This window comes from Devosia sp. LjRoot16, assembly GCF_964252795.1.
In the GTDB taxonomy this organism is placed as follows: Bacteria; Pseudomonadota; Alphaproteobacteria; order Rhizobiales; family Devosiaceae; genus Devosia_A.
Genome location: NZ_CAXUPH020000005.1, coordinates 397,655 through 572,348, shown reverse-complemented (window position 1 = coordinate 572,348; position 174,694 = coordinate 397,655). Strand labels below are relative to the sequence as shown.

Genomic DNA, 174,694 nt, shown 5'->3' with positions numbered 1-174,694 from the left:
CTTGGGGGGAGGGATCAAGGGTGGGGGTCGGCCACAAACTGGATGCCGGACGAACGGCGTTCTTCCCCACCAATCTTCCCACCCAACGGCGTCATCCCCGCGAACGCGGGGACCCAGTGCGATCTCTCAACGTTCGCTGGTGGTGCAGCATCCCACTAGGTTCCCGCCTTCGCGGGAATGACACCGGAGCGAGTTTGCGGGCTGGAATTACCCCTCACCCCACCACCGCCGCCAGCAAAGCTGCCGTCTCCGCATCCGCCGGCAAGAACGCCTCGATCACCAACTCGCTGAGCGTGATCTCGGTGGGCGTGCCGAACACCGTGGTGGTGGAAATGAAGCTCGCCACGGCGTCGCCGAAGCGCATCTTCATCGGCACGAATACCCCGCCATGCTCGTCGCGCCCTTCATAGCCGGGAGCGATGCCGGAGATGTCGCGCAGCTCTTCCAGCAGCTCGGCGATGGCCGGATCGCCACTCGCTTCGAGCTGCGCCGCCACCCGGCGCAGGATATCGCGGGCCCACTCGTCGTAGTTGACGATCAGCCGGCCCAAGCCATCCTGGCGGAGGCTGAGGCGCAGCACGTTGATCGGCTCCTGCAGCAGCTCTGGATTGGTGACCTGCGACAGGAACGGCGCCGCCGCGGCATTCGCCGAGACCAGGTTCCAGCCGCGATCGACGGCGATGGCCAGGTACGGCTCATAGGCCTTGAGCACCAGATCTACCGCGGCGCGGGCCGGCGCCAGATCCGGGTGGTCGAGCCGCCGCTCGGGATAGACCGGCGCGTACCCCGCCGCGAGCAGCATCAGGTTGCGGATGCGCAACGGCACGCCGAGGCCGGAGGCGATGCGCAGCACCACCTCGCGGCTCGGCACCGAGCGCCCGCTTTCGATGAAGCTCAGGTGCTTCTGGCTGAGCTCGATCTCCAGCGCCAGGGAGAGCTGGCTGAAGCGGCGGTGCTGCCGCCAGTCGCGGATATAGTCGCCGATGGAACGGTCGGAGGCCGTGGCTTGTGCGTGGGTCATGGCGCCGACCCTACCCCGCCGCGGCGTCGGTTCAATTACCTCTGCGTTAGTTGAGACGAGGAAGCGGGAGGTAGAAATGTGTCGCCGTCAACAAACGAACCCCGACGGAGAAACCGAAATGAACCTCATCCGCTTTGCCCTCGTTGCCGATGCCGCCGCGACCGTGGCCACTGGCGCGCTGCTTGCCGTCGGCGGCAGCCTGCTCGCCGACCTCACCGGCCTGCCGGCAACCGCCACCCAGCCGCTCGGCCTGTTCCTCATCGCTTTCGCCGCCTTCGTCGGCTGGGTCGGGATACAGCGTGAGACGCCGCGCGGCGCCGCGACGCTGATCGTCCTTGTCAACGCCGCCTGGGTCGTCGGCAGCCTCATTGTGCTCTTGGCCGGCACCTTCCCGCTGACGCTCCTCGGCGTTGCCTTCGTCATCGCCCAGGCCGTCGCGGTCGCGGCGCTCGCCGCCCTGCAATGGGTCGGCCTCGGCCGGGCTCGCGCCCTCGCCTGACCTCGCACATCACGGCGGACAACCGGTGCTGCTGACAGGCTCTGTCAGCAGCACCGGCGCATGGTTCTGGGGCCGGCAGAGACCGGCGCCGAAGCAGCGAGGATGACCCGGAAATGCCCATGACCCGTCGATCCCTCATCAAGTCCGCCATCGCCGCAGCCCTGGTGCCGGCGTTCACGGCCATCGCCCATTCCGCAGCCCGAGGAGAGACCACCATGACCACCGCCAAGCCCTTCAAGCTCGCCATCGCCGACGCCGATATCGCCGACCTGCAATATCGCCTGCGCAGCGCTCGCTGGCCGGTCGAGGTTGCCCCCGACACCTGGGAGCGCGGCATCCCCGGCGGTTACCTCCGGCAGCTGGCCGAGCGCTGGGCCGCCTTCGACTGGCGCGCCCAGGAGGCTGAACTCAACCGCTACGACCAGGTGATGCTCGAGTTCGAGGGCGAGCATGTGCACGCCTTCCACATCCGTTCCAGACACGCCGACGCCATGCCGCTGGTGCTCTGCCATGGCTGGCCGAGTTCGGGCATCGAATACCTGAAGCTGGTCGAGCCGCTGACCAACCCGGCGGACGGCAAAGACGCCTTCCACCTCATCATCCCGACCGCCCCCGGTTTCGGCCTCTCCCCTGCCCCGCGCCAGCCCGGCTGGACTGCCACGAAGACCGCGGCCGCCATCGCCGAGCTGCTCAACCAGTTCGGCTATGATCGTTTCGCCGTCCACGGCACCGATATGGGCTCCGACGTCGCGGCCCAGCTCGACGTGCTGACCAACGGCCGCGCCATTGGCCTCCATCTCGGCACCGACCTCGACAGCGTCATCGCCGTCGCCTCGTTCATGGGCGGCGACCTCCAGCAGAACCCGGCGCTCACCGCCGAGCAGAAAGAGCGCGCCGGCGCCCTGTTGGCCAAGGTCGCCGATCGCAACGGCTACATCGCCATCCAGTCGACCCGGCCCAAGACGCTCGGCTATGCGCTGAACGACTCGCCGATCGGCCAGCTCGCCTGGATCGCCGAGAAGTTCAAGGCCTGGACCAACCCGAACAAGGCGACGATCGAAGCGGCGGTCGATATCGACCAGTTCCTCACCAATGTGAGCCTCTACTGGTACGGCGGCGGCGGTTCGGCTTCGGCCAATGCGCTGTGGGAAGCCTTCAAGGCCATGGGCTGGGCCCCGCCCAGCGCCACCCCGCGCGGCGTCGCGGTGTTCAACGCCAGCGACCTGGTCCGCCCCCTGTTCGACCCGCAGCAGCAGATCGGCCACTGGAGCGAGTTCACCGAGGGCGGGCACTTCCCGGCGATGGAAGAACCGGCGCTGCTGGCCGGGGATCTCAAGACGTTCTTCCGTCCGCTGCGCGGCTAGGATTATCCCAAACAGCCGGTGGTTGCCGACCCCCACCCTTAATCCCTCCCCGCAAGGGGGAGGGAGACGCAGACTGAAGTGCTGGTGTGAGGGTTTCCCTCCCCCTTGCGGGGAGGGGACAGGGGTGGGGGTCAGCCCGCACCGACTCCTGGGCAAACAAAAAAAGGCCGGGCAATGCCCGGCCTTTCCGTCTAAACCCAACCCTGCGGCTTAGTTGAACGCCACGGCCTTGGCCTGGCGCACGCCGGGGAGCCCGGCAATTTCCTTGAGCTGCTCCGCCGTGACCTCGCCATCGATCGACAACAGCGCAATCGCGTCGCCTCCCACCTCGGCGCGGCCGAGGTTGAAGTTGGCGATGTTGATGCCGAGGTTGCCGAGCAGCGTCCCGAGCCGGCCGATGTGGCCCGGCTTGTCCTCGTTGGTGACGTAGAGCATCGACGGGGTCAGTTCGGCATCCATGTTGATGCCCTTGACCTGGATGATGCGCGACTTGCCGTTGGCAAAGATGGTGCCGGCAATGCCACGTTCCTGCCGCTCGGTGATCACCGTGAGGCGGATATAGCCTTCATACGCCCCCTGCTGGTCGCGGGTGATGATCTCGACATTGATGCCACGATCCTTGGCGATCTGCGGCGCCGAAACCATGTTCACCTCGGCCACCTGCGGCTTCAACACGCCGTTGATCGCCGCGGCGGTCATCGGCTTGGTGTTGAGCGCCGCGACATTGCCCTCGTACTCGAGGCGGATGCCCTTGATCGAGGTCTCGGTCAGCTGGCCGGCGAACGAGCCGAGCGCCTCGGCGAGCTTCACCCACGGGGTCAGCCGCGGCGCTTCCTCGGCGGTGATCGAGGGGAAGTTCAGCGCATTGGTGATCTCGCCGGTGTTGAGATAGGCCGAGATCTGCTCGGCCACCTGCAGCGCGACGTTCTCCTGCGCTTCGGTGGTCGAAGCGCCGAGGTGCGGGGTGGCGATGAAGTTGGCGAGCTCGAACAGCGGGTTGTTCTGCGCCGGCTCCTCGACGAACACGTCGAACGCCGCGCCCGCCACCTTCCCCGATTTCAGCGCCTCATAGAGCGCCGCTTCATCGACGAGGCCGCCACGGGCGCAGTTGATGATGCGCACGCCGTCCTTCATCTTGGCGATGGCCTCGGCATTGATGATGTTGCGGGTCGCATCGATCAACGGCGTGTGCAGCGTGATGAAATCGGCACGCTTCAGCAGCTCGTCGAGCTCGACCTTCTCGACCCCGATGGCCTGCGCGCGCTCGGGCGTCAGGAACGGATCGAACGCCACCACCTTCATCTTGAGGCCCTGCGCCCGGTCGGCGACGATCGAGCCGATATTGCCGGCGCCGATCAGCCCGAGCACCTTGTTGGTGACCTCGACGCCCATGAAGCGGTTCTTTTCCCACTTCGAGGCCTTGGTCGAAGCGTCGGCTTCGGGGATCTGCCGGGCCAGCGACAGCATCAGCGAGATGGCGTGCTCGGCGGTGGTGATCGAGTTGCCGAACGGGGTGTTCATCACGATGATGCCGGCCTTGGTGGCTGCCGGGATATCGACATTGTCGACGCCGATGCCGGCGCGGCCGATCACCTTCAGGTTCTTGGCGGCGCTGAGGATCTTGTCGGTCACCTTGGTCGCCGAGCGGATGGCGAGGCCGTCATACTGGCCGATCACCTCGAACAGCTTGTCCTTGTCCTTGCCGAGATCGGGCAGGTAGTCGACGTCGATATTGTTGTCCTTGAAGATCTGGACCGCGGTCTTCGACAGCTTGTCCGAAACGAGAACCTTGGGCATGTCGCCCTCCATGCTGTTGCGGCTCCGGGCTTGACCTCAGACCGCGTGAAACTTGGGGAAGTGAGCCGCCCCGGTGGGCGGCTGGAAGCAATGGTGCTCAGGCGGCAGCCTGTGCCAGCGCGGCCTTCTCGGCGGCGAAGGCGTAGTCGAGCCACGGGGTCAGCGCCGCAAGGTTCGCGGTCTCGACCGTCGAGCCGGCCCAGATGCGCAGCCCCGTCGGGGCATCGCGGTAGCCGCCGATATCATAGGCGACGCCGGCCTTGTCGAGCCGCGAGACGATCGCCTTGGCAAAGGCCGCCTGCGCGTCGTCGGAAAGCGCGGTGATCGCCGGGTCCTTGATCACGAGGCAGATCGAGGTGTTCGAGCGCTCGGCCTCGTTCTTGGCGAGGAACGCCGCCCAGTCGGACTTGGCCACCCAGTCGGCCAAGACCTTGGCGTTGGCATCGGCGCGCGCCTGCATGCCCTTGAGGCCACCGACGGTCTTGCCCCATTCCATCGCGTCCACCGCGTCTTCGATGCACAGCATCGACACGGTGTTGATGGTGGCGCCCTCGAAGATATCGGCCATGAGCTTGCCGCCCTTGGTCATGCGGAAAATCTTGGGCAACGGCCAGGCCGGCTTGTAGGTCTCGAGCCGCTCGACGGCGCGCGGGCTGAGGATCAGCACGCCATGCGCCGCTTCACCACCCAGCGCCTTCTGCCAGGAGAAGGTGATCACATCGAGCTTCTGGAAATCGAGGTTCTGCGCAAATGCGGCAGAGGTCGCGTCGCAGATCGTCAGGCCTTTGCGATCGGCCGGGATCCAGTCGGCGTTCGGCACCCGGACGCCCGAGGTGGTGCCGTTCCAGGTGAAGACCACGTCATTGTCGAAATTGACGGTCGAGAGGTCCGGCAGCTCGCCATAGGGGGCGGTCAGGGTGCGGACGTTCTGCAGCTTCAGCTGCTTCTGCACGTCGGTGACCCAGCCCTCACCGAACGATTCCCAGGCCAGCATGTCGACGCCGCGGGCGCCGAGCATCGACCACAGCGCCATCTCGACGGCGCCGGTATCGGAAGCGGGGACGATGCCGATCAGGTAGTCGGCCGGGACCTCGAGCAGCTCACGCGTCAGCGCGATGGCCTTCTCGATGCGCTGCTTGGCCGGCTTGGCGCGATGCGAGCGGCCAACCAGCGCGTTGGCGAGCACGTCCACCGTCCAGCCAGGACGTTTGGCACAGGGGCCCGACGAAAAATTGGGGTTAGCCGGTTTCACTGCCGGCGCAGTCAGGGGCAAATCAGCCATGGCGACCCTCCCAGGTCGAAAGCCTTGCGTTAGGGCAAGGTGTCCTGAGACGGGCAGATACTCCTCATGACGTAAGCGCGTCAAGCGTCCAAAAGTCGGAGACGGAGCGAATTCCGCGACGACAATACCTGTGCCGGTCACCTGCCTCGCACAACGCCACGTCGACGTGACTGGGAGCGCCTATCGCACTTCAAACAGGCGCAGAGCGTAGGTCGCCACGGCAACCAGATCCCCGCCTGGAGCGACGTCGACGACGGACCCGCCCTCGGGTGAGGATTTCGTGATCCCCGTGACGATCAATTGACCGCCTTCGATTCCGCCCACCCATAGGACTCCTTCTTCTGTGCTGCTGAAGAACATCGGACCGTCGGCTCCCGCAACCAGATCGGCGTCGAAGTTGAACACCTGGGATCGCGATAGGTCGAGGGCGAGATTCTCCGCGTCGCTAAGGACGGGTGTTCCGGAGGACAGGTCGAACAGCCAGAGGTTCTTGTCGGCGCTGCCCACGGCGCAGTTCACCACCAGAAGCCAGTTGCCCAGAACCGAGATGTTGTTGATCCCGCGCTGCGCCTTCTCGTTATAGCGAACTCGGAACAGCTCGCTGCCATCCCGAACGCTGAGCCCCACCAGATCGCCATCTTCTGACCCGGTGACGACCGTGGTGTCGTTCCAGAGCGCGAGGCCCCTAACATTATGCAGCTGCCACGGATTGGACGGTGCATTGGGCGAGGCGACGTTGATGTGCCTCAGGATCGAGAAACCGCCGTCAGGACCCTGCTGCCAGTAGATGACGGCACCACTTTCATGACCAGTAACCAGCAGCTTGGCGCCGTCGACTTCGGTGATGAGCCCGCTATTGGCGGGTCCGTAAGTCGGATCGTAAGGCAGGTTGGCGACAAGCTCGAAGTCTTGCTCTGCATCGGCTGCCCCGTCTCGGCGCCACACGGCGAGGCTTTCTCGACCATCGGACGATACGATCGTCGAGCCATCAACTGCTGCCACCATTTCGACGCCCTGCCCCGAAGGCAGGGCCATCGCCTGGGTAACCATGGGTCCCCACTCTCCTGTCTTGGGCGTCCGGAATAGCGACAGCGTTCCATCCCACCGTCCGACAACGAAGTGTGTGGGGTCGAACCAGTCCATGGTCTGGGCGAAGAGTACAGTGGTGCCGGCAGGCTTGATTGTCTGCGCGGGAAGGTCGTCAGCCAGGGCCGCATTGGCAGCAGCGATCAGGATTGAGAGAACGCCGACAATTCTCTTGCCGATCTTATTGCCTGACATGATTTCCCTCATCCCCAATTCTGCCGACAATATCTCAGCTCCGATCAGAGTTTGCCACAATTAACTAGAGTCTCCACGCCTTTCGGAAGCGTATCTTGCAGCACATAGATCAGGCGGCACCGCACACTACTTGTCACTGGTCAGAACGACGTGTTGGCCTCGCGATATCCTCGATCTACTGGCTTGGCTGCATCTAGGCGCCACAGCAGGGCCGCTCGTCAGAAGTTTGTTTGAGCGTGCCAGGATGACGGTTAGGCATGTTGCGGCTGGGCGCTTGGTTGACTACGCCGCTCCAGATCAGTTGCCCACCTTGATAGATGCATGCGCATACATATATCTTCGGCAACCGCAGCCTTAGGAGGCATGTCATGCAGTTCGGAATCTTCTCGGTCAGCGACGTCACCCGCAACCCGCTCACCGGCAACACACCCAGCGAGGCGGAGCGGATCGATGCCATCGGCCGTATCGCGCAGCGCGCCGACGAGGTCGGCCTCGACGTATTCGCCATTGGCGAGCATCACAACCCGCCCTTCTTCTCGTCCTCGCCGACGACGCTGCTCGCCCATATCGCGGCGCTGACGCAGCGCATCATCCTGTCGACCTCGGTGACGCTGGTCACCACCAACGACCCGGTGAAGATCGCCGAGGATTACGCCATGCTGCAGCACCTGGCCAAAGGCCGGGTCGACCTGATGCTGGGCCGCGGCAACACCGTGCCGGTCTATCCCTGGTTCGGCCAGGACATCCGCAACGGCGTGGCGCTGGCGCTCGAGAACTACAACCTGCTGCATCGGCTGTGGCGTGAGGATGTGGTCGATTGGCAGGGCAAATCCCGCACGCCGTTACAGGGCTTCACTGCCATTCCCCGGCCGCTCGACGACGTGCCGCCCTTTGTCTGGCACGGCTCGATCCGCACGCCCGAGATCGCCGAGCAGGCGGCCTATTACGGCAATGGCTATTTCGCCAACAATGTCCTCGCGCCCAACTTCCATTTCCTGCCGCTGGTCAACTTCTACCGCGAGCGCTTCGAGCACTATGGCCACGGCAGCAAGGAGCAGGCCATTGTCGGGCTGGGCGGACACGCCTTCATCGCGAAAAACTCGCAGGATGCCCATGAGCGCTTCCGGCCGTTCTTCGAGGGCAACCCGATCTATGGCTCGAGCTACAGCCTCGAGGAATATGCGAAGAACACGCCGCTCAGCGTCGGTAGCCCGCAGGAGATCATCGACAAGACGCTGAGCTTCCGCGAGGCCTTCGGCGATTACCAGCGCCAGCTCTGGGTGGTCGACGCCATGGGCCTGCCGCTCGAGGCGGCGCTGGAGCAGGTCGAGCTGCTGGGCATCGAAGTGGTGCCGGTGCTGCGCAAGGAGATGGCTTCGCGGCGTTCGTCTGGCGCCGCCGAGGCGCCGACGCACGCGAGCCTGGTCGCCGCCAAGTACGGCGACGCCCCGGCGCGACAGCCGACGCCCAACCCCAACCGCGGCGACAATCTGACCGGCGCCCGGCCCTACCAGGACACCGACCCGGCCCTCGCCGCCAAGCTGCCGCTGGTGGGCTGAGCCATGGCCAGCGACACCAGATTGGCGAACGAGGCCTGGGAGGCGCTGTTCCGCGCGCAGATGACCATTGCCGCCGAGCTGCACGCCGGCGACGCCTGGGGCGACCTCGTGCCCACCGATTACGGCGTGCTCTACGCCCTCTCGACGGCAAAGACCGGCCTTAGGATGTCTGAACTCGGCAAGGACATCCTCATCAGCCAGGCGGGGCTCTCGAGGTCGGTGTCGCGGCTCGAAGCCCGCGGCCTGATCGACCGTCAGGCCGACCCTGAGGATGCCCGCGCCAGCATCCTCAGCCTGTCCAAGGCCGGCGCGCACCTGCAGAAGCGCGTCGGCGCCAGGCATGGCCGCCATGTCGCCGAGGCGATGACCTGTCGCCTCAGCGATCAGCAACTCGTCCAATTGCGCGATCTCTGCGAGCATTTGCTCGCGGGGTCGCCGGCAACGCCGGAGGTCTAGATGACCAAGCCGTTCCAGAGTCCCGAGCACCCCGCCCGCCTCGTCGTCATCAATGCCGGGGTCAGCGATCCGTCATCGACCCGCATGCTGGCTGATCGCATCGCGCAGCAGAGCCTCGACCGGCTGGCGGGAGCCGGCCTCGCCACCTCGCTCACCATCATCGACCTCGCGCCGCTGGCGATCGACATCGCCAAGGCCATCGTCGCCGGCTTCCCCGGCGACAAGCTGCAGGCCGCCATCGATAGCCTGGCCGGCGCCGACGCCATCGTCGCCGCCACCCCGGTCTACAAGGCCGGGATGAGCGGGCTGTTCAAATCCTTCATCGACCTCGTCGACAACGACCTGTTGATCGCCAAGCCGGTGATCCTCGCCGCAACGGCCGGCACCGCCCGCCACGCCATGGTCGCCGACGAGCAGATGCGGCCGCTGTTCGCGTTCCTGCGCGCCGTCCCCGTCCCCACCTCGATCTTTGCGGCGCCGGAGGATTGGGGCGCACCCGATCTCGGCAAGCGCATCGATCGCGCCGCCACCGAACTCGCCCAGTTCGTGGCGTCGGGCGTCGGACGCGCCATCGTCAATGCCGCCTGGGATGGCTACCAGCATCAGTTCGCCGGCAACGCCACCGCCGCCGAACAGTCGGCGGCCGACGTGAACTTTGACACCGACCTGATGCGGCTGGCGGCCGGCGGATCGTCGTCCGGCTCCTGAGCCTGCCGATCGTCAGGGCGACGTGCTGCGCCAGCGCTGTACCCAGGCAATGGCGAGCGAACGGGCCTGGTCGATTTCGGCCGGGCTCATTCTCGCGGTCAGGGTATCGAGATCCTTCACCGCGATCGGCAGGCCGTACTGGGCGGCGAGACTGGTCCACATATAGGCCATGACATCGTCCTGGGCGACGCCATAGCCGTTCCGGTACATGGCACCCAGCCCATATTGCCCGTAGACGTCGCCCTGGTTGGCGGCCAGCGAGTACCAGAAGACCGCCTGCTGGTCGTCCTGCGGCACCCCTTGGCCATGGTCGTAGAGCATCGCCAGGTTGGCCTGTGCCGGGGCATGGCCCTGGTCGGCGGCGAGCTTGAACCACCTGGCCGCCTCGACGTCGTCGGGAGCGACGCCGCGTCCGGTGTGGTACGAAATGCCGACATTGAACTGCGCCGGGGCATAGCCCTGCCCGGCCGCCAGCTCGAACAGCCGCACCGCCTCCGCCTCGTCGCGGTCGACCCCGTGCCCCTCGAAATACATGCTGCCCAGGTTGAACTGCGCCGCCGCGTAGCCCTGGTCGGAGGCCTGGCGCACCCAGTTGAGCGCTTCGGCAAAATCCTGCGCGACGCCGCTGCCGCGGAGGTAAAGCAGCCCCAGCGCCAGCTGGGCATAGGCATCGCCCTCAGCGGCGGCAAGGCGGAACCATCTGGCTGCTTCGACAGCGTCCTGCGGCACGCCCTCGCCACCATCCTTGAGGAGCGCACCGAGGTTGTAGCGGGCGTCGGCGCGGCCCTGCTCCGCCGCCAGCCGGTACCACTTGACCGCTTCGGCCGGGTTTCTCGCGATACCGAGGCCGGCGTCGTAGACATAGCCGAGGTTGTACTGCGCTTCGGCATCGCCCTTGGCTGCAGCGAGGCCGAGCCAGCGCATGGCTTCGACCGCATCCTGGGCGACCCCCTTGCCCGTCGCGTACATGAAGCCGACCGTCGTCTGCGCCCGTACACTGCCTGCGGCAGCGGCCGGCTTCAGTTCGCGCATCGCGGCTTCAAACTCGCCCCGCTGATAGGCGAGCATCCCCTCCGCCTCGCCTGCGACTACCCCGCCAGCGAGGAGACCGAGCAGCAGGACCGGCAGCGCGAGACGTCTGGCGAGCGACATCGTCGCCCGGCTCAGTCGTGCGGGCTGAACGGGGCAGCCGGCTTGTCGCGCTCCAGCACGTAGAAGCCGCCGGCCGCGAGGTCGGGCCATTCGCTGCGCGTTCCATCCGGCCAGACCACAGCAACGCTCGATGCGGTCGCGTCGCCGAGGCCAAAATGCACCCAGCCGAGCTGGCCGCCGGCATGGCCGCCACCCACCGTCAGCTCCCGCCGCATCGTCGTGTCGCCGCGCTTCACTTCGATCCAGCTGCCGATCGCATCGACGTTCGGAGCGGGCTGCCGCAGCGCCACCTCGATCCAGTTGCCACCAGCCTCCGCCCCAGTATTGCGCCAGACCTGCGCCCCGGTACGGCGGTTGACCACCACCAGGTCGAGCAGCCCGTCCATATTGAAATCGACGAGGGCCGCGCCGCGGGAATTGCCGTTGTTGGAAATGCCCGCCTGGTCGCCCACCTCGACGAACTTGCCGTCGGCGCCCTGCAGCAGCAGGTTGTCCGGGTCGTGCATGGCGAAGTCCGGCATCTGGTCGACATTGCCCTTGGCGACGAACAGATCGACCAGACCGTCATTGTTGACGTCGTCGAACTGTGCGTGCCAGGCCGTGCTGGGCCTGAGGTCGTCACCGGTATAGGGGCGGTGCGCCGTAACGCCCCTGGCATAGGCGACATCCTTGTAGTCGGGTTTGGGCCCTGGCGCGGTCAGCGTCTGCAGCTTGTTGTCGGCCATGCTGGTGAGGAAATATTCGGGGTAGCCATCGCCGTCGAGATCGTAGCTGGCAATGCCCATGCCCCAGATGCGCAGCACCTTCCAGCCATCGGCGGGGGTCAGGAGCTTGGGCGCCTCACTGGGCAGGATACGCCACATCTGTTCCTGGCCGCCCTCGTAATACTCGCGGTCATTGGAGACGCGCAGGCTCGGCGTCCCGGATTTATCCCAGTCGGTGAACAGCATCGACAGCGCGCAGAAGCTCGGCTTCAGCGGCAATGGCGCGGCGAACTTGCCGGCTTCGCCTGGCCGGTGCAGCCAATTGTCGGTGCACGATCCCCAGGGCGAGAGATCCTCGTTGCGGTCGATGTAATTGCCCACCGCGATGGTCGGCCAGCTCGAGCCGCGCTCGAAGGTCAGCGCCGCCGATGCGGTCCACGCGTCGCCGCCGTCAAAGCCCCACGCCTCGTTGGCCCGCTCGAACCTGCAGGCGCCCAGCCCGCGCATCACCAGGTTCTCGCCCACCCGCAGCACCAGGAGGTCAGTGACCCCGTCGCTGTCGATATCGGCCGGATAGAAGCCGCCGACGCTGTCGAGCTCGAGCCCGCTCTCCTCGGGCGCAAATGTCAGGCGGCCGCCCTGCTTGCTGGTGTTGACGTAGAGCTGGGCCTTCGACGCGCCACCCGGCAACGCGATGTCGGCATAGCTGTCGCCGTTGCAGTCGAAGGCCGCGACCCCGCCGCCGACGATGTAGAACCAGTCGCCGTCATAGCTGGTGGTGATGCCGGAGGCTGCCGTCTCGTCGACAAATTTGGGCACCGCGGGCGTCTGCGCCGCCGCGGGTTGAACAAGGCCGAAGCCGGCAAGCACCAGGGCGGCAGCGAAACTGTGCGGGGTGCGCATGGTGCTACTTCCTCGTCTTGAGCGCGATGGTGTAGGCGGCAATGCAGTGGCCCTGCACCAGCCCATCCTCGATGGCCGAGCGGAAATGGATGCCGCCATAGAGCCGCGAAATGCCGGCCTCCTCGGCCGCCTCATGGAAACTGGCGTATTTGCGCGGGTTCCTGCCGTCCGGCGAGCCGGTTTGATCCTCGAAGGCGTAGTTCTCGCCGAAAAACGCCGTCATCACCGCGTCCATGGCTCCCGACACGGTGCTGTGCCCGCTGGGATACTCGGGAAATGGCGGGGTGTTGAGGATCGGCTCCCATTTGGGATCGAGCACCTTTTTGATGTAGGTGATCGGCCGCACCAGATTGTAGGCATATTTCTGCTGCCAGCAGCCGACAAACGCGTCCGACATGGCGATGCCCATGCGGGCCAACAGGTCGACATTTTCGTCGAGCGGCAGGTCGGCGCGGTCGGCGACCTGCAACGCGATTGAGACCCAATGGCCCGGCGGGGTCATCGACAGCATCGGGTCATCGGACCAGAAACGGGCGATCGCCGCCTGTTCCGGGGTGGCGTTCTTGACCGTCTGGTAGACTTCGTCAGCCTCTTTGTAGAAGTCCGATGCGGGGTCGGCGCTGTAGGCGGGGTTGCCCTCAGTCGGGCAGGCGGCGCCATCGGGCGTGGCAAAGGTCCGGTTATTGCCCCAGTCCGGCAGCAGCGGCAGCTGCTGCTGGCGGATCAGGTTCGTCGGGGCCCACTTGCCGTCGCCCTTGGGCAGCTCATACTCGTAGGGAAAGCCCATATTGAGCACCGTGGCGCCGCCATCGTTCTGGGACCAGGCGAAGATCGCGGCCGCCATGGCCTTGCCGAAGGCTTCGCTGCGCGTCACCACATCCTCGGGCACGCCATCGACAGCCAACGCCCGCCATTTGCTCTGCGCCCGGTTGATCGAGCGCTGGCCGGTGGGCCCGGTATTGCCGAAGTAGAAGACGATGGCGTCCGACATGGCGGCGCTGATCACCACCGTCTCATCGTAAGGGACGCCGGCTTCACGCTGCGGCACCTCATCGAGCCCGTGCAACTGGCCGACCAGCGATACCAGCTTGTCCGAACCGCCCACCGCGGCTTCGAAGGCCGTGATCCCGAGATAGGCGAAAGACCGGCTGGCGACCGGCGGCGAATACGTCGCCGTGTGCCGGACCAGCTCATTCATCAGCGTGTACCAGTCTCTGAGGATGGCGCCCGGCTCGGGTCGCGCATCGGCGAGCGCCCCCAGGCTCGTCGCACACCACAACAGCACTGCCGCGCCAAGGGCGGCAATCCGGCGAGCTCGCATCATTCCCCCCAAAGTTCCACGGCCGGCGTGTTGCTCCGCTGTACCGTCCTCCTGTGGGCTCTATTTCAACTGGCAAGTGCCGCTCGGTCAATGGCTCAGCCAAAAGTCGGGATTGACGGAGATTCGCATAAATATCTGCGACCAACGGGATGAAGATTGACTTGCCGATGGGGCTGATGCAGCGTCGGTGTGCGTACCTCACAGGCAAATCGACACATAAGCTGCGGAACGACGGCGTGGTTTGTCTGGTCAGTGGACGCGCGTGCCAGAGGTTCCGCACGGAGTCTGGGAGGGCTCTGCAATGAAATTCAAGATCCTAACGCTGCTTGCCGGTGCTGTGCTGATCAGCGCCAGTTCGACCGCGGTGATGGCCGCGGGCAAGACGATTGCCGTCTCGTGGAAGACCTTCCAGGAAGAGCGCTGGAAGACTGACGAAGCAGCGATCAAGAAAGTGGTCGAGGCAGCCGGCGACACCTACCTGTCGACCGATGCGCAGGGCTCGGCGCAGAAGCAGGCGGCCGACATCGAGAGCCTGATCTCGCAGAAGCCCGATGTGATCCTCGTGGTCGCCTACGACTCCGACGCGATCCTGCCTTCGATCCAGAAGATCAGCGACGCCGGCATCAAGTCGATCGCTTACGACGTGCAGTTCGAGGATCCGAACGCGCTTTACATCACCTTCGACAATGTTGGCGTCGGCCGCATCATGGCCGAGGAAACGCTGAAGGTGAAACCGGAGGGCCGTTACGCCTTCATCAAGGGCGACAAGGGTGACCCGAACGCCACCTTCCTGTTCCAGGGCATGCAGGAAGTGCTCAAGGATGCCCTGGCCAGCGGCAAGGTGACCAATGTCTGCGAGACCTTCACTGATGGCTGGAAGCCGGACAATGCCCAGAAGAACATGGAGCAGTGCCTGACCTCCACCAATAATGGCGTCGATGCCGTGCTCTCCGAGAACGACGGCATGGCCTCGGGCGTCGTCGCAGCCCTCGATGCGCAGGGCATGGCGGGCTCGGTTCCGGTCACCGGTCAGGACGGCGACCTCGCCGCCATCAACCGCGTGGCGCTCGGCACCCAGCTGGTCTCGATCTGGAAGAACTCGATCGATCTCGGCACCACCGCAGGCAATGCGGCGATCGCACTGGCCGACGGCACAGACCCGACGGCAATTCCTGGCGTCGCCAAGTTCAGCGGCGGCAAGAACGGCGTCGAGATGAATGCCATCCTGCTCGCGCCGACCCCGATCACCAAGGACAACATCCAGGTGGCGATCGACGCCGGCCACATCACCAAGGAACAGGCCTGCGCCGGCGTGACCGCCGGCTCGGTCCCGGCCTGCAACTGATCGGCCGGACCTGATCTGATGTCTACCGGCCGCGTCGCCTGATCGGGTGGCGCGGCCTTCTCGTTCGGCGCCGGGCGAAGGGCGCTCGGCATTGACATGGCGAGGCCCGGCCTCGCTGACGGCGGCCGCAACGATCGGCTGGAGGATGGGGCATGACGGAGCAATCAAACACCAGTGGTCCGGCGGCCAGCAACGAGGGTCTGCTGACGCGGCTGATCCGTGCCGCCGAGATCGATACCCGCATGCTCGGCATGCTCGCCGCCATGCTGGTGATCTGGGTCGGCTTCGACATCATCAGTTCGATCCTGCGCCCCGGTGGCGGCGGCCTGTTCGGCGGTTCCTTCCTCACCTCGCGCAACCTCTGGATCCTCCTGGTGCAGACCTCGGTGATCGCGGTGATGACCACCGGCATGGTGCTGGTCATCGTCTTGCGCCAGATCGACCTGTCGGTCGGCTCGATGCTCAGCATCGTGGCGGTGGCGACCGGTGTGCTGCAGGTGTTCGAACTGGGGCCGACGCTTGGCGTCGGTCACCCCGCGATCTGGATCATCGCGGTGGTGTTCGCCATCGCGCTTGGCGCCGCCATCGGCGCCTTCAACGGCGTCTTGATCGCCTATGGGCAGATCCCGAGCTTCATCGTGACGCTGGGTGGGCTGATCGCCTTCAGCGGCGCCGCCTTCCTCATTGCCAGCGGCGTCACCGTCGCGCCGATGGACAAGACCTTCAAGCTGATCGGCGGCAACGGTCCGGCGGCCTCGATCGGCCCGGTCTGGAGCTGGGCGCTGGCGGCCGTTGCCTGCATCGGCATCGGCCTCGCGGTTGTCGCCGGCCGGCGGCGCCGGCTGACCTTCAACTTCAAGCCCAAGCCGGTCTGGGCCGAGATCCTCAGCGTCGTGGTCGGCTGCGCCGCGGTGCTCGGCACCACCGCCGTGGTCAACTCCTACCTCTACCCACCCCGTGTCGCGGAGCGCTTCGCCCTCGACAACAAGATTCCCATTCCACCGGGCGTCGAGAACAAGGCCGGGCAAGCCATCTGCCAGGCCGCTGACAAGGTCGTCTCCTGCCTTGACGGGCTGACCTTCCAGACCGGCTACCCGATCCCGGTGCTGATCATGCTGGCGGTCGGGCTGGTAATGACCTTCGTCGCCCGCCGCACCCGCTTTGGCCGCTACATCTTCGCCACCGGCGGCAATCCCGAGGCGGCCGAGCTCGCCGGTGTCAACACCAAGCGGCTGACCGTCATGGTGTTCACCCTGATGGGGGCGCTGGTCGGCATCTCGGCGATCATCGCCTCGGCCCGCCTCGACGCCGCAACCACGGCGCTCGGCACCCTCAACGAGCTCTATGTGATCGCCGCAGCGGTGATCGGCGGCACCTCGCTGGCTGGTGGCATCGGCACCATCTTCGGCGCCATCCTCGGCGCCCTGCTGATGCAGTCGCTGCAATCGGGCATGGCGCTGCTTAACGTCGATTCCGCCTATACCAATATCGTGGTCGGGGTTGTGCTGGTGTTCGCCGTATTCGTCGACCAGATCTATCGCCGACGCGTGAAGTGAGGAGGCAAACATGACCACCGAGACCATTGCTGCCGACTCCGCCTCGCAAGCTGCGCCGCTGGTCGAGATGAACGACATCTCGATCGCTTTCGGCGGCATCAGGGCCGTCGACCACGCTTCCATCGATCTCTATCCCGGCGAAGTGGTGGGCCTGCTCGGTCACAACGGCGCCGGCAAGTCGACGCTGATCAAGGTGCTGTCCGGCGCCTACAAACGCGATTCGGGCACCATCCGCATCGACGGCAGGGACGCCGAGATCTCCAATCCGCGCGACGCCAAGGCATTCGGCATCGAGACGATCTACCAGACCCTGGCGCTGGCCGATAACGTCGACGCCGCCGCCAACCTCTATCTGGGGCGCGAGCTGCGCACGCGCTGGGGCACCCTCGACGACATCGCCATGGAGGCCGAGTGCCGCAAGGTGATGGGCCGGCTGAACCCCAACTTTCGCCGTTTCAAGGAGCCGGTGAAGTCGCTGTCCGGCGGCCAGCGGCAGTCGGTCGCCATTGCCCGGGCGATCCACTTCAACGCCCGCATCCTCATCATGGACGAGCCCACCGCGGCGCTTGGACCGCAGGAAACCGCGCAGGTCGGCGAGCTGATCAAGCAGCTCAAGGCCCAGGGCATCGGCATCTTCCTGATCAGCCACGACATCCACGACGTGTTCGACCTCGCCGACCGCGTGACGGTGATGAAGAACGGCCGCGTGGTCGGCACCGCTCGCGTTGGCGACGTGACCAAGGACGAGGTGCTGGGCATGATTATCCTCGGCAAGTGTCCGCCCGGCGCCATCCCCGGACCAGGCGCGATCAAGAGCTGAACCGATGCCGGGGTGAGGCGCTGCGAACCGGCCCCCGTGCGACAGCCGCTTCCCACGGCGTCAATATCGGCCGGTTACGGACCGCCATCCCCTGGCGAAAATTCCGGCTGACCAGCCGGTAGCCATCCCTCGGCCAATCAATTATCTATAAAATCATGACCACAGCCAAAGACGATCCCGTTTCCGTCCGGATCAGCCGCGCGCTGGCCGAGCGGATCATTGCCGGCGACATCCAGCCGGGCGCCCGCCTGCGGCAGGACCACATCGCCGAGGAGTTCGGCGCCAGCCACGTGCCGGTGCGCGAAGCGTTCCGGCTGCTCGAGGCGCAGGGGCTGGTGGTGAGCGAGCCGCGCCGCGGCGTGCGCGTCGCCGGCTTCAGCCTCGACGAAGTCCGCGAGGTCGCCGAGATGCGCGCGGCGCTCGAAGTGCTGGCCTTGCGCCAGGCCGGCCCGCATCTGACCAAGGCGATGCTCGCAGAGGCCGAAGCCATCAGCAAGGCCGGCGACAAGGCCAGCGACGTGCAGGCCTGGGAGGAGGCGAACCGGGCCTTTCACCGCTTGATCATTGCACCGTGCGGCATGCCGCGGCTGCTCAAGACCATCGACGATCTGCACAGCGCCAGCGCCCGCTTCCTGTTCTCGGGCTGGCGGGCCGAATGGGAGGCGCCGACCGACCGCGACCACATGGCGATCCTCGCCGCGCTGCGTGATGGACAGATCGAAACCGCGGCCACGGTGCTGGCGCGCCACATCCGCTCGAGTGGCCAGGAGCCCCGCAAACCAGCGCCACGCAAGGCGGCTGCGTTCGCTCGGAGCTAGAGCGTTTGGACGGTCAGTTCGCGCTATTTCCATCCCCACACTCGGTGTCATCCCAGCGAAAGCTGGGACCCATTTCACAGCCCGTACCTGAGGAGAGTTGGGTCCCAGCTTTCGCTGGGATGACAGCCGGTGGAAGAGGCGAGTTCGTGGGTCATTACGCGCTGCCACTCTCCCAGCCAGTCCATAAAAACGCGCCCCTCTTGCAATTCCCACGCGGCTGTGGACTCCTTTAGCGATAGATAGCGCAGATTATCTATAATTCTTGCAAGGAGCCGTCCCTCGTGTCCGATACCGTATCCCTGACATCAGCTTTCAGCCCGCTCGACCTCGAAAGCCGCCCGCTCGCCTGGCGTATTGGGGCAGTTGTGCTGGGCACGCTGTTCCTGACCCTCTCCTCCTATGTCGAAGTCCCGATGGTGCCGGTGCCGGTGACCATGCAGACTTTCGCCGTGATGCTGGTCGGCGCGCTCTATGGCTGGCGGCTCGGCGCCATCACCATCATCGCCTGGCTCGCCGAGGCGGCCGTCGGCCTGCCGGTCCTGTCGGGCGGCGCCGCCGGAGCGCATCACTTCGTCGGCCCGACTGCCGGCTACCTATTCGCCTTCCCGGTGGCCGGCGCCGTCGTTGGCTGGCTCGCCGAGCGCGGCTGGAACGGCCGCCGTCCGCTGCTGGCCTTCGTCAGCATGTTGCTCGGCAACGCGCTGTGCCTCGCCATCGGTGGCGCCTGGCTTGCCGTGCTGTTCGGCGCTGACGTCGCCTGGACCAGTGGCGTTGCCCCGTTCATCGTCGGCGGCGTGCTGAAATCGGTGCTTGGCGCCGCTCTGCTGGCGCTGCTCGCCCGCGGCAAGACCCGCACCGCCTGATGACCATCCGGTTGCGCCCGCATCACCTGCTCTGCCTGCTGACCTATGTGGGCAAGGGCTACAGCGCGGCGTTCACCGCCAACTACGACGCCATCGCCGCCCGCATCGGCGATGGCGAAGACCTGCTGATCGTCGCGGAGCCGGACGACATCTGCGCCCCGCTGCTTGCTGATGCCGAACCGCATTGCCACCGCGACAGCGTCATCGAGCGCGATCGACTGGCTTTGCGCGATCTCGGTGAGTTGCTGGCGACGCCGCCGCAGCTCGGCGAGGCGGTGGTGCTGGATCCGGTGTTGCTGCGCCAGATGCGCGAAGCCTTTGCCACCGGCCGCACCCGCGCCGCGTGTGTCGGCTGCGAGTGGCATGGGCTGTGCACCGGCATCTCGGCAGGCGGGTTTGCCGGGGTGGTTATTCCTTCCGCTTGACCTAACTAGGCGCCGGTGCGGGCTGACCCCCACCCCTGTCCCCTCCCCCTAAACATGGGGAGGGAGACCAAAACACTGCTATCGAGGCTATCGTCTCCCTCCCCATTCTTAGGGGGAGGGGACAGGGGTGGGGGTCAGCCCGCGCCGGCACGGCAGTTGCCATCCGGACACTGTCTTCGCGGTTGCCGTGGCAGCTCTCACCGCGCCGTCCACCCACCATCGATCGCGATCGTCGTCCCGGTAATCGAGCGCGCCGCCTCGCTGGCGAGATACGACGCCAAACCCGCGATCTCTTCGGCCTCGACGAAGCGCCGCGTCGGTTGCGAGGCCAGCATGATGTCGCGGACCACTGCGTCGCGGCTGAGGCCATGCACCTGCATCTGATCTTCGATCTGCTTTTCGACCAGCGGCGTACGGACATAGCCGGGGCAGATGGCATTGGCGGTGACGCCGGCTTCCGCCACTTCCAGCGCCACGCTCTTGGTGAGGCCGACCAGCCCGTGCTTGGCGGCGACATAGGCCGATTTGAACGGCGAGGCGACCAGCCCATGCGCCGAGGCGATGTTGATGATGCGGCCCCAGCCGCGCGACACCATGCCGGGCACTGCCGCCTTGATGCATTCGAACGAAGCATCGAGGCTGAGGCTGCGCACCAGATCCCAGTCGGCGCGGGCGAACTCGACGACCGGGGCGACCTTCTGCGCACCGGCATTGTTGACCAGCACATCGAGCCGGCCGTAGCGGGCAATGACCTCGGCGACCAGGTGTTCACCCGCCCCCGATTGCGTGAGGTCGGCACGGAAATAGTCGTTGGCGCGGCGCTCGACGATGTCGTGCTCGGCGACGCGGAACCCGTCGGCCGCGAGCCGGGCCGCGATGGCCGAGCCGATGCCTCCCAATGCGCCGGTCACCAGCGCCGTCTTCTGTTCCCCCATCACCCTTCCCTTTCGTTGAACCACGCCATCAGTTCGGCGCCGTTGCGCACTCCGATGGTCTTCATCAGCCGGGCGCGATGCGCCTCGACCGTCCGGCGTGACAGCTTGAGCTCGGCGGCGATCTCGCCGCTGGTGCGGCCCTGCGCCACCAGCATCAGGATCTGGCGCTGCCGACCGGTGAGCACATGCTCGGTCGGCAGGATGCCGCGCTGCATCGGCTCGAAACAGTAGATGGCTTCGGCGAACGGATCGTCCGGGGTGTTGGAGCGGCCATGCACGCGGCACCACAGCGTGCTGCCATCCTTGCGCCGCATCACCCGCTCGTCGAAATAGATGGCGCCTGCGGCGAGATGGCTGCGCCACAACTCCCCCACCCGCACGAAATCGCCGACATCCTGGTAGAGCTGGCGGAAACTGGCGCCGATCATCTCGCCGCGCTCATAGCCGAACAGCGTCGCGAACGGCGCGTTGCAGTCCTTGATGATGCGATGGGCGGCGAACACGATGGGCACCGGAATGTCGGCGAGCGAGTAGCCGAAGCCTGCCGCACCGGGGTCGAGCTTGCCAAGACTGGGAGGGAGGGGATGCATGCAGTAGAAATACGACTCCTTGTCGAGCCAGTACAGGCACTAGCGTCCCTCAAAACGGGAGGCTGAAATTCTCTGGCAGATGGATCCGGCGCGGCGGCGCGCCACCTTGCTGTGGCAGTTCGCCGAGGCGACCCACGCCAGCCATGGCTGTGCGCCCGACGATTACTGGGGGCTGCATCGCTGGTCGATCACCGAGCGCGGCGCCTTCTGGAGCGCCGTCTGGGATTTCTGCGGAGTGATCGGCGACAAGGGCGAGCGGCAGAGCATCGACGCCGAGCTGATGCCCGGCGCCCGCTTCATGCCCGACGCGACGCTCAACTTCGCCGAGAACCTGTTGCGGCTGGACGGGCCAGCCGACGCCATCGTCTTCCGCGACGAAGCGGGCGCACGGCGGCGCTGGAGCTGGGATGAACTGCGCCAGGCGGTGTCGCGCCTGCAGCAGGCCCTGCTCGGGCTCGGCATCGGCCAGGGCGACCGGGTTGCCGGCATGCTGCCCAACCTGCCCGAGACAGTGGCGATGATGCTGGCGACCGCTTCGATCGGCGCGGTGTGGTCGTCATGCTCGCCGGATTTTGGCCCGCGCGGCGTGCTCGACCGCTTCAGCCAGATTGCGCCAAAGCTGTTCGTGACGGTCGATGGCTATCACTACAACGGCAAGCCGATCGATATCGGCCCGACTATTGCCGAAGTGGCCGCAACGCTGGCGCCGGCGCAAACGGTGGTGATCGACCTGCTCGGCCGCGCCACCGACTGCGTCAGGCGCATTGACGGTGCGGTGACGCTGGAAACCTTCCTCGCCCCCTACGCCGCCCGGCCGGTACGCTTCACCCGGCTGCCGTTCAGCCACCCGCTGTTCATCCTGTTCTCGTCCGGCACCACCGGCAAACCCAAATGCATCGTCCACTCCTCGGGCGGCACGCTGCTGCAGCATCTGAAGGAGCACCGGCTGCATTGCGACGTGCACGATGGCGACCGGGTGTTCTACTTCACCACCTGCGGCTGGATGATGTGGAACTGGCTGGCTTCGGCGCTGGGCTGCGGCGCAACGCTCTGCCTCTACGACGGCTCGCCGTTCCATCCCGAGCCGACGCAGCTGTTCGACTATGCCGAGGCCGAGCGCTTCACCCTGTTCGGCACCTCGGCGCGCTACCTCGATTCGGTACGCAAGCTCGCGCTGAAGCCGATCGAGACGCATGACCTTGAATCGGTGCGCGCCATCCTCTCCACCGGTTCGCCGCTGGCAGCGGACTGCTTCGATTATGTCTACGGCAGCGTGAAGCGCGACGTACACCTCGCCTCGATCTCGGGCGGCACCGACATCGTCTCGAGCTTCGTGCTCGGTGTGCCGACGCTGCCGGTGTGGCGCGGCGAGATCCAGGCGCCGGGGCTGGGTCTCGCGGTCGATGTGTTCGACGAGGACGGCCGACCGATGCCTGAGGGCAAAGGGGAGCTGGTGTGCCGCGCGCCGTTTCCGTCGATGCCGCTCGGCTTCTGGAACGATCCCGATGGTTCGCGCTACCGCGCTGCCTATTTCTCGCGTTTCGACGGCGTCTGGGCCCATGGCGACTATGCCGAACGCACCGCGCACCACGGCATCATGATCCATGGCCGCTCGGATGCGACGCTCAACCCGGGCGGCGTGCGTATCGGCACGGCGGAGATCTATGCCGTGGTCGAGGAACTGCCCGAAATCGACAGCGCGCTCTGCATCGGCCAGGAGTGGGAGAACGACACCCGCGTGGTGCTGTTCATCAAGCTGGTGCCCGGCGCAGTGCTGGACGAAGCCCTCCGGCTTAAGGTCCGGACCACTATCCGCAGCGGTGCCAGTCCGCGCCATGTGCCGGCCAAGGTGATCGCGGTGGCGGACCTGCCGCGCACCCGATCGGGTAAGCTGACCGAACTGGCCGTGCGCGACGTGGTCCATGGCCGACCCGTCCGCAATGTCGAGGGGCTCGCCAACCCCGAGGCGCTGAAGCTGTTCGAGAACCTCGCGGAGCTCACCACATGACCAACCCGGTTCACATTGTCGCGGCCCGCCGCACCCCGATCGGCCGCTTCGTCGGCGCTTTCGCCGAGCTGAGCTCCAGCGCGCTCGGCGCCGCCGCCATCCGGCAGGTGCTCGCCGACAGCGGCGTCGACCCGGCCACTGTCGACGAAACGATCATCGGTCAGGTGCTGACGGCAGGCGCCGGCATGAACCCGGCACGCCAGGCGGCGATCGGTGGCGGGTTGCCGATCGGCGTGCCGGCCTTCAGCGTCAACAAGGTCTGCGGCTCAGGGCTGAAGGCAATCCACCTCGGCGCACAGGCGATCGGCGCGGGCGATGCCGAACTGGTCATTGCCGGTGGGCAGGAGAGCATGACGCAGGCGCCGCATCTCGTGGCAGGGCGCCGCGCCACCAAGCTCGGCGACATCGCCGCCACCGACAGCATCATGGTCGACGGGCTGGTCGACGCCTTCAATCACGTCGCCATGGGCGTCACCGCCGAAGGGCTGGCGCAGAAATTCGACATCTCACGCGAGGCGCAGGACAGCTTCGCCCTGGCCTCACACCACAAAGCCGTCGCCGCCGCCGCGGCGGGCCGCTTTGACAGCGAGATCGTGCCGGTGAGTGTCACCGAGCGAGGCGAGACGCGGCTCGTCGCCGCCGACGAACAGCCGCGCGCCGACACGACACTGGCGGCGCTGGCCAGGTTGAAGCCGGCCTTCGACGCCGGAGGCACGGTGACCGCCGGCAATGCCGCCAGCCTCAATGATGGCGCGGCGGCGGTGCTGCTGGCCTCTGAGGCCAAGGCAGCTCAGCTCGGGCTGACTTCGCTTGGCCGGATCGTCGCCTGCGCTTCGGCGGCGCTGGAGCCGATGGAGATGGGATTGGGTGCCGCGACCGCGGCGCAGCGGGCCCTCGATAAGGCCGGCTGGCGGTCGGCCGATCTCGACCTGATCGAGCTCAACGAAGCCTTCGCCGCCCAGACGCTCGCCGTGGTCAAGGCGATGGACTGGGAGCTCGAACAGGTCAACGTCAATGGCGGCGCCGTCGCGCTCGGCCATCCGATCGGCGCTTCAGGCTGCCGGGTGGTGGTGACGCTGCTGCACGAGATGCAGCGGCGCAACGTCCGGCGCGGCCTCGCGACACTGTGCATCGGCGGCGGCCAGGGCGTGGCGATCTGCATCGAACGCTGAGTGCTGCTGGCTGATATTTTGCTGACATTGTGCATAACGCCAACGTCACGAGCGTCGGCCTAGCATGTCAGCTGCATAGGAAATTCGGGTCCTGTGTCCTACTGCTCCCTCCCCCACCAAGCGGAGGGGGCAGTTTTTCGACGCCAGCCCACCCTGCCGATTGCGGCCGGGTTTGCGGCAAGCTGCATCATTAGGACAAAAAACCGGCGCGGTGAGCGCCGGTTTGGTTTAGCTTGTCGCCGGTGATGTCAGGAAACGATCTTGGCCCGCCCGCGGGCGGCCGGCGATTTGGGCTTGCGGCCAAGGCCAATGGTCTTGGCCAGGCGCGAGCGCGCTTCCGAGTAAGTCGGCGCCACCATCGGATAATCCACCGGCAGGCCCCATTTCGCGCGGTATTCTTCCGGCGACATGTCGTATTCGGTCCTGAGATGACGCTTCAGCGACTTGAACTTCTTCCCGTCCTCGAGACAGATCAAGTACTCCGGCGTAATCGATTTCTTCACTGGAACTGCGGGCCTCAGCTCCACGACTGCTTCCGGTTCGGGCGCACCGCCCAGACCACTCAACGTTGCATGCACCGTTGCGATCAACTTGGGAATGTCGCTGGCGCTCAGTGCGTTATGACTCACGTAGGCGCTGACGATGTCGGCGCTCAGTTCGATCAGTTTGGAACCTCTAGCGTCCGCGTTTGCTGCTGCAGCCAAGTTCGATGTTCCTGATTCCATTCGTCCCTCGATATTGTTGCCTAGGTTTCGGGTCCTATATGCGGGACACTGCGGCCCACCCTCCGCGCCTCCTCGCAGTTATTGTGCTAGCGCATCACGCTTGGGTAGCTTACTTCAATGCGTTATCTAGCCGTTACGTGGCTACGCTTTGCCCTTTACTTCGTCAAGTAAACTTCCACCAATTTCGACGGATCAACTGAGCAATGCCGATCACTTCTATGCGTGAAACGGTCACCCTGCAGCTTTTGGGGACCCCGGTCCTCCGCTTGGCGGACGGTTCGGCAGTAAAGCTGCGCCAAAAGGCCTATGCCCTTGCAGCTGTGCTGTATCTGGACTTTTCCAACCGGGCGCGACGGTCGGCTTTGGCGGAACGGACCTGGGAAAGCAGCACTGCAGAACAGGCGATGACCAATCTGCGGCAGACCCTGCTGCATACGCGTGAACTCGAAGGTAGATACGGGTTCGACCTATTCGATGCCGACGCCACGGAAATCGAGCTCAACCGCGACGTGGTGCTCGACCTGCGCGAGATCGGCCGCGTCCGCAGCGCCGAAGATGCGCCTGAGCTCGAGCGGCTGATCGGCCTCTACCGCGGCGAGCTGCTGGCCGGCGTCATTGGCGTCGGCAACGAATTCGACCAGTGGCTGGCGCTCGAACGCACCCGCATCGAGAACCAGTTCTCCACCCAGGCGACCGAAGCGGCGTTGCGAATCGGTGGCCGGGGCGCCCATTCGGCGCTGTTCCGGCTGGCCGAGCGCCTGCCCTATTCCGACGTGGTGTGCCGCGCCACGATCGAACTGTTCCGCTCGGAGAATAACGAGAGCGGCGCGCGCGCCGCCTTCGCTGCGTTCCGCAACCGGCTCCGGCATGGCCTGGGCATGGAACCGGCGGCGGAAACCGCCGAGCTGTTCGGCCACGACGACGAAACGATTCCCGCTCAACCGCGCACCGTCGAGCGACGCCGGCCGCAGGCCGACGAGGACCGGGCGCGGGTGAGCTTTGTGCCCCGGGTGGTGCTGCTGCCGCCGTTGCAGGACTTCAAGCAGGCGAGCGTGCCCAAGCACCTGGCGCCGGCGCTGGTCGAAGATGTGACCATCGGCCTGTCGCGCCTCAAATCGCTGTCGGTGATCGCGCCGCACACCGCCTGGCAGCTCGACCCCTTCACCGCGCTGGACGAGGTACGAGCGCACCAGATTGACTACGCGGTGGAAAGCCGCATCGCCCCGCATTTTGCCGGCGACGGGCTGTCGCTCGCCATCCGCCTGGTGCGCGCCGCCGGCCGCGAGATCGTCTGGGCCGACAAATTCGCCTTCTCGGCGCTGACCGCGCCCGAGCGCTACTGGGACTTTACCAACGGAGTCGCCCGCGCCCTGGCGGAATCGATCGAAACGGCCGAGCTGCAGCGCGAGCGTACGCTGCGCGACGCCAATGCCTACTCGCATTACCTCGCCGGGCGGCAGAACCTCAGGACGTTCGATCTGCCCAAGGTCCGGCGCGGTCGCAAGTCGCTGCGCATTGCCCGCGACATCGAGCCGGAACAGGCGACGATCGAGAGCGCGCTTGCCCGCTCCTATGTGGTGGAATGGGTGCTCAGGTCCGGGTCGGACAAGGCGCTGCTCGACAAGGCCAAGCTGCATGCCGAGCGTGCGGTGTCGATCGACCCCAATGACGGCACGGCATATCGGGAGCTTGGCCGCGTCGCGCTGTTCGATCGCGACCTGGATCAGGCCCTGGTCCACATGTCGACGGCAGCCGAGCTCGCGCCGAACCACGCCGATATTCTCGCCGACTTCGCCGATACCCTGGCGCACAACTCCAACCACCGCGAAGCCCAGGAAAAGATCGAAGCCGCCATGCGGCTCAACCCGATCCCTCCCGATGAGTACCTGTGGACGCTGGGCGGCATCAATTTCTTCCGCGGGCGTTTTGATGAGGCGCTGGCCAACCTGAGCCAGATGCGCAACCCGGAGCCGGCCTATCGCCTGATGGCCGCCGCTGCCGCGATGGCGGGGCAAATGGACCTCGCCCGCCGCTATCGGTTGCAAGCGCTTAGATTGCAACCGGATTTCACAACTGCTCGTTGGCTATCCCGAGTGCCGCAGCGCGATCCCTCTGATGTCGATCTGTATATAGACGCATTGCATAAGGCCGGTTTCAAGTAGGCCGACAAGGAGAAATACCAATGCGTTACGTCATTATTGGACAGAAAGACTCTGAGCAGCTGCTGGTCGTCGATACCCAGCTGATGACTGTGACCCCGGTTGACCAGGACACCGTGGTCCCGGCCAACGTTCGCTCCGCGCTACAGTCGGGCAACACCATTGTCGACGGCATCAACGTCGCCGTGGCCGCCGGCAATCGCGCCGATGGCAGCGGCGCCTGGTTCTACACCTCCAAGTAAGTCTTGCATTTCGGAGCCCAGCTCCGCCCGGCGGCCGATACGGCTCCAGGCGGCACGCGCAATCCCGCAGCCCTGCTGCGGGATTTGTCGTTGCATTTTGCCGCGCTCGGCATCACCCGGCTGGCCCGCCAGACCGGGCTCGATCGCATCGGCATCCCCTGCTACGCCGCCATCCGCCCGCAATCGGCGACGCTTGCCACCCACCAGGGCAAGGGCGTCGACGACATTTCGGCCCAGCTCTCGGCGGTGATGGAGGCGGCCGAGTACGCCATCGCCGAAGCGCCTGAGACGCCGCAGAAGACCCTCAGCATGGCTGAAGCGCGGGCCGGGAGCTTCGAACTGCTCGAGGTAACGCACCTGCTGCCGCGCGGTGCGGCGATCGACGAAACAAAGCCGATTCGCTGGGTCGAGGGGTTTGACCTTGCGACCGGTGCGCCGGTACTGGTGCCCTATGACGCAGTGGTGCTGGGCACGCCGCCCCGCGACCTCGTCGGCTTGTCACAATCGACCAATGGCATTGCTGCCGGGACGCGCCTCTCCGGCGCACTGTTGCATGGCCTCTGCGAAGTGATCGAGCGCGATGCGGTGTGCCTGTGGAGCTATAAGCCCGATGCCGCGGCCGAGGCCACCGCCGTCTCCCCCGCGGCATTCGGCGACCCGGCAGTGGACGCGCTGGCCGACAAGGTCGCCCGCGCCGGCTACCGGCTGCGACTGTTCGACCAGACCAACAATATCGGCGTGCCGGTCATCTATGCGGCGCTGTTTCCTGCCGATGGCGCCGACAAGCACTTCGATGTCGCGACCGGCGCCAGCTGCCACCCCATCGCGGCGGTCGCCGCGCGGCGCGCCATCGTCGAGGCGGCACAGACGCGCATCACCAACATTGCCGGGGCGCGCGATGACATCGTCGAAGGCGAGTACGACGAGCAGCTCGGCCGTTCCATCGCGGTGCTGACCGAAGCAACGCCAGCCACGCGGCCGGCGCCCCCGGGCCTGCCGGCCGACAGCGGCGAGGCCGCGCTGATCGCTGCGCTTCAGGCCGGGCTCGCCAAGGCGGGTCTCAATCGCATCGTCGTCATCCCGCTCGGCGGCGAACAGTTCGGCATCCGGGTGGCCAAGATCTATGTGCCGGGCCTCGAAGACCGCCTGACCAATACCAACTGGCGCCCCGGTTCTCGCGCCACTGCCGCCATGCTGGGGTTCCTGTGAAAGTCCTGTTCGCCGGCCCGTCGCTCTCGGGGCAAGACTATGATCGCAGCGGGCTCGATATCCGCCCGCCGGCGAGGAAGGGCGACCTCTACCGCGCCGTGCACGATGGCGCCGATGCCATCGGGCTCATCGACGGGGTGTTCGGCTTCGTGCCCTCGGTCTGGCACAAGGAAATCCTGTTCGCTCTGCAGCAGGGGATTACCGTGCTCGGCGCCGCCTCGATCGGGGCGCTGCGGGCGGCGGAATGCGCGCCTTATGGCATGGTGCCGGTGGGACCGATCGCCCAGAGCTATGCGAACGGCGCCCGCCGCGAGGACGCCGATGTCTGCCTCGCCCATGCCCCGGCCGAACTCGACTTCCTGCCGCTCAGCGAACCGCTGGTCGACGCCGAAGCGACCATCGCGGCCATGGCCGTGACCCCGGGCGAGGCGCTCGCTCTGCGGTTAGCGGCGAACGCCATCTATTTCGCCGACCGCACCGCCGAAACGATGGTCGCCGAAGCCGGGCTCGACCCGTCGTTTGCCGGCCGGTACCGCGCCGCCCGGGTGCGCGCCAAGACCGCCGATGCACTGCTGCTGGTCGAGCAGCTCAGGGCGCTGCCTTCCGGCCGTGGCCCGATCCCGGACTGGGTGTTCGTGGCGTCCGAGCCCTGGCGCAGCTACCTGGCCGAGTTCGGACAACAGGCAGCCTAGCGCCGCTACCGCACGCGGCGCTATGCTGGCCAAAGACGGAACCGGGAGGGGCTCATGGCCATCCGCCGTGCCGGCTTTGCCTTGCTGCTCACGCTCGGGCTCTGCACCGCTGCTCAGACGAGCGAGCCCACGCTCGGACAGGCGGAACTCGAACGGCGCGCCGAAGCCGCGGCGCGTTACCTGGTGGCGACCGAAACCGCCGAAGGGCGCTTCTTCTACGAATTCGATTTCCTGCGCTCGCACTTCACCCCTGATGACAACATCGTCCGCCAGGCCGGCGCCGGCTTCGTCCTCAACCAGTTCTACTTCCTCTCCGGCAAACCCGGCTTCGCCGAGCCGTCGGCGCGCAGCATCGCCTACTATGAGGCCCAGTCGATCGCTGTCGGCGCTGGCCTGCTGCTATCCGAAGACGAGACGCTGGCCGGTGGGCGGGCCGGGGCCGCCGCGCTTGCCCTGCTGGCCGAGCTGTTCCATAGCCGGGCCATCGGGTCGGACTTTCGCCCCGACTTGCGCCAGGCCTGGTTGCGCGGCTTGGCGGCTCAGCAGTTGCCCGATGGCGGCATCGCACAGGTACCGGGGGAAGCCACCGCCGATTCCTACGCCACTGGCGAAACCTGGCTGGCGCTGGCGCACTACATCGACCTCGCGCCGGACGCGGCGGAGGTGGCAGCGATGCTCGAGCGGCTCGAAGCCGGCGTCATGGCCAAATACCTCGCCGTGCCCGACCGCATGTTCGCCCATTGGGGCATGATGGCCGCGGCGCAACGGCTCGCCACCACCGGCGAGGACCGCTATCGCGACTTCCTCGAGCGGTTCGCCGCCAACTATGTCGAAGCTCTCATGCCCTCTACCGACAGCGGCTCCAACACCTGCGCCGCGCTCGAGGGGGTGATCGCCGCGGCTGCCGCACTCGAGCGGCACGGCGTTCCCGACCTTGCCGCGACGCTGCGAGGCCGCATCGACACGGACCTGCCGCATAACCTCGGCCTGCAACTGACTGGCGACAGCACGCGGCTGGAGTTCGGGCCGGGCCAGTATTACGAGGATCCCAAGCTGAAAACCCTGACCGGTGCGTTTCGGAACGGCGCTTACGTGCTGCGCTCGCGCGTCGATTCGACTCAGCATTGCCTCTCGGCTCTGCTGCTCTACCGACAGTTGATCGAGGGCGCAGCCGGCTGGAAGATGTAAGTGGCATTAGTGTTTTACTGTGTTGCCGCCGCACCGGCAAAGTGATTTACTTTAACTGGGGGGCGTACTCGTACGAAGGAGACTTCGCATGCCTCCAGTCTCGACCAAGCACCACCTCGCCCGCCGTATCCGCCTCGTAACCATCGCGACACTCGCTGCCGGCGGCCTGTTGCTGCTCGCGCCGTCAGTCAGCTCGCAGACGGTGACGCCGCAAAGCGTCGATCCGCTGCAGCATTTCATCGACTGCGCCGGTGTGCTGATCACCGCACCCGACATCCACGCAGCCAACTGCCTGCCCAGCAATGTTGGCCCCGAAACCAGGGCACTCGGCGCAGCCGGCAGCGGCGGCGGCCCCGTAGTCAAAGTCGAATGTGAAGACGATGCCATCCAGATCGACGGCGACAGCGACTGTCGGGGCAACGAACCGGAAGAAGAATTCAACCCCAGCTGATTGAAGCAGCGGTCGCTTTCCCTAATGGAGCCGCGCGCCCTTGAGGGTGCGCAGCTCCACCGGGTAGATCAGCCGGGCATGCGCCACCGTCACCGAGTGCAGCGGCCCCTCGATCTTTTCCTCCCAGAAGGCCAGGAACTTTCTGAGGCTGGGGAACTGCGGGAACACGTCGTATTGCTGCCAGACGAAATCCTGCAGCAGCTCGAGATGATCGGGCACGCGATAGATGATCTGCGCGGTGGTGAGGCCGAAACCTTCCGTATCGGCGTCGAGGCAAGTCAGCGGCGACATCAGGTACCTCCGATGGGCGGGCGACCGGATGAGCATGAGGCGAAATCGCCCGCATGACAACAGCGTTGCACGAATAGTTTAACGATTTCAATATCATAGCAGCAACCACCGGGGAGTGCTGACAGCGCGATGATGGCCGTGCGAGGCTATGGTTCAGGAGGAGCGATCATGACAGCGCCGATGCCCGAAACCACTCGCAGTTTCCTCGCCGCTCTGCCCGCGGCGCAGCGGCAGGCGCTGGAACACCTGCGAGAAGTGGTCATTGCAGCCGCGCCTGGGGCCGAGGAGTATATCGGCTACGGCATTCCGGCCTTTCGGCAGGATGGCGCGCTCGTGTCGTTCGGCGCCGCCAGGTCGCATTGCGCGTTCTATGTACAGAGCCCGGCAGTGATGGAGGCCCATGCGGCCGAGCTGGCCGGTCTCGATACGTCCAAGGGCACGGTGCGGTTCACGCCCGACACGCCGCTGCCGGATGCGCTGGTGGCCCGTCTGGTCAAGGCGCGGCTCGCCGAGAATGCGGCGCGCCAGGCCAGGAAGCGCTAGACTGAACCCCGCGGCGCCTTGAAGGAGGCAGTGATGGCAACACTGGTTCGACTGACCGAGGAACAGATTGAACGCCTGATCGTCGGCATGGAGGAGATGGAGGAGCGCCTCAAGGACATGCACGCAGAGCTGATCGAGATCGGCATCCCCAAGGATACGCTCACTCGCTTCGCCAAACTGCATGATCGCTATACCGAGGGCGTGGCGTTCATCCTCAGGCAGCGCGAGCTCGGCCGCTCCGAGGATCGTTCCGGCTGAACGAGCTTTGCCGCCACGACCAGGGAGGCGTAGGGCGCCGAGGCGCCCTGCGTTCAGAAGCCGAACTTGCCGTTCTGGTTCTTCCACTCGCTCTGCGGCGGGATGGTTTCGAGCGTGTCCCAGTGTTCGGCGATCTTGCCGTTCTCGACCCGGAACAGGTCGTAGAAGGCGGTCGGCTTGCCGCCGAAGCTGCCCTCGCTGACCACGAGCACGAAGTTCCCCTCGCCCAGCACCTTGTGCACGGTGTCATACTTCATGGTGATGCCAGCCTTGGCCATCGCCTCGAGCGCCGCGCCGAGACCGGAGAGGCCATTGGCGATCTGCGGGTTGTGCTGGATGTAGCTGTCGCCGTCGAAGAAACCGGCGAGTTTTTCCAACCGGCCGTTGACGAGGATGTCGTCGACAAACTGCGCCACCAGCGCCTTGTTGGCCTCGGTCTTGTCGATGTCAGTTGCGCTGGTCGCGCCGTCGATCATGGTGTTGCCGCTCGGGTTGGCGGCCGCCGTCTCTTGCAGGTTGTCCCAATGCTCGACGATCTTGCCGTGCTCGAAGCGGAAGATATCGAAGCCGATCCTGGGGCCGAAGAACTCGTACGCGCTGTGGGCGAAGACATAGTCACCATCCTCGAACACCCGCACTGTGTTGACCTTGGCCGAGTTCGGCGGAAGCGCTGCCAGCAGCGCGCCGAAGCCGGCGAGCCCGTCGGCCGCCCCCAGATTGTGCTGCCTGTAGTGTTCGGGATTGATGACGGCGACCGGTTCGCCGGCGCCGGTTTCGATGGCCTTGAGCAAGTCGACGACCTGCTGCTCCTGAGTGCTCATGGCTGGCTCCTGTGCAAATAAGGGTGTGGTCGGCAGCACGGCTGCCGAGGTGATCAACGCCGCCAAAGCGATCGCTGCGACGTCCAGGTTCGTCATTTTCTGTATCCATTTCGGTTACACATAATGGTATCTAATCTGGATACATATGATTGTAAAGAGGCCCGGCCGACGGGCGTGCCTCCGCGTCAGGCGACCTTGTTGCGCTCGGCGATATCGGCGGCGAGGTCGGCGATGCTGGTTTTCGCCAGCTGCGCCTGCAGTGCCCGTTCCGCCTCCAGCATCCGCCCTTTGAGCACCGCATCGATATTGCGGCCAACCGGGCACTGCGGGTTGGGCGCGTCATGCAGGGCAAACACCTGCTGCTCCTCGTCGATCGCCCGGTAGACATCCAGGAGGCTGATCCGGCTCGCCGGATGCGCCAGCAGCGCGCCACCGCCGGCCCCCAATTGCGAGGTGGTGAGCCCCGCCTTCGCCAGTTGCGTCAACAGCCGGCGAATGAAGGTCGGGTTGGTGTTCACGCTTGCGGCAATGAGCTCGGACGTCGCGGGTTGGCCGCCCTGATAGGCGAGGAAAGTCAGGATATGCGTGGCGACGGCGAAGCGCGTGTTCATCGAGAGGATCCCATGTGTACCCAAAATAGGAACACACGGGTCGCCTGGCAACCGGTGGTTGTCACGGCGAACCGGCGAGCCCACCACGCATCGCCTGCGCCGGGGGATAGCCGAACTGGGCCTTGAACGCCCGGCTGAAGGCGGCATCGGAATCATAGCCGACCCGCCGCCCGACCTCACTGACCCGCGTCTCCGGCCCTTTCAGCATTTCGTTGGCGAGCAGCAGCCGCCAGCGCGTCTGGTAGTGCAGCGGCGCCGCGCCGATCAACGTCGCAAAACGTTCGGCAAAGCTCGAGCGCGACATCCCGGCAATAGCGGCAAGCTCGGCCACGGTACGGCGGCGGAACGGTTCGTCGTGGATGGCTTTCAGCGCCCGGCTGATCCGGATATCGGCGAGGGCGCCGAGCCAGCCGCGCTTTTCCGGCGGCGCAGTGCGCACCCAGGTGCGCATCGCGCGGATCACCAGCACGTCGATCAGCCGCGAGATCATCAGCGACGAGCCGGGATGCGGCACCCTTGCCTCGGCAAGCAGGAAATGCGCGATGCCTTCGACCCAGGCCTCTTCCTCGCTGCGCAGCGCCTTCGAGATGTGGATCAGCGAGGGGAGCACAGCGAGCATGGTCGGCATATTGTCGCCCTCGAAGCGAAACGCCCCGGTGATGAGCTGGGTCATGGCCCCATTGCCGCCGAGCCGGATGACGAGTTGCTCCCGCATCTGTGCCTCCAGCACCTCACGGATCGGCACAGGCGTCGCGCCATCGACGCCGATGCTGTGGCCGCTCCCCTGCGGCAGGACGATCAGGTCGCCGGCCTCGGCGGTGACCCGCCTGCCATCGCTGGCCCGCACCTCCATCGTGCCTTCCGACACCACATGGAAATAGGCCGAGCCGGCATCGAACTGCAGGGCCCAGGGCGCCGTGAGCTCGCTTGAGAAGATCAGCTCGCCGCGCAGCCGGATCAGCATCAGCACCTGCGAGAGCAGGTCGACGCGCGACGCCATCATCGGGAAAGCGGCTTCGGATTCCAGAGCATGAACTCCGGAGGCGCGATCATGGTTGTTCACGGCCTTCACCTCTATCTCTACGGCATCGCTTGGCGAGGAAGTTCAACAATCCTCGGCCGAAACGCAAGATCCGGTTTTAACAGCTTGGCGCCAGCCAGCGGCAAATCGACTTTGCCGATCGTCCAACCTCGCCTCAACATATGGAGATGAAAATGAAGTCCATTCTGTCCGCCGTCGTGTTCAGCGCCGCCGCAGTCGGTGCTGGTGGCGCAGCTCTCGCTCAGGAGCCCGCCAGGAATGTCGTCCTCGTCCACGGCGCCTTCGCCGACGCCTCGAGCTGGGACAAGGTCGCCGCGATCCTCTCGGCTAAGGGCTACAAGGTGACCCAGGTCGCCAACCCGCTCACCTCGCTCGCCGACGACGTCGCGGCCACCAAGGCGGCTCTCGATGCCCAGGACGGCCCGACCGTGCTGGTTGGCCATTCCTGGGGCGGCGTAGTGATCGGCGAGGCCGGCGCCGACGCCAAGGTCAAGTCGCTGGTCTACGTCTCGGCCTTCGCGCCGGACAAGGGCGAAACGCTGACCAAGCTGCTGTCGGGTGGCGCGCCGAGCGAAGGCGTCAAGGCGATCCGCCCGAACGCCGAAGGTGGCCTGATCTTCGACCCGGCGCAGTACCCTGCCCTGTTCGCCGGCGACCTGCCGGTGGCGGAAGCCGAGGCCAATGCAGCGACGCAGCTGCCCTCGAACCCGGCCAACTTCGATGCGGTGGCCGAGGTCGCGGCCTGGCACGACAAGCCGAACTTCTACGTCGTGACCGCCGAAGACCTGGTGCTGCCCCCCGATGCACAGCGCTTCTTCGCCGGCCGCATCGGCGCCACGGTCACCGAGATCAAGGCCAGCCACTCCGGCCTCATCTCCAAGGCCGAGGACGTTGCCAAGGTGATCGAAGCTGCAGCGCAGTGACGATTGAAACCAAGGAGGCGCCGGCTCAAACCGCCGGCGCCTCGATCCCGTGAATTGCGAACAAAGCAAGAATGATGCTTCCTGATCCGGACCTCCAGCCGGATCGATTCGCGTGCAGACTGCCTTAGCCCCCCACTATCTCGACAAGCTGAACCCCGAGCAGCGGCAGGCGGCGGAGCATCTGGGCGGGCCGCTGCTGGTGATTGCCGGCGCGGGATCGGGCAAGACCAACACGCTGGCGCACCGGGTGGCGCACCTGATCGTCAACGGCGCCGATCCACGCCGTATCCTGTTGATGACCTTCTCGCGCCGCGCTGCCAGCGAGATGCAGCGCCGGGTCGAACGACTGGTGGCGCAGGTGATGGGCGCCAAATCCGGGGTGATCACCGATGCCCTGAGCTGGGCCGGCACCTTCCACGGCATCGGCGCGCGGCTGTTGCGCGAGCACGCTGAACAGATCGGCCTGACGCCCGGCTTCTCGATCCACGATCGCGAAGACTCCGGCGACCTGATCAACATCATCCGGCACGAGATGGGGTTCTCCGAAGCCAAGAAACGCTTCCCGACCAAGGGCACCTGTCTCGCCATCTACTCGCGCGTGGTCAACGCGCAGGACGACCTCGACGCGGTGCTGAAACAGGCCTTCCCCTGGGTCGCCATGTGGGGGCCACAGCTGCGCGAGCTGTTCGCCGCCTATGTCGAACAAAAGCAGCGCCAGCAGGTGCTCGATTACGACGACCTGCTGCTCTACTGGGCCGCCATGATGCGCGAGCCCACCATTGCCGAGGACCTCGGCGGGCGTTTCGACCATGTGATGGTCGATGAGTACCAGGACACCAACCGGCTGCAGGCCTCGATCCTCTTGGCCCTGAAGCCTGATGGCGATGGGCTGACGGTGGTCGGCGACGACGCGCAGTCGATCTACTCGTTCCGCGCCGCCACGGTGCGCAACATCCTCGATTTCCCCGCCGCCTTTACCCCGCCGGCGCGGATGGTGACGCTCGACCGCAACTATCGCTCCACCCAGCCGATCCTCGAGGCCGCCAATGCCGTGATCTCGGAGAGCAAGGAGCGCTTCACCAAGAACCTCTGGACCGAGCGGCAGGCGACCGAGAAGCCGCGCCTCGTGACGGTAAAGGACGAGCCGAGCCAGGCCCGCTACGTGGTCGAAAGCGTCCTCTCCTGCCGCGAGGGCGGCACGGCGCTGAAGCAGCAGGCGGTACTGTTCCGCACCTCCTCGCACTCGGCCGAGCTCGAGATCGAGCTGACCCGCCGCAACATTCCGTTCGTGAAGTATGGCGGCCTGAAATTCCTCGACAGCGCCCACGTCAAGGACATGCTGGCGCTGCTGCGCTTCGTCGATAACCCGCGCGACCGCGTTGCCGGCTTCCGCGTGCTGCAGCTGCTGCCGGGTATCGGGCCGGGCGCCGCGGGCAAAGTGCTCGACCGTATGGCCGAGAGCCCGGACCCGCTGGTCGAACTGTTGAATACCGCTCCGCCGCCGCGCGGCTCCGAAGCCTGGCCGTCGCTGCTCGAAGTGGTGGAGCACCTCGGCAAGGGCGGTGGCGGCTGGCCGGCCGAACTGCTGCGGGCCCGCATGTGGTACGAGCCGCTGATGGAGGCGGTGTACGAGGATGCCGAGGTCAGGAAGGAAGATCTCTACCAGCTCGAGCAGATCGCCGCCGGCTATCCGAGCCGCGAGCGCTTCATCACCGAGCTGACGCTCGATCCGCCCGATGCCACCTCGGACCAGGCCGGCGTGCCGCTGCTCGACGAGGATTTTCTGATCCTCTCGACCATCCATTCGGCCAAGGGCCAGGAATGGAAGAACGTACATGTGCTGAACGTCGTCGACGGCGCCATCCCGTCAGACCTCGGCACCGGCTCGACCCATGAGCTGGAGGAGGAGCGCCGGCTGCTCTACGTGGCCATGACCCGGGCTCGGGACGAGCTGCACCTGATGGTGCCGCAGCGCTTCTATGTGCACCAGCAGACGCCCTATGGCGACAAGCACGTCTACGCCCAGCGCAGCCGCTTCATCACCAAGGCCATGCTGCCGCTGTTCGACGACATGTTCTGGCCCGCGGTGAAGCCGGCCGCGATCAGCGGCCTTGCCCCAGCGGCGGCGCGCATCGATGTCGGTGCGGGGCTCTTGGCGATGTGGAAGAAATGAAACCCTGACACCCGCTGGCAGGATGATGCGCTAGGCTTGTCAGCATGAAAAAGCTGCTCAACCTCACCCTGCCCCACGCCCGCCGGATCTGGCTGCATGCCCAGCGGCTCGATGAACGCGAACCGTTCGGCGCCGGCCCCGAGGCGACCCGCCAGGCGGTGGAGCAGCTGGGCTATGTGCAGATCGACACCATCAACGTCATCGAGCGCGCCCACCACCACATCCTGTTCACCCGCATCCCGAACTATCGGCGCAGCGACCTGACGCAGGCGCAATCGGTCGACAAGTCGGTGTTCGAGTACTGGACCCATGCCCTGGCCTATGTGCCGGTGCGCGATTTGCCGTTCTACATCGACGAGATGAAGCAGCATCGCAGCGAACCGATGCGCTGGTATGCCGATGCCGACCCCAACGACCTGAAAAAACTGCTGCGCCAGATCAAGAAAGATGGCGCCATCTCGATCCGAGACATCGATACCGACGAGCTGGTGGAAAAGGACCACCCATGGGGCAGCCGCAAGCCATCTAAGCGCGTGCTGCAATACGGCTTCTTTTCGGGCGAACTGACCATTTCCGAACGCATCGGCATGGTGAAGACCTACGAGTTGATATCGCGGCATTTCGGCAAGCTGCCCAAGGCGGCGACATCGAGGCAGATCGATGCCTACCTGCTCGATCGGGCGCTGACATCGCAAGGGCTGATCAGCGGCCCATCGGTGATGCACCCCAAGCTCCGCTTCCCGCCCGAACTGGCCAAGCAGATCGAGACCAGGCGGCGGAAGAAAGCGCTGCTGCCGGTGACCATCGGCGACGATCCGACGTTGCACTATGCAACACCCGAAGCGCTGGAAGCGCCGGAGCCCAAGGGCCCGCCGCTGGTGCACATCCTCTCGCCGTTCGACCCGCTGGCCATCCAGCGCCGCCGCACCAGCCTGTTCTTCGGCTACGACCATGTGTTCGAGGCCTATGTGCCCAAGGCCAAGCGCAAGTTCGGCTACTTCACCCTGCCGGTGCTGGCCGGCGACGAGATCGTCGCGGCGCTGGACCTGAAGACCGACCGGGCAGCCGGCAAGGTGCTGATCCAGGCCTGGCACTGGGTGGGCAAGGGCAATGCCGCCGAGCACAAGGCCATGCTCGAGGACGAGCTGGGACGGTTCGAACGGTTTCAGCTCGGAGAGGAGTTCACACCGGGTTCATAGCGATAGGCGCGCTCCTGCCTGGCGTCGAATGGCTGACGCCAACAGGAGACCAACCATGCCTGCCATGAGATTGCTCGCACTCGTCTTCGTTCTCCCCGCTCTGGTCACGCCAGCCTTCGCAATGACCGGACGACAAGCTGCCGGCGCCTGCATCGACCGCGGCCCCGCCTGCAAATCGATGCAGCACAAGGACGGCGAGTTGGTCTTCGAGGTCAACAATGGTGGCACCGTCACTGTTGTGAGGTGCCCAAGCGCCACAGCCGACTGCCACATTGTGACCCGCGTTGGCGCGAAGCCACCCCTTGGTGGCGTAGAGAAGGTACTGGGCGGCAGCGTCGCACTCAGCCCGCAGTAGCGCGGCACCATACTGGGCCGCTCACCTACCGCGCCCGCACCTTGAGCCCGGTTTGGCTGAGGATCAGTTCCGCCTGCGCCGCCGACACCACTGCGCCCTTGAAGCGGCCGGCCTGCGCCAGGATCGACAAACCGCCCAGGTCGGCGCCGCGCAGGTCGGCATCCTGGAACCGCGCTTCCTCGATATTGGCCTCGCGGATCGAACAGTTCTCGAAGCTGGCCTCACGGAAATCGCATCTGGCGAGGTCGGCGGAGCTGAGGTCGACGCCGACCAGCGTCTCCTTGCGGAAACTGAAGCCGGGGAGCTTGGCCGAGACCAGCAGCGTATTGGTGAACCGAACATCCATCGACCTGGCATCGGCCATGTCGCAGCCGGTGAGCTTGCAATCCTCGAATGATACGGACGACAGCGTCGCCCCGCGAAAGCTCGCATTGTTGAAGTCCGACGCGCGGAACGCCGCATCCTCGAGATTGGCGCCACGGAACAGCGCGAAGGCGCCGCGGCAGTTGAGGAAGCGGGCAAGCTCGAGCTCGGCCTTGCCGAAATCGGTGCGCGCGAAGCTGCAACGCTCGAACACCCAACCGGTGAGATCGAGGTCGGCGAGCTTGGCTTCATCGAGATTGCAGCCGAGGAGGCGGGTGGGATCATCGCCCTGAAGGGCGACGACGTCGGCACGAGCGAGGGTGCGGTCTTCAACGGTGACGGTGGGGGGATTCATGTCACTCGTTATAGCGATTGACACTGAGTCGGGCGACGAACCCTCAGAAAATGCACGCGAAAAGTAACCGCTTGGTTCGTTACTTCGGCTTGTACCTGCCGAGGCCCTGGCGATAATGCCCGTGTTAATTTGGGGCAAATCACTATGCGCATTCTGCTTGCCGTCGCGGCCTCCGCGGCGATCTTCTGTTCTACGCCCACCTACGCTGCCATCGAATATGTTCGGGTTTGCCCCCTGTACGGGGCGGGATGGTTCTACATCCCTGGCACCGAGACCTGCTACAACGCCAACACCGGCGAAACAAAGAAGCAAAGCCCGGATGGCACCATCAACGGCGAGAGCGAGATGCTCGAGCAGGTGCGGGACGCCAATGAAGGCGTGGCACTGAGCCTCGCTTTGCCGACCGCGACGGTCGATACGGGCAAGACCTTCGGCGCCGCCGTCAACTTCGGCACCTTCAATGGAGAAAGCGCCGTTGGGGTCGGTGGCGCCATCGTCGCGACCGACGGCCTGACCATAACCGGCGCGGTCGGTGTCGGGCTCAGTCGTGGGACGACCGGCGGTCGGGCCGGCGTCAATTTCTCCTGGTAAGCCGTCCGGTGCGGGACCTGTGCGCCTGGGGTTCGGCGTTCACACGCTCCAGTCGCGCGGGGCTACACCCAGCGTGACGAAGTCCGCGGTCGAGCCATCAGGCGCTCCAACGATCATGATGGGCACCGGGATCGCCAGGTCACTCAGGAACAATGACGCCTCTGTGGCCCCGTATGCCTCGTGCAGCGCCGGTGTTTCGCAGCGGAGCTCCCCCCGTCCGGCCGGAAAGCCCGGGGTGGTGATGAGAGTAAATTCTACCTCGGCGAGCGTTTCGCCATCCGCGTGGAGTTTGCCGATACCATTGATTTGCATAGCGAAAAGCTATGCTGCCGAACCTGACAGTTCGCTGACAGAAAGCAAGAACGGCGCCCCTTCTGGGCGCCGTTCCAGGTCGGACTGGTGTCGTCCAACGGCTGCTTAGTTGAAGCGGTAGCGGACCGTGCCGCGCAGCTCGTGGATCCAGTTGTTGTCGATCTCGTAGTAGCTGGTGGTCGCTGGATCGGTCGGGGCGTTGTTGATCTGGTTGATGTAGAGGCCGCGATAGCCCACATCCGCCACCCAGTTGCCCATGTCGTAGCCGACGCCGACCATCACTGCCGCCGCCGCGCTCACATTGCCGCCGGTCGGGACTGGCACGTCGGCGTTGATCGGCGAGTTGATCTCGGCATGGTTCCAGGCCACGCCGGCGCCGGCGCCGACATAGCCGAAGGCGCCGCCTGCCCCCGAAGAGTAGCTGAAATCGCCGCCGAGGCCGAAGTCGTAGTAAATGTTGGCGAGCGCAACGGTCGAGCGCAGCATCAGGGTGTAGTCACCCGGATCCGGATCGGGCGCGACTTTGGTGATCTTCAGGCCCTTGGTCTCGACCGAGTCGATCGTGCCATCAAAACGCAGACCCGTACCGGTCTCGTAACCGAAGCCCGCGCCCCAGCTGTAGCCGTAGCCGTACTCGACGATTTCATTGATCTCGGCATTTGCCGGGTGCACCACTTCCGGCGCCCAGTGCCAGTTCAGTGCGGCCGAGCCGCGCAGGTAGAACGAGCCGCCGATGTCGTAATCGACTTCGGGGATCTCGGGATATTCGGGCATATCGGCCGCCATCACGGGGCCGGCGAGCAGCAGGGCGGTTCCTACCGCAGCCGCTGAGGCAAAATATCTACGCATATTGCAGGGTCCTTGTTGCCACGACGACACCAGTCGAGTGACCCCATCTTGCCTGCCTTTTCTTAAAGCCCACTTAACCCTAACGGATAACCCTAATGTCGAGTGAAGGAGATGCGTTAACGAAGTCTTGCTCAGGCAGGCGGTTACTTGAGGCCGGCGCGCCCCTGTCCCCTCCCCCTCAACAGCAGGGCAATCGCATATGGAAGCGCCGGATGAGGGATGCTGCAAAACCCGGCGGCTCCCCGCGACCCCCTCTCTGGCGAAAACTAAGGACTTAGCTGCGCTAAGCCCAAGTTTTCGCTTTCTCCCCCCGCCAAGGGGGAGAGTCCCGACTGATACTCCGATGCATATGGAGGGCACCGATCATCTCCCCCTTGGCGGGGGAGAAAGCAAAATCCTAAGTTTAGCCGTTTGGCTAAGCCTTAGATTTTGCAAGAGAGGGGGTCCTGGAGGGCACGATGGGTCAGCCGCCTCTCTACTGCTAACCCGCCAGAATGGCTGAGCGGTTAGGCGACCTTCTTGATCGTCGCAGCGATCTCGGTGACCACGGCGAGGACCAGGCCTTCGTCGTCGCTCTCGGCCATCACCCGGATCACCGGCTCGGTGCCGGAGGGGCGGATGACCAGCCGCCCGGTGTCACCGAGGCGGGCCTGGCTTTCCTTGATCGCCTGCTGCACCAGCTTGTGCTCAAGGGGCTTGCCCTCCTTGTAGCGCACCGACTGTAAGAGCTGCGGCACCTTGTCGAAGCGCTTGCAGATTTCGGATACCGCGCGTCCCGCCTGCTTGGCCACCGCAAGCAGCTGCAGGCCGGCAATGAGACCATCGCCGGTCGTGGTGAAATCGGAGAGGATGATGTGGCCCGATTGCTCGCCGCCGACATTGAAACCCTTGGCGCGCATCGCTTCGAGCACGTAGCGGTCGCCTACCTGGGTGCGCTCGAGGCTGAGCCCGATGCCGCCCAGATACCGCTCCAGCCCGAGATTGCTCATCACCGTGGCAACCAGCCCGCCGCCCTTGAGCTCGCCGCGGGCGTGCCAGGATTGCGCGATCACCGCCATGAACTGGTCGCCATCGACGATCTCGCCCTTTTCATCGACGATGATCACCCGGTCGGCGTCGCCATCGAGTGCGATGCCGATATCGGCACGCAGCTCCTTCACCTTGGCGATCAGCGCTTCGGGGGCGGTCGAGCCGACCTTGTCGTTGATGTTGAAGCCATCAGGCTCGTTGCCGATGACGAACACTTCGGCGCCCAGTTCCCACAGCGCCGTCGGCGCCACCTTGTAGGCCGCGCCATTGGCGCAATCGAGCACGACGCGCAGGCCGCTCAGGTCGATGCCCTTGGGCATGGTGCGCTTGGCATATTCGATATAGCGGGTCTGGGCCGCTTCGTCGCGATGCGCGCGGCCGATGTCGCGGCCGACGCTCAGCTGGCCCAGCATGTTGGAATCCATCAGCTGCTCGATATCGTCCTCGAGCGCGTCGGAAAGCTTGTAGCCGTCGTGCCGGAACAGTTTGATGCCGTTATCGTCGAACGGGTTGTGCGAGGCCGAGATCATCACCCCGAGGTCAGCGCGCAGCGAACGCGTCAGCATGGCGACGGCCGGCGTCGGCATCGGGCCGAGCAGATAGACGTCCATCCCGACGGCGGTGAAGCCGGCGGTCAGCGCGCTCTCGATCATATAGCCGGAGCGGCGCGTGTCCTTGCCGATGACGACGCGGTTGCGGTGGTCGCCGTTGACGAACTTGAGACCCGCCGCCATGCCGACCTTCATCGCCAGCTCGGGAGTGAGTTTTTCGCCGTTCGCCAGCCCGCGAATGCCGTCCGTGCCGAAATATCTGCGCGCCATGAGAAGCCCTCGATTGGGGGAGCGCCACTCTAGCGCCCAGCCCCCAGCATACGAAATAGATTGGTGCCGTTTCGTTAACCGGCCGATCCCGGCGGATGTAGGGCTGCGCTGCCGATTGCCGGCAGGTGTTGCCACCCCGCCGCAGATTTAGCCAGCGCGGCGCTCCAGCGTCATGAACCGGTAGGTGTTGTTGGCGAGGAACAGCTCCGGTGTGCGGCACTCGGCCCCCAGCCGCTCGCTGATGCGCTGGCGTTCTCTGTGGCTGACCAACAGGCCGTAGGCGTGCCTCGCCAGCCAATGGGTGAGCGGACGCTTGTCCGCGAGCAGGCCGCCAAGCTGCGTCACCATCGGCGACAGCACATCGCGATAGAGCATCCGGTCGATCTCGATCGAAGGCGCGGCAAGCGCTGTCACGTCCTCGTTGCCGGTGATGGCGAAGCCCGAGCCTTCGACCGCTTTCAGGAACGTGCTGTAGCGGTGCCCACCGCCGATTGCCCTGCCCCCTTGATAACCCGCCGAACGGAAGCAGTCGGCGATCACCACCCGGCCGTCCGGCGCCAGCAATTCGCCGAGCCTGGCGAAGGAGGCGTCGAGCGGGATGTACTGGTAGCTCTCGGCGAACAGGCAGACGTCGAAGCGCTCGCCCGGCGCGAAATCCTCGAGCCGCGACAGATGCACCGTCGCAGCGCCGTCGAGCGCTTCGCGTGCGATGCCGACCTGCACCTCGCTGGGCGTCAGCATCTCCACGGTGTAGCCGAGCGAAGCCAGCAGGCCAGCCATGGCGCCGGTGCCGCCGCCGATATCGAGAACGCTCGCCGGCGCTGGCGGCAGCAGCGCCAGGAGTTTGTCGACATAGCGCTCCTGCGCCTGCCGCACCCTGGGAAAGCTCGGTGTCTCGCCCTCCAGCCACAGCCCATAGTGCAGCCACGGCGTATCGGCGAACACCTTCAGCATGTGGGCGAACAGATCGAGGTCGGCGTGCTGGTTCGGCGTTTTCAAGCGGCGTGGCTCCTGGGGCCCATTCAGGAAGTGTGTTGCAGACTCTTTGGTTCGAACGCCTGACCAAATCAAAAGATCTGGGGCGGTTTGGGGCAGCCGGGCGCAAAAACACAGCCGGCAAACGACCATAAAACAAAAGGGCCGCCCCGAAGGGCGGCCCTGCTGTGGATTTTGGGAAGCGTCAGCTGCCCGGCTGCGGCTCGGGCGCGGCGCCCGGCTCAGCGTCCGGGCGCTTCTTGCCCGACTTGCCGGCAGTCGGCACACCGGTCGACTTCACCGGCGGATCAATGTCGGACGGACGGAGCGGCGTCTTGCCCTCCATCAGGCCGCGGATCTCGTCACCGGTGAGCGTCTCGAACTCGAGCAGCGCCTGGGCGATGGTGTGGAGATCGTCGATGTTATCGCGGATCACCTTCTGCGCCGTCTGATAGCCTTCGTCGACGAAGCGCTTCACCTCGGCATCGACCACCTGCTGGGTCTCGTCCGACATGTGCGTGTTGCGCTGCATCATCGAACGGCCGAGGAACACCTCGTCCTGCGCATCGCCATAGAGCAGCGGCCCGAGCTTATCGGACATGCCCCATTCGGTCGCCATGGCACGAGCCAGGCCCGTTGCCATCTTGATATCGGCCGAAGCACCCGAGGTCACCTTCTCGTAGCCGAAGATTTCCTCTTCGGCGACGCGGCCACCCATGGCGACAGCCAGGTCGGCATAGGCCTTGCGGCGGGTCAGCGACACCTGGTCACGCTCCGGCAGGCGCATCACCATGCCCAGCGCACGACCGCGCGGAATGATGGTGGCCTTATGGATCGGATCGGACGCATCCATCTTGATGGCGAGCAGCGCGTGCCCGGCTTCATGATAGGCGGTGAGCTTCTTGTCTTCCTCGGTCAGGCTGAGGGTGCGGCGCTCGGCGCCCATCATCAGCTTGTCCTTGGCATCCTCGAATTCGCTCATCGTGACGAAACGCTTGTTGCGGCGAGCCGCCAACAGGGCACCCTCGTTGACGAGGTTCATCAGGTCGGCGCCGGAGAACCCGGGCGTACCGCGGGCCAGCACCTTGAGATCCACATCGGGAGCCAGCGGCACCTTGCGCACGTGCACCTTGAGGATCTTCTCGCGACCCTGCACATCCGGGTTCGGCACCACGACCTGGCGGTCGAAGCGGCCCGGACGCAGCAGCGCCGGATCCAGCACGTCGGGACGGTTGGTCGCGGCGATGAGGATGATGCCCTCGTTCGCCTCGAAGCCGTCCATCTCGACCAGCAACTGGTTCAGCGTCTGCTCGCGCTCGTCGTTACCACCGCCGAGGCCTGCGCCACGGTGACGGCCGACGGCGTCGATTTCGTCGATGAAGATGATGCACGGGGCGTTCTTCTTGGCCTGCTCGAACATGTCGCGGACACGCGAAGCGCCCACGCCAACGAACATTTCCACGAAATCCGAACCCGAGATGGTGAAGAACGGCACATTGGCCTCGCCGGCGACGGCGCGTGCAATCAGCGTCTTACCGGTACCGGGCGGGCCGACCAGCAGCACGCCGCGTGGGATCTTGCCGCCCAGCCGCTGGAACTTGCCCGGGTCACGCAGGAACTCGACGATTTCTTCGAGGTCCTGCTTGGCCTCGTCGACACCGGCGACATCCTCGAAGGTGATCTTGCCCTGCGTCTCGGTCAACAGCTTGGCGCGGCTCTTGCCGAAGCCCATGGCGCCGCCACGGCCTCCACCCTGCATCTGCCGGATGAAGAAGAACCACACGCCGATAATGACGAGGAACGGCAGCCAGGAGGTCAGCAACATGCCCCAGAACGGGCTCGACTCCGGCTGCTGCGCAGTGATCTGCACGCCGCGCTGTTCGAGCCGCGAGATGATGTCGGAGCCCTGCGGCGGCAACACCGTCTCGAACTTGGTGCCGTTGTTCAGCACGCCCGAAACCACGTCGTTGGTGATGGTCACCGACTGGACGCTGCCTGCATCGACGTCGGAGACGAACTGGCTGTAGCTCTTGTCCGTCGTCGCTATCGAGCGGGTCGACGACTGAAAGACCTGAAACAGGCCCATCAGCATGAACAGAATTACCAGCCAGATGGCGAAATTCCGGAAATTGACGTTCATCAATCCTGTCCTGAAGTCCGGCACGGGAGACGCCGGATAGTTGGGGCGAATGTAGGCCTCGCTCCTGGGCCTTACAAGGTATCGGCGGGCCGAAACTGGTGCGGCGGTTTGGCCGAAAAGTCGAGAGAGCTTGCGCTTTTCCGGTTAATTCCGTGTCACGGAGCTGTCGGACCTCACGCGGGATTGACGCGCCGCCTGCCGGCCAGCCTCCCGCGCGACGGTGATAGTCACGCCGTCGCTGCTGATAAGACAACCATGCAAACTTGTCCGCTTCAGGGCTGGCTCCATCCGCAAGCGATCGGTCAAGGCTTCAACCGGCGCGAGATCATGCGGCTTCTGTCCGCCCCCCACCCGGTCGAGCAGGTTGGCCACCACCCGGATCGCCACGGCGCGCGGCAGCTTGATCAGCATGGCGCGCGCCACACTGCCGGAGCCGGTCACCGGATCGAGGGGTGTCACCACGGCTGCCGCCATCCCGGCAAGCGCCTGGTCCGCATCGCGCATCCGGTCGGCGAAGCGCGACAGCCGGCGCGCGTCGAGCCCCAGCGCCGCCAGTTGCGGCAGCATCTGGCGCCAGCGGACCCGCTCATAGTCGGTATCGAAATTGCCGGGATCCCGCGCCGGCGCCAGGTCGGACGCAGCAACCAGGTTCGCCAGATCCGCCGGATCGACGCCAAGCAGCGGCCGCACCACAATCAGCCCGCCGATCTCGGCGAGATAGTCCATGCCGCGCAGCCCCTCGATGCCGCTGCCATGCGCCAGCCGCATCAGCACCGTCTCCGCCTGATCGGCAAGGTGATGCGCGGTAACGAGAACCTCGGTGCCGTCGGCGGCCATGGCATCGGCAATCAGTCCGTAGCGCGCCGCGCGCGCCGCCTGCTGGATGCCGGTTGCCGGCTTCGGCCCGTCCCAGCGGAGGGCGCGGGCAGTAAGCCCAAGCTTGCCGGCTGCCGCGGTGACATAAGCCACCTCCCCTGCCGCCTCGGGCCGCAGCCCATGATCGACCGAGTAGACGACAAAGCGGTCATGCGCTCCATGCCGGCCGGCGAACTCGGCCGCCAGCAGCAGCAGCGCCAGGCTGTCTGGCCCGCCGGAAACAGCGAGCCCCACCCGCCGGAACTCGGCAAGCGGGGCAAAGATCGCCTCGCTGTCGATCAGCTCACCGGGCATTTCGCCTTCTGCGCTTCCTCATCGAGGCGCTGCGTGAACGCCGGGCTGAGTTGCGGGTAGCGCTGCTTCAGCGTGTAGAAGGTGCGGCACCCCACATCCACCTGGTCGGCGCCGACCAGCGCCACGCCGAGCTTCAGCATCATGTCCGGGGCGCGCTTGCTATCCTTGTGCCTGGTGTAGCCATCGGCCAGCACCTGCGCCGCATCGGTGAACTGCCCCTGCTGAATCAGGGCTTCGCCGAGCCAGTTGATCGCATCGGGCGTCTGCGGATCGTCGGGATAAAGTGCGACGAACTGCTGGAACTGGTCGGAAGCAAAGGCATAGTCTCCGCGGGTCATGGCGTCGTAACCCGCATCGTACTGCGCCTTGGCGTCGCCGCTCGAGATTTCCCCGCCGCCACCCAACGACAGGTCGAGTGGACGCCCACCGAGCGGATCCTCTCCCGTCATGGTGCCGAGCTGGTCGATGCCACCCTTGAGCAGCGGATCGGCGGAGTCGCCGAGGGCGTCCATCGGTTCGCCGTTGAGATCTGCCAGCGGCAGATCGTCCATCGGTGCGGCCGCCGCAGGCGCATCAGGCGTTGCGGCAGTGGCGGGAGCCTCCTGGGCCGGAGGCTGTTGCGCCGGAGTCTGTTGGGCGGAGGTCTGCGGCAGCGTATCGGACGGCGTCACGCCGTCAGTTGGCGCTGCCGCCTGTGGTTTTCCCCCAGCACCGCCTTCCAGTTCCTGGAAGCGGAACTCATTGTCCTCGGCCTGCTTGGCGAGCTGCGTCTGCATCTGCGTGAGCTGGAACTCCAGCCCCTCGACGCGCCCGGTGAGCGTGCGGATCAGGTCCTCGAGCTCCTGGATGCGCACCAGCAACTGGGCGCTCGACTGCTGGTTCTGCGCCACATGGATGCGCGTCTCGGTGATCGCCCTGGGCGGCAGCAGCGCATCGGCCGGCAGCGGGCTGGTCGCGGCGAGCGCCGGCACGGTCAGCACCGAGGCCAGGAGGGAGGCGAGCAGGGCGGCATAGATCGCGGGTCGGGAGGCCGATCCACGAATTGGGGGCAGTTTCACCATCAAAGCTCCGTCGGGTCCGGGAGGGGTCCAGTGGGGATCACGCGGCCATCGACCGCACTACGCCGAATTAGCGCAAGATCTGGGATTAGCGCAGGATTTCGACAAAAAGAAAGCGCCGGGCCCAATTACGCGGCGCCCGGCGCTTATGCCTCCAGTCGATAGAGCTCCGGGGATTACGCGCGAGACATCGCGTGGCCGCGACCTCCGCCCCGAAGCTCGCTCAACGCCTACTGTACCACCGTCACAGCACGGCGGTTTTGTGACCAGCACGAGATATCGTTGCAAATGGCCACAGGACGTTCCTTGCCGAACGACTTGGTGGTGATGCGGCGCTGGTCGACGCCCTTCGACACCAGGTAGTTCACCACGATCGATCCGCGGCGTGCGCCCAGCGCGATATTGTACTCGCGCGTGCCGCGCTCGTCGGCATGGCCTTCGATCAGGATGCGGTAGTTCCTGTACTGGTTGAGCCACGCCGCCTGCTTGTCCAGCGTTGCGATGGCGGTCGGGGTGAGATTCGAGGAGTCGGTCTCGAAGAACACGCGGTCACCGACGCTCACCAGGAATTCCTGCTGGCTGCCGGGGGCGCCGCCGCCGGGCCCGAGATTGCCGACACCGGTACCGCCGGCGCCATTGCGCGAACAGGCTGCCACGGCGACCACGAGAACCACCAGCGCGGCAGCACGCAGCACGGCGAGAAGGGGCGTTACTGAACGCATCCGGGTTGACTCCTAATCGGAAGGATTTGAGACGCCTTTTTTACCGTTGGTAATCTTAAGGCGGGGTTGTCGTGGTTGGTTAATTGTTGGTCATTCTGGCGCCAATGTGGCCGGAATCCGGGCTTTTCCGTGATGTTGCTGTGAAGACACGGAATGGGGAGCGGCTTTCGCCCGATAGACCGGCGCTGGAAGAGTACCCCCACCCTGCCCCCTCCCCCGCAAGGGGGGAGGAGACCAAAACACTGGCGTCGGTGTGAGCGTCTCCCTCCCCCTTGCGGGGAGGGGACAGGGGTGGGGGGCAGCCCGCTCCGGCCTCTCTAATCGAAGCCTCAGCCCCTGAGCGGCGACCATGCCGGATCGGACGCAAAACTCTCGGTCTTGAGGTTGAGCTCGTTCCGGCCCCAGATGTCGATCGAGTGGAGGCTCGGGCCGGCATCGCCACCCGGATCGCGGAAGAAGCCGATGACGCGGCTGTTCGGCGCCCAGGTCGGGCCTTCCTGTACCTGGCCCGACGAGGACAGGATACGCTCGCCCGAACCATCGGGCTTCATGATGCCGATGTGGAACTGCCCGCCCGACTGCCTGGTGTAGGCGATGAGATCACCGGCCGGCGACCAGACCGGGGTGGAATAGCTGCCCTCGCCATAGGAGATGCGCTGCGCCCCGCCGCCACCGGCGCCCATGATGTAGAGCTGCGGGCTGCCGCCGCGATCGCTCTCGAAGGCGATGCGCGAGCCATCCGGGGAATAGCAGGGCGAGGTATCGATTGCTGCGCCGCTGGTCAGCTGCGTCGGGTTGCCGCCGCCGACGCCCGCCGCGTAGATATTGGTGGTACCGCCATTCGACACCGAGAACACCACGGTACCGCCATCGGGCGAGAAGCGCGGCGCGAACGACATCGGTGCGCCCTCGATCAGCTTCTTGGACGCCCCGCCGAGGCCGGCGATGTAAACCTGCGGGTTGCCATCCTCGTACGAGGTGAAGGTCACCGAGGCGCCATCCGGTGACAGCCGCGGCGACAGGGTCAGCGCCTTGCCCGAGCTCAGGTACTGCACGTTGAAGCCATCCTGGTCCATGATGGCGAGGCGCTTCACGCGATTGGCCTTGGGCCCACTCTCGGCGACGTAGAGAATACGGGTGTCGAAATAGCCGGTGCCGCCCGACAGCGAGGCATAGATGGCGTCCGACACGATGTGGGCGATACGGCGATAGTTCTGCGCATCGGTCTTGTACGATTTGCCGACCACCTGGGCGGAAGCCTGCGTATCCCAGACCCGCACCTGCGAAGCGACCTCCGCTCCGCGCTCTACCGAGCCCATCACCAGCGCATCGACGGTGGCGGCGCGCCAGGCGGCAAAATCCGGCTCGTTGGTGACATCGCCGACCCGGACCGGCAGCGAAGCGGGATCGAGCGGCACAAAGAGCCCGGAGCGCTTCAGGTTGTCGCGCACGATCTGCGCGATCTCGGCGCCGAAGGCCGGGTCGGAAGAGGCGAAATCCGGAATGGCGATCGGCAGCGGCGTGAAGTTGCCGCCGGTGACGACGATCTCGACCAGTGCCTGCGACGGGGTGGCGAGCGCCAGGGCGCCGCCCACGAGGCCGAGTTTCAGCGCGTTGCGCCGGGTGATCAGGGTCATCTTACGTCTCCATCTTTCTCGGGCGTCGGGGTCACTCAGAACTCCCGCGCTGCAAACTGGGCTCGTACGTCCTGCCCGGCGGCCACGGTGAACGGGCCGCAACGCTGCAGCGCGCGTGACACCGCTCGGGCATAGGCATCTTCGATCTGGCTGCTCGGCGCGCTGGTCATCTGCGGGCGGCCGCTGACCATGCCGTCGGCACCGATCGAGAAGGTGAACTCAGCCCGCGCATCAGCATCCTCGGCGCCGGCTGGCAGGGTGATGCAGGCGCGGATCTGGGCGACCAGCGCACCGATCTCGGATTGGCTGAGCGTCGCCGAGCGGCCATCCTCACGACCGAGCGTCGGCTCGCCGCCCGCGCCGGTAGTGCCGCCGCGCGATTCCTCGTTGTTGATGAGGTTGGCGACTTCATCGGCGAGCTTGCTGGCCTCGTCGGCCTTGGCCTGCTCGACCCGCTGCTTTTCTTCGGCGGCCTTGCGCTTCTTTTCTTCCTCGGCCTTCTTCTTGTCGGCTTCGGCCTTGGCCTTTTCGTCCGCCTGCTTCTGCTTTTCCGCCTGCTGCTGTTTCTTGAACTCGGCGCGCTTCTGGTCGAGCGAAGCGGTATGCGTCCTCGGCTTGGGGGCGCTCTCAGCCGGATCGGGCACCTCGGGGGTCGCGACCGGCGTTGGTTCTGCAGGGGTCGGCTCTGCGACAGGCTCGGGGACCGGCTCGGGCTGCGGCTCGACCACCGGACGCGGCGCTGGGGTAGGAGCGACTTCCGGCTCGGGTTCGACCACCGGCTCGGCCGCCGCCTCGGGCGCCGGCGCGGTCTGCTCGGTCGGCGCCGGAGTCGGATCCGGATTATCCATCGGGGTCGGCTGGTCTTCTTCGGTGTTGCCGGTCGGCTGCGCCAGCTCGGCCGGCTTTTCTGCCTCGACGATCGACGGCGCCTCGGTCTCGACCACCGTGCTGTCGAGCGTACCCATGCGGATATTGGCGAAATCGGTAACCGAAATCAGGTCGACGGCGATCGACTCCACGGGCTCCGGGTCCATTGGTCGCCCCATGCCGATGCCGACGACCGCGAGAACGATCAGTCCGACATGCCCGATGGTGGAAACCGTGAACCCGGTGCGCATCAGCTCACTGGTCCTGTTGCTGCGCGGCCTGTTCCGTGATGAGCCCGATCTTGGCGTAGCCGGCGCCCGACAACGCGCCCATCACCTGCATCACCGAGCCATAGTTCGCCGCCAGGTCGCCGCGCACATAGATGCGGTCCTCGGTGCCGTTGACGGCCACCGCGGCAACCTGCGCAGTCAGATCCTCGAGCGTCACCGGATTGTCGCCGAGGAAGATCGCGCCTTCGTTGGTGACTGAGACGGTGATCGGCTTCTGCTCGGTGTTGAGTTGCTTGGCCTGGGTCTGCGGCAGCTCGATCGGCACGCCGACCGTCATCAGCGGCGCCGCCACCATGAAGATGATCAACAGCACCAGCATCACGTCGACCATCGGCGTGACGTTGATCTCGCTCATCGGCTTCGAACCGCCGCCGCGCCGGCGGCCACGACGACGGCCGCCGCCTCCGCCGCTCGATACTGCCATTGCCATCAGCGGGCACCCCGCGCTTCGAGCTGTCGGCTGAGGATGGTGGAGAACTCGTCGGCAAAGCCTTCGAGCCGGCCGATCAGCTTGTTGGCGTCACCCGAGAGCTTGTTGTAGGCGATAACCGCCGGGATGGCGGCGAGCAGGCCAAGCGCCGTGGCGAACAGCGCTTCGGCGATCGGCCCGGCGACCACGCTGAGATTGGTGCTCGATGCGGCCGAGATGGCCGTAAATGCGTTCATGATGCCCCATACCGTGCCAAAGAGGCCAATGAAGGGCGAGGCCGAGCCGACGGTGGCGAGGAAACCCAGGCGCTTTTCGAGGGTCTCGCTCTCGCGGCTGATCGCCACGTCCAGCACCTTGTCGAGACGCCCCTGCACGCCGACGAACGACGAGGCGTTCTGCTCATGGCTGCGCTTCCATTCCTTCATCGCGGCAACGAAGACGGCGCCGAGCCCCATGGCAGGCTTCTCGCTCATCTGCTGATAGAGTTCTTCGAGCGACTGGCCCGACCAGAATACTCGCTCGAAGCGGTTCATCTCGGCCTTGGCGCGCGCATACAGCATGGACTTGTCGACGATGATCGCCCAGCACCACACCGAGGCGGCGAGCAGCCCGATCATCACCGTCTTGACGACGAGGTCCGCCTGCCAGAACAGCGCCCAGATTGAGAGGTCGGCATGCGGAGCGACCGTGCCGACTGCATCCATGGCTTCCATGTAAGGGTCCTTCTCAGTCCGGCCCCGACGACCGAAACCTGATCGTCGGGTCGATGCGGTTCAAATTTGTCAAATTTAAGAGAAAAGCCCGGTTTTCCGGACCTTTGGCAGTGCTGCTCGTGCACTGCCTTACTTATGGTCAAGCAAACGTTAACAAAGCGATTCCTCGCGTTTGCGTGATCGCGGCAGATCGGCGCAGCGGGCAACGCCACAGGCGTGCCGTGCAACCCTCTGGGGTGACGCGCGTTGTCGTCTCGACTGCCCGTTCGGGGGTTCGCGGTCGTCCCACGACAATAGCAACAACCAAGGGAGATCCCCATGCATCTCGACCTGACACGCACGCTGCTCGCCGCCACGGCGGTGCTCGCCTTTTCCGCCATGCCGGCTTTCGCCGAGCAGCAGAAGTTCACTGCCGAGCTCACTGCCGCTGCCGAAGTTCCGCCCACGGACTCGACGGCTACCGGCAAGGTGGAAGCCACGTACGACACCGACTCCAAGGTCTTCACCTGGACCGTCACCTACGAGGGCCTCAGCGGCGACGCGACCGGCGCGCACTTCCACGGCCCGGCCGCCGAGGGCGCCAATGCCGATCCGGTTGTGCCTCTGGCCGACCCGCTGGCGAGCCCGATCAACGGCAACGCCACGCTGACCGATGAACAGGCCACCCAGCTGCAGGGCGGCTCCTGGTACTTCAATCTGCACACGGCAAAGTTCCCGGATGGCGAAATCCGCGGACAGGTAAAGCCCGCCGCGATGTAGGACGTCAGTCTGACACGAATCCTTGGGGTCGCCGCTCTGCGGCGGCCCTTTTCTATGCCTTGAGCTGATCCAGCAGTTCGCGCGGCATCCGCGCCACCCCGCCGCTGGTCTTGATCGCCACGACCTGCACCTCGGCCCGCGTGATCTCGATACCATCCAGGCTGATTGACTGCACCAGGTTGAGCCGCGCCGCACTGAGCGAGGCAACTTCGGTGGTCACCTCGAGCAGGTCGTCGATATGCGCTGCCGCCTTGAAGTCGATGCTCATGCTGCGCACGGCAAAGGCGATGCCGTCCTTCACCAGCTCAGAGTGATGCACGCCGCGTTCCCTGAGGAACTCGGTCCGGGCCCGCTCGAAAAAATGCAGATACGCCGCGTGGTAGACATTGCCAGAGAAGTCGGTGTCTTCGTAATAGACGCGGGCGGTGAAATGGCTGCTGGTCATAGCTCGTTCACGACGACATGGATCGGATGCGGTCCCAGCTCTGCCATGCTGCCGCGCAGTTCGGCCGGGAACAACGGCATCGCAGCGAGCGTCTCGGCATCGTTGCGAACCCACCTGAATTCGAGCATTGCGCCACCATCGGCGACGCGGTGACAGACCGCATCGGTCGAAAACGGAAAGCTCGTTGGAATCTCGGCCGGGTAGTAGAAGCCCATCTCATGGATCACCCGGCCGTCATAGCGGAACAGGTCCTCCATCACGATGGCCAGCGGGCCGATTGCCGCCACGACGCCCAACTCCTCCTCGAGCTCGCGCGCCAGTGCCTCGGAACTGATCTCACCCATCTCGACGCGCCCGCCGGGCAGTGCCCAGGACTCCTCGGTGGTCGCACGATGGATCAGCACATGGCCTTCGCGGCGGATGATCGCTGCGGCGCGGAACTGGAACCGGGTCGTTTCGTGATCGAACGATATCATCCGACGGCTAGCAGTCATCTGTCCGATCCGGCGAACTGCAGGCCACGCGCTTTGAGCTCGGTCCTGAGGATGAGGATGGCCTTGGGGCCGACACCGTGCAGCGCCAGCAACTCCCGTTCACTGCGCTCAGCAACCACTTCGAGCGTCGTAATGCCCTGGAGCTCCAGCGCCTGCGTCGCGGGCCGGCCGATGCGGGGCAGCGCCGTCACGGCTCCCTCCTCGACAACAACTCAGACGACAAGATGATGCTCCCGGTCGAACGCCCAGACCTCTTCGTGGTCGATCTCGAACAGATGGCCATCAGGGTCGCGGAAATAGCCGGCAGTGCCCCACTGGGTCTTCGTCGCCGGCTTGACGATCGTGGCGCCCGCCCGCTCCGCCTGTGCCAGCAACCGGGCGACGTCATCGGGATGCTCGGCGCAGTAGATCAGCGCCAGGCCGGATGAAGCACCGGGATCACCCGGCAGGCCCAGAGCATCCTTGGCGAGATCGGCCTTCGCGATCAGCGCCAGCGCCATGCCGCCCAGGTCGAATTTCACGAAACCAGCGTGGCTGGTCGGCGCCCGCTGCCAGCCAAGCGCTTCGTAGAACGCTGCCGACCGAGCGACATTGGCGACGCCGAGCAGGATGATGTGGACGCGGGGCCGAAATGCCGGTTCGCTCACTCCTCGCCAGGCTCCTCGAACAGGCTGCCTTGCATGCCGATAAACCCCTGCGGGACACTGATGCCCATATGCTGGAAGGCCAAAGCCGTCAGCATCCGGCCGCGCGGCGTGCGCTGGATGAACCCCTGCTGGATCAGGTAAGGCTCGACGATCTCTTCGAGCGCATCGCGCGGTTCCGACAGCGCTGCGGCGATGGTTTCGATCCCCACCGGGCCGCCGCCATAGAAATCGGCGATCACCTTGAGGTAGCGCCGGTCGAGCTGGTCGAGCCCGCGCGCATCGACGTCGAGCCGCAGCAGCGCCTTGTCGGCGACCGAGCGGGTGATCTCCTTGGCGCCATCGACCAGCGCGAAATCGGTGACCCGCCGGAGCAGCCGGCCGGCAATGCGCGGCGTGCCACGCGAGCGGCGGGCAACTTCCATCGCCCCGTCGGGCGCCATGCCGATGCCGAGCAGGCGGGCACCGCGCTCGACGATCTTCACCAGTTCTTCGGGGGTGTAGAAATTCAGCCGGATCGGAATGCCGAAGCGGTCGCGCAGCGGCGTGGTCAACAGCCCGGCGCGCGTGGTGGCGCCGACCAGGGTGAACTTGGCGAGGTCGATCCGCACCGAACGCGCCGCGGGCCCTTCGCCGATGATCAGGTCGAGCTGATAGTCCTCCATCGCCGGATAGAGGATTTCCTCGATCGCCGGGTTGAGCCGGTGGATTTCGTCGATGAACAGCACGTCGCGCTCTTCGAGATTGGTGAGCAGCGCCGCGAGATCGCCGGCCTTGGCGATCACCGGACCGGAGGTGGCGCGGAACCCGACGCCCAGTTCGCGGGCCACGATCTGCGCCAGTGTGGTTTTGCCGAGCCCCGGCGGGCCGACGAACAGCACGTGATCGAGCGCGGTGCCGCGTTGCTTGGCGGCCTGGATAAACACCTCGAGATTGGCCCGCGCCTCGGCCTGCCCGATGAACTCGGAAAAGCCGGACGGGCGGAGCGAAACATCGAGCGGGTCGTCGCGACCGGCCTGGGCCGAGGTGAGGTCGGTCAAAGCTTCAACATCCGCGCCGCGATGAGGCCCAGAGCCAGGAGCAGCTTAGCCTCCCGCTCGTGGTCGGTGAAGCCGCCGAAGCCGTCGACGGGGCCGGCAAACAGGTCTTCGTCACCTGCGTCAGGGTAGCTAACGGACATTCCGCCCCACCGCACCCGGATGTAGCCGCATGGCGCAGCACCTCTCGTGATCTCATACTGTTCCGGCGCATCCCTGCAGGTAAGCGTGACGGTTAGCCCTAGTTCGTTTGCGACAAGCATTACCGCGTCGGGGATCACCAGAGGGTCCACCTTCGGGAGTATTAGCTTCTCAAGATTCTCGATGGCAGAAGGCATGTTACTAACCCATAGGCGGGGGTTCAGGCTGGCGTTCATATCCTGTCTCGCGTCCCGACCCGCGAGCCGATGACCATTATCCCTATGTACTGAATGGCCAGCCAGGGAAAGGTGGTTACCAGTTCGAAGAAGCGAAGCCCGTCCCGTTTGAACGAAGGGCCTGATGGCAACCAATCGAACCAGCCCCACGAGACTGAGGCTGTCCCGATCAACACTGCGACGCTCAGCGGCAGCAGGATGAGGTGCTCCCATAGGCCAATCGGTGCCCGAACCGCCGAACGCAGAACAACAGCAAGGCACCAGAACGCGTAAAGCACCGAGCTTGGGAAGAGAAACGACAGCGCCGAAGCCGTCGGACCATGGATCACCAAATCGATGAAGTTCAGAATGGTAGGCCCCGTCGCCAGCAGCATGGCGAACAGGACGAAGATGCCAATCAGGCGGTCCCGCGGTCCTGCGCCGCCAATCACGAACTGAGCTCCCTGAGCCCCAGCCGGATCAGTTTGTCCGTCGGCACGTCGTCGCCTTCGCGGCCAACCACCCGCGCCACCGCAGCCGAGGCCTGGGCGCTCGAATAGCCGAGATTGGTGAGCGCCGAGACCGCGTCGGATACATTGCCGGCGGCGACGCCTTCGCCCAGCGCCGCCTGCAAGCCCAGCACACCGGCGTCGATCGCGCCTGCCGGCGCCTTGCCCTTGAGTTCGGTGACGATGCGGACCGCCAGCTTGGGGCCGACGCCGTTGGCCCGGCCGACCATCGCCTTATCCTGCAGCGCGATGGCGCTGGCGAGTTCCGATGGGGTGAGAACCGAGAGAATGGCGAGCGCCACCCGGCTGCCGACGCCCTGCACCGTCATCAGCGTGGTGAACCAGGCCTTCTCGGCTTCGGTGAAGAAGCCGTAGAGCCGGATCATGTCCTCGCGCACGATCATCTCGGTATGGACCACCGCCGCATGGCCGACCTGCGGCAGCGCCGCCAGCGTCTTGGCCGAGCAGAACACTTCGTAGACCACGCCGTTGACGTCGAGATGCGCGTAGTCGCCGCCGAAGCCGTCGACCATGCCCTTCAGTTTGCCGATCATGCAGGAACACTCAGCTTGCGGATGGCGCGATGATGGGCGTGACAGACCGCGATGGCCAGCGCGTCGGCCGCGTCGGCGCCCTTGAATGTCGCGGTGGGGAGCAGGATCTTGATCATCATCTGGATCTGCGCCTTCTCGGCATGGCCGGTGCCGACCACCGATTTTTTGACCAGGTTGGCGGCATACTCGCCGACCGGCAGCCCGCGCAAAGCCGGCGTCATCAGCACCACGCCGCGCGCCTGGCCCAGTTGCAGCGCCGAGCGCGCCCCGGCGGAAACGAAGGTCTCCTCCACCGCCGCCTCCTCGGGTGCATACTCGTCGAGCACCGCCGCGATGCCGCGATGCAACGCCACCAGCCGGTCGGCCAATATCCCATCCACCGGCGGCGTGATCGTGCCGCAGGCGATAAAGCTCAGCCGGTTGCCGTTGCTCTCGATAATCCCCCAGCCGCAGCGCCGCAGCCCCGGATCGATCCCGATGATTCGCACTGTTTCAGCCATTTCGAAGCTTTAGGTCAGGAGCCGGAGCCTACCAAGGGCTTTGTGAACGAAACAGAAACACTGCACCGATTTAGCTACGATCCGGGTCTGCGAATTCATCGGCGAATTAATCAGCATTCAAGCATTGCTCCCGTAAGCCCAAGGCATTCACTCCGGGGGACGCGGAAATGAACAAGCTTGCACTGCCGGCTTCCGAATGGCGCATCGCCTGGCAGCGCACGGCCCTGATCCTCGCCGCGTCGACGGTCGGGTCCTGGGTGATGTCCAATCTCGTCATGATGTCCCTCAACGAAGGGATGAACACTGTCGGCACCGTACTGGCGCTGGGCATGCCCACCGCGCTTGGCGGCCCGATCCTGCTATTCCTGCAGGTGCGCTCGGCCCAGCTGCGCGATGCCAACCGCAGGCTGGAGAAGCTCGCCTCCACCGACTGGCTGACCGACTGCCTCAACCGTCGCGCCTTCACCTCGCGGGTCAGCTCGAGCCTCGGCCAGACCGACGGCTACGGCACGCTGCTGGTCATCGATGCCGACCACTTCAAGACCGTCAACGACCGCTTCGGTCACGAGCGGGGCGACGAGGTGCTGCAGCTGATCGCCGGCGCCATCCGCGACAGCGTGCGCGACGGCGATCTAGTCGGCCGCATCGGCGGCGAGGAATTCGGCGTGTTCCTGAAGGATGCCGGACACGATATCGCCAACGCTGCCGCCGAGCGCATTCGCGCCGCGGTGAACGCCCTGTTCGTCACTTCGGACGGTATCGCGCAACGGCTGTCGGTCAGCATTGGCGGCGCCGTATGCGCCGGCGACTCCGGCTTTTCGGAGCTGTTCCAGATCGCCGACCGTCGTCTCTATGAGGCCAAGCACGCCGGCCGCAACCGTGTCGAACTCGGCCGGAATGCCGGCGATGCCGACCTTGCGGCAATGAGCGCGGCGATCAGCTGACCGCCACAGGGAACGATGGATAGACGACGATAGATAAAATCCGATCCGGTGGCTTGAGGCGATTTCAACACGCGCCGCCTACCGTTCCGGCCCTCTGCGCAGAAGTGCTGAAGGGACGCGAGCATTGGATTTTTCACCCACCGGATGGGGCCGCGTTTTCCTCTGGACTGCACTTGGGGCGTTCGGCTGCGTCGCTGTCGCGTTGTTCGTGGATTCGTTCAACTTCCATAACCTCGGCCCCGATGACCTCCGCTGGTCGATCACTGTCGATATCCTGGTGCCGCTCGGCCTCGCGGGCCCGATCCTGTTTTTCCTCCTGAGCAAGCTGCGCGAACTCGCCATCGCCCATGAGCTGCTGCGCCGCCACGCCGCCACCGACACCCTGACGGATCTCTTGAACCGCGGCGCCTTCACCCGCGAAGTCGAGGAAGCCCTGGCCGACGCGCGCTTCGCCGAAAACGGCATGCGTGGCACGCTGCTGGTGGTCGATGCCGACAACTTCAAGGCGATCAACGACACCTATGGCCACGAGCAGGGCGACGCCGCATTGCGGCTGATCGCCAGCTCGATCCGCGCCGTGCTGCGCTCCGCCGACCTGGTCGGCCGGATCGGCGGGGAAGAATTCGCGGTGTACCTCCCCGGCACCACCCTGCTGATCGCCGAGGCGGTGGCCGAGCGCCTGCGGCAGGCGGTGTACGCGGCCGCATTCGCGCCCGAAGGCAAACCGCACCAGCTGACGGTGAGCGTCGGCGGCGCCGTGTATGATCGCCATCTGCCCTTCGCCGAACTGTTCCGGCTGGCCGATCAGCAGCTCTATGCGGCCAAGCAGAATGGACGCAACTGCATCGCAGTCACGTCCATCGCGCATTACGAAACGCTGCCGGCCGCCGCTGCCTGATCCGTTGCGGTAGTGGCGACTTCGACGAGGAAGCCGCCGGGCGCCTCGCAGTAGAATGTCGTCGTCCGGCTGCCGCCGCGGCTGAACTGCTGCACCTCACCGGGACCGTAGGCAGCGGCGACGAGTTCGGCGTGCTTCAGCCGGACTTCGGCAACGCTGCCGACGAAGAAGCCGATATGGAAGTTTTTGTGGTAGCTGGCCTCGGCCTTGCCGGTCGCCATGAAGTTGAGGACGAAGCCGCCCTCTCCTGCGAGGACGACGAAATTGTCGTGCGCTTCGCCGACGACGGCGAAATCGAAATGCCGGGTGAAGAACTCGGCAGCCGCGCGCACATCGGCGACGGCGAAGTTGGCGTGATTGAACTGCATGGTGATGTCCTGATGCGGGTGGTGGAACGGTCGGACGACCGGCTCCGTGGCGCACGCGGCATGGGGGCATGTAGCTGGCGGTGATGCATCGACCCATATCCCAACAAGCAGCGGGCGCCCGGGGATCGGACGCTCGTCGGCTTGCCGTGGGTCCTTCGCCTTTTTGGGGCGGGACAATCTCCCTCGCGGGAGGGCCGGACTCACCTTAACCGGCCTGCGTTTTTTCGGCGTAACGAGCCCGAACTAGTGCCTGGGCCCGAATGTGTCAAACCAAGCCGCTCTCAGGCGGCTTCGATCTCCAAGTCAAAGCCGCTCTTAGGCGGCCTCGATCTCCATGTCGAAGCCGCTCTTAGGCGGCTTCGATCTCCAAGTCGAAGCCGCTTAGGCGGCTTCGATCTTGCTCATGTTTTCGTCGGAAATATCGAAGTTGCTGTAGACGTTCTGCACGTCGTCGTCCTCTTCGAGGATGCCGATCAGCTTGAGCAGCGTCGCGCCCTTTTCCGCATCCACCGGCACTTCGTTCTGCGGCTTGAAGATGAACTTGGCCGACTCCGCCTCGCCCAGCACCTTCTCGAGCGCCGCCGCCACTTCGTTCAGCTGTTCGAACGAGGTGTAGATCCAGTGGCCGTCTTCGTCGCTCTCGACATCGTTGGCCCCAGCCTCGATCGCCGCTTCCATCACTTTGTCTTCCGAACCGGCCTTGGCCGGATAGAAGATCTCGCCGACCCGATCGAACATGAAGCCGACCGAGTTGGTTTCACCCAGCGCGCCGCCGTTCTTGGAGAAGGTCGAGCGCACGTTCGAAGCGGTACGATTGCGGTTGTCGGTCAGCGCCTCGACGATGACAGCGACGCCGCCCGGGCCATAGCCCTCGTAGCGGATCTCTTCGTAGTTCTCGGTGTCGGCGCCGCTCGCCTTCTTGATGGCGCGCTCGATATTGTCGCGCGGCATCGACTGGGCCCGGGCGTTGATGACCGCCAGGCGCAGGCGGGAATTGAACGCCGGATCGGGCATGCCGAGCTTGGCGGCGACGGTGATTTCGCGGGCGAGTTTCGAAAACACCTTCGAGCGAGCCGCGTCGGACTTGCCCTTGCGGTGCATGATGTTCTTGGCGTGTGAATGGCCGGCCATGCGGTCACCCCTGTTTTGGCATGTGTGGCAATGGTGGTGGGCGGTTATAGGGGCGGCAGCGCCGAAAATAAAGACCGTGTGGCACTTGGCGAAATGGGTCGGCCGGCCGCGTGCTGGCACATCACCGTTTCCGTCAATTGAGCGGCATTTCTAAAATGAACCCGCGATAAATACGGATATCATGAGGTATTCAGCCCTGAACTGGCAAATCGTGTCCATCGACGCGGCATTGGGACCGCAAGCAGAGAGAAAATTTGAGATGGACGCGTTCAAGAGATTTTCGATCGCCGCATTGGCGACGATACTGGTTGCCGGGGCAGCCCCGGCATTTGCGCAGGACACGCGCGACACCCGGCCTCAGCAGGGCCGGCCGATCATCGAACACGGCGACGAGGGCGGCGGGAGCGTCGAGCCCGGGCAGAAACAGCGCCTGCCCAAGTCCACCGAGGGCGTCAGGTGCCTGGTCAAGGAGGGCCATGGCGGGCCGGAGATCCTTGCCGTCAACGGGACGGGAAAGGTGATTCCAGCCGGTACTGTGGTGACGTTCTACATGCAGCCGGGCAACGTCCAGAAACTGTTCAAGCTCACCGATGATTGGGCGCCCGGCCAGTCGCTTGCTATCCCCGTCAAGCTGGCGGAACTGCCCGACGATGCCGAGTGTTCGCTCAAACTCAAGTCGTCGCCGGAGCCCGAGATGCCGACGGACGATCCCGTTCCCGCCGCGGAGCCGGAGCCGGAGCCGGAGGATCAGCCTGCTGGGCAAGACTGGGTACCCCCCGAAGGTTGGGTGTCCATCCAATCGGACCAGTTCTCGTGCAAGGTCTATGACCACCAGTATGCGTGGGAGCCGACGCCCTCGATCCTCTTCTTTGTCAACACCAGCGGCGGCACACTGCCCGCGGGCACGAAGGTCATCATCACCATGCCAGACGGCAGCATCGAGGAATTCACCCTTGGATCGCCCTATCCCCCGGGTGGCGAATTCACGATCGAACTTCCCGCCGGCAGCCTCGAGAACTACGAGTGCTCGTTTGAGGTGATCCTGCCCTAGGCCGGGAACGCCGGCCCACCTGGGCCAGCGACCCGCCCACCCTGAGGGGTGACTGCTTAGCCACGAGACCGGTCCCTGGATCGGTCTCGATCGCTATTCCACTCAGCGTCGCCGGGTCGTTCGCCGCACATACCGGCATCGGCTATGGTGCACGGCGGCCCCGCCCCTGAGGACACCGTGGTCCGAGGTCGGGATGTAGGCGTAGGAGCCGACGAGACGGTGCCACCCTCCGATCGAGGAATTCTCATGGCGAGTATTTTTCGCCATGTGAACGGATTTGGCAAGATGAACCCGCGATAAATACGGATATCATCGCACATTCAGTCGGAAAACCGTATTCCTGCTCATCAGCGCGGCATTGGGGCCGCCAGCAGGAAGAGCCTGAGATGGACGCATTCAAGAGATTTTCGCTGGCCCTGATGGCCGCGGTGGTGGTGGCCGGCGCGACACCGGCTTTCAGCCAGACACGGGATACCCGACCAACCGAACCGGATCGGCCGACGATCGAACAGGGGGAGAAGGGCGGCAGTGAGGAACGAGCCGACCGCACGCAGCCCGGCCGGTTGCCCAAGGGTACGCCCGGGACGGAGTGCAAACTGGCTTGGGACGGAGACCAGATCAGTGGGGTCCTACTGACCAACGACACCGGCAAGATGATCCCGGTCGGAACTGTGATCACCGTCTATATTCAGCCCGGGAACATCCAGAAGCAGTACAAGGTGACAGCCGATTGGCACCCGGGCACTGTGGTGGACATCGCCATCGACGTTGGGAGCGTGACCTCGATCGCTGCCTGTTCCATGAAGGTGCAGCCCGATCGCAGCGGGCAGTTACCGCAGCCGGAGCCGGAAAAGCCCTGGTACATGCAGGGCGAAGTGTCCTTTTACTGCACGGTGGTCTGGCGGTGGGACCCACCCCCGGGACGACCATTCGTCTCGTTCAAGAACGATGGCGACGTCATGATCCCCGCTGGCACCACGATCACCTACATGTTGCCGCTCGGCGAAGCCGTGTCCTATGTGCTCGAAAAGGATTGGCACCCCGGGCAGTATCTGGAAGTGGCAATGCACTACTCGCTCGAGATGCAGGAGTTCTACATCATCCACGACAAGGAGCATCAGGCGTGCAGCAATGAGACGGTCGTGACCGGCGACTACGGCCCCGCTGTGGAAGAACAGGGCCCGGTGCCCGGTATCGACCCGGCCAAGGTGCCGTAATCGTTCAGAACGCCGGCTCGACTTGAGCCAGCGAACCGCCAACCCTGAGTGGCGACAGCTTCGCAACGAGACCGGTCCTTGGATCGGTCTCGATCGCTATGCCGCTCAGCGTCGCCTCGCCCTCGGCCGGAGTGAACCGGCCGGTGGCGATACCGGTGAGGAAGCGGTTGAGCGGCTCGTCGACCTCAACCCCGATCACCGAGTCGTAATCCCCGCACATGCCGGCATCGGCCATCAGCGCCGTACCGCCTTTGAGGACCCGGTGGTCGGCGGTCGGGATATGGGTGTGGGTGCCGACGACGAGGCTGACTTTGCCGTCGAGAAAATGTCCCATCGCCTGGATTTCGGACGTCGCCTCGGTGTGGAAATCGAGGATGATCGCGTCCGCCTGCTCGCCCAGCGGGCACGCCGCGACGGCGGCTTCCACCGCCCGGAACGGATCATCGACCGGGTCCATGAACACCCGGCCCTGCGCATTGATCACCAGCACGCGGTGCCCGGCGCGGCTCTCGTAAAGGTTGGCGCCCCGCCCCGGCGTGCCCGGCGCCAGGTTGATCGGCCGCAGCAGCGTCGGTTCGCGGGCGATATAGGTGAGCGTGTCGCGCTGGTCGAAGGCGTGGTCGCCCAGCGTCACCACGTCGGCGCCGGCAGCCTTGATCTCGGCGAAGTGCCCTTCGGTGAGGCCGCGCCCGTGGCTGGCGTTCTCGCCGTTGATCACCACGAAATCGAACTTGTGCTTGTCGACCAACCCGGCCAGGCGGTCGGAAACAGCGTCGCGGCCGGCTTTGCCGACCACGTCGCCCAGGAACAATACTCTCACGTGACCGGCGCCTTTTTCTCGAAGTTGCGCACGCCATGTTCGGTGACGATGGCATCGAGCGGCACATCGTGCGCCTCGCGCGGGATCAGGTCCATCTCCTGCAGCGCGAAGGCGAAGCCGATCAGGCGGGGACGTTTATTGAGCGTCGCCAGCGTGCGGTCATAGTAGCCGCCGCCATAGCCGAGCCGGGTGCCATGCTTGTCGAAGCCAAGCAGCGGCATGATGATGACATCGGGTTGAGCGCGCGGCGCCTCCTCAGGCGGCGCCAGTGTGCCGAAGCCCGCTTCGTAAAGTGGCGCGCCATCTTCCCAGATGCGCAACTCGAGCGGTTGCTCGTCGCCCAGCACCACCGGCAGGCAGACCGGCTGGCCGGCATCCATCAGCCGCGCCACCACGGATTTCACATCCATCTCGTCGCGGATCGGCCAATAGCCGGCGACCACTTCGCCCTTGTCGAGCGGCACGCCCTCGAAGAAGTGCGCGGCGGCTGCCTTGGCGGCATCATTGCGCAGCGACGGGTGGAAGGCCGCCCGTTTCTTGTGCGCCGCAGCGCGGAGCGCCGCTTTCGCCTCTTCGATCTTTGCGTCGCTCATCGGGCTTTCTGGCGAGGAATTCAGGTGCCGCCACGGCCGTGGGATACAGATCCTGGGAACCTACTTACGTAGGTGGGCGCCGTGTGTCCGAACCCACGGGTCCGAACGGTGACAGCTCCCTTAAGGATCAGTACGGCCCCAGGGAAATAAGATCCAACACGCACCGGGCAGCGAACTCAATATAGGGTGGCGACATCGTCAGCGCCATGCGCTTCTTTCCTTTTCCCCGCTCCGGCCTATATCAGGCGGACGAGGGCTCGAGGGGCGACGCATGGTTTCACAGATCCTCCTGGTGATGATCGCGGCCATTGCGGTCACCATCTTCGCCGAACGCCGCAACATCCAGGCGCCGCTGCTGCTGGCGCTGGTCGGCCTCGCCGCCTCGTTCATCCCCGGCTTGCCGCGGCTGGAGCTCGAGCCCGAGATCATCCTCACCGTGGTGCTGCCGCCTTTGCTCTATTCAGCGGCGACCGAATTCTCGTTCATCAGCTTCATCCGGCGGCTGCCCTCGATCATCAACCTGGGCGTGATCCTCGTGCTGGTGACCACCTTCGTCGTCGGCGCGGTGTCGGCTTCGATCATTCCTGGCATGACGCTGGCGGTGGCGACGGTGCTTGCTGCCGTCGTCTCGCCGCCGGATGCCGTGACCGCCGTGGCGGTCGGCCGCAAGCTCGGGCTCCCCAGCCGGATGATGACGGTGCTGAAGGGCGAAAGCCTGATCAATGACGCCGCGGCGCTGACCCTCTTCGCCTTCGCCACCGCCACGGTAACCGGCCGGCACCTGTTCATCGACAATGGCTTTCTCTACTTCGTCTATGCCGTGGTCGTCGGCATCGTCATCGGCATGGTGATCGGCGCCATCGTCCACCGCACCCGGCTGCGCATGAGCAACGCTTCGCTGGTCACCGTGCTGTCCGTGCTGGTGCCGTTCGCCGCCTATCTGGTGGCCGAGGAAGTAGGCGCCTCGGGCGTCCTCGCGGTGGTCGCCGCGGGCTTCTCGCTGGGGCACAATTCCACCGAAGCCGGCTATGCTGCCCGCATCCAGGAGCGCCAGTTCTGGCGCACCGCCGATGCGCTGCTCGAGGCCTTCGTCTTCGCCTATATCGGCCTGCAGATGAAGTTCGTCATCGAGGAAGCGACGGCCACCGGCTTCAGCCTGATCGAACTGCTCGGACTGTCACTGATCGTCCTCGTCGCGGTGATCCTCGTCCGTATCGCCTGGGTGTTCGGCACCGGCTTCGTTTCGCGCTGGCAGACCCGCCGGGTGCGCGAGTCCATTGCCCGCATGCAGGCCGGCGAGGAGCCGCCGCGGCGGTTCGGCCGGCGTGACGGGCGCTTCGAGCGCCGCCGGGAAGTGCTGCGGCAGGGCGGCTACGATGTCCCCGAACCGTTCAGCTGGCAGGAAAACCTGGTGATCTCGTGGACCGGCATGCGCGGCGTGGTCACCCTCGCCGCCGCAGCCGGTATTCCGCTGACGACGCTCGCCGGCGACGCTTTCCCCGGCCGCGACGTCATCCAGTTCGTCGCCTTCGCAGTGACGATCGGTACGCTGCTGGTGCAGGGCCTGACCCTGCCCTGGCTGATCAGTGTGCTCGGCATCTCCGACCCGGCCGAAGACAAGTACCGCGCCAGCCAGCACGCCATCGCCCGCGACATCGCCGACGCCGCCGGCCGCGCCGCCATCACCAGCTTCCGTGATGGCCAGACCGACCCCAAGGCCCGCGCCGCAGCGGAGCAGATGCTGCAGCGCGCCAGCGTTGAGGACGCCGCGGAGCGCCAGTCGCATACCGAGCACGATTCCATGGTGCTGGAACTCGGCCGTGCCGTACTGGAAGCCCGCCGCACGGCGCTGGTCGCCGCCCGCGACGAGCGCAAGCTCGACGACGAAGTACTGCGCGAGATCATGGAGGAGATCGACCTGCAACAGGCCGTGCTGGCGAATTGGGAGCCGGGGCGGTTCAGCGGCTAGAACAGCTCGGTCCAGTCGGCCGAATGATGCAGCACACGCTGCACGACGACGGTTCCATCGATCAGATCGTAGAACAGGTGGTGGGCCTCGTGGTGCCACAGCCGGATCGGCGGCCGAACTTCATCGCGCTCTCTTCCCATGAAGGGATGCTCGGCAATGAGAAGTACCGCGCCGCGCAAACTGTTGGTGTAGCTATCCGCCTGCGTGGGGCCGTAGGTCAGGACGCCGTAGAGGTAGATCTCGTCAATGTCCTGTTGCGCTGCAGGAGATATCCTAAGCGGCGGCATCGCGCGCCTTGAGAGCAGCTATCGCCTTCCTCCGGGCCTCAGCAAAAATCTCATCCACTGACTTGTCGCTGATTCCGCTGGCGCGGCCCTTGTCGATCTCGGCCTGCAGCCGCGCAATGGCAGCCGACTTCTCCTGCCGCTCCCGGATGATATCGCGCATCAGATCGCTCGCATTCGCGTACCGCCCGGTCGCAACCTGCTCCTCAACCCATTGCTTCATCTTGTCCGGCAGTGAGATGTTCATCGTGGCCATGGCGAAGCTCCTTTTGACGTCATTCTAGCAAACATTGGCAAACTTTGCCAATTGCCGGCGCTTGCCGGAACCCGCCAGCACGTCCTAGTTTCCCCCGATGCGTGGCAGACATCTGATCAGCCTCGGCCTGGCATTGGCGATCGCGGCCTTGAGCTGCGCCGTCCCAGCTGTCGAAAGCGATAGTGAACCGGCCAAGCCTCGCTCCTGCTATGCCGCCGATCCCGCAGCACCATCCTGGACGGCGGTGTGCATCCGGCAGGAGCAGTTCTTTCGCGATACCTGCGGCGCGATCCAGCTGTTTGCCTGGCGCGAGCGATTGCCGGTCGGGTATTTCGCGCGGCTGATCTGGCAGGAGAGCCGCTTCGACCCGTTTGCGCTGAGCACCGCCGGAGCGCAGGGGATCGCCCAGTTCATCCCCTCGACGGCGCGCCTCCGCGGCTTGCGCAATGCGTTCGATCCGAGCGAGGCGCTGGCGAAATCGGCCGAATACCTGCGCTTTCTCACCGACAAGTTCGGCAACCTCGGGCTGGCGGCGGTCGCCTACAATGGCGGCGAGGGGCGAGCATCGGGTTATGTGAAAGGCGGCAGCTACCTGCCGGCCGAGACTCGCTTCTACGTCGAGATCGTCACCGGCCGCGATCCGGATGCCTGGCTCGCCGAAACCCCGCCTGAAGTCGACTACGCTATCGGCAAGGACGAGCCGTTCATCGATGCCTGCGTGAAAATGGCCGAGGCCGAGCGGGTGCCGAGCCTCGATCGGCAGCCGAGCGAGTGGAAGCCATGGGGCGTCCTGCTGGCGCAGAACTTTTCGCAGGGCGTCGTCATCCGCCGCTTCGAGCGGGTGCAGGCGAACTATCCCAAGGTGCTGGGCAGCGAGAAGCTGATGCTGCTGATGGCCCGCAACCCGAATTTCGGGCCACGGCTCAGGCACTACGCCATGATCGGCCGGGACAACCGTGCCGATGCCGATGCGCTGTGCGCCAAACTGCAGGCGGCCGGCGGCTCCTGCGTCGTGAGAAAAAACTAAGCGCCTGCCGCCGCGCCGGTGTCGTCGATGGCGCTCGAGATCGCCTCGATCTTGCGCGCCGCTTCGTTGAGCCGCTTGGCGAACCGCCGCTCCAGTTCCTCGGCCTCGTGGGTCAGCGCCTCGCCGACCTGGGTGAGGTTGGCGACATCCTGCTTCAGCTCGGTAATGCGGCGCTCCGCCTCGGCCAGCTCGTCGAGCACGGCGATGCCGGCCATCACCGTCAGCCGGTTGTCGCCGATCTCGCCGAACGTCCCCTTGAACTGGTCGATATGCTGATTGAAGCGGTCGGCGAGCCCAAGCAGGTGCTGCTCCTGGCCCTCTTCGCAGGCCATGCGGTACTTGCGGCCGTTGATGTCGACATTGACCTCGGGCATCTCAGCTCTCCCCTACTTCGAGCCGTCCTGGGCCAGCACTTCGCGCACCGACTCCATAGCGACGACGAGCCGCCGCGCCACTTCCGCCGAGCTGTCGTCCAGCCGCTTGGCCTTGGCGCTGACCTTGTCGAGCTCCTGCGCCAGGCGCTGCCGCTCGCCCACCAGTTTCTGCGTATCGGATTCGATCCGGCTATGCGCCCGCACCCGGCCATTAAGGCTGCGCACGCTTGCCTCGAGCCGCGCGAACGCCTTGTCCAGCCGGCTGGCGGCGGCTTCGTATCCATCCTCGGAGTGCTGCTCGGCCATCCCGACCCCCGTCGTGGAAAAAGGGCGATTCCACTTGGCACTATAGCGCAAAGCTAGCGCGGCATGGCAACGCCCCCCTCCGGGAGGCGACATTGACAGGTCAAAGGAACCTGCTAAGCGTCAACCCGCCTCGGCAGGAGGGTTCGAGGCGCCCGGATTTCCGGGCTTCTGTCCCTTAGCCGAGAGCACCCTGATGACCAACTCCGCCCAAGCCAATGAGATGGCCAATGCCATCCGTTCCCTCGCCATGGATGCGGTGGAGAAAGCTAATTCCGGTCACCCCGGCCTGCCGATGGGCGTGGCCGACATCGCCACGGTGCTGTTCACCAAGGTGATGAAGTTCGATCCGAAGAACCCCTGGTGGGCCGATCGCGATCGCTTCATTCTATCGGCCGGCCACGGCTCCATGCTGCTCTACGCCTCGCTGTACCTCCTCGGCTACGAGGACATGACGATCGATCAGCTGAAGCAATTCCGCCAGCTTGGTTCCAAGACCGCCGGCCACCCGGAATACCACTTTGCCCCGGGCATCGAGACCACCACCGGTCCGCTCGGCCAGGGCATTGCCAACTCGGTCGGCTTCGCCGTTGCCGAAGCCAAGCTTGCCGCCGAGTTCGGCTCCGACCTCGTCGATCACTACACCTGGGTGATCGCCGGTGACGGCTGCCTGATGGAAGGCGTCAGCCAGGAAGCGATCTCGCTTGCCGGGCACCTGAAGCTCAACAAGCTCGTGGTGATCTGGGACAACAACAACATCACCATCGACGGCCGCGTTTCCAACGCCGACTCGACCGACCAGATCGCCCGCTTCAAGGCCTGCGGCTGGAACACCATCGAGATCGACGGCCTCGACCAGGCCCAGGTCGAAAAGGCCTTGCTCGACGCCAAGAAGTCGACGGACAAGCCGACCCTGATCGCCGCCAAGACCATTATCGGCTTCGGCGCCCCAACCAAGGCCGACTCGCACGGCGTGCACGGCTCGCCGCTCGGTGCGGCCGAACTCGCCGGCGCCAAGCAGCAGCTCGGCATCGACTACCCGGCGTTCGAAATCCCGAGCCACACGCTCAATGCCTGGCGCGCCGCCGGCACCCGCTCCGAGAACGCCCGCGGCGATTGGGAAGGCCGCCTCGCTGCGGCCAAGCCCGAGTTGCGCGCCGAGTTCGAGCGCCGCATCGCCGGTAAGCTGCCGGCGAACTGGAACGAGACCATCGAGACGTTCAAGGCCAAGCTGGTTGCCGACAAGCCGAAGGTCGCTACCCGCAAGTCGAGCCAGCTGGCGCTCGAGGTGATCAACAAGGTGCTGCCCGAGACCATCGGCGGCTCGGCCGACCTCACCGGCTCGAACCTTACCAACACGCCCGAGACGCTACCCTTCACCGCCACCGACCGCGCCGGCCGCTACATGCGCTACGGCATTCGCGAGCACGAGATGGCGGCGGCGATGAACGGCATCGCGCTGCATAAGGGCCTCATCCCCTATGGCGGCACCTTCCTGGTGTTCACCGACTATGCCCGCCCGGCCATCCGTCTCTCGGCGATCATGAGCCAGAAGGTCATCTACGTGATGACCCATGACTCGATCGGGCTGGGCGAAGACGGCCCGACCCATCAGCCGGTCGAGCATCTCTCGACGCTGCGCGCCATCCCGAACCTGCTGGTCTTCCGCCCCGCCGATGCGGTCGAAACGCTCGAATGCTGGCAGCTCGCCATCGAAGCCGAGCAGCCCTCGATCCTGGCCCTCAGCCGCCAGAACCTGCCGGCGTTGCGCACCGAAACCGTCACCGGCAATCCGTCGGCCAAGGGCGCCTATGTCATTGCCGGCGATCAGAACGCCGACGCAGTGATCTTCGCCACCGGCTCGGAAGTCACCATCGCCGTCCAGAGCCTCGAGCTGCTGAAGGCACAGGGCATTTCGGCCAAGGTCGTCTCGGTCCCCAGCCAGGAGCTGTTCTACGCCCAGTCGCAGGAATACCGCGACAGCGTGATCGGCAAGCCCAAGGCCAAGGTGGCGATCGAAGCCGGCATCGAGATGAGCTGGCTGAAGCTGCTCGGCGACAAGGGCCGGTTCATCGGCATGCACTCGTTCGGCGCCAGCGCCCCGGCCGAAGCGCTGTATGAGCACTTTGGCATTACGTCGAAAGCGATAGTTGAAGCTGTCATGGCGCAGTTGTAAGAACCGCGCTCTTCTTCTCTCCTCCCTAGAAGTCCCTGAAGGAGCCATCATGGCTGTACGCGTCGCAATCAATGGCTTTGGCCGCATCGGTCGCAATATCCTGCGCTCCATCGTCGAAAGCGGTCGCAACGACATCGAGGTCGTCGCCGTCAACGATCTCGGTCCGGTCGAAACCAACGCTCACCTGCTGCGCTATGACAGCGTGCACGGCAAGTTTCCGTATGAAGTGAAGGTCGAAGGCGATGTGATCACCGCCGGCAACCAGAAGTTCAAGGTGACCGCAGTCAAGGATCCGGCGCAGCTGCCGCACAAGGAGCTGGGTGTCGAGATCGTGCTCGAGTGCACCGGCATCTTCACCAGCCGCGACAAGGCCGCCGTACACCTCACCGCCGGCGCCAAGAAGGTGATCGTCTCCGCCCCGGCCGAGAACGCCGACCTGACCGTCGTCTACGGCATCAACCACGCCCTGCTCGGCAAGGAGCACGTGGTGATCTCGAACGGCTCGTGCACCACCAATTGCCTCGCCCCGATGGCCAAGATCATGAATGACCTGGTCGGCATCGAGAAGGGCATGATGACCACGGTGCACAGCTACACCGGCGACCAGCCGACGCTCGACACCATGCACAAGGATCTCTACCGCGGCCGCGCTGCGGCGCTGAGCCAGATCCCGACCTCGACCGGCGCCGCCAAGGCGATCGGCCTGGTGCTGCCCGAGCTGAAGGGCAAGCTGGACGGTATCTCGGTCCGCGTGCCGACCCCGAATGTCTCGCTGGTCGACCTCAAGTTCCTCGCCAAGCGCAACACCACGCCGCAGGAAGTCAACAACGCGCTGATCGCCGCCGCCAACGGCCCGCTCAAGGGCATCATGACCTTCACCACCCATCCGCTGGTGTCGAGCGACCTCAACCACGATCCGCATTCGTGCACGATCCTGCTCGACCAGACCAAGGTGATTGGCGATAACTTCGTCAACATCATGGGTTGGTACGACAACGAGTGGGGCTTCTCGAACCGCATGGCCGACATCACGGCCGTGTTCGCCAAAACCCTCTAAGTGCCTCTCGAGCTCGACCTCCGCTGGCAGCCAGTCGGTGAGGTCGGGCTCGAGCACTGCCGTATCTGGGAAAGCCCCGACGGCGTCAATGTCCGCAGCGTGCTGATCGGCGAGTTCGAAGGCTTCGCCTACGGCGCCCAATACGACATCCAGCTCGCCCTCGACTGGACCTTCCGCTCCCTCACCCTCCGCCTGCAGGATGGCCGCGTGCTGCGGCTCAACTCGAACGGGCTCGGCGACTGGAAGCGTAATGGCCAGCGCGCCCCCGAGCTCGAAGGCTGCGTCGATATCGACATCTCCGGCACGCCCTTCACCAACACCCTGCCGATCCGTCGCGCGAAGTTTGCCGATGGCGTGCCGCAGCATTTCACCATGGCCTGGGTGCCGCTCGACAGCCTGGAACCGTTCCGCGACGGCCAGATCTACACCCGGCTCGATCCCACCCATTACCGCTACCAGGCCGCCGATGGCAGCTTCGAGCAGGTGCTGACGGTGGACGAAGACGGGTTCGTGGTGGACTATCCGACGCTGTTCACGCGTCTGATCCGATAATAACTGCTCAACCAGAACGATTGTAATTTCAACGATTTGTCCACGCTTGTGGCGCCGCTGCACTTGTCGCTGATACGACGCCAACGCATAAGAATGGCACGTCTGATTCATTGCTAAGGCTGATCTTGGGGATCGGCTCGGACGCCAGCCTCGTGCAGCCAGCAGCTGCGACCACGTCGGAGAACGATATGAAGAACCAAGTCATGGCACTTGGCGCCACGCTGTTGCTCGCGGCTCCCTTCGCCACCCCTGCCCTTGCCGATCCCAGCGGGTTCATTTCGATTGGCGTCGGGCCGGCCGGCACGGAGTTCGACACCGGAAGCGACACCTTCAGCCTCGATGGCTATGCCCTTGAAGCGCTGCTCAGTGGCTCGATCATGCTCACCCCGGTGCTCGGCATCCAGGGCGACGTCCAGTTCACCTCGCGCACGCTCGACGACTCGGGCGACGACATCACGACCAACAGCTTTGATGGGGCACTGCACGGCTTTTACCGCGAGGCCGACAAGTTCCTCGTGGGTGGTTTCGTGCAGATCGGCCGCGACGACCTGAGCAACCCGGTGAGCGAAGGCACTATCGACCGCGCCTATGTCGGCGGCGAGGCCCAAGTGTACTTCGACAACCTGACACTGTACGGCCAGGCCGGCATGCAGCAGTTCGACCTCAGCAGCAACAGTCCCACATCGATCGGCCTCAACGGCTGGTTCGCCAACGCCGAGGTGCGCTACTTCCTGACACCCAACCTGCGGATCGAAGCTCGCGCCGGCTTCAACACGCTGGATTTCGAGATCCTGTCGGCGACGTTTGACACCGTGACCATCGGCGCCGGGGTCGAATACAAGCTCGAGTCGCTCCCCATCTCGCTGTTCGCGAAATACGATTATTCGACTACCTCAGCCGAAGCACTGATGAGCGATGACGCCACGGTCGGCAATCACCGCTTCCTGGTGGGCGCTCGTTTCGCACTCGGCGAGGACTCGCTGCTCGATCGCGATCGCAGCGGTGCTTCGCTTCGTCCGGTGCAGGGCGGGAACGGTTTCCTCGAGACATTCGGCGGCTTTTGACCGCAACGCACGTCCGCTGCACCAAGGGCGCCCCACCGGGCGCCCTTTAATTTTTGGGGCCAAGCCAACTGTCATCCGCCGTTAACCTCTTCGTCGCCAAAGCGTTATGTCGGCGCGCTATTATCCAAGGCCAGTTGATCCCTGATCCGGAGATCGGCCGGTGCGTGATATCGAACGGCTTCTCGTTGTCGCCAATGTCGTGGGGAGCCTCGCCCTGGGCGCCCGCCACGATGCAACCTGGTTCCTGATCCCGCTGGCGGCCTTCGGGCTCTATGTGGTGCTGGCCGACCGGGCGCTGCGCCGCCGCATCGGGCCGCGGCACTGGCCCAGCGAGGGCTTCGCCCGCTTCACCTTCAACACCAACCTCTACTTCGCGGTGCGCCATATCGGCATCGGCGCGCTGCTGTTTGCGCTGTCGGGCACCCTCGCGGGTCTCGTCGGCCTCTGACCTCCGCTGTTGCCCTTGCTGCAATCCTTGCTATAGCAGCGGCACCTCTCCCTAGCAGCGGATGCGTCCCATGCCGGCTTTCAAGACCCTCGACGATTTCGACCTTTCGGGTAAGCGCGTGCTGGTGCGTGCCGACCTCAACGTGCCGGTCGCCGACGGCAAGGTGACGGACGCCACCCGCATCGAGCGACTGGTGCCGACCATCCGCGAAATCATCAAGGTCGACGGAAAGGCCATCATCCTCAGCCATTTCGGCCGCCCCAAGGGCAAGGTCGACCCGGAATTCTCGCTCGAGCTGGTGGTGCCCGCCGTCGCCGACGAGACCGGCCACCCGGTGGGCTTCATCGCCACCGACTGGATCGATGTGACCAAGGCCAGGCAGGCGATCGACGAGGCCCCTCCGGGCTCGATCCTCGTGCTCGAGAACACTCGCTTCCATCCGGGCGAGGAGGACAACGATCCGGCGCTGGCCGCCCGCATGGCCGAGCTTGGCGACATCTTCGTCAACGATGCCTTCTCCGCCGCGCACCGCGCCCACGCCTCGACCGAGGCGATCGCTCACCTCTTGCCCTCGGCCGCCGGTCGCGCCATGGAAGCCGAACTGAAGGCGCTTGAGGCCGGCCTCGGGAACCCCGAACGCCCGGTGATCGCCATCGTCGGCGGCGCCAAGGTGTCGACCAAGCTCGACCTGCTCGGCAACCTGATCAAGAAGGTCGACGGGCTGGTGATCGGCGGCGCCATGGCCAACACCTTCCTCCATGCCGGGGGGCTCGGCGTCGGCAAGTCGCTGGCCGAAAAGGACCTGGCGGAAACGGCCAATGATATCCGCGACAAGGCGGAAGCGGCGCACTGCGCCATTATCCTGCCGATCGACGCCACCGTGGCCTGGCATTTCGAGGCCAACGCGCCACACCGCTTCTACGGTGTCGATTCGATGGACCCCGAGGGCATGATCCTCGACGTCGGGCCGGGCTCGATCGAGCGCATCAAAGGCGCCATCGATGAGGCTAAGACCATCGTCTGGAACGGCCCGCTCGGCGCCTTCGAGCTGCAGCCCTTCGACCACGGCACGGTCGAGATCGCGCAATATGTCGCGGCGCGCACCAAGGCGGGCAAGGTGGTCTCGGTGGCGGGCGGCGGCGACACCGTCTCCGCCCTCGCCCATGCCGGGGTGAAGGACCAGTTCACCTATGTCTCCACCGCCGGCGGCGCCTTCCTCGAATGGATGGAAGGCAAGCCCCTGCCCGGCGTCGAGGCGCTGAAGCGCTAGATCTCGGCATAGATCTCGAGGACGTTGCCGTCCGGATCGCGGAAGAACAGCGTCCGGTGGCCCCACGATTGGTCGACCACCGCACTTGCCGCGATGCCCTTGTGCGCCAGCAGCGACGCCGCGATCGCCACTTCGTCCGGCGCCACGCGAAACGCCAGCTGCAGCGACAGCGCCCCATCGGGCGGCGCGATGTCATCGAACATCATCCCGCGTTCGGTGAGCGCCAGCATGGTGCTGCCGACCCGGTACTCGACCCATTGCGGCCCAAGTTCGCGGTGGAGCTCGAACTCCATCACCTCGGAGTAGAACCGGCGCATGGCCTCCATGCTGCGGGCGAAAACGATGGTGTAGTCGAGGCTGCGGATCAGGGAGTTGAGAGATCGCATGATGGGCTCCGTGTTGCGTGAGAGCGCCATTGAGCAGATCAGGTAAGCTGGTACCAGATTGGCGATTATACTGGTATAAGGCGTCATGCTCTCCGATGATGCCGACCGGCGGAAGTGCCTCGCCAACCTCCTGACCGCAGCACGTCACGCCCTGCCCGCGCCACGCGGCGGTCGCCGGCGCACGCCCGGCTGGCGCCGCGAGGAAGTGGCCGACACCGCAGGGATGAGCGTCACGTGGTACACTTGGCTCGAACAGGGCCGCGACGTCACCGCGTCGGATGATGCACTGCGCCGGCTGTCGCGGGCGCTGCGGCTCGATGCGACCCAGTCGCGCTACCTGTTTGAGCTGGCACGGCCGGGCCAGGGTCCTGCCCCCACGGTCGACATCGACGAGCCGGAGCTGCAACCGTTCCTCGATGGGCTGCTGCCACTGCCGGCTTATGCGCTTGATCGCGGCTGGACCATCATCGCCAGCAATGCCGCAGCCCGCCGCGTCCTGCTGCTGCGCGATAAGACGGAGAACCTGATCGAGAAGCTGTTCCTCGATCCCAGCTGGCGGACACTGTTCGCCGATTGGGAGACCTTGGCGGCGTCGATGGTCGGGCAGTATCGCGCGGCGATCGGGGCACGGCCGGAATATGGCCCTGAGGTGAAGCGGCTGATCGCGCAGAGCGAGGCGTTTGCAGCCTTGTGGGCCGCGGGAGCGGTGCGTCCATCGCCACTCTGGTTGAAGCCGCTGGACCATCCGGAGTTAGGCAGGCTGGTCATGCGCTACGCCGCCTTGCGGCTCGGTGGGCGCACCGACCTGACCATCTCCATCTACACTCCGGCTGATGCTGCAACCGAAGCCATGCTTCGCCGTTCGTCTGATACCTGAACGTCCAATCGACCGCCCACCGAGTCCTGCGGCATTCTCCGCTCATTGCACAAACGGAGACCCTCCCGCCCATGGCCTCGCTCAATGCAATCGCCAAAAAGCTCGTCGCCAGCGGCAAGGGCATCCTTGCCGCTGATGAATCCGAAGGCACCATCGCCAAGCGCTTTGCGCTGATCGGCCTGCCGGTGACGCTGGAAACTCGCCGCGACTATCGCGAGATGCTGTTCCGCTCCACCGACGCGATGACCGACTACATCTCGGGCGTCATCCTCACCGAGGAGACGCTGGAGCAGAAGGCCAAGGACGGCACGCCCTTCCGCGACCTGTTTGCCGCCACCGACGTGATCCCCGGCATCAAGGTCGACCGCGGCGCGCTGCCGATGCCTGGCAGCAAGGACGAAAAGATCACCGAGGGGCTCGATGGGCTGCGCCAGCGGCTGGCTCACTATGCCAAGCTCGGCGCCGGCTTCGCCAAGTGGCGTGGCGTCATCGCCATCACCTCCTACGCCCCCTCCCGCAACGGCATACGCGCCAACGCCCATGCGCTGGCCCGCTACGCCATGTATTGCCAGGAAGCCGGCATCGTGCCGGTGGTCGAGCCCGAAGTGCTGGCCGATGGCGATCCGGGCGATCACTCGATCCAGCGCTGCGAGGATGTCACCGGCGAGACGCTCGAGGCGGTGTTTAAGGAACTGCGGCTCGCCGGCGTCGACCTCTCGGGCATGCTGCTCAAGCCCAACATGGTGACCCCCGGCCTCCGCTCGCGCGACCGTGTCAGCACTGAGGAAGTGGCGCAGCGCACCGTCGAGACGCTCCGCCGCTTCGTCCCCGCCGCCGTGCCGGGTATCGCCTTCCTCTCGGGCGGCCAGTCCGATGAAGAGGCCACGGCGCACCTGTCGGCGATGAACCAGCTTAGCGGCCTGCCCTGGGCCCTCACCTTCTCCTACGGCCGGGCGCTGCAGACTTCGGCGCTGGTGACCTGGAACGGGGAAGACCAGAACGTCAAAGCGGCGCAGCAGGCCTTCACCCACCGCGCCAAAATGAACGCCCTGGCGGCGCTCGGCCAGTACAAGCCCGAACTCGATCTCGCAGCCTGACCTCCAGAACGAACTTCCCGACGACTGGGGGCGCCTTGGCGCCCCTTTCCTTTGCAGCGAACCTGACGCTGCGAACCCCGCTTTCTTTTCGGCTCGGTAACCCTTGCCCAGTTGCGGCCAGAATCCGGCTCCACATCGGCGATGGGGCCGCTATAACACCGCCATGTCAGCCGAAATCTTCCTTATCGCACCCACCGATACTCCATCCGACCAGCTCGTTGCGGCGCTGACCGCCACGCTGGAGCGCGACGATGTCGCCGCCCTGCTGCTGCCGCGCGGCAACCTGGCTGAGAACGCCTACAAGGATCTCGCCAAGCGCATTGTGCCGCTGGCGCAGGCCAGGGGCGCCGCGGTGCTGGTCGAGGGCGAACCCGGACTGGTGCGCCTGCTCGGCGCTGACGGCCTCCACGTCCCCGGTGGCATCGAGGCCGTGCGGGAAGCGATTGCGGCGCTGAAGCCGAAACTGATCGTCGGGGCCGGCGACATCCATTCGCGCGACGACGCCATGCTGAAAGGCGAGGCGGGGGTCGACTACATCCTATTTGGGCCGCTTTCCGGTTCCATATCCGCCCCGGAGCGCGAAATGGCGCAGTGGTGGGCTGAGACCATGGAGATCCCCAGCGTGCTGTCAGACCCTGAAGCCGGCCCCGCCAACTACGATGCCGGCGATTGCGAGTTCATCGGCCTGCCGCTGACGGTGCCGGAGCCGGCAAAATGATGCGCCGCCTGGGCTATGCGCTGCTGCTTGCCGGCCTGGCGCTGCCGGCGCTGGCGCAGGCCGGCCGCACCGATTTCGAGGACCTGCGTCCCAAGGACATGCAGTTCCCCGACAATCTGGGCATGGAAGACCTGCCGATCGGGCCGGTGCCCGAGGAGTTCCTGAACCAGCCGGCTCCCGACGCCCTGACCATCAGCGATTCCATCTTCGGCGAGCGGGTCGACCCGGCCTATGGCGCCTACCAGCGCGGCTACTTCCTCACCGCGCTCGACCTGGCGCTGCCGCGTGCCGAAAAGGGCGACGCGCACGCGCAGACGCTGATTGCCGAAATCTATGCCAAAGGCCTTGGTGTACCCGAGGATTTCGCCGCCGCTGCCAGTTGGTACGGCATGGCCAGCGCGCATGGCGATGCGCTCGCCACCTTCGAGCTCGGCATGCTGTACCAGCAGGGCAGCGGCGTCGCGAAGGATCGCAAACGGGCCGCCGAACTGTTCAAGACCGCGGCCGACGCGGGCAATATGCCGGCCAAGTACAATCTGGGGCTGCTGCATGTCGAAGGCGTCTATGTCGAGCCCAGCCTCACCAAGGCCGCCGAGCTGATCGGCGAAGCCGCCAATTCCGGCATTACCGAAGCCCGCTACGACTATGCCGGCATGCTGGCGGAAGGCGCTGGCATCGCCCCCGACGCCAAGGCCGCCGCCGAGCAGTTCCGGCTTGCCGCCGAGGACGGGCTGGCCGCGGCGCAGGTCGAGTACGCCACCATTCTCTATCTCGGCAAAGGCGTGCCGGCGGATCGTGCGACAGCCGCCAGCTGGTATGCGCGCGCCGCCGATGGCGGCAACCCGGTGGCGCAGAACCGCTATGCCAAGCTGCTGGCTGCCGGCGAAGGCGTGACCGCTAATCTCGAGGACGCTGCCATGTACCGCGCCCTGGCGCGGCGACAGGGGCTGAAAGACCCGCAACTCGACAAGCTGCTGGCCACGATCAAGCCTGATCAGTTGACCCGCGCCGAGGAACGCGCCCGCTTCTGGCCGTCGCTGCCGCCGACCAAGGTCGCGGCGAACACCACCCCGACGCCTGCGCCGACCGAGACGCCCTTGAACTGAACGGCGTTCTCGGGCACATAGCGGCCCTTCCCACGTTTCCAGTTTCTCGCGCGGAGTTTCCCCCATGCGCTCGGCGCTTCTCAACGTTATGGTCCAGGCCGCTACCAAAGCCGGCCGCTCGCTCGCCAAGGATTTCGGCGAGGTCGAGAACCTGCAGGTCTCGGTAAAGGGCCCGGCCGATTTTGTCTCCAACGCCGACAAGCGCGCCGAAGAGATCGTCTTCAACGAGTTGCAGAAGGCCCGCCCGACCTACTCCTTCCTCGGCGAGGAAGGCACCGAGGTGAAGGGCAGCGACGGCCAGCACCGCTGGATCGTCGACCCGCTCGACGGCACGACCAATTTCCTCCACGGTATTCCGATGTTCGCCTGCGCCATTGCGCTCGAGCGCAACAACGAGATTGTCGCCTCGGTGATCTACAACCCGGCGATGGAAGAGCTGTTCACCGCGGAAAAGGGCGGCGGTGCCTGGCTGAATGATCGCAAGCGCCTGCGCGTCGCCAACCGCAAGCACCTCGCTGACGCCGTCGTCGTTACCGGCATCAACTCGCGTGGCCGCGCCCTCGACCTGCTGCAGTTGAAGCAACTGGCGCACGTCGTGCCCGCCGTCTCCGGTATCCGCCGCACCGGCTCAGCCTCGACCGATCTGGCCTGGCTCGCCGCCGGCCGCTTCGACGGCTACTGGGAAGCCGGCCTCGCCCCCTGGGACGTGGCGCCGGGCCTGCTGATGCTGCGCGAAGCCGGCGGCACCATGACGGATTACGCCGGCACCACCGGCTCTGTCTGGAACGGCCAGGTCATCGCCGGCAACGAGACGATCCAGAGCCAGCTGCTGAAGATCGTCAAGGCCGTCAACTGAGCCACGGCGGACGCGGCGCGCATCCGTCGGTCCAACCCACCGGCGTCATCCCCGCGAAGGCGGGGATCCAGTGGGATTTCTCAACCTCGACGGGCGCTGCAGCATCCCACTAGGTTCCCGCCTTCGCGGGAATGACCCTGGTGGACGACACGCCTCCCCGTCACCCTCCAGTCGCATTGTCGGGATTTCATGGGGTTAACCCGCATGGTGGGTTGCCGACCGTTGCGCGGATTCGCCGAAGCGCACTATTGTCAGGCCGATTTCATGAGCATGGGGCCGCGACATGTCGCAAACTTACGACCCGTATCGCCTGGCGAGCCCCGCGGTCTATCTGGTCAAGATCGTCATCTTCCTGGTGCTGGTGGCGCTGGTCGCCGCCATCCTCGCCAACCAGCTGCTGATCTTCTTCTGGGCCAACCCCTTCATCAACTCGCTGATTCTGCTGACGCTTTTCATCGGTATCATCCTGAGTTTCCGCCAGGTGATCCGGCTGTTCCCCGAAATCAACTGGGTCAACGCGCTGCAGGAAGGCCGCATGCCGGCGGTGCAGCCGCGCTTGCTGGCGCCGGTGGCAAACCTCTTGCGCGATCGGCTTGGCGAGGCGGTGATCACTCCCTCCTCGATGCGCTCGATCCTTGATTCCGTCGGCAACCGCCTCGATGAAGCCAAGGACACCTCGCGCTACCTGACCGGCCTCCTGGTTTTTCTCGGCCTGCTCGGCACCTTTTACGGCCTGCTCGAGACCGTCACCCATGTCGCCTCGACCATCCAGGCGCTCGACGCCACGGCCGGCGATACCGCGACGCTGTTCTCGAACCTCAAGGAAGGCCTCGCCGCCCCGCTCGGCGGCATGGGCACCGCTTTCTCCGCCTCGCTGCTCGGCCTTTCCGGCTCGCTGATCCTCGGCTTTCTCGACCTGCAGGCGAGCCAGGCGCAGAACGCCTTCTACACCGACCTCGAGGACTGGATGACCTCGATGACCGAGCTCGACCACCCCGTCACCCAGATGCAGGCCACCGGCCTCGGCGTCTCCGGCGATGAAATGTCGGCGATGCTGGCGCAGTTCGGCTCGACCCTGCAGAACTCCGGCTCCTCGCAGAATGCCATCCGCGCCATGGCCGAGCTGGCCCGCGGCATCGATGGGCTGGTCAAGCACATCAAGGCCGAACAGGAAGACCTGCGCGGCCACATCATCCAGCAGGGCGAGACCAACAAGAAGCTCCGCGAACTGATGGAAGCCATGCTGCGCGAGGGTGAATCCGACCGGCGGCCGAACTGATGGCGAGCTCCACCCGCTCCCGCCGCTCACAGGTCACCAATTACTGGCCGGGCTTCGTCGACGCCCTGTCGAGCCTGTTGCTCGTCATCATTTTCCTCCTCTCGCTGTTCATGCTGAGCCAGTTCTTCCTCGGCCAGGAGATCAGCGGCAAGGACACGGCGATGAGCCGGCTCAACGCCCAGATCGCCGAACTGACCGAATTGCTGCAGCTCGAGAAGGTGAACTCGAGCGACCTCGAATCGACCATCGCAACGCTCTCGGCGACACTGACCTCGGCCACCACCGAGCGCGACCAGATGGCGGCGCAACTGGCCGGCCTCGGCGCCGGCGGCGACGGCAAGGACGCTACCATCGCCCAGCTCGAGTCCGATCTCACCGCCCAGCAGGACCTGTCACGCGAGGCGGCGGCGCAGGTGGCGCTGCTCAACCAGCAGCTCGCGGCGCTCCGCACCCAGCTCGCCGCACTGGAACAGGCGCTGCAGGCCTCCGAGGCCACCGACACCGAGAACCGTACGCAGATCGCCGATCTCGGCCGCCGGCTCAACCTGGCGCTGGCGCAGCGCGTGCAGGATCTGAGCCGTTACCGCTCGGATTTCTTCGGCAAGCTGCGTCAGGTGCTGGAAGGCCGGGCCGATGTGCGCGTGGTGGGCGACCGCTTCGTCTTCCAGTCCGAGGTGTTGTTCGATGCCGGCGAGGCGGCCATCTCGCCCGAAGGCCAGACCGAACTGGCCAAGCTCGGCGCTGCCATCAAGGAGCTGCAGACGCAGATCCCAGCCGACGTGAACTGGGTGCTGCGTATCGACGGGCACACCGACAAGCGGCCGATCAACACGCCCGAATTCCCCTCGAACTGGGAGCTCTCGGCAGCCCGCGCGATTTCAGTGGCGAAGTACCTGATCACCCAGGGCGTCCCGGCCAATCGGCTGGTCCCCGCCGGCTTCGGCGAGTTCTCGCCCATCGATCCCGGCGACAGCGACGAAGCCTACCGCCGCAACCGCCGCATCGAGTTCAAGCTGACCGAATAGGCCGCGCCCAGCTCGGCGCCGCTTTTGCAGCATAGTCGGCAAAGCTGCGCGCCGGCCGACCGGTAAGGCGCGGGACCGTATCGCTGATCGCCGAGCCCAATCCGTCTCGGATCGCCAGCTGGTTGCCGACGACGATCGACGCGTAGTCCGGCGCCAACCCCGCCCCCACCAGGATGTGGGTGAACTCTTCTCCCGTAATCTTCCGGTGCGCGATGTCCCGTCCGGCGGCCTGCCCAATGATCGCTGCCGCATCGGCAAAGCTCATCGCCTCGGGCCCCGTCACATCATAGACCTTGCCGCCGTGCCCCTCGTCGAGTAGCGCGGCTGCCGCCACTGCGGCGATATCCTCGGCATCGACGAACCCGACGGCGCCGTCGCCGGTGGCGGTCGCGATCATGTCAGCCCCGAGGATGCCGGGAAGAAAGAAATCCTCGGAGAAATTCTGGTTGAAGCCCGATGGCCTGAGGATGGTCCATTCGAGGCCAGAAGCTATGACTTGCTGTTCGAGCTCATAGCGTCCCGTTCCCGGTCCTTCGTTGGGAAACGCCACCCCCATCGACGTCACGGCGACGATCCGCCCGACGCCCGCCCGAACGGCAGCGGCGAGAAACGGCCCGGTGTGCCCCGTCGGGTCCACCACAAGCTCCGGCGGCGTCAGATAGACGGCGTCGATGCCGGCCAGGGCTGCCTCATAGGTCTGAGGCTTGTCCCAATCGAAATAGGCCGTACCGGCCATACCGCGGCGGCTCGCAGCCCGAACCTTTACCTCCCGCTCCCTCAGCAACGGGACGAGACGGCGACCGGATTTGCCGGTGGCACCGAGAACCAGAACAGAGCGTGTCATTTGCAGCTTTCCTTGACCTTGACTGCGCCATGACATACGGCTCACGGCCGATCTCTTCGATGGGTGAAACACTCGATATCATGTTCGAACGTCTCGATTCCCGTGCCGATGTGCTGAGCGAGGTGCTGGATGCGGTGCAGTTGGGCAGCGTCCTCTCCTCACGCAACGAGTTGCGCGCGCCGTGGGCCCTGCATGCCGGACAAACCAGCCACCGGGCCGGTTTCCATGTGGTGGTCCGCGGCCATTGCTGGGCCCGCGTCGATGGCAGTGACACCCCGGTCGCCTTGGGCCCCGGCGACATCGTGCTGTTCCCGCACGGCTCCGGCCACACGCTGGGTGATACACCACAGACGCCTGCCGTCGAGTTCGAGAGCCTCCTCGCCGGCCTCGCTCCAGGCGAGGCGATCGAATTCCCTGATGGCACTGACGGCGATACCACCGTGCTGCTCTGCGGCTCCTATTCCTTCTCCGCTGCCGGGACCAATCCCCTGCTGCGCGGCCTGCCCAGCCTCGTCCACCTCACCGGCAAGCAGACCCACGGGACCGGTCTTGAGGCCGCCATTTCGCTCCTCGCCGCTGAAGCGGAAAGCCGGGGTTCGGGTACGGCGATGGTCGTCGACCGGCTGGTCGACCTGATCTTCGTCTATACGCTTCGCACCTGGCTCGAAGAGCAGCGCCGCTCGCAGTCGTCCACCTGGTTCGGTGCGCTGCAGAATCCGCAGGTCGCGCCGGCATTGCGCGCCATCCACGATGATCCGGCGCACCCCTGGACCGTCGCCACGCTGGCCACGAGGGCAAAGCTGTCACGCGCCGTGTTCGCCCGGCGCTTTGCCGAGGCGGTTGGCGAAGCGCCGCTCAGCTATGTCACGCGCTGGCGGATGACGGTCGCGGCGGGCCTGCTCGAGCAGGGACACCGTATCGCCGCCGTGGCGCCGCGCGTGGGCTATGAGAATGAGTTCGCCTTCGCCAAGGCCTTCAAGCGTGTGCGCAACATCGCGCCCGGCCAGCTGCGCGCCGCCAATCGCAACACGCTGCCGCGCCAAAGCGGCTGACGACTCGGCCACTTCGCGTTCAAGCTCACCGAATAGCGTCGATTGACAGCACCGGCCGCTTCGAGCATAAGCGCCGCCTTAGCTTTGGGCGAGGTCCGAAGCGTTGCGCAACAGGGACTCCCCCCATGCCTGCCTATCGATATACCAAGGGCAGGCTGGGCATGAGTGAGCCCAAGGCGCTGTAAACGCCCCGCTTGAGCTGTGGGAGTGCAAATTCTCCCCCTGCCCACCAAATCTGGTTATTCCGCCACTTCGCGCTGCAGCTCGGCGCGGAACTGCAGCTTGGCCAGTTCGGCGTACTTGCCGCCCTTGCGCACCAGCTGGTCGTGCGTGCCCTGATCGATCAGGCGGCCCTTTTCCAGCACCAGGATGCGGTCGGCGTCGCGGATGGTGGCGAGGCGGTGGGCGATCACCAGCGTCGTGCGGCCAGTCATCAGACGCTCCAGCGCCAGCTGCACCAGCCGCTCGCTCTCGGCATCGAGCGCTGACGTCGCCTCGTCCAGCAACAGGATCGGCGCGTCCTTGAGCAAGGCCCGCGCGATCGCCAGCCGCTGCTTCTGGCCGCCCGACAGCATCACCCCGCGCTCACCCACGATCGAATCGTAGCCATTGCTGAGCTCGGCGACATAGTCGTGCACCAGTGCCGCCTTGGCGGCCGCCTCGATCTCGGCGAACGTCGCTTCCGGCCGGCCGAAGCGGATATTGTCGGCGATGGTGCCGGCAAAGATCGTCGGCTCCTGCTCGACATAGGCAAAGCGGCGGCGGAGCTGCTCGGGTTCGACGTCACGCACATCGATGCCGTCAACCAGGATACGCCCGGCGGTGACATCGTAGAAGCGCTGCACCAGTGCGAACAGCGTCGACTTGCCGGCCCCCGAGGCGCCGACCAGCGCCACCGTCTCGCCATGCGCGATCGCAAAGCTCATGCCGGAGATCACCGCTTCGCTGTCGCGGGTCTCGTAGGCGAAGTCGACATCGTCGAAAGCGACAGTGCCCAGCGGCGGCACCGGCAGGGCCTGCGGGTTTGCCGGCGGCTTGATTGCCGGCTCGGTGTCGAGGATCTCGACCAGCCGTTCGGTGGCGCCCGAAACCGTGTGCAACAGGCCCATGATCTCGGAGAGGTTGGTCAGCGCATTGCTGGCCATCAGCGCGTAGATCATGAACTGGGCCAGCTCGCCGACAGTGACGACGCCGGTGAACACCGCGTTGGCGCCCCACCAGACCAATACCACCAGCGCCGAAGTGGAAAGGAACAGCAGCCCGCCGAGCAGCGCGGCGCGCGCCCCCACGCGGCTGACTTCCGCCTCGAACGATTCCTCGGCGCGCGAGCCGTAGAGCCGCGACTGCTCGGGCTCCTGCACAAAGCTCTTGATGGTCTTGCTGGCGCCCAGCGCCTCGGTCGCCATCGCCGACATGTCGGCCAGCGCATCCTGGGTGCGGCGCGACATCCGCCGCAACCGCCGGGCATAGAGCATCACCGGGATCAGGATCGCCGGCCCGACGATGACGATGGTGAGCGCCAGGTAAGGGCTGGTGAGGAACATCAGCGTCACCGCGCCGATCAGCGTCACCGCGCCGCGCAGCATGATCGAAAGGCTGGTGCCGATGGCGCCGCGGATCGTCGCCACGTCGCCGTTGAGCCGCGAGGTGAGCTCGCCCACCCGGTGCAGGTCGAAGAACGCCGAATCGAGGGTCAACAGGTGATCGAACACCTTGCGGCGCAGGTCCGTGAGCACGCGCTCGCCGAGCACCGAAATGAAGTAGAAGCGCCCGGCGCTTGCCAGCGCCATCACCAGCGCCACGCCGATGGCGATCATGCCATACTGGCCGACCATCGACAGGTTCTGCTCGACGAAGCCCTTGTCGATGATCTTGCCGGCCAGCGCCGGGATCACCAGCGACGACAGGGTCGAGACCAGCAGGAAACCGATGGTGAAGGTCAGGCGCCACGGATAGCGCAGCACGAACGGCATCAGCCGGCGGATCGGCTTGATGTCCCGCTGGCCGGTCTTCAGGGCCTCGCCCTTGCTGCCGAGCCTGCCGGTCGGGGCCGCTCCGGTGGTGCTGCGCGTGGTGCTTTTCAAAGTGCCCTCGATATAGGCAGGCAGCGCTCGCGCCGCAACCGAATTGCCAGCCCCGCGACAACACGCGGCTTCCCCTTGCGCTAGTGCGGGATTTTCTCTATGAACCCGGCCAATCCGTATTAATCGTTTCGTCCGGGCGCCGTGGCGCCCGTTTGATTTGAGGCAGCGCCATGAAGAACGACATCCATCCCGACTACCACATGATCACCGTGGCGATGACCAACGGCACGACCTACCAGACCCGTTCGACCTACGGCAAGGAAGGCGACACGCTGCAGCTCGACATCGACCCGACCACGCACCCGGCCTGGACTGGCGTGCAGGGCAACCTGATGGACCGCGGTGGCCGCGTCACCCGCTTCAAGGACAAGTTCAAGGGCCTCGGCTTCTAAGCCTGACGGCACCGACGACTACAAAAGCCCGGCCATTGCGCCGGGCTTTTTTGTTGCTTGGAGTAATATCAACGGCTTGGGCGGACGCCCCACCGGCGCAACTCACTACCAGGCAGTGCCTCAGACTCGATGTCATCCCTGCGAAAGCAGGGACCCAACTTGCAGCCCGCGCATCCGGATGGATGGGTCCCTGCTTTCGCAGGGATGACAGCCGGTGGGTGGGCGCCACCGTAGCGTGGCGCCTTCGCGCAGATGACGCCGGTGGGGCATCACCGGACCGGTGCGATCGCCGCCAATTTGCCCTCAAACCCGGTTCGTCTCATACGCCGTGATCGACGGATCGATCTCAGCCCAATCGACGCGTGAGCGCGTCCAGGCCTGGCGGTTGGGTTTGACGACGCTGGGATCATCGAGGCTGCCGGCCTTGATGAACACCACCTCAGGGTGGAGCGGCGGCAAAGTGTAGAGCGGCGAGCCGCAATCGCCGCAGAAGCAGCGCGCCACCGGCCGGCCGCTGTCACCCTGTTTGACGAAGCTCCTGGGCATCCCCTTGCTGACGCTGAAGCCAGCGGCAGCGACCCGCACGCTGACGCCGAAGGCACTGCCCGAGACCCGGCGGCAATCCTCGCAGTGGCAATAGCCAGCGGCGCCGACCTCACCCTGGTAGGTGTAACGAACGGCGCCGCAGAGGCACCCACCCGTCAATGTCTCGGTCATTATCCCACCTCGGTCAGATCGACCGATGGTAAGGGCTGGCGCCCTATTCCTTCAACCGGCCAAACGCTGCCTTGAGCCGCGCCAGCTGGTCGGCAATGCCGCCTTCGGCGCTCGGGGCATATTCCGGCACGCCGCCGCGCTCGAGCTTGTCGAACTGCTGCACCCGGTCGAACAGCCGGTCGCCCTTGGCGATGAACTCCAGGAGCCGCTGCGGCAGCTCGCCATAGCCCGGGCCGCCGCGATCGCTCGGGGTGGCGGAGAAGCGGACCTTCTCCTTTTCGGTGCGGGCGTTCTCGGCGGTGAGTTCGCCTTCGTTCACGGCGCGCTGCAGCAGCAGCCATGAGGCGAGCTGCATCAGCCTGGTGGTAAGGCGCATGCTCTCGGAAGCGTAGAGGAACGAGGCTTCGCGCGGCAGGCCGCGGCTCTCGGCGCGGCCATCGCCATCGAGATAGGAGGCGACCTCCTCGATCAGCACCATGCCCTCGCGATAGAGCATGTCGAACCCACCCGACGCGACGATGCGCGGCCCGATGGCCACCGGCTTCTGCTTCTGCCTGCTGTCGTCCACGCGTTGCTGCCCGGGTAACGGAAAATTGCGACCGGCCCCTGCTGCCGGATACCCCGTTGTGCGCCCGCCTCCCTTGCCGTTGGCTTAACGCGCCAATGGGAACCGGACAAAAGAAAAGAGCCGTCGAAACGGCTCTCGAAAGTTAACAGGGAGGCGTCAAACAGAGGGAGAAACCACTCTGCAAAATCCAGAGAACTGGATAGGATTTAAGTTAACGGCGATGTGTTAATTTGAGGTTAACGAGACTCGCTTTCTTAACCTTGCCATTCCGTCACCAGCGCGGTGCCCGGCGGCGCCTCACAGTTTGAACAGCGATTCCGCCTCTGAGCGGGTCTTGTTGCGCGCCGCGATCGCCTGCTCCAGGCGAGCGATCTCGGCCTTCAACAGACCGATCCGCTCCTCGAGCTCCTCGACCGACATCGTGTCGATCAGCATGCCGACCTCGTGTCCCCTCGGTTTTTTGACTGCGTCGTCGTCGAACATGATCTTCTCCCGGCTTGGGTTTTCCGAATTTTAGCCCTCCTGCCGGAGCGTGCAACCCTGACTCCCCCAGGGCGTCAACTCGACGTCCCCAGGGTGTCGCCTCTGACGTCCCCGGAGCGTCGACTGCGACGTCCCCCCGGGGCGTCACCTCCGACGTCCCCCGGACGATTAGCCGATTGCCAGCGTGCGCCGCATGGTCCTAGCTATGCTCATGCCGATCCCCGCCGAAATGACCGCGATCTCCATCACCCAGTTCGGTGGCCCCGAGGTACTGCAGCCGGTGCGCTTGCCGGTGCCGCAACCGGGCCCCGGCGAAGTGCTAATCCGTGTTGCGGCCGCTGGTCTCAATGCGCCCGATCTCGGCCAGCGCCGCGGCACCTACAACCCACCGCCCGATGCCTCACCCCTGCCCGGCCTCGAAGTCGGCGGTGAGATCGCGGCCATCGGCCGGGGCGTGCGCGGCTGGTCGCTCGGCGACCAGGTGGTGGCGCTGACCCATGGCGGCGGCTATGCCGAATATGTCGCGGTCCCATCCGGGCAGGTGCTGCCGGTTCCCACCGGCTGGTCGATGCTCGCTGGCGCCGCCCTGCCCGAGACCTTTTTCACCATCGAGCAGACGCTGGTGATGCGGGCAGGTGTCACCGCCGGCATGCAGGTGCTGATCCACGGCGCCGCCGGTGGTATTGGTGGGGCCGCCATCCAGATCGCCCGGCTGCACGGCGCTCACCCGATCGCCATCGTTTCGGACTCTGAGAAGGCGGCCTATGCCCGCGCGCTCGGCGCTATCGAAACCATCGACCGCTCGAACGAGGATTTCGTCGCCCGGACGCTGTCGATCACCGGCGGCAAAGGCGCCGACCGCATCGTCGATATCGTCGGCGGCGATGCGCTGGAAAAGAACATCCGCGCGGCGGCCCGCTTCGGCCATATCGTCATCGTCTCGACGCTGGCGGGGCCGAAATCCGAGATCAATGCCAGCCTGATCCTGATGAAGCAGCTGACGCTCTCGGGCTCGACCCTGAGACCACAGAGCCGCGAGGTGAAGGCGGCGATCGCCCGGAGCCTCGCAAAATCGGCCTGGCCGGCGCTGGCCGATGGCCGCATGGTCCGCCCGCGGATCCGGGCCTTGCCGCTCGCCGAGGCGGCGCGTGGTCATGTCGAACTCGAGCGACCCGGCAATTACGGCAAGCTGATCCTCGTCACGCCATGGGGCGAGACTGCTGATGATAGCGACAATCCGATTGAATCGGCCTGAACCCGCGGGTATATAGGCGCATTATTCCCCCTCAGGATGAACCACGAGGCGGGGCGGACCGGAAGAACCCGGCCGCGCCTCAAGGAGAGATTTATCATGGCCACGCCCCTACTGATGCCCAAGGCAACCGCCGTCTGGCTGGTCGACAACACCGCGCTCTCGTTCGAGCAGATCGCCGCCTTTTGCGGGTTGCACCCGCTTGAAGTGCAGGGCGTCGCCGACGGCGACGTGGCCAGCGGCATCATGGGCGTCAACCCGTTGCAGAACGGCCAGTTGACCCGCGAGGAGATCGAGAAGGCCGAGGCCGACCCGAGCTACCGCATGAAGATCTCGGACCCCAAGGTCCGCGTCGCCGCGCCCAAGCGCAAAGGTCCGCGCTACACGCCGATCTCGCGCCGCAACGAGCGTCCGAACGCCATCAAGTGGCTGCTGCGCAACCACCCCGAGATGAAGGACGCGCAGATCATGCGCCTCGTCGGCACCACCAAGTCGACCATCGACGCGGTGCGTGAGGGCACCCACTGGAACAATGCCAACATCACCCCGATGGACCCGGTGACGCTCGGTCTTGCCAGCCAGATCGACCTCGATCTGGAAGTGAGCCGTGCCTCGAAGGGCGCTGCCCCGGGCGATATCGCCGAACAGGGCACCATGCTGCTGACCGCAGAGGAAGCGCTGGCTGGCGCCCATGGCCGTGCCGGCATGGACCACGCCGAGGACGACGAGCATACCGAACGCCGCCCCGAGCGCGAGGAAGAGCTGGACGCCGACTCGGTGTTCGCCAAGCTGAAGTCGCTGAAGGGCGATTCCGAAGAGTAAGAGCCAAGGCGCGGGCAGCAGAGATGGAAATAAACCTGCTGCTCGCGATTTTCGTTCTCCTCGCCGCAACGGTATTGCTCGTCCCGCTGTTCAAGTGGGCCGGGCTCGGCACCATCCTCGGCTACCTCGCCGCCGGTGTGCTGATCGGCCCCTATGGGCTGGCGCTGGTCTCCGACACCGACCTCATTCACCAGATCGCCGAATTCGGCATCGTCATGATGTTGTTCCTGATCGGCCTCGAGGTCGATGGCAGCGAACTCTGGCGCATGCGCAACAAGGTGTTCGGCCTCGGCCTGACCCAGATGGCGGCGACCACCGTCGTCGTCGCGATCCTGGCCCGGCTGATCGGCTTCGTCTGGGCCGATGCCGTGGTGGTGGGCCTGGCGCTGGCGATGAGTTCCACCGCCATCGCCATGCAGTCGGTCGACCAGCGCAACATCACCAAGACCGACACCGGCCGCGCCTCGCTGGCGATCCTCCTGGTGCAGGACGTGGCGGTAATCCCCATCCTCGCCATCATCCCCCTGCTCACCGCCATGGGCGGCTCGCCCATCGAGGCGATCGGCGAGAATGTGATCGAAGCGGTCGACAACCCGATCGACTGGTGGATTGCCCTGGTGGTGGTCGGCGCCTTTGCCGCGGCGCTGCTCGGCTCGCGCTTCGTCATCCGGCCGCTGATGAGCTGGCTGGCGCGCACCCGCGTGCCCGAGGCGTTCACCGCCTTCGCGCTGGCGCTGGTGATCGGCGCCGCGCTGGTCACCGAAAGCTTCGGGCTGTCGCCGGCGCTGGGCGCGTTCTTCGGCGGCGTGCTCTTGGCCGACAGCGAGTACCGGCACGAGCTCGAGAGCAACCTGCAGCCGTTCAAGGGCCTGCTGCTCGGGCTGTTCTTCATCACCGTGGGCATGTCGATCGCCTTCAGCGTGGTGATCGAGAACCCGCTGCTGGTGCTGGCGCTGGTGGCGGCGCTGATCAGCCTCAAGATGCTGGTGCTGTTCGTCCTCGCCACCTTCTTCAAGATGCACGTCGCCGAGCGGGTGCTGCTGGCGGTGCTGCTCAGCCAGGCTGGCGAGTTCGCCTTCGTCATCCTGCAGTTCGCCCGTACCGCCGGGAACCTCTCGGGGCCCGAGGTGGAACTGCTGACCGTGGTGGTGGCGCTCTCGATGGCGACGACGCCGTTCCTGATCTTCCTCTACGACCGGCTCTGGGCGCCGCGCCTCAACCGCAATGGCGGGGACGAAACCGAGCTGCCGCCAGGTCCCGACGTGCCCAACCCGCATGACCGGGTGATCGTCCTCGGCTATGGCCGCTTCGGCCAGATCGTCACGCGGCTGCTGCGCGCCCAGGGCTTCGAAATGACGCTGATCGACGACGATCCGGCGCAGATCGAGCTGGTCAAGCGCTTCGGCGTCAAGGTGTTCTATGGCGATGGCGGGCGCCTCGAGATTCTGCGCGCCGCAGGCGCCGACAAGGCCAGGATGATCGTCATCGCCGTGGCCGGCGGTGAGCGCATCCTCGGCATCGCCGAGCTGATCCGCCGCAACTATCCAGACGTCATCGTCGCCGCCCGTGCCGTCGACCGCTCGCATGCCCACGACCTGATGGCGCTCGGCGTACAGGTGATCGAGCGCGAGACCTTCCGCGCCGCCATCAAGCTGGGCGAGGACGCGCTGCTGGCGCTCGGTCGCGACAAGGCGGAGGCCCACCGGGTGGCCGAGGCGTTCGAGCAGCACGACACCCGCATGCTGCACGAAAGCTACGCCGTGCGGCACGACCAGGCCGCCTATATCGGCTTTGTCCGCCGCTCCACCGAAATGCTCGATGCGGTGATGAAGGCGGATCGAGAACAACACCCGGAACCGGGGCATTCTGCTGAAGGCGATATTGACAACAAGGCGCCGCGGGCCTCCGAGTAGCGCCTGTCTGTCTTCCCACCGGTCGCCCCCTTTCCCCATGCCCGATCTCTATTTCTGGACCGTCGCAGTCCTCGCGGTCTTCATTGTCGCCCTGAGCAAATCCGGGCTGGTAGGGAGTCTCGGGCTGGTCGGGGTGCCACTCCTCAGCCTGGTGATGCCGGCGCGCGACGCCGCGGGGATGATGCTGCCCCTGCTGCTGGTCATGGACGCCATTGCCGTCTGGACCTACCGCAAGGATGCCGACTGGCGCATCCTCAAGATCATGCTGCCGGGCGCCTTCGTGGGGACCGTTGTCGGCTGGGTGCTGTGGAGCTTTGTCTCCGACGCCATGGTGCTGCTGTTCGTCGGTATCCTGACGCTGCTGTTCATCCTCGATGCGCTGCTGCCGCTGCGCAAGAAGCTCGAGGGGCTGCCGCCGTCGCGGACCTGGGGCACCTTCTGGGGCGGCGCGGCCGGTTTCACCAGCTTCATCAGCCACACCGGTGGGCCGCCCTTCCAGATCTATGTGCTGCCGCAGAAGCTGACGCCGGTGATCTTTTCAGGCACCACTGCCTTCTTCTTCGCCATCGTCAACACCGCCAAGCTCGTGCCGTACTTCTTCCTCGGCCAGCTCAACGTCGCCAATCTGGAACGGGCCGCGGTACTCGCCCCACTCGCCATTGCCGGGGTGATCATCGGCGTCTGGCTGGTGCGGCGAATTTCAGTGAAGCGGTTTTACCAGCTTACGTATTGGTTGGTGTTCCTGCTGTCGCTGAAGCTGATCTATGATGGCGCCGTCGGGGTGTTCTTCACCAGCGCCGCTGCCTAAAGCATCCCACCATTTCGGTGAGATGCTCTCAGTCTTTGACTTGGTCGCGTTTTCGAATCGGAAGGGCCTGTGATCCCCGCCTTCGCGAGACGGGCTTTTCCTGACCTCCAGGGTGCAACAAGAGCAAGAACATGAGCATCGACTATCGCCTCGACCATATCGCGCTGCTGGTTCGCGACCTCGACGAGACGGCGAAATTCCTCACCGAGGTGCTGCAGATCCGCGAAGTGCCCGACCCGATGGGCGGCACCCATATCCGCTGGTTCGAGTTCGGCAACAGCCAGCGCTTCCATATCCAGGCGGGCGACATCAGCCGCACCCATGTGGAAAAGCGCACGCACTTCGCGCTCTCCGCTCCAGATTTCGAGGCAGTGCTCAAGCATCTGCGGGCGCTGGGCACGCCGTTCTCCGACATGCAGGGCAACCCGGGCGCAGTGAACACCCGCCCCGACGGCATGCGCGCTGTGTTCGTAGAGGACCCCAACGGCTACTGGTTCGAGATCAACGATTTCAGGTGAGCGTCCACCCCGGAGCGCCGGTGGTTGTGGACCCCCACCCCTGCCCCCTCCCCGCAAGGGGGAGGGAGACCCTCACACTGATATCGGGGCTGTCGTCTCCCTCCCCCTTGCGGGGAGGGATCAAGGGTGGGGGTCCACAGCCACCGGCGGCAGCGTAGCGCAGCGCAGCTGGGTGGGGTGGCCCCGCGCTCCAAACGCCGCCCATGAAAAAAGGCCGCGGCGCTTGCCGTGGCCCTCACAACTGCATGGGATTCTGTTTGTTTCCTCAGGCCTCGCTGAGCATTCGCGTCAGCTCGTCCTTGATCTCCAGTTTCTTCCGCTTCAGTGCCGCGACGTACAAGTCATCGTGGCTGGGGTGGCTCATTTCATCCTCGATCTTCCGGTCCAATTCCCGGTGACGCCGCTCGAGCGATTCGACGTGGCCTTCAGTCGTCATGACAACTCCTCTCCAGCTTTTCGACGCAGTGATCGTCACAAAAATTTCACGCGCTGTCGATGTGCAAGACTGCAACACATCGCCGCTGGTGCAAAATCAGGTGCAAATCTCCGACCGATCGGCTAACCCTTTTCGCACGGGCATTTCGCCTCGCTGAGGGACCTCGTCAACCGCTGCGATGCTGCCGCTCACCAAGGAACAAGAAGCCGCGCTGGGTCTGGAACTGGCTGCAAAACGCCAGGAACATGCCGACCTCGACGCCGCCATTCACACCCTCTCATCGTCCGGCTACTCCGACCAGATGCTGATTCAGCGCATGAAGAAGCGCAAGCTCACCCTGAAGGATCGGATCGTGCAGCTCGAGAACATCCTGCTGCCCGACATCATCGCCTGACGGCAGGGCGCCTCCGGAAGCCAAGCAGCCGCTTCCCGTCTGAGCGCCGGCATCAAAGACCTGCCTGCGTCGGCGCGCCGCGCTCCACATTCATCACGCAGCGTGCTACACAGCTGACCGACCGCTGGTCGGTCCATGATATTGACGCGTGCGACTGTCCTTGGGAGGGCGGAATGCCGTTTCCTCGAATTGTGAAGAGCGCCCCGGCGCGGCGCGACGAAATCCTTGATGCGGCGCAGCGATTGTTCGCCCGCAATGGCTATGACTCGACCTCGGTCAGTCAGATCATCGCCGACGTCGGCGTGTCGAAGGGGGCATTTTACCACCATTTCGAATCGAAAGAGGACCTGGTCGAGGCCCTCGCCTGCCGCTATGCGCGCCAGACCGCAGCGCTGACCGAAGCCGAACTCTCCGACCCAACGCTCGATGCGTTCTCCAAGCTCGCCGGTTTCCTCGGCACCATGCGCCGCCACAAGACCGAGACCGCGGCGGAACTGCGCGCCACCTTCGAGCCGATGTTCCGGGCCGAGAACCTGCAGCTGTTCGAGCGCACCCAGCGCGCTGTCACCGAAGTGGTGCGGCCGATCCTGACGCGCATCATTGTCGAAGGCGTTGCCGAGCAGACCTTCGATACGCCGGATCCGGAAAGCGCCGCCGAGACCATCATGCACCTGATGACCTCGAACCGGGAGTTGATCGTCGAGCTCTACCAGACCCGCGACCGGCTGCATTTCGAGCGGCTGTCGCAGCGCCTGCTCGACAAGATGGAATATCTGGGCACCGTCATCGACCGCATCCTCGGGCTGCCGGAGGGCTCGATCGAACTGGCCGATCGCACCGCCCTCGATGCGCTGGCCTGCGCCCTGGACCGGCCGCCGACCGCTGCCTGACCAAAAGGACGAGCGCTAGCCGCTTGCGCTCGGCGGGGCTCTTCCCTAAGGGTGAAAACCACGGAGCGTAGTCAGCAAAAGTTGCAGACTTTTGCGATTCGACTGCGCGACAAACGTCGCGAGCGCAGTCAGCAAAAGTTGCAGACTTTTGCGATTCGACTGCGCGACAAACGTCGCGAGCGCAGTCAGCAAAAGTTGCAGACTTTTGCGGTTCGACTGCGCGACAAACGTCGCGAGCGCAGTCAGCAAAAGTTGCAGACTTTTGCGGTTCGACTGCGCGACAAAACTAGGCATGAGCCGCGCCTTCCGGGGGACCTAAGTGCCGACCTCGCCACCCGTCGCCATCATCATGGGCAGCCAGTCCGACTGGCCGAACCTGCGCCATGCCGCAGAGACCCTCGACGCGCTGAAGATCGACTACGAAGCGCGCATCATCTCGGCGCATCGCACGCCCGACCGGATGTATGAATTCGCCAGGGGCGCCAAAGCCGAGGGCTTTCAGGTGATCATCGCCTCTGCCGGCGGCGCCGCGCATCTGCCCGGCATGGTGGCCGCGCTGACCCCCCTGCCCGTGCTGGGCGTGCCGGCACAGACCGCGGCGCTCGGCGGTGAGGATAGCCTGCTCTCCATCGTCCAGATGCCGCCCGGCATTCCGGTGGGGACCCTCGCCATCGGCCGCGCCGGCGCCATCAACGCCGCCCTGCTGGCCGCCGCTATCCTCGCGCTCTCTGATCCTGAAATCGCCTCGGCGCTCGACGATTTCCGCGCCGACCAGACCGCCTCCATCCCCGAGTTTCCATCCGACGATGTCTGACGCCACGCCGCTGCCGCAGGGCAGCACCATCGGTATCCTCGGCGGCGGCCAGCTCGGCCGCATGCTGGCGCTCGCCGCCGCCCGGCTGGGGATGAGGACCCATATCTACTGCCCGGATCCTGAAAGCCCGGCTTTCGACGTGACGCCGCTGAAGACCGTCGCCGCCTATGACGACGAGGCTGCGCTCGCCGCGTTCGCCGCCGGCGTCGACGTGGTCACCTACGAGTTCGAGAACGTCCCGGCGAAAACCGCCGCCTTCCTCGCCAACCTGAAGCCGCTGCGCCCCGGCGCCAATGCGCTGGCCGTGTCGCAGGACCGGCTGGCCGAGAAGGCCTTCCTCACCATCAACCGCATCCCGGTGGCGCCGTTCGCGGCAATCGCCGACCTCGACCGGCTCGAGGCCGAGCTCGAAGAGATCGGCACCCCGGCGGTGCTGAAGACCACCCGGCTCGGCTATGACGGCAAGGGCCAGCGCATCGTCCACAATATGGAAGACGCCGCCCTCGCCTGGGAGTTGCTGTCGCCCAGGCCGCTGGTGCTGGAAGGCTTCATCGCCTTCGAAAAGGAAATCTCGGTAGTGGTGGCGCGCAACGCGCTCGGCGAAGTCGCGGCGTTCGACCCCGCCGAAAATGTCCATCGCGACCATATCCTCAAGACCAGCACGGTGCCCGCCGACATCAGTTCAAAGACTGCGAAGAAGGCGGTCGAGATCGCGCAACAAATCGCCATCGCGCTCGACTATGTCGGCGTGCTCGGGGTCGAGTTCTTCGTGCTGCCGGGCGGCAAGCTCCTGGTCAACGAGATCGCGCCGCGGGTCCACAATTCCGGGCACTGGACCGAGGCCGTGGCCATCACCGACCAATTCGAGCAGCATATCCGCGCCGTGGTCAACTGGCCGCTGGGCGACCCGGGCCGCATGGCCGACGTGGTGATGGAGAACCTGATCGGCGACGAAATCACCGCGATTCCCGAACGGCTTGGCCCCAACATCCAGCCGCATGCCTATGGCAAAGCCGAGTCGCGCCGCGGCCGGAAAATGGGTCACATCAACCGAGTTGCGTTGAAAAAGCGCGCAAAATGAGCGATTTCGGACGCTTGCCGGTGTGGACAAGCCGTTTCGATTGGCCTATATAGCCGCCCACGAATGACCGGTTCAGCCGGTCGGCGCTCCTTTGGGGCGTGTACCTCAAACAGTTCTGACTGATTACGAAGGGCGGTTGCGCTTGCAAGTAGTTGTTCGCGATAACAATGTTGACCAGGCGCTGCGCGCACTGAAGAAGAAGCTCCAGCGCGAAGGCGTCTTCCGCGAGATGAAGCTTCGCAACTACTACGAGAAGCCGTCCGAGAAGAAGGCTCGCCAGAAGGCGGAGGCCGTGCGCCGCGCTCGCAAACTGGCTCGCAAGCGCGCCCAGCGTGAAGGCGGCCTGCCCGCCCCTGCCGCGGCAGCGCGTCCGGCACGCCCGTAAGAGGCGTTCAGATTTGGTTCAGGAACGCCGCCTCACAAGGGCGGCGTTTTTGTTACGTACCGCCAGAACTTGCTCATATTTGTGCAGTTTGTGCGCAACCGGATGAGGCCTTGTGCCGTTGGCGGCAACGGATAGACTCCCGATCCACTCTGGGTCGAACTAGAGCGAGTTCAGGAAAGGTTGCAGACCTTTCCGGTTAGATCTCGCGACTACTAGGACTTGGAGCAGGAGTGCGCTTCAACGAAACGCAATCCTGCTCTGATAAAACGCGTCAAACATTGAGGACTCCAACATGAAGAAGTTCATCGCCGCGGCTGCAGCTGCCGTCATGCTCATGACCGCCGGCGCCGCCCAGGCCGCCACCCAGGTCAAGGTCGGCGTACTCAGCTGCACCGTCGATCCCGGTATCGGTTTCATCATCGGCTCGTCCAAGGATATGACCTGCCGCTTCAAGCGCGACGGCTACAAGACCGAGCGCTACCAGGGCAACATCAAGAAGCTCGGCATCGACATCGGCGTCACCGGCCGCACCGAGATCGTCTGGCTGGTGTTCTCGGCCTCCAATACCAAGTACGGCAAGGGCTCGCTGGCCGGCACCTATGTCGGCGGTTCGGCTGAAGCCACGCTCGGCGTCGGCCTCGGCGGCAACTGGCTGATCGGCGGTTCGCGCAAGGGCTTCGCCCTGCAGCCGTGGTCGATCCAGGGCCAGACCGGCCTCAACTACTCGGTCGCCTTCGCGGGCCTGACCCTGTACTGAGCCGGCGCACAGCGCTAAAATTGAAACGCCGGTCCCTTGGGGCCGGCGTTTTCATTTTGGGCCGGTGCGGGCCGCGCATCTAGCGCACCCCAGCCTCAGCCCGCTGAAAGAACCCCTTCGCCCGCTCCCACAGTCCTCGCGCCCACATGTCGCTATGTCCTGCCCCGGGTTCGATCCAGAGCTCATCCTGGTTCGGCGCCAGGGCGTAGACCCGCTCGCCATGGCTGACGCCAATGGTGCGATCTGCCGTGCCGTGCGCCACATAGACCGGCTCGATGACATCCTTGATCCATTGGTCCACCGGGAACTGGTCTGCCATCAGCAGCCCGACCGGCAGGAACCAGTAACGGTCGGCGGCCACCGAGACAGCCGAGTCGAACGGCGTCTCCAGCAGCAGCGCGTCGGCCTCCCGGAGGCTCGCCACATAGGTGGCGGGCCCCGAGCCGAGCGAACGGCCCCAGAGGACAATCGGAAAACCTTTGTCGGCCGCCCAGTCATAGGCCGCGAGGCCATCGGCGAGGATGTTCGCCTCGCTCACCTCGCCGGGCGAGCCGGGAAAGCCGCGATAGTCGAAGGCGAGAAAGCCATAGCCGTCGGCGACGAAGGCCGCGAAGCGCTCGTGCTCGCGTGAGAAGCTCTGGGCATTGCCGCGGAAATAGACGATCAGCGGCTTGCCGGCAGCCGGCGGCTGGTACCAACCGGTGAGGGACGAGCCGTCGGCGCTCGGGATGCTCACCAGCTCCGCCGCGGTGAGCTTGGTCTCGCTCAGCGCCAGCAGCCGCCCGCCACGGTCGTATTGAAAGTCGCGCTGAAAGAAATACATGGCGCCCAGCACCATGGCATAGGCCAGCACCGCGACGATGCCGGCCCCGATGGCGATCCGTCCCAGCCGCTGCATCTCATGCCCTCCGTTGCCGAAAGGGCATGCCATGGCGGCGGAGCGATGTCAGCCCTGCGCGGCCTTCATCTTCTCGGGATCGAGCGCGAACGCGAAGGCCCGCTCGAACACTTCGGCCGGCTGGCAGCCGGAAACCGCGAACTTGTTGTCGAACACGAAGAATGGCACGCCCTGGATGCCCTGCTGCGCCGCGGCGACCGCCAGTTCGTGGGTAATCGCCAGCTCGCGCGGGTCGCGTACCGCGTCGAGCGCCTCGGCGTGGGTGAAGCCGTGCTGCGCGGCGATGCCGGCCAGCACTTCGTCGTCATTGATCAGCTGGTGATCCATGAAGTAGCCCCAGGCGATGGCATTGGCCAGCGCGTGCTGGGTGCCCTTGGCCTTGGCGAGGCGCACTAGCGTGTGGCCCTTACGGGTCGGGAACGAGCGCGGCTGCTGGCTGAGATCGAGGTCGATCCCGGACGTCTTCGCCTCGCCCTCGACGCGCGCCCACATCTCCTTGGGGTCACGGCCATACTTCTCGCGCAGCATGTCGGCGACCACCACGCCTTCCTCGGGCGTGTTGGGATCGAGATAGAACGGATGGTTCTCCACCTCGACCACCACGTCATCCGGCAATGCGGCGATCGCCTGGTCGAGCCGTGCCGAGCCAACGAGGCACCACGGGCAGACAGTATCGGTAAACAGGTCGATCTTGACAGTGCGCGGCACGGCGGTCCTCATTGGCTGAACCGGCCACACATGGCTGCTGAACCCCGGCGGCGCAAGAACGCACACCGAGGTAACCTGCATCCGCCAAACTGCCTATCGAACTCCCTACCCGCGGTGTCATCCCCGCGAAAGCGGGGATCTCCGTTTGCGATGGTGGCGCGGCCAAGAAAACCGAGGTTCCCGCTTTCGCGGGAATGACCCGGTGAGTACGTCCAGGGCCAGAGTTCGGGTGCGGCCCAATCGCAAAATGCTCTAGTTGAACGCCATCACCGCGCTGATGACGATGCCGGCCATGGCGAGCCGGGTGATCCAGCCCATCACCTGCGGGCTGATGGTGCCCGGTTTGGCGACGATGCCGATGATCATGGCGATCAGCACCACCACCACCAGCCCCATCTTGATGAAGAACCAGACGCTCTGCCCCTCGAAGCCGCCATAGCGGACATAGACCATGGCGATGCCGGTTAGCAGCAGCAGGCCGAAGGCGATGCGGGCGTTGATGCTGAGGCGTTTGCCGATGCCGCCGAGCAGCGGTCGGGCATCGGGCGGGGCCGCGCCGATGCGGCTGCCGATCAGCGGCGCCGCGATGGTGGTGGTAATGGCCAGCCCGAAGGCCGCCAGATGAATGATGAGAAGGATATTGAACGTGAGATCCATAACTGCCGTGCCCTTTGCTGGAAGGCAGTCTGGATACGACCTCAAGTGAAGTTGAGGTCAATAGGTGCTTTGAGGAAAGGTTGCAGACTTTCCGGTTCGAAGGCGCGACCGAATCGAGAAACTGGAGCGCTCCGCCGGTCATTGAAGCGGTGAAACGCTCCAGGTCCGATGCGTGGTGACGGCGAGCCAGATGGCGATGAGCACCAGCGTCACGCCGAAGACGATACCGGCCCGACTGCGGATCCGGTCCGACGACAGTACCGGCTGCAGCGTGCTGGCGAGCAGGACGATCCCCAGGTGAATGATCGTCGCTACTGCGACATACACTAGGGTCAGGCTGAGCAGTTGTGGGATGGCCGGCGCCGTGCCGGAGACGAAGTTCGGCAGCACCGCGATGTAGAACACCGCAGCCTTGGGATTGAGCAGGTTCGAAGCGAGGCCGCGGCCGAAATAACCCGCCAGGTTCTTCTGCACATCCTCGGGCTCGAGCGGCTTCTGCGTGTCGCGATAGCTGTCCCAGCCGAGCCAGACCAGATAGGCTACGCCACCCCAGCGCAGCGCCTCGTAGAGCCAGCGCGTCTCGCTGATCAGCGCGCCGAACCCGAGCCCGGCCACCAGCCCGAGCACCAGCAGGCCGAGCGCCACGCCAGCGGCAGCGGCGAACCCGGCGATGCGGCCCCGATCGAGGCTGAGCACCGCGAGGTACCCCATGTTCGGCCCGGGCGTGAGTTCGATGGCGAACGACGTCAGAATGAACGGCAGCAGGGTTTCCAGCATCGGCTAGCTGCGGCTCATCCCGACCGCGTCGCGCAGGTGCTGGATCTGCGGTGCCGCCGCTTCTGCCCGGACCTTGTGGGCATCGTCGGGACCGGCCGGCCCTCCCTGGCGCGCCGGCTCCGACCTGGTGTCGACCCAGTAGAGGTTGTGGCTGAAGCGACGCTTGCCGCTGTCGAGGATGGTCACGTTGATGTCCTTGATACCCGGACCGAACAACTCGGCAACCGCGCCGGAAATGACGTCGCCGCTGAGGAACCAGCTGGGATTGAACTTGTCGTAGATGTTGGTCCAGCACACGGTGGAAAACACTGCCGCATGGTGTGTTACCATCCGGCCGTTCTCCTCATAGATGAAGCCTTCCGCGTCGCCGCGCGGCTCGGGCGGCGAGATCGGCAGCACCCGCTCGTGCTTCATCCGCAGGAAGTCCTCGAGCCCCTCGGTGACGAGGAACTCGGCATTGGCGAGCGGCGAGCCGAGCGTCACGAAATCGCTGACTTTCCAGCCCGACAGGCCGGCCGGCTTGCCCTCGGGCGGAGGGTCGGCCGGCTTCTGCCGCCGCAGCGCCGAGAACGCTGCCCATTGCAGGGTCTGGTAGGTCTCGACATCGGCAGGCGTCCATTCGGCCACGGGTTTGCTGGCGAAACGCTCCACCGCCTCGATGGCGGCGACCGCGTCGGCATCCGGCGGGTTGTCCTTGGTGGGCCCGACGCTGTGCCAGAGCAGTTGCAGCAGGTCATAGGCGAGGACCGTCCCCAGCGAGTGGGCCACCACCACGATGCGGTCGTAATCGGTATCGTTGTGGAGGGCCTTGAGCAGCGCCAGGCCACGCTCCCGCAGGGCCTGGCGGCTACGCACCGTCTCGGTCTGCGCGCTCAGGTAGCTGGCGGCATCGCCGAACAGCGGCAGCAGGTCGTTGGTGAACAGGTAGAGCACCACGCCCATGATCAGGGCGGCGACGATCACCGGCGTCTGCCAGGAGATGAAGCCGACACCGACGATCAACGCGAGGAGGATGGCACCGCGCGGGATCGATTTTGCCTGCGCCGTGGCGGGAAAGAACTTCGGCACCACCAGCGTCAGCACAGCGACCGCAATGATCGCGAGCCCGAGCAGTGCATCGAGCCGATTGCGGTCCTGGAACGGCGCCAGCCAGTTCGCCTGCAGCAGTTGCGGGATTTCGAGGATGACCCAGAGCGTCATCGCGATGGCGGCGAGGCACAGCAACCAGAAAGCCAGCCACGGCCCGTACATGCGCCTGGGCACCTGCAGCGGGCTGATCCAGAACAGCCGCTCGAGCCAGCGCCAGAGGTTCCGGAGCGGCGTATCGGCCAACAGGTCAGCGTAGTAGAGCTCGAAGAAGTCGGTGCGGCGACCCTTGTCATGCGGCGGCGTGGTGATCCGCTGCATTTCATAGAGCCCGCTCTTGCTGTCGGGGACGATCCAGGTGTTGTCCTTGCTGTAGGGCGGATCCGGCGTCACATCCGGGTTGGACGCCCATAGCGCCGCCACGAAATCACGGATCGTACCCATCGGCCGCTGCTGGCCCTGGCCGTGCACGACGACGATCGCCTGCCGCTTGATCGGCTCGGCTGCAGGCCTCGACGCAGGTTTTCTTGCCATGACGGTCCCCACGGGCAGCCGGGAGATTGATCTTGCAAGTCCTGAAATGAAAAGAGCCGCCCTCGGGGCGACTCTAATTCAGTATCGGCGGCGGCGGAAGTAAGTTGTGCCTAATGCCCCAGCGCCTTGACGATATCTTCGGTGACCTTCTTGGCGTCGCCGAACAGCATCATGGTGTTGTCGCGGAAGAACAGCTCGTTCTGCACGCCCGCATAACCCGCCGCCATGCCGCGCTTGATGAACAGCACCGTGCCGGCATCTTCGACGTTCAGCACCGGCATGCCGTAAATCGGCGAGGTCTTGTCGGTCTTGGCGGCCGGGTTGGTGACATCGTTGGCGCCGATGACGAAGGCGACATCGGTCTGGGCGAACTCGGAGTTGATGTCTTCGAGCTCGAACACCTCGTCATATGGCACGTTCGCTTCGGCGAGCAGTACGTTCATATGGCCCGGCATACGGCCGGCTACCGGGTGGATGGCGTATTTCACCTCGACGCCCTCGGCCTTGAGCAGATCCGCCATTTCGCGCAACGCATGCTGGGCCTGCGCCACCGCCATGCCGTAACCGGGCACGATAATGACCTTGCCGGCGTTCTTCATCATGAAGGCCGCATCTTCGGACGAGCCCTGCTTGACCGGCCGCGTCTCCTCTTCGCCCGCGCCGGCGGCAGCGCTGTCGCCGCCGAAACCGCCCAGGATCACGGAGATGAAGCTGCGGTTCATCGCCTTACACATGATGTAGCTGAGGATGGCGCCGGACGAGCCGACCAGCGCGCCGGTGATGATCAGCGCGGTATTGCCCAGCGTGAAGCCGATGCCCGCCGCTGCCCAGCCCGAGTAGGAGTTGAGCATCGAGACGACCACCGGCATATCGGCGCCGCCGATCGGGATGATCATCAGCCCGCCCAGCACCAGCGCCACAACGGTGATGGCCCAGAACCACAAGGGATCAACGGTGACCGCAAAGGCCCAGATCAGCACCAGCAGCAAGAGGCCGAGCGCGATGTGGATGATGTGGCGGAACGGCAGGATGATCGGCTTGCCGCTCATATTGCCGTTGAGCTTGGCAAAGGCGATGACCGAACCGGTGAAGGTGAAGGCGCCGATGGCGACGCCGAGGCTCATCTCGATCAGCGCCTGCGCGTGGATATGCCCCACCGTGCCGATGCCGAAGGCCTCGGGCGCATAGAGCGCCGCAGCCGCGGCGAACACCGCCGCGAGGCCGACCAGCGAGTGGAACGCGGCGACCAGTTGCGGCATGTCGGTCATCTTGACCTTGCGCGCCAGCACCGCACCGATGCCGCCACCAATGGCGAGGCCGCCGATGATCAGCACCCAGCTCAGCCAGTCGGAAACGCCCGCCACCAAGAGCGTGGTGACGATGGCGATGCCCATGCCGACCATGCCGAAAGTATTGCCCTGCCGCGACGAGGCCGGGCTCGAGAGCCCGCGCAGCGCCAGGATGAACAGCACGCCCGAGACGAGATAGAGAACGGCGGCGAAACTGGCGTCGATCATTCCGTGACGGGCTCCATGCTGCCGGTGGGGAACTCCACGTCGACAAAGGCGGGGTAGACTTCCTTGAGGATCGCCACCTGCTGCGCATCTTCGACGCGCACCAGGTACCAGGTCTCTTCGTCGAACAGGCCAAGCGTCGACGACGTCGCCTTCACTTTGCCGCCCGCTTCGCCCAGATCCATCACCGTCTCGGTCGGGATCAGCGCATAGGGGGTGCCGTCAGCGGTTTCGAAATACTCGGCCGCTTCGAGGTCCATGGCGAAGGAAACGATTTCCACGTCCTTCATCACCTGGTCCATCTGCTGCTGCGTCGCTTCGATCAGCTGCTCGGTGGTGACGTTGAAATTGGCGGCGATCTTGTCGAGCACCTTGGGCGGCACCACGTCCATCACCTGCGACATGTCGCTGGCCTTCATCGCCGCATCGAAGCTCTCGATACGGGCGGCGAGCCCCTCGAGCTGCTCGTCGGTGAACTCGGCGGCAAACACCGGCGTGGCGAGGACGGCGAAAACCGCAATGGCGGCGAAGAGGCGCTTGAACATCAGTGTTTTCCCGTCTTGCCGGCCGGCGCTTCCTTCTTCTTGTACATCGCCAGCATGCGCTGGGTGACAAGGAAGCCACCGAAGATGTTGACGCTGGCGAGCACCAGCGCGAGGAAACCGAAGAGTTTTGATACCCAGTTGCTGTCGGCGGCGAGCGGCACGCCGACGGCGAGCAGCGCACCGACCACGATCACCGATGAGATGGCGTTGGTGACGCTCATCAGCGGCGTGTGCAGCGCCGGGGTGACGCTCCACACCACGTAGTACCCCACCGCGATGGCGAGGACGAAGATCGACAGGCGGAAGACAAACGGGTCGATGGCGCCACCGGTGGCGGCGCTGACCGCCGCAGTGATGGCATCCGCAGTGTGCGCAGCGGTCTGTTCCATTTACTTCTTCCCCTTGGCGGTCGAGGGCTTTGCAGCAGCCGGTTTGGCCGCCTTGGCGGCAGCGGGCTTGGCAGCAGCTTTCGCGGCAGCCGGCTTGGCGGCAGCCTGCTTGGGCGCAGCCGCCGCCTTGGACGCTGCAGCCTTGGCGATGGGCGCGACGACCGGCGCCGCCTTCTTCACCTTGCCGCCGATGGTCTTGGCCACGGCAGCGGCCTTTGCCGGGGCTGCCTCGGCTTTGGGAGCCGCCGCCTTTTTGGGCGCTGCGCCCTTGCTCGGCTCGGCAGCCTTTGCAGCCGCGGGCTTGGCCGCAGCCGGCGCGGCGTCGAACTTGATGTTGGGATGCACGATGGCGCCATCGCGGGTCAGCACGGTGGCCTTCACCAGCTCGTCGTCCCAGTTCACCGCCAGCACCTTCTCCTTCTTGTCGACCAGCGTTTCGAGGAAGGAGACGAGGTTACGCGAGTAGAGTTGGCTGGCCGAAGTGGCGAGCCTGCCAGCGACATTGGTGAAGCCGATGATCGTCGCGCCATTGGCCGTGGTGATGGTCTTTCCCGGCTGGGTCAGCTCGATATTGCCGCCGCGCTCGGCTGCAAGGTCGACCAGCACCGAACCCGGCGCCATCGATTCGACCATGGCTTTGCTCACCAACTTGGGCGCCGGGCGGCCGGGGATCAGCGCCGTGGTGATGACGATATCCTGCTTGGCGATGTGACCCGCGACCAGTTCGGCCTGCGCCGCCTGCTCGTCCTTGGTCAGCTCGCGCGCATAGCCGCCAGTGCCCGAGGCATCCTTCAACGCCTCGGTCATGATGAACTTGGCGCCGAGCGATTCGACCTGCTCGCCGGCAGCGGCGCGCACGTCGGTGGCGGTGACCACTGCGCCCAGGCGCTTCGCCGTAGCGATCGCCTGCAGCCCGGCAACGCCGGCGCCCATGACGAACACCTTGGCCGGGCGCACCGTACCGGCAGCGGTCATCATCATCGGCATGGCGCGATCGAACGCGCCGGCGGCATCGATCACCGCCTGGTAGCCGGCAAGGTTGGCCTGGCTCGAGAGGATATCCATCACCTGGGCGCGGGTGATGCGCGGCATGAACTCCATGGCGACGGTGGTAACGCCGGCCTTCGCCAGCGCGGCGATCTCAGCCTCGTTGCCATAGGGGTCCATCGCGCCGATCACCAGCGCGCCGGCAGCGGCACCAGAGAGGCTGGCGGCGGTCGGACGGCGCACGGTGAGCACGATATCGGCGCCCTTGATGGTCGTCGCGGCGTTGCCGACGCTGGCGCCCGCGGCGGCGTAGTCCTTGTCGGGGAAGCGGGCGAGGTCACCCGCCCCTGCCTCGATGGCAACTTCGGCGCCGAGCCCGATCAGCTTGGTGACCGTCTCGGGCGTCGCCGCGACACGCGTCTCCCCTTCGGCGCGTTCCCGCAACACTGCAATCTTCATGGAAGTCTCCAGAGCGTCAGACGCCGACCGTGTCGGTCACCGGATAGAAAAATCCCGCCGTCAGCTGCGGCGGGATCCCATCACCATCACACCGATGATGAGCACTGGAATGGCCAGCAGCAGCAACGCCCCGATGATCGGCTGATGCGCCTCGATGAAGGCGTAGAGCGACAGCGCCACGAACACCATCGACACGATGCCCCACTTCACGAAGGTGATGAAGCCGGCATAGGTCGCCTCATGCTGAGCGTAGTCCATGGCGGGCGGCAGTTCGTGCGTAGCAGCGGCGGCGGGTTTCTTGGCCATCAGGTCCTCAGTCCATTGATCGTCTTCGGGACACCGACCCTCGGACCATCACGCCGCGATAGCACGCGAACGCCGAAGATCAGACCGCCCCACTCCGCCTCTCATACTTCGCGCGGCAGTGCCGCACAAGCGCAGCGCGGCGGTTCGCCACGCTGCACCAATTGCCAAGCCGCCCGTCGCAGCAGCCTCAGGCTGGCTGCGTTGCTTCCAGCTCGTTGATCAGCCGTTCGATCATCCCCAACCCCAGCGACCAGAAGCCCGGGTCGCGGGCGTCGAGCCCGAACGGCGCCAGCAGTTCGGAGTGGTGCTTCGAGCCGCCGGCCTTCAGCAGCTCGAAATAGCGCTCGGCGAACCCGTCGCTCGATTTCTCGTACTGCGCGTAGAGCGAGTTCACCAGGCAATCGCCGAAGGCATAGGCATAGACATAGAATGGCGAGTGGATGAAGTGCGGGATATAGGCCCAGAAGATGTCGTAGCCTTCATTGAGCTTGATCGCTGGCCCAAGGCTTTCGGCGCCGACATCGAGCCAGATCTGGTTGAGATCGACGGTGGTCAGCTCGCCCTGCTTGCGCCGGGTGTGGACCTCGCGCTCGAACGTGTAGAAGGCGATCTGCCGCACCACGGTGTTGAGCATGTCCTCAACCTTGCTCGACAGCATGGCGAAGCGCTGCGTCGGATCGGTGGTTTTGGCCAGCATCGAGCGGAAGGTCAGCATCTCGCCGAACACCGAGGCGGTTTCGGCCAGCGTCAGCGGCGTCGGCGCCATCAGCGCCCCCTGCGGGCCAGCCAGCACCTGGTGCACCCCATGCCCCAGCTCATGCGCCAACGTCATCACGTCGCGTGATTTGCCGAGGTAGTTGAGCATCAGGTAGGGGTGCGCCGAGGGCACGGTCGGGTGGGCGAAGGCGCCCGGGGACTTGCCGTCTTTGGTCGGGGCGTCGATCCAGCCCTTCTCGAAGAACGGCTCGGCGATCTCGGCCAGTTTCGGCGAGAAGGTGGCGTAAGCCTCCATCACCGTATCCCTCGCGGTCGGCCAGTCATAGATGCGGTCGTCGCTGGTCGGCAGCGGGGCGTTGCGGTCCCAGGCATTGAGCTGCGTCTTGCCGAACCACTTTGCCTTCATGGCGTAATAGCGGTGGCTGAGCCGCGGATAGGCGGCGCGCACCGCGGTCTGCAGCGCATCGACCACTTCGCGCTCCACCGAGTTCTCGAGGTGGCGGCTGTCGGCGATATCCTGGAAGCCGTGCCAGCGGTCGGCGATCTCCTTGTCCTTGGCGAGCACGTTGGTGATGTGGGTGAACAGCTTCTCGTTGCCGTGCAGCGTCTTCGACAGGCCGTTAAACGCCGCTTCGCGCTTCAGCTCATCCTTGTCGGAGAGGTAGTTGAGCGTCGATTCGAGGTTCAACTCCTCGCCGTCGACATTGAACTTGAGGGCGGCCATGGTCTCATCGAACAGCCGGTTCCAGGCGCCGGCGCCGGTCACCGATTTCTCGTGGAACAGCTCTTCGATCTTGTCCTCGAGCTGATAGGGCTTGGCCTTCCTCAGCTCAGTGAACCAGGGGCGATAGCGGCCGAGCTCGGGGTTGCCCTCGAGCGCCGCTTCCAGCACGGTTTCGTCGATGCGGTTGAGCTCAAGGCCGAAGAAGATCAGGCCGGTTGAGAGGTCGGTGAGCGCCTGGCTGAGATCGCCGAGGAACTTCACCTTGTCCGGGTCCTGGGTGTTCCGCACATATTGCAGGAACGCGTAGGAGCCGAGCTTGCCGCTGAGATCGCCCAGCGCTTCGTAACGCTTGATCGCATCGATGAGCTTGCCCGCCTTCGTCAGCCCCTCGAGCTTGCCCTTGTAGTCGGCCTCAAAGCTCTTGGCATCGGCCTGTGCCGCGGCGAGGTCCGCCTTCAGCTCGGGCGCGTCGTTGCTGGTGTAGAGATCGTCGAGGTTCCAGGTCGGCATATTGCCGAGCTGGTTGTGTCCCCGCTGGGCTGTGGCTTCCGGCGCGCGCGTCATTTCGATCTTTAGCAATTCATCACCTCAGTCTCAAAGCGGGCGCGACCTTATCCAGAGGGCCTGCGGATGGGAAGCCGAAGGCGGTTTGCTCAGGCTTAATCGCCTCTTAACCCACCCCACACATGCTGCTCCAAAACGGCACAGCGCGATTCGCACTGCGGGCGAAGCGTGCAACTACAAAGTCCTTGGAGGACCATGACGCGCGTTCTGATAGTCGATGACGACCTGGTGCAGCTGCGGCTAACCTCCGAGGTCGCCAACCGGGCCGGGTTCTCTGCCGTTACGGCCACCAGCGGCAGACAGGCCCTCGAACTGCTCCACGCCGATCCCGGCATCGGCGCCATGGTCCTCGATCTGGTGATGCCCGATCTCGATGGCATGGCGGTGATGGAAGCGATGCGCCGCGATGGCCTCGCGGTCCCGGTGATCGTCCAGACCGGCCACTCCTCGCTCGATACTGTCGTGACCGCCATGCGCCAGGGCGCCGCCGACTTCTTCGTCAAGCCGGTCGCCCCGGAGCGGCTGATCATGTCGCTCAGGAACGCGCTGAAGCTCGGCGAACTCGAGACCATGGTGCGCACCGATCGCAGCCGGCTCAGCGGCACCATGAGCCTCACCGATATCGTCACCCGCGCCCCGAGCATGGACCGGGTGCTGTCGCTTTGCACCAAGGCGGCCAAATCCACCATCCCGGTGCTGATCGAAGGCGAGACCGGCGTCGGCAAGGAGCTCATTGCCCGGGTGATCCAGGGCTCGGGTGATCGCGCCGGCAAACCCTTCGTCACCGTCAATTGCGGAGCGATCCCCGCCAACCTCATCGAATCGACGCTGTTCGGGCACCGGAAGGGCGCCTTCAGCGGCGCCGTCGCCGACCACCCCGGCAAGTTCCTCGAGGCGCATGGCGGCACCATCTTCCTCGATGAGGTCGGCGAGCTGCCGATGGAAACGCAGGTCAAGCTGCTGCGGGTGATCCAGGATGGCGAGATCGAACCGGCCGGCGCCGACAAGCCGGTGCGGGTCAATGTGCGGCTCATCTCGGCAACCAACCGGCGGCTGCTCAACCTGACCAAGGCCGGTGCTTTCCGTGAGGATCTCTACTACCGGCTCAATGTCTTCCCGCTCTACGTGCCGCCGCTGCGCGACCGGATGGAGGACCTGCCGGTGCTGGTGAACCACTTCGTCGCGCGTCTCGCTGCCGAAGCCGGCAAGCGCATCGTCGGGGTTTCCGAGCCGGCGCTCAAGCTGCTGCGCGACTATGACTGGCCGGGCAACGTCCGGCAGCTGGAGAATGCGGTCTACCGCGCCGTGGTGCTCAGCGACGCCGCCTATCTCGAAACCGCCGACTTCCCGCAGATCGTCGCCTTGAGCGCCGGCCGCGCCGAGGCGTTGCGGTTGACCTCGGCGGCGCCTGGCCCTTCAGGCCCGGTTCACATCGATGAGGCTATCGCCTCTCTACGCGAGGTTGTGGACAAGACAGCGGTCAGCGACCGCTTCATGGCCCAGAGTGGCGAAGTCGCCGCCCTCGCCGATGTCGAGCGCGAACTGATCGTGTTCGCGTTGCGCCACTATGGCTACCGCATGTCGCGAGTGGCGCGGGCGCTCGGCATCGGCAGGTCGACGCTCTATCGCAAGCTCCGCGAGTACGGCCTGGACGAGGGTTTGGAGAGCGACGCCGCCTAGGCTAGTTGCACCAAGTCCACAGACCGAACTCACAAAATCGCGAGGAATTGTCAGCGTTAAGATTTGTGGGCTAAGCAAAATGCATATCTGGGGCAAAAGTGCCGAATCCTCCCCGTCACGCCGCCCCTTGCCAGCCCTCGAGCCGGGCACGGAGTACTTAATGACTATGCTGAAGGCCTTGTTGTTGGCGGGCACGGTGGCGCTCGCATCGCCATTTGCGATCTTCACGCAAGCAGCCTCTGCCCAGGAAACCGTCACGGTCGCCGGCATCGAAACTACGCGCATCGTGATCGCGCCGCCCAAGACCGAGCTGGCGCGGATCATCAAGGCCGGCCTCTCCACCGCCTATGCCGCGGCCGAGAAGGGTACCCGGACCTATCAGCAGACCCAGAAGCTCTATTTCTTCTATGGCGCCCGCCACTTCGAGCCGCTGTGGCTGAGCAAGGCGGATGATGGTTCCATCGCCTTCTCGCCCAATGCGGAGAGGATCATCCAGGTCTTCAAGGACTCCGAGCTCGAAGGCTTCCGTCCGTCCGACTACCTGACCGCCGACCTCGACGTTGCCGCCGCCGGCACCGATCCGATGAAGCTCGCTGCGCTCGAGACCGCCTTCTCCACAGCGGCGATCCGCTACGCGCAGGATGCTTTCGGCGGCCGCATCTCGCCGCTCGACGTCAACAAGACCTGGACCATCGCGCCCAAGCGCATCAACGAAGCCGAAATGCTGGTGAAGCTCGCCGACAGCAGCGAGCCGGACAAGCTGCTCCTGGCGTTGTCGCCGACCCAGCCGGAGTTCCTCGGGCTGAAGGCGGCGCTGGCCAAGTTCTACGACGGCGCCGTGATGGATGCGGCGATCACCATTCCCGAGGGCAAGCTGCTCAAGCCCGGCATGCAGGACGAGCGCGTCACGCTGCTGCGCCAGCGCCTCGATGTGCCCGAGCCTGATATCCCGGAGACCGCCGGCGCCGCAGTGACCGTCGACATCAATTATGACGAGCCGCTGGTCGCAGCAGTGCAGGCCTTCCAGGAGAGCCTCGGCCTCAATGGCGACGGCGTCATCGGGCCGGCGACCATCGCTGCGCTGAATGGCGGCTCGGCCACCACCAAGGAAGATATCGTCGCCAACATGGAGCGCTGGCGCTGGGAGCCGAACGACTACGGCGACTTCCAGGTGACGGTGAACATCCCCGAATTCCGCCTCTGGATCATGAACAAGGACGAGGTCCACTACACCACCCGCGTGGTGGTGGGCACGCCCAAGAACCAGACCGCCGTGTTCAACGACGAGATCGAGCATATCGTCGTCAACCCGTACTGGAACGTGCCGTCCTCGATCGCCACCAACGAGATCAAGCCGCATCTGATCGCCAATCCGGGCTATCTCGCCAGCCAGAACATGGAAATGCTGTCGGGCGGCAAGGTGGTCAACGCCTCGGCCATCGACTGGACGCAGACCAACATCAACCGCTTCCACATCCGGCAGAAGCCGGGCGCCGGCAATGCGCTGGGGCGGGTGAAGTTCCTGTTCCCCAACCAGCACGACATCTACCTGCACGATACGCCGTCCAAGTCGCTGTTCTCGCGCTCGTTCCGCGCCTACAGCCACGGCTGCGTGCGCGTCGAGAACCCGATGGATTTCGCCGACGCGCTGTTGGCGCTCGAGCCCGAGATGAACGCCGGAACGCTGGAAGCGGCATTCGGCGACAAGGAGCGCTGGTTCAACCTCAAGACCAAGATCCCGGTTCACATCTCCTACTTCACCCTGCGCGTCGATGCCGACGGCACCATCCGCTCCTATGGCGACGTGTACGGCATGAACCAGCGGTTGAAAGAACTGCTGGCCGAATAGCAATCCGGACGTTTCGGGACTAGAAACGAGGGCCGGTGGCACGGGGCGCCGGCCCTTCTGCTATGATATCGTGGCAGGTAGGCCGGCCAAGCGTTTACGACTGCTTAGGAATTCGGCCTTGGTTCAGCCGGATTTTCTGCCTAGAAACCCGCATGGTAGCCGCCTCACTTGGGTTACCAGGCGTTAGCGTTAATGTATTCTCATCGAACTGGCGCTAGGCTCAGTCGTCTATTGGGTTGCAACGGGTCGTTCGGGGCGTGTCGGGAAAACTGTTGGGGATATGGCGGGCTCTACCGCGGCTGTTTTTTGCCGCGACGATGGCGTTGACCGTCGTTCTGCCGCCGAGCGTTGTGCCGGTGAGCGCTGCCAATGGCGGCGGCGACCGGACGCTGTACCTGCACCACACCCATACCGGCCAGACCGGCAGCTTCACCTTCAAGCGCAACGGCCAGTATGACCAGAAGGTCTTGCGCGAGCTCAACATTTTCCTCGCCGACTGGCGCACCAAAGAACCCACGAAGATGGACCCAGCCCTCTTCGACCTGCTTTGGGAAGTGTACCAGGAAGTCGGCGGCCGCCAGCCCTACAACATCGTTTCGTCCTACCGTTCGCCCAAGACCAACAAGATGCTGGCGTCCAGGTCGTCAGGCGTTGCCGACAACAGCCAGCACATGCGCGGCAAGGCGATGGACGTGTTCATCCCCGGGGTGAACCTCTCCAAGCTCCGTGAAACCGCAATGAAGCACCAGGTCGGCGGCGTCGGCTTCTACCCCACCTCGGGCAGCCCATTCGTCCACATGGATACCGGCAATGTGCGTGCCTGGCCGCGCATGACCCGCGCCCAGCTGAAAAAGGTCTTCCCTGACGGTAAGACCCTGCATCTGCCCACCGACGGCAAGCCGCTCTCCAACGAGGGCCGCGCCTACGCTCAGGCCCAGTGGTCCAAGTGCCGTACCGTCCCCTGCGATGGCGACGCCATCTTCGAGAGCGCCCCGGCGATCATGCTGGCCGACAATGCCGGCGAGGCCGCGCCGATCCCGGCGCTCCGTCCGCGTACCCTTGGCGGCGGCGCCACCATCATGCTGGCCTCGGCCGAAGAGCCGGCGCAGCGCGTCGTGCCGACCTTCGATGTGGTGGCGCCAGTGCCGGTGTTCCGCCGCTCCGAAGACGGCATTAACGTTGCCGCCCTGCCGCCCGGCATCGACACCAAGGCCTTCGAAGCCGTCGGCGCGCCGATCCCGGCAACCAAATCCGCCCGCATCCAGCTCGCCACCCGCGCGCCGCTCGGCGGCGAAAGCGGCCAGACAGCTGTCGCGGCGCTCGCCGCGATCGACCAGCCGTTGCCCAAGCCGCGCGTCCTGATGTCGCCCAAGGCCGACGAGATGGTCACCGCCTATGTCGCGACCAGCCCCGATCCGGGCGCCGAACAGGCGCTGAAGATGATCATCGAGCGCGAGAACGCCGTGGTGCCGGAACTGCCGACCCGCGATCAGCTGCTGAGTTCGGGTAATGTCCAGACCGCCTCGCTGGGCGGCCCCGAGACCTTCTCGACGCTGAAGGGCATGTTCGACATGACCTTCAACTCGCTGACCGGCAATGCGGCTTCTGAGCCGATGCAGCAGGCCCTTGCCGACCTGGCGCTGAGCCGTCAGCCGAACCAGTCGATCGAGCTCAGGCCCATGGATCTGGTGGCGCCCGAGATCGACCACGTCAACGACACCCTGGTGCAGCCGGTTCCGATGACCACCGCGTTCTGGGCCGAGATGACCGAAGCCGAGGGTTACCTCGAAAAGGGCACCGAACTCGGCCCGCTCACCGGCCGCGTCGCCTTCCTTCCCGACAACGCCGCAATTCCCGCCTATGACCGTTTCGTGACGGATGGTTTGCAGCTCGTCGCAGAACGCTAAAAGGCCGCGCCCGCTGGGCGTTGCAATGCCGAACCCAAGCCTCTAAGTCTCTCAATGAGAGACCGGCCCGTTCCGGCGAAGGATCGGTATTTTGGACACGTCGCAGACCCCGCTGCTCGATCGCGTATCGGCGCCAGCCGACCTGAAATCCTTGTCACGCGATGAGCTGCGCCAAGTCGCCGACGAGCTCCGCGCCGAAGTGATCGATGCCGTGTCGGTGACCGGCGGGCACCTCGGCGCCGGGCTCGGTGTGGTCGAGCTGACCGTCGCCATCCACGCCACCTTCGATACCCCCAACGACCGCCTGATCTGGGATGTCGGCCACCAGGCCTATCCGCACAAGGTGCTGACCGGCCGCCGCGACCGCATCCGCACGCTGCGCCAGAAAGACGGGCTCAGTGGCTTCACTCGCCGCGCTGAGAGCCAATACGACCCGTTCGGCGCCGGCCATTCCTCCACCTCGATTTCCGCCGGCCTCGGCATGGCCGTGGCCTCGGAGCTCAAGGGCGAGAAGCGCAACGTCATCGCGGTGATCGGTGATGGCGCCATGTCGGCCGGCATGGCCTATGAGGCGATGAACAATGCCGGCGCCATGGACGCCCGGCTGATCGTCATCCTCAACGATAACGACATGTCGATCGCCCCGCCGACCGGGGCGATGCGCTCCTACCTGGCGAAGCTGGTTTCCGGCCCGTTCTATCGTGGCTTCCGCGACACCGCCAAATCGATCACCGAGAAGATGCCCAAGCTCATCCACGAGACGGCACGCAAGACCGAGGAGTTTGCCCGTTCGTTCTTTACCGGCGGCACGCTGTTCGAGGAGCTCGGATTCTTCTATGTCGGCCCGATCGACGGGCATAACCTCAATGATCTGCTCGACGTGCTGCAGAACGTGCGCGACGCCGAATCCGGCCCGATCCTCATCCATGTGGTGACCAAGAAGGGCAAGGGTTACGGGCCGGCCGAGAACTCCGCCGACAAGTATCACGGCGTCAACAAGTTCAACGTCATCACCGGCGCGCAGACCAAGCCGCAGTCGAACGCCCCGTCCTATACCTCGGTGTTCGCGCAGAGCCTGATCGAGGAGGCCAAGGCCGACGACCGCGTCGTCGCCGTGACCGCCGCCATGCCCAACGGCACCGGCCTCGACAAGTTCGCCGAGCTGTTCCCCAGCCGCATCTTCGATGTCGGCATTGCCGAGCAGCACGCCGTGACCTTCGCCGCCGGCATGGCGACCGAGGGGCTGAAGCCGTTCTGCGCCATCTACTCAACCTTCCTGCAGCGCGCCTATGACCAGGTGATCCATGACGTGGCGGTGCAGGGCCTGCCGGTCCGCTTCGCCATCGATCGCGCCGGCTATGTCGGCGCCGACGGCCCGACCCATGCCGGCAACTATGACGCCGCCTATCTCGGCGCCATCCCCGGCATGGTGGTGATGGCCGCCGGTGACGAAGCCGAACTCCGCCACATGGTGGCGACCGCCGCCGCCTATGACGAGGGCCCGATTGCCTTCCGCTACCCGCGTGGTGATGGGCTGGGCGTCGAACTGCCGCCGCGCGGCACGGTGCTCGAGATCGGCAAGGGCCGGATCCTCCGCGAAGGCAAGTCGGTGGCGCTGGTCAATTTCGGCACCCGGCTCGGCGAAGTGATCGCCGCGGGCGAAAAGCTCATGGCCTATGGGCTGAACCCGACCATTGCCGACATGCGCTTCCTGAAGCCCCTCGACGAGACCCTGCTCGCCCGGCTGGCCAAGGCGCATGAGGTGCTGATCACCATCGAGGAAGGCGGCATCGGCGGCTTCGGTAGCCACGTCGCGACCTTCCTCGCCAGCCACGGCATGCTCGACGGCAAGCTGAAATTCCGCCCGCTGATGATCCCCGACGTCTTCACCGAACAGGCCGGGGTCAACGATATGTACGCCGCAGCCGGGCTCGACCGCGCCGGCATCGTCGCGACGACGCTCACCACGCTGGGCATCGATACGGCCGCCGTGCCGCGGACGACGAAGGCCTGACATCCGCGCTGCTGCCGGCAGTCGGCGACCCTCCCCCGCAGGCGGGAGAGGGTACGCCGACTGCAAGGGCCGGCTCACCTCATCAAGCGTCCAGTCTGCCTCCACCGCCCGGTGATAAGCTGCGTTGCGGACCAACCCTACCCCCAAGAATCAGCTAACCACATCCCATGCAGGTCGCGATCGACATGGGTGTGGCGCAGGGTGGCGCCGAGGCTAAGCTCGATCTCGAGGAACTGTTGGCCACGCGCCTCCTGGTGCAGGGCAATTCCGGCTCCGGCAAATCCCACCTGCTGCGTCGCCTGCTCGAGCAGAGCGCCCCCTGGGTGCAGCAATGCATCGTCGACCCCGAGGGCGACTTCGTCACCCTCGCCGACAAATACGGGCACCTGGTGGTCGACGCCTCGCGTTCGGAGAGCGAACTCACCACCATCGCTGCCCGCGTCCGCCAGCACCGCGTATCGGTGGTGCTGAGCCTCGAGGGGCTGGATGTCGAGCAGCAGATGCGCTGCGCCGCCGCTTTCCTCGGTGGCCTGTTCGATGCCGATCGCGATTACTGGTACCCGATGCTGGTGGTGGTCGATGAAGCACAGCTCTTCGCTCCGGCCATTGCCGGCGAAGTCTCCGACGAAGCGCGGAAGCTGTCGCTCGGCGCCATGACCAACCTGATGTGCCGTGGCCGCAAGCGCGGCCTTGCCGGGGTGATCGCCACGCAGCGGCTGGCCAAGCTCGCCAAGAACGTCGCCGCCGAAGCGTCGAACTTCCTGATGGGCCGCACCTTCCTCGATATCGACATGGCCCGAGCCGCCGATCTGCTCGGCATGGAACGGCGGCAGGCCGAAATGTTCCGCGACCTGAACCGCGGCCATTTCATTGCGCTAGGGCCCGCCATGTCGCGCCGCCCGCTGCCCATGGTGATCGGTGCGGTGGAAACCTCGGCCCGTTCGTCGAGCCCCAAGCTGATGCCGATGCCGGATGCCTCGATCGACGCCCGGGACCTGATCTTCGCACCGGTTCCGGAAGCCGTGCGCCCGGTGCGCCGACCGCCACCGCCGCCACCGCCCTCGACCAACGATCTCCTCGCCCAGCTGGTGCGCACCCAGGTGCCGCAGCAGCCGCGTGCCGACGAGCCCCCGGTCGACATCGCCGAGCGCGACCGCGCCATCGACGACGTGGTCCGCGAACTGCTCGAGGATCGCGACGCGGCCTATCGCTCGGTCGCCGTGCTCTATCAGGATTTCCTCGTCCGCTGCCGCATCCGGCGCGTCCCCGGCGAGGCGCTGGCGCTGCCGGCCTTCCGAAGGAAGCTTGCCGTGGTGCGAGCCGGCGTGGCCGAGGAGACGGCGCAGTCCGAGACCTGGCAGACCGCGCTGTCGCTCTCCACCCAGCTCGCCGACGATGTGCAGGGCGTGTTCCTGGTACTGGCGCGGGCTGCGCTAGAGGGGCTGCCCTGCCCTTCCGATGCCGCGCTGGCCCGTGCCTACGGCACTCATTCCACCGGCCGCGCCCGACGCCTCCTCGCCTATTTCGAGGAACGCGGCCTATTGGTGGTGCGGATGGACCTGCGCAACCAGCGCATCGTCGCCTTCCCTGATCTCGGCACCGAAACCGCCCCGGGCAGCCCCGATGCGCCCGACTACGACGATCGGGCCGCCGCCGAGTAGTGCTTCACTGGTGTGTTGAACGGCAGTTGCGGTGCGGGCTGCCCCCCACCCCTGTCCCCTCCCCCTAAGAAAGGGGAGGGAGACGCCAACCTCGATGCTGGTGTTTTGGTCTCCCTCCCCATGTTTAGGGGGAGGGGACAGGGGTGGGGGTCAGCCCGCACCGGCGTTAGTAGGCCTTTTCTCCGCCCAGGCGTAACCGTGTGATTCAAATCTCACCGGCTTTCGCCTATTTAGTCTATCATTCCCATAGGGATTATTGAGTGAACCGCCGATCGGGCTACGATCTGGGCACCTTCCGGGCAGGCACCGGAACGCCAGTTTCGCACCCGAAAGGATCGCATCGTGACATCAATCAAGCGCCGCACGCTCGGAGCGCTCGCCGCTCTGCTGCTCGCCGGCACCATCGTCGGCCCCAGCTTTGGCCAGGATACCCCGGTTCAGGGCGGCACCCTGATCTACCTCGAGCAGCAGGCCCACACGAACCTCTATCCCCCGGCGGGCGGCTTCTACCCCAACGGCGGTGTGCTCAACCAGATCACCGACAAGCTGACCTACCAGAACCCGCAGACGCTCGAGATCGAGCCGTGGCTGGCCGAGTCGTGGCAGGTCAACGACACCGCCACCGAGTACACTTTCAAGCTCCGCCCCGGCATCACCTTCTCGGACGGCACGCCGCTCGATGCCAAGACCGTGGCGCTGAACTACGACACCTTCGGCCTCGGCAATAAGGACCTGAAGTACCCGGTCTCGGAAGTCATCAACAACTACGACCACGCCGAGGTCATCGACGACCTGACCATCAAGTTCCACTTCAACAAGCCCTCACCGGGCTTCCTGCAGGGCACCGCGGTGATCGGCTCGGGCATCGTTGCCGCCTCGACGCTGGCCCTGCCCTATGACGAACTCGGCGACGCCACCAAGATCATCGGCACCGGCCCCTTCGTGGTCGAGAGCGAGACGCTCGGCAAAGAGCTCAACCTCAAGGTGCGCGAGGACTACAACTGGGGCCCGGTGAAGTTCACCCACCAGGGCCGCGCCTATCTCGACGGCATCAAGTACATCATCACCCCCGAGGACAGCGTGCGCATCGGCGCGTTGCTCGCCGGCCAGGCCGACGCGATCCGCCAGATCCAGGCCTATGACGAGCCGCAGGTGATCGACGCCGGTTTCCCGATCTACGCGCCGGGCACCCGCGGCCTCAACAACGCCATCAGCTTCCGTCCAGACAATCCGCTGGTCGCCGACCTGAAGGTCCGCCAGGCCCTGCTCTACGCCACCAACCGCAAGGAGATCGTCGACACCCTGTTCTCGGCGAACTACCCGCTCGCGACTTCGGTGCTCTCCTCGCAGGCCGCCGGCTATGTCGATCTCTCCGACAAGCTCGTCTACGACCAGGACAAGGCCAAGGCGCTGTTCGCCGAGGCCGGCTGGACCCCGGGCGCCGATGGCACCCTCGAAAAGGATGGCCAGAAGCTCGACCTGACGGTCTATGTTTCGCTGCCCCAGCCGCAGAACGAAGGCGTGCTGCAGCTCCTCGCCCAGCAGTGGGCCCAGGTCGGCGTCAAGCTCAACGTGCTCGCCGGCGACGCCGGCAGCCGTACCCTCGACCTGCTCGATCCGCTGAAGACCCCGGTGAACGTCACCATGGTCGGCCGCGCCGATCCGGACGTGATCAAGTCGGCCTACTACCCGAAGAACCGCGACTGGCTGCTGCAGAAGGGCGGCTCGTCCGACAAGACCAACTTCGTCGACGACAAGCTGAACGCACTGCTCGAAGGCCTTGCCGCCGAGACCGATCGCGAGAAGCGCCTGGCCATCGCCGGCGACATTCAGCGTCACGTGCTCGATGAGGCCTACACCATCCCGTTCTTCGAGGAGCCGCAGGCTTTCGCCACCGCGCCCTACGTGAACGGGCTGGAGTTCGAGGCGGTTGGCCGCCCGAGCTTCTACAACACCTGGGTCGCTGCCCACTGACCTGATCCCGGCCCGGGCGCCGAGCCCCGGGCCTCTTCTCTCTTTCTGGAGCGCCGCCATGTCGCGCTACATCATCGGCCGGATCGGACAGGCCCTGCTCGTCCTGTGGATCGCCTTCACCGCCTCGTTCCTCTTACTGCAGGCGCTGCCCGGTGATGCGATCCTGATCAAGTTCCAGAACCCTGAACTGGGCCTCGGCCCGGAACAGATCGCCGCGCTCCGCGACGCCTATGGCGTCGATAGCCCGCTCTGGCAGCAATACCTGCAGGCTCTGGGCAATTTCCTCACCGGCAATTTCGGCTATTCCGTCGTCGGCAGCGTGCCGGTGGCGCATGAACTCCTGACCAACCTGCCGGCAACCGCGCGGCTCGCGAGCCTCGGCTTTACCCTCGCGGTGCTCATCGCGCTGGGCCTCGCCTTCCTTGCGACGCTCGCGCCCTTTGCCTGGCTCAGGACCGCCATCCAGTCGATCCCGTCGCTGTTCGTGTCGCTGCCGGTGTTCTGGCTCGGCATCATGCTGATCCAGATCTTCTCGTTCCGGCTCAAATGGATCTCGGTGATCAACCCCGGCGAGTTCGAAGGGCTGATCCTGCCGGTGATAACCCTCGCCATCCCGATCTCGGCGCCACTGGCGCAGATCCTCATCCGCAATATCGACGAGGTCTCGACCCAGCCCTTCGTCGCCGTGGCTCGCGCCAAAGGCGCCTCGCCCAGCTGGGTGCTGTGGCGCCATGTGGTGAAGAACGCCCTGCTGCCCACTCTGACCATTGCCGGCATCCTGTTCGGCGAACTGCTGGCCGGCGCGGTGATCACCGAGACGGTGTTCGGCCTCAACGGCATTGGCGGGCTGACCGAGCGCTCGGTGCGCTTCCAGGATACCTCGGTGATCCAGGCGATCGTGGTGTTCTCCGCCCTCTGCTTCGTCGCGGTGAACCTCGCCGTCGACCTGCTCTACCCGGTTTTCGATCCCCGCCTCCGCCGCCTGAAGGGTGCCCCAGCATGACCAGCATCGGATCCACCGACATCCTCGTCAGTAAGCCGCGCAACGCCTCGGGTAACCCGCTGCTGCAGCGGTTGCGCGGCGTCTCGCCCAGCCTGGTGCTGGCCTGGGGCATCATTGCCCTCGTGGTGCTGTTCGCCGTCGCGCCGTCGCTGTTCACCAGCTTCAACCCGGTGCAGGGCGTACCGGCGGAAAGACTCAAGGCGCCGAGCCTCATTCACATCCTCGGGACCGACGCGCTGGGCCGCGATCTCTTCGCCCGCATCGTCTATGGCGCCGTGCACTCGCTGACCGGCGCCTTCGTCGCCGTGCTGGTCGGCCTTGTCGTCGGCACCACGCTCGGGCTGTTCGCCGGCGCTGTCGGCGGCTTGGTCGAAGAGGCGGTGATGCGCGTCGTCGACGTGCTGCTGTCGATCCCCGGCCTGTTGCTGATGCTCTCGATCATTATCCTCCTCGGTTTCGGCACCGTGAATGCGGCGATCGCCGTGGGCATCACCTCGGTCGCCGGCTTCGCCCGCCTGTCGCGCTCCGAAGTGGTGCGGGTGCGGCGCTCCGAATATGTCGAGGCCGCGTTCGGCAGCGGCGGCACCTTTCTTTCGGTGCTGTGGCGACATGTGCTGCCCAACTCGCTGACCTCGGTGCTGGCGCTCGCCGCATTGCAGTTCGGCGGCGCCATCCTCGCCATCTCGACGTTGGGCTTCCTCGGCTATGGCGCGCCGCCGCCGACGCCGGAATGGGGCCTCCTCATCGCCGAGGGACGCAACTACATCTCGACCGCCTGGTGGCTGACCACCGCCCCGGGCCTCATCGTCGTGCTGGTGGTGCTGTCGGCCAATCGCATCAGCCAGGCGCTGGGGAAGGTCGGACGATGAGCACTCCCCTCCTCTCGGTCGAGAACCTTTCGGTCGCCTACCAGGAAGCCGATCGCTATGCCCGCGTGACGCACGACGTGAGCTTCACTGTCGAGCCGGGCGAGGTCGTGGCGCTGGTCGGCGAATCCGGCTCGGGCAAGACCACCACCGCCCAGGCGGTGATCGGGCTCTTGCCCGAGAACGGCCGCATCGAGCATGGCGCCATCCGGCTCAACGGCGAGGATATCGCCCACTGGACCGGCAAGCGCTTCGACGCCATCCGCGGCCGCCAGATCAGCCTGATTCCGCAGGACCCCACCAGTTCGCTGAACCCGGTGAAGACCGTTGGCGCGCAGGTCGGCGAAATCCTCCGCATCCATGGCGAGCGCGACAGCAAGGCGATCGCCGCGCGGGTGATTGAACTCCTGGCCCGCGTCGGGCTGTCCGACCCCGAGCTCCGGGCCCGGCAATATCCGCACGAGCTCTCCGGCGGCATGAAGCAGCGCGTGCTGATCGCCATCGCCATTGCGCTGAAACCGCAGCTGATCATTGCCGACGAGCCGACCAGCGCGCTCGACGTCACCGTACAGCGCCGCATCCTCGATTTAATCGACGAGTTGCGCCGCGACACCCGCACCGCCGTGTTGCTGGTCACCCACGATCTCGGGGTCGCCGCCGACCGGGCCGACCGCATCGTCGTGCTGCAGGGCGGCCGCATCCAGGAAGCCGGCGCGGCGCGCCAGCTGCTGGCGGCGCCGCAAAGCGCCTATGCCCGGCAACTGCTCGCCGATGCGCCGTCGCTGTCGGCTGCAGCGTTCGGCGATGGCCGCGGCGCCGGGGCCGGCGACGCCATCGTGGTGGAGCGGCTGGTGCATGATTTTGATGTTGCGGGTCAGAAGAACTTCCGCGCCGTCGATGACATCTCGTTCGCGGTGCGCCGTGGCACCACCCACGCCATTGTCGGCGAGTCCGGCTCCGGCAAGACCACTACGGTACGCGACGTCGTCGGTTTCGGTCGCCCAACCTCGGGCCGGATCAGCATTGCCGGCACCGATATCGCCTCACTGAAGGGCGATGCGCTGCGCCAGTTCCGCCAGAAGATCCAGCTGGTCTACCAGAACCCCTTCTCCTCGCTCGATCCGCGCCAGACGGTGTTTTCGATCGTCGAGGAACCCTTACGCAATTTCGGCCACCTCGATGCTGCGGCGCGAGCGGACAAGGTCAACGCGCTGCTGGAAAGGGTCGGGCTGCCCGAAGCTTTGCGCCAGCGCCGGCCGCGCGCCCTCTCGGGCGGACAGCGGCAGCGTGTCGCCATCGCCCGAGCCCTGGTGCTCGACCCCGAGGTGGTGGTGCTCGACGAGGCGGTGTCGGCCCTCGACGTAACGGTGCAGGCGCAGATCCTGAAGCTGCTCGACGAGCTGCAGCGCGAGCGCGGCCTCACCTACCTCTTCGTCTCGCACGACCTCGCCGTGGTGCGGCAGATCTCCGACACCGTGTCGGTGCTGCAGAACGGCAGGCAGGTGGAAACCGGGCCGGTCGCCGAGGTCTTCCGCAACCCGCAAAGCCCCTACACGCGCGAACTGATCGACGCCATTCCCGGCCAACGGAGCCCCGCCAATGTCTGATCCAACACTCCCCAAGCGCCTCGGCTTCTTCACCCGGCTGCTCGACGACACCAGCGCCGGCGAGCGTTACCACAATGCCGCGACACAAATCGTCCACGCCGAGGCCAACGGCTTCGACAGCGCCTGGGTGGCGCAGCACCATTTCCACCGCGATGAGGGCGGCCTGCCCTCGCCGCTGGTGTTCCTCTCTTATGTGGCGTCGCGCACCACCCGCATCCGGCTCGGCACCGGCATCATCACCCTGCCGCTCGAAAACGCCATCCGCGCCGCCGAGGATGCGGCGGTGCTCGACCTGTTATCGGGCGGCCGGCTGGAACTCGGCACCGGTTCGGGCGGCACCCCGGATTCGTTCACTGCCTTCGGCTATGACGTGAAGGACAAGGCCGCCATCTATGAGCGGCACCTCGCGACCTTCCGCACCGCGCTGTCGGGCTCGCCGATCGTCGGCGACGTCAAGCTCTACCCGGCGGCGCCGCACCTGCTCGAGCGCTTCTGGCAGGCGACCTTCTCGGTGGCTGGCGGTATCCGGGCCGGCAAGGCCGGCGACGGGCTGATGCTGTCGCGTACCCAGCCGCGTCCAGCCGAGAATCCCAAGGCAACGCTGCCCGACCTGCAGCACCCGATCATCGACGGCTATTTCGCGCACCTGCCGCGCGAGATCGCCCCGCGCATCGTCGCCTCGCGCACCCTGTTTGTCGCCGACAACCGCGAGGAAGCCCGCCGCTACGCCGCTTTTGGCCTGAAGAAGGCCGCCATCGGCCTCGCCAAGGGCGGCCACCGCTTCGAAAGCGACGATCTCGATGATCTGATTGCCGCCACCGACACGCATGTGGGGACCGTCGACGACGTGCTGGAGAGCCTCCACCGCGACACCACGCTGCCGCGGGTCACCGACATCGTCTTCCAGGTGCATTCGGTCGATCCGCCGCACGAGCTGGTGCTCCGCTCGATCGAACTGATCGCCGAAAAGGTCGCCCCTTCCCTCGGCTGGTCCAAGGCCGACAAGCCGCATTCGCCACGCCTGAGCGTGGTCCGCTGACCAAACCAAAGACCAAGCTCTCGAAAGGAACATCTCTATGAGCGACAAGAGCAAGGACGTCATCGACCAGTTGGTGGGCGTGCTCCCCGGCGGCGCGCTGGATGCGGTGCGCAATGGGCGCCCGACCGCCCGCGACAACGCGCAGAAGAGTTTTGAGGCGCTGTTCGCGCCGGCCGAACCGGGCACCGTTTTGCTCGAGGAGCGGTTCGCGGTCGCCTACTTCGTCGCCGCACTGCACAAGGACGAAGCGATCGCCGCATTCTACAAGGAGCAGCTGGGTCACCACGACCGCAACGGCCTGATCGGCGCTATCAGCGCTGAAATCCGTCGTGGCGAGACGGTTGGCCCCTATGGCCACTATCCCGCTGGTCCCCTCGGCGCCGAAGACAAGCCGGGCCTCGAATACCAGCCTGACGCGGCAAATCGCCAGGTGCTCGGGCGGCTCGGCGCGGCGCTGACCCACGCTCACTTCCTCGTTTTCCGGCCGCGCGACGCGAGCCCGGACAAGCTGCAAAAGCTGCTCGATGCCGGCTGGTCGACCACCGATATCGTGACACTGAGCCAGCTGGTGGCGTTCCTCGCCTTCCAGATCCGCGTGGTGATCGGGCTCAGGGCCCTCGCCGCAGCGCAGCAGGCCGCGAGCGTTGCCTACGCCACCACCCCGATCAGCCCCGTCGCTGCAGCCTGAGGCCCGAAATGACCGATAAAGCCATCACCTACGACCTCGCCGACCGCCCGGTGGTCTTCACCCAGGAACAGATCGGCTGGGCCCCGTGGCTGCAGCCGCTGGAGGAGTCCGAACTCACCGACCGGCACTGGGAAGGGCTGACCGAGGCGTCGCGCGCCAAATCGCCCTATTTCATGCTGCTGGCTCGTGACCCCGACATCCTCGGCGCCCGCACCCGCACCGACAAGGATATCTTCTACAACCCCGACGCCGGCCTGCCCCGCGCCGAGCGCGAGCTCGCGGCCGCGGCGACCTCGCGCTCCAATGGCTGCATCTTCTGCGCCTCGGTGCATGCCCGTTTCGCCTCGACCTATTCGAAGCGCGGCGAGGACGTGCAGCGGCTGCTCGATGACGGTGTCGAAGTCGATCTCGGCGACCGCTGGAACACCCTGGTCGCCGCCTCCGTCGCCCTGACCGAGACGCCCTCGGCCTTCGGCGGCGAACAGATTGCCGACCTCAAGGAAGCCGGGCTCGACGACCTCGCCATCGCCGACCTGATCCAGAGCGCGGCGTTCTTCAACTGGGCCAACCGGCTGATGCTGTCGCTGGGCGAGCCGACCCCGGCGGCTGGGTAGGCCTCAACGGCGGCGCGGGCTGCCCCCCCACCCCTGTCCCCTCCCCCTGAACAAGGGGAGGGAGACGCATGCTGAGACGCTGGTGTTTTGGTCTCCCTCCCCCTTCTCAGGGGAGGGGACAGGGGTGGGGGTCGGCCAACCACCGGTTGTGGGCTACTCGCCTTCGGCCGGAGCGCCCTGCTCTGCTGGCTCGTCGCCCGCCGGCGCGGCCGCCGGTTGCGGAGCGCTCGCCTGATGCTCCTCACCAAGCCGGCGCTCGATCGCGTCTTTGGCCCCTTTGGCGAATTCCTCGCTCGAATACGGACCCCACTCGACCTGCTGTCCGTCGAGATAGGCGTAGAAATACCATCGGCCGTCGCGCTTCTCCGGCCCAAACGTGCGCTGCGTCATAACTGCTCCTGAAAGCCCCGCAGCAAAACTTGCCGGCCGGCTTCTCGTTCCATCGCCACTGCAGGCTTTTCAGGTGCAGTTGCGGACTTTTCCGGTTGGAAAGCGAGACGAATCAAGGGCCTGGGGGCGTCTCAGCCCCGCCTGCTGCCGTCCGGCCAAACACCTACGCAGTTATACCTGCAGTGCTCCAGACGGCTGATTCACCCATGCGACAAACCGATGGCGGTTCAGAGGAACGGGTAATCGTCTGTTCACTCGCGATGCGAACTATCGCCGGCATCGAAGTATCCGGGGGCGCCTGTTGCAGGCCGTCGTCAACACACTACTGAACAACCATGACATGGCGCTGGTCGTCGTGGCGGCGTTGTTATGCGCGCTCTCGTCGTTCGCCGGAATATCGCTGCTGCACCACGCCCGGCGGACCGCCGGCGGGATGCAGCTGGTGTGGCTGGGCGTCGCGGCGGTTTCCGTCGGCTTCGGCATCTGGGCCACCCACTTCGTCGCCATGCTGGCGTTTCACCCCGGCGTTGCGGTCGGCTACGACCTGCCGACGACATTGGCCTCGCTGTCGCTGGCCATCGCCATTGTCGGCGGCGGACTGTGGTTTGCCGCCGTCGGCACGTCAGCCGGCGACTCTGTCCTCGCCGGCGCGGTGGTCGGGCTCGGCATTTCCGCCATGCACTATACCGGCATGGCGGCGGTAATCGTCGGCGGCGGCATCCTCTGGGACGGCAATCTCGTCGCGTTTTCAATCCTGACCGGCATGGCGCTGGGCGCTGCAGCGCTGTGGCTGGCGCGCGCCTCGACGCTGCGCGGCCGCGTCGGCGCGCCGGTTCTGCTCACCCTCGCCATCTGCGCCATGCATTTCACCGCCATGGGCGCCGCCGGCTTCGCCGACTGCTATTCGATCGTCGCCGAGGGCACCCCGACCTGGCTCTGGCTGGTGCTGTCGCTCGCCTCGACCGTCATCCTGGGCCTCGCCATGGGCGGCACCCTGCTCGACCTCAGGGACCGGCGTCACAGCGCTGAAAGCGTGCGGATGCGCGAACTGGCGGACGCCGCGGTCGAAGGCATCGTCATTGTGCGGCAAGGCACGATCAGCGCCACCAATCGCAGTTTCAGGCAATTGGTGGGCTCCGAGGCCGATGCCAGCGGTCGGCCGCTGCTCGATTTTCTCGACGCCACTGCTTGCGAGGCGCTCGATCGCACTCCCAACGCCACCATCGACGCCGCGCTGAAAGTCGCCGGCGGCGATGTCCCGGTCGAGGCGGTGGCGCATGAGATCGAATTTCAGGGCGTGCGGCAGCGGGCCATCGCCATCCGCGATGTGTCGGTCCGCAAGCAGGCCGAAGACCACATCCGCTTCCTCGCCCACCACGATGCGCTGACCGGGCTGCCCAACCGGGTGAGCTTCGGCCGGCGGCTGAACGAAACCATCGACCGGGCCCGCAGTGACGGCCAGAGCTGCAGCGTGCTGTGCCTCGACCTCGACAAGTTCAAGGAAGTAAACGACCTCTACGGCCACGCGGCCGGTGATGCGCTGTTGCGCCGGGTCGGGTTGATCCTGCAGCGCGAGGTGACGGAGATCGGCTATCCGGCGCGACTGAGCGGCGACGAGTTCGCCGTGGTCCTCAACGCCACCGAGAACCTCGATGCCGCCAACCGCGTGGCGCAGCGTTTGCTGCAGGCGTTTGCCCACGATGTCGCCGAGACCGCAGACGACGCCGTGATCTCCGCTTCGATCGGCATCGCCTCCTTCCCCGGCGACGCCGAGAGCGCCGAGCAGCTGATGTCGGCCGCCGACATGGCGCTTTACCGGGCCAAGCAGGAGGGGCGCGGCGGCTATCGGCTGTTCGAAGCGGCGATGAACGACGAACTGCGGGACCGCCGGCTGGTCGCCAATGACCTGGCGGATGCCGCCGACGCCGGCCAGCTCGACCTCGCATACCAGCCGCAGGTTGACCTCGCATCGGGAGATGTCACCGGCTTCGAGGCGCTGCTCCGGTGGCATCATCCGCAGCGCGGTGACGTATCACCCGGCGTCTTTGTGCCCATTGCCGAGGAGAACGGGCTGATCCTCGGGATCGGTGAGTGGGTGCTGCGGACCGCCTGCGCGGAGGCGGCCGGCTGGCGGGTACCGCTCGGCATCTCGGTGAACGTTTCGGCAGCGCAGATCCACAATCCGGCCTTCGCCCGGCTGATCCACGAAGTGCTGATCGAAACCGGCCTCTCTCCGGCGCGGCTGGAGATCGAGGTAACCGAAACCGCGCTGGTGCGCGACCTGGTGCGGGCGGTGACGACGCTGCGGCAGGTACGGGCGCTCGGGGTGCGCGTCGCCATCGACGATTTCGGCACCGGCCACTCGTCGCTGACCCACCTCAGCGCGTTCCCGTTCTCGCGCATCAAGCTCGACCAGTCGTTCGTCAGGACCTTCGACCGCAACCCGCAATCGGCAGCAATCGTCCACGCCGTCGTCGAGCTCGGGCGCTATCTCGGCACCCCGGTGGTCGCCGAAGGCGTCGAGCGGCAGGAAGAGCTGGCCTTCCTTCGGGCGGAAGGCTGCGCCACTGCACAGGGCTTTCTGTTCGGCCACCCCGCGCCAATCGCTACTTACGTCGGCCTGCAGACCCGCAAGGCCAGCTAGGGCGCTTCCGCAAAACAAAGGCCGCCCGATGGGCGGCCCTCGTTCCGTCTCGTGCGGCGGCGCTTACTCGTCGTCGCCCAGCGCGACGCTTACTCGTCGTCGCCCAGCGCGACGCTTACTCGTCGTCGCTCGGCGCGGCCGCCATGCCCAGCGCGGTGAGGTAGAGCTCGAGCAGCGCTTCCTGCTCCATGCGCTCGGCATGGTCCTGCTTGCGGATCGACACGATCTTGCGCAGCACCTTGGTGTCGAAGCCGTTGCCCTTGGCTTCGGCATAGACTTCCTTGATGTCACCGGCGATTGCGGCCTTCTCTTCCTCGAGCCGCTCGATGCGTTCGATGAAGGCCTTGATCTGGTCCTGGGCGACGCTATCGGGGGAGACGGTTGCCATAGTCGAATTCCTCTTCGTTTCGGCCCCCGTTCAACCCGTTCGTCGACGCTCGTTCAAGCCCATTCGACATCAATCCACATCGCGTGGTGATGAGGTTCGTAATTCCGACAAAAGCCGCGTTTACCGGTTGACAGCGAGCGGAGCGCTGAGCACAAACACCTCGCGCGCTGCAAACGATTTCAGGCAATCCAACCCGGACGGTCCATTGCGCTACATCCTGGCCATCGCTGGTGTGCTCGCCGCCGCGTTCGTAGCCATCACCATCTGGATTTTCCTGCCGCGTGCCGACGCGCCGCTCAGTGCTGCTTCGGCGCAAGCGCAGCAGGCCCAGTCTGCAACCGCGGCTGACCAGAACGCCGAAACCGGCGAAGGCAGCTTCCGCGTCTGCAACGAGACCGGCAACAAGGTCTCCGTCGCCTTCGGCTACCGCGCCGAGAAGGGCTGGCAATCGGAAGGCTGGTGGGTGGCCGAACCCGATAACTGCGTCACCATCTATCGCGGCAACCTCGAAGCCCGCCGCTACTACTATGTGTATGCCGCCGACGATGTCAGCGGCGGCGCCTGGGACGGCAGCGTGTTCATGTGCACCCGCGACGAGACCTTCACCATCTTCGGTGTTGAGGATTGCCTGGCGCGCGGCTACGAACGCACCGGCTTCTTCGAAGTCGATACCAACAATCGCAGCGACTGGACGTTGCAGCTGACCGATGGCGAGGTCGTGAGCGGCGACACCGACGCCTCCGGCGAAACCGTTCCACTCGAGGGCGACCTGCCTACCGACGGCGGCGACCAGCCGGCCGACGACACTCCTACTGATGAAGGTGCAGATTCCGAATGAAACGCTTGAGACGCGTGAAGATCGTCGCGACCCTGGGCCCCGCGTCCAACGACGAAGCCACGATCGAGAAGCTGGCGCGTGCCGGTGCGGACGTCTTCCGCATCAACATGAGCCACGCCAGCCATGAGCTGCTGAAGCAGACCGTCGGCTATATCCGCAATGTCGAGGCGCGGCTGCACCACCCGATCGGTATCCTGGTCGACCTGCAGGGCCCGAAGCTGCGTGTCGGCCGTTTCGCCGAAGGCGCCGTGCAACTGGTCGCCGGTGGCAAGTTCACCCTCGACAGCTCGGAAGCTCCAGGCACTGCCGAGCGCGTGTTCCTGCCGCACCCGGAAATCCTCGAGTCCGTCTCGGTGGGCGATCGCCTGCTGCTCGATGACGGCAAGCTCCAGCTCCGCGCCACCAAAGTCGGCGGCGGGCAGGTCGAGACCGAGGTGATCTATGGCGGCAAGCTGAGCGACAAGAAGGGCGTGAGCCTGCCCGATACGCTGTTGCCGATGGGCGCGCTGACCGAGAAAGACCACGCCGACCTGTTGAAGGGCCTCGAGGCGGAAGCCGACTGGATCGCCGTCAGCTTCGTGCAGCGGCCCGAAGACATCATCGATATCAGGAAGATCGTCCAGGGCCGCGCCGGCGTTATGGCCAAGATCGAGAAGCCGCAGGCGGTGGAGCGGCTGGAAGAGATCATCAAGCTCTGCGACGCCTTCATGGTGGCGCGCGGCGATCTCGGCGTGGAAATGCCGCTCGAGCAGGTCCCGGGCCTGCAGAAGCGCATGATCCGTATCGCCCGCCGCTACGGTAAACCCGTGGTGGTGGCGACCCAGATGCTGGAATCGATGATCACCTCGCCGGTGCCGACCCGCGCCGAAGTCTCGGACGTGTCGATTGCCGTGTTCGAAGGCGCTGACGCCGTCATGCTCTCGGCCGAAAGCGCCTCGGGCCAGTACCCGGTCGAAGCCGTGGCGATGATGAACAAGGTGGCCGTGGCGGTCGAAGGCGACCCGAACTATCGCGGCATCATCCGCGCCCAGGCTGCCGAGCCCGAGGCGACTGCTGCCGACGCCATCTCCGCGGCGACCCGCCAGGTGGCCGAGACGCTCGATCTGGCGGCCATCGTCACCTACACCTCGTCCGGCTCGACCGCCATCCGCGCCGCTCGTGAACGGCCCAGCAAGCCGATCCTGGCGCTGTCGCCGAACCTCCGCACCGTGCGCCGCCTGTCGGTGGTGTGGGGCATCCACTGCGTGGAATCGCCCGATGCGGTGAACCTCGAGGACATGGTCGATCGCGCCTGCGTCATCGCCTACAACGAGGGCCTCGCCCGCCCCGGCGACCGCATCGCCATCACCGCCGGCATCCCGCTTGGAACGCCCGGGGCGACCAACATGCTGCGCATTGCCTTCGTCCGCCAGGATGGCGCCGGATCCTCTTGATCCTGTCTGCCCAGGCTGTACCTTCTCGATCCCTCCCCCCTGGGGACGCGATAGCGTCCCCTACCCAGGGGAGGGATTTTCGCTTTCAGTAATGGATTGCCCTGATGTCCACCGCTCTCGACGCCGCCCTTGCCCATGCCGACGCCCATCTCGACGACAGCGTCGCGCGGCTGCAGACCCTGGTGGCCATCAAGTCGATCTCCACCGACCCGGCCTATACCGACGAGGTGCATAAAGCCGCGGACTGGCTGGCGGCCGATCTCAACGCGCTGGGCTTTGATGCGTCGGTCCGCCCGACCCCGGGACACCCGATGGTGGTGGCGCATGATCAGTCAGCTGATGGACCGCACGTGCTGTTCTATGCCCACTACGATGTGCAGCCGGTCGATCCGCTGAACCTGTGGGCCACCGACCCGTTCACCGCGACGCTGACGAAGGGCGAGGACGGCGAGACCCGCATCGTCGGGCGCGGCACCTCCGACGACAAGGGGCAGCTCCTGACCTTCGTCGAGGCCTGCCGGGCCTGGAAGGCGGTGAACGGCCCACTGCCGATCAAGGTGACACTGTTCTTCGAGGGCGAGGAAGAGTCGGGCGGCAAGAGCCTGCCGGGCTTCCTCGAAGCCAACAAGGCCGAGCTCGGTGGCGCCGATATCGCACTGGTCTGCGACACCGACCTGTGGAACCGCGACACCCCGGCCATCGTCACCTCGCTGCGCGGCCTGGTTGGCGAAGAGGTGGTGATCACCTGCGCCAGCCATGACCTCCATTCCGGCATGTACGGCAATGCCGCCCGCAACCCGATCCAGGTGCTGGCGGACATCATCGCCTCGCTGCGCAACCCCGATGGCAGCGTGGCGCTGCAGGGCTTTTACGACGACGTCGCCGAACTGCCGCCCGAGATCGCGGCGCAGTGGAAGCGCCTGCCCTATGACGAGGCGGCCTTCATGCGCGGCGCCGGGCTGACCACGCCGGCCGGCGAACAGGGGCGCTCGGTGCTCGAGCAGACCCGCGCCCGCCCGACCTGCGAGATCAACGGCATCACCGGCGGCTATACCGGCGACGGCTTCAAGACGGTGATCCCGGCCAAGGCCAGCGCCAAGATCTCGTTCCGGCTGGTGTCCGGCATGGATCCGAAGAAGATCCGCGCGGCGTTCCGCAAGCACGTCACCGACCGGCTACCGCCCGACGCCACCGCGGAGTTCCACGAGCATGGCGGCGCACCGGCCGTGTCGGTGCCGACCGACGGCCCGTTCGTCGCCAAGGCCGCGGCGGCGCTGAAGGATGAGTGGGGCAATGAGGCAGCTTTGATCGGCTCAGGTGGCTCGATCCCCGTAGCCGGCGAATTCAAGAAGACCCTCGGGCTCGATACGCTGCTGATCGGCTTCGCGCTCGACGACGACCGCATCCACTCGCCCAACGAGAAGTACAACCTCACGAGCTTCCACAAGGGCATCCGCTCCTGGCTGCGCATCATCGCGGGATTTGCGGAGTAGGCGTTAGACCGACCGCTGACTGATAGAGACGGCCCCCTCCCGGCCTCCCCCATAAGGGGGAGGTGAAGAGTCGAGGCTCTGCCTTCGATCGTGCCAAAAACACCGGCAGGGCACCTCCCCCTTTATGGGGGAGGATGGGAGGGGGCCGTCTGCTGCAGTCTTGCACCCAAAGAGCAAAAAGCCCGCTTTCGCGGGCCTTTCAAACTACGTACAGTCGTGAGCAGCAGCTCAGCCCTGGCGGGCCTTGTAGCGCTTGTCCACCTTGTTGATGATGTACACGCGGCCGCGGCGGCGCACGAGCTTGTTGGCGCGATGGCGACCCATCAGAGCCTTGAGCGAATTGGTGACTTTCATGCCGAACCTCGGAACTGAAATAAAAACAGGCGCCGCGCGCCCTCGAATTGGGGCCGTGATTAAGGGCAAAAACCCTTGCTGTCAACGCCCTTCCGCCGGTTTTCCGGGCTATGGCGGTTAACCGGGCGGCAAGGCGCCAGTGCGACACTCGCCGAATGCAGAAACCCAGCTTTTCCAAGCTCGATGTGCTCGTGGTCGATCCCTCGCCGCACATGGGAGCGCTGATCGGCCAGATGCTGCGCCACCTCAAGGTGCGCCGCATCGATGAGGTGCAAAGCTCCGACGGCGCAGCCATGCTGCTGCAGACCCACCGCTTCGGCGCCATCATGATGAACGACGTGCTGGCGCCGATGAGTGGCGTCGCCGTGGTGAAGGCGCTGCGCGCCGCATCCGAAGGGCTGAACCGCGACACCCCGGTGATCATGATGTCGGCCGCTCCCGATGCCGCCGAAATCGCCACCGCGCGCGATGCCGGCGTCACCGAGTTCCTGCGCAAGCCCTTCGCCACCCAGCACATCGAAACCCGGCTGGTCGCCATCCTCGCGGCGCCCCGCGCCTTCATCGAAGCCAAGGCCTTTGTCGGCCCGGACCGCCGGCGCAAACGCGCCGACCACAAGGGCGGCGAGCGCCGTTCGAGAGGCTAGGTTCTCTACCCTTCTCCCCTGAGGGCAGAGGGGCAGTGCCTCAAGCGCCCGGCTTAAGGTCGAGCTCCTGCCAGCGGATACAGGCGACACGTCGCCCATTGGCGAGCGTTTCGAGCGGCGGCCTGACCTGGGTGCAGCGTTCCTCCGCATAGCGGCATCGCGTCCGGAACGTGCAGCCCGAGGGCTGGTTGATCGGCGACGGAATTTCGCCCACCAGCCCCTCGATGGTGCGTTGTCGCGCCCGTTTCGGATCGGGGATCGGCACCGCCGTCAGCAGCGCCCTGGTATAGGGGTGCTTGGGATCGTCATAGAGGTCGTCGCCATCGGCGAGTTCGACGATGCGGCCGAGATAGAGCACGAGAATGCGGTCGGAAACGTGCCGCACCACGCTCAGATTGTGCGAGATGAAGATCAGCGTCAGCCCGAACTCATCTTTAAGATCGCTGAGCAGATTGAGAATCTGCGCCTGGATCGAGACATCGAGCGCCGACACCGGTTCGTCGCAGACGATCAGCTTGGGCTCGCTGATCAACGCCCGGGCGATGCCGATGCGCTGCGCCTGCCCGCCCGAGAACTCGTGCGGGTAGCGGTTGATCATTTCCGGCAGGAGGCCGACGGCCTCCATGGTCCGCAGCACCCGCTCGCGCCGGCCCTTGGCGTCGATCTCGGGCATCAGCGTCCTGAGCGGATCGGCAATGATCTCGCCCACGGTCATGCGCGGGTTGAGCGAGGCCAGCGGATCCTGGAAGATGATCTGCAAGTCGCGACGCTTCTGCCGCATCTGTTCGGCCGGCAGCTTGGTGATGTCCTGCCCCAGCCACAACACGCGCCCCTCGTCGGGGGCCAGCAGTTGCAGGATGCAGCGCCCGAGGGTTGATTTGCCGCAACCGCTTTCCCCCACGATACCAAGCGTTTCGCCGCGCTTCACGGTGAAGCTGATGTCCTGCAGGGCGCGCAGCTGGAAGGGCTTGGCGAACAGGCCGGCGGAGATGGAGAAGTTCTTCGAGAGGTTCTCGATCTTCAGCAGGTCTTCGGTACGATCAAGCATTATGCGACCGCCTCATACTTGAGTTCGCCCTGGTACCAGCAGGCCTTTTCGCGCACGTCCTCGACCGGCAGCAGCGGCGGTCGTTCTTCGAAGCAGCGCTCGAAGCGGAAAGCGCAGCGTGGGTGGAAGGCGCAGCCTTTGGGCAGGTGCTCGAGGCTGGGCGGCAGACCCTGGATCGGGTCGAGGCGCTTGGCGCGCTTGGCCACATGCGGCGTCGAGTGCAGCAGCCCCAGCGTATAGGGATGGCGCGGGTCGTAGAACAGCGTGTCGGTCGGCCCCTTCTCGATGCAGCGGCCGCCATACATCACCATCATCCGATCGGCGACGCCGGCGACCACGCCCAGATCATGGGTGATCAGCACCAGCGCGGTGCCGAAATCGTTGGTGAGGTTCTTGAACAGGTCGAGCATCTGCGCCTGCACGGTCACGTCGAGCGCGGTGGTCGGCTCGTCGGCGATCAGCACCTTGGGTTTGCAGAGCAGCGCCATGGCGATCATCACACGCTGCCGCATGCCGCCCGAGAGCTCGTGCGGATAGGCATTGGCCCGCTTCACCGGTTCGGGGATGCCGACCCGCTCCAGCATCTCGATCACGGCGCGGTTGGCCTTCTCGGCGGTGTAGCCCTGATGGCGCACCAGCACCTCGGCCAGCTGCGTCTTGACCTTGAGCGTCGGGTTCAGCGAGGTCATCGGATCCTGGAAGATCATCGCGATGTCCTTGCCGCGATAACGGTCCAGCCGGTCGGGTGACATGCCGATGAGGTTCACATCGCCGAGCATGGCGCGGCCTGAGGCTTTGCCGTTGCGGGCGAGCAGCCCCATGATGGAGAGGAAGGCCTGGCTCTTGCCGGAGCCGCTCTCACCCACCACGGCGAGCGTTTCACCCTCGGCGAGGGTGAAATCGAGGTCGGAAACTGCCTTCACCTCGGATTGGTGCAGCGCGAAAGTTACGTCGAGATTGTCGACGACAAGCACATCGGCCATGTCTATCGGTCCTTGGGGTCGAGTGCGTCACGCAGGCCGTCGCCCAGGTAGGACAGGCAGAGCAGCGTGACGACGAGGATGGCGGCGGGCGTGAACAGCATCCAGGGCAGCGACTCGGCAACCGGCGCGCCGAACGAGATCAGCGTGCCGAGCGAGGTCTGCGGTTCCTGTACGCCGAGGCCGAGATAGCTCAGGAAGCTCTCGGTGATGATGATCTCGGGAATGGTGAGCGTCGCATAGATCACCACCGGACCGGTGAGGTTGGGCACGATGTGGCGGAAGATGATGGTGAAGGGCCCTGCTCCACCGGCCTTCGCCGCCTCGATGAACTCGCGCTGCTTGATCGACAGCGTCTGCCCGCGCACGATACGCGCCATGGTCAGCCACTCGAGGCAACCGATGCCCACGAACAGCAGCACCGGCGAGCGCCCGAAGATCACCACCAGGATGATCACGAACAGGATGTAGGGCAGCGCGTACATGATATCGACGAAGCGCATCATGATGGCGTCGACCTTGCCGCCGAAATAGCCGGCAATGGCGCCATAGAGGATGCCGATCGCCACCGACACGAAGGTAGCGACGGCCGCCACCAGCAGCGACATCTGCGTGCCCTGCAGGGTGCGGGCCAGCATGTCGCGGCCGTTCTGGTCGGTGCCGAAATAGTGGCCCTTGGCCCAGTCCGGCGGCTTTCGGATGCCGGCCCAGTCGATCTTGTCATAGGCCCAGGGCAGGAAGTACGGCCCGATCAGTGCGAACAGCACGATGGCGATCAGGACGAAGATCGAGACCAGGGCGGCCTTGTTGTTGAACAGGCGCCTCAGCGCATCCTGGGTCAGCGAGCGCCCCTTGGGCGCCTCGGCCGCCAGTGCGTTGGCGTAGGCGGTCAGCGCCGCGTCCTTGCCAGTAATCCCGGCCATCAGCGGTACCTCACCTTGGGATCGAGCCAGGCGTAGAGGATGTCGACGAGCAGGTTCAGCGCCAGGATGATGAAAACGTAGAGAATGGTGGTGCCGAGCACGAGCCCGTAATCACGGTTCAGCGCGGCGGTAATGAAGTACTTGCCGATCCCCGGCAGCGAAAACACCTGCTCCACCACCAGCGAACCGGTGAGGAGGTAGGAGAGGCCGGGCCCCAGATAGGAGACCACCGGCAGCAGCGCCGGCTTCAGCGCGTGCCGAGCCAGGATCAGCCTGGTGCCGAGGCCCTTGGACCTGGCAGTGCGCACATAATTGGTGCCCAGCACCTCGATCATCGAGCCACGCACCAGTCGGGCGACGCGCCCGCCATGCGGCAGCGCCAGGATGAAGACGGGCAGCACCAGGTGGATCAGTGAGCCGGGCTGGTAGCCACCCACCGGCAGCCACTTCAGGTACACCCCGAAGAACAGCTGCACCAGGTTCGCCATCAGGAAGTTCGGGATGATGATGCCGACCAGCACAATGGCGACCAGGAGGTAATCGGGCCACTTGTTCTGGTTCACCGCGGCGACCGCACCGGCGATCATGCCGCCGATGGTGCCGACGATGAAGGCGGAAAAGCCGAGCGTCAGGGTGAAGGGCAGCCCGATACCGATGAGGCGCGAGACGTTGAAATCCTTCATCACCATCGAGGGGCCGAAATCGCCGCGCAGCACCCCGCCGATATAGCCGAAGAACTGCATGATCAGCGGTTCGTCGAGATGGTAGTAAGCGCGCAGGTTCTTCAGCTGATCGGGTGGCAGCGCGCGTTCACCATCGAAGGGACCGCCGGGCGCCAGCCGCAAAATGAAGAAGCAGACCGTAATCGTGATGAGCACGATCGGAATAGCCGTAAGCACGCGCCTGAGCGCATAACCGAACATGTTGTGTATGACCTTTCCCGCCAGCCCGCGGGGCAACGCCGTAAGCCGGCGGCAAAATGCAATCTGGGACCGCGGGGGTCAGCCCCGCGGTCCCTGTTGAGCCGGTTATTCCGACTTAGTCATCCAGCGGACACGGTGAATGTCCTTGGCGTTGTCTTCGAAGCCCGTAACCTTGGGCGAGACGACGTTCTTGGACACGTACCAGTAGATCGGGATGGCCGCAAAGGCGTCCATGGCGATCTTTTCGGCTTCGTGCATCTGGCCGGCGCGCTTGACCAGGTCCAGCTCGCTGGAGGCTGCGGTCATCAGCTCATCGAACTTGGCGTCCGAATAGCGGCCGTAGTTGTTGCCCCAGTTGATAGTGCCGTCGCTGCCCTTGGTGCCGGTCTTCAGCAGGTCAAGGGTGTTGGACGGATCATCATAGTCGAGCAGCCAGCCGGCGCGGCCGACATTGTAGTCACCGGCGCGCAGCGCATCGTAGTGCACGGCGGTTTCGGCGTTGAACAGTTCGACTTCGACGCCGATCTGCTTCCACATGTCGGAGATGGCCACGGCGATGCGCTGGTGGTTCTCATTGGTGTTGTAGCGCAGCTGCAGCTTCAGCGGCTTCTCCGGCGAGTAACCGGCCTCAGCCATCAGCTTCTTGGCTTCCTCGACGCGCTGGTCATAGGGCATCTCGGCCCAATCCGGCGCATAGGGGGTGCCTTCGTAGTTGCCGGTGCCCGGCGGGACCCAGCCATAGGCCGGCAGTTCGCCGGTGCCCAGCACGTCCGGACCGATCACATCACGCAGCACCGAGATCGACAGCGCCTTGCGGATGTTGATGTTGTCCAGCGGCGGCTTTTCCTGGTTCAGCACGTAGTAGTAGATGCCGAGGAAGGGCGCGACATGGGCCTGGCCCGGGTAGTTGTCCTGCAGGAACTTGTACTGGTCGGCGGGAAAGTCGGTGAGGATATCGAGCTCGCCGGCGCGATAGCGGTTCAGCGCCGCGGTCAGGTCCTCGGTGTTGTCCCAGCGGATCTCGTCGATCTTCAGGGTGTCCTTGCCGTAATAGCTGTCGGACTTGACGCCACGCAGGTACGAACCCGGCACCCACTCGACGATCTTGTAGGGGCCGTTGCCGACGATGTTCTCCGGCTGCGTCCACTGGTCGCCGAACTTCTCGATGATATCCTTGCGGATCGGGAAGGCAGTGTAGTGCGTGAGCGCGTCGAGGAAGAACGGCGTCGCCGCTTCGAGCGTGATCTCGAGGGTCTTGTCGTCGACGGCCTTCACACCGAGCTGGCTGAAATCGGTGATCTCACCGGCCGCGATCTTGGACGAGTTCTTGATCGGGTACTGCAGATACGCGTACTCGGACGCGGTCTTGGGGTCGAACAGGCGCTGGAAGGCGTCGACCCAGTTCTGCGCCGTCACCGGCACGGCATCGGACCACACGGCATCGCCGCGGATCTTGAAAGTGTAGACGAGGCCATCGTCGGAGATGGTCCACGATTCCGCCTGGCCGGCGACTGCCTTGGCCTGGGCGTCCTCGGTCACGAGGCCTTCGAGATACTCGGAAACGATACGATTCTCCCAGTCGCCCGAAACCTTGTGCGGGTCGAGCGAGCCGGGCTCGCCGCCATTGCCCAGGTTGAGCGTCACGGCCAATGCCGCGCTCGACATCATCAGCGCCAACGCGCCGGCGGTCGTCACCGCTTTGAGGACCTGTGTTATTTTCATTCTTGTCCCATCTCCATGAAAGACATTTCCTGACGGGCACGGCGATTAGCATGCCATGCCTCTTTTTGTGCCGACTGGTCGGAACCGCCGGATTGGGTACGGACCCTATGGCATCAGGTTTTCGCTGACAAGCGGGACATTGACGTAAGCGTCAAGTGTTACACGAGCCGTGGGAAACTATACTTGGCTGTGGATAGTTCTCATGCCGCGCGCTCGACCAGCGCCGTCACGCCCATGCCGCCGGCCGTGCAGACCGAGATCAGGGCGCGCTGCTTTTCGGTGCTGTTGAGCAGCTTGGCGGTGAGGCCGAGGATGCGGGCGCCGGTGGCGGCGAACGGGTGGCCATAGGCGAGGCTCGAGCCCTTCTGGTTGATCTTCTCCGGGTCGATCTCGCCCAGCGGAGTTTCGCGGCCAAGGACGTTCCGGTTGTAGTCGGGGTCGCGCCAGGCCTTGAGCGTCGCCAGCACCTGCGCGGCAAACGCCTCATGGATTTCGAACAGGTCGATATCATCGAACGTCAGGTTGGAGCGGCGCAGCATTTCCGACGCGGCAATGGTCGGCGCCATCAGCAGGCCCTCGCCGTGGGCGAAATCGTTGGCCGCCACCTGGCCGAGCGTGAGGTAAGCGAGCACCGGCAGGCCACGCGCTTTGGCCCACTCCTCGCTGGCCAGCAGCACCGAAGCGGCGCCATCGGTCAGCGGCGTGGAGTTGGCGGCGGTGAGCGTCCCCTTGCCCGAGCTCTTGTCGAAGGCCGGCTTCATCGTCGCCATCTTCTCGAGGCTGGTATCGGCGCGGACATTATTGTCCTTCAGCACGCCGGCGAACGGCACGATCAGGTCATCGTGGAAACCCTCGTCATAGGCGCGGGCGGCGTTCTGATGGCTCTTGAGCGCCAGCGCATCCTGCTCCTCGCGGGTGATCCCCCATTGCCGGGCCATCAGCTCGCAATGCTGGCCCATCGACAACCCGGTACGCGGCTCCTGCGTCGAAGGCGCGATCGGCGTCAGCTCGCCGAGGGTGAAGCCTTTGAACACCTTGAACTTCTCGCCGGTGGTGCGGGCCCGGCTGAGCTCGATCATTCGGTGCTGGAACTTGTCGCCGAACACCACCGGGCTATCCGAAACCGTGTCGGAGCCGGCGGCGATGGCGCTGTCGATCTCGCCCGTGGCGATCTTGGCGCCGAGGCTGAGCGCTGCTTGCAGCGAGGTGCCGCAGGCGATCTGCACATTGGTGCCGGGGGTGCGGGGGGAGAGGCCCGCATCGAGGCTCGCCTCACGGGCGAGGTTGAAGTCGCGGCTGTGGCTCAGCACGGCGCCAGCCATGACTTCGCCGATCGCCTCGCCCTTCAAGTTGTACTTGTCGACGAGCCCGCCCAGCGCCGCGCCGAGCATCGAGAGGTTCCCCTCCTCGGCATAGCCGGTATAGGCGCGTGCGAAGGGAATGCGGGCCGAGCCCACGATGGCGACTTTACGCAGTTCGGCCATCTCAGGCTCTCCCGTCCTTGCGGGCCTGCATCGGCCCTCCGAGGAACGGTGCAAAACCGGTCCCATAGATGACGCCGATATCGGCGAGGTCGGCCGAGGCGACGACGCCCTCGGCCACGGCAATCTCGGTGGCATCGACCAGCGGTTGCACCAGCTCGCGCCCGAGTCCGGCAAGGTCCGGGTGCGGTGGCGCCTCGCCCTTCACCGCCTTGCCGTTGGTCCAGGTATAGAACCCCTGCCCGGTCTTGCGGCCCAGCTTGTTCTCGGCGACCAGCCGGGCGAAATCGCTGGCCGGAGACACCGGACTGCCCAGTTCCTCGGCGACGAACTTGCCGACATCGAGCCCGACTGTGTCCATCAGCTCGATCGGGCCCATCGGCATGCCGAAGGCCACGGCCGCAGCGTCGATCTGCTCCTTGCTGGCCCCACCCTCGACCCGCTGCACGGCGGCGAGCATGTAGGGCATCAGCACCCGGTTGACGAGGAAGCCGCGCGCCGATTTCACCACCACCGGCGATTTGCCGATGGCGAGCGCGAAGCTGGCGCCGCGGGCGATGTCGTCATCGGAGTTGAAGCTCGAGCGGATCACCTCGACCAGCGGCAGCTGCGCCACCGGGTTGAAGAAATGCAGCCCGATCAACCGGCTCGGATTGGTCAGCCCTTCGGCGATGCGTTCGAGCTCGATCGAGGATGTGTTGGTGGCAAGGATCGCTCCGGGCCTGGCCTTGAGCTCGGCGTCGATGAACACCTTGTGTTTGATCTCGAGCTTTTCGACCACCGCCTCGATGATCACATCGGCCCGGGCGATACCCTTGCCGGTCACATCGGCCTCGAGCCGGGCGACAGCATTATCGATCTCGGTCTTCGAACGAAGCCGCTTGCTGAACAGCTTCTTCGCCCGCTCGAGCGCCGGCTTGATGCGCTCCATGTCGAGATCCTGCAGCGTCACGCCCATGCCGCGCAGCGCACACCACGCGGCGATGTCGCCGCCCATGACGCCGGCGCCAACCACGTGGACCCGCCGGAACACCGGCTTGTCCTTGCCGCGCACACCCTGCTTCTTCAGGCTCTCGGAGAGGAAGAACACCCGGCGGAGGTTCTTCGAGGTCGGCGTATCCATCAGCGGCACGAAACGGGCGATCTCGCCCTGCTTCATGGCCCGCCAGTCATTGCCGTGCTCTTCGAACAGGTCGATCAGCGCATAGGGCGCCGGGAAATGCGCCGGGTTGGCTTTCTTGTTTGCCTCTTCGCGCATCTTGTTGGCGATATAGCCGCGCACCGGCCCGAACGCGGCGGCCCGCTTGGCAAGCGGCGCCTCACTGCTCTTTTTGTTCTGCAGTATCGCCTTGCGGGCTTCCCAGCGCAGCGTGTCGCGGTGGCGGACCAGCTTGTCGACCAGCCCCATGCGCCGGGCCTGCCCGGCGCGCAGCAGCTTGCCAGTGAGCATGATCTGCATCGCATCGACCGGTCCGGCCTGCCGGATCGAGCGCCCGGCCCCGCCAAAGCCGGGGAAGAGGCCGAGATTGACCTCGGGGAAGCCGATCCGCGTCTTGTCGTCGTTGACAGCGATCCGGTAGCGGCAGGCCAGCGCCAGCTCGAGCCCGCCGCCGAGGCAGAAGCCGTGGATGCCGGCGACCACCGGTACTTTCAGGGCTTCGATGCGGTCGAACAGGGCATGCGTGCGCACCAGCGCCGCGTTAAGGACGCCCGGATCGGACATGTCGTCGAACTCGGTGACGTCTGCGCCGGCGATGAAGCCGGAGTCCTTGCCGGATAACAGCACCACGCCCTTCAGCTCGCCACTGTTCACCAACTCTTCGATCGCCGAGACGATGGGGACCAACTCTGCCAAGGCCTCCCGGCTCAGCATGTTCACCGGCGAGTCCGGCGTGTTGATGGTGAGCCAGCCGATGCCCTCGAAATCGAGCTCGAAGCTCCAGGCACGACTTGACGGCATTTGCGGATGGGCCATTTCCGGCTCCTCGTTCTCTAGAGCGCTTTCGAACCGGAAAAGTCTGCGACTTTTCCCGAAACGCTCGGGGTCTCTACTCGGCGGCGGCGTCGATGGCGGCCGGCTCGCGGCGCAACTGCTTGGAGCCGAGTTCATCGAAATCGAAATCGTCGACCTTGATCACCCGGTCGGTCGCCTGGTCGGCGAGCCTGAGCGTTGCGGCCTCGGCTTCGGTCAGGACACCCGCCTCCACCGCATCGCTGATCGCGTCGCGATCGAGCCGGCGCTCGACCACGCCCTTTTTGATCGCCCGCACGAACTTGGTTTCGATCTCGGCGGCGCCGGTGACCTTGAGCAGCGCGTCTTCAAGGACGCCGGTCGGGTCCTTGGGGTCCATCGAGACATAGGTTCCTTTGGTCAGCCGGTCGCGGAAAGCGCCGGGCGCCATCACCGAGCGCGCCAGCCGATAGGTCTCGCGATCCGAGGCGGGCTTGGCGTGGCGACCGAGGGGGAACACCAGAACCCGCATCAGGTTCCTGAGCGCGAAGTTCGGGAAGTTGGCGAACACCGCGGCAAAGCTCTGCTCCAGCGAATAGCAGAGGTCGCGAGCGACCGCCTCGACCACCGGCCGATCTTCGGCGAGCCGCCCGTCATCCTCGTAGCGGCGGAGCACCGAGGAGAGCAGGTATAGGTCGGAGAGGATATCGGCCATGCGGCCCGAGAGGCGCTGCTTGCGCTTCAGGTCACCGCCGAGAAACGCCACGGTCCAATCGCCGCAGAGCGCAAAGCTCTGGCTGTAGCGGCTGAGCTGCTTGTACCAGCGCGCCATCTCGTGATCGACCGGGGTCGAGGCGAAGGCGCCGAAGCTGACGGCATGGAGGAAGCTGCCCACCATGTTGCGCAGCATGAAGCTGACATGGCCGGCGAAGGCGGTGTCGAAGGCGGCAATGCCGGCCTTCCTGTCCTTGTTCTGCGCCGCCGAGATTTCGGCATAGAGGTATGGGTGGGCCCGGAGCGCCCCCTGGGCGAAGGTGATCAGCGTGCGCGTCAGGATATTGGCGCCTTCGACGGTGATCGCCACCGGCGTCGTCATATAGCCCGAGAACAGGTAGTTGGTCGGGCCGTCCTGCACGGCGCGGCCGCCATGGATGTCCATGGCGTCGTTGAAGGCAAGCCGCATCGCTTCAGTGGTGCGGTACTTGAGCAGCGCCGACAGCACCGACGGGCGCTGCCCCTCATCGACCATCGAGGCGGTGAGGCCGCGTGAGGCCTCGTAGGTATAGGCGAAGCGCACCATGCGGCTCAGCGGCTCGGCGACGCCCTCCATCAGGCCCACCGGGATGCCGAACTGCCGGCGGATCCGGGCATAGGCCGAGGTGACGCGCAGCGCGTGCTTGATCGAGACGGTGCCGATGGCCGGCAGCGAGATGGCGCGGCCGGTGGCGAGGCACTCCATCAGCATGCGCCAGCCCTGCCCGGCATGTTCTGTACCGCCGATCAGGAAATCCATCGGGATGAAGACGTTGCGGCCCTGGGTCGGGCCGTTCATGAAAGCGGAGCGTGCCGGATAATGCCGGCGGCCGATCTTGACGCCTTTGTGCTTGGCGGGGACCAGCGCCAGCGTGATGCCGATATTGTCGACTTCACCGAGCAGGTGGTCGGGGTCATGGAGATGAAAGGCGAGGCCGAGCAGCGTCGCGACCGGCGCCAACGTGATGTAGCGCTTGTCCCAGCTGAGCTTCACCCCGAGTGCTTTTTTGCCCTCATACATGTCGTAGCAGACGACGCCGACATCGCGCATGCCCGCCGCGTCGGAGCCCGCATGCGGGCCGGTGAGCGCGAAGCACGGCACTTCCTGCCCCTTCGCGAGGCGGGTGAGGTATTTCTTCTTCTGTTCCTCGGTGCCGTATTTCTCGAGCAGTTCGCCCGGCCCCAGCGAGTTGGGCACCATCACGGTGATCCCTGCGGCGATCGAGCGCGAGGCGATCTTACTGACCACCTGGCTCTGCGCCTGCGCCGAAAAGCCGAGGCCGCCATGCTCGCGGCCGATCAGCATGCCGAGAAAGCCCTGTTCCTTGAGATAGGTCCAGACCGCCGGGGACATGTCGGCGCGGTTGTTGCGCGTGTCCCAGTCGTCGATCATGGCGCAGACTTTTTCGCACGGCCCATCGAGGAAGGCTTGTTCTTCGGTCGATAGGGTGGGCTTTCGCACCCCGAGCAGCTTGCTCCAGTCCGGCCGGCCCGAGAACAGCTCGGCGTCCCAGCCGACGGTGCCGGCATCGAGTGCCTCCTGCTCGGTACGGCTGACGCGCGGCAGGATGGATTTGACGAGGCCGTAGGCCGGGCCGGAGAGCACCGCCTTGCGGATGGGCACGAGGGACAACAGACCGAGGATCGCCGCCGGCAGCAGGGCGAAGACCCAGCCCAGCACGTCCGTCATCAACCAGAGACCATTATCGGTCGAGATGCGGGTCAGCGCCCCGATCAGCAGCGTCGCCACCGCCCATTGCCAAAGCGGCGCACGGCGCATTGCCAGCACCGCGAAAAGGGCAATCGACAGGATCAGCAGAGCCCAGACCATGCACGTCTCTCCTCGACCTAAGCGCTTTCAGGAAAAGTTGCAGACTTTTCCGGTTCGAAAGCGTGAAAAGTCAAACACCTGGAGCACTTCGGGAAGTGCTCTAAGTCGTGGCGCATCGTCGATAAGCGAGATGAGCCCCCGCTCAACAACGCACCCGGTCCGATTCTTGTTGCCGATTGTACCGCCCGGGCAGGCGCCATCACCATAAAATAGCAACGGTTGACGTATACGTCAACCGATGGACCTTAGCTGTATGGCGCAACAGCCATCACGTTTCCCTGCCCGCCTCAACTGGATTGCTCACCGAGCTACGTCGTTGGTTTGACGCTAACGTCAATTGGTGGGATATTTCCCAATAACGGGCGCCAAAAGCCTGAGGAGGAAGAAGATGGCCAACACCACGGCGGGCGCCACGCGCCCGTGGACCGAGCACTATCCCCCGGGCATTTCCTGGGATGTGCCGATTGACACCACCCCGGTGCACGAGACGATTCTCGCCACCTGCGCCCGCACCCCGGATGCCGATGCGCTGGATTTCCTCGGCAAGAAAACCCGCTTCGGCGAGCTCGCTCGGCTGATCAACGCTTTTGCCGGCGCGCTGCAGAGCGAACTGGGGGTCAAGAAGGGCACCCGCGTCGCGCTGCTCTTGCCCAACACGCCGTTCTACGTCATCGCCTATTACGCCGTGCTGCGGATCGGCGGCATCGTGGTCAACTGCAACCCGCTCTATACGGTCAAGGAACTGAGCCACATCGTCGGCAATTCCGGCGCCGAACTGATGGTAACGCTCGACCTGAAGCTCTTGTTCGACAAGGCCGAGGAGCTGGTCGACGCCGGCCACGTCAAAAAACTCATCGTCTGCCATTTCCCCGATGCCCTGCCGGGCGTGAAGAAGCTGCTCTACAGCCTCGCCAAGGCCAGGGACATGAGCAAGCCGGACAAGAGCCGGATCGCCGCCAAGGTGGTGCATTTCGACAAGCTCATCGACCGCAAGCTGAGCCCGTCGCCGGTGCCGATCGATGCGGCAAAGGACGTGGCGGTACAGCAATATACCGGTGGCACCACCGGGCTGCCCAAGGGCGCCATGCTGAGCCATGCCAGCATTGCGGCCAATCTCAGCCAGATCGACCATTGGGCGCTGGGCTTGTTCAGGGCGCCATCGCGCACCGTCGCGGTGCTGCCGTTCTTCCACATCTTCTCGATGACCGCCTGCCTCAACACGCCGCTGGCGGCGGGTGGCCAGGTGGTGATGCTGCCACGCTTCGAGCTCAAGGCCTTTCTCGACCTGATGAGCCGCACCGGCGCCAACATTCTGGTGGCCGTGCCGACGCTGGTGCAGGCGCTCTCCAAAGCCGGCGACAAGGCCAAGCCGCACTTGGTCTCGGTCGAGGTGACCGTTTCGGGCGGCGCGCCGCTGTCGGACGAAGTGCGCCACAACTGGAGCAAGGTGTCGAACTCCCTGCTCGCCGAAGGTTACGGGCTGACCGAAGCCTCGCCGGTGGTGTGCTGCGCGGCGCTCCGCGTGCCGTCCAAGCCCCTGTCGATCGGTCAGCCGCTGCCCGGCACCGACATCCGTTTCGTCAACATCGAAACCGGCGAGACGGTGCCGCTGGGTGAGCGCGGCGAGCTGCAGGTGAAGGGCCCGCAGGTGATGCTCGGCTATTACAACAACCCCGAGGCGACCAAAGATGCCTTCATGGACGGGTGGCTGCGCACCGGCGACGTCGGCTATGTCGACAGCGATGGCTACGTCTTCCTCGTCGACCGTATCAAGGACCTGATCATCTGCTCCGGCTTCAACGTCTATCCGCGCACTATCGAAGAAGCGATGCTGCACCACCCGGCGGTGGACGAGGTCAACGTCATCGGCGTGCCCGACGAGTATCGCGGCGAAGCACCGGTCGCCTTCGTCAAGCTGAAGCCGGACCAGCAGGCCACCGAAGCCGAACTCAAGAAATTCCTTGCCGAAACGCTCAACAAGATCGAGATGCCCAAGGAAATCATCTTCAAGGACCAGCTGCCCAAGACGCTGATCGGCAAGCTGAGCAAGAAGGAGCTGCGCGAGGAATACGCCCAGCGCAAGAACAAGCATGAACCGGCCTGAATCCGAAAACCGCGATCTGTTCGCCATCGCCGACCTCAGCCAGGAGTTCGGCATCTCGACCCGCGCCATCCGCTTCTACGAGGCCAAGGGTCTGCTCAACCCCGAACGGGTCGGCGGCACCCGTGTGTTCCGCCGCCGCGACCGCGCCCGGCTGATCCTGATCCTGCGCGGCAAGCGGCTGGGATTCTCGCTGCGCGACATCTCGGACTATCTGAGCCTTTACGACGCGCAATCGCAGACCGCCCAGACCAAGCTCCTGGTCGCCAAGGTGGACGAGCGGCTGCATCTGCTCGAGCGGCAGAAGGCCGATCTCGAGACGACGATCGGCGAACTCAGGGAGATCCGCAAGCTGGCAGGGGAGCGGGTCGGGGCTTAGGTTGTTAGAGGATTGAGTTGCACCGGCGAAGCTGGTGGACTTGATCCTTGCCTACCCACCGGCTGTCATCCCGGCGAAAGCTGGGACCCAACTCGCCACCTGTGCCAGCGGATAGATGGGTCCCACCTTTCGCTGGGATGACATCGTGGGTGCGGTGATCGCAGCGCGTCGGCTCGACCACCGCGCACGTAAGCCCCCAAGGGAGAGGTGAAGAAGCTACCGCTTCCGTGGCTTCACATTGGTCATCAGGTCCGGCTTCTTCGGCCGCTTCCAGCCTTTGGGTGGCTCGACCACCGGGACTTGCGTGCCCAAGCCCATTTCGCCCGGTGGCGGCTGGCGCACCGCGCCGCCTTTGAGCGCCGCGATCTCGTCGCGCAGCCGCGCCGCCTTCTCGAAATCCTCGCGGGTAACGGCGGCGAGCATTTCGCCTTCGAGCGCGATGATCTTTCTTTCGATGGCGGCGAGCGACATGTCCGGCCTCAGCTGGCGGTCAAGAAAATCTGCATTTCGTCGAGCGTTGCGGCCTCGCTGGCCGGTTTGTCCCACCTTATCCGGTTGATGCGGGGGAAGCGAAGCGCGATGCCGGATTTGTGCCGGCCCGATTGCTGCGCGCTGTCGAACGCCACCTCGAACACCAGCTCCTTCGACACCTCGCGCACCGGTCCGAAGCTCGCGACGGTGTTGTTGCGCACCCACTTGTCGAGCTGTTTCAGCTCCTCGTCGGTAAAGCCGAAATAGGCTTTGCCGATCGGCACGATCTCGTTGCCCTTCCAAACGCCGAACGTGTAGTCCGAATAGAATGACGAGCGCTTGCCGTGGCCGCGCTGTGCGTACATCAGGATGGCGTCGACCACGTTCGGGTCGCGCTTCCACTTGTACCAAAAACCCTTGGGCCGGCCCGGCAGGTAGGGCGCGCTTCTCAGCTTCACCATGACCCCTTCATGCCCCTGTTCCGCCGCGCCACGGCGACGGATCTCGGCGAGGTCGTCCCAGTCGCGATAAGTGAGCACCGGCGAGAGGTCGAGGCGGGTCTGCGGGTACGTCTCGAACCACGTCTCGAGGTGCTGGCGCCGCTCGGTCCAGGGCAGCGCCCGAATATCCTCGTTGCCGTCGAACAGCATGTCGTAGACCCGGATGAAACCCGGGTAATCGGCGAGGTGCTTGGCCGTCGCCACCTTGCGATTGAGCCGCTGCTGCAGGTCGTTGAACGGCAGCGGCTCGAAACCCGGGCCGACCAGCAGCTCCCCATCGAGCACGGCGTCGCCGAAGACGCTCTCGGTCACGTCGGGGAAGGCGGCGGCGATATCGTCGCCGGTACGCGAGAACAGCGACACCCTGCCCTTCGACGCAATCAGCTGCACCCGGATCCCGTCCCATTTCCACTCGGCGACGAAGTCGGCCGGATCGAGCTTTTCGAGATCCTTGCCCTCATCGATCGGGTTTGAAAGCATCAGCGGGTGGAAGCGCGCCGTGTGATCGATATCGGGCCGCTCGGCCTTGCCGCTCAGCCAGTCGAACAGGTCGGTGTAGGGCACGGTGAGGCCGTTCCACACCTCCTCGATCTCCTGCAGGTCCTTGCCGCTCATCTCGGCCAATGCGGTCTTGGCCAACCGTGCATTGACGCCAATGCGCAGCGCGCCGGTGGCGAACTTCACCAGCGCCCAGCGCTCGTTGATGGAAGCGCGGGTAAGCAGCGAACCGATCAGCCGCGGCAGTTCGGACTTGCTGGTCATATTGAACAGTTCGACCAGGTCCGAGAGCGAGGGCAGCGGCTCGGTCCCGCCATGATGCGGCCAGATCAGCGCGATGGTTTCGCCGAGATCGCCGACATAATCGTAGCTGAGCGCGAACAGATGCGGGTCGACCTCGGCGAGCACGACATCGCGCAGGATCGCCGGTTTGACGTTCTTGAAGCTCAGCGCGCCGGTGAGGATGGCAAGCGCGAAACCGCGGTCTGGGTCCGGCGTCTCGGCAAAATACTGGGTCAGCGCCTCGAGCTTGCGGTTGCGCGACGGGGTGAGCGCCAGAAGCTCCATCAGTTGAGCAAAGCGCCTCACTCTTCGAGCTCTCCCTGCGCGTCCGGTTCGCCCTCTTCGCCCTCCTCGAACGCCTGGATGTTGAGCGGCTCGGCCTCGAGCCCCTGCTGCCGGCAATGATAGACCAGCGCATCCTCGCGCCCATGCGTGACCCAGACCTTGCCGGCTTTGGTTTCGGCAATGGTCTGGCGCAGCTCGTTCCAGTCGGCATGGTCGGAGATCACCAGCGGCAGCTCGACCCCGGATTGCCGGGCCCGTTGCTTGACGCTCATCCAGCCCGAGGCGACGGCCAGCACCGGATCGGGCAATCGCCGGCTCCAGCGATCCTTGATGGCGGAGGGCGGCGCGATGACGATCTGCCCGGCGAGCTCGGCCTTACTGGTGCCGAGCGTCGGCTTCAGTTCGCCGAGCGGGATACCGCGGGCGATGTAGAGTTCGCAGAGCCGGATCATCGCCCCGTGCAGGTAGATTGGCGCGTCGCAGCCGGCGTCGCGCAGCAGCGCGATGACCCGCTGCGCCTTGCCCAGCGCGTAGCAGCCGATGACATGAGCTCGATCCGGAAAGGCAGCGGCAGAGCGCAGCAGCCGGCCGATCTCATCCAGCGGATCGGGGTGCTGGAACACCGGCAGGCCGAACGTCGCCTCGGTGACCAGCAGGTCGCACTCGGCCAGCTCGAACGGCTGCGCCGTCCGATCCGGCAGCCGCTTATAGTCGCCGGTGACGACGATGCGCTGGCCCTGGTGCTCCATCAGCACCTGCGCCGAGCCGAGGATGTGGCCGGCCGGCTTCAGCGTGATGGTGACGTCGTCGACCTGCAACGGCGTATCGAACTCGAGTGGCTGGAACTGGCCAGCCGAGTCTTCGCCATAGCGGGCTTTCATGATGGCGATAGTGTCGGGCGTCGCCAGCACCGCCCCATGCCCCGAGCGGGCGTGATCGGCATGGCCATGGGTAACGATCGCCCGGGCCCGGGGCACCGGGGGATCGATATAGGCGTCGATGGGGCGGACGTAGAGGTCGCGATCGAGGAACGGGGAAGCCATTGGACTAAAGTACTTCCTCCAATCCGGAACGACGCAGGAAAATCAACGGCGGAACCCTATCCCGGTTGCATTTCACCGAATAGGCTGCGCTGACAATCAACGGAGCCGATAATGGAGAGCCTGCTCGAACTGGCCGCAGCCCAGCCGACGCGCGCATTGGCGCCGGGCGAAATACTGATCGCGCAGGGCCGTGAGGGCGGTGATCTATTTGTGCTCGAAAGCGGACAACTGCTGGTCGAACGCGACGGCGTTACCATCGCCAGCATCTCGTCGCCGAACTCGGTGGTCGGTGAGATGTCGGTGGTGCTCGGTACGCCCAACAGCGCGACGGTGCGGGCCGACGGCAACGCCACCGTCCGCGTCATCATGGATGCCCGCAAGTACCTCGAGCAGGACCAGGCGATGACCTTCCGCCTCGCCTGGCTGATGGCGAGCCGGCTCGATGCCACCTCCGCCTACCTTGTGGAGCTGAGCCGGCAGCATAGCGGCAAGGCCGAGCAGAACATGCTCGGCAAGATCCTCTCCGCCCTGCACCTGCAGGCCGACGACAACACCTACAGGACTATCGCCCGCACCGACATGTTCGGCACCGACGACACCGGCGGGGCGTACAAGGACTGAAGGCCTCGTAGAGGCCGCGATGTCACCAACCCACAGATGTCATCCCAGCGAAAGCTGGGACCCATTCTTCCGCTGGCGCGGGCTGCGAGTTGGGTCCCAGCTTCCGCTGGGATCACATCGAGGGTGGGAGCGAATCTTCCTCCCAAACGAACTACAGAACCTTCGTCACCTTGAGGAAATTCCCGCGCTCGTCGTTGGCCGCCTTGATCGCCTTCTCCGACCCGAGCACCACCACCTGGCCGCTGCGGGCAACCTGATCCAGCGCCTCGCCAAGCGCCTTGAAGTCTCGGCTGGAGGCGCCGAGGATTTCCTCGCGGCGCTTCTGGCGGGCGTCTTCACTGTCGCCGGTGAGTTCCCAGACCAGCGCGGTGAAGCCTTTGGCGTCGGGCAGCCGGTAGGTGTCGACTGAGCCGATGACGCCGATCACCGAGCGCACCAGATCCTGCTCCCCTACCCCGCCTTTGAGGAAGGTCGAGGCCTTGTCGTAGACATCGATGGTGTCGACGAGGTTCGGATCGCGATACGAAGTGAAGGCGAAGGTGCCGGCGAATGGATCGAGCCCGGACGACCCGCCATAGGCGCCGCCCTGCACCCGCACCTTGTCCCACAGATATGTGGTGTTGAGGTGCTTGATGGCGACTGCGGTGCCGCCGGTGGGCTCGAACCCGAGCGCCTTGAGGTTGGCGCCCTTGGCCACGTAATTGACCTGGCCGGGGAAGGTCAGGCCTTCCGATTGCGGACCGGCGACGAACCCCCAACCTTCAGTCGAGGGGCCAGCACCAGCCGGCAAAGCCGCGATGAACGTCGCCAGTTCCGGCTTCAGCGCCGCGATGGCAAAACTGTCGGCGGTGACGTTGACGATCATCCCGGTACGGCCGATCAGCAGCGTACGGATCTCCTCGAGCGCCGCCTGCACCGCCGGCCAGTTGCCGTCGATCTGTGCCGCCAGATCCTTGAGGAAGAAATAGTGGCTGACGCCGCCGAGCTTCTCGTTGAGCCAGTCGGCCTCGCTGAACCCGGCGCGCACCCGCATCGACACGATGCCGTTGCCCATGCCGGCCAGCGAGCTTTCGAAGCCAGCCTTCGACTCCAGCACCATCTGGCGGATGCGCTCGCGGTTGTCGAGCCGCGCGTCGGTCAGCACGTCGCGCATGATCGACAGCATGTCGCCGACATGATCCGGCGTCGCCTTGCCGCGGACGAACATCCAGGCCGCGGTGCCCACCCCGTCGCGACGGGTCGAGTTCCAGCGGCTGGCGCCGACGCCGCCGGTGGTGCGACCGATGCGCTGGGTCAGAGAGACGAAATCTTCGCTGCCGGTGCCGGTCTGGGTCAGCGCCCGGGTGAACAGCGGCAGGTAGGGCAACAGCCGCCCCGGCAGCGCCGTGAGGTTGAAGCCGAGATCGAGATAGACCACGCCATTGGTCGGCAGGTCGTGGCTGAACAGCGTGACGCCTTCGAGCTCTTCCTTGGCGATCGGGATCGCCTTGTTGGCGCGCGGCAGGTCCTCGAGTGTCAGCGTCGGGATCCTGGCCAGCGCCTCCGGCGCATCGACCTCGTTCTGCAATTCCTTGAGGTGGCGGGTCTGCTCGGCCACCTCAGCGATGCCGGCGGCATCGAGCGACTGCTGCGCCCTGTCGAGCCGCGCCCGCTCCTCGGCGGCTTCCGCTGCCGCCTTGTTGGGGTCGGCGGTGAGCAGCACGGTGGAGCGGTGCTTGTTGTCGAGGATGTGGGTCTTGATCAGCCGTTCGAACACCGGCTCGCCGGCGGCGAGCCTGGCCTTGATCGCGGCGAGCGGCACCTCGAAGCTCAGCGGCTCCAGCGGGTCGCCGCCATAGAGCCAGGTGCCCATGGCGCGGAACATCAGCGCGATGCCGCGCGGGAACGAGCCGGTATTGTTCTCCCTGAGCCCGAACTCGGTGGTGTTCATGGCCGCTTCGATGGTCTTGGGGTCGATCCCCTCGGCGCTGAGCTGCTCGAGCGTCGAGATGATCAGCTGCTCGACCTTATCGCCGGCATCGTCCTCGATGCCCTTGAGCCCGAAGGTGAAATAGGGTTGGCGGATACCATCGGCGAGGCCCGAGCCGGTCAGGCCTTCGCCGAGCCCGGAATCGATCATCGCCTTCCGCAGCGGCGCGGCGGAGGTGCCGACCAGCACGGACTCGAGCACGTTGAGCGACAGTGCCAGTTCAGGGTCGGTGATCTCGTCGAGCATCCAGTTGACCGACACCATGGCGGTCTTCTTGCCGGCCTCGGCTTCGCTCGCGGCATAGGTCTCGTGCAGCGACCGCGGCGCGCTCCAGCGTGGCTGGATAGCGATTTCGGCCTTGGGGTCGATGCGCTCGAACTGGCTGAAATACTCCTCGAGGATGGCGAGGCGCTGCGCCGGATCGTCATCGCCGTAGAATACGACGCGCGAGTTGGACGGGTGATAGTACTTCGAATGGAAGTTCTTGAAATGTTCGTAGGTGAGGTCGGGGATGGCCTTCGGGTCGCCACCCGAATTCACCCCGTAGGTGGTGTCGGGGTAAAGCGACAGCTGGCTGACCTTACCCAGCACCGCGGCAGCGGAGGAATAGGCGCCCTTCATCTCGTTGAACACCACACCCTTGTAGACCATCGGCCCCTGGGTGGAATCGAGCTCGTAGTGCCAGCCTTCCTGCCGGAACGTGTCCTCGCTGATCAGCGGGAAATACACCGCGTCGAGATAGACATCGACCAGGTTGTAGAAATCCTTGAGGTTCTGCGACGCCACCGGATAGGCGGTCTTGTCGGAGAAGGTCATGGCGTTGAGGAAGGTGTGGAGCGAGCCCTTCAGCAGCTCCACGAACGGCTTCTTCACTGGGTACTTGCGGGAACCGCACAGCACCGAATGCTCGAGAATATGTGCGACGCCGGTCGAATCCTCCGGCGGGGTCTTCAGCGTCACGCCGAACACCTTGTTCTCATCGTCATTGATGAGGCTCAGCACCTCCGCCCCGGTCCGCTTGTGCCGATAGAGCTTGGCCAGCGAACTGATCTCCCCGATCTGCTGCTCGCGGACGAGTTCGAAGGCGGGATGTTCGGACATGGGGGTACTCAAGGTGGTGGGAGGGTGCGGCTAACTTAGGCAGCGGCGGCACTGGATGGAAGGGGGGCTAGGCGGATGGGGAGGTGGGAGGCTCGCGCAGACACCGGTGTGGGCTGCCCCCACCCCTGTCCCCTCCCCGCAAGGGGGAGGGTGACCAAAACACTGAGGCCGGTGTAGGCGTCTCCCTCCCCCTTGCGGGGAGGGGACAGGGGTGGGGGTCCACAGCCACCGGCACAGCCCCCCTGGCAACGCGTCCTAGATCCGCCCACGGATCTCCGGTCGCACCTTGTCCTGGTACCAGCCCGCCAGTTCCTCGGCCAAGGCCGGTTCCACCGGCTCGCGCTTGGTCGCGTCGACATTGGCGCGCAACTGGTCCGGCCGCGTCACGCCGGCGATGATCGTCGATACTGCCGGCTGGTCGAGGATCCAGCGTAGCGCGAACTGGCTGAGCGGGATGCCCGAAGGCACCATCTGCTTGAGCTGTTCGGCAAAGCCGACACCCTTGTCGAACGGCAGGCCGGAAAAGGTCTCGCCGACGTTGAACTTCTCGCCGTTGGCGTTGAAGTTGCGGTGGTCGCTATCGGCGAACTTGGTGTCCTTGTTCCACTTGCCCGAGAGCAGGCCCGAGGCGAGCGGCAGCCGGACGATGATGCCGACATTGCGCTTGGTGGCAGTCGGGAACACCTCGGTGATGTAGTCCTGCCGGAACAGGTTGAAGATGATCTGCAGCGTCGTGCAGCCATCCGACTTCATCGCCAGCAGCGCCTCCTCGACATTCTCGACGCTGGCGCCCCAGTTCCGCATCATCCCGGCATCGCGCAGGTCATCCATGATGGTGAAGACTTCGCCGTCGCGCAGCACGTCGGTGGGGATGGTGTGAAGCTGCGCCAGGTCGAGCGTCTCGACGCCGAGCCGCTTCAGGGAGCCGGCTAGGCTCTCCTTGATGTTCTTCTTGTTGTAGCCGGTCTTGTTGGGGAAGATCTCGCCGTTGCGCCCGAGCTTGGTGGCAACGAACACGCCCTTCTTGTCCTTGAACTCGCCGATCCGCCGCTCCGACTGCCCGCCGCCATAGACGTCGGCGGTATCCCAGAAATTCACCTCGACATTGCGCGCCGTCTTCAGGATTTCAGCCGCCGTCTCGTCGTTGAGCGAACCGAAGCTCTCGCCCAACTGCCAGGTGCCAAGCCCGATCTCCGAAACTTCGTAACCGGTCTTGCCGAGTTTGCGCCTATCCATGAAATCCACTCCCTGTTCACGTGCCTCAGATAGCCGGGCCGGCGACGCCCTGCAAAGCGCTTTCGGCTCTCGGCTTCCTCGCTTTTAGGCGAATGAGAGTGTCGGTCTCTGCTATCACCGCCTTGCGGTGGGTGATGGCGATGATGGTGGTGTCGGCGCTGAGCGTGCGCAGCTCCGCCATGATCCCCGCCTCGGTCGCCTCGTCGAGGGCGGAGCTGGCCTCGTCGAGAAACAGGAACTCCGGGCTGTCGTAGAGCGCGCGGGCGATGGCGATGCGCTGCCGCTCGCCACCCGAGAGCTTCAGCCCGCGCTCGCCCACAGTGGTTTCGAAGCCTTCCGGCAGGCCGGTGATGAACTTGTGGATCGAGGCCAGCCGAGTGGCGCGTTCGAGCCGCGCAGCATCGCGCTCGCGGCCCAGGACGATGTTGGCCGCGAGCGTATCGTTGAGCAGCATCACCTCCTGCGGCACGACACCGATCGCCGCATACCAGCTGGCGCGGCCGACGGTGCTGAGATCAGTGCCGTCGACCGTGATCGTCCCCTGCTCCGGCTCCAGCGCTTTCAGCGCCAGCTTGAATAGCGTCGACTTGCCGGCCCCGGTCGGGCCGGTGATAAAGGTCAGCCGTCCGCGCTCGGCGACAAAGCTCACATCCTCAACCACCGGCGTCTCGCCATAGCGATGGCCGACATGGGCGAACTCCAGCCGGCCCGACCCGACCGCCAGGCGGCCTGCAGCGTCCTGGTCCTCCGGCTCGGCCCACATCCGGGCGAACGGCAGGAAGCCGGAATAAGCGCGCACGATATCGTCGATGGCCGAGCCGATCATCTCGAACGGTTGGTTGAGCTGGATCATCAGGGTATTGATCAGCACGATATCGCCGACGCTGAGCTGGCCGGCCTCGTAACGCGGAATGAGCAGCAGGAAGGTCACCGCCAGCTGCACGGCCAGCGCCGCGCCGAAGCCGAAGGCATAGCTCAGGTGCCTGACGGTCCATTGCCGCCAGGCGCCGCGCACTTCGCCGGCCTTCTTCGCGAAATTGTCGCTGATCCACTTGTCGCCGTTGAAATAGCGCAGCGTTTCCATGGCGTTGATGGCGTTGCCGACAAAGGCCGCATTCTCCTGGTCGGCCTCGATGGCTTTATCGAGAAACGGCCGCGTCCAGCGATTGGCGAAATAGGTGAAGGTGATGAAGGCCGCGCCATAAACGAGGACAATGGCGACGATCTCGAGGTTGATCACCGCGCCCAAGACGCCAACGCCGAGCACGATGCCGAGCAGCGCCGGCAGGAAGACGATGATCCCCAGTTGCACGAAGATGAACAGTGAGCGCTCGCCCTCGGAGCGCGCCTTCTGGATTTCCACCGGATTGTGCTCGATGAAGAACGCCACCTGCTTGTTGAGGATGCGTTCGAAGAAGCTGGTGCCGACGATGAAGTTGAGCCCCTGCGCCACCCCCCAGGCCATGTATTGCGTCGCCTGCGACACCGCGCTCGAAGCACCGCGCAGGATCGCATAGACGACGAACGCCATGACGATGCCCGCGGGCACCAGGTTGGAGTTCAGCTGGTCGATCAGCCGGGAAAACAGGTATGGCGTTGCCACCTGGCCGAGCGCCGCGAGCAGCACCATCAGCGCGATGCCGCCCAGCGCCAACCGGGATTCGCGCCAGAACCGGCCGTAGATGGCGCGAACCGGCGCCGCTATCAGTGCCCACTCGCCCGCCATCAGCCCCTCCCCACTCGCCCGGCGGAGATAGGGCTCGATCATGGAGATCACAAGACGGTGGAATGGTTTGGCTGGAGCCTACGAGGGATGATGGAGGGCACGGGGTTTCCCAACACACCAGGTGTCATCCCAGCGAAAGCTGGGACCCATCCATCAGCTGGCGCAGGGGGCGAGTTGGGTCCCAGCTTTCGCTGGGATGACAGCCGGTGGGTGGGGTCTAGGATCGGGCCCAACCACCGGCCGGTGCAGACCTATCGGCAGACGCGCCTAATGCCGTTCCTTCGTGGTCAGGAACTGCACCTTCGGGTAATCCCGCTCGGCGCGGCCGAGCCACCAGGTGGATTGGGCGAGATAGACCGGGTCGCCATACTTGTCCTCGGCCATCTCCAGCTTGTTGGTGGAGATGAACCGCGCCAGCTCGGCCTTGTCCTCGGAGACGATCCAGCGCGCCAGCTCGAAATTGATCGACTCGAAGCTAATCGGCACGTTGTATTCGGAGTTGATGCGGCTCTGCAGCACTTCGAGCTGCAGCTGCCCCACCACGCCGACGATGTAGTCGGCGCCCACCATGCGGCGGAAGATCTGCGCCACGCCCTCTTCGGCGAGATCGCTCAGCGCCTTGGCCAGCTGCTTGGCCTTCATCGGATCGGTGAGGCGGACGCGGCGGATGATTTCCGGCGCGAAATTCGGGATGCCCGTTACCTTGATGTTGGCGCCCTCGGTGAGGGTGTCACCGACGCTCAGCGCGCCATGGTTGGGTATGCCGACGATATCGCCGGCCACCGCTTCTTCGGCCAGTTCGCGATCGTGTCCGAAAAAGAACATCGGGTTCGATACCGCCATGTCCTTTCCGGTGCGCACGTTCTTCAGCCGCATGCCGCGCTTGAACGTGCCCGAGCTCAGTCGCACGAAGGCAATACGGTCGCGGTGGTTGGCGTCCATGTTCGCCTGCACCTTGAACACGAAGCCCGAAACCTTGGGATCGTCAGGCTCGATCGGCTTGGGTTCGGCCGGCTGCGGCCGCGGCTCGGGCGCCCAGGCGCCGAGCGCCGCCAGCATCTCGGGCACCGAGACCGACTTCAGCGCCGAGCCGAAGATTACCGGCGTCAGGTGGCCGGCGAGGTAGATCTCATGATCGAAGGCCGGGAAGCCGGCCCGCGCCAGCTCGAGATTCTCGAGGCTGGCCATGATCACCGGATCCATGGCGAACTCGTTGTCGCGCGCGAGCTCCTCGACATTGGTGAAGGTCTTCCAGACCTCGCCATTCGGCCGCTTCACCACGCCAGCCGTGAGATCGACAATGCCCTTGAAGTCGACGCCACCACCCAGCGGCCAGACCACCGGCGAGACGTCGAGCGCCAGGGTGGAGGCGATTTCGTCGAGAATCTCCACCGGATCCTTGCCTTCGCGGTCGACCTTGTTGGCAAAGGTGATGATCGGGATGTCGCGCAGCCGGCAGACCTCGAACAGCTTCAGCGTCTGCGCTTCGATGCCCTTGGCGACGTCGATCACCATGATGGCGGCGTCCACCGCGGTGAGCGTGCGGTAGGTATCCTCGGAGAAGTCTGAGTGACCGGGCGTATCGAGCAGATTGAAGGTCAGCCCCAGGTGCTCGAAGGTCATCACCGAGGAGGTGATCGAGATGCCGCGCTGCCGCTCGATCTCCATCCAGTCCGAGCGGGTGGCGCGCTGGTTGGCGCGGTGCCGCACCTGCCCGGCCTGCTGGATGGCGCCCGACGAGGCCAGCAGCTTTTCGGTGAGCGTAGTCTTGCCGGCATCCGGGTGCGAGATGATCGCGAAAGTCCGGCGCGACTGGTAGGGCAGCAGGTTTGCGGCAGGCGCCGTGGCGGTCAGGGCGTTCATCGACGGGCTCGAAGTTCGGAAGGCCGCTACATAGTCGGGTTGTGCCCCGAATGCAAAAAGAGAACGGCCGCCCCGAAGGGCGGCCGTTCAGAATTCTGCCGATACGCGAGGCTTAGAACTTGAAGTTCAAGCCAACGGTGACGGCGTGCGAGGTCAGGCCGAACTCGCCCGGGTACTCGGCGGTGCCGTAGTCCGAGTAACGATACAGCAGGTCGACCGAGATGTTGTCGGCCACGGCGAACTCGACGCCGGCGCCGGCGGTCCAGCCGACATGGGTCTCGTTCACGCCACCGATCTCGCCACCGGCAACCGCCAGACCAGCGGTCAGGTAGGGCAGGAACGAGCCGGCATCGAAGCCGAGACGACCACGCAGCGAAGCGGTCCAGTCAACGGCGAGCGGGTTGCCGTCGTTCTCGGCGTTGGTCCAGGCAACGTCGCCCACCACGCCGAGCACGATGCCATCGGCGACGGTGAAGTTGGCGCCGAGGTTCACGCCGGCCAGCCAGCCGCTGATATCCCACTCGGTACCGACGGTGTTCTCGAAGGTGCCGCCGAGGCCGCCGACAAACGCACCGACATAGAGGCCGTCCCAGTTGCCGCTGGCAACTTCGACCACGCCAGCTGCGGGCTCGTCGATGATCAGGTCAGCCGCCTGGGCGCCCGACACGAGAGCAAGACCGGCAACACCGGAAAGCAGAGCAATTACAAAGCGATTCATGTGAGTCTCCTAGAAGTCCGGAGGCGGATACCTCCAAATCTCGATCAAGGCGATAGGAATTAGGAGTTCGTCCCCACGGAAGACGCACGGGTGTCACCTTGCCGCCACACATGCGGCATCGGAACCTATTGGCGCGCAATAAGAAAGGGCCGCACGAAGCGGCCCTTTCCGAAGCGATATGCCGGTGCGGCTTAGAACTTGAAGTTCACACCCGCCGTGACGGCATGGGTGCTGATATCCAGTTCCGGATTGGTCGGCAGGTCGTAGGTGGCGGTGCCATAGTCCGAGTAGCGGTACTGCAGATCGAGCGAGATCTGGTCGGCAACGGCAACTTCGACACCGGCGCCGGCCGTCCAGCCGAAGTGCATCTGGGTGCTGTCGGTCGGGCCGTTGCTGGCGGTGGCGCCGGCAAAGGCAAGACCCGCGGTCAGGTAGGGCATGAACGCACCGGCGTCGAAACCGGCCTTGCCGCGGAGCGAACCGGTCCAGTTGATGTCGACATCCTGCGACGGCGCCTCGAAGCCACCGATGCCGGCCCAGGCGATGTCGCCGGCGGCGCCGAGCACGAAGCCCTGGGCGACGGTGAAGTTCGCACCGAGGGTAGCACCAGCAGTCCAGCCCGACAGGTCCATGTCATTGCCAAGGATGAACAGGCCCGAATCGTCATTGGCCGAACCCCAGCCATAACCTACGAAGCCGCCGATATAGGCGCCATCCCAGGCGCCGCTGCTGCCCATGTCGACAAAGCCCGGCATGGACGGCTGCTGGACCAAGAGGTCAGCGGCCGAGGCAGCCGAAGCCATGGACAGCACGGCAACGCCCGCCAGCAGAGAGAGAGAAAAACGGTTCATGATGTGCCTCCAAGGTACACGAAGGGAACGGATTACGTGCCCGCATGAATCGACTCCAAGTTGCAAACAATTCCTTTACGCCGCGGTAACCGTCAGGACTTGGTTAACGAATGGTTTGAGCGGAGCCCCGACTGCACCCATCGTGGAACGCGCAGTCGGGACTCCCTCTCCCGCTTGCGGGGGAGGGGGGACCACGCGAAAGCGTGGTGGGAGGGGGTGCCCCACGCACTGAATGTGGGCGGACTTGGCGCAGGACAGAGTTTGTGCCCCCCTCCCACCAGCCTTTCGGCTGGTCCCCCTCCCCCGCAAGCGCAGGGCTATCGCATATGGGGCGCTGACAGTAGTTGGATGGCCCTCTCCCCTTGTGGGAGAAGGCAAGAGGTGCCCAGCGCCGTCATATGCGATAGCCCTGCCCGCAAGCGGGAGAGCAAGGGAGTCCCGACTGCGCCTTTCGGGGCTTAAACATCTGCGAGGCCGAGTCCCGCCCGAGATAGCTCTGGACCTGCCCCTGCCCACCACGGCGCGATGGCTGATGGGTAAAAAGAAAGGGCCGCCCTGAGGCGACCCTTTCCGATTTCGTGGCTTTCGAAGCAGTCATTGCCCTCAAGACACGACAGAAGTCGCGCCGAGGGCGAGGTGCCTTCGATTAGGCCAGAGGCTGCTCCGAGCTAACGGAGACTCCAGGACCCTTCGAAACCGACGATTTCTGATGAGACACTTGGACCACCTCCTTTTGCTGGTTGAACATGACCGCGAAGGTGGGACCGATTTACGGATCTGACAAGGGCAAATGCGCAACAGATGTGAATGAACGGTGACAACTCGCGTCGCGCAGCTGTCGTTTGGCCTTGAGAACTGAAGCAGCCCTTTCGGCGTCCGCTCGCCGCGATCACAGCTGCACGCCCATGTCGGACCTGGATGGCCCGCGACAGGTCGGCAAGGACACGCTCCGCGGGCCGTTGAGCGGCGTTCTCCGGTACGTGCTGGCACGCGCATGTGGGGCGTCCATAAATGCATCAACCCCGCCACGGCTGCGCCGGGCGGGGTCGATTGAGTACGGATCGGCTTGCGCCGAAGCGGAAATCAGAACTTGAAGTTCACGCCCGCCGAGATGGTGTGGGCGGTGAGGCCCAGGTCGGTGTCGCCCGCATCGAGGGTGTAGGTCTGCGAGCCGTAGTCGCTGTAGCGATACAGCAGGTCGATCGAGATGTTGTCGGCAACCGCAAATTCGACGCCCGCACCAACGGTCCAGCCGATGTGAGTCGCATCGTCTTCGACGCCGGGCACGACGGTGTTATCGGTGGCAGTGGCGCCGGCGAAGGCCACACCGGCCGTCAGGTACGGCAGGAAGGCGCCGCCATCAAAGCCGAGACGACCGCGGATGCTGCCGAGCCAGTTCACGTCGTAGGCGATACCATCAACGGTATTCTCGCCGCCAAGATCCGACCAGGCGACGTCGGCAACGATACCGGCGACGATGGCTTCGGAGACGGTGAAATTGGCGCCGACCGCGACGCCGAGCTGCCAACCGGTCAGGTCGTACTCGGTATCGGGAGCAACGAAGTACCCATCGTCGTCATTGACGGTACCCCAGCCGTAGCCGGCAAAGGCGCCGACATACACGCCGTCCCAGTTGCCACCGACGTCGATGACACCGACCGGGGGAGCGGGTTCGCTGATGATGAGATCGGCCGCCTGGACCGAGGAGATGAAGCTCAGAGCGGCAACGCCGGCGAGCAGGGAAACGGCAAAACGATTCATGGGTGGCCTCCAGAAAAGCAACGCCTATAAGATACGCACGTCCTGGGGAAAGAAAACCCGACTCCGCCAGCAACGCACAGCTTAGCCGTAAAGTGTCACCCCCAAGACACAGGTATGGCCTGGGTTCTTAATAACGTTGTAAATCTCTATTTTGACACAATTGCGCCGCGCATGAGGCAGCGCGAGACAATGCTGCGCGATACCGCACCAGGAAACGTCGCATCATCGCAAAATCAAACCCCGCCGCGGCTTGCGCCGGGCGGGGTCGATTTAGATAACCGTTCGGCTCGAGGCCGAAGGCGGAAATCAGAAGCGGAAGTTCACGCCGGCGGTGACCGCATGCGAGGTCAGGCCGAACGACTCGGTCGGCGCAGCGCCGAGCTCGTAGTCCTTCGAACCGTAGTCGGTGTAGCGGTACTGCAGGTCGAGCGACACGTTGTCGGCAACGGCGAACTCGACACCAGCACCAACGGTCCAACCGATGTGGGTCTGGGTGTCTTCGAGAGCGCCGTCGGTCACCGTGGCGTTGGCAAAAGCCACACCGGCGGTCACATACGGCAGGAAGGCGCCACCATCGAAGCCGAGACGGCCGCGGATAGAACCTGCCCAGTCGACGTTGTACGAACTGTCCGCATCGACGTCGCCATTGAGGTCCGTCCAGGCGATGTCGCCAACGATACCGGCAACGATGGCTTCCGAAACGGTGAAGTTGGCGCCGGCGTTAACACCCAGCTGCCAGCCCGTCAGATCGGTCTCGGCGTCGACACCGTTGAGGAAGTAGTTTTCCTCGTCGGTGACGGTGCCCCAGCCGGCGCCGGCGAAAGCACCGATGAAGACGCCGTCCCAGTTGCCGGTGGTCGACACGATGCCGACCGCCGGGGCGGGCTCATCGATGATCAGGTCAGCAGCGAAGGCCGAGGACATCACGGAGACGCCAGCCACACCGGCCAGCAGAGCGATTGCAAAACGATTCATTTAGTCAACTCCTAGAGAGAGGGCCCTCACGTAGCCCCTGTCGCGGGCAAAAGCGACCTCACGTGCTAACAAACTGTTCACGCGCTGCGCCTCCAGAAGAGAGTCGTGCCATTCGCGCCACACCTGTTTCCGGCATGGCGATTTCAAGGCACAACTGAGGAATTTTCGGGGAAAAAGAGACCCCGCCGCGGCTCGCGCCGGGCGGGGTCCTGAACTTTCAGCAGTCAGACTGGCTTAGAAGTTCCAGTGCAGACCGGCCTGGATGGTGTGCGTGCTGAGGTCGATCTCAGGATCGGTACCGGCCGAGAAGTCATAGGTCTGCGCGCCGTAATCGCTATAGCGGTAGAGCAGATCGATCGACAGCTCTTCGCTAACGGCAAACTCGACACCAGCGCCGACGGTCCAGCCAACGTGTGTCGCGTCGGCCTCGATACCACCGAATAGTGGCGAGAAGCGTTCAGCATGGGCGACCGCGAGACCGGCCGTGAGGTAGGGCAGGAAGGCGCCACCGTCGAAGCCAAGACGGCCACGCAGCGAACCCGTCCAGTCGATCGTGTGAGTGGTGCCATCAAAAGCGCCGCCTTCGATTTCACCGCCGATGTCCGCCCACGCGATGTCGCCGACGACACCGATCACGATACCCGAACCAACGGTGGCGTTGAAACCCGCATCAACACCGAGCAGCCAGCCGCTCAGGTCGATATCGTTGCCGCCAACCGGCACGGGGCCGACGCCACCAGCTGCGGTGTGGTCGGCAGTGCCCCAGCCCGCGCCGATGAAACCACCGATAAATGCGCCGTCCCAGCTCCCGCTGACGTCGACGACACCGACTTCAGCCGGTTCTTCAATGATCAGATCCGCGGCGTAGGCCGAGGACATCAGACCAGCAGCGGCCACAGTGGCCAGCAGGATAGTGGTGATGTGCTTCATGATTGCCCTCCAAAAGGTCGAGGCTACCCTCACATGAAATATGGCAGGAATCGAGCCCCCTCATGGAGACAATTGCCACATTGAAGCAACTGTGTTGCAGCGCTGCATCAACTGACGATGTGTAGCACATCAGGATTTCTGCAAGACAAAACATAGTGTTAGCAGCACCGTATGCCGACATCTGCGTAGTGGCTCACGCCGCCGTGATGGGCCCAGGAATTTTGTGGCAAAGCCAAGACAACTGCATTTCGGACGGCGACGACTCTATCCGGTGAGCCGAATCTGTTCATGCAATGGCGATCAACAGATGAGCGTCCGCCACCGACTGATTCCGCGCCTTGAACGTCCTCGGCGAGACCCCCGAAAAGCAAAACCCCCGGCAGCCGATCGGCGCCAGGGGCTTCAATTGGATGGTGGGTGTGACAGGGATTGAACCTGTGACCCCCGCCGTGTGAAGGCGATGCTCTCCCGCTGAGCTACACACCCATCCGTTCGGGTCGTGACCTCAGGTCTGTTAAGACCGTCGTCCGTCGCGACCAAACTGCGGCGCCGATTTCATCGGCATATTCAAGGACTTCGGGAGTCCTTCAAGCGAGGGATGGTGGGTGTAACAGGGATTGAACCTGTGACCCCTACCATGTCAAGGTAGTGCTCTCCCGCTGAGCTATACACCCATCACATCGCTTGTCACGTCGGGCACCGCCCGTCGTTGCGAGCGCGGTAGACCATAAAACCCGCTTGCGGGTCAAGCGTGAATTCCGGGCTGGGGAAACCGCCCGCAAAGTACCCCCGAGACCCCCGCTGCGCGGCACTAGCGGACGACGGGTACCGGGCAATGCCCCCGCCGGGAGGCCTCGCCGCGGGATCAGGCCGCCAGCAGCCGCTCGACCTCGTGCACCAGATCCTTGAGGTGGAAGGGCTTCGACAGCACCGACGCATCCTTGGGGGCTTCCGAGTCGGGGTTGAGCGCCACGGCGGCAAAACCGGTGATGAACATCACCTTGAGATCCGGATCGAGCTCGGTGGCGCGGCGCGCCAGTTCGATCCCGTCCATCTCCGGCATCACGATGTCGCTCAAGAGCAGCGAGAACGGCTCTTCGCGCAGTCGCTCGTACGCCGACCTGCCGTTGTCGAACGAGACCACCTCATAGCCGGCGGTCTTCAACGCGCGGGTGAGGAACTGGCGCATGTCGTTATCGTCTTCGGCGAGCAGAATGCGCTTCATCATGTCCTCTTGGCGCCCCATCGACGGCGTTCTGCCGCGGAACTCTAATGGGTGATGTTTAATGCAAGTTTTCTCGATCGAGAACCCATACGCGGCAAGTGTGAACATGCTGCCTTCGGACTTATGGACATTCGGCAACGCGCGCGGCAAAGTACGGCAATAAGGCAGCGCTGCGGCGCTGAAGGGAGACCCGGTGCAGTCCGACTATTGGGACAGGCCAGCATTCGAAACCATCCGGCCCCGCCGGGTGATGGCGCCACTGGTGTTCAATTCCGCACATTCCGGCCGCGATTACCCCGAGCGCTTCCTTGCGATGACCCGGCTCGACCACCTGTCGATCCGCCAGTCTGAGGATGCCTTTGTCGACGAGTTGTTCCAGCGGGCGCCGCACCTGGGTGCGCCGCTGATCCGGGCGCATTTTCCGCGCGCCTATCTCGATGTGAATCGCGAGCCGTGGGAACTCGACCCCACCATGTTCGTCGAGCCGCTCTCCGAACGCTTCAACACCACCAGCCCGCGTGTCGCCGCCGGGCTCGGCACGCTGGCGCGCGTCGTGGCCGAGAACAAGCCGATCTATAAGGAGCGGCTGACGCTCGACGACGCGCGCATGCGCATCGAGGGCATCTACCAGCCTTACCACGCCACCATGCAGCGGCTGCTGACCGAGGCCTATGGCGCCTTCGGCGTGGCAGTGCTGATCGACTGCCACTCGATGCCGCGGCTGTCGCGCAGCGGCGACCGGCTCGGCCCCGACGTGGTGCTGGGCGATCGCTACGGCACCACCTGCGCCCCGATTCTCGCCGACCTGGCCGAGATGGTGTTTGCCGGCGCCGGGCTGCGGGTGGCGCGCAACCGCCCCTATGCCGGCGGTTTCTGTACCCGCACCTATGGCCGGCCGCAGCACGGCGTGCATGCCCTGCAGATCGAGCTCAGCCGCCACCTCTATATGAACGAGGTGACGCTCGAGAAAAACGCCGGCTTCGGCGCCATGCGGCAACTGGTGGATCGGCTGGTCGCAACGCTGGTGGGGCTCGATTTCGCCATGCTCTCGCCACCTACCCCGGCGCAGGAGAAATACGCGGCGGAGTGAAGGGTGGGCAACGTGGATGCCCCATCCCGATGTCATCCCAGCGAAAGCTGGAATTCATCTCCGCGGTGAGGGCTTCGCCCTCGTCCGCCAGGCTGGCGCAAGCGGCGCGTTAGGTCCCAGCTTTCGCTGGGATGACATCGAGTTTTTGGTACGGCTGGTGCATGGCCCCGAACGTTCGAAGCAAAAAATCGGGCCGCCGGAGCGGCCCAGTCAAGGGAGGAAACGATGACGGCCAGAGTGCGTTGCCTAAGTCGAGGCAAGAGGCTCAAGAGCCGCCCATCCATCATGCAGTTACTGGCGTGAACTGATTTGCGCCCCTCCACAAGGCGGCCGGAAGTCTTCAACAGATAAACTTGCGCCGTTGTTGCAAAAATGAATCACGATCGTCACAAACTATTCGCGCATGTCGACTGAGATCGGCGGCTAGAACACTGGACCAACTCACAAAATCGCGCCGGGAAGGCTGACATGGAAGATACATCTCTTGGCGCGGACCGTCTCGGCGGCCTTACCGCCGACCTGGTGCGCCGCACCTTGCTCGATGCCGCCGAAATCGCCGCAAGCATCACCTTGCCCCGCTTCCGTCAAGGCATCGCCGTGGACAACAAGTGGGCCGTAGGGTTCGATCCGGTCACGGAGGCCGACCGCGAGGCCGAACGCGTCATCCGCGAGTTGATCGGCGCGCGTTTTCCAGACCACGCCATCGTTGGCGAAGAATGGGACGACAAGCCCGGCTCAGCTCCCTTTTCGTGGATCATCGACCCGATTGACGGCACCCGCGCCTTCATCACCGGAGTACCCGTATGGGGTACGCTGGTCGGGCTCACCTTAAAAGGACGTGCGGTCGCCGGCCTGATGGCGCAGCCGTTCACCGGCGAAATCTACCTGAGCCTGCCCGGCGAGGCTGGCTACTATCGCGGTGATCAGCATCTGCCGCTTAGAACCAGCACGGTGACCGAACTGTCGAAAGCCAAGCTGACCACCACCTCGCCCGACCTCTTCCTGCGTCCGGGACGGGACCTTACGCGGCAATGGGACGCCATCAGCTCACAGGTGCTGACCACCCGCTACGGGCTCGATTGCTATGGCTACGCTCTGATGTCGGCCGGCCACATCGATCTGGTGGTCGAGGCCGGGTTGAAGAATGTCGATATCTGCCCACTGATCCCGCTGATCGAGAATGCCGGCGGCGTCATCACCACCTGGGACGGCGGCCCGGCCGAACAAGGCGGCAACTGCGTCGCCGCGGCGACGCCTGAGCTGCACGCAGCGGCCATGGCAGCGCTCAGGGGGTAATGGGCCTTCTAGCTAACCCCAACCACGGTTGTCATCCCTGCGAAAGCAGGGACCCAACTCACGTCCTGCGCCAGGCGTTGGATGGGTCCCAGCTTTCGCTGGGATGACATCGAGTGGGGGAGTGGGCAGTGGCCACCAGACGTCAGGCGCTCTGTTCCGTAATAAACGCGTCGAACGCCGCGAACACCTGGGCGCGGATGGCGTCGTTCTCGACGAACATCTCGTGCCGGGCGCCGGGGATCACCACGTGGCGGCCAGTGCGCATCCTCAAACCCAGCGTCTCGATGGCCGCGGTCGAGACGATCTCGTCGCGGGCCGCCGCCAGCATCAGCACCGGGATGCGGACGGCGCCGGGGAACTGGTCGGTCGCGGCGCCGGCCATCGCCTCGAAAGCGGAGGCGGCCCAGCGGAAGGTCGGGGCGCCGAGCTCCAGTTCCGGACGGGCCTTCAGCACCTCCACCGAGCGGTTGAAGCGCGCAAGATCGGAGGTCAGCGGGTTGCCGGCAAAGCTCTGTTCGGTCTGCGCCTTGTCGCCACGCCGACCGATCGGCAGTCGGGCCAGCCCGAGATTTGAGAGCGTGCCGCAAAGCCGCGCCATGCCGGCCATGCTGAGCGGCTGGCGATCGAGCCCCACCATCGGCGCCGACACAAAGATCCGCTCGAACATCATGCGGTCTCGGATACCGGCATAGAGCGAGGCGAGCCCACCCATCGAATGGCCGACGAGGTAATAGGGCGCGGGGCAATCGGGCAACAGGATCGAGCCATGGAAGGCCTTGAGGTCTTCCCAGTAGTCGTCGAAGCGCCTGACATAGCCGAGCCGCTTGTTGCCGATCAGCCGCTGGCTGCCACCCTGCCCGCGCCAATCGAAGGTGGCGACGGCGAAACCGCGCGACTGGAAGTCGGCGATGGTCTCGAAATATTTCTCGATGAACTCGGTGCGCCCCTGGACCAGGCAGATCGTGCCCTTGGCCGCGCCCTGCCCCTTGGGGAAGGTGGCATAGCGCAGCTGTACCTTGTCGGGCGTAGTGAAGTAGCCGACCCGCGCGCCCTCCGGCACCGGGTTGGACGGCACCACCGCAAGGGTTGGCCCATTGGGGTCGACGATGGCGTTCATGCGCTGCTCCGGACGATAACCCTGTGCATACTGGATTCCCGGGCCGGCGGGAATGATGGGTGATACCCAAGCCCGGAAAACCGAAAAGCCAGCGCCTCGGTTGAGACACTGGCTTTCCTGTGATGGCCGCCTTGCGGGGGGCGGGTGAAGGCGGCTCATTCGGTGTGCCCTGCAGCAGACAGTAAGCACAGTCCCGCTTATAGGAGCCGCTGCCTGAACCGCCTTTGATCGCCACATTCATCTTCGGTTCATCGACCTTGAACCGGGGTCTTGAACCCTGGCCGATGCTCCCTAAATCAATGCTGTCCGCCGGGAACTCCCGGGGATCGGGAACCCGGGAATGCCTGCTTGCCCAATTGGGGAGCGCGCATGGGACACCCGAACACAAGCCACGTTGCTCAAAGGAGAATGTGATCATGGCTAGCTACGATTTTTCCCCCTTCTACCGTTCGACCGTCGGTTTCGACCGCGTCTTCAATCGTCTCGATGCCCTCGTGGGTCAGGAGGCGAAATCCTATCCTCCCTACAATATCGAGAAGACCGGCGAGAACGCCTACCGCATCTCGATTGCTGTCGCCGGCTTTGCCGATGGCGACATCGCCATTGAGAGCAAGGAGAACAACTTGGTCGTAAAGGGCGCCAAGGCCCAGGAGAGCGAGGACAAGTCTCGCGAGTTCCTGCACCGCGGCATTGCCGAGCGCGCTTTCGAGTTGCGCTTCCAGCTCGCCGACTACGTTGAAGTCGCCGGCGCCAACCTCGAGAACGGTCTGCTCCATATCGAGCTGAAGCGCGAAATTCCGGAGAGCAAGAAGGCTCGCCAGATTCCGATCAGCGCCTCGACCAAGACCATCGAGGACCAGACGGTCAACTAATCCGGTCTGATCCGGTCACGAACGACTTGGCACAACCAGGCGGTCTGTTCGCCAGGTGAATGGAAATGAGGGCGTGGTTCGTGAAGAACTGCGCCCTTGTTGTTTGTACAATACATACTTTTGCCAGCAACGAGGCCTTGCCCGCGGGCAACAGAACTGATGGTGTTCGGCCTCATCTTCTCGAGGAGCGTCACCATGCATCGCTTGGCCATCATCGTTGCTGTGTCCTTGATTGCTGCCTCACCAGCTCTCGCCGCCGAAACTCGCTGCGGCTGGTACATGAACCCCACGCCGGGCAACCTCTGGCTGATGGACAAGGACGCCACCTGGACCATTACCTCGCAGGCAGAGGCGACCGGCCCCGATGCCGAGGGCGTCGAGAACACCCCGGATTTCGATGACAAGCAGTTCGTCGAGACCAACAACCCGGGCAGCGGCTACGGCTATGGTTGCGCCTGCATGAGCGTCACCGTCGACAAGGCCGAGGAGCGCATCACCCGGGTCTTCTCGGGCGAGATCAAGCCACTCAGCGTCTGCAAGGCCGACAAATCACTGCCCAGCCCCGACTGATGGCGCGCGCTTCGTTCAAGACATCCACGCTGGCTTTGAGGAACCTCCGACGCACCCACGCCGTTCTCACGGCGTCCCTGCAACGCGTCACAGGTTCCCCAAGATGAAATCCCCCGAAATCGGCCTCAAGTCCAACACCAAGGCCGAAATGATCGACCTGTTGAATGCCCGCCTCGCCGACGCCATCGATCTGGCGCTGGTCACCAAGCAGGCGCACTGGAACCTCAAAGGCCCCACCTTCATCGCCGTACATGAGCTGCTCGACCAGTTGCGCGACGACGTCGATGAGCATGTCGACATCATCGCCGAGCGCGTCGCCCAGCTCGACGGCATCGCCCTGGGCACGCTGCAGACAGTGGGCAAAGCCAGCAAGCTCGCCCCCTACCCCACCGATATCAGGAAGGTCCCCGACCACGTCGCCGCCCTGGTCGAGCGCTACGCCGCGCTGAGCAAATCCACCCGCGAGGGGATCGATGCGGCGGACGAAGCCGGTGACGCGGATACCGCTGATATCTTCACCGCCTTCTCGCGCAGCCTCGACAAGAACCTGTGGTTTCTGAAGAGCCATCTGGAGTAGGCAACGGGGCCCGTTGCTGATCTTTCGGCATCCCACGCGCAGATCTCTCGGCCATCTCCCCCCTTGCGGGGGAGAATGGAATTTCTTGGGCTTAGCTACTTGGCTAAGCCTTAGAAATTCCAAGAGAGGGGATTTTGGCGGGCACGGTGGCTCCCCACGCCCCCTCTCTTGCGAAAACTAAGGACTTAGCTGCGCTAAGCCCAAGTTTTCGCTTTCTCCCCCGCCAAGGGGGAGAGTCCCGACTGATGCTCCGATGCATATGCTGGCCACCGACTACCTCTCTTCCTTTGCGCGAAGAGCCAGCGAGCACACTCATCCCCGCCGCGTCCCTGCCCGCGCCATCCCGTCATGCGGCCCCAGTTCCCGCTTCGGCGCGTCGAGCCACGCCCGTCCCACTTTTGCGAACTCCTCCATCCGCTCGGGGTTCAGCGGGTAGTTCAGCTGATTGCCCTCACGGGCATGCTCGCCGACCACTAGCAGGTGCACGTCGGCGTCGCTGTTGTTGAGGAACGAGTGGGCGATGCCGGTGCCGGCGGGAAATACCGCCGCATCGCCTTCGCTGAGCTCGTGCAAATGCCCGTCGATCCACACATCGGGACGGCCCTTGAGCACCAGCACGAACTCGTCCTCGCGGCTT

The 174,694-nt window shown here is 65.2% G+C and carries 173 protein-coding genes, 2 tRNA genes and 1 other RNA gene (1 of these 176 only partly in view); 84 read left to right on the top strand and 92 right to left on the bottom strand.

Annotated features, from left to right (window positions below; all coding sequences use genetic code 11):
- Positions 1-214: 214 nt before the first annotated feature.
- Entirely contained in the window at positions 215-1,021 is an 807-nt protein-coding gene (locus ACSQ23_RS24125) for a helix-turn-helix domain-containing protein (protein ID WP_436092152.1), read from the bottom strand.
- Between the two features lie 118 nt (positions 1,022-1,139).
- On the opposite strand from ACSQ23_RS24125, the gene ACSQ23_RS24120 reads away from it, so the two are divergent.
- Entirely contained in the window at positions 1,140-1,520 is a 381-nt protein-coding gene (locus ACSQ23_RS24120) for a hypothetical protein (protein WP_436092151.1), read from the top strand.
- A gap of 119 nt (positions 1,521-1,639) precedes the next feature.
- Entirely contained in the window at positions 1,640-2,884 is a 1,245-nt protein-coding gene (locus tag ACSQ23_RS24115) for an epoxide hydrolase family protein (RefSeq protein WP_436092150.1), read from the top strand.
- Between the two features lie 210 nt (positions 2,885-3,094).
- Here ACSQ23_RS24115 and serA read toward each other — a convergent pair whose 3' ends face one another.
- The 3 genes from serA to ACSQ23_RS24100 form a co-directional block, all read right to left on the bottom strand.
- Entirely contained in the window at positions 3,095-4,681 is a 1,587-nt protein-coding gene (gene serA / locus ACSQ23_RS24110; protein WP_436092149.1) for a phosphoglycerate dehydrogenase, read from the bottom strand.
- A gap of 97 nt (positions 4,682-4,778) precedes the next feature.
- A complete protein-coding gene (locus ACSQ23_RS24105; RefSeq protein ID WP_436092148.1) occupies positions 4,779-5,963 on the bottom strand; it encodes a phosphoserine transaminase in 1,185 nt (394 codons plus the stop codon).
- Between the two features lie 180 nt (positions 5,964-6,143).
- A complete protein-coding gene (locus ACSQ23_RS24100) occupies positions 6,144-7,244 on the bottom strand; it encodes a hypothetical protein (RefSeq protein WP_436092147.1) in 1,101 nt (366 codons plus the stop codon).
- A gap of 368 nt (positions 7,245-7,612) precedes the next feature.
- On the opposite strand from ACSQ23_RS24100, the gene ACSQ23_RS24095 reads away from it, so the two are divergent.
- The 3 genes from ACSQ23_RS24095 to ACSQ23_RS24085 are packed head-to-tail and all read left to right on the top strand — an operon-like array spanning position 7,613 to position 9,967.
- Positions 7,613-8,803 (top strand): CE1758 family FMN-dependent luciferase-like monooxygenase, encoded by a 1,191-nt coding sequence (locus ACSQ23_RS24095; RefSeq protein WP_436092146.1) that lies wholly within the window; start codon positions 7,613-7,615, stop codon positions 8,801-8,803.
- 3 nt (positions 8,804-8,806) lie between these two features.
- Complete coding sequence (locus ACSQ23_RS24090; protein WP_055999731.1) at positions 8,807-9,259, top strand: MarR family winged helix-turn-helix transcriptional regulator; 453 nt, start codon at positions 8,807-8,809, stop codon at positions 9,257-9,259.
- The gene (locus ACSQ23_RS24085; RefSeq protein WP_436092145.1) at positions 9,260-9,967 is read left to right on the top strand and encodes a CE1759 family FMN reductase; all 708 of its coding nucleotides are present in this window, start codon (positions 9,260-9,262) and stop codon (positions 9,965-9,967) included.
- 12 nt (positions 9,968-9,979) lie between these two features.
- On the opposite strand, the gene ACSQ23_RS24080 is transcribed toward ACSQ23_RS24085, so the two are convergent.
- From ACSQ23_RS24080 to ACSQ23_RS24070, 3 genes are read right to left on the bottom strand one after another with little or no spacing between them, the layout of a single operon-like run.
- The gene (locus tag ACSQ23_RS24080; RefSeq protein ID WP_055883239.1) at positions 9,980-11,119 is read right to left on the bottom strand and encodes an SEL1-like repeat protein; all 1,140 of its coding nucleotides are present in this window, start codon (positions 11,117-11,119) and stop codon (positions 9,980-9,982) included.
- Positions 11,120-11,130: 11 nt separating this feature from the next.
- A complete protein-coding gene (locus tag ACSQ23_RS24075; RefSeq protein WP_436092144.1) occupies positions 11,131-12,726 on the bottom strand; it encodes a CRTAC1 family protein in 1,596 nt (531 codons plus the stop codon).
- Between the two features lie 4 nt (positions 12,727-12,730).
- On the bottom strand, positions 12,731-14,047 hold the full coding sequence (locus tag ACSQ23_RS24070) for a vanadium-dependent haloperoxidase (RefSeq protein WP_056000032.1): 1,317 nt from the start codon (positions 14,045-14,047) through the stop codon (positions 12,731-12,733).
- Positions 14,048-14,348: 301 nt separating this feature from the next.
- Here ACSQ23_RS24070 and ACSQ23_RS24065 point away from each other — a divergent pair, with 301 nt between their 5' ends.
- The 6 genes from ACSQ23_RS24065 (at position 14,349) to ACSQ23_RS24040 (ending at position 19,874) form a co-directional block, all read left to right on the top strand.
- On the top strand, positions 14,349-15,392 hold the full coding sequence (locus ACSQ23_RS24065; RefSeq protein ID WP_436092143.1) for a substrate-binding domain-containing protein: 1,044 nt from the start codon (positions 14,349-14,351) through the stop codon (positions 15,390-15,392).
- A 152-nt stretch (positions 15,393-15,544) separates the two neighbouring features.
- Positions 15,545-16,948, top strand: a complete 1,404-nt coding sequence (locus tag ACSQ23_RS24060; RefSeq protein WP_436092142.1) for a sugar ABC transporter permease — start codon at positions 15,545-15,547, stop codon at positions 16,946-16,948.
- A 10-nt stretch (positions 16,949-16,958) separates the two neighbouring features.
- Positions 16,959-17,768 (top strand): ATP-binding cassette domain-containing protein, encoded by an 810-nt coding sequence (locus ACSQ23_RS24055; protein ID WP_055883233.1) that lies wholly within the window; start codon positions 16,959-16,961, stop codon positions 17,766-17,768.
- A gap of 155 nt (positions 17,769-17,923) precedes the next feature.
- Positions 17,924-18,586 carry a GntR family transcriptional regulator gene (locus ACSQ23_RS24050; protein WP_055883231.1) on the top strand — a complete coding sequence of 221 codons (663 nt, stop codon included), beginning with the start codon at positions 17,924-17,926 and terminating at the stop codon, positions 18,584-18,586.
- 281 nt (positions 18,587-18,867) lie between these two features.
- Entirely contained in the window at positions 18,868-19,449 is a 582-nt protein-coding gene (locus ACSQ23_RS24045; RefSeq protein ID WP_436092141.1) for a biotin transporter BioY, read from the top strand.
- On the top strand, positions 19,449-19,874 hold the full coding sequence (locus tag ACSQ23_RS24040) for a DUF1284 domain-containing protein (RefSeq protein WP_436092140.1): 426 nt from the start codon (positions 19,449-19,451) through the stop codon (positions 19,872-19,874). The genes ACSQ23_RS24045 and ACSQ23_RS24040 overlap by 1 nt, the downstream gene beginning before the upstream one ends.
- Before the next feature lie 197 nt (positions 19,875-20,071).
- On the opposite strand, the gene ACSQ23_RS24035 is transcribed toward ACSQ23_RS24040, so the two are convergent.
- Positions 20,072-20,812 (bottom strand): 3-hydroxybutyrate dehydrogenase, encoded by a 741-nt coding sequence (locus ACSQ23_RS24035; protein ID WP_156384651.1) that lies wholly within the window; start codon positions 20,810-20,812, stop codon positions 20,072-20,074.
- Positions 20,809-21,399, bottom strand: a complete 591-nt coding sequence (locus ACSQ23_RS24030; protein ID WP_055883224.1) for a helix-turn-helix transcriptional regulator — start codon at positions 21,397-21,399, stop codon at positions 20,809-20,811. The genes ACSQ23_RS24035 and ACSQ23_RS24030 overlap by 4 nt, the downstream gene beginning before the upstream one ends.
- 79 nt (positions 21,400-21,478) lie before the next feature.
- On the opposite strand from ACSQ23_RS24030, the gene ACSQ23_RS24025 reads away from it, so the two are divergent.
- Both ACSQ23_RS24025 and ACSQ23_RS24020 read left to right on the top strand, forming a co-directional pair.
- Complete coding sequence (locus ACSQ23_RS24025) at positions 21,479-23,407, top strand: acetoacetate--CoA ligase (RefSeq protein ID WP_436092139.1); 1,929 nt, start codon at positions 21,479-21,481, stop codon at positions 23,405-23,407.
- Positions 23,404-24,579, top strand: coding sequence for an acetyl-CoA C-acetyltransferase (locus ACSQ23_RS24020; RefSeq protein WP_436092138.1), 1,176 nt, complete (start codon positions 23,404-23,406; stop codon positions 24,577-24,579). The genes ACSQ23_RS24025 and ACSQ23_RS24020 overlap by 4 nt, the downstream gene beginning before the upstream one ends.
- Before the next feature lie 248 nt (positions 24,580-24,827).
- On the opposite strand, the gene ACSQ23_RS24015 is transcribed toward ACSQ23_RS24020, so the two are convergent.
- On the bottom strand, positions 24,828-25,304 hold the full coding sequence (locus ACSQ23_RS24015; protein ID WP_436092137.1) for a MucR family transcriptional regulator: 477 nt from the start codon (positions 25,302-25,304) through the stop codon (positions 24,828-24,830).
- Positions 25,305-25,708: 404 nt separating this feature from the next.
- Here ACSQ23_RS24015 and ACSQ23_RS24010 point away from each other — a divergent pair, with 404 nt between their 5' ends.
- The 6 genes from ACSQ23_RS24010 (at position 25,709) to ACSQ23_RS23985 (ending at position 31,245) form a co-directional block, all read left to right on the top strand.
- Positions 25,709-27,466 (top strand): BTAD domain-containing putative transcriptional regulator, encoded by a 1,758-nt coding sequence (locus ACSQ23_RS24010; RefSeq protein WP_055883217.1) that lies wholly within the window; start codon positions 25,709-25,711, stop codon positions 27,464-27,466.
- A 20-nt stretch (positions 27,467-27,486) separates the two neighbouring features.
- Complete coding sequence (locus tag ACSQ23_RS24005; protein WP_055883214.1) at positions 27,487-27,705, top strand: hypothetical protein; 219 nt, start codon at positions 27,487-27,489, stop codon at positions 27,703-27,705.
- A 90-nt stretch (positions 27,706-27,795) separates the two neighbouring features.
- The gene (locus tag ACSQ23_RS24000) at positions 27,796-28,914 is read left to right on the top strand and encodes a YcaO-like family protein (protein ID WP_162247952.1); all 1,119 of its coding nucleotides are present in this window, start codon (positions 27,796-27,798) and stop codon (positions 28,912-28,914) included.
- A complete protein-coding gene (locus tag ACSQ23_RS23995) occupies positions 28,911-29,606 on the top strand; it encodes a TfuA-like protein (protein ID WP_436092136.1) in 696 nt (231 codons plus the stop codon). The genes ACSQ23_RS24000 and ACSQ23_RS23995 overlap by 4 nt, the downstream gene beginning before the upstream one ends.
- Before the next feature lie 54 nt (positions 29,607-29,660).
- The gene (locus ACSQ23_RS23990) at positions 29,661-30,794 is read left to right on the top strand and encodes a hypothetical protein (RefSeq protein ID WP_436092135.1); all 1,134 of its coding nucleotides are present in this window, start codon (positions 29,661-29,663) and stop codon (positions 30,792-30,794) included.
- An 88-nt stretch (positions 30,795-30,882) separates the two neighbouring features.
- Complete coding sequence (locus ACSQ23_RS23985) at positions 30,883-31,245, top strand: hypothetical protein (RefSeq protein ID WP_436092134.1); 363 nt, start codon at positions 30,883-30,885, stop codon at positions 31,243-31,245.
- A 21-nt stretch (positions 31,246-31,266) separates the two neighbouring features.
- Here the strand turns inward: ACSQ23_RS23985 and ACSQ23_RS23980 are convergent, their stop codons facing one another.
- Entirely contained in the window at positions 31,267-31,536 is a 270-nt protein-coding gene (locus ACSQ23_RS23980; RefSeq protein ID WP_055883204.1) for a protein usg, read from the bottom strand.
- A gap of 168 nt (positions 31,537-31,704) precedes the next feature.
- Here ACSQ23_RS23980 and ACSQ23_RS23975 point away from each other — a divergent pair, with 168 nt between their 5' ends.
- Both ACSQ23_RS23975 and ACSQ23_RS23970 read left to right on the top strand, forming a co-directional pair.
- The gene (locus ACSQ23_RS23975; RefSeq protein WP_436092133.1) at positions 31,705-32,079 is read left to right on the top strand and encodes an iron chaperone; all 375 of its coding nucleotides are present in this window, start codon (positions 31,705-31,707) and stop codon (positions 32,077-32,079) included.
- A 33-nt stretch (positions 32,080-32,112) separates the two neighbouring features.
- The gene (locus tag ACSQ23_RS23970; protein WP_055883201.1) at positions 32,113-32,337 is read left to right on the top strand and encodes a hypothetical protein; all 225 of its coding nucleotides are present in this window, start codon (positions 32,113-32,115) and stop codon (positions 32,335-32,337) included.
- A 53-nt stretch (positions 32,338-32,390) separates the two neighbouring features.
- Here ACSQ23_RS23970 and ACSQ23_RS23965 read toward each other — a convergent pair whose 3' ends face one another.
- From ACSQ23_RS23965 to ACSQ23_RS23955, 3 genes are all read right to left on the bottom strand, one after another.
- Positions 32,391-33,254: a nuclear transport factor 2 family protein gene (locus ACSQ23_RS23965; RefSeq protein WP_436092132.1), complete on the bottom strand. Its 864-nt coding sequence runs from the start codon at positions 33,252-33,254 to the stop codon at positions 32,391-32,393.
- A gap of 89 nt (positions 33,255-33,343) precedes the next feature.
- Positions 33,344-33,769, bottom strand: a complete 426-nt coding sequence (locus ACSQ23_RS23960; protein ID WP_436092131.1) for an Rrf2 family transcriptional regulator — start codon at positions 33,767-33,769, stop codon at positions 33,344-33,346.
- Between the two features lie 61 nt (positions 33,770-33,830).
- Positions 33,831-34,841 carry an AraC family transcriptional regulator gene (locus tag ACSQ23_RS23955; protein WP_320410476.1) on the bottom strand — a complete coding sequence of 337 codons (1,011 nt, stop codon included), beginning with the start codon at positions 34,839-34,841 and terminating at the stop codon, positions 33,831-33,833.
- 143 nt (positions 34,842-34,984) lie between these two features.
- Here ACSQ23_RS23955 and ACSQ23_RS23950 point away from each other — a divergent pair, with 143 nt between their 5' ends.
- The 4 genes from ACSQ23_RS23950 (at position 34,985) to ACSQ23_RS23935 (ending at position 39,461) form a co-directional block, all read left to right on the top strand.
- Entirely contained in the window at positions 34,985-35,734 is a 750-nt protein-coding gene (locus ACSQ23_RS23950) for an alpha/beta fold hydrolase (RefSeq protein ID WP_055883192.1), read from the top strand.
- 112 nt (positions 35,735-35,846) lie between these two features.
- The gene (locus ACSQ23_RS23945; RefSeq protein ID WP_436092130.1) at positions 35,847-37,907 is read left to right on the top strand and encodes an ATP-dependent helicase; all 2,061 of its coding nucleotides are present in this window, start codon (positions 35,847-35,849) and stop codon (positions 37,905-37,907) included.
- A 44-nt stretch (positions 37,908-37,951) separates the two neighbouring features.
- Entirely contained in the window at positions 37,952-39,106 is a 1,155-nt protein-coding gene (locus ACSQ23_RS23940; RefSeq protein WP_436092129.1) for a winged helix-turn-helix domain-containing protein, read from the top strand.
- Positions 39,107-39,161: 55 nt separating this feature from the next.
- Positions 39,162-39,461 carry a hypothetical protein gene (locus ACSQ23_RS23935; RefSeq protein ID WP_055883186.1) on the top strand — a complete coding sequence of 100 codons (300 nt, stop codon included), beginning with the start codon at positions 39,162-39,164 and terminating at the stop codon, positions 39,459-39,461.
- Positions 39,462-39,486: 25 nt separating this feature from the next.
- On the opposite strand, the gene ACSQ23_RS23930 is transcribed toward ACSQ23_RS23935, so the two are convergent.
- Positions 39,487-40,179 (bottom strand): pentapeptide repeat-containing protein, encoded by a 693-nt coding sequence (locus ACSQ23_RS23930; protein ID WP_055883184.1) that lies wholly within the window; start codon positions 40,177-40,179, stop codon positions 39,487-39,489.
- Positions 40,180-40,323: 144 nt separating this feature from the next.
- Here ACSQ23_RS23930 and ACSQ23_RS23925 point away from each other — a divergent pair, with 144 nt between their 5' ends.
- Complete coding sequence (locus tag ACSQ23_RS23925) at positions 40,324-40,770, top strand: porin (RefSeq protein ID WP_055883182.1); 447 nt, start codon at positions 40,324-40,326, stop codon at positions 40,768-40,770.
- 39 nt (positions 40,771-40,809) lie between these two features.
- On the opposite strand, the gene ACSQ23_RS23920 is transcribed toward ACSQ23_RS23925, so the two are convergent.
- The 12 genes from ACSQ23_RS23920 to tolQ form a co-directional block, all read right to left on the bottom strand.
- Positions 40,810-41,082, bottom strand: coding sequence for a hypothetical protein (locus ACSQ23_RS23920; protein ID WP_055883180.1), 273 nt, complete (start codon positions 41,080-41,082; stop codon positions 40,810-40,812).
- A gap of 105 nt (positions 41,083-41,187) precedes the next feature.
- A complete protein-coding gene (locus ACSQ23_RS23915; protein WP_436092128.1) occupies positions 41,188-41,931 on the bottom strand; it encodes an outer membrane protein in 744 nt (247 codons plus the stop codon).
- A 506-nt stretch (positions 41,932-42,437) separates the two neighbouring features.
- Complete coding sequence (gene glmM / locus ACSQ23_RS23910; RefSeq protein WP_055883176.1) at positions 42,438-43,781, bottom strand: phosphoglucosamine mutase; 1,344 nt, start codon at positions 43,779-43,781, stop codon at positions 42,438-42,440.
- 147 nt (positions 43,782-43,928) lie between these two features.
- The gene (locus tag ACSQ23_RS23905) at positions 43,929-44,780 is read right to left on the bottom strand and encodes a class I SAM-dependent methyltransferase (protein ID WP_436092127.1); all 852 of its coding nucleotides are present in this window, start codon (positions 44,778-44,780) and stop codon (positions 43,929-43,931) included.
- Between the two features lie 181 nt (positions 44,781-44,961).
- Entirely contained in the window at positions 44,962-46,896 is a 1,935-nt protein-coding gene (gene ftsH, locus ACSQ23_RS23900; protein ID WP_055883172.1) for an ATP-dependent zinc metalloprotease FtsH, read from the bottom strand.
- A gap of 144 nt (positions 46,897-47,040) precedes the next feature.
- A complete protein-coding gene (tilS, locus tag ACSQ23_RS23895) occupies positions 47,041-48,066 on the bottom strand; it encodes a tRNA lysidine(34) synthetase TilS (RefSeq protein ID WP_436092126.1) in 1,026 nt (341 codons plus the stop codon).
- On the bottom strand, positions 48,051-49,124 hold the full coding sequence (ybgF, locus tag ACSQ23_RS23890; RefSeq protein ID WP_436092125.1) for a tol-pal system protein YbgF: 1,074 nt from the start codon (positions 49,122-49,124) through the stop codon (positions 48,051-48,053). Before ybgF ends, tilS begins: the two co-directional genes overlap by 16 nt.
- A 230-nt stretch (positions 49,125-49,354) precedes the next feature.
- A complete protein-coding gene (gene pal, locus ACSQ23_RS23885; RefSeq protein WP_055999663.1) occupies positions 49,355-49,846 on the bottom strand; it encodes a peptidoglycan-associated lipoprotein Pal in 492 nt (163 codons plus the stop codon).
- Positions 49,847-50,175: 329 nt separating this feature from the next.
- Positions 50,176-51,483 carry a Tol-Pal system beta propeller repeat protein TolB gene (gene tolB, locus ACSQ23_RS23880; protein ID WP_055883164.1) on the bottom strand — a complete coding sequence of 436 codons (1,308 nt, stop codon included), beginning with the start codon at positions 51,481-51,483 and terminating at the stop codon, positions 50,176-50,178.
- A gap of 35 nt (positions 51,484-51,518) precedes the next feature.
- A complete protein-coding gene (locus ACSQ23_RS23875; protein ID WP_436092124.1) occupies positions 51,519-52,601 on the bottom strand; it encodes a hypothetical protein in 1,083 nt (360 codons plus the stop codon).
- 4 nt (positions 52,602-52,605) lie between these two features.
- On the bottom strand, positions 52,606-53,070 hold the full coding sequence (gene tolR / locus ACSQ23_RS23870; protein ID WP_436092123.1) for a protein TolR: 465 nt from the start codon (positions 53,068-53,070) through the stop codon (positions 52,606-52,608).
- Positions 53,070-53,774: a protein TolQ gene (tolQ, locus tag ACSQ23_RS23865; RefSeq protein WP_436092161.1), complete on the bottom strand. Its 705-nt coding sequence runs from the start codon at positions 53,772-53,774 to the stop codon at positions 53,070-53,072. Before tolQ ends, tolR begins: the two co-directional genes overlap by 1 nt.
- Positions 53,775-54,101: 327 nt before the next feature.
- On the opposite strand from tolQ, the gene ACSQ23_RS23860 reads away from it, so the two are divergent.
- On the top strand, positions 54,102-54,542 hold the full coding sequence (locus tag ACSQ23_RS23860; protein ID WP_436092122.1) for a CHRD domain-containing protein: 441 nt from the start codon (positions 54,102-54,104) through the stop codon (positions 54,540-54,542).
- 52 nt (positions 54,543-54,594) lie between these two features.
- On the opposite strand, the gene ACSQ23_RS23855 is transcribed toward ACSQ23_RS23860, so the two are convergent.
- Genes ACSQ23_RS23855 through ruvC form a run of 9 tightly spaced genes read right to left on the bottom strand, consistent with a single transcriptional unit; the run spans position 54,595 to position 59,081 of the window.
- Positions 54,595-54,987 carry a YbgC/FadM family acyl-CoA thioesterase gene (locus ACSQ23_RS23855; protein WP_436092121.1) on the bottom strand — a complete coding sequence of 131 codons (393 nt, stop codon included), beginning with the start codon at positions 54,985-54,987 and terminating at the stop codon, positions 54,595-54,597.
- On the bottom strand, positions 54,984-55,481 hold the full coding sequence (locus ACSQ23_RS23850; protein ID WP_436092120.1) for an NUDIX domain-containing protein: 498 nt from the start codon (positions 55,479-55,481) through the stop codon (positions 54,984-54,986). The genes ACSQ23_RS23855 and ACSQ23_RS23850 overlap by 4 nt, the downstream gene beginning before the upstream one ends.
- Complete coding sequence (locus ACSQ23_RS23845) at positions 55,478-55,672, bottom strand: hypothetical protein (protein ID WP_436092119.1); 195 nt, start codon at positions 55,670-55,672, stop codon at positions 55,478-55,480. The genes ACSQ23_RS23850 and ACSQ23_RS23845 overlap by 4 nt, the downstream gene beginning before the upstream one ends.
- Before the next feature lie 21 nt (positions 55,673-55,693).
- On the bottom strand, positions 55,694-56,128 hold the full coding sequence (locus ACSQ23_RS23840; protein WP_436092118.1) for a VOC family protein: 435 nt from the start codon (positions 56,126-56,128) through the stop codon (positions 55,694-55,696).
- A complete protein-coding gene (ruvB, locus tag ACSQ23_RS23835) occupies positions 56,125-57,165 on the bottom strand; it encodes a Holliday junction branch migration DNA helicase RuvB (protein WP_055999643.1) in 1,041 nt (346 codons plus the stop codon). The genes ACSQ23_RS23840 and ruvB overlap by 4 nt, the downstream gene beginning before the upstream one ends.
- Complete coding sequence (locus ACSQ23_RS23830; protein ID WP_055999640.1) at positions 57,162-57,539, bottom strand: hypothetical protein; 378 nt, start codon at positions 57,537-57,539, stop codon at positions 57,162-57,164. The genes ruvB and ACSQ23_RS23830 overlap by 4 nt, the downstream gene beginning before the upstream one ends.
- Positions 57,536-57,970 carry a hypothetical protein gene (locus ACSQ23_RS23825; RefSeq protein WP_436092117.1) on the bottom strand — a complete coding sequence of 145 codons (435 nt, stop codon included), beginning with the start codon at positions 57,968-57,970 and terminating at the stop codon, positions 57,536-57,538. Before ACSQ23_RS23825 ends, ACSQ23_RS23830 begins: the two co-directional genes overlap by 4 nt.
- On the bottom strand, positions 57,967-58,581 hold the full coding sequence (gene ruvA, locus ACSQ23_RS23820; protein WP_055883142.1) for a Holliday junction branch migration protein RuvA: 615 nt from the start codon (positions 58,579-58,581) through the stop codon (positions 57,967-57,969). Before ruvA ends, ACSQ23_RS23825 begins: the two co-directional genes overlap by 4 nt.
- Positions 58,578-59,081, bottom strand: coding sequence for a crossover junction endodeoxyribonuclease RuvC (gene ruvC / locus ACSQ23_RS23815; protein WP_055883141.1), 504 nt, complete (start codon positions 59,079-59,081; stop codon positions 58,578-58,580). The genes ruvA and ruvC overlap by 4 nt, the downstream gene beginning before the upstream one ends.
- Positions 59,082-59,248: 167 nt before the next feature.
- Here ruvC and ACSQ23_RS23810 point away from each other — a divergent pair, with 167 nt between their 5' ends.
- Together ACSQ23_RS23810 and ACSQ23_RS23805 are read left to right on the top strand one after the other, a co-directional pair.
- A complete protein-coding gene (locus ACSQ23_RS23810; protein WP_055999634.1) occupies positions 59,249-60,025 on the top strand; it encodes a GGDEF domain-containing protein in 777 nt (258 codons plus the stop codon).
- Between the two features lie 208 nt (positions 60,026-60,233).
- A complete protein-coding gene (locus ACSQ23_RS23805) occupies positions 60,234-60,923 on the top strand; it encodes a GGDEF domain-containing protein (protein WP_436092116.1) in 690 nt (229 codons plus the stop codon).
- Here ACSQ23_RS23805 and ACSQ23_RS23800 read toward each other — a convergent pair.
- Both ACSQ23_RS23800 and ACSQ23_RS23795 read right to left on the bottom strand, forming a co-directional pair.
- On the bottom strand, positions 60,893-61,291 hold the full coding sequence (locus tag ACSQ23_RS23800) for a VOC family protein (protein WP_436092115.1): 399 nt from the start codon (positions 61,289-61,291) through the stop codon (positions 60,893-60,895). The genes ACSQ23_RS23805 and ACSQ23_RS23800 overlap by 31 nt on opposite strands.
- 381 nt (positions 61,292-61,672) lie before the next feature.
- Positions 61,673-62,422, bottom strand: a complete 750-nt coding sequence (locus tag ACSQ23_RS23795; protein WP_436092114.1) for a YebC/PmpR family DNA-binding transcriptional regulator — start codon at positions 62,420-62,422, stop codon at positions 61,673-61,675.
- Between the two features lie 259 nt (positions 62,423-62,681).
- Between ACSQ23_RS23795 and ACSQ23_RS23790 the strand changes: the two genes are divergently transcribed.
- On the top strand, positions 62,682-63,473 hold the full coding sequence (locus ACSQ23_RS23790) for a hypothetical protein (protein WP_055999628.1): 792 nt from the start codon (positions 62,682-62,684) through the stop codon (positions 63,471-63,473).
- A gap of 386 nt (positions 63,474-63,859) precedes the next feature.
- The gene (locus tag ACSQ23_RS23785) at positions 63,860-64,690 is read left to right on the top strand and encodes a hypothetical protein (RefSeq protein ID WP_436092113.1); all 831 of its coding nucleotides are present in this window, start codon (positions 63,860-63,862) and stop codon (positions 64,688-64,690) included.
- A gap of 4 nt (positions 64,691-64,694) precedes the next feature.
- Here the strand turns inward: ACSQ23_RS23785 and ACSQ23_RS23780 are convergent, their stop codons facing one another.
- From ACSQ23_RS23780 to ssrS, 3 genes are all read right to left on the bottom strand, one after another.
- Positions 64,695-65,510 (bottom strand): TIGR00282 family metallophosphoesterase, encoded by an 816-nt coding sequence (locus ACSQ23_RS23780; RefSeq protein WP_055883127.1) that lies wholly within the window; start codon positions 65,508-65,510, stop codon positions 64,695-64,697.
- Positions 65,507-66,103 (bottom strand): 5-formyltetrahydrofolate cyclo-ligase, encoded by a 597-nt coding sequence (locus ACSQ23_RS23775; protein WP_055999618.1) that lies wholly within the window; start codon positions 66,101-66,103, stop codon positions 65,507-65,509. The genes ACSQ23_RS23780 and ACSQ23_RS23775 overlap by 4 nt, the downstream gene beginning before the upstream one ends.
- Before the next feature lie 20 nt (positions 66,104-66,123).
- Positions 66,124-66,280, bottom strand: a non-coding RNA gene (gene ssrS / locus ACSQ23_RS23770) — 6S RNA.
- 94 nt (positions 66,281-66,374) lie between these two features.
- Here ssrS and ACSQ23_RS23765 point away from each other — a divergent pair.
- Positions 66,375-68,072, top strand: coding sequence for a cation:proton antiporter (locus tag ACSQ23_RS23765; protein ID WP_436092112.1), 1,698 nt, complete (start codon positions 66,375-66,377; stop codon positions 68,070-68,072).
- Here ACSQ23_RS23765 and ACSQ23_RS23760 read toward each other — a convergent pair.
- Positions 68,069-68,359, bottom strand: a complete 291-nt coding sequence (locus tag ACSQ23_RS23760) for a type II toxin-antitoxin system RelE/ParE family toxin (protein WP_436092111.1) — start codon at positions 68,357-68,359, stop codon at positions 68,069-68,071. The genes ACSQ23_RS23765 and ACSQ23_RS23760 overlap by 4 nt on opposite strands.
- Positions 68,346-68,612 (bottom strand): type II toxin-antitoxin system ParD family antitoxin, encoded by a 267-nt coding sequence (locus ACSQ23_RS23755; protein WP_436092110.1) that lies wholly within the window; start codon positions 68,610-68,612, stop codon positions 68,346-68,348. Before ACSQ23_RS23755 ends, ACSQ23_RS23760 begins: the two co-directional genes overlap by 14 nt.
- Before the next feature lie 97 nt (positions 68,613-68,709).
- Between ACSQ23_RS23755 and ACSQ23_RS23750 the strand changes: the two genes are divergently transcribed.
- Positions 68,710-69,639 (top strand): lytic transglycosylase domain-containing protein, encoded by a 930-nt coding sequence (locus ACSQ23_RS23750; protein ID WP_055883118.1) that lies wholly within the window; start codon positions 68,710-68,712, stop codon positions 69,637-69,639.
- On the opposite strand, the gene ACSQ23_RS23745 is transcribed toward ACSQ23_RS23750, so the two are convergent.
- Positions 69,636-70,013: a cell division protein ZapA gene (locus tag ACSQ23_RS23745; protein WP_055883115.1), complete on the bottom strand. Its 378-nt coding sequence runs from the start codon at positions 70,011-70,013 to the stop codon at positions 69,636-69,638. The genes ACSQ23_RS23750 and ACSQ23_RS23745 overlap by 4 nt on opposite strands.
- 12 nt (positions 70,014-70,025) lie before the next feature.
- A complete protein-coding gene (locus ACSQ23_RS23740) occupies positions 70,026-70,319 on the bottom strand; it encodes a DUF4164 family protein (protein ID WP_055999609.1) in 294 nt (97 codons plus the stop codon).
- 193 nt (positions 70,320-70,512) lie between these two features.
- On the opposite strand from ACSQ23_RS23740, the gene tkt reads away from it, so the two are divergent.
- The 6 genes from tkt (at position 70,513) to ACSQ23_RS23710 (ending at position 76,883) form a co-directional block, all read left to right on the top strand.
- On the top strand, positions 70,513-72,492 hold the full coding sequence (tkt, locus tag ACSQ23_RS23735; protein ID WP_055999606.1) for a transketolase: 1,980 nt from the start codon (positions 70,513-70,515) through the stop codon (positions 72,490-72,492).
- A gap of 49 nt (positions 72,493-72,541) precedes the next feature.
- Entirely contained in the window at positions 72,542-73,549 is a 1,008-nt protein-coding gene (gene gap / locus ACSQ23_RS23730) for a type I glyceraldehyde-3-phosphate dehydrogenase (RefSeq protein ID WP_436092109.1), read from the top strand.
- Positions 73,550-74,101 (top strand): putative glycolipid-binding domain-containing protein, encoded by a 552-nt coding sequence (locus ACSQ23_RS23725; RefSeq protein WP_436092108.1) that lies wholly within the window; start codon positions 73,550-73,552, stop codon positions 74,099-74,101.
- A gap of 188 nt (positions 74,102-74,289) precedes the next feature.
- Complete coding sequence (locus ACSQ23_RS23720; RefSeq protein ID WP_436092107.1) at positions 74,290-75,165, top strand: outer membrane beta-barrel protein; 876 nt, start codon at positions 74,290-74,292, stop codon at positions 75,163-75,165.
- A gap of 160 nt (positions 75,166-75,325) precedes the next feature.
- Entirely contained in the window at positions 75,326-75,613 is a 288-nt protein-coding gene (locus ACSQ23_RS23715) for a hypothetical protein (protein WP_436092106.1), read from the top strand.
- Between the two features lie 70 nt (positions 75,614-75,683).
- Entirely contained in the window at positions 75,684-76,883 is a 1,200-nt protein-coding gene (locus ACSQ23_RS23710; RefSeq protein ID WP_436092105.1) for a phosphoglycerate kinase, read from the top strand.
- Here ACSQ23_RS23710 and ACSQ23_RS23705 read toward each other — a convergent pair.
- Positions 76,880-77,269 (bottom strand): VOC family protein, encoded by a 390-nt coding sequence (locus ACSQ23_RS23705; RefSeq protein WP_436092104.1) that lies wholly within the window; start codon positions 77,267-77,269, stop codon positions 76,880-76,882. The genes ACSQ23_RS23710 and ACSQ23_RS23705 overlap by 4 nt on opposite strands.
- Before the next feature lie 85 nt (positions 77,270-77,354).
- Between ACSQ23_RS23705 and ACSQ23_RS23700 the strand changes: the two genes are divergently transcribed.
- From ACSQ23_RS23700 to ACSQ23_RS23670, 7 genes are all read left to right on the top strand, one after another.
- Positions 77,355-78,146, top strand: a complete 792-nt coding sequence (locus tag ACSQ23_RS23700) for a helix-turn-helix transcriptional regulator (protein WP_436092103.1) — start codon at positions 77,355-77,357, stop codon at positions 78,144-78,146.
- Positions 78,147-78,217: 71 nt separating this feature from the next.
- The gene (locus tag ACSQ23_RS23695; protein WP_436092102.1) at positions 78,218-79,243 is read left to right on the top strand and encodes a class I fructose-bisphosphate aldolase; all 1,026 of its coding nucleotides are present in this window, start codon (positions 78,218-78,220) and stop codon (positions 79,241-79,243) included.
- Positions 79,244-79,406: 163 nt separating this feature from the next.
- Positions 79,407-79,961: a thiamine phosphate synthase gene (locus tag ACSQ23_RS23690; protein WP_055883095.1), complete on the top strand. Its 555-nt coding sequence runs from the start codon at positions 79,407-79,409 to the stop codon at positions 79,959-79,961.
- Positions 79,958-81,067, top strand: coding sequence for a tetratricopeptide repeat protein (locus tag ACSQ23_RS23685; protein ID WP_436092101.1), 1,110 nt, complete (start codon positions 79,958-79,960; stop codon positions 81,065-81,067). The genes ACSQ23_RS23690 and ACSQ23_RS23685 overlap by 4 nt, the downstream gene beginning before the upstream one ends.
- Before the next feature lie 64 nt (positions 81,068-81,131).
- On the top strand, positions 81,132-81,923 hold the full coding sequence (locus tag ACSQ23_RS23680) for an inositol monophosphatase family protein (RefSeq protein ID WP_055883092.1): 792 nt from the start codon (positions 81,132-81,134) through the stop codon (positions 81,921-81,923).
- Positions 81,924-82,206: 283 nt separating this feature from the next.
- Positions 82,207-83,202, top strand: a complete 996-nt coding sequence (locus tag ACSQ23_RS23675; protein WP_055883090.1) for a hypothetical protein — start codon at positions 82,207-82,209, stop codon at positions 83,200-83,202.
- Positions 83,202-84,227 (top strand): peptidoglycan -binding protein, encoded by a 1,026-nt coding sequence (locus tag ACSQ23_RS23670; protein ID WP_055883088.1) that lies wholly within the window; start codon positions 83,202-83,204, stop codon positions 84,225-84,227. Before ACSQ23_RS23675 ends, ACSQ23_RS23670 begins: the two co-directional genes overlap by 1 nt.
- Here ACSQ23_RS23670 and ACSQ23_RS23665 read toward each other — a convergent pair.
- On the bottom strand, positions 84,211-85,071 hold the full coding sequence (locus tag ACSQ23_RS23665) for an NAD(P)H-binding protein (protein WP_436092100.1): 861 nt from the start codon (positions 85,069-85,071) through the stop codon (positions 84,211-84,213). The two genes, ACSQ23_RS23670 and ACSQ23_RS23665, sit on opposite strands and share 17 nt — an antisense overlap.
- Before the next feature lie 59 nt (positions 85,072-85,130).
- Between ACSQ23_RS23665 and ACSQ23_RS23660 the strand changes: the two genes are divergently transcribed.
- Complete coding sequence (locus tag ACSQ23_RS23660) at positions 85,131-86,123, top strand: cupin domain-containing protein (RefSeq protein ID WP_436092099.1); 993 nt, start codon at positions 85,131-85,133, stop codon at positions 86,121-86,123.
- 239 nt (positions 86,124-86,362) lie between these two features.
- Here the strand turns inward: ACSQ23_RS23660 and ACSQ23_RS23655 are convergent, their stop codons facing one another.
- Positions 86,363-88,207 carry an ABC transporter transmembrane domain-containing protein gene (locus tag ACSQ23_RS23655; RefSeq protein WP_244488481.1) on the bottom strand — a complete coding sequence of 615 codons (1,845 nt, stop codon included), beginning with the start codon at positions 88,205-88,207 and terminating at the stop codon, positions 86,363-86,365.
- 170 nt (positions 88,208-88,377) lie between these two features.
- On the opposite strand from ACSQ23_RS23655, the gene rpmE reads away from it, so the two are divergent.
- Positions 88,378-88,599: a 50S ribosomal protein L31 gene (gene rpmE, locus ACSQ23_RS23650; protein WP_055046196.1), complete on the top strand. Its 222-nt coding sequence runs from the start codon at positions 88,378-88,380 to the stop codon at positions 88,597-88,599.
- A gap of 303 nt (positions 88,600-88,902) precedes the next feature.
- Here rpmE and ACSQ23_RS23645 read toward each other — a convergent pair whose 3' ends face one another.
- The 3 genes from ACSQ23_RS23645 to ACSQ23_RS23635 form a co-directional block, all read right to left on the bottom strand.
- Positions 88,903-89,316, bottom strand: coding sequence for a GFA family protein (locus tag ACSQ23_RS23645; protein WP_055883081.1), 414 nt, complete (start codon positions 89,314-89,316; stop codon positions 88,903-88,905).
- A gap of 43 nt (positions 89,317-89,359) precedes the next feature.
- Entirely contained in the window at positions 89,360-89,884 is a 525-nt protein-coding gene (gene rcdA / locus ACSQ23_RS23640; protein WP_082528312.1) for a protease adaptor protein RcdA, read from the bottom strand.
- A 297-nt stretch (positions 89,885-90,181) separates the two neighbouring features.
- Positions 90,182-90,367, bottom strand: coding sequence for a DUF1192 domain-containing protein (locus tag ACSQ23_RS23635; RefSeq protein ID WP_055883079.1), 186 nt, complete (start codon positions 90,365-90,367; stop codon positions 90,182-90,184).
- Between the two features lie 229 nt (positions 90,368-90,596).
- Between ACSQ23_RS23635 and ACSQ23_RS23630 the strand changes: the two genes are divergently transcribed.
- From ACSQ23_RS23630 to ACSQ23_RS23610, 5 genes are all read left to right on the top strand, one after another.
- Positions 90,597-91,622 carry an NAD(P)H-quinone oxidoreductase gene (locus ACSQ23_RS23630; RefSeq protein WP_436092098.1) on the top strand — a complete coding sequence of 342 codons (1,026 nt, stop codon included), beginning with the start codon at positions 90,597-90,599 and terminating at the stop codon, positions 91,620-91,622.
- Between the two features lie 96 nt (positions 91,623-91,718).
- On the top strand, positions 91,719-92,441 hold the full coding sequence (locus tag ACSQ23_RS23625) for a DUF1013 domain-containing protein (protein WP_055999584.1): 723 nt from the start codon (positions 91,719-91,721) through the stop codon (positions 92,439-92,441).
- Between the two features lie 23 nt (positions 92,442-92,464).
- Positions 92,465-94,354: a monovalent cation:proton antiporter-2 (CPA2) family protein gene (locus tag ACSQ23_RS23620; protein ID WP_436092097.1), complete on the top strand. Its 1,890-nt coding sequence runs from the start codon at positions 92,465-92,467 to the stop codon at positions 94,352-94,354.
- 37 nt (positions 94,355-94,391) lie between these two features.
- Positions 94,392-95,162, top strand: a complete 771-nt coding sequence (locus tag ACSQ23_RS23615; RefSeq protein WP_436092096.1) for a sulfite exporter TauE/SafE family protein — start codon at positions 94,392-94,394, stop codon at positions 95,160-95,162.
- A gap of 131 nt (positions 95,163-95,293) precedes the next feature.
- Positions 95,294-95,680 carry a VOC family protein gene (locus ACSQ23_RS23610; RefSeq protein ID WP_055883071.1) on the top strand — a complete coding sequence of 129 codons (387 nt, stop codon included), beginning with the start codon at positions 95,294-95,296 and terminating at the stop codon, positions 95,678-95,680.
- Positions 95,681-95,945: 265 nt separating this feature from the next.
- On the opposite strand, the gene ACSQ23_RS23605 is transcribed toward ACSQ23_RS23610, so the two are convergent.
- The gene (locus ACSQ23_RS23605; RefSeq protein WP_069909386.1) at positions 95,946-96,116 is read right to left on the bottom strand and encodes a YdcH family protein; all 171 of its coding nucleotides are present in this window, start codon (positions 96,114-96,116) and stop codon (positions 95,946-95,948) included.
- Positions 96,117-96,294: 178 nt separating this feature from the next.
- Here ACSQ23_RS23605 and ACSQ23_RS23600 point away from each other — a divergent pair, with 178 nt between their 5' ends.
- Positions 96,295-96,510 carry a YdcH family protein gene (locus ACSQ23_RS23600; protein WP_055883069.1) on the top strand — a complete coding sequence of 72 codons (216 nt, stop codon included), beginning with the start codon at positions 96,295-96,297 and terminating at the stop codon, positions 96,508-96,510.
- A 173-nt stretch (positions 96,511-96,683) separates the two neighbouring features.
- Positions 96,684-97,400, top strand: coding sequence for a TetR/AcrR family transcriptional regulator (locus ACSQ23_RS23595; protein ID WP_082528311.1), 717 nt, complete (start codon positions 96,684-96,686; stop codon positions 97,398-97,400).
- A gap of 45 nt (positions 97,401-97,445) precedes the next feature.
- Here ACSQ23_RS23595 and ACSQ23_RS23590 read toward each other — a convergent pair whose 3' ends face one another.
- Positions 97,446-97,694: a hypothetical protein gene (locus ACSQ23_RS23590; protein ID WP_436092095.1), complete on the bottom strand. Its 249-nt coding sequence runs from the start codon at positions 97,692-97,694 to the stop codon at positions 97,446-97,448.
- A 55-nt stretch (positions 97,695-97,749) separates the two neighbouring features.
- Here ACSQ23_RS23590 and purE point away from each other — a divergent pair, with 55 nt between their 5' ends.
- From purE to ACSQ23_RS23570, 4 genes are all read left to right on the top strand, one after another.
- Positions 97,750-98,214: a 5-(carboxyamino)imidazole ribonucleotide mutase gene (gene purE, locus ACSQ23_RS23585; RefSeq protein WP_055883325.1), complete on the top strand. Its 465-nt coding sequence runs from the start codon at positions 97,750-97,752 to the stop codon at positions 98,212-98,214.
- Positions 98,207-99,295: a 5-(carboxyamino)imidazole ribonucleotide synthase gene (locus ACSQ23_RS23580; protein ID WP_436092094.1), complete on the top strand. Its 1,089-nt coding sequence runs from the start codon at positions 98,207-98,209 to the stop codon at positions 99,293-99,295. The genes purE and ACSQ23_RS23580 overlap by 8 nt, the downstream gene beginning before the upstream one ends.
- A 142-nt stretch (positions 99,296-99,437) precedes the next feature.
- Positions 99,438-99,680: a 30S ribosomal protein S21 gene (gene rpsU / locus ACSQ23_RS23575; RefSeq protein ID WP_055046207.1), complete on the top strand. Its 243-nt coding sequence runs from the start codon at positions 99,438-99,440 to the stop codon at positions 99,678-99,680.
- Positions 99,681-99,972: 292 nt separating this feature from the next.
- Positions 99,973-100,437 (top strand): DUF992 domain-containing protein, encoded by a 465-nt coding sequence (locus ACSQ23_RS23570; protein ID WP_055999566.1) that lies wholly within the window; start codon positions 99,973-99,975, stop codon positions 100,435-100,437.
- Between the two features lie 79 nt (positions 100,438-100,516).
- On the opposite strand, the gene ACSQ23_RS23565 is transcribed toward ACSQ23_RS23570, so the two are convergent.
- The 11 genes from ACSQ23_RS23565 to ACSQ23_RS23515 all read right to left on the bottom strand — a co-directional run bounded on the left by ACSQ23_RS23565 (position 100,517) and on the right by ACSQ23_RS23515 (position 111,302).
- Entirely contained in the window at positions 100,517-101,335 is an 819-nt protein-coding gene (locus tag ACSQ23_RS23565; protein WP_436092093.1) for an alpha/beta hydrolase, read from the bottom strand.
- A 48-nt stretch (positions 101,336-101,383) separates the two neighbouring features.
- A complete protein-coding gene (locus ACSQ23_RS23560; protein WP_055883059.1) occupies positions 101,384-102,043 on the bottom strand; it encodes a DsbA family oxidoreductase in 660 nt (219 codons plus the stop codon).
- Positions 102,044-102,295: 252 nt separating this feature from the next.
- Positions 102,296-102,700, bottom strand: a complete 405-nt coding sequence (locus tag ACSQ23_RS23555; protein ID WP_055883057.1) for a hypothetical protein — start codon at positions 102,698-102,700, stop codon at positions 102,296-102,298.
- Positions 102,701-102,838: 138 nt separating this feature from the next.
- On the bottom strand, positions 102,839-103,477 hold the full coding sequence (locus ACSQ23_RS23550; RefSeq protein ID WP_055883055.1) for a LysE family translocator: 639 nt from the start codon (positions 103,475-103,477) through the stop codon (positions 102,839-102,841).
- Between the two features lie 3 nt (positions 103,478-103,480).
- Positions 103,481-105,097: a hypothetical protein gene (locus ACSQ23_RS23545; protein ID WP_055883046.1), complete on the bottom strand. Its 1,617-nt coding sequence runs from the start codon at positions 105,095-105,097 to the stop codon at positions 103,481-103,483.
- A 110-nt stretch (positions 105,098-105,207) separates the two neighbouring features.
- On the bottom strand, positions 105,208-106,614 hold the full coding sequence (locus ACSQ23_RS23540; RefSeq protein WP_407065070.1) for an NAD(P)(+) transhydrogenase (Re/Si-specific) subunit beta: 1,407 nt from the start codon (positions 106,612-106,614) through the stop codon (positions 105,208-105,210).
- Positions 106,611-107,156 (bottom strand): hypothetical protein, encoded by a 546-nt coding sequence (locus tag ACSQ23_RS23535; protein ID WP_055883045.1) that lies wholly within the window; start codon positions 107,154-107,156, stop codon positions 106,611-106,613. Before ACSQ23_RS23535 ends, ACSQ23_RS23540 begins: the two co-directional genes overlap by 4 nt.
- Complete coding sequence (locus tag ACSQ23_RS23530) at positions 107,156-107,545, bottom strand: NAD(P) transhydrogenase subunit alpha (RefSeq protein ID WP_055883043.1); 390 nt, start codon at positions 107,543-107,545, stop codon at positions 107,156-107,158. Before ACSQ23_RS23530 ends, ACSQ23_RS23535 begins: the two co-directional genes overlap by 1 nt.
- Positions 107,546-108,991: a Re/Si-specific NAD(P)(+) transhydrogenase subunit alpha gene (locus ACSQ23_RS23525; RefSeq protein ID WP_055883041.1), complete on the bottom strand. Its 1,446-nt coding sequence runs from the start codon at positions 108,989-108,991 to the stop codon at positions 107,546-107,548.
- A 60-nt stretch (positions 108,992-109,051) separates the two neighbouring features.
- Entirely contained in the window at positions 109,052-109,297 is a 246-nt protein-coding gene (locus tag ACSQ23_RS23520) for an aa3-type cytochrome c oxidase subunit IV (protein ID WP_055883038.1), read from the bottom strand.
- 187 nt (positions 109,298-109,484) lie between these two features.
- Positions 109,485-111,302 carry a M3 family oligoendopeptidase gene (locus ACSQ23_RS23515; RefSeq protein WP_436092092.1) on the bottom strand — a complete coding sequence of 606 codons (1,818 nt, stop codon included), beginning with the start codon at positions 111,300-111,302 and terminating at the stop codon, positions 109,485-109,487.
- 195 nt (positions 111,303-111,497) lie between these two features.
- On the opposite strand from ACSQ23_RS23515, the gene ACSQ23_RS23510 reads away from it, so the two are divergent.
- From ACSQ23_RS23510 to ACSQ23_RS23455, 12 genes are all read left to right on the top strand, one after another.
- Entirely contained in the window at positions 111,498-112,982 is a 1,485-nt protein-coding gene (locus ACSQ23_RS23510) for a sigma-54-dependent transcriptional regulator (protein WP_436092091.1), read from the top strand.
- A 160-nt stretch (positions 112,983-113,142) separates the two neighbouring features.
- The gene (locus ACSQ23_RS23505; protein ID WP_436092090.1) at positions 113,143-114,831 is read left to right on the top strand and encodes a L,D-transpeptidase family protein; all 1,689 of its coding nucleotides are present in this window, start codon (positions 113,143-113,145) and stop codon (positions 114,829-114,831) included.
- A gap of 323 nt (positions 114,832-115,154) precedes the next feature.
- Positions 115,155-116,738, top strand: coding sequence for a DUF882 domain-containing protein (locus tag ACSQ23_RS23500; protein WP_436092089.1), 1,584 nt, complete (start codon positions 115,155-115,157; stop codon positions 116,736-116,738).
- A gap of 91 nt (positions 116,739-116,829) precedes the next feature.
- Complete coding sequence (gene dxs, locus ACSQ23_RS23495; RefSeq protein WP_436092088.1) at positions 116,830-118,752, top strand: 1-deoxy-D-xylulose-5-phosphate synthase; 1,923 nt, start codon at positions 116,830-116,832, stop codon at positions 118,750-118,752.
- 167 nt (positions 118,753-118,919) lie between these two features.
- Positions 118,920-120,413 carry an ATP-binding protein gene (locus tag ACSQ23_RS23490; protein ID WP_055883024.1) on the top strand — a complete coding sequence of 498 codons (1,494 nt, stop codon included), beginning with the start codon at positions 118,920-118,922 and terminating at the stop codon, positions 120,411-120,413.
- 384 nt (positions 120,414-120,797) lie between these two features.
- Positions 120,798-122,387, top strand: a complete 1,590-nt coding sequence (locus tag ACSQ23_RS23485; protein ID WP_436092160.1) for a TIGR04028 family ABC transporter substrate-binding protein — start codon at positions 120,798-120,800, stop codon at positions 122,385-122,387.
- Positions 122,388-122,445: 58 nt separating this feature from the next.
- Positions 122,446-123,390: an ABC transporter permease gene (locus ACSQ23_RS23480; protein ID WP_436092087.1), complete on the top strand. Its 945-nt coding sequence runs from the start codon at positions 122,446-122,448 to the stop codon at positions 123,388-123,390.
- Positions 123,387-124,259, top strand: coding sequence for an ABC transporter permease (locus ACSQ23_RS23475; RefSeq protein WP_436092086.1), 873 nt, complete (start codon positions 123,387-123,389; stop codon positions 124,257-124,259). Before ACSQ23_RS23480 ends, ACSQ23_RS23475 begins: the two co-directional genes overlap by 4 nt.
- Positions 124,256-125,863, top strand: coding sequence for a dipeptide ABC transporter ATP-binding protein (locus ACSQ23_RS23470; RefSeq protein WP_436092085.1), 1,608 nt, complete (start codon positions 124,256-124,258; stop codon positions 125,861-125,863). The genes ACSQ23_RS23475 and ACSQ23_RS23470 overlap by 4 nt, the downstream gene beginning before the upstream one ends.
- Positions 125,856-126,902 carry a putative FMN-dependent luciferase-like monooxygenase gene (locus ACSQ23_RS23465; RefSeq protein WP_436092084.1) on the top strand — a complete coding sequence of 349 codons (1,047 nt, stop codon included), beginning with the start codon at positions 125,856-125,858 and terminating at the stop codon, positions 126,900-126,902. Before ACSQ23_RS23470 ends, ACSQ23_RS23465 begins: the two co-directional genes overlap by 8 nt.
- Positions 126,903-126,939: 37 nt before the next feature.
- Positions 126,940-127,590, top strand: a complete 651-nt coding sequence (locus tag ACSQ23_RS23460) for a CMD domain protein (RefSeq protein WP_436092083.1) — start codon at positions 126,940-126,942, stop codon at positions 127,588-127,590.
- An 8-nt stretch (positions 127,591-127,598) separates the two neighbouring features.
- The gene (locus tag ACSQ23_RS23455; protein WP_436092082.1) at positions 127,599-128,204 is read left to right on the top strand and encodes an alkylhydroperoxidase domain protein; all 606 of its coding nucleotides are present in this window, start codon (positions 127,599-127,601) and stop codon (positions 128,202-128,204) included.
- Between the two features lie 153 nt (positions 128,205-128,357).
- Here ACSQ23_RS23455 and ACSQ23_RS23450 read toward each other — a convergent pair whose 3' ends face one another.
- The gene (locus ACSQ23_RS23450) at positions 128,358-128,594 is read right to left on the bottom strand and encodes a hypothetical protein (protein ID WP_055883012.1); all 237 of its coding nucleotides are present in this window, start codon (positions 128,592-128,594) and stop codon (positions 128,358-128,360) included.
- 301 nt (positions 128,595-128,895) lie between these two features.
- Here ACSQ23_RS23450 and ACSQ23_RS23445 point away from each other — a divergent pair, with 301 nt between their 5' ends.
- Positions 128,896-131,238 carry a bifunctional diguanylate cyclase/phosphodiesterase gene (locus ACSQ23_RS23445; protein ID WP_436092081.1) on the top strand — a complete coding sequence of 781 codons (2,343 nt, stop codon included), beginning with the start codon at positions 128,896-128,898 and terminating at the stop codon, positions 131,236-131,238.
- 115 nt (positions 131,239-131,353) lie between these two features.
- On the opposite strand, the gene ACSQ23_RS23440 is transcribed toward ACSQ23_RS23445, so the two are convergent.
- Positions 131,354-131,626: a DUF2312 domain-containing protein gene (locus ACSQ23_RS23440; RefSeq protein WP_055883009.1), complete on the bottom strand. Its 273-nt coding sequence runs from the start codon at positions 131,624-131,626 to the stop codon at positions 131,354-131,356.
- 205 nt (positions 131,627-131,831) lie between these two features.
- Between ACSQ23_RS23440 and ACSQ23_RS23435 the strand changes: the two genes are divergently transcribed.
- The 3 genes from ACSQ23_RS23435 to ACSQ23_RS23425 all read left to right on the top strand — a co-directional run bounded on the left by ACSQ23_RS23435 (position 131,832) and on the right by ACSQ23_RS23425 (position 135,390).
- Entirely contained in the window at positions 131,832-132,464 is a 633-nt protein-coding gene (locus ACSQ23_RS23435) for a DUF1036 domain-containing protein (protein WP_244488479.1), read from the top strand.
- Complete coding sequence (pyk, locus tag ACSQ23_RS23430) at positions 132,461-133,897, top strand: pyruvate kinase (RefSeq protein ID WP_055883008.1); 1,437 nt, start codon at positions 132,461-132,463, stop codon at positions 133,895-133,897. The genes ACSQ23_RS23435 and pyk overlap by 4 nt, the downstream gene beginning before the upstream one ends.
- Before the next feature lie 104 nt (positions 133,898-134,001).
- A complete protein-coding gene (locus ACSQ23_RS23425; RefSeq protein WP_436092080.1) occupies positions 134,002-135,390 on the top strand; it encodes a M20/M25/M40 family metallo-hydrolase in 1,389 nt (462 codons plus the stop codon).
- A 228-nt stretch (positions 135,391-135,618) separates the two neighbouring features.
- On the opposite strand, the gene ykgO is transcribed toward ACSQ23_RS23425, so the two are convergent.
- Positions 135,619-135,744, bottom strand: coding sequence for a type B 50S ribosomal protein L36 (ykgO, locus tag ACSQ23_RS23420; protein ID WP_055046235.1), 126 nt, complete (start codon positions 135,742-135,744; stop codon positions 135,619-135,621).
- 155 nt (positions 135,745-135,899) lie between these two features.
- Between ykgO and ACSQ23_RS23415 the strand changes: the two genes are divergently transcribed.
- Positions 135,900-136,388 carry a response regulator gene (locus ACSQ23_RS23415; protein ID WP_055883005.1) on the top strand — a complete coding sequence of 163 codons (489 nt, stop codon included), beginning with the start codon at positions 135,900-135,902 and terminating at the stop codon, positions 136,386-136,388.
- 40 nt (positions 136,389-136,428) lie between these two features.
- On the opposite strand, the gene ACSQ23_RS23410 is transcribed toward ACSQ23_RS23415, so the two are convergent.
- The 8 genes from ACSQ23_RS23410 to ACSQ23_RS23375 form a co-directional block, all read right to left on the bottom strand.
- Positions 136,429-137,436: an ABC transporter ATP-binding protein gene (locus tag ACSQ23_RS23410; protein ID WP_436092079.1), complete on the bottom strand. Its 1,008-nt coding sequence runs from the start codon at positions 137,434-137,436 to the stop codon at positions 136,429-136,431.
- On the bottom strand, positions 137,436-138,419 hold the full coding sequence (locus ACSQ23_RS23405; protein ID WP_055883002.1) for an ABC transporter ATP-binding protein: 984 nt from the start codon (positions 138,417-138,419) through the stop codon (positions 137,436-137,438). Before ACSQ23_RS23405 ends, ACSQ23_RS23410 begins: the two co-directional genes overlap by 1 nt.
- A 2-nt stretch (positions 138,420-138,421) precedes the next feature.
- On the bottom strand, positions 138,422-139,339 hold the full coding sequence (locus ACSQ23_RS23400; protein ID WP_082528306.1) for an ABC transporter permease: 918 nt from the start codon (positions 139,337-139,339) through the stop codon (positions 138,422-138,424).
- Entirely contained in the window at positions 139,339-140,262 is a 924-nt protein-coding gene (locus ACSQ23_RS23395; protein ID WP_055883000.1) for an ABC transporter permease, read from the bottom strand. The genes ACSQ23_RS23400 and ACSQ23_RS23395 overlap by 1 nt, the downstream gene beginning before the upstream one ends.
- A 105-nt stretch (positions 140,263-140,367) precedes the next feature.
- Complete coding sequence (locus ACSQ23_RS23390) at positions 140,368-141,978, bottom strand: peptide ABC transporter substrate-binding protein (RefSeq protein WP_407065072.1); 1,611 nt, start codon at positions 141,976-141,978, stop codon at positions 140,368-140,370.
- 206 nt (positions 141,979-142,184) lie between these two features.
- Positions 142,185-143,468, bottom strand: a complete 1,284-nt coding sequence (locus tag ACSQ23_RS23385; protein WP_436092078.1) for an acetyl-CoA C-acetyltransferase — start codon at positions 143,466-143,468, stop codon at positions 142,185-142,187.
- A 1-nt stretch (position 143,469) separates the two neighbouring features.
- Positions 143,470-145,440 (bottom strand): 3-hydroxyacyl-CoA dehydrogenase NAD-binding domain-containing protein, encoded by a 1,971-nt coding sequence (locus tag ACSQ23_RS23380; protein WP_436092077.1) that lies wholly within the window; start codon positions 145,438-145,440, stop codon positions 143,470-143,472.
- Between the two features lie 73 nt (positions 145,441-145,513).
- Positions 145,514-148,000: an acyl-CoA dehydrogenase gene (locus tag ACSQ23_RS23375; protein WP_436092076.1), complete on the bottom strand. Its 2,487-nt coding sequence runs from the start codon at positions 147,998-148,000 to the stop codon at positions 145,514-145,516.
- A gap of 388 nt (positions 148,001-148,388) precedes the next feature.
- On the opposite strand from ACSQ23_RS23375, the gene ACSQ23_RS23370 reads away from it, so the two are divergent.
- Together ACSQ23_RS23370 and ACSQ23_RS23365 are read left to right on the top strand one after the other, a co-directional pair.
- Complete coding sequence (locus ACSQ23_RS23370; RefSeq protein ID WP_436092075.1) at positions 148,389-150,104, top strand: long-chain-fatty-acid--CoA ligase; 1,716 nt, start codon at positions 148,389-148,391, stop codon at positions 150,102-150,104.
- Entirely contained in the window at positions 150,091-150,480 is a 390-nt protein-coding gene (locus ACSQ23_RS23365; RefSeq protein WP_055882993.1) for a MerR family transcriptional regulator, read from the top strand. Before ACSQ23_RS23370 ends, ACSQ23_RS23365 begins: the two co-directional genes overlap by 14 nt.
- 216 nt (positions 150,481-150,696) lie before the next feature.
- Here the strand turns inward: ACSQ23_RS23365 and ACSQ23_RS23360 are convergent, their stop codons facing one another.
- Genes ACSQ23_RS23360 through ACSQ23_RS23350 form a run of 3 tightly spaced genes read right to left on the bottom strand, consistent with a single transcriptional unit; the run spans position 150,697 to position 153,559 of the window.
- Positions 150,697-150,951, bottom strand: a complete 255-nt coding sequence (locus tag ACSQ23_RS23360; protein ID WP_082528304.1) for a UvrB/UvrC motif-containing protein — start codon at positions 150,949-150,951, stop codon at positions 150,697-150,699.
- Between the two features lie 8 nt (positions 150,952-150,959).
- On the bottom strand, positions 150,960-152,537 hold the full coding sequence (locus ACSQ23_RS23355) for a cisplatin damage response ATP-dependent DNA ligase (protein WP_055882991.1): 1,578 nt from the start codon (positions 152,535-152,537) through the stop codon (positions 150,960-150,962).
- Positions 152,534-153,559: a ligase-associated DNA damage response exonuclease gene (locus tag ACSQ23_RS23350; protein WP_055882990.1), complete on the bottom strand. Its 1,026-nt coding sequence runs from the start codon at positions 153,557-153,559 to the stop codon at positions 152,534-152,536. Before ACSQ23_RS23350 ends, ACSQ23_RS23355 begins: the two co-directional genes overlap by 4 nt.
- A gap of 111 nt (positions 153,560-153,670) precedes the next feature.
- On the opposite strand from ACSQ23_RS23350, the gene ACSQ23_RS23345 reads away from it, so the two are divergent.
- Positions 153,671-154,180 carry a Crp/Fnr family transcriptional regulator gene (locus ACSQ23_RS23345; protein WP_055882988.1) on the top strand — a complete coding sequence of 170 codons (510 nt, stop codon included), beginning with the start codon at positions 153,671-153,673 and terminating at the stop codon, positions 154,178-154,180.
- 151 nt (positions 154,181-154,331) lie between these two features.
- Here the strand turns inward: ACSQ23_RS23345 and ACSQ23_RS23340 are convergent, their stop codons facing one another.
- From ACSQ23_RS23340 to cpdR, 12 genes are all read right to left on the bottom strand, one after another.
- On the bottom strand, positions 154,332-157,250 hold the full coding sequence (locus tag ACSQ23_RS23340) for an insulinase family protein (RefSeq protein WP_055882986.1): 2,919 nt from the start codon (positions 157,248-157,250) through the stop codon (positions 154,332-154,334).
- Positions 157,251-157,505: 255 nt separating this feature from the next.
- A complete protein-coding gene (locus ACSQ23_RS23335; RefSeq protein WP_055883311.1) occupies positions 157,506-158,486 on the bottom strand; it encodes an aldo/keto reductase in 981 nt (326 codons plus the stop codon).
- 25 nt (positions 158,487-158,511) lie between these two features.
- Positions 158,512-160,212, bottom strand: a complete 1,701-nt coding sequence (locus tag ACSQ23_RS23330; protein ID WP_055882984.1) for an ABC transporter ATP-binding protein — start codon at positions 160,210-160,212, stop codon at positions 158,512-158,514.
- Between the two features lie 267 nt (positions 160,213-160,479).
- The gene (locus tag ACSQ23_RS23325) at positions 160,480-162,075 is read right to left on the bottom strand and encodes a peptide chain release factor 3 (RefSeq protein WP_436092074.1); all 1,596 of its coding nucleotides are present in this window, start codon (positions 162,073-162,075) and stop codon (positions 160,480-160,482) included.
- Positions 162,076-162,187: 112 nt separating this feature from the next.
- Positions 162,188-162,793 (bottom strand): outer membrane protein, encoded by a 606-nt coding sequence (locus ACSQ23_RS23320; protein ID WP_055999495.1) that lies wholly within the window; start codon positions 162,791-162,793, stop codon positions 162,188-162,190.
- A 191-nt stretch (positions 162,794-162,984) separates the two neighbouring features.
- Positions 162,985-163,644 carry an outer membrane protein gene (locus ACSQ23_RS23315; RefSeq protein WP_055999492.1) on the bottom strand — a complete coding sequence of 220 codons (660 nt, stop codon included), beginning with the start codon at positions 163,642-163,644 and terminating at the stop codon, positions 162,985-162,987.
- A 1,083-nt stretch (positions 163,645-164,727) separates the two neighbouring features.
- Positions 164,728-165,405: an outer membrane protein gene (locus ACSQ23_RS23310; RefSeq protein ID WP_055882977.1), complete on the bottom strand. Its 678-nt coding sequence runs from the start codon at positions 165,403-165,405 to the stop codon at positions 164,728-164,730.
- A gap of 306 nt (positions 165,406-165,711) precedes the next feature.
- Entirely contained in the window at positions 165,712-166,380 is a 669-nt protein-coding gene (locus ACSQ23_RS23305) for an outer membrane protein (RefSeq protein ID WP_055882975.1), read from the bottom strand.
- Between the two features lie 234 nt (positions 166,381-166,614).
- Positions 166,615-167,310: an outer membrane protein gene (locus ACSQ23_RS23300; protein ID WP_055882973.1), complete on the bottom strand. Its 696-nt coding sequence runs from the start codon at positions 167,308-167,310 to the stop codon at positions 166,615-166,617.
- Between the two features lie 411 nt (positions 167,311-167,721).
- Positions 167,722-167,796, bottom strand: a tRNA-Val gene (locus tag ACSQ23_RS23295).
- A gap of 113 nt (positions 167,797-167,909) precedes the next feature.
- Positions 167,910-167,984 (bottom strand) — tRNA-Val (locus tag ACSQ23_RS23290).
- Positions 167,985-168,175: 191 nt separating this feature from the next.
- Positions 168,176-168,538, bottom strand: coding sequence for a cell cycle two-component system response regulator CpdR (gene cpdR, locus ACSQ23_RS23285; RefSeq protein ID WP_211200049.1), 363 nt, complete (start codon positions 168,536-168,538; stop codon positions 168,176-168,178).
- A gap of 190 nt (positions 168,539-168,728) precedes the next feature.
- Here cpdR and ACSQ23_RS23280 point away from each other — a divergent pair, with 190 nt between their 5' ends.
- A complete protein-coding gene (locus ACSQ23_RS23280; RefSeq protein ID WP_248310570.1) occupies positions 168,729-169,625 on the top strand; it encodes an N-formylglutamate amidohydrolase in 897 nt (298 codons plus the stop codon).
- 468 nt (positions 169,626-170,093) lie between these two features.
- The gene (hisN, locus tag ACSQ23_RS23275; RefSeq protein ID WP_055882969.1) at positions 170,094-170,921 is read left to right on the top strand and encodes a histidinol-phosphatase; all 828 of its coding nucleotides are present in this window, start codon (positions 170,094-170,096) and stop codon (positions 170,919-170,921) included.
- Positions 170,922-171,063: 142 nt separating this feature from the next.
- On the opposite strand, the gene ACSQ23_RS23270 is transcribed toward hisN, so the two are convergent.
- Entirely contained in the window at positions 171,064-172,038 is a 975-nt protein-coding gene (locus ACSQ23_RS23270) for an alpha/beta fold hydrolase (protein ID WP_055882968.1), read from the bottom strand.
- Between the two features lie 416 nt (positions 172,039-172,454).
- On the opposite strand from ACSQ23_RS23270, the gene ACSQ23_RS23265 reads away from it, so the two are divergent.
- The 3 genes from ACSQ23_RS23265 to dps all read left to right on the top strand — a co-directional run bounded on the left by ACSQ23_RS23265 (position 172,455) and on the right by dps (position 174,057).
- Positions 172,455-172,910, top strand: a complete 456-nt coding sequence (locus tag ACSQ23_RS23265) for an Hsp20 family protein (protein WP_055882966.1) — start codon at positions 172,455-172,457, stop codon at positions 172,908-172,910.
- Positions 172,911-173,105: 195 nt separating this feature from the next.
- Positions 173,106-173,480 (top strand): DUF4087 domain-containing protein, encoded by a 375-nt coding sequence (locus ACSQ23_RS23260; protein WP_082528326.1) that lies wholly within the window; start codon positions 173,106-173,108, stop codon positions 173,478-173,480.
- 103 nt (positions 173,481-173,583) lie between these two features.
- A complete protein-coding gene (gene dps, locus ACSQ23_RS23255) occupies positions 173,584-174,057 on the top strand; it encodes a DNA starvation/stationary phase protection protein Dps (RefSeq protein WP_055882962.1) in 474 nt (157 codons plus the stop codon).
- Between the two features lie 312 nt (positions 174,058-174,369).
- Here dps and ACSQ23_RS23250 read toward each other — a convergent pair whose 3' ends face one another.
- A protein-coding gene (locus tag ACSQ23_RS23250) for a cupin domain-containing protein (RefSeq protein WP_248310569.1) crosses the window boundary here: on the bottom strand, positions 174,370-174,694 show its 3' portion. The gene runs 695 nt beyond the window's last position; the window shows 325 of its 1,020 coding nt (coding positions 696-1,020); the start codon falls outside the window, past its right edge; its stop codon occupies positions 174,370-174,372.

Excerpts from the sequence above, each read along its gene's own strand:
- ACSQ23_RS24125 (WP_436092152.1), bottom strand. The coding sequence starts at position 1,021 with ATGACCCACGCACAAGCCACGGCCTCCGACCGTTCCATCGGCGACTAT.
- ACSQ23_RS24120 (WP_436092151.1), top strand. The coding sequence starts at position 1,140 with ATGAACCTCATCCGCTTTGCCCTCGTTGCCGATGCCGCCGCGACCGTG.
- ACSQ23_RS24115 (WP_436092150.1), top strand. The coding sequence starts at position 1,640 with ATGACCCGTCGATCCCTCATCAAGTCCGCCATCGCCGCAGCCCTGGTG.
- serA (WP_436092149.1), bottom strand. The coding sequence starts at position 4,681 with ATGCCCAAGGTTCTCGTTTCGGACAAGCTGTCGAAGACCGCGGTCCAG.
- ACSQ23_RS24105 (WP_436092148.1), bottom strand. The coding sequence starts at position 5,963 with ATGGCTGATTTGCCCCTGACTGCGCCGGCAGTGAAACCGGCTAACCCC.
- ACSQ23_RS24100 (WP_436092147.1), bottom strand. The coding sequence starts at position 7,244 with ATGTCAGGCAATAAGATCGGCAAGAGAATTGTCGGCGTTCTCTCAATC.
- ACSQ23_RS24095 (WP_436092146.1), top strand. The coding sequence starts at position 7,613 with ATGCAGTTCGGAATCTTCTCGGTCAGCGACGTCACCCGCAACCCGCTC.
- ACSQ23_RS24090 (WP_055999731.1), top strand. The coding sequence starts at position 8,807 with ATGGCCAGCGACACCAGATTGGCGAACGAGGCCTGGGAGGCGCTGTTC.
- ACSQ23_RS24085 (WP_436092145.1), top strand. The coding sequence starts at position 9,260 with ATGACCAAGCCGTTCCAGAGTCCCGAGCACCCCGCCCGCCTCGTCGTC.
- ACSQ23_RS24080 (WP_055883239.1), bottom strand. The coding sequence starts at position 11,119 with ATGTCGCTCGCCAGACGTCTCGCGCTGCCGGTCCTGCTGCTCGGTCTC.
- ACSQ23_RS24075 (WP_436092144.1), bottom strand. The coding sequence starts at position 12,726 with ATGCGCACCCCGCACAGTTTCGCTGCCGCCCTGGTGCTTGCCGGCTTC.
- ACSQ23_RS24070 (WP_056000032.1), bottom strand. The coding sequence starts at position 14,047 with ATGCGAGCTCGCCGGATTGCCGCCCTTGGCGCGGCAGTGCTGTTGTGG.
- ACSQ23_RS24065 (WP_436092143.1), top strand. The coding sequence starts at position 14,349 with ATGAAATTCAAGATCCTAACGCTGCTTGCCGGTGCTGTGCTGATCAGC.
- ACSQ23_RS24060 (WP_436092142.1), top strand. The coding sequence starts at position 15,545 with ATGACGGAGCAATCAAACACCAGTGGTCCGGCGGCCAGCAACGAGGGT.
- ACSQ23_RS24055 (WP_055883233.1), top strand. The coding sequence starts at position 16,959 with ATGACCACCGAGACCATTGCTGCCGACTCCGCCTCGCAAGCTGCGCCG.
- ACSQ23_RS24050 (WP_055883231.1), top strand. The coding sequence starts at position 17,924 with ATGACCACAGCCAAAGACGATCCCGTTTCCGTCCGGATCAGCCGCGCG.
- ACSQ23_RS24040 (WP_436092140.1), top strand. The coding sequence starts at position 19,449 with ATGACCATCCGGTTGCGCCCGCATCACCTGCTCTGCCTGCTGACCTAT.
- ACSQ23_RS24030 (WP_055883224.1), bottom strand. The coding sequence starts at position 21,399 with ATGCATCCCCTCCCTCCCAGTCTTGGCAAGCTCGACCCCGGTGCGGCA.
- ACSQ23_RS24025 (WP_436092139.1), top strand. The coding sequence starts at position 21,479 with ATGGATCCGGCGCGGCGGCGCGCCACCTTGCTGTGGCAGTTCGCCGAG.
- ACSQ23_RS24020 (WP_436092138.1), top strand. The coding sequence starts at position 23,404 with ATGACCAACCCGGTTCACATTGTCGCGGCCCGCCGCACCCCGATCGGC.
- ACSQ23_RS24015 (WP_436092137.1), bottom strand. The coding sequence starts at position 25,304 with ATGGAATCAGGAACATCGAACTTGGCTGCAGCAGCAAACGCGGACGCT.
- ACSQ23_RS24010 (WP_055883217.1), top strand. The coding sequence starts at position 25,709 with ATGACCAATCTGCGGCAGACCCTGCTGCATACGCGTGAACTCGAAGGT.
- ACSQ23_RS24005 (WP_055883214.1), top strand. The coding sequence starts at position 27,487 with ATGCGTTACGTCATTATTGGACAGAAAGACTCTGAGCAGCTGCTGGTC.
- ACSQ23_RS23990 (WP_436092135.1), top strand. The coding sequence starts at position 29,661 with ATGGCCATCCGCCGTGCCGGCTTTGCCTTGCTGCTCACGCTCGGGCTC.
- ACSQ23_RS23985 (WP_436092134.1), top strand. The coding sequence starts at position 30,883 with ATGCCTCCAGTCTCGACCAAGCACCACCTCGCCCGCCGTATCCGCCTC.
- ACSQ23_RS23980 (WP_055883204.1), bottom strand. The coding sequence starts at position 31,536 with ATGTCGCCGCTGACTTGCCTCGACGCCGATACGGAAGGTTTCGGCCTC.
- ACSQ23_RS23975 (WP_436092133.1), top strand. The coding sequence starts at position 31,705 with ATGACAGCGCCGATGCCCGAAACCACTCGCAGTTTCCTCGCCGCTCTG.
- ACSQ23_RS23970 (WP_055883201.1), top strand. The coding sequence starts at position 32,113 with ATGGCAACACTGGTTCGACTGACCGAGGAACAGATTGAACGCCTGATC.
- ACSQ23_RS23965 (WP_436092132.1), bottom strand. The coding sequence starts at position 33,254 with ATGACGAACCTGGACGTCGCAGCGATCGCTTTGGCGGCGTTGATCACC.
- ACSQ23_RS23960 (WP_436092131.1), bottom strand. The coding sequence starts at position 33,769 with ATGAACACGCGCTTCGCCGTCGCCACGCATATCCTGACTTTCCTCGCC.
- ACSQ23_RS23950 (WP_055883192.1), top strand. The coding sequence starts at position 34,985 with ATGAAGTCCATTCTGTCCGCCGTCGTGTTCAGCGCCGCCGCAGTCGGT.
- ACSQ23_RS23940 (WP_436092129.1), top strand. The coding sequence starts at position 37,952 with ATGAAAAAGCTGCTCAACCTCACCCTGCCCCACGCCCGCCGGATCTGG.
- ACSQ23_RS23935 (WP_055883186.1), top strand. The coding sequence starts at position 39,162 with ATGCCTGCCATGAGATTGCTCGCACTCGTCTTCGTTCTCCCCGCTCTG.
- ACSQ23_RS23930 (WP_055883184.1), bottom strand. The coding sequence starts at position 40,179 with ATGAATCCCCCCACCGTCACCGTTGAAGACCGCACCCTCGCTCGTGCC.
- ACSQ23_RS23925 (WP_055883182.1), top strand. The coding sequence starts at position 40,324 with ATGCGCATTCTGCTTGCCGTCGCGGCCTCCGCGGCGATCTTCTGTTCT.
- ACSQ23_RS23920 (WP_055883180.1), bottom strand. The coding sequence starts at position 41,082 with ATGCAAATCAATGGTATCGGCAAACTCCACGCGGATGGCGAAACGCTC.
- ACSQ23_RS23915 (WP_436092128.1), bottom strand. The coding sequence starts at position 41,931 with ATGCGTAGATATTTTGCCTCAGCGGCTGCGGTAGGAACCGCCCTGCTG.
- glmM (WP_055883176.1), bottom strand. The coding sequence starts at position 43,781 with ATGGCGCGCAGATATTTCGGCACGGACGGCATTCGCGGGCTGGCGAAC.
- ftsH (WP_055883172.1), bottom strand. The coding sequence starts at position 46,896 with ATGAACGTCAATTTCCGGAATTTCGCCATCTGGCTGGTAATTCTGTTC.
- tilS (WP_436092126.1), bottom strand. The coding sequence starts at position 48,066 with ATGCCCGGTGAGCTGATCGACAGCGAGGCGATCTTTGCCCCGCTTGCC.
- pal (WP_055999663.1), bottom strand. The coding sequence starts at position 49,846 with ATGCGTTCAGTAACGCCCCTTCTCGCCGTGCTGCGTGCTGCCGCGCTG.
- tolB (WP_055883164.1), bottom strand. The coding sequence starts at position 51,483 with ATGACCCTGATCACCCGGCGCAACGCGCTGAAACTCGGCCTCGTGGGC.
- ACSQ23_RS23875 (WP_436092124.1), bottom strand. The coding sequence starts at position 52,601 with ATGCGCACCGGGTTCACGGTTTCCACCATCGGGCATGTCGGACTGATC.
- tolR (WP_436092123.1), bottom strand. The coding sequence starts at position 53,070 with ATGGCAATGGCAGTATCGAGCGGCGGAGGCGGCGGCCGTCGTCGTGGC.
- tolQ (WP_436092161.1), bottom strand. The coding sequence starts at position 53,774 with ATGGATGCAGTCGGCACGGTCGCTCCGCATGCCGACCTCTCAATCTGG.
- ACSQ23_RS23860 (WP_436092122.1), top strand. The coding sequence starts at position 54,102 with ATGCATCTCGACCTGACACGCACGCTGCTCGCCGCCACGGCGGTGCTC.
- ACSQ23_RS23855 (WP_436092121.1), bottom strand. The coding sequence starts at position 54,987 with ATGACCAGCAGCCATTTCACCGCCCGCGTCTATTACGAAGACACCGAC.
- ACSQ23_RS23850 (WP_436092120.1), bottom strand. The coding sequence starts at position 55,481 with ATGACTGCTAGCCGTCGGATGATATCGTTCGATCACGAAACGACCCGG.
- ACSQ23_RS23830 (WP_055999640.1), bottom strand. The coding sequence starts at position 57,539 with ATGAACGCCAGCCTGAACCCCCGCCTATGGGTTAGTAACATGCCTTCT.
- ruvA (WP_055883142.1), bottom strand. The coding sequence starts at position 58,581 with ATGATCGGCAAACTGAAGGGCATGGTCGACGGCTTCGGCGGCGACTAC.
- ruvC (WP_055883141.1), bottom strand. The coding sequence starts at position 59,081 with ATGGCTGAAACAGTGCGAATCATCGGGATCGATCCGGGGCTGCGGCGC.
- ACSQ23_RS23810 (WP_055999634.1), top strand. The coding sequence starts at position 59,249 with ATGAACAAGCTTGCACTGCCGGCTTCCGAATGGCGCATCGCCTGGCAG.
- ACSQ23_RS23800 (WP_436092115.1), bottom strand. The coding sequence starts at position 61,291 with ATGCAGTTCAATCACGCCAACTTCGCCGTCGCCGATGTGCGCGCGGCT.
- ACSQ23_RS23795 (WP_436092114.1), bottom strand. The coding sequence starts at position 62,422 with ATGGCCGGCCATTCACACGCCAAGAACATCATGCACCGCAAGGGCAAG.
- ACSQ23_RS23790 (WP_055999628.1), top strand. The coding sequence starts at position 62,682 with ATGGACGCGTTCAAGAGATTTTCGATCGCCGCATTGGCGACGATACTG.
- ACSQ23_RS23785 (WP_436092113.1), top strand. The coding sequence starts at position 63,860 with ATGGACGCATTCAAGAGATTTTCGCTGGCCCTGATGGCCGCGGTGGTG.
- ACSQ23_RS23775 (WP_055999618.1), bottom strand. The coding sequence starts at position 66,103 with ATGAGCGACGCAAAGATCGAAGAGGCGAAAGCGGCGCTCCGCGCTGCG.
- ACSQ23_RS23765 (WP_436092112.1), top strand. The coding sequence starts at position 66,375 with ATGGTTTCACAGATCCTCCTGGTGATGATCGCGGCCATTGCGGTCACC.
- ACSQ23_RS23760 (WP_436092111.1), bottom strand. The coding sequence starts at position 68,359 with ATGCCGCCGCTTAGGATATCTCCTGCAGCGCAACAGGACATTGACGAG.
- ACSQ23_RS23755 (WP_436092110.1), bottom strand. The coding sequence starts at position 68,612 with ATGGCCACGATGAACATCTCACTGCCGGACAAGATGAAGCAATGGGTT.
- ACSQ23_RS23750 (WP_055883118.1), top strand. The coding sequence starts at position 68,710 with ATGCGTGGCAGACATCTGATCAGCCTCGGCCTGGCATTGGCGATCGCG.
- ACSQ23_RS23745 (WP_055883115.1), bottom strand. The coding sequence starts at position 70,013 with ATGCCCGAGGTCAATGTCGACATCAACGGCCGCAAGTACCGCATGGCC.
- ACSQ23_RS23740 (WP_055999609.1), bottom strand. The coding sequence starts at position 70,319 with ATGGCCGAGCAGCACTCCGAGGATGGATACGAAGCCGCCGCCAGCCGG.
- tkt (WP_055999606.1), top strand. The coding sequence starts at position 70,513 with ATGACCAACTCCGCCCAAGCCAATGAGATGGCCAATGCCATCCGTTCC.
- gap (WP_436092109.1), top strand. The coding sequence starts at position 72,542 with ATGGCTGTACGCGTCGCAATCAATGGCTTTGGCCGCATCGGTCGCAAT.
- ACSQ23_RS23720 (WP_436092107.1), top strand. The coding sequence starts at position 74,290 with ATGAAGAACCAAGTCATGGCACTTGGCGCCACGCTGTTGCTCGCGGCT.
- ACSQ23_RS23710 (WP_436092105.1), top strand. The coding sequence starts at position 75,684 with ATGCCGGCTTTCAAGACCCTCGACGATTTCGACCTTTCGGGTAAGCGC.
- ACSQ23_RS23705 (WP_436092104.1), bottom strand. The coding sequence starts at position 77,269 with ATGCGATCTCTCAACTCCCTGATCCGCAGCCTCGACTACACCATCGTT.
- ACSQ23_RS23700 (WP_436092103.1), top strand. The coding sequence starts at position 77,355 with ATGCTCTCCGATGATGCCGACCGGCGGAAGTGCCTCGCCAACCTCCTG.
- ACSQ23_RS23695 (WP_436092102.1), top strand. The coding sequence starts at position 78,218 with ATGGCCTCGCTCAATGCAATCGCCAAAAAGCTCGTCGCCAGCGGCAAG.
- ACSQ23_RS23690 (WP_055883095.1), top strand. The coding sequence starts at position 79,407 with ATGTCAGCCGAAATCTTCCTTATCGCACCCACCGATACTCCATCCGAC.
- ACSQ23_RS23685 (WP_436092101.1), top strand. The coding sequence starts at position 79,958 with ATGATGCGCCGCCTGGGCTATGCGCTGCTGCTTGCCGGCCTGGCGCTG.
- ACSQ23_RS23680 (WP_055883092.1), top strand. The coding sequence starts at position 81,132 with ATGCGCTCGGCGCTTCTCAACGTTATGGTCCAGGCCGCTACCAAAGCC.
- ACSQ23_RS23675 (WP_055883090.1), top strand. The coding sequence starts at position 82,207 with ATGTCGCAAACTTACGACCCGTATCGCCTGGCGAGCCCCGCGGTCTAT.
- ACSQ23_RS23670 (WP_055883088.1), top strand. The coding sequence starts at position 83,202 with ATGGCGAGCTCCACCCGCTCCCGCCGCTCACAGGTCACCAATTACTGG.
- ACSQ23_RS23665 (WP_436092100.1), bottom strand. The coding sequence starts at position 85,071 with ATGACACGCTCTGTTCTGGTTCTCGGTGCCACCGGCAAATCCGGTCGC.
- ACSQ23_RS23660 (WP_436092099.1), top strand. The coding sequence starts at position 85,131 with ATGGGTGAAACACTCGATATCATGTTCGAACGTCTCGATTCCCGTGCC.
- rpmE (WP_055046196.1), top strand. The coding sequence starts at position 88,378 with ATGAAGAACGACATCCATCCCGACTACCACATGATCACCGTGGCGATG.
- ACSQ23_RS23645 (WP_055883081.1), bottom strand. The coding sequence starts at position 89,316 with ATGACCGAGACATTGACGGGTGGGTGCCTCTGCGGCGCCGTTCGTTAC.
- ACSQ23_RS23635 (WP_055883079.1), bottom strand. The coding sequence starts at position 90,367 with ATGTTCGACGACGACGCAGTCAAAAAACCGAGGGGACACGAGGTCGGC.
- ACSQ23_RS23630 (WP_436092098.1), top strand. The coding sequence starts at position 90,597 with ATGACCGCGATCTCCATCACCCAGTTCGGTGGCCCCGAGGTACTGCAG.
- ACSQ23_RS23625 (WP_055999584.1), top strand. The coding sequence starts at position 91,719 with ATGGCCACGCCCCTACTGATGCCCAAGGCAACCGCCGTCTGGCTGGTC.
- ACSQ23_RS23620 (WP_436092097.1), top strand. The coding sequence starts at position 92,465 with ATGGAAATAAACCTGCTGCTCGCGATTTTCGTTCTCCTCGCCGCAACG.
- ACSQ23_RS23615 (WP_436092096.1), top strand. The coding sequence starts at position 94,392 with ATGCCCGATCTCTATTTCTGGACCGTCGCAGTCCTCGCGGTCTTCATT.
- ACSQ23_RS23610 (WP_055883071.1), top strand. The coding sequence starts at position 95,294 with ATGAGCATCGACTATCGCCTCGACCATATCGCGCTGCTGGTTCGCGAC.
- ACSQ23_RS23605 (WP_069909386.1), bottom strand. The coding sequence starts at position 96,116 with ATGACGACTGAAGGCCACGTCGAATCGCTCGAGCGGCGTCACCGGGAA.
- ACSQ23_RS23600 (WP_055883069.1), top strand. The coding sequence starts at position 96,295 with ATGCTGCCGCTCACCAAGGAACAAGAAGCCGCGCTGGGTCTGGAACTG.
- ACSQ23_RS23595 (WP_082528311.1), top strand. The coding sequence starts at position 96,684 with ATGCCGTTTCCTCGAATTGTGAAGAGCGCCCCGGCGCGGCGCGACGAA.
- ACSQ23_RS23590 (WP_436092095.1), bottom strand. The coding sequence starts at position 97,694 with ATGCCTAGTTTTGTCGCGCAGTCGAACCGCAAAAGTCTGCAACTTTTG.
- purE (WP_055883325.1), top strand. The coding sequence starts at position 97,750 with ATGGGCAGCCAGTCCGACTGGCCGAACCTGCGCCATGCCGCAGAGACC.
- ACSQ23_RS23580 (WP_436092094.1), top strand. The coding sequence starts at position 98,207 with ATGTCTGACGCCACGCCGCTGCCGCAGGGCAGCACCATCGGTATCCTC.
- ACSQ23_RS23570 (WP_055999566.1), top strand. The coding sequence starts at position 99,973 with ATGAAGAAGTTCATCGCCGCGGCTGCAGCTGCCGTCATGCTCATGACC.
- ACSQ23_RS23565 (WP_436092093.1), bottom strand. The coding sequence starts at position 101,335 with ATGCAGCGGCTGGGACGGATCGCCATCGGGGCCGGCATCGTCGCGGTG.
- ACSQ23_RS23555 (WP_055883057.1), bottom strand. The coding sequence starts at position 102,700 with ATGGATCTCACGTTCAATATCCTTCTCATCATTCATCTGGCGGCCTTC.
- ACSQ23_RS23550 (WP_055883055.1), bottom strand. The coding sequence starts at position 103,477 with ATGCTGGAAACCCTGCTGCCGTTCATTCTGACGTCGTTCGCCATCGAA.
- ACSQ23_RS23545 (WP_055883046.1), bottom strand. The coding sequence starts at position 105,097 with ATGGCAAGAAAACCTGCGTCGAGGCCTGCAGCCGAGCCGATCAAGCGG.
- ACSQ23_RS23540 (WP_407065070.1), bottom strand. The coding sequence starts at position 106,614 with ATGATCGACGCCAGTTTCGCCGCCGTTCTCTATCTCGTCTCGGGCGTG.
- ACSQ23_RS23535 (WP_055883045.1), bottom strand. The coding sequence starts at position 107,156 with ATGTTCAAGCGCCTCTTCGCCGCCATTGCGGTTTTCGCCGTCCTCGCC.
- ACSQ23_RS23530 (WP_055883043.1), bottom strand. The coding sequence starts at position 107,545 with ATGGAACAGACCGCTGCGCACACTGCGGATGCCATCACTGCGGCGGTC.
- ACSQ23_RS23525 (WP_055883041.1), bottom strand. The coding sequence starts at position 108,991 with ATGAAGATTGCAGTGTTGCGGGAACGCGCCGAAGGGGAGACGCGTGTC.
- ACSQ23_RS23520 (WP_055883038.1), bottom strand. The coding sequence starts at position 109,297 with ATGGCCAAGAAACCCGCCGCCGCTGCTACGCACGAACTGCCGCCCGCC.
- ACSQ23_RS23515 (WP_436092092.1), bottom strand. The coding sequence starts at position 111,302 with ATGACGCGCGCGCCGGAAGCCACAGCCCAGCGGGGACACAACCAGCTC.
- ACSQ23_RS23510 (WP_436092091.1), top strand. The coding sequence starts at position 111,498 with ATGACGCGCGTTCTGATAGTCGATGACGACCTGGTGCAGCTGCGGCTA.
- ACSQ23_RS23505 (WP_436092090.1), top strand. The coding sequence starts at position 113,143 with ATGACTATGCTGAAGGCCTTGTTGTTGGCGGGCACGGTGGCGCTCGCA.
- ACSQ23_RS23490 (WP_055883024.1), top strand. The coding sequence starts at position 118,920 with ATGCAGGTCGCGATCGACATGGGTGTGGCGCAGGGTGGCGCCGAGGCT.
- ACSQ23_RS23480 (WP_436092087.1), top strand. The coding sequence starts at position 122,446 with ATGTCGCGCTACATCATCGGCCGGATCGGACAGGCCCTGCTCGTCCTG.
- ACSQ23_RS23475 (WP_436092086.1), top strand. The coding sequence starts at position 123,387 with ATGACCAGCATCGGATCCACCGACATCCTCGTCAGTAAGCCGCGCAAC.
- ACSQ23_RS23470 (WP_436092085.1), top strand. The coding sequence starts at position 124,256 with ATGAGCACTCCCCTCCTCTCGGTCGAGAACCTTTCGGTCGCCTACCAG.
- ACSQ23_RS23465 (WP_436092084.1), top strand. The coding sequence starts at position 125,856 with ATGTCTGATCCAACACTCCCCAAGCGCCTCGGCTTCTTCACCCGGCTG.
- ACSQ23_RS23460 (WP_436092083.1), top strand. The coding sequence starts at position 126,940 with ATGAGCGACAAGAGCAAGGACGTCATCGACCAGTTGGTGGGCGTGCTC.
- ACSQ23_RS23455 (WP_436092082.1), top strand. The coding sequence starts at position 127,599 with ATGACCGATAAAGCCATCACCTACGACCTCGCCGACCGCCCGGTGGTC.
- ACSQ23_RS23450 (WP_055883012.1), bottom strand. The coding sequence starts at position 128,594 with ATGACGCAGCGCACGTTTGGGCCGGAGAAGCGCGACGGCCGATGGTAT.
- ACSQ23_RS23440 (WP_055883009.1), bottom strand. The coding sequence starts at position 131,626 with ATGGCAACCGTCTCCCCCGATAGCGTCGCCCAGGACCAGATCAAGGCC.
- pyk (WP_055883008.1), top strand. The coding sequence starts at position 132,461 with ATGAAACGCTTGAGACGCGTGAAGATCGTCGCGACCCTGGGCCCCGCG.
- ACSQ23_RS23425 (WP_436092080.1), top strand. The coding sequence starts at position 134,002 with ATGTCCACCGCTCTCGACGCCGCCCTTGCCCATGCCGACGCCCATCTC.
- ykgO (WP_055046235.1), bottom strand. The coding sequence starts at position 135,744 with ATGAAAGTCACCAATTCGCTCAAGGCTCTGATGGGTCGCCATCGCGCC.
- ACSQ23_RS23415 (WP_055883005.1), top strand. The coding sequence starts at position 135,900 with ATGCAGAAACCCAGCTTTTCCAAGCTCGATGTGCTCGTGGTCGATCCC.
- ACSQ23_RS23410 (WP_436092079.1), bottom strand. The coding sequence starts at position 137,436 with ATGCTTGATCGTACCGAAGACCTGCTGAAGATCGAGAACCTCTCGAAG.
- ACSQ23_RS23405 (WP_055883002.1), bottom strand. The coding sequence starts at position 138,419 with ATGGCCGATGTGCTTGTCGTCGACAATCTCGACGTAACTTTCGCGCTG.
- ACSQ23_RS23400 (WP_082528306.1), bottom strand. The coding sequence starts at position 139,339 with ATGGCCGGGATTACTGGCAAGGACGCGGCGCTGACCGCCTACGCCAAC.
- ACSQ23_RS23395 (WP_055883000.1), bottom strand. The coding sequence starts at position 140,262 with ATGTTCGGTTATGCGCTCAGGCGCGTGCTTACGGCTATTCCGATCGTG.
- ACSQ23_RS23385 (WP_436092078.1), bottom strand. The coding sequence starts at position 143,468 with ATGGCCGAACTGCGTAAAGTCGCCATCGTGGGCTCGGCCCGCATTCCC.
- ACSQ23_RS23380 (WP_436092077.1), bottom strand. The coding sequence starts at position 145,440 with ATGGCCCATCCGCAAATGCCGTCAAGTCGTGCCTGGAGCTTCGAGCTC.
- ACSQ23_RS23375 (WP_436092076.1), bottom strand. The coding sequence starts at position 148,000 with ATGGTCTGGGCTCTGCTGATCCTGTCGATTGCCCTTTTCGCGGTGCTG.
- ACSQ23_RS23370 (WP_436092075.1), top strand. The coding sequence starts at position 148,389 with ATGGCCAACACCACGGCGGGCGCCACGCGCCCGTGGACCGAGCACTAT.
- ACSQ23_RS23365 (WP_055882993.1), top strand. The coding sequence starts at position 150,091 with ATGAACCGGCCTGAATCCGAAAACCGCGATCTGTTCGCCATCGCCGAC.
- ACSQ23_RS23360 (WP_082528304.1), bottom strand. The coding sequence starts at position 150,951 with ATGTCGCTCGCCGCCATCGAAAGAAAGATCATCGCGCTCGAAGGCGAA.
- ACSQ23_RS23350 (WP_055882990.1), bottom strand. The coding sequence starts at position 153,559 with ATGGCTTCCCCGTTCCTCGATCGCGACCTCTACGTCCGCCCCATCGAC.
- ACSQ23_RS23345 (WP_055882988.1), top strand. The coding sequence starts at position 153,671 with ATGGAGAGCCTGCTCGAACTGGCCGCAGCCCAGCCGACGCGCGCATTG.
- ACSQ23_RS23340 (WP_055882986.1), bottom strand. The coding sequence starts at position 157,250 with ATGTCCGAACATCCCGCCTTCGAACTCGTCCGCGAGCAGCAGATCGGG.
- ACSQ23_RS23335 (WP_055883311.1), bottom strand. The coding sequence starts at position 158,486 with ATGGATAGGCGCAAACTCGGCAAGACCGGTTACGAAGTTTCGGAGATC.
- ACSQ23_RS23330 (WP_055882984.1), bottom strand. The coding sequence starts at position 160,212 with ATGGCGGGCGAGTGGGCACTGATAGCGGCGCCGGTTCGCGCCATCTAC.
- ACSQ23_RS23325 (WP_436092074.1), bottom strand. The coding sequence starts at position 162,075 with ATGAACGCCCTGACCGCCACGGCGCCTGCCGCAAACCTGCTGCCCTAC.
- ACSQ23_RS23320 (WP_055999495.1), bottom strand. The coding sequence starts at position 162,793 with ATGAATCGCTTTGTAATTGCTCTGCTTTCCGGTGTTGCCGGTCTTGCT.
- ACSQ23_RS23315 (WP_055999492.1), bottom strand. The coding sequence starts at position 163,644 with ATGAACCGTTTTTCTCTCTCTCTGCTGGCGGGCGTTGCCGTGCTGTCC.
- ACSQ23_RS23310 (WP_055882977.1), bottom strand. The coding sequence starts at position 165,405 with ATGAATCGTTTTGCCGTTTCCCTGCTCGCCGGCGTTGCCGCTCTGAGC.
- ACSQ23_RS23305 (WP_055882975.1), bottom strand. The coding sequence starts at position 166,380 with ATGAATCGTTTTGCAATCGCTCTGCTGGCCGGTGTGGCTGGCGTCTCC.
- ACSQ23_RS23300 (WP_055882973.1), bottom strand. The coding sequence starts at position 167,310 with ATGAAGCACATCACCACTATCCTGCTGGCCACTGTGGCCGCTGCTGGT.
- cpdR (WP_211200049.1), bottom strand. The coding sequence starts at position 168,538 with ATGATGAAGCGCATTCTGCTCGCCGAAGACGATAACGACATGCGCCAG.
- hisN (WP_055882969.1), top strand. The coding sequence starts at position 170,094 with ATGGAAGATACATCTCTTGGCGCGGACCGTCTCGGCGGCCTTACCGCC.
- ACSQ23_RS23270 (WP_055882968.1), bottom strand. The coding sequence starts at position 172,038 with ATGAACGCCATCGTCGACCCCAATGGGCCAACCCTTGCGGTGGTGCCG.
- ACSQ23_RS23265 (WP_055882966.1), top strand. The coding sequence starts at position 172,455 with ATGGCTAGCTACGATTTTTCCCCCTTCTACCGTTCGACCGTCGGTTTC.
- ACSQ23_RS23260 (WP_082528326.1), top strand. The coding sequence starts at position 173,106 with ATGCATCGCTTGGCCATCATCGTTGCTGTGTCCTTGATTGCTGCCTCA.
- dps (WP_055882962.1), top strand. The coding sequence starts at position 173,584 with ATGAAATCCCCCGAAATCGGCCTCAAGTCCAACACCAAGGCCGAAATG.